The 215,311-nt window shown below is 68.9% G+C and carries 167 protein-coding genes and 1 tRNA gene; 94 read left to right on the top strand and 74 right to left on the bottom strand.

Annotated elements, in window-relative coordinates:
* Window positions 1-296 precede the first annotated feature (296 nt).
* The 4 genes from AUL33_RS09395 to AUL33_RS09410 form a co-directional block, all read right to left on the bottom strand.
* Complete coding sequence (locus tag AUL33_RS09395; RefSeq protein ID WP_062206933.1) at window positions 297-1,118, bottom strand: hypothetical protein; 822 nt, start codon at window positions 1,116-1,118, stop codon at window positions 297-299.
* 132 nt (window positions 1,119-1,250) lie between these two features.
* Complete coding sequence (locus AUL33_RS09400; protein ID WP_062206935.1) at window positions 1,251-2,624, bottom strand: glutamate--cysteine ligase; 1,374 nt, start codon at window positions 2,622-2,624, stop codon at window positions 1,251-1,253.
* A 126-nt stretch (window positions 2,625-2,750) separates the two neighbouring features.
* Window positions 2,751-3,497 carry a 16S rRNA (uracil(1498)-N(3))-methyltransferase gene (locus AUL33_RS09405; protein WP_062206936.1) on the bottom strand — a complete coding sequence of 249 codons (747 nt, stop codon included), beginning with the start codon at window positions 3,495-3,497 and terminating at the stop codon, window positions 2,751-2,753.
* Between the two features lie 98 nt (window positions 3,498-3,595).
* Complete coding sequence (locus AUL33_RS09410) at window positions 3,596-4,612, bottom strand: phosphatase PAP2 family protein (RefSeq protein ID WP_062206938.1); 1,017 nt, start codon at window positions 4,610-4,612, stop codon at window positions 3,596-3,598.
* A 176-nt stretch (window positions 4,613-4,788) separates the two neighbouring features.
* Between AUL33_RS09410 and AUL33_RS09415 the strand changes: the two genes are divergently transcribed.
* The 5 genes from AUL33_RS09415 to glcF are packed head-to-tail and all read left to right on the top strand — an operon-like array spanning window position 4,789 to window position 9,476.
* Window positions 4,789-6,282: an FAD-linked oxidase C-terminal domain-containing protein gene (locus AUL33_RS09415; protein ID WP_062206940.1), complete on the top strand. Its 1,494-nt coding sequence runs from the start codon at window positions 4,789-4,791 to the stop codon at window positions 6,280-6,282.
* Window positions 6,282-7,514: a glycolate oxidase subunit GlcE gene (gene glcE / locus AUL33_RS09420; protein WP_082652471.1), complete on the top strand. Its 1,233-nt coding sequence runs from the start codon at window positions 6,282-6,284 to the stop codon at window positions 7,512-7,514. The genes AUL33_RS09415 and glcE overlap by 1 nt, the downstream gene beginning before the upstream one ends.
* Window positions 7,515-7,542: 28 nt before the next feature.
* Window positions 7,543-7,764, top strand: a complete 222-nt coding sequence (locus AUL33_RS09425) for a DUF433 domain-containing protein (RefSeq protein WP_156419344.1) — start codon at window positions 7,543-7,545, stop codon at window positions 7,762-7,764.
* Window positions 7,761-8,129, top strand: coding sequence for a hypothetical protein (locus tag AUL33_RS09430; RefSeq protein WP_156419345.1), 369 nt, complete (start codon window positions 7,761-7,763; stop codon window positions 8,127-8,129). Before AUL33_RS09425 ends, AUL33_RS09430 begins: the two co-directional genes overlap by 4 nt.
* Window positions 8,130-8,138: 9 nt before the next feature.
* Window positions 8,139-9,476 carry a glycolate oxidase subunit GlcF gene (gene glcF / locus AUL33_RS09435; protein ID WP_062206943.1) on the top strand — a complete coding sequence of 446 codons (1,338 nt, stop codon included), beginning with the start codon at window positions 8,139-8,141 and terminating at the stop codon, window positions 9,474-9,476.
* A 71-nt stretch (window positions 9,477-9,547) separates the two neighbouring features.
* Here the strand turns inward: glcF and AUL33_RS09440 are convergent, their stop codons facing one another.
* The 3 genes from AUL33_RS09440 to AUL33_RS09450 form a co-directional block, all read right to left on the bottom strand.
* The gene (locus AUL33_RS09440; protein ID WP_062207225.1) at window positions 9,548-10,294 is read right to left on the bottom strand and encodes a L,D-transpeptidase; all 747 of its coding nucleotides are present in this window, start codon (window positions 10,292-10,294) and stop codon (window positions 9,548-9,550) included.
* A 131-nt stretch (window positions 10,295-10,425) separates the two neighbouring features.
* On the bottom strand, window positions 10,426-11,325 hold the full coding sequence (locus AUL33_RS09445) for a L,D-transpeptidase (RefSeq protein ID WP_062206945.1): 900 nt from the start codon (window positions 11,323-11,325) through the stop codon (window positions 10,426-10,428).
* 203 nt (window positions 11,326-11,528) lie between these two features.
* Complete coding sequence (locus AUL33_RS09450; protein ID WP_062206947.1) at window positions 11,529-12,290, bottom strand: DUF2927 domain-containing protein; 762 nt, start codon at window positions 12,288-12,290, stop codon at window positions 11,529-11,531.
* Between the two features lie 140 nt (window positions 12,291-12,430).
* Here AUL33_RS09450 and AUL33_RS09455 point away from each other — a divergent pair, with 140 nt between their 5' ends.
* From AUL33_RS09455 to hisG, 4 genes are all read left to right on the top strand, one after another.
* Window positions 12,431-13,078, top strand: a complete 648-nt coding sequence (locus AUL33_RS09455; protein WP_062206949.1) for a DNA-3-methyladenine glycosylase I — start codon at window positions 12,431-12,433, stop codon at window positions 13,076-13,078.
* 122 nt (window positions 13,079-13,200) lie between these two features.
* On the top strand, window positions 13,201-14,790 hold the full coding sequence (gene hisS / locus AUL33_RS09460; RefSeq protein ID WP_062206951.1) for a histidine--tRNA ligase: 1,590 nt from the start codon (window positions 13,201-13,203) through the stop codon (window positions 14,788-14,790).
* Complete coding sequence (locus AUL33_RS09465) at window positions 14,787-15,935, top strand: ATP phosphoribosyltransferase regulatory subunit (RefSeq protein ID WP_062206953.1); 1,149 nt, start codon at window positions 14,787-14,789, stop codon at window positions 15,933-15,935. The genes hisS and AUL33_RS09465 overlap by 4 nt, the downstream gene beginning before the upstream one ends.
* Window positions 15,932-16,621: an ATP phosphoribosyltransferase gene (gene hisG, locus AUL33_RS09470; RefSeq protein ID WP_062206955.1), complete on the top strand. Its 690-nt coding sequence runs from the start codon at window positions 15,932-15,934 to the stop codon at window positions 16,619-16,621. The genes AUL33_RS09465 and hisG overlap by 4 nt, the downstream gene beginning before the upstream one ends.
* A gap of 116 nt (window positions 16,622-16,737) precedes the next feature.
* Here the strand turns inward: hisG and AUL33_RS09475 are convergent, their stop codons facing one another.
* The 6 genes from AUL33_RS09475 to groES all read right to left on the bottom strand — a co-directional run bounded on the left by AUL33_RS09475 (window position 16,738) and on the right by groES (window position 22,227).
* Window positions 16,738-17,109, bottom strand: a complete 372-nt coding sequence (locus AUL33_RS09475) for a DoxX family protein (RefSeq protein ID WP_062206957.1) — start codon at window positions 17,107-17,109, stop codon at window positions 16,738-16,740.
* Window positions 17,110-17,282: 173 nt separating this feature from the next.
* Window positions 17,283-18,674, bottom strand: a complete 1,392-nt coding sequence (fumC, locus tag AUL33_RS09480) for a class II fumarate hydratase (protein WP_062206958.1) — start codon at window positions 18,672-18,674, stop codon at window positions 17,283-17,285.
* Between the two features lie 167 nt (window positions 18,675-18,841).
* Window positions 18,842-19,033 (bottom strand): CsbD family protein, encoded by a 192-nt coding sequence (locus AUL33_RS09485; protein ID WP_062206960.1) that lies wholly within the window; start codon window positions 19,031-19,033, stop codon window positions 18,842-18,844.
* A 97-nt stretch (window positions 19,034-19,130) separates the two neighbouring features.
* The gene (locus AUL33_RS09490) at window positions 19,131-19,901 is read right to left on the bottom strand and encodes a sulfite exporter TauE/SafE family protein (protein ID WP_062206962.1); all 771 of its coding nucleotides are present in this window, start codon (window positions 19,899-19,901) and stop codon (window positions 19,131-19,133) included.
* A gap of 294 nt (window positions 19,902-20,195) precedes the next feature.
* Window positions 20,196-21,854, bottom strand: coding sequence for a chaperonin GroEL (gene groL, locus AUL33_RS09495; RefSeq protein WP_062206964.1), 1,659 nt, complete (start codon window positions 21,852-21,854; stop codon window positions 20,196-20,198).
* Between the two features lie 76 nt (window positions 21,855-21,930).
* Entirely contained in the window at window positions 21,931-22,227 is a 297-nt protein-coding gene (gene groES / locus AUL33_RS09500; protein WP_062206966.1) for a co-chaperone GroES, read from the bottom strand.
* Between the two features lie 465 nt (window positions 22,228-22,692).
* Here groES and AUL33_RS09505 point away from each other — a divergent pair, with 465 nt between their 5' ends.
* The 4 genes from AUL33_RS09505 (at window position 22,693) to AUL33_RS09520 (ending at window position 28,717) form a co-directional block, all read left to right on the top strand.
* Entirely contained in the window at window positions 22,693-23,535 is an 843-nt protein-coding gene (locus AUL33_RS09505) for a TIGR01459 family HAD-type hydrolase (RefSeq protein ID WP_062206967.1), read from the top strand.
* Window positions 23,536-23,537: 2 nt separating this feature from the next.
* The gene (locus tag AUL33_RS09510; RefSeq protein WP_062206969.1) at window positions 23,538-24,524 is read left to right on the top strand and encodes a bifunctional riboflavin kinase/FAD synthetase; all 987 of its coding nucleotides are present in this window, start codon (window positions 23,538-23,540) and stop codon (window positions 24,522-24,524) included.
* 263 nt (window positions 24,525-24,787) lie between these two features.
* Entirely contained in the window at window positions 24,788-27,844 is a 3,057-nt protein-coding gene (ileS, locus tag AUL33_RS09515; protein WP_062206971.1) for an isoleucine--tRNA ligase, read from the top strand.
* A 204-nt stretch (window positions 27,845-28,048) separates the two neighbouring features.
* Window positions 28,049-28,717, top strand: a complete 669-nt coding sequence (locus AUL33_RS09520; protein WP_062206972.1) for a hypothetical protein — start codon at window positions 28,049-28,051, stop codon at window positions 28,715-28,717.
* Between the two features lie 78 nt (window positions 28,718-28,795).
* Here AUL33_RS09520 and AUL33_RS09525 read toward each other — a convergent pair whose 3' ends face one another.
* Complete coding sequence (locus tag AUL33_RS09525; RefSeq protein ID WP_062206975.1) at window positions 28,796-29,239, bottom strand: nucleoside deaminase; 444 nt, start codon at window positions 29,237-29,239, stop codon at window positions 28,796-28,798.
* 75 nt (window positions 29,240-29,314) lie between these two features.
* Between AUL33_RS09525 and AUL33_RS09530 the strand changes: the two genes are divergently transcribed.
* The 5 genes from AUL33_RS09530 (at window position 29,315) to AUL33_RS09550 (ending at window position 35,988) form a co-directional block, all read left to right on the top strand.
* Window positions 29,315-31,348: a pseudouridine synthase gene (locus AUL33_RS09530; protein ID WP_082652474.1), complete on the top strand. Its 2,034-nt coding sequence runs from the start codon at window positions 29,315-29,317 to the stop codon at window positions 31,346-31,348.
* Window positions 31,349-31,360: 12 nt separating this feature from the next.
* Window positions 31,361-31,921: a 16S rRNA (guanine(966)-N(2))-methyltransferase RsmD gene (gene rsmD / locus AUL33_RS09535; protein WP_062206977.1), complete on the top strand. Its 561-nt coding sequence runs from the start codon at window positions 31,361-31,363 to the stop codon at window positions 31,919-31,921.
* 130 nt (window positions 31,922-32,051) lie between these two features.
* Complete coding sequence (locus AUL33_RS09540) at window positions 32,052-33,596, top strand: pitrilysin family protein (protein WP_062206978.1); 1,545 nt, start codon at window positions 32,052-32,054, stop codon at window positions 33,594-33,596.
* An 18-nt stretch (window positions 33,597-33,614) separates the two neighbouring features.
* The gene (locus AUL33_RS09545) at window positions 33,615-34,946 is read left to right on the top strand and encodes a pitrilysin family protein (protein ID WP_062206980.1); all 1,332 of its coding nucleotides are present in this window, start codon (window positions 33,615-33,617) and stop codon (window positions 34,944-34,946) included.
* 121 nt (window positions 34,947-35,067) lie between these two features.
* Window positions 35,068-35,988 carry a patatin-like phospholipase family protein gene (locus AUL33_RS09550; protein ID WP_082652475.1) on the top strand — a complete coding sequence of 307 codons (921 nt, stop codon included), beginning with the start codon at window positions 35,068-35,070 and terminating at the stop codon, window positions 35,986-35,988.
* Window positions 35,989-35,997: 9 nt separating this feature from the next.
* On the opposite strand, the gene AUL33_RS09555 is transcribed toward AUL33_RS09550, so the two are convergent.
* Window positions 35,998-37,035, bottom strand: coding sequence for a DNA topoisomerase IB (locus AUL33_RS09555; protein ID WP_062206982.1), 1,038 nt, complete (start codon window positions 37,033-37,035; stop codon window positions 35,998-36,000).
* A gap of 164 nt (window positions 37,036-37,199) precedes the next feature.
* On the opposite strand from AUL33_RS09555, the gene AUL33_RS09560 reads away from it, so the two are divergent.
* The gene (locus AUL33_RS09560; protein WP_062206984.1) at window positions 37,200-37,418 is read left to right on the top strand and encodes a DUF2945 domain-containing protein; all 219 of its coding nucleotides are present in this window, start codon (window positions 37,200-37,202) and stop codon (window positions 37,416-37,418) included.
* 34 nt (window positions 37,419-37,452) lie between these two features.
* Here the strand turns inward: AUL33_RS09560 and AUL33_RS09565 are convergent, their stop codons facing one another.
* A complete protein-coding gene (locus AUL33_RS09565; RefSeq protein ID WP_062207226.1) occupies window positions 37,453-39,336 on the bottom strand; it encodes a monovalent cation:proton antiporter-2 (CPA2) family protein in 1,884 nt (627 codons plus the stop codon).
* Between the two features lie 108 nt (window positions 39,337-39,444).
* Between AUL33_RS09565 and AUL33_RS09570 the strand changes: the two genes are divergently transcribed.
* Genes AUL33_RS09570 through lpxK form a run of 6 tightly spaced genes read left to right on the top strand, consistent with a single transcriptional unit; the run spans window position 39,445 to window position 45,042 of the window.
* Window positions 39,445-40,782 carry a TldD/PmbA family protein gene (locus AUL33_RS09570; protein ID WP_062206986.1) on the top strand — a complete coding sequence of 446 codons (1,338 nt, stop codon included), beginning with the start codon at window positions 39,445-39,447 and terminating at the stop codon, window positions 40,780-40,782.
* Window positions 40,783-40,787: 5 nt separating this feature from the next.
* Window positions 40,788-41,570, top strand: coding sequence for a 3'(2'),5'-bisphosphate nucleotidase CysQ (locus AUL33_RS09575; protein ID WP_062206987.1), 783 nt, complete (start codon window positions 40,788-40,790; stop codon window positions 41,568-41,570).
* A gap of 52 nt (window positions 41,571-41,622) precedes the next feature.
* Window positions 41,623-41,859: a DUF4170 domain-containing protein gene (locus AUL33_RS09580; protein ID WP_062206990.1), complete on the top strand. Its 237-nt coding sequence runs from the start codon at window positions 41,623-41,625 to the stop codon at window positions 41,857-41,859.
* Between the two features lie 21 nt (window positions 41,860-41,880).
* Window positions 41,881-42,684, top strand: coding sequence for a lysophospholipid acyltransferase family protein (locus tag AUL33_RS09585; protein WP_062206992.1), 804 nt, complete (start codon window positions 41,881-41,883; stop codon window positions 42,682-42,684).
* Between the two features lie 13 nt (window positions 42,685-42,697).
* On the top strand, window positions 42,698-44,014 hold the full coding sequence (gene waaA, locus AUL33_RS09590) for a lipid IV(A) 3-deoxy-D-manno-octulosonic acid transferase (protein ID WP_062206994.1): 1,317 nt from the start codon (window positions 42,698-42,700) through the stop codon (window positions 44,012-44,014).
* A complete protein-coding gene (gene lpxK, locus AUL33_RS09595; RefSeq protein WP_062206996.1) occupies window positions 44,014-45,042 on the top strand; it encodes a tetraacyldisaccharide 4'-kinase in 1,029 nt (342 codons plus the stop codon). The genes waaA and lpxK overlap by 1 nt, the downstream gene beginning before the upstream one ends.
* Before the next feature lie 9 nt (window positions 45,043-45,051).
* Here the strand turns inward: lpxK and AUL33_RS09600 are convergent, their stop codons facing one another.
* The 12 genes from AUL33_RS09600 to AUL33_RS09655 form a co-directional block, all read right to left on the bottom strand.
* Window positions 45,052-45,285, bottom strand: a complete 234-nt coding sequence (locus tag AUL33_RS09600) for a DUF2093 domain-containing protein (protein ID WP_062207229.1) — start codon at window positions 45,283-45,285, stop codon at window positions 45,052-45,054.
* Between the two features lie 117 nt (window positions 45,286-45,402).
* Complete coding sequence (mutL, locus tag AUL33_RS09605) at window positions 45,403-47,271, bottom strand: DNA mismatch repair endonuclease MutL (protein WP_062206998.1); 1,869 nt, start codon at window positions 47,269-47,271, stop codon at window positions 45,403-45,405.
* 105 nt (window positions 47,272-47,376) lie between these two features.
* On the bottom strand, window positions 47,377-49,455 hold the full coding sequence (gene glgX / locus AUL33_RS09610) for a glycogen debranching protein GlgX (protein WP_062207000.1): 2,079 nt from the start codon (window positions 49,453-49,455) through the stop codon (window positions 47,377-47,379).
* Between the two features lie 123 nt (window positions 49,456-49,578).
* Window positions 49,579-50,160, bottom strand: coding sequence for a DUF2585 domain-containing protein (locus AUL33_RS09615; RefSeq protein WP_082652476.1), 582 nt, complete (start codon window positions 50,158-50,160; stop codon window positions 49,579-49,581).
* A gap of 20 nt (window positions 50,161-50,180) precedes the next feature.
* Window positions 50,181-51,809 (bottom strand): alpha-D-glucose phosphate-specific phosphoglucomutase, encoded by a 1,629-nt coding sequence (locus tag AUL33_RS09620; RefSeq protein WP_062207002.1) that lies wholly within the window; start codon window positions 51,807-51,809, stop codon window positions 50,181-50,183.
* 4 nt (window positions 51,810-51,813) lie between these two features.
* Window positions 51,814-53,256, bottom strand: coding sequence for a glycogen synthase GlgA (gene glgA / locus AUL33_RS09625; RefSeq protein ID WP_062207004.1), 1,443 nt, complete (start codon window positions 53,254-53,256; stop codon window positions 51,814-51,816).
* Entirely contained in the window at window positions 53,253-54,521 is a 1,269-nt protein-coding gene (gene glgC / locus AUL33_RS09630) for a glucose-1-phosphate adenylyltransferase (protein WP_062207006.1), read from the bottom strand. Before glgC ends, glgA begins: the two co-directional genes overlap by 4 nt.
* Window positions 54,522-54,711: 190 nt before the next feature.
* Window positions 54,712-57,210: a glycogen/starch/alpha-glucan phosphorylase gene (locus AUL33_RS09635; RefSeq protein WP_062207007.1), complete on the bottom strand. Its 2,499-nt coding sequence runs from the start codon at window positions 57,208-57,210 to the stop codon at window positions 54,712-54,714.
* Between the two features lie 5 nt (window positions 57,211-57,215).
* Entirely contained in the window at window positions 57,216-58,823 is a 1,608-nt protein-coding gene (gene pgi, locus AUL33_RS09640; RefSeq protein ID WP_062207233.1) for a glucose-6-phosphate isomerase, read from the bottom strand.
* A gap of 390 nt (window positions 58,824-59,213) precedes the next feature.
* Window positions 59,214-59,441: a hypothetical protein gene (locus AUL33_RS09645; protein ID WP_062207008.1), complete on the bottom strand. Its 228-nt coding sequence runs from the start codon at window positions 59,439-59,441 to the stop codon at window positions 59,214-59,216.
* A gap of 114 nt (window positions 59,442-59,555) precedes the next feature.
* On the bottom strand, window positions 59,556-64,949 hold the full coding sequence (locus AUL33_RS09650; RefSeq protein ID WP_062207009.1) for a translocation/assembly module TamB domain-containing protein: 5,394 nt from the start codon (window positions 64,947-64,949) through the stop codon (window positions 59,556-59,558).
* Complete coding sequence (locus tag AUL33_RS09655; protein ID WP_062207010.1) at window positions 64,949-66,895, bottom strand: autotransporter assembly complex family protein; 1,947 nt, start codon at window positions 66,893-66,895, stop codon at window positions 64,949-64,951. Before AUL33_RS09655 ends, AUL33_RS09650 begins: the two co-directional genes overlap by 1 nt.
* A 516-nt stretch (window positions 66,896-67,411) precedes the next feature.
* On the opposite strand from AUL33_RS09655, the gene AUL33_RS09660 reads away from it, so the two are divergent.
* The 3 genes from AUL33_RS09660 to AUL33_RS09670 all read left to right on the top strand — a co-directional run bounded on the left by AUL33_RS09660 (window position 67,412) and on the right by AUL33_RS09670 (window position 71,322).
* Window positions 67,412-67,912: a (2Fe-2S)-binding protein gene (locus AUL33_RS09660; protein WP_062207011.1), complete on the top strand. Its 501-nt coding sequence runs from the start codon at window positions 67,412-67,414 to the stop codon at window positions 67,910-67,912.
* Between the two features lie 85 nt (window positions 67,913-67,997).
* Window positions 67,998-70,340 (top strand): xanthine dehydrogenase family protein molybdopterin-binding subunit, encoded by a 2,343-nt coding sequence (locus tag AUL33_RS09665; protein ID WP_062207012.1) that lies wholly within the window; start codon window positions 67,998-68,000, stop codon window positions 70,338-70,340.
* A gap of 178 nt (window positions 70,341-70,518) precedes the next feature.
* Entirely contained in the window at window positions 70,519-71,322 is an 804-nt protein-coding gene (locus tag AUL33_RS09670; RefSeq protein ID WP_062207014.1) for a xanthine dehydrogenase family protein subunit M, read from the top strand.
* 437 nt (window positions 71,323-71,759) lie between these two features.
* Here the strand turns inward: AUL33_RS09670 and AUL33_RS09675 are convergent, their stop codons facing one another.
* Window positions 71,760-72,257, bottom strand: coding sequence for a BA14K family protein (locus AUL33_RS09675; RefSeq protein WP_062207016.1), 498 nt, complete (start codon window positions 72,255-72,257; stop codon window positions 71,760-71,762).
* A 293-nt stretch (window positions 72,258-72,550) separates the two neighbouring features.
* Complete coding sequence (locus AUL33_RS09680; protein WP_062207018.1) at window positions 72,551-72,973, bottom strand: BA14K family protein; 423 nt, start codon at window positions 72,971-72,973, stop codon at window positions 72,551-72,553.
* A gap of 219 nt (window positions 72,974-73,192) precedes the next feature.
* Here AUL33_RS09680 and AUL33_RS09685 point away from each other — a divergent pair, with 219 nt between their 5' ends.
* The gene (locus AUL33_RS09685; RefSeq protein WP_062207020.1) at window positions 73,193-74,434 is read left to right on the top strand and encodes a putative DNA modification/repair radical SAM protein; all 1,242 of its coding nucleotides are present in this window, start codon (window positions 73,193-73,195) and stop codon (window positions 74,432-74,434) included.
* Between the two features lie 10 nt (window positions 74,435-74,444).
* On the opposite strand, the gene AUL33_RS09690 is transcribed toward AUL33_RS09685, so the two are convergent.
* Both AUL33_RS09690 and AUL33_RS09695 read right to left on the bottom strand, forming a co-directional pair.
* A complete protein-coding gene (locus AUL33_RS09690; protein ID WP_062207022.1) occupies window positions 74,445-76,388 on the bottom strand; it encodes a bifunctional diguanylate cyclase/phosphodiesterase in 1,944 nt (647 codons plus the stop codon).
* The gene (locus tag AUL33_RS09695) at window positions 76,385-76,843 is read right to left on the bottom strand and encodes a hypothetical protein (protein ID WP_062207024.1); all 459 of its coding nucleotides are present in this window, start codon (window positions 76,841-76,843) and stop codon (window positions 76,385-76,387) included. The genes AUL33_RS09690 and AUL33_RS09695 overlap by 4 nt, the downstream gene beginning before the upstream one ends.
* A gap of 304 nt (window positions 76,844-77,147) precedes the next feature.
* On the opposite strand from AUL33_RS09695, the gene AUL33_RS09700 reads away from it, so the two are divergent.
* Both AUL33_RS09700 and AUL33_RS09705 read left to right on the top strand, forming a co-directional pair.
* Window positions 77,148-78,452 carry an O-antigen ligase gene (locus AUL33_RS09700; RefSeq protein WP_156419346.1) on the top strand — a complete coding sequence of 435 codons (1,305 nt, stop codon included), beginning with the start codon at window positions 77,148-77,150 and terminating at the stop codon, window positions 78,450-78,452.
* 300 nt (window positions 78,453-78,752) lie between these two features.
* Window positions 78,753-79,121 carry a helix-turn-helix domain-containing protein gene (locus AUL33_RS09705; protein ID WP_062207028.1) on the top strand — a complete coding sequence of 123 codons (369 nt, stop codon included), beginning with the start codon at window positions 78,753-78,755 and terminating at the stop codon, window positions 79,119-79,121.
* Window positions 79,122-79,212: 91 nt separating this feature from the next.
* Here the strand turns inward: AUL33_RS09705 and AUL33_RS09710 are convergent, their stop codons facing one another.
* Entirely contained in the window at window positions 79,213-80,376 is a 1,164-nt protein-coding gene (locus AUL33_RS09710) for a M20 aminoacylase family protein (RefSeq protein WP_062207030.1), read from the bottom strand.
* A 164-nt stretch (window positions 80,377-80,540) separates the two neighbouring features.
* Here AUL33_RS09710 and AUL33_RS09715 point away from each other — a divergent pair, with 164 nt between their 5' ends.
* Window positions 80,541-81,755: a D-alanyl-D-alanine carboxypeptidase family protein gene (locus AUL33_RS09715; protein ID WP_082652492.1), complete on the top strand. Its 1,215-nt coding sequence runs from the start codon at window positions 80,541-80,543 to the stop codon at window positions 81,753-81,755.
* Window positions 81,752-82,870: a GTP-binding protein gene (locus AUL33_RS09720; protein ID WP_062207032.1), complete on the top strand. Its 1,119-nt coding sequence runs from the start codon at window positions 81,752-81,754 to the stop codon at window positions 82,868-82,870. The genes AUL33_RS09715 and AUL33_RS09720 overlap by 4 nt, the downstream gene beginning before the upstream one ends.
* Window positions 82,871-82,879: 9 nt before the next feature.
* On the opposite strand, the gene AUL33_RS09725 is transcribed toward AUL33_RS09720, so the two are convergent.
* Window positions 82,880-83,146 (bottom strand): sulfurtransferase TusA family protein, encoded by a 267-nt coding sequence (locus AUL33_RS09725; protein WP_244492093.1) that lies wholly within the window; start codon window positions 83,144-83,146, stop codon window positions 82,880-82,882.
* Between the two features lie 68 nt (window positions 83,147-83,214).
* Here AUL33_RS09725 and AUL33_RS09730 point away from each other — a divergent pair, with 68 nt between their 5' ends.
* Entirely contained in the window at window positions 83,215-83,763 is a 549-nt protein-coding gene (locus AUL33_RS09730; protein WP_062207034.1) for a DUF924 family protein, read from the top strand.
* Window positions 83,764-83,850: 87 nt separating this feature from the next.
* Window positions 83,851-85,122 carry a GNAT family N-acetyltransferase gene (locus AUL33_RS09735; protein WP_192843169.1) on the top strand — a complete coding sequence of 424 codons (1,272 nt, stop codon included), beginning with the start codon at window positions 83,851-83,853 and terminating at the stop codon, window positions 85,120-85,122.
* Between the two features lie 10 nt (window positions 85,123-85,132).
* Here the strand turns inward: AUL33_RS09735 and AUL33_RS22780 are convergent, their stop codons facing one another.
* The 3 genes from AUL33_RS22780 to AUL33_RS09750 all read right to left on the bottom strand — a co-directional run bounded on the left by AUL33_RS22780 (window position 85,133) and on the right by AUL33_RS09750 (window position 86,802).
* The gene (locus AUL33_RS22780) at window positions 85,133-86,026 is read right to left on the bottom strand and encodes an N-acetylmuramic acid 6-phosphate etherase (protein WP_244492095.1); all 894 of its coding nucleotides are present in this window, start codon (window positions 86,024-86,026) and stop codon (window positions 85,133-85,135) included.
* 146 nt (window positions 86,027-86,172) lie between these two features.
* Window positions 86,173-86,481, bottom strand: coding sequence for a hypothetical protein (locus AUL33_RS22785; RefSeq protein WP_062207040.1), 309 nt, complete (start codon window positions 86,479-86,481; stop codon window positions 86,173-86,175).
* 123 nt (window positions 86,482-86,604) lie between these two features.
* Window positions 86,605-86,802, bottom strand: coding sequence for a hypothetical protein (locus AUL33_RS09750; RefSeq protein WP_062207042.1), 198 nt, complete (start codon window positions 86,800-86,802; stop codon window positions 86,605-86,607).
* Window positions 86,803-86,909: 107 nt separating this feature from the next.
* On the opposite strand from AUL33_RS09750, the gene AUL33_RS09755 reads away from it, so the two are divergent.
* The 11 genes from AUL33_RS09755 (at window position 86,910) to dhaL (AUL33_RS09810) (ending at window position 99,537) form a co-directional block, all read left to right on the top strand.
* On the top strand, window positions 86,910-88,379 hold the full coding sequence (locus AUL33_RS09755; RefSeq protein WP_062207045.1) for an SNF2-related protein: 1,470 nt from the start codon (window positions 86,910-86,912) through the stop codon (window positions 88,377-88,379).
* 114 nt (window positions 88,380-88,493) lie between these two features.
* Entirely contained in the window at window positions 88,494-88,766 is a 273-nt protein-coding gene (locus tag AUL33_RS09760; RefSeq protein ID WP_062207047.1) for a DUF2312 domain-containing protein, read from the top strand.
* Window positions 88,767-89,042: 276 nt separating this feature from the next.
* Window positions 89,043-90,023: a transaldolase gene (gene tal, locus AUL33_RS09765; RefSeq protein ID WP_062207049.1), complete on the top strand. Its 981-nt coding sequence runs from the start codon at window positions 89,043-89,045 to the stop codon at window positions 90,021-90,023.
* A 199-nt stretch (window positions 90,024-90,222) separates the two neighbouring features.
* Window positions 90,223-92,322 (top strand): bifunctional sugar-binding transcriptional regulator/dihydroxyacetone kinase subunit DhaK, encoded by a 2,100-nt coding sequence (locus AUL33_RS21600; protein WP_082652480.1) that lies wholly within the window; start codon window positions 90,223-90,225, stop codon window positions 92,320-92,322.
* Between the two features lie 46 nt (window positions 92,323-92,368).
* Window positions 92,369-93,049: a dihydroxyacetone kinase subunit DhaL gene (dhaL, locus tag AUL33_RS09780; RefSeq protein ID WP_062207051.1), complete on the top strand. Its 681-nt coding sequence runs from the start codon at window positions 92,369-92,371 to the stop codon at window positions 93,047-93,049.
* A gap of 239 nt (window positions 93,050-93,288) precedes the next feature.
* Window positions 93,289-94,767: a sugar ABC transporter ATP-binding protein gene (locus AUL33_RS09785; protein WP_062207053.1), complete on the top strand. Its 1,479-nt coding sequence runs from the start codon at window positions 93,289-93,291 to the stop codon at window positions 94,765-94,767.
* A 56-nt stretch (window positions 94,768-94,823) separates the two neighbouring features.
* A complete protein-coding gene (locus AUL33_RS09790; RefSeq protein WP_062207054.1) occupies window positions 94,824-95,828 on the top strand; it encodes an ABC transporter permease in 1,005 nt (334 codons plus the stop codon).
* Window positions 95,829-95,929: 101 nt separating this feature from the next.
* Window positions 95,930-96,913 carry a substrate-binding domain-containing protein gene (locus AUL33_RS09795; RefSeq protein WP_062207056.1) on the top strand — a complete coding sequence of 328 codons (984 nt, stop codon included), beginning with the start codon at window positions 95,930-95,932 and terminating at the stop codon, window positions 96,911-96,913.
* 123 nt (window positions 96,914-97,036) lie between these two features.
* Window positions 97,037-97,807, top strand: coding sequence for a GolD/DthD family dehydrogenase (locus AUL33_RS09800; protein ID WP_062207240.1), 771 nt, complete (start codon window positions 97,037-97,039; stop codon window positions 97,805-97,807).
* 49 nt (window positions 97,808-97,856) lie between these two features.
* On the top strand, window positions 97,857-98,852 hold the full coding sequence (locus tag AUL33_RS09805) for a dihydroxyacetone kinase subunit DhaK (RefSeq protein WP_062207058.1): 996 nt from the start codon (window positions 97,857-97,859) through the stop codon (window positions 98,850-98,852).
* 37 nt (window positions 98,853-98,889) lie between these two features.
* Window positions 98,890-99,537, top strand: a complete 648-nt coding sequence (dhaL, locus tag AUL33_RS09810; protein ID WP_062207060.1) for a dihydroxyacetone kinase subunit DhaL — start codon at window positions 98,890-98,892, stop codon at window positions 99,535-99,537.
* A 134-nt stretch (window positions 99,538-99,671) separates the two neighbouring features.
* On the opposite strand, the gene AUL33_RS09815 is transcribed toward dhaL (AUL33_RS09810), so the two are convergent.
* From AUL33_RS09815 to AUL33_RS22130, 3 genes are all read right to left on the bottom strand, one after another.
* Window positions 99,672-99,881, bottom strand: a complete 210-nt coding sequence (locus tag AUL33_RS09815; protein WP_062207061.1) for a hypothetical protein — start codon at window positions 99,879-99,881, stop codon at window positions 99,672-99,674.
* A 76-nt stretch (window positions 99,882-99,957) separates the two neighbouring features.
* Entirely contained in the window at window positions 99,958-100,248 is a 291-nt protein-coding gene (locus AUL33_RS09820; protein ID WP_062207064.1) for a hypothetical protein, read from the bottom strand.
* A gap of 75 nt (window positions 100,249-100,323) precedes the next feature.
* A complete protein-coding gene (locus AUL33_RS22130) occupies window positions 100,324-100,488 on the bottom strand; it encodes a hypothetical protein (RefSeq protein WP_156419347.1) in 165 nt (54 codons plus the stop codon).
* Between the two features lie 161 nt (window positions 100,489-100,649).
* Between AUL33_RS22130 and AUL33_RS09825 the strand changes: the two genes are divergently transcribed.
* Both AUL33_RS09825 and AUL33_RS09830 read left to right on the top strand, forming a co-directional pair.
* Window positions 100,650-101,174: a metallophosphoesterase family protein gene (locus AUL33_RS09825; protein ID WP_062207066.1), complete on the top strand. Its 525-nt coding sequence runs from the start codon at window positions 100,650-100,652 to the stop codon at window positions 101,172-101,174.
* Between the two features lie 76 nt (window positions 101,175-101,250).
* Window positions 101,251-103,983 (top strand): bifunctional acetate--CoA ligase family protein/GNAT family N-acetyltransferase, encoded by a 2,733-nt coding sequence (locus tag AUL33_RS09830; RefSeq protein WP_244492097.1) that lies wholly within the window; start codon window positions 101,251-101,253, stop codon window positions 103,981-103,983.
* Between the two features lie 58 nt (window positions 103,984-104,041).
* Here AUL33_RS09830 and AUL33_RS09835 read toward each other — a convergent pair whose 3' ends face one another.
* From AUL33_RS09835 to AUL33_RS09855, 5 genes are all read right to left on the bottom strand, one after another.
* Window positions 104,042-104,788, bottom strand: coding sequence for a hypothetical protein (locus AUL33_RS09835; RefSeq protein WP_062207070.1), 747 nt, complete (start codon window positions 104,786-104,788; stop codon window positions 104,042-104,044).
* Between the two features lie 40 nt (window positions 104,789-104,828).
* Window positions 104,829-106,964, bottom strand: a complete 2,136-nt coding sequence (locus AUL33_RS09840; RefSeq protein ID WP_062207072.1) for a glycoside hydrolase family 3 N-terminal domain-containing protein — start codon at window positions 106,962-106,964, stop codon at window positions 104,829-104,831.
* Window positions 106,961-107,401 carry a DUF1810 domain-containing protein gene (locus AUL33_RS09845; RefSeq protein WP_062207074.1) on the bottom strand — a complete coding sequence of 147 codons (441 nt, stop codon included), beginning with the start codon at window positions 107,399-107,401 and terminating at the stop codon, window positions 106,961-106,963. The genes AUL33_RS09840 and AUL33_RS09845 overlap by 4 nt, the downstream gene beginning before the upstream one ends.
* A 74-nt stretch (window positions 107,402-107,475) precedes the next feature.
* Window positions 107,476-108,501, bottom strand: coding sequence for an acyltransferase (locus tag AUL33_RS09850; RefSeq protein ID WP_062207076.1), 1,026 nt, complete (start codon window positions 108,499-108,501; stop codon window positions 107,476-107,478).
* Window positions 108,502-108,691: 190 nt separating this feature from the next.
* Window positions 108,692-109,729, bottom strand: coding sequence for a fatty acid desaturase (locus tag AUL33_RS09855; RefSeq protein ID WP_062207079.1), 1,038 nt, complete (start codon window positions 109,727-109,729; stop codon window positions 108,692-108,694).
* Window positions 109,730-110,020: 291 nt separating this feature from the next.
* Here AUL33_RS09855 and AUL33_RS09860 point away from each other — a divergent pair, with 291 nt between their 5' ends.
* Window positions 110,021-110,896 carry a dienelactone hydrolase family protein gene (locus AUL33_RS09860; protein ID WP_062207081.1) on the top strand — a complete coding sequence of 292 codons (876 nt, stop codon included), beginning with the start codon at window positions 110,021-110,023 and terminating at the stop codon, window positions 110,894-110,896.
* A 37-nt stretch (window positions 110,897-110,933) separates the two neighbouring features.
* Here the strand turns inward: AUL33_RS09860 and AUL33_RS09865 are convergent, their stop codons facing one another.
* Window positions 110,934-111,536, bottom strand: a complete 603-nt coding sequence (locus tag AUL33_RS09865) for a GGDEF domain-containing protein (protein ID WP_062207083.1) — start codon at window positions 111,534-111,536, stop codon at window positions 110,934-110,936.
* A gap of 66 nt (window positions 111,537-111,602) precedes the next feature.
* Here AUL33_RS09865 and mprF point away from each other — a divergent pair, with 66 nt between their 5' ends.
* Both mprF and AUL33_RS09875 read left to right on the top strand, forming a co-directional pair.
* Window positions 111,603-114,224, top strand: a complete 2,622-nt coding sequence (mprF, locus tag AUL33_RS09870) for a bifunctional lysylphosphatidylglycerol flippase/synthetase MprF (protein WP_062207085.1) — start codon at window positions 111,603-111,605, stop codon at window positions 114,222-114,224.
* A gap of 79 nt (window positions 114,225-114,303) precedes the next feature.
* The gene (locus tag AUL33_RS09875) at window positions 114,304-114,516 is read left to right on the top strand and encodes a hypothetical protein (protein ID WP_156419348.1); all 213 of its coding nucleotides are present in this window, start codon (window positions 114,304-114,306) and stop codon (window positions 114,514-114,516) included.
* Window positions 114,517-114,603: 87 nt separating this feature from the next.
* Here the strand turns inward: AUL33_RS09875 and AUL33_RS09880 are convergent, their stop codons facing one another.
* Genes AUL33_RS09880 through AUL33_RS09895 form a run of 4 tightly spaced genes read right to left on the bottom strand, consistent with a single transcriptional unit; the run spans window position 114,604 to window position 118,920 of the window.
* Entirely contained in the window at window positions 114,604-115,347 is a 744-nt protein-coding gene (locus AUL33_RS09880) for a 4'-phosphopantetheinyl transferase superfamily protein (protein WP_062207089.1), read from the bottom strand.
* Entirely contained in the window at window positions 115,344-116,081 is a 738-nt protein-coding gene (locus AUL33_RS09885) for a thioesterase II family protein (RefSeq protein WP_062207090.1), read from the bottom strand. The genes AUL33_RS09880 and AUL33_RS09885 overlap by 4 nt, the downstream gene beginning before the upstream one ends.
* Entirely contained in the window at window positions 116,078-117,442 is a 1,365-nt protein-coding gene (locus AUL33_RS09890) for an MFS transporter (RefSeq protein WP_062207092.1), read from the bottom strand. The genes AUL33_RS09885 and AUL33_RS09890 overlap by 4 nt, the downstream gene beginning before the upstream one ends.
* Complete coding sequence (locus AUL33_RS09895) at window positions 117,439-118,920, bottom strand: NAD(P)/FAD-dependent oxidoreductase (protein WP_062207094.1); 1,482 nt, start codon at window positions 118,918-118,920, stop codon at window positions 117,439-117,441. The genes AUL33_RS09890 and AUL33_RS09895 overlap by 4 nt, the downstream gene beginning before the upstream one ends.
* A gap of 647 nt (window positions 118,921-119,567) precedes the next feature.
* Here AUL33_RS09895 and AUL33_RS09900 point away from each other — a divergent pair.
* Genes AUL33_RS09900 through AUL33_RS09910 form a run of 3 tightly spaced genes read left to right on the top strand, consistent with a single transcriptional unit; the run spans window position 119,568 to window position 128,515 of the window.
* Window positions 119,568-125,903 carry a type I polyketide synthase gene (locus AUL33_RS09900; RefSeq protein ID WP_062207096.1) on the top strand — a complete coding sequence of 2,112 codons (6,336 nt, stop codon included), beginning with the start codon at window positions 119,568-119,570 and terminating at the stop codon, window positions 125,901-125,903.
* Between the two features lie 12 nt (window positions 125,904-125,915).
* The gene (locus tag AUL33_RS09905) at window positions 125,916-126,716 is read left to right on the top strand and encodes a thioesterase II family protein (RefSeq protein ID WP_062207097.1); all 801 of its coding nucleotides are present in this window, start codon (window positions 125,916-125,918) and stop codon (window positions 126,714-126,716) included.
* Window positions 126,713-128,515, top strand: coding sequence for a fatty acyl-AMP ligase (locus AUL33_RS09910; RefSeq protein WP_062207099.1), 1,803 nt, complete (start codon window positions 126,713-126,715; stop codon window positions 128,513-128,515). Before AUL33_RS09905 ends, AUL33_RS09910 begins: the two co-directional genes overlap by 4 nt.
* 19 nt (window positions 128,516-128,534) lie before the next feature.
* Here the strand turns inward: AUL33_RS09910 and AUL33_RS09915 are convergent, their stop codons facing one another.
* Genes AUL33_RS09915 through AUL33_RS09925 form a run of 3 tightly spaced genes read right to left on the bottom strand, consistent with a single transcriptional unit; the run spans window position 128,535 to window position 131,526 of the window.
* Window positions 128,535-129,683: an HlyD family secretion protein gene (locus AUL33_RS09915; RefSeq protein ID WP_062207101.1), complete on the bottom strand. Its 1,149-nt coding sequence runs from the start codon at window positions 129,681-129,683 to the stop codon at window positions 128,535-128,537.
* Window positions 129,680-130,405 (bottom strand): ABC transporter ATP-binding protein, encoded by a 726-nt coding sequence (locus AUL33_RS09920; protein ID WP_062207103.1) that lies wholly within the window; start codon window positions 130,403-130,405, stop codon window positions 129,680-129,682. Before AUL33_RS09920 ends, AUL33_RS09915 begins: the two co-directional genes overlap by 4 nt.
* Window positions 130,402-131,526, bottom strand: a complete 1,125-nt coding sequence (locus AUL33_RS09925) for an ABC transporter permease (protein WP_062207105.1) — start codon at window positions 131,524-131,526, stop codon at window positions 130,402-130,404. The genes AUL33_RS09920 and AUL33_RS09925 overlap by 4 nt, the downstream gene beginning before the upstream one ends.
* A 563-nt stretch (window positions 131,527-132,089) precedes the next feature.
* On the opposite strand from AUL33_RS09925, the gene AUL33_RS09930 reads away from it, so the two are divergent.
* The 4 genes from AUL33_RS09930 to AUL33_RS09945 are packed head-to-tail and all read left to right on the top strand — an operon-like array spanning window position 132,090 to window position 153,131.
* Complete coding sequence (locus AUL33_RS09930; RefSeq protein ID WP_062207109.1) at window positions 132,090-132,638, top strand: acyl carrier protein; 549 nt, start codon at window positions 132,090-132,092, stop codon at window positions 132,636-132,638.
* On the top strand, window positions 132,635-134,764 hold the full coding sequence (locus AUL33_RS09935) for an AMP-binding protein (protein ID WP_062207118.1): 2,130 nt from the start codon (window positions 132,635-132,637) through the stop codon (window positions 134,762-134,764). Before AUL33_RS09930 ends, AUL33_RS09935 begins: the two co-directional genes overlap by 4 nt.
* A 53-nt stretch (window positions 134,765-134,817) precedes the next feature.
* Entirely contained in the window at window positions 134,818-151,710 is a 16,893-nt protein-coding gene (locus tag AUL33_RS09940) for a hybrid non-ribosomal peptide synthetase/type I polyketide synthase (protein WP_062207120.1), read from the top strand.
* A complete protein-coding gene (locus AUL33_RS09945; protein ID WP_062207122.1) occupies window positions 151,707-153,131 on the top strand; it encodes a condensation domain-containing protein in 1,425 nt (474 codons plus the stop codon). Before AUL33_RS09940 ends, AUL33_RS09945 begins: the two co-directional genes overlap by 4 nt.
* A gap of 179 nt (window positions 153,132-153,310) precedes the next feature.
* On the opposite strand, the gene AUL33_RS09950 is transcribed toward AUL33_RS09945, so the two are convergent.
* The 5 genes from AUL33_RS09950 to AUL33_RS09970 form a co-directional block, all read right to left on the bottom strand.
* A complete protein-coding gene (locus AUL33_RS09950; RefSeq protein ID WP_062207125.1) occupies window positions 153,311-153,676 on the bottom strand; it encodes a VOC family protein in 366 nt (121 codons plus the stop codon).
* Between the two features lie 76 nt (window positions 153,677-153,752).
* Window positions 153,753-154,439, bottom strand: coding sequence for a YafY family protein (locus tag AUL33_RS09955; protein ID WP_062207127.1), 687 nt, complete (start codon window positions 154,437-154,439; stop codon window positions 153,753-153,755).
* A gap of 423 nt (window positions 154,440-154,862) precedes the next feature.
* Complete coding sequence (locus tag AUL33_RS09960) at window positions 154,863-157,130, bottom strand: molybdopterin cofactor-binding domain-containing protein (RefSeq protein ID WP_062207129.1); 2,268 nt, start codon at window positions 157,128-157,130, stop codon at window positions 154,863-154,865.
* The gene (locus AUL33_RS09965; RefSeq protein WP_062207131.1) at window positions 157,130-157,624 is read right to left on the bottom strand and encodes a (2Fe-2S)-binding protein; all 495 of its coding nucleotides are present in this window, start codon (window positions 157,622-157,624) and stop codon (window positions 157,130-157,132) included. The genes AUL33_RS09960 and AUL33_RS09965 overlap by 1 nt, the downstream gene beginning before the upstream one ends.
* Window positions 157,621-158,934, bottom strand: coding sequence for a cytochrome c (locus AUL33_RS09970; RefSeq protein ID WP_062207133.1), 1,314 nt, complete (start codon window positions 158,932-158,934; stop codon window positions 157,621-157,623). The genes AUL33_RS09965 and AUL33_RS09970 overlap by 4 nt, the downstream gene beginning before the upstream one ends.
* A gap of 714 nt (window positions 158,935-159,648) precedes the next feature.
* On the opposite strand from AUL33_RS09970, the gene AUL33_RS09975 reads away from it, so the two are divergent.
* From AUL33_RS09975 to AUL33_RS09985, 3 genes are read left to right on the top strand one after another with little or no spacing between them, the layout of a single operon-like run.
* Window positions 159,649-160,764, top strand: coding sequence for a PspA/IM30 family protein (locus tag AUL33_RS09975; RefSeq protein ID WP_062207135.1), 1,116 nt, complete (start codon window positions 159,649-159,651; stop codon window positions 160,762-160,764).
* A 2-nt stretch (window positions 160,765-160,766) separates the two neighbouring features.
* Complete coding sequence (locus tag AUL33_RS09980) at window positions 160,767-161,369, top strand: OB-fold-containig protein (RefSeq protein WP_062207137.1); 603 nt, start codon at window positions 160,767-160,769, stop codon at window positions 161,367-161,369.
* A 47-nt stretch (window positions 161,370-161,416) separates the two neighbouring features.
* On the top strand, window positions 161,417-163,069 hold the full coding sequence (locus tag AUL33_RS09985) for a flotillin family protein (protein ID WP_062207242.1): 1,653 nt from the start codon (window positions 161,417-161,419) through the stop codon (window positions 163,067-163,069).
* A 187-nt stretch (window positions 163,070-163,256) separates the two neighbouring features.
* Here the strand turns inward: AUL33_RS09985 and AUL33_RS09990 are convergent, their stop codons facing one another.
* Together AUL33_RS09990 and AUL33_RS09995 are read right to left on the bottom strand one after the other, a co-directional pair.
* On the bottom strand, window positions 163,257-163,916 hold the full coding sequence (locus AUL33_RS09990) for a DUF922 domain-containing protein (protein WP_082652484.1): 660 nt from the start codon (window positions 163,914-163,916) through the stop codon (window positions 163,257-163,259).
* Window positions 163,917-164,522: 606 nt separating this feature from the next.
* Window positions 164,523-165,104 (bottom strand): TetR/AcrR family transcriptional regulator, encoded by a 582-nt coding sequence (locus AUL33_RS09995; protein ID WP_062207141.1) that lies wholly within the window; start codon window positions 165,102-165,104, stop codon window positions 164,523-164,525.
* Between the two features lie 194 nt (window positions 165,105-165,298).
* Here AUL33_RS09995 and AUL33_RS10000 point away from each other — a divergent pair, with 194 nt between their 5' ends.
* The 17 genes from AUL33_RS10000 (at window position 165,299) to AUL33_RS10075 (ending at window position 182,649) form a co-directional block, all read left to right on the top strand.
* Window positions 165,299-165,694: a RidA family protein gene (locus AUL33_RS10000; RefSeq protein WP_062207143.1), complete on the top strand. Its 396-nt coding sequence runs from the start codon at window positions 165,299-165,301 to the stop codon at window positions 165,692-165,694.
* Between the two features lie 69 nt (window positions 165,695-165,763).
* Window positions 165,764-166,135 carry an NAD(P)H-dependent oxidoreductase gene (locus AUL33_RS22135; protein ID WP_156419349.1) on the top strand — a complete coding sequence of 124 codons (372 nt, stop codon included), beginning with the start codon at window positions 165,764-165,766 and terminating at the stop codon, window positions 166,133-166,135.
* Window positions 166,120-166,356: a hypothetical protein gene (locus AUL33_RS22140; protein WP_156419350.1), complete on the top strand. Its 237-nt coding sequence runs from the start codon at window positions 166,120-166,122 to the stop codon at window positions 166,354-166,356. The genes AUL33_RS22135 and AUL33_RS22140 overlap by 16 nt, the downstream gene beginning before the upstream one ends.
* Window positions 166,357-166,770: 414 nt before the next feature.
* Window positions 166,771-167,532 carry a transporter substrate-binding domain-containing protein gene (locus AUL33_RS10010; RefSeq protein ID WP_244492104.1) on the top strand — a complete coding sequence of 254 codons (762 nt, stop codon included), beginning with the start codon at window positions 166,771-166,773 and terminating at the stop codon, window positions 167,530-167,532.
* Window positions 167,533-167,557: 25 nt separating this feature from the next.
* On the top strand, window positions 167,558-168,301 hold the full coding sequence (locus AUL33_RS10015) for an amino acid ABC transporter permease (RefSeq protein WP_062207147.1): 744 nt from the start codon (window positions 167,558-167,560) through the stop codon (window positions 168,299-168,301).
* The gene (locus AUL33_RS10020; RefSeq protein WP_062207149.1) at window positions 168,298-169,086 is read left to right on the top strand and encodes an amino acid ABC transporter permease; all 789 of its coding nucleotides are present in this window, start codon (window positions 168,298-168,300) and stop codon (window positions 169,084-169,086) included. The genes AUL33_RS10015 and AUL33_RS10020 overlap by 4 nt, the downstream gene beginning before the upstream one ends.
* Before the next feature lie 20 nt (window positions 169,087-169,106).
* Window positions 169,107-169,901 carry an amino acid ABC transporter ATP-binding protein gene (locus tag AUL33_RS10025; RefSeq protein ID WP_062207151.1) on the top strand — a complete coding sequence of 265 codons (795 nt, stop codon included), beginning with the start codon at window positions 169,107-169,109 and terminating at the stop codon, window positions 169,899-169,901.
* A 5-nt stretch (window positions 169,902-169,906) separates the two neighbouring features.
* Window positions 169,907-171,253, top strand: a complete 1,347-nt coding sequence (locus AUL33_RS10030; protein WP_062207153.1) for an MmgE/PrpD family protein — start codon at window positions 169,907-169,909, stop codon at window positions 171,251-171,253.
* A gap of 26 nt (window positions 171,254-171,279) precedes the next feature.
* Window positions 171,280-172,581, top strand: coding sequence for an LLM class flavin-dependent oxidoreductase (locus tag AUL33_RS10035; RefSeq protein WP_062207155.1), 1,302 nt, complete (start codon window positions 171,280-171,282; stop codon window positions 172,579-172,581).
* A gap of 335 nt (window positions 172,582-172,916) precedes the next feature.
* Window positions 172,917-173,660: a FadR/GntR family transcriptional regulator gene (locus tag AUL33_RS10040; protein WP_062207157.1), complete on the top strand. Its 744-nt coding sequence runs from the start codon at window positions 172,917-172,919 to the stop codon at window positions 173,658-173,660.
* A 56-nt stretch (window positions 173,661-173,716) separates the two neighbouring features.
* Complete coding sequence (gene kdgD / locus AUL33_RS10045) at window positions 173,717-174,619, top strand: 5-dehydro-4-deoxyglucarate dehydratase (protein ID WP_062207159.1); 903 nt, start codon at window positions 173,717-173,719, stop codon at window positions 174,617-174,619.
* A 97-nt stretch (window positions 174,620-174,716) separates the two neighbouring features.
* Window positions 174,717-176,225: an ABC transporter substrate-binding protein gene (locus tag AUL33_RS10050; protein WP_082652495.1), complete on the top strand. Its 1,509-nt coding sequence runs from the start codon at window positions 174,717-174,719 to the stop codon at window positions 176,223-176,225.
* Between the two features lie 73 nt (window positions 176,226-176,298).
* Window positions 176,299-177,213: an ABC transporter permease gene (locus AUL33_RS10055; RefSeq protein ID WP_062207161.1), complete on the top strand. Its 915-nt coding sequence runs from the start codon at window positions 176,299-176,301 to the stop codon at window positions 177,211-177,213.
* 4 nt (window positions 177,214-177,217) lie between these two features.
* On the top strand, window positions 177,218-178,144 hold the full coding sequence (locus tag AUL33_RS10060) for an ABC transporter permease (RefSeq protein WP_062207163.1): 927 nt from the start codon (window positions 177,218-177,220) through the stop codon (window positions 178,142-178,144).
* The gene (locus AUL33_RS10065) at window positions 178,141-179,772 is read left to right on the top strand and encodes an ABC transporter ATP-binding protein (RefSeq protein ID WP_062207165.1); all 1,632 of its coding nucleotides are present in this window, start codon (window positions 178,141-178,143) and stop codon (window positions 179,770-179,772) included. The genes AUL33_RS10060 and AUL33_RS10065 overlap by 4 nt, the downstream gene beginning before the upstream one ends.
* Before the next feature lie 294 nt (window positions 179,773-180,066).
* The gene (locus AUL33_RS10070) at window positions 180,067-180,921 is read left to right on the top strand and encodes an inositol monophosphatase family protein (protein WP_082652485.1); all 855 of its coding nucleotides are present in this window, start codon (window positions 180,067-180,069) and stop codon (window positions 180,919-180,921) included.
* 18 nt (window positions 180,922-180,939) lie between these two features.
* On the top strand, window positions 180,940-182,649 hold the full coding sequence (locus AUL33_RS10075) for a metallophosphoesterase (protein WP_082652486.1): 1,710 nt from the start codon (window positions 180,940-180,942) through the stop codon (window positions 182,647-182,649).
* On the opposite strand, the gene AUL33_RS10080 is transcribed toward AUL33_RS10075, so the two are convergent.
* Window positions 182,547-183,593, bottom strand: coding sequence for a substrate-binding domain-containing protein (locus AUL33_RS10080; RefSeq protein ID WP_062207170.1), 1,047 nt, complete (start codon window positions 183,591-183,593; stop codon window positions 182,547-182,549). The genes AUL33_RS10075 and AUL33_RS10080 overlap by 103 nt on opposite strands.
* Window positions 183,594-183,746: 153 nt before the next feature.
* On the opposite strand from AUL33_RS10080, the gene AUL33_RS10085 reads away from it, so the two are divergent.
* The 3 genes from AUL33_RS10085 to AUL33_RS10095 all read left to right on the top strand — a co-directional run bounded on the left by AUL33_RS10085 (window position 183,747) and on the right by AUL33_RS10095 (window position 188,148).
* A complete protein-coding gene (locus tag AUL33_RS10085) occupies window positions 183,747-184,775 on the top strand; it encodes an ABC transporter substrate-binding protein (protein ID WP_062207172.1) in 1,029 nt (342 codons plus the stop codon).
* Window positions 184,776-184,855: 80 nt separating this feature from the next.
* A complete protein-coding gene (locus AUL33_RS10090; RefSeq protein ID WP_062207174.1) occupies window positions 184,856-187,087 on the top strand; it encodes an iron ABC transporter permease in 2,232 nt (743 codons plus the stop codon).
* Window positions 187,084-188,148: an ABC transporter ATP-binding protein gene (locus AUL33_RS10095; RefSeq protein WP_062207176.1), complete on the top strand. Its 1,065-nt coding sequence runs from the start codon at window positions 187,084-187,086 to the stop codon at window positions 188,146-188,148. Before AUL33_RS10090 ends, AUL33_RS10095 begins: the two co-directional genes overlap by 4 nt.
* Before the next feature lie 228 nt (window positions 188,149-188,376).
* Here AUL33_RS10095 and AUL33_RS10100 read toward each other — a convergent pair whose 3' ends face one another.
* The 4 genes from AUL33_RS10100 to AUL33_RS10115 form a co-directional block, all read right to left on the bottom strand.
* Window positions 188,377-189,090 carry a GntR family transcriptional regulator gene (locus AUL33_RS10100; protein WP_374754418.1) on the bottom strand — a complete coding sequence of 238 codons (714 nt, stop codon included), beginning with the start codon at window positions 189,088-189,090 and terminating at the stop codon, window positions 188,377-188,379.
* 187 nt (window positions 189,091-189,277) lie between these two features.
* A complete protein-coding gene (locus AUL33_RS10105) occupies window positions 189,278-190,408 on the bottom strand; it encodes a sugar phosphate isomerase/epimerase family protein (protein WP_062207178.1) in 1,131 nt (376 codons plus the stop codon).
* A 105-nt stretch (window positions 190,409-190,513) separates the two neighbouring features.
* Window positions 190,514-191,392, bottom strand: a complete 879-nt coding sequence (locus tag AUL33_RS10110) for an amino acid ABC transporter permease (RefSeq protein ID WP_062207180.1) — start codon at window positions 191,390-191,392, stop codon at window positions 190,514-190,516.
* Window positions 191,393-191,396: 4 nt separating this feature from the next.
* Complete coding sequence (locus tag AUL33_RS10115) at window positions 191,397-192,293, bottom strand: ABC transporter substrate-binding protein (RefSeq protein ID WP_374754419.1); 897 nt, start codon at window positions 192,291-192,293, stop codon at window positions 191,397-191,399.
* A gap of 585 nt (window positions 192,294-192,878) precedes the next feature.
* Here AUL33_RS10115 and AUL33_RS10120 point away from each other — a divergent pair.
* From AUL33_RS10120 to AUL33_RS10160, 9 genes are all read left to right on the top strand, one after another.
* Complete coding sequence (locus tag AUL33_RS10120; RefSeq protein WP_062207185.1) at window positions 192,879-193,979, top strand: ABC transporter ATP-binding protein; 1,101 nt, start codon at window positions 192,879-192,881, stop codon at window positions 193,977-193,979.
* A gap of 45 nt (window positions 193,980-194,024) precedes the next feature.
* Window positions 194,025-195,068 (top strand): extracellular solute-binding protein, encoded by a 1,044-nt coding sequence (locus AUL33_RS10125; RefSeq protein WP_062207187.1) that lies wholly within the window; start codon window positions 194,025-194,027, stop codon window positions 195,066-195,068.
* Between the two features lie 9 nt (window positions 195,069-195,077).
* On the top strand, window positions 195,078-195,905 hold the full coding sequence (locus AUL33_RS10130; protein ID WP_062207189.1) for an ABC transporter permease: 828 nt from the start codon (window positions 195,078-195,080) through the stop codon (window positions 195,903-195,905).
* On the top strand, window positions 195,898-196,719 hold the full coding sequence (locus tag AUL33_RS10135) for an ABC transporter permease (RefSeq protein ID WP_062207190.1): 822 nt from the start codon (window positions 195,898-195,900) through the stop codon (window positions 196,717-196,719). Before AUL33_RS10130 ends, AUL33_RS10135 begins: the two co-directional genes overlap by 8 nt.
* Before the next feature lie 56 nt (window positions 196,720-196,775).
* A complete protein-coding gene (locus AUL33_RS10140) occupies window positions 196,776-198,200 on the top strand; it encodes a Xaa-Pro peptidase family protein (protein WP_062207192.1) in 1,425 nt (474 codons plus the stop codon).
* A 1-nt stretch (window position 198,201) separates the two neighbouring features.
* Entirely contained in the window at window positions 198,202-198,867 is a 666-nt protein-coding gene (locus tag AUL33_RS10145) for a flavin reductase family protein (RefSeq protein ID WP_062207194.1), read from the top strand.
* 720 nt (window positions 198,868-199,587) lie between these two features.
* Window positions 199,588-200,172, top strand: coding sequence for a TadE/TadG family type IV pilus assembly protein (locus AUL33_RS10150; protein ID WP_192843172.1), 585 nt, complete (start codon window positions 199,588-199,590; stop codon window positions 200,170-200,172).
* A complete protein-coding gene (locus AUL33_RS10155; RefSeq protein WP_062207198.1) occupies window positions 200,169-200,729 on the top strand; it encodes a TadE/TadG family type IV pilus assembly protein in 561 nt (186 codons plus the stop codon). The genes AUL33_RS10150 and AUL33_RS10155 overlap by 4 nt, the downstream gene beginning before the upstream one ends.
* 36 nt (window positions 200,730-200,765) lie before the next feature.
* A complete protein-coding gene (locus AUL33_RS10160; protein WP_062207200.1) occupies window positions 200,766-202,232 on the top strand; it encodes a TadE/TadG family type IV pilus assembly protein in 1,467 nt (488 codons plus the stop codon).
* A 1,095-nt stretch (window positions 202,233-203,327) separates the two neighbouring features.
* Here AUL33_RS10160 and AUL33_RS10165 read toward each other — a convergent pair.
* The 7 genes from AUL33_RS10165 to AUL33_RS10195 all read right to left on the bottom strand — a co-directional run bounded on the left by AUL33_RS10165 (window position 203,328) and on the right by AUL33_RS10195 (window position 209,815).
* The gene (locus AUL33_RS10165) at window positions 203,328-203,651 is read right to left on the bottom strand and encodes a hypothetical protein (protein WP_156419352.1); all 324 of its coding nucleotides are present in this window, start codon (window positions 203,649-203,651) and stop codon (window positions 203,328-203,330) included.
* 623 nt (window positions 203,652-204,274) lie between these two features.
* Window positions 204,275-205,555 carry a TRAP transporter large permease gene (locus tag AUL33_RS10170; protein ID WP_062207251.1) on the bottom strand — a complete coding sequence of 427 codons (1,281 nt, stop codon included), beginning with the start codon at window positions 205,553-205,555 and terminating at the stop codon, window positions 204,275-204,277.
* The gene (locus AUL33_RS10175; protein ID WP_062207203.1) at window positions 205,555-206,112 is read right to left on the bottom strand and encodes a TRAP transporter small permease; all 558 of its coding nucleotides are present in this window, start codon (window positions 206,110-206,112) and stop codon (window positions 205,555-205,557) included. Before AUL33_RS10175 ends, AUL33_RS10170 begins: the two co-directional genes overlap by 1 nt.
* A gap of 87 nt (window positions 206,113-206,199) precedes the next feature.
* Window positions 206,200-207,198, bottom strand: a complete 999-nt coding sequence (locus AUL33_RS10180; protein WP_062207205.1) for a DctP family TRAP transporter solute-binding subunit — start codon at window positions 207,196-207,198, stop codon at window positions 206,200-206,202.
* Window positions 207,199-207,226: 28 nt separating this feature from the next.
* Window positions 207,227-208,132: an NAD(P)-dependent oxidoreductase gene (locus tag AUL33_RS10185; RefSeq protein ID WP_062207207.1), complete on the bottom strand. Its 906-nt coding sequence runs from the start codon at window positions 208,130-208,132 to the stop codon at window positions 207,227-207,229.
* Window positions 208,125-208,454, bottom strand: coding sequence for a putative quinol monooxygenase (locus AUL33_RS10190; RefSeq protein WP_062207209.1), 330 nt, complete (start codon window positions 208,452-208,454; stop codon window positions 208,125-208,127). The genes AUL33_RS10185 and AUL33_RS10190 overlap by 8 nt, the downstream gene beginning before the upstream one ends.
* On the bottom strand, window positions 208,451-209,815 hold the full coding sequence (locus tag AUL33_RS10195; RefSeq protein ID WP_062207211.1) for an NAD(P)H-dependent oxidoreductase: 1,365 nt from the start codon (window positions 209,813-209,815) through the stop codon (window positions 208,451-208,453). Before AUL33_RS10195 ends, AUL33_RS10190 begins: the two co-directional genes overlap by 4 nt.
* 625 nt (window positions 209,816-210,440) lie before the next feature.
* On the opposite strand from AUL33_RS10195, the gene AUL33_RS10200 reads away from it, so the two are divergent.
* From AUL33_RS10200 to AUL33_RS10215, 3 genes are all read left to right on the top strand, one after another.
* Window positions 210,441-211,337: a LysR substrate-binding domain-containing protein gene (locus tag AUL33_RS10200; protein ID WP_062207213.1), complete on the top strand. Its 897-nt coding sequence runs from the start codon at window positions 210,441-210,443 to the stop codon at window positions 211,335-211,337.
* Window positions 211,338-211,838: 501 nt separating this feature from the next.
* Window positions 211,839-213,041 carry a YcaO-like family protein gene (locus AUL33_RS10210; protein WP_062207217.1) on the top strand — a complete coding sequence of 401 codons (1,203 nt, stop codon included), beginning with the start codon at window positions 211,839-211,841 and terminating at the stop codon, window positions 213,039-213,041.
* Window positions 213,038-213,751, top strand: a complete 714-nt coding sequence (locus AUL33_RS10215) for a TfuA-like protein (protein ID WP_082652496.1) — start codon at window positions 213,038-213,040, stop codon at window positions 213,749-213,751. Before AUL33_RS10210 ends, AUL33_RS10215 begins: the two co-directional genes overlap by 4 nt.
* Before the next feature lie 136 nt (window positions 213,752-213,887).
* Here the strand turns inward: AUL33_RS10215 and AUL33_RS10220 are convergent, their stop codons facing one another.
* Window positions 213,888-214,121 carry a hypothetical protein gene (locus tag AUL33_RS10220; protein ID WP_062207219.1) on the bottom strand — a complete coding sequence of 78 codons (234 nt, stop codon included), beginning with the start codon at window positions 214,119-214,121 and terminating at the stop codon, window positions 213,888-213,890.
* Window positions 214,122-214,501: 380 nt separating this feature from the next.
* Window positions 214,502-214,591 (bottom strand) — tRNA-Ser (locus AUL33_RS10225).
* A 431-nt stretch (window positions 214,592-215,022) separates the two neighbouring features.
* Here AUL33_RS10225 and AUL33_RS10230 point away from each other — a divergent pair.
* Window positions 215,023-215,311, top strand: a 289-nt coding sequence (locus tag AUL33_RS10230; protein WP_156419353.1) for a hypothetical protein, incomplete at its 3' end; no start/stop codon positions are given.

The raw sequence follows: 215,311 nt of genomic DNA on the forward strand, positions 1-215,311 counted from the left end.
GCGGCGGGAGGACACCACCGCCAGTTCCGACATCGCAAAGAAGCCATTGAGAACGATGAGAAGAACGACGATGAAGAGGTTTGCGATCAGCATCCGGGGTCCGTGAGGATTCTGCGATCCTCCGTGTTTCGATTGACCGCAGTATAAGGGGCGGCCCCCCGGCGATCCAAGGCCGTGACCGGATTCTTTTCGCAATTGCGGTTTCAGAAGTTTCCCGAAGACGTCGGCAAACCCGTCGGCATCCCGAGACGAGGGGGCTCTCGAGCCTCGCCCGGCTCGCAACCGGTTCGAACCGCTCAGGGTTTGGGCTGGCGGTGCCGGTCGAAGAGCGACAGCATCTCGCTGATGTAGTCTGCCTGCATCGTCTGGGCGGTGCCGATCATGCCGGTGAAGGGATCGGTCGGCTTGGTTTCCGCCGGGGCGGCTCGCGGGGGTTCGGGGGGAGGCGCGGCGGGCGGCGCGAAGGCCGACATCATCGAGGTGAAGAACGCGAACGGGTCGCCGCCCGGCATGGCGCCGCCGCGCATCGAGGGGGCCGGCATCCACGGCAGGCCGCCGCGCAGGGCTTCCGCAAACAGCGAGGACATCGGCGCAGCGGCGCCCGCGCGCCCCCCGCCACCCGCGCCGGACGGACGGTTGAAGGCTTCCACCGCGTTGGCCGATCGCCGCAGCGCTTCCGCCATGCCCTGTCCGGCGCCGTCGGTCGGATAGCTGCCGGGTCCGGCCGCCATCATCTGCAGCATCGACTGGAAGGTGAGAGCGCCGAGCGCCGGCATCATCTTCTCGATCACGTCGGGCGCCTGGCCGGTCAGGAGCGAGGCCTGCCGGGCGATCGCCTGCAGGAGGTCGGCGCCGAACAGGCCGTTCATCACCGTGCGCCCGGCGCCGGGCGTCGGAAACGCCGCGCCGCCGACGGTCGCGGATTTCGTGAAGTCCGAGACGAGCGTCGTCCAAGCCGCGGGGTTGGCCATGGCGCGCTGCATGCCCAGCATGAAGGCCGGCACGAGCGCGTCGGTGGTGCGGCGCATTTCCTCGTGCGTCAGGCGGAACTGCGAGGCGATGCGCTCGGCGGCGGCGCCCGAATCGGCCGCGCTCAGCCAGTCGAAGAAATCGGTCATCGCCCCTCCGGACCCGGACGGCCGCGGGAAGCGCGGCACCGTTCGGCGTCCGGCGAGAATGGCCCGCCCGTGCGGCGCTGCCAAGCCACCGCGTGACACAAAGATGTCGGCCGCTCGGGGCCGGTATTCGGGTCAGTAGGCGAGGTGATCGAAGAGCGGCTCGATCCGGCGGTTCCAAGGGCCCTCGTAGAGCCGCAGCAGTTCCTCGGCCGCGGTAATGCCGCGGGCCGCGACGTCCTCGAGCGGCTGGAGGAAGATCGTCTCGTCCTCGCCCTCCGCGTTGAGGCGTGCGCGCCGGGCGAGGCCGCCCTTCGAGATCTCCAGCGTCGCACGGGCGAGATCGAGCACCGTGCCGGCCCGGAACGGGGTGGCGAGGCCGAGCCGCGGCACGTCGCGCCTCAAAACCGAGATTTCGTCGAAGCCGAAGTCGCGCGTCAGCGCCTCGGCTTCGTCGAGCGCGGTCTCGTCGTAGAGAAGGCCCGTCCAGTAGGCCGGCAGGGCGCAGATACCGCGCCATGGGCCGCCGTCGGCGCCGCGCATCTCGAGGAAGCGCTTGAGGCGCACGTCTGGAAAGAGCGTCGACAGGTGGTTCGCCCAGTCGCCCATCGTCGGCTCCGGGTCGGTCAGCTTGCCCTTGAGGGCACCGTCGAGGAACTGGCGGAAGGTGACGTCTGTGGCGTCGAAATAACGGCCCTCGCGCATGACGAAATACATGGGCACGTCGAGCGCCCATTCGACATAGTCGCGGTACCCGAAGCTCTCTTCGAAGGCGAAGGGCAGGAGGCCCGAGCGCTGGTTGTCGACGTCGGACCAGACGTCGGAACGCCAGGAGACGAGGCCGTTCGGCCGGCCTTCGGTGAAGGGCGAGTTGGCGAAGAAGGCCGAAGCCACGGCCTGCAGGCGCATGCCGATCTGCATCTTGCGGCGCATGTCGCGCTCGGACGAGAAGTCGAGATTGACCTGGATCGTCGAGGTGCGGAACATCATGTCGAGGCCGCGCGTGCCGACCTTCGGCATGTAGCGTGCCATGATCTCGTAGCGCGACTTCGGCATGACCGGCGTCTCGCCGAGGCGCCAGGTGGGGCTGGCGCCGATGCCGAGGAAGCGGATGCCGAGAGGGTCGGCGACGCGGCGCACGTCGGCCAGATGGGCGTTCGATTCGCGGCAGGTCTCGTGGATCGTCTCGAGCGGGGCGCCGGACAGTTCGAACTGGCCGCCGGGCTCCAGCGAGATCGCGCCCCCTCCGTGGGCGCCGGCCAGCCCGATGATGCGGCCGTCGTCAAGGATCTCCTCCCAGCCCGAGAGCGCCTGCATGCCGTCGAGCAGGGCGCGGATGCCGCGCTCCCCCTCGTAGGGCACGGGCGAGAGATCGGCGGCGTAGAAGCCGAACTTCTCGTGCTCGGTGCCGATGCGGAAGGCGTCCGCCGGCTTCTCGCCCTCGCCGATATGCTCCACCAGTTCGGCGACGCTGCGGATGGGTGTCAGGTCGGTCGTATCGCGCGCCATCGGGTGCTCCGGCCAGGATGCGGAAAACTGATCGCTCGCGCGGCCCGAGGGCGACGAAGCGCCCGGTGTCTGTCCGCTTTCAGGCGCGCGCGCAAGGGCTTTCGCGTGAACGGTGCGGTGCCGACCTCAAGCGCCAGTCCAGTCGCCAGCCGCCGCCTGCACGAGCGCCAGCGCGGCCACCGCCGCCGTGTCGGCGCGCAGGATGCGGGGCCCGAGCGACACCGCGCGCACGAAGGGAAGGCCGAGCAGGAGGGTGCGTTCGCTGGCCGCGAAGCCGCCTTCCGGGCCGATGAGCAGCGCCAGCGGGGCGCCGCGCAGCGGCGCGAGGACGGCGAGGGCGTCGCCGGCTCCCGCCCGTTCGTCGCAGAAGATCAACGTGCGCGAGGCGTCCCAGCCGGCCAGCATCGGCTCCAGCTTCACGATGTCGCGGCATTCCGGCACGGCGAGAATGCCGCACTGCTCGGCCGCCTCCACAGCGTTGGCGCCGGCCCGTTCGCGGTTGAAGCGCGGCGCCTGCCCATGCTGCATCTGCACGGGCTGCAGGAGGCCGGCGCCCATTTCCACCGCTTTCTGAACCATGTAGTCGAGCCGCGCCGATTTCAGCGGCGCGAAGCAGTAGTGGAGGTCGGGCAGCGGTGTCTGGTCGCGGGTTCGGCCCTGCGGCACGAGCCACAAGCGCTTGCGCCCCTCGCGGCGCAGCGCCGCGCGCCACTCGCCGTCGCGCCCGTTGAAGAGGAGGAGGCCGGCGCCCTCGTCCAGCCGCAGGACGTTGAGAAGATAGTTCGCCTGCGCCGGGCTCGCCTCGATCTCGGCGTTCGCCTCCAGCCGATGATCGAGGAAGAGCCGGGGTCCGGTGAAATCGTAGTCGGGCATCGGTTTCGCGCGTCCTCGCGGGGGATCGGGGTCGAACCATCGGCGCGGCGACCTCATTGCGAGCAACGAAGAACCGGCGCCGAATGGTTCTAGCGAGATCAACCGCGGTTTCCAGCGGGATCGGTGGACCATGCTCCCGGCGGCTTGGTGCTGGCGGTCGAGACCTGGGCGCGGCGCATCGCGGTGACGATTTCGCGCGGTTCGTGTTCACCGATCAGGCGGGTCAGGCGGGTCGCCGTCCAGAGCGAAGCGACGAAGAAAGCCGCGCCGCCCGCGAGATCGAGGAGGTGATGGCCTCCGTGCAGCAGGATCGCCGGAAGCATCGCGGCATTGAGGAGAAGCAGCGGCCAGCGCAGCCAGCGGATCGGCCAGGCGAATCGGACGCAGATGCAGGCGAGCACCGTGTGGAACGAGGGAAAGCCGATGAGGCCCGTCATCGTCTCCGGCGAGATGACTTCGGGGCCGAGGGTCACGAGGCGCAGCAGCGCGGCGCCTTCTCGGCCGTCGACGACGAGAGCGGCGGCGCGTTGGGCGGTCTCCGGCAGGGACAGGAAGGGGGCGACCCCGATCGAGGGAAAGAGGCCCCAGAACGCCACGGTGGCCAGACCCGAGACGACGATCGTCGCGACCATTAGGTCCGCCACCGCGAAACGCCGCGTCACGGCGAGAGCCAGGAGCACGGCGAGAATCTGGAGGAGCGTCGAGCGATAGACGGACCCGAGTGCCGACGAGAGAAGCGGGTGGGACGCGGCCCAGTCCACGAAGGCGGTCCAGTCGTAGCCGAGCGCCGCGTTGGTCGACAGGAGCCAGGGATCGATGAGCGGAACCGCCACCGGGAGCAGCAGATAGTTGTAGGTCGACAGGACCAGCGAGAACGCCAGCAACAGTCCGGCGGCCATGGTGAAGGACGCCAGGAACTCGTCCCGCCGCCACCAGCGGGCAATGGCGCCGGTCGTCAGGAAGAGCACCACCGGCAAGGCCTTGCCGCCGTAGGAGGGCAAGTCGACCGGCGCCTGATGAACCACCGCCATGGCGGCCGACAGCGCGCTCGTCGCGAGGATGGCGACGGCCGCCAGGCACTCGCCGGGGCGCAGGAAGATGTGGGAGAGCGTCATCGCGACACTCTCGGGCCACAGGCTCAATTTACCGTAAAGCCGCGGATCGATCGCGCCGCGTCGACGTCGGCCTCCCGATCGATCTCCTCGCAGGCAGGGCGTCTCGCCCGGCGATGCTTTCCATCGCCCGCCGGCTCGCGCTAGACTGATTCCAAGAACAAGAACGGGAGGCGGCCATGGGCATTTCGATGCCGAAGCCCAGTCGGGAGATTCTCGGTCGAAGGGCCGCGATCGTCGCGGCGCTGCGCGCGATCGTGCCGGGCGAGGGTGTGGTCGACGCGGTCAACGAGATGCGCGTCTTCGAGACCGATGCGCTGACGGCCTATCGCCAGCTGCCGCTCGTCGTGGTGCTGCCCGAGACGGTGCCGCAGGTCGCCGCGATCCTGCGCTACTGCCACGAGCACCGGGTGCCCGTGGTGCCGCGGGGGTCGGGCACCTCGCTGTCGGGCGGCTCGCTGCCGCTGGAGGACGGTGTCCTCCTCGTCCTCTCGCGCTTCAACCGCATTCTCGACGTCGATTTCGACAATCGCTGCGCCGTGGTGCAGCCGGGCGTCACCAATCTCGGCATCACCCGCGCCGTGGAACATGCCGGCTTCTACTATGCGCCCGATCCTTCCTCGCAGATCGCCTGCTCGATCGGCGGCAACATCGCCGAGAATTCCGGCGGCGTGCACTGCCTGAAATACGGCCTCACGACGAACAACGTTCTCGGCATCGAGTTCGTGACGATCGAGGGCGAGGTCATCCGCCTCGGCGGCAAGCATCTGGACGCGGAGGGCTACGACCTCCTCGGCCTGATGACGGGCTCCGAAGGGCTGCTCGGCGTCGTCACCGAGGTCACCGTGCGCATCCTCCAGGCCCCCGAGACGGCGCGCGCCGTGCTCATCGGCTTCCCGACCTCCGAACAGGCCGGCGAATGCGTCGCCGCGATCATCGCCAAGGGCATCATCCCCGGCGGCATGGAGATGATGGATCGGCCGGCGATCCACGCGGCGGAGGCCTTCGTCCATGCCGGCTATCCGCTGGATGTCGAGGCGCTGCTCATCGTCGAGCTCGACGGGCCCAAAGCGGAGGTCGACCACCTCCTCTCCGAGGTCGAGGCCATCGCCACCGCCAACGGTGCCACCACGGCGCGCGTCTCGCAGTCGAACGAGGAGCGCATGTCCTTCTGGGCCGGGCGCAAGGCGGCGTTTCCGGCGGTCGGGCGCATCTCGCCGGACTATCTCTGCATGGACGGCACCATCCCGCGCAAGGAACTGCCGCGGGTGCTCGCCGGCATGAAGGCCCTGTCGGAAAAATACGGTCTCGGCGTCGCCAACGTCTTCCATGCCGGAGACGGCAACCTGCATCCGCTCATCCTCTACGACGCCTCGAAGGACGACGAGCTGCAGCGCGCCGAAGATTTCGGCGCCGACATTCTGCGGCTTTGCGTCGCCGTCGGCGGCGTGCTGACGGGCGAGCATGGCGTCGGCATCGAGAAGCGCGACCTGATGCCGGAAATGTTCTCCGAGGACGACCTGAAGCACCAGATCCGGGTCAAATGCGCCTTCGACGACCGGCATCTTCTCAACCCCGGCAAGGTCTTTCCGATGCTGCACCGCTGCGCCGAACTCGGCAAGCTGCATGTCCACCAAGGCAAGCTTCCCTTCCCCGAACTGCCGCGGTTCTGATGTCCGTTTCTCCCCTGCTCGCGCTCACCGACGCGGTGATGACCCCCGATACGCCGGAGGCCCTGCGCGCCATCGTCGCCGAGGCGGTCGCCACCGGCGAACCCCTGGCTGTCGAGGGATCCGGCTCGAAGCGCGGCCTCGGCCGACCCGTGCAGGCGGCGCGCACCCTGTCGACAGCCGCGATGACCGGCGTCAACTTCTACGAGCCGGAGGAACTGGTGCTTTCGGCAAGGGCGGGCACGCCGATCGCCGAGATCGAAGCGTTGCTCGCGGCGCGCGGCCAGCGGCTCGACTTCGAGCCGATGGATTACGGGCCGTTGCACGGCCTGCCGGCGGGCCTCGGCACCATCGGCGGGGTGCTCTCCTGCAACCTTTCGGGCCCGCGCCGGCTGAAGCAGGGCGCGGCGCGAGACCATGTGCTGGGCCTCGCCGCCGTCTCGGGGCGGGCCGAGATCTTCAAAACCGGCGGGCGCGTGGTGAAGAACGTCACCGGCTACGACCTGTCGAAGGGACTGACCGGCGCCTACGGCACGCTCGCCGTCCTGACCGACGTCATCGTCAAGACCATGCCGCGCTCCGAGCGCGAGACGACGCTGGTGCTGCGCGGTCTCGACGACGCGGCCGCGGCCGGCGCGATGGCGGCGGCGATGGGCTCCTCGGCCGAGGTTTCGGGCGCGGCGCATCTGCCCTATGGCGTCGCGGCCCGGGTTGCCGAAGGCGCGCTCGGGCGCGAGGCGGCGACCGCGGTTCGCATCGACGGCTTCGGCCCCTCGGTCGAGGCACGCGCCGCTCATCTCGGCGGGGCGCTCGGCCGGGTCGCGCCGCTGGAGCGTCTGGAGGACGAGGCTTCCGCTGCATTGTGGCGCGACATTCGCGATGTTCGCCCCTTCGCGGACGGAACGGATCGTGCGGTCTGGCGCGTCTCGGTGGCGCCGACGCGGGGCCACGAGCTGGTCATGGCTTTGCGCATGCAGGCGGCGACCGATGCCTTCTACGACTGGCAGGGCGGCCTCGTCTGGCTGCGCATGGAAGGCGACCCCGAGGCCGACCTCGTCCGACGCCTCGTCGCCGCGCATGGCGGCGGCCACGCGACGCTGGTGCGCGCCGATCTCGCCACCCGCGCCGCGGTGTCGGTCTTCCACCCGCAGGCCCCGGCGCTCGCCGCGCTGGCCCGCCGCCTGAAGGACCAGTTCGACCCCAAGGGCATCCTCAACCCCGGGCGGATGGGATAGGATGACGTCTTTCCATGGAGGCAGTCCGATGAGCATGAGCGAGGACGAACTCTTCGATCAGAACCCCGACGTCGTCAGCGGCGCGCTGGTGTTTCGCGGCACGCGCGTTCCCGTCGACGCCTTGTTCGAAAATCTCGCAGGGGGATCGTCCCTGGACGAGATCCTGGAAAACTTTCCCTCGATCGGACGGGAGAGGGCGGAGGCCGCGATCCTGCTCGCGCGCCGCGGGTTGCGGTTGAAGGCTGCGTGACCCGAGCAATCCTCGATGAAGGCGTGCCGCGGATGCTGGCCGGTCTCCTGTCGAACCACGGCTCGGACGCCTCGCCTTTTCCGAACGAGTGGAAGCGGCTTTCGGATCGTGATGTGATCGCCGCGGCCGACATGACCGGCTTCGACGTTCCGATCACCTGCGATCGAAACATGCCGTTCCCGTGTGCGCTTCGAGATCGACGGATCGCCGTTCTCGTTCTGCCCTTTTCCAGGCTGGACGCGGTGCTGGGCAGCGTCGAAGCGATCTCTTCCCGCCTGCTTGCGCTGGAGGCGGGGCGCTATGCCTTGCTCGGCCGTGAGGGAAGTCTTCCTCTGCATCCACGCAAGCCTCTCGAAGGATCGTAAGGACGTTTCATGCAGACCGCCTTCAGCCCCGCCGCCCTTGCGAATGCCGACACGGCGCACACCGAGGGGATCATCCGCAAATGCGTGCATTGCGGCTTCTGCACGGCGACTTGCCCGACCTACGTGACGCTCGGCAACGAGCTCGATAGTCCGCGGGGGCGGATCTATCTCGTCAAGGACATGCTGGAGAACGACCGGCCGGCCGACGAGAAGGTGGTCAAGCACATCGACCGCTGCCTCTCGTGCCTCGCCTGCATGACGACGTGCCCCTCTGGCGTCAATTACATGCACCTCGTCGACCACGCCCGCGCCCATATCGAGAAGACCTACAGGCGCCCTTTCGCCGACCGGATGATCCGCCAGGTCCTGGCGATGACGCTGCCCTATCCCGCGCGCTTCCGGGCCAGCCTCGTGCTGGCCAAGCTCGCGCGGCCCTTCGCCGGACTGCTGGCCGGCGTGGCGCCGCTGAAGCCCCTGGCCGCGATGCTGAAGCTGGCGCCCTTGAGCGTGCCGGCGCGCTCCACGATCGACGAACCGGCGGTGCATCCGGCCGCCGGGACGGCGCGCGGCCGCGTAGCGCTGCTGCGCGGCTGCGCCCAGTCGGTGCTCGACCCCGGCATCAACGAGGCCACCGTTCGGCTGCTGACGCGGCTCGGCGTCGAGGTCGTGGTGCCGGAAGGGGAGGGGTGCTGCGGGGCGCTGACCCACCATATGGGCCGCGAGGCTGAGGCGCTCGATTTCGCGCGGACCAATGTCGATGTCTGGACGCGGGCCGCCGAGAAGGGCGGGCTGGACGCCATCGTGATCACCGCGTCGGGCTGCGGCACGACGATCAAGGATTACGGCCACATGCTGCGGCTCGACCCCGCCTATGCCGAGAAGGCGGCGCGGGTGTCCGCGCTGGCCAGGGACGTCACCGAGTTCCTCGCCGGCCTCGACCTGCCGCTGCCGGCGCATCCGGTGGATGCCGTGGTCGCCTATCACTCCGCCTGCTCGATGCAGCACGGGCAGAAGATCACGAAGGCGCCGAAGGTGCTGCTGGCGCAGGCCGGCTTCACGGTGCGCGACGTGCCCGAGGGGCACCTCTGCTGCGGCTCGGCGGGCACCTACAACATCCTGCAGCCCGAGATCTCCGCGCAGCTCCGCGATCGCAAGGTCAAGAACATTGAGAGCGTGGCGCCCGAGATCATCGCCACCGGCAATATCGGCTGCATGACGCAGATCGGCTCGGCGACGGGCATCCCCGTGGTCCACACGGTGGAACTTCTCGACTGGGCCTTCGGCGGGAAGAAACCGGCGAAACTGGCGAACTTCGAGGCGCGCGCCCTGCCCGTGGCCGCCGAGTAGGGCAGCCCCCGCGCCAACGAAAAAGGCCCGGCGCGAGCCGGGCCTTTTCATCAGCGGAGTTGAACGCGAGATCAGCCGCCGAAGATCGCCGACAGGATGTTCGGGCGGTTCGAGGCCTGACGCATCAGGCCGGTTTCGGCATAGACGGCGTCGCGGCTCTTGGCGCCCGGGCCGATGACGACGACCTTGGTGCCCGGCGTCACGCGCTCGTAGAGGTCGGTCACGTCCTGGTTCATCATGCGGATGCAGCCCGACGACATGTTGAGGCCGATCGTCCAGGGCTGGTTGGTGCCGTGGATGCGGAACATCGAGTCGCGACCGTCGCGGTAGAGATACATGGCGCGTGCGCCGAGCGGGTTCTCGGGCCCACCCGCCATGTAGGCCGGCAGGATGCGGCCCTTGGCGCGCTCGCGGCGCACCATCTCGGCCGGCGGCGTCCAGCCCGGCCATTCGGCCTTGCGGCCGACCTTCATCGTGCCGCCCCAGGCGAAGCCTTCCTTGCCGACGCCGACGCCGTAGCGCGTCGCCGCGCCGTTCGCCTCGACGAAGTAGAGGAACTTGCGGTCGGTATCGATGATGATCGTGCCCGGCTTCTCCTTCGTGGAGATGCGGACGGGCTGACGCATGAACTGCGGATCGACCTTGCGGGCGACCTGCGTCTGGCGCGTCATGCGCTGGGTCGACACGCTTGCCCGGTCGCTGCCGCTGACCCATTGGTTGCGGTTGTGGTCGTAGTACCGGGCCTCGGCGGAGGCCCCCTGCAGCGTCGTCATGCAGGCGAGGCCCGCGAGGAGCGCGAGGGTGAGATGCTGTCTCATCGGGCGGAGATCCTTGATGAAATTCGCTTGGCGGAAAGGTGGCGAAAGCGCGGTGATGTTGGAGATGAAGATGGCGCAGGGCTTATCGCAAGGCGATGCGTCCGCGCGCGAAATGCAACCCGTTGTTGCAATCACATCACAATGACGCGGGTGCCGACATCGGTGTGTTCGTAGAGGTCGACGACGTCCTCGTTGCGCATGCGGATGCAGCCGGAGGAGACGGACTGGCCGATGGTCCAGGGCGCGTTGGTGCCGTGGATCCGGTAAAGCGTCGAGCCGAGATAGAGGGCACGCGCGCCGAGCGGGTTCTCGACGCCGCCGGGCATATGCGCCGGCAGGACGCGACCCTTGGCGCGCTCGCGGACCCGCATCTCGGCGGGCGGCGTCCAGCCCGGCCATTCCGCCTTGCGGGAGATCCTGTGGCTGCCGGTCCAGCCGAAGCCTTCCTTGCCGACGCCGACGCCGTAGCGCATGGCCTGGCCGTCGGCCTCGACGCGGTAGAGGAACTTCGCCCGCGTATCGATGACGATCGTGCCCGGGGCATGCGCGCTGCGATAGGCCACCCGCTGCGGCAGGAACACCGGGTCCATCTCGTGGCGCGGCTGCGTGCTGCGAACGCCGGCGCGGGCGGCGGGCGCGGCCGGGGCGATGGCGGCTGAGGCAAATAGCGGCGTGCGGCGGGAGGCACGCGGACGCGGGGCGCGCTCGTCGCGTCGGCGCGGTTCACCGAAGAAGCCGAGGACCGGGCGCGGCTCCTCGCGATAGGAGCCGAGCGGCTCGATCGGCCCGCCATCGGCCGGCGCGATGCCGACGGGCACGTTGCCGTCGAAGACGACGCGGCCGGGCGGGTAGGGCCGGGCCACACGCTGGCGGGCATAGCCCGGGACGACGCCGCTGCCGGGCGAAAGCTGTTCGACCCAGGGGGCGGCGATCTCGGCGGGAACGGAGAGCGGCTGGCGGTCGCGCGCCCCGGCAGGAGCGGCGGCGAGAAGCGCCAGCGTGACGACTGTGAGCGGGAAGCGAAGACGCATCGAGGAAGCAACCTTGGCCGATGGCGCTGGAAAGCGCCGATTGCGGCTAGAATGGGCGCGAAGTCCCTTCGATTGGTGAATCGCAGGGGCTGTAGCCGCCCACTCCGTTCAACCTTTCCGATCAGGGTGAACGAAGCGTTGGGAGAAATGGTGAAGACCGCGTCAACGCGCTGGCCGACGCCCCGGCCGGCCCGCCCGATCCGTCAGCGCAGCCGCAGGCGCCGCTTCGTCTCGGCAAGGATCTTCGGCAGCAGCGGCTCGGCGGCCTTGCGGCTCATGCCCGGCTCGAGGCGGCGATCGTAGAGCATGTTGAGGATCAGCCGGTCGTAGCCGCCGAAGCTGGTGAGGAGCGATGTGTCGTTGAAGACGCTCTGCGCGGCGTCCGCATCGTCGTTCAGCGGGCCCAGGCCCTGCAGGAGTTCCTCGACGAGGCAGCGACGGAACAGCGCCTCGCCCTCGTCGGAGACGAGGATCGCGTCGGACCGCGAGATGCCGCCGCGCCCGTAGACGGAGCGCACGATGCAGTTGCCGGGCACCCGGTAGAACGGGTTGCGATAGATCTCGCGCCCGACCTTCTGGTAGTCGGCGCGGTCGACGACATGCACCACGAAGTTGGCGCTCTCCTCGCGCCCGGCCATGCCAGTATCGAGATGGGCGATCTGGCGGCCCATCTGGCGCACGAAGGCCCGGATGGCAGGTGCACGGTCGAGCTTGGCCTTGGACTCGATGCGAAAGCGCACGGGGACGGCGAACCGCTTGAGATAGCTGTCGTCGCTGAACGTTCCGCGCAGCTCGGCGCCGAAGATCACCGTCTCGAAACCATCGAGGATCTCCGCATCCTTGGGCAGGCGCTGCGACAGGGCCGGGGTCGCGAACAGGAGCGCGACGGCACTGAGGGCGCTTGCGACGGCGAGCCGGCGCGACCGATGCCCATGCGCTGGCCTTTCCGCTCCTGCGAATCGCATCCGCCCTCGAACCCCTCATGCCGCAACGGCCGATTTTGTGCGGTGCTTTCAAGGCCGGTGGCAAGCTCGAAACCGCCGCACGGCCGCCGCAATCGGTGCGGGCGCTTGCATCATGGCCTTTGCCGCGCGATCACGGATGCATGAGCACGGAAACGACGACCGCAGGCCTGCGCGAAGGCGAGGACGGACGGCTGCGCTGCGCCTGGGCCGGCGCGGACGCCGAATATGCCCGCTATCACGACACCGAATGGGGCCGGCCGAGCGCCGACGACGATCGCCTGTTCGAGAAGCTCTGCCTCGAAGGTTTCCAGGCCGGCCTGTCCTGGATCACGATCCTGCGCAAGCGCGAGGCGTTCCGCCGGCAGTTCGCGGGCTTCCGTATCGAGGCGGTGGCGGCGATGGGGGAGGCCGACGTCGAGCGCATCGTCCTCGATCCCGCCATCGTGCGCCATCGCGGCAAGATCGTCTCGGCGATGAACAATGCCCGCCGCGTCCTCCAGCTGCGGGAGGAGACCGGCGCCTCCTTCGCCGCCTTTCTCTGGAGCTTCGAGCCGCCGCCGGGCGAGCGCCCCGAACGGATGACATCCGAGTGGCTGCGCGCCAACCCGGTGACGCCGGCCTCCGCACGCCTGTCGAAGGAGCTGCGGCGGCGCGGCTTCTCCTTCGTCGGGCCGACCACGATGTACGCGCTTCTCCAGTCGATGGGCTTCGTCAACGATCACATGGACGGATGCTGCGTGCGAGGCGACTGCGAGGCGGCGCGGGCGGGGTTCGAAAGGCCGCGTTGACCGCGCCAAACTTGCTGCCGATGGGGTGATCGGCTAGGACGCGGGTCGAATTCCTTCCTTCGTCGAACGGCTCGCCGGCGCATCGCGCGGGTGGCTTCGACCTCGCAAACACAGGCAGTTCCATGGCCCCGAAGAAGCCCTCCCGCGTCAAGGCGCGCCAGCCGCGCGGCTTCGTGGATCGCACCAGCGCCGACCTCGCCGCGCAGGAGCGCATGCTCGGGATCATCCGCGGCGTCTACGAGCGCTACGGCTTCGAGCCGGTGGAGACGCCGCTGTTCGAATACACCGATGCGCTCGGCAAGTTCCTGCCCGACTCGGACCGCCCGAACGAGGGCGTCTTCTCGCTGCAGGACGACGACGAGGCGTGGCTGAGCCTTCGCTATGACCTGACCGCGCCGCTGGCGCGCTACGTGGCCGAGAATTTCGAGGACCTGCCGAAGCCCTATCGCTCCTATCGCGCCGGCTACGTCTTCCGCAACGAGAAGCCGGGGCCGGGGCGCTTCCGCCAGTTCATGCAGTTCGATGCCGACATCGTCGGCGCGCCCAACGTCTCCGCCGATGCCGAGATGGCGATGATGATGGCCGACACGATGGAGGCGCTCGGCATCCCGCGCGGCCAGTACGTGATCCGCGTCAACAATCGCAAGGTGCTGGACGGCATCCTCGACGCGATCGGCCTCGAAGGCGACGCGCCGCGCCGCCTGACGGTGCTGCGCGCGCTCGACAAGTTCGACAAGTTCGGCGTCGACGGCGTCCGGCTGCTGCTCGGCAAGGGCCGGCTCGACGAGAGCGGCGGCAAGGGCGATTTCACCAAGGGCGCCGAACTCGCCGACGAGGCGATCGAGCGGGTCGTGCGGATCTTCGAGGGCGTCGGTACGGGATCGCGCTCGGGCGAGGCGAGTCTGGCCGGCGTCGCGGAGGCCTTCGGCGGTCACGCGACGATCGACGACGGGCTGGCCGAACTCGCGGACATCCGGGCATCCGCCGTCGCGGCCGGGTATGGCGACGACCGGATCCTGATCGATCCCTCCGTCGTGCGCGGCCTCGAATACTACACCGGCCCCGTCTTCGAGGCCGAACTGCTGTTCGACGTCGTCAACGAGAAGGGCCAGAAGGTTCAGTTCGGCTCGGTCGGCGGCGGCGGGCGCTACGACGGGCTCGTCTCGCGCTTCATGTCGACGCCGGTGCCGGCCACCGGCTTCTCGATCGGCGTCTCGCGCCTGCAGACGGCGCTGAAGAACCTCGGCCGCCTCGATGCCACCGAGCGCTCCGGTCCGGTGGTCGTCACCGTCATGGATCGCGACCGCATGGCCGACTACCAGCGCATGGCGAGCGTGCTGCGCGATGGCCTCAACCCGCGCGACGAGAGCGGCGCCTATCTCGGCCCCGCCATTCCCGTCGAGGTCTTCCAGGGCAACCCCAAGCAGTTCGGCAAGCAACTGCAATATGCCGACCGCCGCAACGCGCCCGTGGTCGTCATCCAGGGCGGCGACGAGAAGCAGGCCGGGAAGGTGCAGGTCAAGGATCTCGTCGAGGGCAAGCGCATCGCCGACGGGATCGAGGACAATGCCGAGTGGCGCGAGGCTCGTGCCGGGCAGGAACTCGTTGATGTTGTGGATGCCGATGGAAACGAGGACTTAGGAAATCTCGTCGGGGCCGTGCGCGCCATTCTCGCCCGCCACGCCGCTGAGCGGGAGACCGCCGGTCGATGATCTCGCTCGACACGGCTGAGGTCTCGCCGGTCGACGCCGCGCTGGCGCGCCTGTTCCGCGCGTCCGGGGCCGTCACCGTCTCGACCCCGATCCTGCAGCGCGCCGAGCCCTATCTCGACACGGCCGGGGAGGATCTGCGCCGCCGCATCTTCCTGACGCGGGGCGAGGCCGGCGAGACGCTGTGCCTGCGACCGGACTTCACCATCCCCGTCTGCCTCGCGCATATCGCGGGCGGCGAAGGCCTGCCGCGCCGTTACGCCTATAACGGGCTCGTCTTCCGCCAGCGCCGCGATGCGGCCGCCGAGTTTCACCAGGCCGGTATCGAGAATCTCGGCGACACCGACCGCGCCGAGGCCGACGCCCGCACGCTGGCTGAGGCGCTGGACGGACTTGCCGCCTGCGGGCTCGGCGAGGACGTGCCGCTCGAGATCGTGCTCGGCGACCAGTCGCTGTTCGAGGCGTTTCTCGGCGCGATGGCGCTGCCCGCCGGCTGGCAGCGCCGGCTGGTGCGCACCTTCGGGCGCGACGACCTGCTGGACGCCGCGCTGCTGGCTTTGTCGCGCGAGGCCGAGGCGGATCGTCCGGGGGCAAGTGCCGAGGTGCAGGATCTCCTGCGCTCGGGCTCGGTCAACGCGCTGGCGAACCATGTCGAGGCGATGATGGAGACGGGCGGCCTGCCGCCGCATCGCGGCCGATCCCCGCGCGAGATCGCCGTGCGCCTGTTCGAGAAGGTGGAACTGGCGGAGACGCGGATGACGCCGGCCTCGCTGGCGCGCCTGCGCCGCTTCCTGGCGCTCGACTGTGCCTTGAGCGAGGCGCCTTCGGAACTTGCCGCCATCGAGGCCGATACCGGCATCGAGTTGGGCGACGCCCTCGACTTCTTCCGTGCCCGCAACGGCGCGCTGGCGGCAGCCGGCGTCGATCTCGCCCGGATCCGCTACCGCGCTGCCTTCGGGCGCGCCATCGACTATTACACCGGCCTCGTCTTCGAGGCGCGTCTGCCGGGCGCGGCGGAGCCGCTGGCGGGCGGCGGGCGTTATGACCGGCTGGTGGGCTATCTCGGCGCGGCCGCGCCGATCCCCGCCGTCGGCTTCTCGCTCTGGCTCGACCGGATCGCGGCCGCCGCTCGCGGAGACCCGGCATGACCCTGACGCTCGCCATTCCCTCCAAGGGCCGCCTGAAGGACCAGTGCGTCGCCTCGCTGGCGCGCGCCGGCATCACAGTGATCCCCTCCGACGACGCGCGCTCGTATCGCACGCGCGTCGAGGGTGCGGACGGGCTGGAGGTGCTGCTCCTCTCGGCCTCCGAGATCGCGCGGGAACTGCGCGACGGCGCCATCGACCTCGGCATCACCGGCGAGGATCTCCTGCGCGAGACCATGCCCGACTTCGACCGGCGCGCGCGCATCCTCGCCCGGCTCGGCTTCGGCCACGCCGACGTGGTGGTGGCGGTGCCCGACGCCTGGATCGACGTCGAGACGATGGAGGATCTCCACGACGTCGCCGCCGGCTTCCGGGCCGCCCATGGCCGGCGCCTGCGCATCGCCACCAAGTACTGGCGGCTGACGCAGGGGTTCTTCACCCGCGCGCATGGCATCCAGTCCTACCGCATCGTCGAAAGCCTCGGCGCCACCGAGGGCGCGCCCGCGGCGGGCTCGGCCGACATCATCGTCGACATCACCTCGACCGGCTCGACGCTGACCGCCAACCACCTGCGGATCCTCACCGACGGCACCATCCTGAAATCCGAGGCCTGCCTTGCGTTGGCTTTGAGCGACGAGCGCAGCGCCGCCGACGCCGCCGCGCTGGAGACCATCGTCGCCCGATTCTAACGGGACTTGCGGGCGCGCCGGCTGACAAGCCGGGCCCGGCTTGCGGAGATGGACCCTCCAACGAAAACGGCCGCCCCGAGAGGCGGCCGTTTCGCGTTTTAGGGATGCGGTCGAAATCAGCGCTTGCGGGCGTCCACCGAATAGGCACCGGCGCCGCCGGCGGCGAGCAGCAGGAAACCGCCGGCCAGGCCGAGGTTCTTCATCAGCTGGGTCGACTGGTCGGGGCCGAGATGGGCCACGAGGCCGGTGACGACGCAGAAGGCGGCCAGCGCGTAGCCGACGATGCGGGTCTGGAAGCCGACGAGAACCGCCAGACCGCCGAGCAGCTCGAACAGGCCGACGAGATAGGCCATCGCGACGCCGCCGGGAATGCCGAGATTGCCGAGATAGCCGGCAAAGCCCGCAGCGCCCATCAGCTTGCCGAAGCCGGCGACGATGAACAGGATAGCCAAAAGGATACGGGCGAGAAGGGTGACGGTCGGGTTCACTACGGGCTCCGGTCGAAAGAAGGCCGGGCCGTACCATACCGCCCGAGTTGTGCCGTGCAGAGATGACCGAAAGCGCGACGCAAAGACAGCCGCCCACCGGGCGACTGTTCGTTCACTCATTCAGTATCAATGGCGCGATTGGATCGTTTCCAAGTTCCAATCCGCCCAAGCGATCAGCCCGGACGCGTCATCGCGGCGGGATCGACGATCCGGTCGTAATCCTCGCCGGAGACGAGACCCGACGCGATTGCCTCGTCGCGCAGCGTCGTGCCCTTCTTGTGCGCGGTCTTGGCGATCGTCGCGGCGTTGTCGTAGCCGATGGTCGGCGCGAGCGCGGTGACGAGCATCAGCGACTGGCTCATGAGCGCTGCGATGCGCTCCTCGTTGGCCTTGATGCCCTCGACGCAATGCTCGCGAAAGCTGTCCATCGCATCGGCGAGCAGCCGGATCGAGGAGAGAACGGCATTGGCGATGACCGGCTTGAAGACGTTGAGCTCGAAATGACCCTGGCTCGCCGCGACCGTCACGGTGGTCTCGTGGCCGAAGACCTCGCAGGCGACCATGGTCAGCGCCTCGGCCTGCGTCGGGTTGACCTTGCCGGGCATGATCGAGGAGCCCGGCTCGTTCTCGGGCAGCGACAGCTCGCCGAGGCCGGAACGCGGGCCGGAGCCGAGGAAGCGGATGTCGTTGGCGATCTTGAAGAGATCGGTCGCCAAGGCGTTGAGCGAGCCGTGGAAGAAGGCGAGCGCGCCGTGCGAGGCCAGCGCCTCGAACTTGTTGGTGGCGGTGCGGAAGGGCAGACCGGTCAGCGAGGCGATCTCGGCTGCGATCGCCTCGTCGAAGCCGACGGGCGCGTTGAGCCCGGTGCCGACGGCGGTGCCGCCCTGCGCCAGCGCATAGACGTCTTCGATCGCCTTGAGAATGCGCGCCTTGCCCAGCTCCAGCGCCGCGGCGTACCCGGAGAACTCCTGGCCGAGCGTGATCGGGGTCGCATCCTGGGTGTGGGTGCGCCCTATCTTGATGATCCCGCCGAACGCCTTGGCCTTGGCGTCGAGCGCGCCGTGCAGCGCGTCGATCGCCGGCAGGATGCGGTTCGTCGTCTCGATGGCCACCGCGACATGCATCGCCGTCGGGAACACGTCGTTCGACGACTGGCCCATGTTGACGTGGTCGTTGGGATGCACCGGCTTCTTCGAGCCCATCTCGCCGCCCATCGCCTCGATGGCGCGGTTGGAGATGACCTCGTTGACGTTCATGTTGGTCTGCGTGCCCGAGCCCGTCTGGTAGACGACGAGCGGAAAGTGGTCGTCGAGCGCACCGGAGATCACCTCGTCGGCCGCCGAAACGATGGCGGCGGCCAGCTTGGCGTCGAGCTTGCCCATCGACGTGTTGACCTGCGCGGCGGCCTTCTTGACGGTGGCGAGCGCATGGATGAGGGAGATCGGCTGCTTGTCGGTGCCGATGCGGAAGTTGTTGAGGGACCGTTCGGTCTGGGCGCCCCAGTACCGGTCGGTGGCCACGTCGATCGCGCCGATCGAATCCGTCTCGCGTCTGGTGATGCTCACTGGTCGCCCATCCTGTCCCGTTGCGTCGCGCTGGACTGCTGCTGCGCGCGTTAGCATGGAGCGAAAGGGGCGGGAACCCTCGCGGGGGCCGCTGAACCGATTGAAGGCGTACAAACGAAAAAGGGCCGGCCTCGCGGCCGACCCTCCTCATCACACCAGTGTCGCGATTAGCTCTTCGCGCCGACCTGATCCTTCACGGCGTCCTTGACCTTGCCGTAGTTCTTCTCGGTCTTGCCCTCGACCTGATCGGCGACGCCTTCGGCCTGCAGCTTCTCGTTGCCGACCAGCTTGCCGACGCCTTCCTTGATCTTGCCACCGAGTTCCTTGGCGCCGCCCGAGACTTCGTTCTTGTCGACCACGAGACTTCTCCGTTCGAATGTGCACCGGACCAAAGCGTCCGATTTCGAAGGGAAGAACCGCCCGGGCTCCAGTTCGGTTCCCGGCCAAGCATTACATTTAGGAGAGGATCGAGACGATCTGCTGGATGCAGAGGCCGCAGATGAGCAACCCTACGATCCGCAGCAGCAGGCGCTCGGGGATTCTCTTCACGGCATAGCCGGCGAGCGGCGCGGCGAGGATGCCGCCGGCGATGAGGCCGAGCACCGACAGGGCGTGGGTCGAGAGATCGCCGGCCTCCTCCCAGTGCCCGGTAAGGAGCGCCACGAGGAAGGAGATCGAGACCGACAGGGTGACGAGGAACTCGGCGGCGTTCACCGTGCCGATGACGTAGCGTGGCTGGCCGCCGGCGCCCAGAAGGCCCGAGGTGACGATCGGCCCCCAGCCACCGCCGCCGATCGAATCGAGAAAGCCGCCGGCCGCGCCGAGCGGCGGCACGAGCGCCATGGGGGTCGGAGTGCGCGGGATCTTGCGGAAGGAGCGCACGGTCAGCAGCAGCCCGATGATGCCGAGATAGGCTGCCACATACGGCCGCAGGACGCTGCCGTCGATGCTGGTGAGGACGTAGGTTCCCAGGACGCCGCCGAGGATGCCGAAGGGCACGAGGCGCCAGAACAGCTTCCAGTCGATGTTGCGGTTGGCGATATGGGCCGTGCCGGACGCGGCCGTGGTGAAGAGTTCGGCGGTGTGGACGGAAGCCGAGGCGACGGCCGGCGAGACGCCGAAGCTCATCAGGACGGTGGAGGAGATGACGCCGTAGGCCATGCCGAGCGCACCGTCGACGAGCTGGGCGAGAGCCCCGACGAAGAAGAAGGTCGCGAACTCGATCATGCGGCGTCGTTCATTGGGCGGTCCTCGTCCTCGGCACGAATCAGCGATGGCCGAATGGTCTGTCGGCCGTCGTGGACTTAGACGGGTTCGAAGGCCGAAGACGAGGCCGTGTCATCCCCGACAAACCCGATTGGCGCAAAAAAATCGTGATCTGACCAAGGCCCGGAGCATGGCGGATCGGGCCTACAGGCGGAGCCGCAACGAGAAAAGGCCCGGCTTGCGCCGGGCCTCTCTCTAACGGTCGCATCCTCAGCGGATGGGCCGGTCGGTGATCTTCCGGAACCCTTGGGGTTCTTAGAAGTCCATGCCGCCCATGCCACCCATGCCGCCGCCCATGCCGCCGCCGCCGCCCATGCCGCCGCCGGCCGACTCCTTGCGGGGAGCCTCCGAGATCATGGCTTCGGTGGTGACGAGCAGGCCGGCGACCGAAGCCGCGTCCTGCAGGGCCGAACGGACGACCTTGACGGGATCGACGATGCCCATCTGGATCATGTCGCCGTATTCGCCGGTCTGGGCGTTGTAGCCGAAGGTGACCGAGGCGTTCTCGAGGATCTTGCCGACAATGATGGAGCCTTCGGCGCCCGCATTGGTGACGATCTGGCGAAGCGGGGCCTGAAGAGCGCGGCGCACGATGGTGATGCCGGCTTCCTGGTCCTGGTTCTCGCCCTTGAGGGTCAGCGAGTTGGAAGCGCGCAGCAGAGCCACGCCGCCGCCGGGGACGATGCCTTCTTCGACGGCCGCACGGGTCGCGTTGAGGGCGTCGTCGACGCGGTCCTTCTTTTCCTTGACCTCGACTTCCGTCGCGCCCCCGATGCGGATGACCGCAACGCCGCCGGCGAGCTTGGCGAGACGCTCCTGGAGCTTCTCCTTGTCGTAGTCCGAGGTGGTCTCCTCGATCTGCTGCTTGATCTGGGCGACGCGCGCCTGGATGCCGGCGGATTCACCGTTGCCATCGACGATGGTGGTGTTTTCCTTGGTGATCGACACCTTCTTGGCGCGGCCGAGCATGTCGAGCGTCACGGTCTCGAGCTTGATGCCGAGGTCTTCCGAGATCACCTGACCGCCGGTCAGGATCGCGATGTCCTCGAGCATCGCCTTGCGGCGATCGCCGAAGCCCGGCGCCTTGACGGCGGCGATCTTCAGGCCGCCGCGCAGCTTGTTGACGACGAGCGTGGCAAGCGCCTCGCCTTCGACGTCCTCGGAGATGATGACGAGCGGCTTGCCCGACTGCACCACGGCCTCGAGGATCGGCAGCATCGCCTGCAGGTTCGAGAGCTTCTTCTCGTGCAGGAGGATGTAGGGGTCTTCGAGCTCGGCGACCATCTTCTCGGCGTTGGTCACGAAGTAGGGCGACAGGTAGCCGCGGTCGAACTGCATGCCTTCGACGACTTCGAGCTCGGTCTCGGCGGTCTTGGCTTCCTCGACGGTGATGACACCCTCGTTGCCGACCTTCTGCATCGCCGAAGCGATCATCTGGCCGATTTCCTTCTCGCCGTTCGCCGAGATCGTGCCGACCTGAGCGACTTCGTCGGAGGTCTCGATCTTGCGGGCCGAGGCGACGAGAACCTTGACGACTTCCGTCACGGCCATGTCGATGCCGCGCTTGACGTCCATCGGGTTCATGCCGGCGGCGACGGCCTTGCCGCCTTCGCGCACGATCGCCTGGGCCAGAACCGTGGCGGTCGTGGTGCCGTCGCCGGCCTTGTCGTTGGTCTTCGAGGCCACTTCGCGCACCATCTGGGCGCCCATGTTCTCGAACTTGTCCTCGAGCTCGATCTCCTTGGCGACGGTGACGCCGTCCTTGGTGATGCGGGGCGCGCCGAACGACTTGTCGATGACGACGTTGCGGCCCTTCGGGCCGAGCGTCACCTTCACCGCGTCGGCGAGAATGTCGACGCCGCGCAGCATCCGCTCGCGGGCGTCACGTCCGAACTTGACTTCCTTGGCAGCCATGATCTTGTCTCCTCGGCGTTCCCCTGAAAGAGGCCACACCGTCTTGAATGGATGGGATGAAAGAAGGCGCTAGCCCTTAGCCGACGATCCCGAGGATGTCGGATTCCTTCATGATGAGCAGGTCTTCGCCGCCGAGCTTGATCTCGGTGCCCGACCACTTGCCGAACAGGATGCGGTCGCCGGCCTTCACCTCGAGCGGGTTGACCTTGCCGGTCTCGTCGCGCGCGCCCGCGCCGACGGCGATGATCTCGCCTTCCTGCGGCTTCTCCTTGGCGGTGTCCGGGATGATGATGCCGCCGGCAGTCTTGCTCTCGGACTCGACGCGGCGCACGACGACGCGGTCATGAAGAGGGCGGAAGTTCACGTTGGCCATCTGGATCGAACCTTCCTTGGCTGAACAGGGAACGGGCCCGTTGCGGCGCCCGCTCCAAAATCTGGCACTCGTTTCTCTCGAGTGCTAACGAGGCGGGAGATAGGCCCTGGGCCGTCCGCTTGTCAAGCTCGGCGCCGGTTTCGCACAAGCTTCGATGCTGCGTCCGGGACGGGTCGACGACTGGTTGGAGTGCCGGTTTCGCAAGGGTCCGCTCTCGAAAATATCGACGTTTGTTCTCTCAGGACGGACGATCGGCCCATCTCCTCAGGGGAGGGTGACGGTCCCCAACGCGAACGGTGAGGCCGTCCTTTGCAACGCGGCGGTGTCCCGTTCGAGCCTTCCCATCACGCGCGGACACCTCTGACACGCGCTCCCGCGACCCGCTCCGCTTGACCCTGCGCCGCGCCCTCCGATATCGCGGAGCTAGGCCGGCAGCTTTCGCGCGGCGCGGCAAGGAGCCAACCCATGACCGACGGCGCACTCGAGGTGATCGCGAGGCTCGGCGACATCGCCGGCCGCTACGATGCGATCTTCTGCGACGTCTGGGGCGTCGTGCATGACGGCGTCGCCAAGAATCCGGACGCCGAAGTCGCGCTGATCGAGGCCCGCGCCAGCGGCCCGCGCGTCGTGCTCCTCACCAACTCTCCGCGTCCCGCTGCCGGAGTGCGCGACCAGCTCGACGCACTCGGCGTCTCGCACGACGCCTATGACGCGATCGTCACCTCGGGCGATGCGACCCGCGCGCTGATCTCCGCCGGCCCGCGGGCGATCTTCCACATCGGCGCGGCGCGCGACCGCGATCTGTTCGAGGGCCTCGACCTGGAATTCCGCGACGAGGCGAGCGCCGAGGTCGTGGTCGCGACCGGGCTCTTCCACGACGAGACGGAGACGCCCGACGACTATCGCGCGCTGCTCGCCGCGCTCGCGGCCCGCGGCCTGCCGATGATCTGCGCCAATCCCGACATCGTCGTGCATCGCGGCGAGCGGCTGATCTACTGTGCCGGCGCCATCGCGACCGCTTATGGCGAGCTCGGGCAGGTGGTGCATCTTGCCGGCAAGCCGCATGCGCCGATCTACGATGTCGCGAAGGCCCGCCTTCAGCGCACCGAGGCGAAGATCCTCTGCATCGGCGACGGGATGTTCACCGACGTGAAGGGTGCCAACGGCATCGCCGCCGACTGCCTCTTCATCGCCGACGGAATCCACCGCGACGAACTGGTCGTCGCCGGCGGCGACCCCGCACATCTCCTCGGCGAGCTGGCCGCGCGCGGGCTGACGGCGCGCTACGTCCAGCCAGCCCTGCGGTGAGCGTGCCCGGCAGCACCATCCGGCGGATCGAGGGCGCGGCGGCACTGCCGGCCGAACTGCGCGGCGCGGCGGTCGCCATCGGCAATTTCGACGGCGTCCATCGCGGTCACCAGGCGGTGCTTGGCGCGGCCGCCGACATCGCGCACGCGGAAGGCCGGCCGCTCGTCTGTCTGACCTTCGAGCCTCATCCGCGCACCGTCTTCCGGCCCGCCCATCCGGTGCCGCGTCTGGCGCCCGCGCCGATGAAGGCGCGGCTTCTCGGCGCGCTCGGCTTCGACGCCGTGGTGGAGCAGCCCTTCGATCTCGAATTCGCCTCGCATCCGCCCGAGCATTTCGTCGCCGAGACGCTGGCGCGCGATCTCGGCGCCGGTCATGTCGTGGTCGGCTTCGACTTCCGTTTCGGTGCGCGCCGGCAGGGCGACACCGCTTTCCTGCAGGAGCGCGCGACGGCGCTCGGCATCGGCGTGACGCTGACGGGCGCCTTTGCCGACGAGGGCGGCAACATCGTCTCCTCCAGCCGCATCCGCGAGGACCTGATGAACGGCGATGCTGCAGGCGCCGCGGCGCTGCTCGGCTATCGCTGGACCTTCGAGGGTGCCATCGCGCACGGCGCCAAGCTCGGGCGCACGCTCGGCTATCCCACCGCCAATATGGCGCTCGGCGAGGACGGGCTGCTCGCCCACGGCATCTACGCGGTGCGCCTGCGCCGGGCCGACGGCACGCTACACGACGGCGTCGCGAGCTACGGCCGCCGCCCGACCTTCGACAACGGCGCGGCGCTGTTCGAAACCTTCCTCTTCGACTTTTCCGGCGATCTCTACGGTGAGGCCGCCAGCGTCTCGCTCTTCGCCTACCTTCGCGGCGAGGAGCGGTTCGACGGGGTGGAGGCGCTCGTCCGGCAGATGGACCGCGACAGCGAGGAGGCGAGGGCGCTTCTGACCGGCGCCGCGCCGCTCTCGGCCCTCGACGCGCGGATCTGTTTCCCGTGACCGGGATCCGGCGGAAAAGGCTTTGATCCGGCGGGCGGGGTTGGTAGAGAAGCCGGTCATGGAACCTGAGGCCGCTTCTTCGTCCCGCACGGCACGAATTACCCGCCCGGCTTCGCCGGTCGCCCGCTCCTGAAGTGTGCGATCCGCGAAGGCCGGGATGCGCCGACGCGCCCTGTCCCGACACGGGCAAGGGTTCCCGCCTTTTTCGGACCCGAACGGGTTCGCGCCGCCCTCACGGGCCGCCCTTGCGACGAAGATCCGAGATGACCCCCCCCGATCAGACCACCCTCGACCAGACCACGGCTCCCACCGATTATTCCAAGACGCTGTTCCTGCCGGAGACGCAGTTTCCGATGCGCGCCGGCCTGCCGCAGGCCGAGCCCGCCTGGATCGCGCGTTGGGACGAGATGGACCTCTACGGCACGCTGCGCCGCGAGTCGGCCGGGCGTCCGAAATACGTCCTCCACGACGGCCCGCCCTATGCCAACGGCAACCTGCATATCGGCCACGCGCTGAACAAGGTGCTCAAGGACGTCATCACCCGCTCCTTCCAGATGCGCGGCTATGACGCCAACTACGTGCCGGGCTGGGACTGCCACGGCCTGCCGATCGAGTGGAAGATCGAGGAGGCCTACCGCGCCAAGGGGCGCGACAAGGACGCCGTTCCGATCAACGAGTTCCGCGCCGAATGCCGCGAGTTCGCCGCGCACTGGGTCGGCGTGCAGTCCGCCGAGTTCCGCCGTCTCGGCGTCGAGGGCGACTTCAAGGACCCCTATCTGACGATGAACTTCGGGGCCGAGTCGGTGATCGCCGGCGAGCTCCTGAAATTCGCCATGAGCGGCCAGCTCTATCGCGGCTCGAAGCCGATCATGTGGTCGGTGGTCGAGAAGACCGCGCTGGCCGAGGCCGAGGTCGAGTATCACGACCACGAGTCGGATACGGTGTGGGTGAAGTTTCCGGTTCAATCGAAATCGCCATTGGTCTCCCGAGGACCCGCGACCGATCGCGTGGATGCCGGCCGCTCCAAGGCTGCTTACGACCTCCGTCGAACCTCTATCGTCATCTGGACGACGACCCCATGGACGATGCCGGGCAACCGCGCGATCGCCTTCTCCGATCGTGTCGCCTACGGCCTCTACGAGGTGACCGCGCCCGACGACGCCGAGGCGCCGCGTTGGGCCGCGCAGGGCGAACGCCTCATTCTTGCCGATAAGCTCGCCGCCGACGTCTTCGCCAAGGCCCGCGTGCCCGATGGCGGCTACGCCCGCGTTGCCGACGTTTCGCCTGCCGACCTCGCCCATCTCACCGCGAACCACCCCCTCAAGGGCCTCGCCGGCGGCTACGAGTTCACCGTGCCGCTCCTCGCCGGCGACCACGTCACCGACGACGCCGGCACCGGCTTCGTCCACACCGCGCCGAGCCACGGCCGCGAGGATTTCGACGTCTGGACGGCCTCGCGCCGCGATCTGGAAGCGCGCGGCATCGACACCGCCATCCCCTTCACCGTCGACGACGACGGCTTCTACACGAAAGACGTGCCGGGCTTCGGGCCGGGCGTGGAGGGCGGGCCGGCGCGCGTCATCGACGACAAGGGCAAGAAGGGCGACGCCAACGGGCGCGTCATCGCGGCGCTGATCGAACGCGGCAACCTTCTCGCCCGCGGCCGGCTGAAGCACTCCTACCCGCATTCCTGGCGCTCGAAGAAGCCCGTTATCTTCCGCAACACGCCGCAATGGTTCGTCCACATGGACAAGGACCTCGCCGGCTACGGCCTTTCCGAGCGCGGCCTGACCGAGGGCGACGACACGCTGCGGGCCCGGGCGCTCAAGGCGATCGAGGACACGCGCTTCGTGCCGGCATCCGGCCAGAACCGCCTGCGCGGCATGATCGCCGATCGGCCCGACTGGGTTCTCTCGCGCCAGCGCGCCTGGGGCGTGCCGATCTGCGTCTTCGTCGACGAGGACGGTCGGATCCTGAAGGACGAGGCGGTGAACGCCCGGATCACGGACGCCTTTGCCCAGGAAGGCGCCGACGCCTGGTTCGCGGATGGCGCCAAGGAGGGGTTCCTCGGCAACGAGCACGACGGCGCGAAGTGGGCCATGGTCCGCGACATCCTCGACGTGTGGTTTGATTCAGGGAGCACCCACGCCTTCTGCCTGGAGAAGCGCCCCGACCTGAAATGGCCGGCCGATCTCTATCTCGAAGGCTCCGACCAGCATCGCGGCTGGTTCCACTCCTCGCTCCTGGAAAGCTGCGGCACGCGCGGTCGCGCGCCCTACGATGCGGTGCTGACGCACGGCTTCGTCATGGACGAGGAGGGGCGCAAGATGTCGAAGTCCCTCGGCAACGTCGTGACCCCGCAGGAGGTCATCAAGCAGTCCGGCGCCGACATCCTGCGCCTCTGGGTGGTGTCGTCAGACTATTCCGAGGATCTGCGCCTCGGTAAGACGATCCTGCAGACCAACATCGACAGTTATCGCAAGCTGCGCAACACCGTGCGCTGGATGCTGGGCACGCTGGCGCACGACCGGGGGGACGAGGTGCCGCTCCACGAGATGCCCGAGCTTGAGAGGCTGATGCTGCATCGCCTCGCCGAGATCGAGGAGGTGGTGCTGCGTGCCTACGACGCGTTCGACTTCAAGCGCATCGCCCGCACCCTGCTCGACTTCGCGGTGACCGAGCTGTCGGCCTTCTACTTCGACATCCGCAAGGACGCGCTCTATTGCGACGCGCCGTCCTCGACCCGTCGCAAGGCGGCGCTGCAGGTGGTGCGCATCCTGTTCGATCGTCTGGTGACGTGGCTGGCGCCGCTGCTGCCCTTCACCACCGAGGAGGCGTGGCTGTCGCGCCATCCCGAAGCGCGTTCGGTGCATGTCGAGCAGTTCCGCCCCTGCGACCCGGCGTGGCGCGACGAGGCGCTGGCCGCCAAGTGGGCGAAGATTCGCCAGGTGCGCCGCGTCGTCCTCGGCGCGCTGGAGGAGAAACGGCGCGAGAAGGTGATCGGCTCCTCGCTGGAGGCCGCGCCCACCGTCTATCTGGGCGCGAGCGAGGCCGCTCTCTTCGACGGTCTGGATGCCGCCGAGATCTTCATCACCTCGCAGGCCGCGATCGCGGCCGGCCCCGCATCGGGCGACGATCTCTTCCGCGACGAGGGCGCGACCGCCGAGGTCGCGGTGCGCTTCGCCAAGGCCAAGGGACGCAAGTGCGCCCGCTCCTGGAAGATCGATCCCGCCGTGGGGTCCGACGCCGAATTCCCGGACGTGACCCCGCGCGACGCCGAGGCGCTGCGCGAATTGCGCGCGCTCGGGCTGACCGCCTGACGGCAACGGGTGCAAAGCGCGGCAGGGCTCCTGCAGGGGTCCCGCCGCGCTTCACGCGATCTTCACCTTTCTGGACAGGCGCGGGCATCTCGCCTAAGAGCTTGGCTCTCAAAATCGCCGGATTGTCGTGGGATGGCGCGAAATAAGACTGCGCTCCGCCGTGTCCAGGGATGGCGGGTCGAGCCACGAGGGGAATCGCCGAGCATGACGTCTGAAATCATCCGCGTGGGCACGCGCGTCGCTCTTCTCGGCGTCTGCGGCTTCGCGCTCGCCGGCTGCATGGGGCCGACCTACGGCACCGGCAAGTCGCAGGGCGGTCAGCTCGTCAGCGATCTCGACAACATCGTCTCGCTCGGCTCCACCAACGGTCCGCGCCCCAGCTACGCGCCGCGTCCCGAACTGGTGAAGCCCAAGACGATCGGCGCCCTGCCGCCGCCGCGCGAGTCGGTGACCGCCGCCAACGACCCGAACTGGCCGGAATCGCCGGAAAATCGGCGCGGACGTCTGCGCGCCGCCGCGCCCGACGGCGACGAGCCGCTGCCGGTGGGCTTCATGACCGCCGAGAAGGAAGGCATGAGCGTCGAGCGGACGTCCGGCGTCAACGCCGTTGGTCGTCGCACCGAGATGGAGAACAGCTGGCTCGACCCGAAGGCGATGGTCGGCCAGCGGGTCGCCGCCAACGAACGCCAGCGCGCCACCCGTCAGGGCAGCCCCGACCAGCGCCGCTACCTTTCCGAGCCGCCGCTCGCCTATCGTGCCCCGGCCGCCACCGCGCCGGTCGGCGTCCAGGGCGACGACGAGGAGGTCAAGGAGCGCCGTGCCAAGGGCACGACGAGTGTCGGCTCGAAGCTGAAGAGCCTCTGGCCGTTCTGACCGGCCGCCGGGTGCGATCGAGGTCTTCGATCTCGCCGCAGGATCGGGCGGAGAAGCGAGCAGGCTTCGCGGAATGGGCTACTCGTCGCGCCGGGCCTTGAAGAAGGCGCGCAGGAGATCGGCGGATTGGCGTTCGCCGATCCCCGAATAGACCTCTGGCGCATGATGGCAGGTGGGCTGGGCGTAGAAGCGGGAGCCATGCTCGACCGCGCCGCCCTTCTCGTCCGCGGCGCCGTAATAGAGCCGGCGGATGCGCGCGAAGGAGATCGTCGCCGCGCACATCGCGCAGGGCTCCAGCGTCACGTGGAGGTCGAAGCCGGGCAGGCGTTCGGATCCGACGGCCTGGCAGGCCCGCCGGATCGCCAGCACCTCCGCATGCGCGGTCGGATCGAAGAGCGCGCGGGTCTCGTTGCCGGCGCGGGCCACGATCCGGTCCTCGAACACCACCACAGCGCCGACCGGCGTCTCTCCGCGTTCCGCGGCAAGATGGGCCTCGATCAGCGCTTCACCCATGTAACTCATGCGGGACACGCGGTTTCCCTCGTTTCGTCGACGGGTTTTTGATATGCGTCGCCCGAAACAAGGCATAGCGAAAAGATGAGCGACAGCAACGACGGTGGCCGCAAGAGCGGCGGCGGCAAGGGCGGCCCCCGTGGCGGCGGTTTCGGCAAGGGTCCGCGTCCGGGCGGCGGCGGAGGCGGTGCGCCCGGCGGACGCTCTGGCGGCGGCGATCGTCCGCGCAGCGGCAAGCCCGGTGCGGGCGGGGCGAAATTCGGCGGCGACCGCGCCGGCAAGCCGTTCCGGGCCCGCCCGGCCGCGGCCGACGGGGCGCCGCGCGGCGAGAGCACGGGCGGCGAGCGCAAGACGTTCCGCCCGCGCACCGAGCGTCCCGATGGCGATCGCAAGCCCTTCGTGAAGCGCGAAGGCGGCGGCGAGCGCGGCTCCTACCGCAGCACCGAGGGCGGCGAGCGCCCGGCACGCGGCGAGGGCGACAAGACCTTCACGCCGCGCTCGCGCGGCATGGTTTCGCATGGCGGCGCACCGAAGTCGGACGACGGGGGCGAGGCGCGTCCGCGTTCCTATGGCCGTCTCCAGCATGGCGACGTCGCCGGCGAAAGCCGCCGTCCGCCGCGCGAATCGGGCGAGCGCACCGAGCGGCCGCGCCGCGAGCGCAGCGACGACGATCGCGCGCCGCGACGCGACGCCGCCGAAAGCCCGGCCTCCGATGGCTCGATGCGGATCGCCAAGCGCCTGGCGCGGGCGGGCATCGCGTCCCGGCGCGACGCGGAAGGCATGATCGCCGACGGCCGCATCACGCTGAACGGCAAGCGGCTGGAGACGCCCGCCATCGACGTGACGATGCGCGACCGCATCGAGGTCGACGGCAAGCCCCTGCCGGCGATCGAGCGCACCCGCCTCTGGCTCTTCCACAAGCCGGCCGGGCTCGTCACCACCAATCGCGACCCGGAAGGGCGCACCACGGTGTTCGACCGCCTGCCGGAGGATATGCCGCGCGTCCTCTCGATCGGGCGCCTCGATATCAACACCGAGGGCCTGCTCCTCTTGACCAACGATGGCGGGCTGGCCCGTGTTCTCGAACTGCCGGCCACCGGCTGGCTGCGGCGCTACCGCGTGCGCGCCCGCGGCGAGGTCACGCAGGCCCAGCTCGACGAGCTGCGCCAAGGCGTCGCCGTCGACGGTGTGTTCTACGGCGCCATCGAGGCGACGCTCGACCGCGAGCAGGGTTCGAACGTCTGGATGACGCTTGGTCTTCGCGAAGGCAAGAACCGCGAGGTCAAGCGCGTGCTCGGCCATCTCGGGCTCGACGTGAACCGCCTGATCCGCCTGTCCTTCGGCCCGTTCCAGCTCGGCGATCTCGACGAGGGCGCGGTGCAGGAGGTGAAGGGCCGGATGCTGCGCGACCAGCTCGGCGAGCGCCTCATCGAGGAGGCCGGCGCCGATTTCGACGCGCCGATCGTCAACGAGTTCTCGAACAAGCCGGTGGCCGCGCCCCGGCGCTCCGAGGTCAGTGAGGAGCGCTCGGAGCGCACTGAGCGTCCCGCCAAGCCGAAGAACGAATGGATCAGCGCCAGCGAGACCGCGCCGAACCGCAAGAAGTTCGGCGAGCGCAAACGCGACGACGCGCTCGGTCGTCTCGACACGAAGGCGCCGCGCCCCGATCGCGGGGCCGGCGACCGGGGTGGTCGCACGTTCGAGAAGCGCGAGCGCCCCGCCTTCGGTGCCTCGCGTGACAAGCCGGCTTTTGGTGCGAGCCGCGACGGCGACAAGCCGCGCCGCTTCGGCGATCGCAAGGACACGGGCGGCGCCGACGAGCGTCCCGTGCGCAAGCCCGCGATGAACGAGCCGCGCCGCGCCGCCAATGTCTGGATGGCGCCCGGCGCCCGCGCCACCGGCGAGAAGAAGAAGGCCGAACGCGAGGATCGCGCCAAGCGCTTTCCGCGCACCGACGGTCCCCGGTCCGACGGCCCGCGCCCGGGCGGCTTCAAGCCGCGTGACGGCGATCGTCCGCGCACCGGTGGCTCGGACCGCCCGCGCGGTGACCGGCCGAGCGGCGGCGGGCGCCCTGGTGGGGGCAGTGGGGGCGGCGGCGGTCGCGGCCCGAAGGGCTGACGACCGGTGGCCATGCGCATCGTCGCGGGCAGTCTGAAGGGCCGCCCGCTCGCCACGCCGAAGGGTGAGGGCATCCGCCCCACGAGCGAGCGCCATCGCGGCGCTCTCTTCGACATTCTCGGTCACGGCTTCGGCTTCCGCTTCGAGGACGCGCGCGTCCTCGACCTCTTCGCCGGCACCGGGGCACTGGGGCTGGAGGCGATGTCGCGGGGCGCCCGCTACGGCGTCTTCGTCGAGGAAAGCGCGGAGGGGCGGGGGCTTATCCGCACCAATGTCGAGGCCTTCGGTCTCGGCGGCCACACCAAGATCCTGCGACGCGACGCGACGCGCCTCGGCCCGGCGGGCACGATCGAGCCCTTCGATCTGGTGCTCGCCGACCCGCCCTATGGGCGGCGTCTCGGCGAGGCGGCGCTCGCCGGCGCTCTTGGTGGCGGCTGGCTGAAGCCGGACGCGCTGATCGTGTTGGAAGAGGCGCTGGCCGCCCCGTTCGAGCCGATCTCCGGCCTCAGCGTCGAGGACGAACGCGAGATGGGCGAGACGCGCCTTCGCTTCCTGCGCCTCGCGCCAGCGTGAGCGGCAAGGCCCTCGCGATTCCAAGCCCTTACAAAAACGTAATTGGTGCCTTTCCTCCCGGTCCTTCATACCGGGCGTGACGAGCCCCGCGAAGCCGATCCAGAGCCCGATCCCGAGGAAACGCCCGACGATGACCTCCCTATCCCGCCGCGCCGGCACCTCGCTCCTGGCGCTGGCGCTCAGTGCCACCGCCCTGTCGCCGGTCCTGGCCCAGACCGCCCCCGCACCGGCCGCGACCACCCAGAAGACGGTGGCGCCGGCCGCGCCCACGCCTGCCGCCCCGACGCCGGCCGCCGCTGCGGCCGAGGCCAAGCGCCCGGCGATCGAGAGCTTCACGCTCGACAACGGTCTGCAGGTCGTGGTGCTGCCCGACCACCGCGCGCCCATCGCCACGCAGATGATCTGGTATCGCGTCGGCTCGGCCGACGAGGAGCGAGGCCAGTCCGGTATCGCGCATTTCCTCGAGCACCTGATGTTCAAGGGCACGAAGACCCATCCGACCGGCGAGTTCTCGGCCGCCGTCGCCGCGATCGGCGGCGAGGAGAACGCCTTCACCTCCTACGACTACACCGCCTACTACCAGCAGGTTCCCGTCGAAAGCCTGCGCCAGATGATGGCCTTCGAGGCCGACCGGATGGAGAACCTCGTTCTCTCCGACGAGGCCGTTTTGCCCGAGCGCGACGTGATCCTCGAAGAGCGCCGCATGCGCATCGACAACGAGCCAGGCGCGCAGCTCTCCGAGGCGGTGGACGCCGCGCTCTTCGCCAATAGCCCCTACGGCACGCCGGTGATCGGCTGGCGGCAGGAGATGGAAAAGCTGTCGCGCGATCAGGCGATCGCCTTCTACGACAAGTACTATACGCCGAACAACGCGACGCTGCTGGTCGCGGGCGACGTGACGCTCGATCAGGTGCGCGAGTATGCCGAGGCGACCTTCGGGCAGGTGAAGCGCCGGGCGGAGCCCGGCGAGCGCATGCGCCCGCAGGAGCCGATGCCGCTCGCCGCGCGCACCGTCTCGCTGTCGGATCCGCGCGTCACCCAGCCGAGCGTCCAGACCACCTATCTCGTCCCCTCCGAGAACACCGGCAAGCCCGGCGAGGCCGAGGCACTCGACCTTCTGGCCGACATCCTCGGCGGTGGCACCACGAGCCGGCTCTACCGTGCCCTCGTGGTCGATCAGGGCCTCGCCGCTGGAACCGGCGCCTATTACCAGGGCACGGCGCTCGACGACGGCCAGTTCATGACCTACGGCACGCCGCGCGGTCAGGCGACGCTCGAACAGGTCGAGACCGCCATCGACCGCGAGATCGCCAGGCTCATCGCGGACGGTGTTACCCCCGCCGAGCTGGAAGCGGCGAAGAACCGCGTGCGCAAGGCGCTGATCTATCAGCGCGACAACCAAACCTCGATGGCGCGGCGCTACGGCGCGGCGCTCTCGACCGGGCAGACGATCGCCGATGTCGAGAGCTGGCCGGACCGGATCGAGGCGGTGACGGTGGATCAGGTGAACGCCGCCGCGCGCACCTATCTCGACAAGAAGCGCTCGGTGACGGGCACCCTCCTGCCGGCCACCGCCGCGAGCGCCGCGGAGGCCAAGGCGCCCGCCGGCTCGCCCGCCGCGGCCGGTGCGGTGGACCCCGCGGCCGCGCCCGCCCCCGGCGACACGCGCTCCTGACGGATCGGACCTGAGATCATGACCGCTTTCTTCCAGACCATCCGCCGCGCTTCGCTGGCGCTCGGCTTCACCGGCATCGCCTCGCTCGGCCTCGCGACGGCGGCCGAGGCCGTCGACATCCGCGAGGTGACGAGCCCCGGCGGCATCAAGGCGCTGCTCGTCGAGGACTACACCAACCCGTTGATCGCGATGCGCTTCGCGTTTGAGGGCGCCGGCTCGACGCAGGACAAGCCGGGGCGGGAAGGCACCGCCAATCTCCTGTCCGGCCTTCTCGACGAGGGCGCCGGCGAGATCGGCAGCCAGGCGTTCCAGGCCAAGCTCGACGAGCTCGGCATCAGCCTGTCCTACGATGCCGGCTACGACAATTTCTCCGGCAACTTCCGCACGATCGTCGAGAACGAGGACGCCGCCTTCGACATGCTGCGGCTCTCGGTCAACGAGCCGCGCTTCGACGAGGAGCCGGTGGCGCGCATCCGCGGGCAGATCGCGGCCGGGATCGTGTCACAGGAGAACGACCCCGGCACGCTGGCGAGCAAGGCGTTCCGCGCCACCGTCTTCCCGAACCATCCCTATTCGCGGCCCGTCGAGGGCACGGTCGAGACGCTGAACGCAGTGACCGCCGAGGACCTGCGCACCTTCCGCAGCACCGCCTTCGGCCGCGACAATCTCGTGGTCGGCGTCGTCGGGGCGATCGATGCACAGACCCTCGGCCGCCGGCTCGACGAGGTCTTCGGTCCCTTGCGCGCCACGGCCGAGCTGACGCCGGTTCCCGACGTGCAGCCGGTGACCGGCAAGGTCGAGGCGGTGACGCTCGACGTGCCGCAGACGCAGATCCAGTTCGTGCTGCCAGGCGTCAAGCGCGATGCGCCGGACTTCTTCGCCGCCTACCTCGCCAACCACGTTCTCGGGGGCGGCTCCTTTACCTCGCGCCTCTATCAGGAGATCCGCGAGAAGCGGGGCCTCGCCTACGGCGCAGGATCCTCGCTCTCGAACTACGATCACGCCTCGCTTCTTGCCGGCTCGACGGCGACGCGCGCCGATAAGGCCACGGAAAGCGTCGGTATCATCCGCGAGCAGCTGAAGCGCCTCGCCGAGGAGGGCCCGACCGCCGACGAACTCGCCAAGGCCAAGGCCTTCGTGAAGGGCTCCTACGCGGTACAGAACCTCTCCTCGTCGCTGTCGATCGCCTCCACACTCGTCGGCATCCAGCTCGACGATCTCGGCATCGACTATATCGACCGCCGCCAGGGCCTCATCGATGCGGTGACGCTCGACGACGTGAAGGCGATCGCCAAGCGACTGCTCTCCGTCGAGCCGACGGTGATCACCGTCGGCCCTGCCGCCGCCTGAAATCTGCGCGGGGGAGGGTGCGAACCCGCTCGAACCCTCCCATCTTCAAATCAGGAAACGAACGCCTCTCGCGGCCGCGGCTTCGAGAGGCGTTTTTCGTTCGAGAGGACCAAAGCGCCGGATGAGCGAGATTGCGACCCCGAGTTCGAACCCGTCCGCCGCGCCCCGGATCGGCCTGGCGCTTGGTGGTGGCGGTGCCCGCGGCATCGCCCATATCCACGTGTTGCAGGCCTTCGACGATCTCGGCCTGAAGCCCGCCTCGATCGCCGGCACCTCGATCGGCGCGTTGATGGGCGCGGCCTATGCGGCGGGGCTTTCGGCGCGGGAGATCGCCGCCCACGTCTTCGAATCGCTGGCCAACCGACGGCTGGTGGTCGGCAAGCTCTGGCGAACGCGCCCGCCGAGCTTTGCCGAGTTCATCGCCGAAGGGGGCCTGCGCCTCGGCCAACTCAACGCGGAGCGCGTCGTCGCGGCCTTCCTGCCGCCGCGGGTGCCACGGCGCTTCGAGGACCTCGCCATTCCGCTGACGGTGATCGCCACCAACTTCTTCGAGGGGGTGGAATGCGAGCTCACCACCGGCGACCTCGCCAGCGCCATCGGCGCCTCCGCCGCGATTCCCGCCGTGTTCCGCCCGGTGCGGCGCGAGGGCGTGGTGCTGATCGACGGCGGCATCTCCAACCCGCTGCCCTTCGACGTCGCGGCGCGCGGCACGGATTTCGTGGTCGCCTGCGACGTCACCGGCGGGCCCGTCGCCTCCGGCGCGATGCTGCTGCCGACGCCGGTCGAGGCGATGTTCGGCGCCTCGCAGCTGATGATGCAGGCGATCATCCGAGCCAAGCTCGCTTGCGTGAAGCCCGACATTCTCATCCAGCCGGCGGTCTCGGGCTACAAGGTGCTGGATTTCCTGCGCGCGCGGATCATCGTCGAGGAAACGGCGTCGGTACGCGAGGAGACCAAGCGCGCCATCGAGGCGGCCTTCATCGCCCACCACTGGGCGCTCGGGCGCCCGTCGCCCGAAGAGATCGCGCGCACGGTGGCGTGAGGCCTCGCCTCAGCTCGTCGCCGTCTCCTCCAGAAACCGCATCAGCCCGCTCTCCACCTTCGTCAGCCCGTCGCGCCCGCGCCCCTTCAGGATGTTGCGCGGCAGGCGCTCCTCCTCGAAGGCCGTGACGATCTCGGGATGGACGTAGGAAGCGCGCGCCACAGCCGGCGTGTTGCGCAGGACCTCGCTGACCGAGCGCATCGCCTTGGCCACCGCGCGCTTGCGCTTGGCCTCGGTGTCCACCGCGGCGGGATCGACCTCCTCGACCAGGAACCGCAGAGCCTCGGCTGAGCCGTGGAAGGTGCGGAAGTCCTTGGCCGAGATGCGCTTGCCGGCGCTGTCGCGCAGGTATTCGTTCAGGCGGTTGGCGGTGAGGTCGTGTATCTTGCGGTCGTCGCCGCGGAAGTGGAAGAGCCGCTTGCCGCGACCTGCACGCATCTTCTCGAGCGAACGGACGAGGTTCTTATCCTCGATCTCGATGACGTTGAGCTTTTGCGACTTGCCGACGAACTTGAGGATCGCCCGGCTCTTGCGCAGCTTCAGATTGTCCTTGCGCAGCGAGGCGACGCCGCGCCCGCCATCCTCGGCATATTTCTCGTGGCCCGGGCGCATGGCGGATACGTCGATGAGTTTGGCGGCGACGGCCGACGTGGTGCGCTGGTCGAGGGCAGGACGGCGCAGATCCTTCTCCACCCGTTTGCGCAAGGTGGGCAACGCCCGGCCGAAGCGCAGCAGGCGCTCGGTCTTCACGGCGTTGCGAACGTTCACCCAGTCGTCGTGGTAGCGATATTGCAGGCGGCCCTTCTCGTCGCGCCCGGTCGCCTGGATATGCCCGGCCTCGTCGACGCAGATCTTCACGTCGCTCCAGGCCGGCGGGATCACCAGCGCCTTGATGCGCGCCTTCAGAAGCTTGTCGGTGATCTTTTCGCCGCCGGAAAAGCAGATGCGGTGACTGGCGCCGTGCGGGCGACGCTCCAGCGTGAAGTCGGCGGGATCGACCATGAGAAGGCCGAAGCGCAGGGCATGGAACTCGAGACGCTTGTTCATCGGATATCGGGTACGCAGCTGATCGTTCGGGCCAACGGCATTTCGCGCTGCGTCGTTCCCGCTCCGACCCTGCGGCGTTCGGTCCTTCCGCGGTTTCGCCGGCCTGCGGAACGTCGGCCGGCGGCCCGGCATTCCCTCGTCCGAACACGAAACGGAGTTGGATCATGGCCGGCATCTCGAAGGGCACCGAAGTCGAGTGGAAGTACGGGAAGGGCACCGCGACCGGCAAGGTCGAGGAGAAGTTCACCGAGAAGGTGACGAAGCAGATCAAGGGGAAGGAAATCACCCGCAACGCGACCGAGGATGAGCCCGCCTACCTCGTCAAGCAGGAAGACGGCGCCAAGGCGCTGAAGAAGGACAGCGAGGTCCACAAGGCCGATTGAGGCCTCGAACTCAACGTCGGGGCGATCGCCGCTTTCAGTCGGCGGTCGCCGCGTTGGCCGGTGTCTCCTCGGGACCGCGAAGGCTCCGCGGCTTCTGGCCGCGCGGCCGCCGGGCCTTCGATGGGCCGCCACCGTCGCCGCCGTCCTTGCCCGAGCGCGGCTTGACCAGCGGTTCCGGTGTTGCCTTGTTCGGTGCGAAGACGCTGCCGCCCGCTCCGAGGCCGCGCGCCTGCTGCAGGGCGAGGCGCTCGGCGTCTCGCTTGCGGACGTCCTCGACGATCTCGCGGACTTGCGCCGTCTCGAAGCCGAGTTCGCTCAAGGTTTCGCCGCCGAAGCGCAGCGCCGATTCCAGCGTCTCGCGGATCTCGAAGGCGACGCCCCGCTCGCGCAGCAGCAGCGAGTGGTTTCGATCGTAGGAGCGAACGAAGAGTTGCACGTTCGGGAACTCCGACCGCACCAGCTCGACGATCTGGTTCGTCACCTCCGGCTTGTTGGTGCAGACGGCGACGATCTTGGCCTGTCGGATACCGGCGGCCTCCAGCACCTCGCGCCGCAGCCCGGAGCCGAAATAGATGCGGAAGCCGAAGCGCCCGGCCGTCTTGATGCGCTCGGCCGAGGAATCGAGGATCGTCATCTCGAGACCGCTGGAGAGCAGCACCTGCGCCGCCATCTGGCCGAAGCGCGAGAAGCCGATCATCAGGATGTCGGATCCCGCGCCCTCGAAATCCTCCTCCAGCTGCTCGCCCTCGTCGTCCTCTTCCTCCGTCAGGCGGCGGCCGAGATAGGCGGTGAGCGGCGTCAACGCCATCGAGAGCGTCACCACCGAGACGAGGAGCGAGCCGACGGCGCCGTCGAAGATCGCCGAGGCGCTGGCGGCCGAGAACAGCACGAACGCGAACTCGCCGCCCTGCGGCAGCACGAGGCTGGTGCGCAGCGCGTTGGCGTGGGTCTCGCCGAACAGGCGGCATAGCGGATAGAGGATCGCCGCCTTCACCGCCATCAGCGCGGGCGCGCCGAGAAGGATGATCCACCAGTTCGTGCGGATCACCTCGATGTCGAGCGACAGGCCGACCGCGATGAAGAACAGGCCGAGCAGCAGGCCGCGGAACGGGTCGATATTGGCTTCGAGCTCGTGGCGGTAGGAAGATTCGGCCAGGAGCACCCCGGCGATGAAGGAGCCCATCGCCATCGAGAAGCCGGCCAGCCCCATGAGAAGCGCCGAGGCCAGCACGACGAAGAGCGCGGCCGCGATCATCACCTCGCGCGCGCCGGCATTGGCGAGCACCCGGAAAAACGGGTTGATCAGGTAGCGTCCGGCGAGGATGAGGAGCGCCAGCGCGCCGAAGGATTTGGCGACCTCCATCGGATCGATGCCGGTGGCAGCCTCTGCGCCCGCGCCCGGCGCCAGCAGTGGCAGCACCGCCAGCAGCGGCACGATGGCGAGATCCTGAAACAGCAGCACCGAGAAGGAGGCCTGGCCGAAGCGCGTGTTGAGGCTGCCCGATTCCTCGAGAAGCTGCAGCGCGAAGGCCGTCGACGACAGCGCCAGCCCGAAGCCGATGACGCTCGCAGCCCGCCAGCCGATCGGCAGCAGCATGAGGAGGCCGGCCAGCACCGCGCCGGTGAGCAGCACCTGCGCGAGGCCGAGGCCGAAGATCTGGCGCCGCAGCGCCCAGAGGCGCGAAAGCTTCAGTTCCAGTCCGATGATGAAGAGCAGGAAGACGACGCCGAGCTCGCCGATATGCAGGATCTCACCCTGTCCGCTGTCGATGACGCGGGTGACGGGGCCGAGCACGATGCCCGCGAAGAGGTAGCCGAGAACCGTCCCGAGGCCGATCCGCTTGAACAGCGTGCCCGCCAGAATGCCGCCTCCCAGGATCAGGAGGATGTCGAGAAACAGGGGCGCGGTCTCTTCCACGAGAGTCCTCCAGGTCGATTCGCGCGGACGGCGGGCGATAGCGGCAGCTTGATTGGAACGAATCGCATAATAGATGGTGCGGATGCAAAAGGTTCGGCAGATTTCACCATGAACGACGATATCCAGCGCCTCGCCGACCTCGGCGACCGGTTGATCGAGGCCGCGCGACGCCATGGCGCCGATGCGGCGGATGCGGCGGTGGTGCGCTCGCGCTCGCGCTCGGCGCAAGTGCGCCTCGGCGCGGTCGAGGAACTGGAGTCGTCGGAGAGCGATGACCTCTCGCTCCGCGTCTTTGTCGGGCGCCGCGTCGCCACCGTATCGGCCGACATCCGGGCCGATGCCGATCGCTTGGCCGAGCGGGCCGTGGCGATGGCGAAGGTCTCGCCGGAAGACCCCTATGCCGGGCTCGCCGATCCCGCGCTCCTTTCCACCGGCGATGTCGAGCTCGATCTGTTCGACGACACCGAGATCGCCGGCGAGGCGCTGGTCGAGGCGGCGCAGGCGATGGAGGCGGCCGCGCGCGGGGTCGCCGGCGTCACCAATTCGGGCGGTGCCTCCGCCGGCACCGGCGTCACCGGCCTCGTGCTCGTCACCTCCACCGGATTTCGCGGCTGGCGCATGCGCTCGGGCTTCTCGCGCTCGGTCAGCGTCATCGCCGGCGAGGGCACCGGCATGGAGCGCGACTACGACTTCGATTCGCGCATGCATGTCGGTGATCTCGACGCCGCCGAGGCGATTGGCCGGCGTGCCGGCGAGCGCGCGGTGCGCCGCCTGTCGCCGGCCAAGGTCGCGACCGGGCGCTACGCCATCGTGCTCGACCCCCGCGTCTCGCGCGGGCTGATCGGCAGCCTTCTCGGCGCGATCAACGGCGCCGGCATCGCGCGTGGCACGAGCTTCCTGAAGGATCGGATGGGCGAGCGGATCCTCCCCGAGGCCCTCAGCCTCGTCGACGATCCGCTTCTCGTGCGCCGACCGGGCTCGCGCCCCTTCGATGGCGAGGGCGTGCGCGGCCAGCCGCTGCATCTCGTGGAGAACGGCGTGCTGCGGCACTGGCTGCTCGACGGCGCGACGGCGCGCGAGCTGAAGCTCACGCCGAACGGGCGGGCCTCGCGCTCCTCCTCGGGCGTCTCGCCCTCCTCGACCAACGTCACCCTTACCTTCGGCGACCGCACGCCGACGGAGCTGATCCGCGACACGCACAAGGGCATCTACGTCACCGAGATGATCGGCCACGGCGCCAATCTCGTCACCGGCGACTATTCGCGCGGCGCTTCCGGCTTCATGATCGAGAACGGCCAGCTGACGCATCCGGTCTCGGAGTTCACGGTGGCGGGGCATCTGCGCGACATGCTGCTCGCCATCGAGCCGGCCAACGACGGCGACGAGCGCTTCTCGGTGAACACGCCGACGCTGCGGGTCGGCGAGATGACGGTGGCCGGAGCCTGAGCGAGATGGAGGACGCCGCCGCCGACCTGCAGCTTCTCACGGAGGCCGCCGCCGAGGCGGGGCGCATCGCGCTCGGCTTCTGGAAGCGCGACCCGGAGGTGTTCTGGAAGGGCTCCTCGCCGGTCTCGGAGGCCGACTTCGCCGTGGACGACCATCTGCGGCGCACGCTGCTCGGCGCGCGGCCCGACTATGGCTGGATCTCCGAGGAGACCGCGGCGCAGCCGGCAGGGGCGGGGGAGGAGCGGTTCTTCGTGGTCGATCCCATCGACGGCACGCGCTCGTTCCTGCGCGGCGAGGCCACGTGGTGCGTCTCGATCGCGGTGATCGCGCGCGGCCGGCCGGTCGCCGGCATCATCGACGCGCCGGCGCTCGAGGAGGTGCTGGGCGCCACCGCCGACGGTCCGGCCCAGCTGAACGGCGAGACGATCCGGGTTTCGCCGGAGCCCGAGGACGGGCGGCTGCGCCTGTCGATGCCCGACGGCATGCGCCGAAAGCTGGAAGGGCAGCACGGCGCCCGCATCGACTTCGCCCCGGGCGTGCCCTCGCTGGCCTATCGCCTGGCGCTCGTCGCCAGCGGCCGGCTCGACGGCACGCTCATTCTGCCGCGCGCCAACGACTGGGACATCGCGGCCGGCGACCTCATCCTGGAGCGCGCCGGCGGGGCGCTCGCCCGGCTCGACGGCTCCCGCCACCTTTACAATCCGGCCCCGGAAAGGCATGGCGTTCTCGTCGCCGGCGGCACCGACCGTCTCGCCCAGCTCCTCGCCTATGGCGGCGTCGCCGCCTGACGCGGCCCCGCCCGTCTCGCCTCCCAACCGTCTCACCCGGAGTTCACGCCTCATGGTCACCGAAGAAGAGCCAAAGCAGCGCCTGCACCTCGTGTTCGGCGGCGAGCTGAAGGATCTCGGCGCCGTCGACTTCCGCGACCTCTCGGCGCTCGACATCGTCGGCATCTTCCCCGACTACGCCTCGGCGCAGGCCGCATGGCGCGCCAAGGCGCAGGCGACGGTCGACCACGCCTCGATGCGCTACTTCATCGTCCACATGCACCGCCTTCTCGATCCCGAGACGGTTTGAGCGCGGCGGGATCGCCCCCGCGTGGATGAGCATCCGCCCGCCGGCGGGCGTCAGGGGCGGCCGCGCAAGCGACTGCGGGTGCGCCTGCAGCGGCGCCTGAAGACGCTCTATCGCTCGCCCGTCGTCTCGCGGCTGGCGGGGCGGGCGATCTACGACGCGCTGCGCTTCGTGCGACGCACGCAGCGCCCCGCGCCCGGCTCCAGCGACTTCGATGCGCTGCTGGCGAGCCAGCATCCCGCGATCGTGGCGCTCTGGCACGGGCAGCATCTGCTTGCCCCCTTCTTCCGCCCGGTGCGCCTGCCCTATGTGGCGCTGCTCTCGCGCAATGCCGATGCCGAGATCAACGCCGCCGTGGTCGAGCGTTTCGGCATCGAGACGGTGCGCGGCTCGGGCGGGCGCGTCCGCGAAGCGGCTTCGCGCAAGGGCGGCGCGCGGGCGCTGATCCAGCTAATGCGCAAGCTGCGCGAGGGCTTCGGCGTCTGCATGATCGCCGACGTGCCGAAGGGCGTGCCACGCGAGGCGGGCCTCGGCATCGTCACGCTTGCGCGACTTTCGGGCCGGCCGATCGTGCCGAGCGCGGCGGTGACGAGCCGGCGCCGGGTGCTCGAAAAAACCTGGGACCGGACCACCCTGCCGCTGCCCTTCGGCCGCATTGCCGTGGTCATGGAGGATCCGATCTTCGTTCCCGCCGACGCCGACGCGGCGGCGATGGAGGAGATCCGCGCGAGGCTGACCCTCGCGATCGAACGGGCGAACCGAAGGGCGATCCTCCTGGCCGATGGCCGGGGCGACACCTTCGAACGGGAAGCGGAACGCAGGCAGTGACGGGACAGCGACGTTGAGCGAAGGCTGGGCGAAGACGGCACTGACGGCCTACCGCATCGCGGGGTCGCTGGCCTATCCCGCGATCGGCCCTTATGTCGGCTGGCGCGCGGCGCGCGGCAAGGAAGAGCGCCACCGCCGGCGTGAGCGCTACGGCTATGCCGGCGAACCGCGCCCGGACGGCGTGCCGCTCGTCTGGGTCCACGCCGCCAGCGTCGGCGAAAGCTCGGCGGTCGCCTCGCTCGTCCAGGCCATCGCCGACGACGGCATCCGCGTGCTGATGACCACGGGCACGGTCACGTCGGCGGCGATGGTGCGCGACCGGCTGGGCGACACGGTGATCCACCAATACGTGCCGCTCGACCTTCGCCCCTTCGTGCGGCGCTTCCTCGACCATTGGCGACCGGATCTGGCGATCGTCGCCGAGAGCGAGATCTGGCCGATGACGATGCTCGAGCTCGCGCACCGCCGCGTGCCGCAGATCCTCGTCAACGCGCGCCTCTCCGACCGCTCCTTCAAGCGCTGGCGCTCGGCGCCGCGCCTCGCCGAGGCGCTGCTCGAGAACCTCGCCCACATCGTGGCGCAGTCGGATGTCGACGGCGAGCGCTACCATCTCCTCGGCGCGCGCGCCGTGACCGTTGCCGGCAATCTCAAGGCCGACGTGGAGGCGCCGCCGGTCAACCGCGAGGATCTCGCCGACGCGCGCCGGGTGCTCGGCCTTCGGCCCGTCTGGGCTGCGATCTCGACCCATGAGGGCGAGGAGGCGATGGCGGCCGAGATCCATCTGCGCCTGCGCGAGGACCGGCCGCGCCTGCTGACGATCATCGTGCCGCGCCATGTCGAGCGCTCCGACGCGGTGGAGAAGGATCTGAAGGCGCGCGGTCTCGCGGTCGCCCGCTGGAGCCGGGGCGAGCTGCCCGATCCCACCACCGACGTGCTTCTCGGCGACACGATCGGCGACATGGGTTTCTATCTGCGGCTCACCGAGATCGCCTTCGTCGGCAAGTCGATCCATGGCGAGGGCGGACAGAACCCGCTGGAGGCTGCCATGCTCGGTGTTGCCATCCTGTCGGGGCGCTTCGTCCAGAACTTCCGCGAGGTGTACCAGCGGCTCATCGACCGCGGCGGCGCGCGGATCGTCGAGGACGGCGCGGAACTTGGGCATGTCGTCGCGGACCTGTTCTCGCATCCCGAGACCCGGCGCGCGATGATCGCCGCGGCCAAGGACGGGGTCGACGACATGGGCGGAAGCCTGCGCCGCACGATGGGCGCGCTCGACCCGTTCCTGCTGCCGATGCGCCTGTCGCTGCATCGGCGCGACGAGACGCGGTGATGCTGGCGCGCGCGCCCGCCTTCTGGTGGCACGAGGAGGCCGGCTGGCAGGCCCGCATCCTCGGGCCCGCCGCCGCGCTCTACGGCGCGGTGTCGGGGCGCCGTATGGCGCGAGGCGTCCGTGCCGAGGCCGGCCTTCCCGTCATCTGCGTCGGAAACTTCACGGTGGGCGGCGGCGGCAAGACGCCGACGGCGCTGGCGCTGGGGCGGGCCGCGCTGGCGCTCGGCCGCCGGCCCGGCTTCCTGACGCGCGGCCATGGCGGTCGCGGCGGCGCGGCCGTGCTCGCCGATCCCGCCCGCCACGATGCGGCGCGGGTCGGCGACGAGGCGATGCTGCTGGCGGCGCTCGCGCCGACCGCCGTCGCGGCGGACCGACTGGCGGGCGCGCGGCTTCTCGCGCAAGCCGGCTGCGATCTCGCCATCATGGACGACGGGTTCCAGAGCGCCCGGCTGCGCGCCGACCTGTCGCTGATCGTGGTCGATGCGGGGCGGGGCCTCGGCAATGGCCGCGTGCTGCCGGCAGGGCCGCTGCGCGCACCGCTCGGCCGCCAGCTCGCCGATGCCGACGCGCTTCTGGCGATCGGCGAGGGACGGGGCGCGGACCAAGCGGCCGATCTGGCGCAGAGGGCGGGCAAGCCGCTGCTGCGGGCGCGCTCGTTGGCGCCGAACGCGTCGGCTTTCGCCGGGCAGCGGGTGCTCGCCTTCTGCGGCATCGCCGACCCCAGCAAGTTCCACCGCTCGCTCGAAGATGCGGGCGCCGAGATCGTCGCCTCCACCGATTTTCCCGATCATCACATGTTCACGCCGGACGAGGCCCGCGCGCTTTTGAGCGAAGCCGACAGTCTCGGGCTGATGCTGGCGACCACCGCCAAGGACCACGCGCGGTTGGGATCGGCCACAGGCGTCGGCGCGGCGCTCGGTGCGCGGGCAAGCGTTCTCGAACAGGTGCTACGCTTCGAGCATACCAGCGATGCGGGCGATCTGGTGACGCAGGCGCTGCAGAGCTTCGCCAGACGATCGGCATCCTGACGCGAGCGGTCAGCCCTTCGAGCGCTTGCGAAGGCCCGGGTCGATCTCGAGTTCGCGTGCCAGCGATGCGGCGGCGTCGCGATAGGGCTCCTGCCGCTGGACGCTCCAGTACTTGAGGAGATCCAGCGGGATCGCCTCGCCGGTGACGACACAGCGCACGAAGGCGCCGGGCCGGATCACCTCGAAATCGGCGTCGAGGTAGCGAAGACGGGCTTCGCCGCCGCTGTCCATGCGGTTCATCATCGGTGTCTCGACGCGCAGATCGGGCCTTGCGGGCGGGCGGCGGCGCGAGCGCTGCCCTTTCATCTCTCGCGTTGTTCCATCCTACGCGGCGCGAAGTCAACGGCTGGCGCGGCAGCGCTACCGCCGGCCGAACAGACGCTCGATGTCGACGAGCTTCAGCTCGATGAAGGTCGGGCGTCCGTGGTTGCAGGTGCCCGAACCGGGCGTCGCCTCCATCTGGCGCAGAAGCGCGTTCATCTCCGCCGGGTTCAGCCGTCGCCCGGCGCGCACCGAACCATGGCAGGCCATCGTCGCAGCGACATGATCGACGCGCGCCTGGAGCCCCGCGCCGGTGCCGCTGTCGGCGAGTTCGTCGGCGAGATCGCGTACAAGCGCGCCCGCATCCACCTCGCCGAGCAGCGCCGGCGTCTCGCGCACCATCACCGCGCCCGGCCCGAAGCGCTCGAGCCGCAGGCCGAAGCGCTCCAGCGTCGCGGCCGCTTCGCCCAGCCGGTCGGCGTCGGCTTCCGGCAGGTCGACGATTTCGGGCAGCAGCAGCATCTGTGAGGGGAGGGGGCTGGCGTGCAGCGATCCCTTCAGCGCCTCGTAGACGAGGCGCTCGTGCGCGGCATGCTGATCGACGATCACCAGACTGTCGTGCGTCTCGGCGACGATGAAGGCCCGGTCGATCTGCGCGCGCGCAGCGCCGAGCGGAAACTCGTCTGCGCCGGACGCCGTCTCCGTCGGCGTGGCAGCGCGAGCCGAGGGCGTGAACCCCTCGAAGCGCGCGGACGCGGCGCGACGGGAGTGGGCGGACGGCTCCGCGGCCAGCGGCCGGAAGGGCGAGGCCGCCAGATCGTAGTCGCCGGCGTGGCGCTCGCCGAACCCGCCCCCGATGCCACGGGGCGCGGCAGCTGGTGCGATCTGCTGCTCCGCTCCCGCACCGCCTGTCGGGGCTGGCAAGACTCCGGGGCGAAACCGCGCCATCAGGCCACCCGCGCCCTCGGTCGAGCCGCGAAGCGCGATGTTCGCAAGCGTCGCGCGGATGGCGCCGACGATCAGACCGCGTATCAGGCCGGGATCGCGGAAGCGCACGTCGGCCTTGGCCGGATGGACGTTGACATCGACGTCGCGCGGATCGAGGTCGATGAAGAGGACGCAGACGGGATGGCGGTCGCGCGCCATCGCATCTGCATAGGCGCCGCGGATCGCCGAAAGGATCATCTTGTCGCGCACCGGACGCCCGTTGACATAGGCGTATTGGTGCAGCGCGTTGCCGCGATGGAAGGTCGCCAGGCCGGCATGGCCGGTGAGGCGCACGCCTTCGCGCACCGCGTCGAGCGCAAAGGCATTCTCGGTGAAGTCGGTGCCGATCACCTGCGCGATCCGGTCGGTCTCACGCCCGGGCGCCACCGCCTCGAGGATCGTCTGCGTGCGGTCCTCGCCCGTCAGCTCGAAGCGCACGGCCGGAAAGGCAAGCGCGATGCGCCGCACCACCTCGGTGATCGCCGCCGACTCGGCGCGGTCGCTCTTGAGGAACTTCAGCCGTGCGGGAACGGCGTGGAAGAGGTCGCGCACCTCGATCACCGTACCGGCGCCGAGCGACGCGGGACGCGGCCCGTCCTGGCGCCCACCCTGGACGAGGATCTCGTGCGCGCCCGCCGCGCCGTTGGCGCGCGAGCGTAGCGACAGCCGCGCCACCGAGCCGATCGAGGGCAGCGCCTCGCCGCGAAAGCCGAGCGTGCTGATGGCATCGAGCCCGCCGCCGAGCTTCGAGGTGCAGTGGCGGCGCACCGCCAGCGGCAGTTCGGCGAGCGAGATGCCGTGGCCGTCGTCGGCAATGCGCAGCAGGCTTTTGCCGCCGCCCGCCGTGACGATCTCGATGCGGCTCGCGCCGGCGTCCAGGCTGTTTTCGAGCAGTTCCTTCACGACGCTCGCCGGCCGCTCGACCACCTCGCCGGCGGCGATCTGGTCGATCAGGGTCTCGGAGAGTTGCTCGATGGGCATGATGGGGCTTCCGGCACGGCGCGAGCCGCCAACATAGGCATTCCCGCCGCCGCTGAACACCGCCGGGGTGACGGGCGCTTATGCGCCCGGTCAGTCCCGATGGGGCTAGTGCGCCGCCTCCACGGCCACCTCCCGCACCACGAAGACGGCACGCGGCGTCACCGTCAGCGACGATGTCGGATCGAGCGGGCGGGGGGCGAGGTCCGGGCGGTCGGACTGGAGTTCGAGGCGATAGGCGAGACCCGCGCCGAGCGGCGGCAGCCGGACGGTGCGCGCCTGCCGGTCGGCGTTGAGATAGACGAGGACGGCAGGGGCGGGGCGGGCCTCGCCCCGATCACACGGCGTCTCGCTCGGTCCGCCCGCAAGGCGTGCCGCCAGCCAGCGCCGCTCGCCGTCCCGCCAGTCGCGCTCGTGCATCGGCCCGCCGTCCTCGCCGAGCCAGACGACGTCCGGGGTGCCTCCGCAATCGGCGCCGTTGAGGAAGCGGTCGGCGTGGAGCGCCGGTTCGGCCGCGCGCAGCGCCACGAGGCGCGCGGTGAAGTCGCAGAGGTCCTCGTCGGCGCCGGCCCAGTCGAGCCACAGCACCTCGTTGTCCTGCGCATACCCGTTGTTGTTGCCGCCTTGCGTTCGACCCATCTCGTCGCCCGCGACGATCATCGGCGTGCCGCGCGCCACCATCAGCGTCGCCAAGAGCGCCCGCACGTCGCGCCGGCGCGCCTCGATGATCGAAGGATCGCTCGTCGCGCCCTCGGTGCCGTTGTTCCAGGAATGGTTGTCGGCATGGCCGTCGCGGTTGTTCTCGCCATTGGCCTCGTTGTGGCGCTCGGCATAGGCGACAAGATCGGCGAGCGAGAACCCGTCATGGGCGTCGATGAAATTGACGCCATCGTTCGGGGTGCGACCCTCGCCTGCGAAGAGATCGGGCGAGCCGGAGAGGCGCGTCGCGAGCGCGCCGACCATTCCGGCATCGCCGCGCCAGAAGCGGCGCACGTCGTCGCGGAACCGATCCTGCCATTCGAGGAAGGGGCGCGGGAAGCGCCCGACCTGATAGCCGCCCGGCCCGATGTCCCACGGCTCGGCGACGTGGAGGCGGCCCGCCAGCACCGGGTCGGCTGCCAGCATCCGGAAGAACGGGGCATCCGGTCGGAACCCTTCGGGCGTGCGGCCGAGAATGGGGGCGAGATCGTAGCGAAAGCCGTCGATGCCGGCGCGCGTCACCCAGGTGCGCAGCGCGTCCACCGCCATCTGCGCCACCGGCTCGCGCCAGAGCGCGAACGTGTTGCCGGTGCCGGTGTCGTTGACGAGCGTGTCGGGATCACCGGGCGCGGCGGCGTAATAGGTGCGGTTGTCGAGCCCGCGATAGGCGATCGTCGGGCCGAACCGGTCGCTCTCGCCGGAATGGTTGAGCACGACGTCGAGGAGGACGCGGATGCCGCGCGCGTGCAGCGCTTCGACGGTCCGGCGGATCTCGGCCCAGCCGCCGGGCGAGAGGCGCGGGTCGGGCGCCATGTGCGTGATGGGATTGTAGCCCCAGGCGTTCGTCAGCCCGAGCGCCGAGAGATGTCGCTCGTCGAGGGCGGCAGCGAGCGGCATCAGTTCCACCGTCTCGACGCCGAGGCGCGTCAGGTGTTCGAGGACGGCCGGCTCGGCGAGCGCGGCGACGGTGCCGCGCAGGCGCTCTGGCACGAGCAGATGGCGCTGCGTGAAGGCGCGCACCAGAAGCTCGTAGGTGAAGCCCGGTCGGCGGAAGGGCAGGGGCTCGGCCGGACCCTCGGCTCCTTCCACCACGGCGCGCGGCACGAGCGGCGCGGTGTCGATGGCGCGAGACGGCGGTGCGGCGAGCGTCGGATGATAGAGGAAGGGCCGGTCGATCCGCGTCGCGTAGGGGTCGACCAGCAGTTTCGAGGCATCGAAGCGATGGCCGTTCGCGGGATTGAAGGGTCCGTGCGCGCGGTAGCCGTAGAGCGCGCCGACGCGAAGGCCCGGGACGAAGCCGAAGTGAACGCCCCCGTCGCCGCGCCGGGGCAGCGTCAGGCGCTGCGCTTCGACCGTGCCGGCTGCTTCGAAGAGGCAGAGCTCGATGCGCTCGGCATGGTCGGAGAAGACGGCGAACTGCACGCCATCGGCCTCCGGCGTCGCGCCGAGCGTTGCGGGGCGGCCGCGTTCCGCCGTGATCGTCTGCATCGCCGCTTCCCTTCGAGCATTTCCGGACGAATCGGACACGCTTGGCCATACGTCAATGCGGATCAACAAAGACCTGAAGGGCCCGTCCGCCGAACCGGTGTTCGCGGACCCGTGCCCCAGCCTTTAGAGGCCGCCCTGCCAGGCGCGGACGGCATCGAGCGGATAGAGAAGCATGAGAACGTTGAGCGTCAGGTTATCGCGGATGAGAACGGCCGTCAGAATTTCGAGGCCGAGCGCCACCGCGACGCTGACGAAGACCGGGAGGCGCGAGGCGAACGCGAAGCCCACCATCATGAACGCCACGTCGGACACCGAGTTGAGAACGCTGTCGCCGAAATAATCGAGCGCGATCGTCGCCTCGCGGTAGCGCTGGATCACCGCGTCCGTGTTTTCCGTCAGCTCCCAGATGGCCTCGATCAGCACCGCACCCACGAGACGCAGCCCCATCGGATGGCGGCGCGCCAGCCACCAGAAGCCGGCGTAGAAGAGCAGCCCGTGGATGAAATGAGAGGGCGAATACCAGTCCGAGAGATGTTGCGAGTTTTCCGAACTCGCCACCGTGCCGTGCCACAGCTTGATCGTGCCGCAGGCGCAGATCGGCACCCGCCCCATGGCAAGCAGGATCGCCGCCATGACGGCGACGATCGCGGCGCAGAGGACGAGATGCCAGAGTTTGACCCGGCGGTCGGTGCCGCCGGGCGACACGCGCTCCCGGTTGGGAGCGCTCAGGTGCGCACGTCCGGCGCGTCGCGGCCCGTGCGCTTGGTGATCTCGCCGATCGCGTCGGCGGTTCGCACGAGTTCGCCGAGCGCCTCCTCGATCGTCATGTCGAGGCGACCGCTCTCGGGCTCATAGCGCTCGATATAGACGCGAAGCGTCGCGCCCTTGGTGCCGGTGCCCGACAGGCGGAAGACGATGCGCGAGCCGCCGGAAAAGACGATGCGCACGCCTTGGCCGGTGGAGACCGAGCCGTCGATCGGGTCGCGATACGAGAAGTCGTCGGCCTCCGACACGACGAGCGTGCCGAAGCGCTGGCCTGCCATCGAGGCGAGACGATCGCGCAAGCTCTCCATCAGGCCCTCGGCGGCGGCCTTGTCGACCTCCTCGTAGTCGTGGCGCTGGTAGTAGTTGCGGCCGAACTCGCGCCAATGCGCGGCGACGATGTCGGCGACGCTCGTCTTGCGAACGGCGAGGATGTTGAGCCAGAGCAGCACGGCCCAGAGCCCGTCCTTCTCGCGCACGTGGTCGGAGCCGGTTCCGGCGCTCTCCTCGCCGCAGATCGTCACCTTGCCGGCGTCGAGAAGATTGCCGAAGAACTTCCAGCCTGTCGGCGTCTCGTAAAGGCCGATGCCGCGCTTCTTGGCGACGCGGTCGGCCGCGCCGCTCGTCGGCATGGAGCGGGCGATGCCGGCGATGCCGTTGGCGTAGCCCGGTGCCAGATGCGCGTTGGCGGCGAGCACGGCCAGCGAATCGGAGGGCGTCACGACGATGCCGCGGCCGAGAATCATGTTGCGGTCGCCGTCGCCGTCCGAGGCCGCACCGAAATCGGGCGAGGTCGGGCCCATCATCAGGTCGACGAGGGGCGCTGCCCAGACGACGTTCGGATCGGGATGGCCGCCGCCGAAATCTTCCGATGGCTCGCCGTTGATCACCGTGCCGACGGGCGCGCCGAGACGGCGCCCGAGGATCTCGTGGGCGTAGGGGCCCGTGACCGCATGCATGGCGTCGAAGCGCAGCGTCAGGCCGCCGGCGATCGCCTCGCGGATCGCGGCGAAGTCGAACAGCGTTTCCATGAGCGTGGCATAGTCGGTGACGGGATCGACGACCTCGACCTCCATCTCGCCAACCCGGCTCGTGCCGACGACGCCGAGATCCGGCGCTTCCTCCGATACGATCTTGTATTCGGTGATCTCGCGGGTGCGACGGTAGATCGCCTCGGTGATGCCCTCGGGCGCCGGGCCGCCATTGGCGATGTTGTACTTGATGCCGAAGTCGCCGTCGGGCCCGCCGGGATTGTGCGAGGCCGACAGGATGATGCCGCCGGCCGCCTTGCGCTGGCGGATGAGGTTCGAGGCCGCCGGCGTCGACAGGAGGCCGTTCTGCCCGACCACGACCTTGCCGACGCCGTTGGCGGCGGCCATGCGGATCGCCTTGCGCACCACGTCGGCGTTGAAGTAGCGGCCGTCGCCGCCGATCACGATGGTTGCCCCCGCCGGCCGCTCGGACGCATCGAAGATCGCCTGCAGGAAGTTCTCGGCGTAATTCGGCTGCTGGAAATGCGTCACCTTCTTGCGAAGGCCGGAGGTGCCGGGCTTCTGGTCGTCGAAGGGTGTGGTCGCGACGGTCTGGATCATGACGTCAGGGTCTTTCGGGGACGAGGCTTCGGTAGAGGTCGGCGTAGCGGCGGGCGCTGCCCGTCCAGGAAACGTCGCTCGACATGGCGGTGAGCTGCAGATCGCGCCAGAGCGGCGGATCGGCATAGAGGCGAGCCAGACGCGCGATGCCGTCGAGCAGCGCTTCGCGCGTCACCGGGGCGAAGATGAAGCCGGTGGCGACGCCCGCGGCCTGCGCGGCGAAGTTGGCATCGATCACCGTATCGGCAAGGCCGCCGACGCGGCTGACCACCGGCAGGCAGCCGTAGCGCAGGGCATAGAGTTGCGTCAGGCCGCAGGGTTCGAAGCGCGAGGGCACGAGCAGCGCATCGGCACCCGCCTGCACCCGGTGCGACAGGATCTCGTCATAGCCGATGCGAACGCCCATCCGGCCGGCATGGCGCGCCGCGGCGCCGAGGAACGAGCCTTCCAGCATCCGGTCGCCCGAGCCGACGATGACGAGGCGGCAGCCGGACGCGACGATGTCGTCGCAGGCCTCGGCGAGCAGATCGAGGCCCTTCTGCCAGGTCAGGCGTGAGACCACGGCGAGGATCAACGTGTCGTCCTCTTCGAGCGCGAACTCGGCTTCGAGCGCGCGCTTGTTGATCTGGCGCCGGAAGATATCGCCGCGCGTGAAGGTCGCGGCGATATGCGGGTCGTTTGCCGGATCCCAGGTCTCGATGTCGATCCCGTTGACGATGCCCGTCAGGCGATCGGCGCGACCGCGCAGCAGGCCGTCGAGACCCATGCCGCCCGCCGCCGTCAGGATCTCGGCGGCATAGTTCGGGCTGACCGTCGTGATCGCGTCGGCGGCGCGCAGGCCCCCCTTGAGGAAGCCGACCGAGCCGTAATACTCGACGCCGTCGACGCCCCAGGCATCGGCCGGCAGTCCGAGATCGGGAAAGACCGTGTGGGGAAAGGCGCCCTGGAACGCGAGATTGTGGATCGTCAGGACGGTGCGCGGCCGGCTCGGCTGGCGTTCCAGATAGACCGGGGCGAGCGCCGCCTGCCAGTCGTGCGCATGGACGATGTCGGGCCGGTAGCCCGCGATCGCGCCCATCCCGACGAGGCTCGCCGCCTTCGAGAGCGCCGCGAAGCGCGCCCAGTTGTCGGGGTGATCGTAGCCGTTGAGCCCGATATAGGGGCCGCCCGGCCGATCGAAGAGGTGAGGGGCGTCGAGGAGGAGAAGGTCCAGCCCGGCGACGGTCGCGCCGAGAATGCGCGCCGGGCCGCCGAACAGGTCGTCGATCTCCGTGAGGATCGCGTTCTCGCCGAGATCGGCGAGAACGCTCGGATAGGCAGGCATCAGCGTGCGGACCGCGACGCCGATCGTGCCGAGCGCCAGCGGCAGCGCGCCGGCGACGTCGGCCAGTCCGCCGGTCTTGACCAGCGGAAAGACCTCCGACGCAACGGAGAGGACGCTGGTCATCTATAGTTCAGCCGGTCGATCATCGGTTTCGTCACGAGGCAGATGCCGCTCGCCGTGCGGCGGAAGCGCTGCGCGTCGAGATCGGGATCCTCGCCGATGACCAGTCCGTCGGGGATATGGACACCGCGGTCGAGCACCGCCTTCGTCACACGCGCCCCGCGTCCGATATGGCAGCCCGGCAGCACCACCGCGTGGTCGAGCTTCGAATAGGAGTTCTGCCGCACGCCGGTGAAGAGCAGCGAGCGATGCAGCGAGCCGCCGGAAATGATGCAGTCGCCCGAGACGAGCGAGGAGATCGCCGTGCCGCGGCGCCCCTCCTCGTCATGCACGAACTTCGCCGGCGGCGTCACGTCGGCATAGGTCCAGATCGGCCAGTCGCGGTCGTAGATGTCGAGCTGCGGCTGGATGTCGGTCAGGTCGATATTGGCCTGCCAATAGGCGTCCACCGTGCCGACGTCGCGCCAGTAGGCGCCGTATTCGGCGGATGAGCGCACCACCGACGTGTTGAACGAATGCGACCAGGCCGTGCCGTGTCGCACGATGTGCGGCACGATGTCCTTGCCGAAGTCTCGGCTCGACATCGGATCGGCGGCGTCGCGGCGCAGTTGATCGGCGAGGAATTCGGTGTTGAAGACGTAGATGCCCATCGAGGCCAGCGCCGTGTCGGGACGGCCGGGGATCGACGGTGGGTCGGCCGGCTTCTCGATGAAGTCGGTGATGCGCCCCTTCTCGTCGACATGCATCACGCCAAAGCCGACGGCCTCCATGCGCGGGACCTCGAGGCAGCCAACGGTGACGTCGGCCCCCGTGTCGACATGCTGCTGGAGCATGATCTCGTAGTCCATCTTGTAGACGTGGTCGCCTGCCAGGATGACGATGTACTTCGGGGCGTAGGACTCGATGATGTCGATGTTCTGGTACACCGCGTCGGCCGTGCCCGCATACCACTGGTCTTCCGAGACGCGCTGCGAGGCGGGAAGAACGTCGAAGCTCTCGTTCCGTCCTGGGCGCAGGAAGTTCCAGCCGCGATGCAGGTGGCGGATCAGCGAATGCGCCTTGTATTGCGTGGCGACGCCGATGCGGCGGATGCCCGAGTTCACCGCGTTCGACAGGGCGAAGTCGATGATGCGCGACTTGCCGCCGAAATAGACGGCGGGCTTGGCCCTGTCGTCGGTCAATTCCATCAGGCGGCTGCCGCGGCCGCCCGCCAGAACATAGGCCATCGTATCGCGCGAGATCGGCGCCACTCGGCGGCTGTCAGCCATTCGTCGTTCCTCCACGATACGCAACGCGGTCCGGTCTTGGCCCGTAAGCGCGGCCGGACGCTTCTTGTCGCAAGTCTTATCACTCCGGCACCATCAAGATAGCGCCGGAGTTTCCCGCTTCCACGACGCGAACCCGCCGCCCACAGGCTTTTTTTCTCGCCAGACGTGTCGTGCGTCCGGCGGGGCTTTCTCAGGCGCCCGGGCCGGCGTGCCAGATGTCCTTGGCGTATTCGCGGATCGAGCGATCCGAGGAGAACCAGGCCATGCGCGCGGTGTTGCGAACGGCGACGCCGTGCCAGTCGGACGGCTTCTTCCAGAGCATGTCGAGTTCGCGCTGCTTGTCCCAGTAGGCGCGGAAGTCGGCGGCGATCATCCACCAGTCGCGATCGCGGATCGAGTTCATCAGCGAGGCGTAGCGGCCGGGATCTTCCTGGCTGAAGACGCCGGCCGAGATCGAGTCGATCGCCGAGCGCAGGAGCGGCTGGCGGTCGATGACGCTCTGGCCGTTGTGGCCTTCGCGGCGCATGCGCGCCACCTCGTCGGCGTCGAGGCCGAAGATAAAGATGTTCTCGGCGCCCAGATGCTCCAGCATCTCGACATTGGCCCCGTCGAGCGTGCCGATCGTCAGCGCACCGTTCAAGGCGAACTTCATGTTGCCGGTGCCGGACGCCTCGAGGCCGGCCGTCGAGATCTGCTCCGACAGATCGGCCGCCGGCATGATGATCTCGGCGAGGCTGACATTGTAGTTCGGAATGAACACGACCTTCAGCAGGTCGCGCACGCCGGGATCGGAGTTGATGACGCGGGCGACGTCGCCGGCCAGATGGATGATCTCCTTGGCCTGGACGTAGGAGGGGGCCGCCTTGCCGGCGAAGATCTTCACCCGCGGCGTCCAGTCGAGATGCGGCAGCGAGCGGATCTGCTCGTAGAGCGCCACGGTCTCGAGAATGTTGAGGAGCTGGCGCTTGTACTCGTGGATGCGCTTGACCTGGATGTCGAACATCGCATCCGGGTTGAGCGTGATCGCCAGTCGCTCCTCGACAAGCGCGGCCAGACGCTCCTTGTTGTGGCGCTTCACGGCGGAGAAGCGGTCGCGGAAGGCGGCGTCGTTCGAGAATTTGTCGAGCGACTTCAGCTCGCCGATCTCGTCGCGGAAGCGCGGTCCGATCGTCTCGTCGATCAGGCCGGCGAGGCCCGGATTGCACTCGAACAGCCAGCGGCGCGGGGTTACGCCGTTCGTCTTGTTCTCGATGCGGGTCGGGTAGAGCTTGTGGAGATCGTGGAACACGGTCTCCTTCATCAACTCGGTGTGGAGCGCCGACACGCCGTTGACCGCATGACTGCCGACGAAGGCGAGCTGGCCCATGCGCACGCGCCGGCCGTTGCCCTCGTCGATCAGCGAAATCGCCGAGATCGTCGCGTCGTCGAACTTCTGATCCTGCGCGGCCTCGCGCATCACCAGCGCGTTGATCGCGTAGATGATCTGCATCTGGCGCGGCAGCAGGCGCTCGAAGAGGTGGATCGGCCAAGTCTCCAGCGCTTCGGGCAAGAGCGTGTGGTTGGTGTAGGAGAAGGTGGCGCGGGTGATCGTCCACGCCTCGTCCCACTCCATGCCGTGGACGTCCATGAGGAGACGCATCAGCTCGGCGACCGAGACCGCCGGATGGGTGTCGTTGAGCTGGATCGCGACCTTGTCGGCGAGGTTCGAGAGGGTGTCGTTCTCGCGTAGGTGACGGCGGATGATGTCCTGCAGCGAAGCCGAGGAGAAGAAATACTCCTGGCGCAGGCGCAGTTCCTGGCCGGCCTGATGCGAGTCGGCGGGGTAGAGGACGCGGGTGATCGCCTCGGCCTTATTGGATTCCAGCAGCGCGCCGATATGGTCGCCTGCGTTGAAGGCGTCGAGGAGGATCGGGTCGAGCGACTGCGCCGACCAGAGGCGCAGCGTGTTGACGTGCTGACCCCGCCAGCCGACGACGGGCGTGTCGTAGGCGACGGCAAGGACGCGCTCGGCCGGGCGCCAGACCTGGCGCGGCGGCCGTCCGGCTTCCTCCAGCATCGACACCTTGCCGCCAAAGCCGATCTCGTAGGCGCTTTCGCGGCGCTCGAACTCCCACGGGTTGCCGTGCTTCAGCCAGGTCTCGGGCAGTTCGACCTGCCGGCCGTCGACGATCTCCTGACGGAAGAAGCCGTGGACGTAGCGGATGCCGTAACCGAAGCCGGGCACGCCGGTGGAGGCCATCGATTCCATGAAGCAGGCGGCGAGGCGCCCGAGGCCGCCATTGCCGAGCGCCGCGTCCGGCTCCAGCAGTTCCACGAGGTCGAGCTCGACGTCGTAGCGCGCCAAGGCCTCGCGCACCGATGCCGTCAGGCCGAGATTGGCGATGGCATCGCGCAGAAGGCGCCCGATGAGAAATTCCATCGACAGGTAGCAGACGCGCTTGGCGCCGCTTTCGGCCGTCTCGCCCGACGAGACCAGCCAATGATCGATGATCCGGTCGCGCACCGCGAGCGTCGTCGCTTCCAGCCAGTCGTGAAGGCGCGCGCGCTTCACCGACTTGCCGATGGAATAGGTCAGCTTCTCGACGATCTCCTGCGCGAGCGTGTCGGCGTCGTTGAGGCGCGGCGAGGGCCTCTCGGCGGCTTCGCTGTAGTCGGTGGTCTTGGTCACGGCGGGGCTCGCTGGGGTCATGGAGATCAGGTCCTTAGGTCAGCGATGGCGGCGACGAGGCCGGCGGTGGAGGAATCACGGGAGGCGGCGGACTCGCGGCCCTGCACGACCGGCAGGAGCCCGGTGGCCAGTTCCTTGCCGAGTTCGACGCCCCATTGGTCGAAGGCGTTGATACCGAAGAGCTGGGCCTCGACGAAGACGCGGTGCTCGTAGAGCGCCACGAGGCGGCCGAACGCGAACGGGTCGAGCAGGCGATGGAGGATGGTGATCGAGGGGCGGTCGCCCGAGAACTCGCGATGTGGCGCGATGCGCTCGGCTTCGTCGGGTGAGCGGCCCGCGTCGAGGAGCTGCTGGCGCGCCTCTTCGAGCGTGCGGCCCTTCATCAGCGCCTCGCTCTGCGCGAGGCAGTTGGCGAGAAGCAGGTCCTGATGGACGCGCATCTGCGACCCCGCCTCGTGCGCATTGGCGCCGACGATGAACTCGACGGGGATGATGTCGGTGCCCTGGTGCAGCAGCTGGAAGAAGGCGTGCTGCCCGTTCGTGCCTGGTTCGCCCCAGACCACCGGACCGGTGATGGCGACGCGGCGGCCGTCGAGGCCGACATGCTTGCCGTTCGATTCCATGTCGAGCTGCTGGAGGTAGGCCGGCAGGCGGGACAGGCGCTGGTCGTAGGGAATTACGGCGCGGGTGGGATGACCCTGCGCGACGCGGTGCCACCAGCCGACGAGACCGAGCAGCATCGGCAGGTTGGCCGCGATCGGCGCGTCCTTGAAATGGCGGTCCATGTCGCGCGCGCCGGCCAGGAACTCGCGAAAACGCTCCGGCCCGATCGCCAGCATCAGCGGCAGGCCGATCGCCGACCAGACGGAATAGCGCCCGCCGACCCAGTCCCAGAAGCCGAAGGTGCGATCTTCGCCGATACCGAAGGCGCCGACCTTGTCGAGTGCGGTGGAGACGGCGCAGAAATGCGCGCCGACGGCGGCTTCGCCGAGCGCGTCGGCGACGAAGCGGCGCGCGGTGCCAGCGTTCGTCATCGTCTCGATCGTGGTGAAGGTCTTCGAGGCGACGATGAAGAGCGTGGTGGCCGGTGATACGAGTTTCAGCGTGTCCGCCATATGCGCGCCGTCGACATTCGACACGAAATGGGTGCGCGGGCCATCGTGATAGGGCGCCAGCGCCAGCGCCGCCATCACCGGTCCGAGGTCGGAGCCGCCGATGCCGATATTGACGATGTCGGTAATGCGCTCGCCGGTCGCGCCGGTGATGGTGCCGCCGCGAATGCCGTCGGCAAAGCGCGACATGGCCACGAGCACCCGCTCGACATCCGCTCCCACGGCCTCGCCATCAGCGGTGAAGCCGTCCTCGGGCCGGCCGCGCAGCGCGACGTGGAGGACCGCACGTCCTTCGGTGGCGTTGATGCGGGCGCCCGCGAACATCGCGTCGCGCCGGGCCTCGACGCCCATCTTGCCCCCGAAGGCAATGAGCGCCGCGAGATCGTCGCGCGAGAGTGCGGTCTTCGAGAAGTCGAGGAGAAGATCGTCGTGATGCACGGAAAGCGCGTCGAAGCGACTCTTGTCCTCGGCGAACAGAGCGCGGATGCCGCGCTCCAGCGCGGCCTTGCCGCGGGCCGTCATGTCGTCGAGGCCGAGATCGTTCGAAACGGGTCTGTTCTCTTGCACGCGTCTTGATCCATCGCTCTGGAGCCGTTGCCGTCTGGCAGTCGGCTGGTCGCATCGGCGGTTAGAGATAGAACCATTTGGTGCAAAGCCAAACAATTCCGGTGGCGCGCGGCCCGGCGGCCCCGGATCGAGGCCGCATAGGCATTCCCCTGCACCGCGGTATCCCCTCCGAACGCCCGCGTCTGCGCTCAGCCTTAGCACCCCGATCGTTTCAATTTTATCATCACGCCGCCGTTATGTGCGGCATGGCAAGCCGCCGGTCGACGGCGGTCAAACGAAAAAGCCGGTCGCCGCGATGGCGAACCGGCTCGTCCGAGGTCTGGGTACGGGCTTAGGGCTTAGGGCTCAGGTGCCGAGGCCGGCGAGGCGCTCGATGGCAAGGTCCAGCGTGTGATCCATCGTGTCGATGCCGTCGGCACGGTTCTCTTTCGCGACGCGCCGCTTCCACTCTTCGAGGATCGAACGCTTCTGGCCATGGTCGAGCGAGGCATCCTCGACCACCGAATGCGGCGAGGCGAAGCTCGTGCCGTCCTCGCGATCAAACTTGGCGTGCTTGAGGGATTCTGTGCTCATCGGCGTGTCATCCTTGCGCTGTCGGCCGGATCTCTGGTTACGCTGTGAACCGTGCCGGATGGTGCCGAGTACAACGATCGCAACCGCCGAACGTTTCCGTGCTCTCGCCGACCCTCAATATTCCTTTTCGTAGAAGATGCCGACCTCGCCGCCGCCGCCCGCCGTCACCGCGCCGCGCGCCTTGATGTTGGCGCCGAGATCGAGGTCGATCGCCACACGGCCGGTGGAATCGACGCCGACATAGGTGTTATCGTTGAGGTAGCGGCCGACGCCCACCGCCGTCTGGCCGTCGGCATTGGTGCGGATGTCGAGATCGTCGACGCCGAGCTGCGAGCGCAGGTTGTCGAGGAGGCTCGTGGAACCGCCAACGCCGGCCAGCTGCGCCGCTGCCGAAGCGAGCTGCGCGATCTGCAGCGGCGAGAGGTCCGCCGTTCCCTGGCCGAAGATCAGCCGCGCCAGCACCTCGTCCTGCGGCAGGGCGGGGGAGGAGGAGAAGCTGAAGGCCGGGTTTGTCGCCGGGCCGGTGATCGCGACGTTGACGGTGACCTCCCCGGTGTCCGACGTGGCCAGAAGGTCGAGTGTCGGCACAAGGTTGCCGTCGAAGGTCAGCGTCGCGCGGGCAAAGTCGAGCCGGCGCGACAGAAGCTGGAAGCGCCCGCGCTGCAACTCGAAGCCGCCCGCGATGCCGAGATTGGACACGGGGCCGGTGATACGGATCGTGCCGCCGAGTTCCAGATCAAGCCCGCGGCCGCGCACGAAGACGCGGTTCGGGGCGTTCAACGTCACATCCAGGCTTATGCCACCGCTCGTCGAGGTGCCGGCCTTGCCGCTGTTGGGGTCGATCTCGCGGATCTGCTGGAGCACCGGGGCCGGCGTGTTGCGCCGGTCGAGATCGATCCGGGCGAGCGAGGTCGGCAGGTTGTCGGGAACGAGGATGTTGATCTCGGAGGCATTGACCGTTCCCGCCAGCACGGCATTGCCGGTGAGCGGCCCGATCAGGGTCAGTCCGGCGTCGAGCCGCACCGAGACGAGCTCGCCGTCGGCATAGCGGCCCTGGTTGACCTGGATGCGCAGGTCCGCCGGGAAGCCGGCGCCGAGGCCGATCGTTCCCGAGGCCGACAGCGTGCCGCCGGCCGCGAACTCGGCGGTGACCCCCTGCAACGTCGCCGTGCTACCATTCAGGGCGATCGTGGCGTTGATATTGTTGAGGGCGAGATTGGCGCCGGTGTCGACGAAGCTGGCGCCGCTGGTCGAGATACTGCCGACGATGTTGGGATTGGCCGGTGTCCCGGTGACGCTGGCATTGACGCGCACCGTGCCCTGAACCGACCGGCCGTTCTCGGCGAGGATGCGGTTGGCGATCGACAGCGGCGCCGTGCCGTCGAGGCGCAGATCGAAGGTGGGGGTGCCCGCAACGCCGATCGAGCCGTTCGCCGTGAAGGCGAGACCCGAACCCGAGAGGTTGGCGTCGAGCGTCACACGGTTGTCGGCAAAGGTGCCGTTCGCCGCGATGTCGAGCGGGCCGACGCCGGCATCGCGCGTCTGCTGCAGCGTCAGCGCGCCGACCCGCAGGTCGTACTGGACGTTCGGGTTGGCGAGCGTGCCGCCGGCGCGCACCGTGCCGTTCAACGTGCCGGTCGGCGCGATGCCGGGAGCGGCGGCGTTGGCGAGCGAGGCGGGGATGTTGTCGAGCGTCACGGCGAGATCGAGCCGTTCGCCGACCGTGCCGGTCGCCGTCACCGCGCCGGTGCCGAGATCGACACGCGCCGTCTGCAGCGTCGCCGTCCCGTTCGCATAGGAACCGGTCGCCACGGCATCGATGTCCGGCGCGCCGGCGCTGCGGGTCTGAGCGAGCGATACGCCGTCGGCCCTGAGGTCGAAGGTCGCCGCGGGATCGCTCAGCGAGCCGGTCGCCGATGCGGTGCCCGACAGCGTGCCGCGGGCGTCCAGATCGGGACGCACCGCATTGGCGAGCGCGACGGGGAAGCGTTCGAGCGTCAGGCGCAGGTCGAGGGCGCGGCCGAGCGTGCCCGTCGCCTCCAGCGTTCCCTCGCCGACCGCGAGGCGCGCCCGCTCGAAGCGCGCGGTGCCCTCGTTATAGGCACCGGCGATGTCGAGGGTTGCGGGCGCCAAGCCGGACTGGCGCAGCGGCGCGGCGGTGAGGCCGGTGCCGGCGAGCTGGAACGTGGCGTCGGGGTTGCTGATCGAGCCGGTGGCGCTTCCCGTGCCGTTGATCGTGCCGGCGGCGTCGAGGCCGGGCCGGATGCCGTTGGCAAGCGCCGCCGGCAGGTCGACGATGGCGAGCTTGAGGTCGAGATCGCGCCCGACGCTGCCGGTCGCTTCGATCCGCCCGGTGCCGACCGTGACGCGCGCTGTTTCCAGCCGCGCGGTGCCGCCGCGATAGGCGCCCGACAGGTCGAGCGCCAGAGGGGCGACGCCGGCGCGCTTGATCTCCGCCGCCGTGATGCCGGCCCCTGCGAGGTCGAAGGTGACGGCGGGATTGGCCAGCGACCCCGAGGCATCTGCGGTGCCGTTGATCAGGCCCTCGGCGCCGAGCCCGTCGACGAAGCCGTTGGCAAGCGCCACGGGAATGTCGGTGAGGCGCAGCGCCAACGCCAAGCTCTCGCCGACGGTGCCGGTCGCGTCGATCGAGCCCTCGCCGAGATCGACGCGGGCGGTGCGCAGCGTCGCGGTGCCGTCGCGGTACTGGCCGGCGAGCGCCGCGTTGACCGCATCCAGGTTGGCGGCGCGAGTCTGCGAGGTCGCCAGCGCATCGGCGCGCAGGTCGAAATCGGCGTCGGGCGCATCGGTCGGGCCGCGCAGGGCCGCGGTGCCGCTGACCGTCCCCGCCGCATTCAGATCGGCGACGAAGGGGTTGGCGATCGCTGCCGGGAACCGCTCGAGTTCGAGTGCCAGATCGTAGGTGTCGCCCAGCGTCCCGTTGACGGTGAGCGAGCCCTCGCCGACGTCGAGGCGGATGCGTCCGAGCGTCGTGCGTGGCGATCCCAGCGTGATCGTCGCGGGCTCGGCCAGCGAGAGTGCGGCCTCTGGAATGGCCGCGTCGAGCGTGCGCAGGTTGACCACGGTGCCGGCGTCGGTGACCGCTAGGTCGCCCGAGAGGCGCGTCGGTACGTCGTTGAGCCGCAGCGAGGCGTTGACGGCGGTGGTGTCGTTGACGGTTTCCAGCGTCGCGTCGAGCCGCTCGACAGCCAGGGATCCGGCGCGAATGGCGGCCGCGCGGACGGTGCCGGCAGCGAGCGGACGGGCGAGGAAGTCGGTGAGGCGCAGGTCGATGCGGGCATCCGACAGCGAGTTCGTGCCGAGCGTCACGCTGCGCGCCGTCAGATCGATGTCGGCGACCGGCGTTCCGCCGTTGCCGACCGCAAGGTTGACGGTGCCCGCGAGATCGCCCGAACCGTCCTGTCCGGCGAGCGCCAGAAGCGTCGCGGCATCGGGGATCGCGATCTGCAGCGAGCCGAAGGGGCGGTCGTCGCCATCGAGTGCGAGTTCGCCCGCAATGCGGTTTTCGCCTTGGCGCACGAGCAAGTTGCGCAGGATGCGGCGGCCGCCTTCGGTCGCCAGATCCGCCGTCAGAGCAAGCGGCGCGCCGTTGTAGGTGCCGCCGACCGCGATCGTGCCGGCTGGCGCCTCGGGCGCGAACGTGCCCTGGATGCGGGCGTTGAGGTCGTTGAGCGTGCGCCCCGCGACGATGAGATTGCCGGCGGTGGCGGTGAGGTCCACCACCGGGGCTTCGAGCGTGCCGGAGGCCTTGAGGTCGAAGCGCGCCTCGCCCTTCAACGCCGAATCGGCGATGGCGGCCTGGTTGAGCTGACCGGTGATCGCAGCGGTGATCTCGTCGCCCGTCAGGCTGGCCGAGCCCGCGATGTCGAGTGCATCGCCGTCCACCACGAGATTGTCGACGCCGAACGAGCCATCGGCGGCGCGGCGCGCGTTGCCTTCGATGCGAACGCGATCGCCGACATAGGGGACGGCATCGGCGGCGAGCGCAGCGGTCTCGAAGTCGCTGGCGATCTGCAGCTGAAACGTCGAAAAGTTCAGCGCCGCCTGGCCCGACAGCGCCAGCGAGGCCGCGCCGGTGGTGAGGTTGGCAGCCTGGAAGGTCAGCCCGTCCGCAGTGAGCGCGCCGTTGGCGTTGAGCGCGATCGGCCCTTCGAGAACCCGCGCGGCAATGGCCTGCGCCTGTCCCGTCGCGGTGTTGGCGACGCTGGCATTGCGGGCGCGGGCCTCGATCGTCAGCGGGCCGACGAGATTGTTGAGATCGAAGCCGGAGCTTGTCGCCTTCGCGGTCACTTCGTTGAGGACGTAGTCCTCGAAGCCCGCGGTGCGGGCGGTGGCCGAGAGATCGACCGCGGCCGCATTGAACGCACCCCGCAGGGCCGCGTCGAGCGAGGCGATCTCAAGCGCTGTCTGCGAGCCCACCGAGCCGAAGGTGAGCGCCACCGGATTGCCCGCGTCGGTGCGCAGCGTGACCTTGAGGTCGTTGGCCGAGCCGCTGCGATCCAGCGTACCAGCGGCTGTTAGTTGCAGCCCGCCGGAGACCAGGCGTCCCGCATCGATCGCGATGACGCCATCCGGACGCAACAGGACGTTGGTGTCGAGCGCCAGATCGGCGCCGACGACGTCGAGATATCGCTCCGGCACGAAGGGCGCGGTGAGAGCGGTGAGCGAGGCGCCGATGCGCCGGCCTTCCGTGCCGTTGCGCACGGTGGCGTTCAGCGTGGCGGCGCGCTCGGTGCCGAGATCCAGCGTGCCGGCGGCGGCAAAATCGTCGAACGGACCCGATCCGGTGATCGAAAGGGCGACCGGCGGCGTGCCGGGGATGTTGAGAAGGCCGGCGACGAGGCCGCCCGCCGGCTCGCTGGCGTTGATCTCGATCTCCAGCCGGTTGGCATCGGGTTGGAAGCCGAGCTTCAGCGTGATGTCGCCTGCCTGATCGAGCCGCCGGATCGTGGCGGTGGCATCAAGTTGCGCGGGATCGGGCGACAGGGTCAGCGAAGCCTCGGCCGAGAGGCGCGCGGGAACGCCCGCCACGGCCTCGCCGAGCACGAACTCGGCGATCGCGATGCGTTGCACGTTGGCGGTGATCGAGGGCAGCGCGAATCCGCCGGTGCTCTCCTCCACCGGGGCTGTGGAGGCGCGGGGCAGGCGGTCGAGCGCGATCCGGCCGGCCGTGAGGTTCTCGATCGAGACGGTCTTGCGCACGAGCGACAGTGGCGACCAGTCGAGCGCGAGGTCGCGCGCGGTCAGCCAGATGCCGTCGCGGTCGGCCACCGTCACCTGCTCGATGCGCAGGTTGCCGGAGAGGGCGCCACTGAGGCCCTCGATCTTCACCTGCCGGTCTTCCGTCGACAGCAGGCTTTCGAGCTGGCCGGCGAGGAACTGGGCGCGGGCGGGCTGCGCTGCGAGAATCGTCGGCAACGCGAGGAGCAGCAGGGCGACGAGCCGCAAACGGGCGAGGGGAGCGAGAAGCGCGCGCATCGTATTCATCAGAAGGCCTGTCCGATGCCGGCATAGATCTGGAAGGAGCCGTCGCGCGGGCCGGGATCGAGGGGGATGCCGACATCGACGCGGATCGGGCCGAAGCCCGTGAGGTAGCGGGCGCCGACGCCGGCGCCGATCTTCAGGTTGCCGAAGTCGGGCGCGAGATCCTCGCCCACCGCGCCGGCATCCACGAAGGGCACGACCTGGATCTTGTCGGTGACCTTGAAGCGCAGCTCGGCGGAGGCCTCGAACACCGAGAGGCCCCCCGTCGGCGTGTCGACGAAATTGGCGTTGGTGCCGGGCACTGCGAAAGACGGATAGTAGGGCCCGATCGACTGGAACACGTAGCCGCGCACCGAGCCGCCGCCGCCGGCATAGAAGCGCCGGTCGTTGGGAATGTCCTGCAGGTCACCTCCGACGATCGCCCCGTAGCCGACGCGGCCGGCGACGACGAACCGGTCGTCCTCGTCGAGCGAGAGGTAGGCGGAGGCGTCGGCGCGGCCCTTGAGGAAGGGCGTCGAGCCCATCACGTCGTAGCCGGGCTCAGCGGCCAATTTGGCGAGGAAGCCCGAGGTCGGGTTCAGCTTGTCGTCGCGATTGTCGAACGTGTAGCTGACCGGCACGGAGGCGATGAGGAATTCCTCGTCGGAGCGCAGGTAGTCGGTGATCGTCTCGTACTCGGCGACGACATTGACGGTCAGGCGCTGCTGGTCGTCGATCGAGTATTCGACGCCGTTGGAGACTGCGACCGACTGGCGGTCGTAGGCCAGCGGCTGCTCGCTGAGCGCGGTGATCGAGCCGACATAGACGGAATCGGGACCGAGCACGCCCGGTTTGCGGAAGACGCCGGAGAGCTTGTAGTCGAAGCCGTCGGTCTCGCGGCCCGTGTCCGAAAGTGTGTTGGCGCCGATGCGCGAGACCGCGCCCTCGATGCGCAGGCTCTCGGCCCGCCCGAAGACGTTGCGGTCTTCCCAGTAGCCGTTCACGCCGGCGCCGTCGGTATTGGAGAATGTGGCGCCGGCGCCGATGACGTGGCGCTTGCGCTCGGCCACCGTCACCTGAAGCGGCAGCGTGCCGTCGGCGGCCTGCGCGTCGCTCGACTTGACGCTGACGGTGGAGAAGACGTTGAGGTCCGTGAGGCGCTTGCGGGCGCGGTCGAGGTCGGCGGTGGAATAGGTCGTGCCGGGTTCGATGCCGGCCATGAAGGCGACGAAGCCCGGATCCATCCGGTCGGTGCCGTCGACGAAGGTCTGGCCGAAGGGGACGGGCTCGCCCGGCGAGATGGTGAGCGCGACGTCGACCGTCTCGGTGGCGCTGTCGGCGATGACGCTGCGTTTCGTGAGCGCCACGAAGGGGCGGCCCTCGTTGCGGAGCGCTTCCATGATACGCCCCTCGGCGGCCAGGATCCGGGTCGAGTCGGCCGACGATCCCGGCGCGAGATCGTAGGTCTCGGGATCGAGCGGCACGCCGTTGGCGTCGATCGCCACGGTTCCGATCTTGAAGAGCGGGCCGGGATCGACGGTGATCTCGATGGGAACCGGGCGGGACGTGTCGAAGGTCGCGTCGGGCAGAAGTTCGGCGACGTCGCGGCCCTCGATGCGGATCGTCACGAGCCCGTCGTAACGCGAATTCTCGTACAGCGCGGCGACCAGCCGGCGGCGATCGTTCTTGGCCTTGGCGAGAAGGCCGAGGGAGCCCGAGACCGGTTCGTCCTCGTCGGCCTTCAGCGAGGACGCCGTCTCGAGCGTGTCCTGCAGGTCGTCGACGTCGGGCGAGACGGTGAGCGTCACCGTGTATTCGACGGGATCGGTGATCGCCGGATCGGTCTCGTCCTTCTTGCCGAAGATCGTGAAGCCGAAGATCTCGAAGGCTGCGGCGGGGCGCGGTCCATCACCCAGGGCCACGCCTGTGATCAGGGCGAGCGCGAGGAGGGGACGGGCAAGACGTTTCAAGCTCACTGACAACGCGGGAACGCTCTCTCGTCGGACGCCACTGGATCGGGAAGCCGCGTCTCAATCGCGCCGCCGGAAAAACCTTGCGGCCCCAGCCGCCGATCGTCCCATCGGGTCCGCGCCCCCCGAGCACGTCTTCTCAAAATGCCGGTCCCCGGCCAAATGACAACCGCCGCGTTGCGCTCATCCACGATTCACCAAACCTTTTGTGGGACTTGCGCCACAGTCTTCAGAACTCAGGATCGCGGGACGCCCGCGCCGACGGGCTTTGACTGTGCGACGCGCCGTTTCGTCGCAAGCGCCGTGTGAAATCGGTCGATTCGTCGCGCGAGATGGAACGGTTCCAGATTTCGCTTGCCGCGCTTGGCCGAGCGTAGCAAGCTCACAACCTCAAGGGGTCGAGAAACGCGACGACGGCAAGGCCGAACGTCCGCCGCCCCAAGGGTTTTGCCGGGTTCGTTCCGGCGAGGCCCGACAGGTTCGCCGCGCCTCGCCGCGGCATTCGGGAGGATACGCATGACCGAAGTCTCGATGACCGTGAACGGGCGCGCGATGGACGGGGTGGTCGAGGACCGCACGCTGCTCGTCCAGTTCCTGCGCGACCAGCTCGGCCTCACGGGAACCCATGTCGGTTGCGACACCTCGCAATGCGGGGCCTGCATCGTGCATGTCGACGGGCAAGCCGTGAAGTCCTGCACGATGCTCGCCGTGCAGGCGTCCGGTGCCGCCGTGACCACGATCGAGGGCATCGCCAAGGGCCAGGACCTGCACCCCGTGCAGGCGGCGTTCCGCGAACATCACGGGCTCCAGTGCGGCTACTGCACGCCCGGCATGATCATGACGGCGGTGGACATGATCCGCCGCCACGACGGGGTGCTCGACGAGCACACGGTGCGCGAGGAGCTCGACGGCAACATCTGCCGCTGCACGGGCTACCATAACATCGTCAAGGCGATCCTCTCGGCCGCGGAGGCGATGGGCGCGACGGTCTCCGACCAACGCATCGCCGCCGAATAGTCGTCAACGGTATCAAACGGGCCGCGCCGGCGCTCAATGAGCGCCGCGAGCGCCGTCCGGCAAGCGATCTCGGGAGGATCTCGTCATGGGTGTCGAAGGCATCGGCGCGCGCGTTCTGCGCAAGGAAGACCGTCGTTTCATCACCGGCCGCGGCCGCTACACGGACGACATGGTCGTCCCCGGCATGAAATATGCCGCCTTCGTGCGCTCGCCGCACGCCCATGCGACGATCAAGGGCATCGACACCTCGGCCGCGCGGGCGATGAAGGGCGTCATCGACATTCTCGACGGCGAGCAGCTGACCGGCGACGGAATCGGCAATCTCATCTGCGGCTGGGCGGTCACCTCGAAGGACGGCACGGGCATGAAGATGGGCGCCTGGCCGGCGCTGGCGGTCGGCACGGTGCGCCATGTCGGCCAGGCCGTCGCGGTGGTGGTGGCCGAGACGAAGGCGCAGGCGCGCGACGCCGCCGAAGCGGTGGAGATCGACTACGAGGTGCTCGACGCCGTGGTGGATGCGGCCAAGGCGCTGGAGAGCGGCGCGCCGCAGCTTCACCCGGAAGCGCCGGGCAATCTCGTCTTCGACTGGGAGATCGGCGACGCGAAGGCGACCGCGGAGGCCTTCGCCTGCGCCGCGCACGTCACAAAGCTCGACATCGTCAACAACCGGCTCGTGCCCAACGCGATGGAGCCGCGCGCCGCGCTCGGCCACTACGATGCGGCCGACGACCACTACACCTGCTGGACGACCTCGCAGAACCCGCATGTCGCCCGCCTCGTGATGAGCGCCTTCTACAACGTCGCGCCCGAGCACAAGCTGCGCGTCATCGCCCCCGATGTCGGCGGCGGTTTCGGCTCGAAGATCTATATCTACCCCGAAGAGATCGTCTGCCTCTGGGCGTCCAAGCGCACCGGCGTTCCCGTGAAATGGACGTCCGACCGCTCCGAGGCCTTCCTCACCGATGCCCACGGTCGCGACCACCAGACCCATGCGGAGATCGCCATCGACGCCGATCACAAGATCATCGGCATGAAGGTCGACACGATCGCCAATCTCGGCGCCTACATGTCACTCTTTTCCTCGGCGACCCCGACCTATCTCTACGCGACGCTGCTCTCGGGCCAGTACGACATCCCCGCGATCTACGCGAACGTGAAGGCCGTCTACACCAACACCGTGCCGGTGGATGCCTATCGCGGCGCCGGCCGGCCGGAGGCGACCTTCGTGGTCGAGCGCATCGTCGAGACGGCGGCGCGCGAACTCGGCCTCTCGCCCGTCGAGTTCCGACGCAAGAACTTCATCACGTCCTTCCCGCACCAGACGCCCGTCATCATGAACTACGACACCGGCGATTTCGGTGCGACGCTGGACGCCGGCCTGAAGGCCGCCGACTACGCCGGCTTCGAGGCGCGCCGGGCCGAGGCCAAGGGGCGCGGCAAGCTGCGCGGCATCGGCATGTCATGCTACATCGAGGCCTGCGGCATCGCGCCCTCGAAGGCGGTGGGCTCGCTCGGCGCCGGCGTCGGCCTGTGGGAATCGGCAGAGGTGCGGGTCAATCCGGTCGGCACGATCGAGATACTGACGGGCTCTCACAGCCACGGTCAGGGCCACGAGACGACCTTCGCCCAGCTCATCGCGGAACGGTTCGGCCTGCCGATCGACAACGTGCAGGTGATCCACGGCGACACCGACAAGGTGCAGTTCGGCATGGGCACCTACGGCTCGCGTTCCGGCGCGGTCGGCATGTCGGCGATTTCGAAGGCGCTCGACAAGGTCGAGGCCAAGGCCAAGAAGATCGCCGCCCACCTGCTGGAGGCCTCCGACGAGGACATCGTCATCGAGAACGGCGAGGTGAAGGTCGCGGGCACCGACCGCAAGCTTGCCTGGCACGAGGTCGCGCTCGGCGCGTATACCGGTCACAACCTCCCGGACGGCATGGAGCCGGGTCTGAAGGAAGGCGCCTTCTACGATCCGCAGAACTTCACCTTCCCGGCCGGCACCTACATCTGCGAAGTCGAAGTGGACCCCGAGACGGGCACGACTGAGATCATCCAGTTCGTCGCCGCCGACGATTTCGGGCGCGTCATCAACCCGATGATCGTCGAGGGTCAGGTCCACGGGGGTGTGGCGCAGGGCATCGGGCAGGCGCTGCTCGAGGGCGTCCATTACGACGACACCGGACAACTCGTGACCGCCTCCTACAACGACTACGCCATGCCCCGCGCCTGGGACCTGCCGATGTTCCAGGTCCTGACCACCGAAACGCCCTGCACGACCAACCCGTTGGGCATCAAGGGCTGCGGCGAGGCCGGCGCGATCGGCTCGCCGCCGGCGGTGATCAACGCCATCACCGACGCCATCGGCAACAACGCCCTGTCGATGCCGGCGACGCCTGAGAAGGTCTGGCGCGCGATCCACGCGGCCTGAGCTGCAAGCCCTCGCCCGGGCGGCTCGTCGAGCGCGCCGCCCGGCTCTTCGTCATCATCGGGCAACTTCGAGACATGCTGCGCTCCCACCGCCCGAAAGGGCCGGGACAGTCGCCGGCTCCGGGGTTGCATCAAGGGCTCGGCGCCCGCCGCGTCGTCGCCGCCAAGGGAGATCCTTCATGTACCAGACCCAGTACAAGCGCCCGACCTCGATTGCGGAAGCGGCCGGCTTCATCGGCCAGTCCGAAGGGGAGGGGAAGTATCTGTCAGGGGGTATGACGCTCATTCCGACGATGAAGGCCCGGCTCGCCGCACCCGGCATGCTCGTGGACCTGCGCCACATCGCCGATCTCAAGGGCATCTCGGTCAGCGGCCGTCGCGTGTGGATCGGCGGCGGCGTGACGCATTTCGAGGTGGCGACGTCCCGCGAGATCGAGGCGGTGGCGCCGGGCTTCACCAACCTTGCCGAACTGATCGGCGACCCGGCCGTGCGCCATATGGGCACGATGGGCGGCGTCGTCGCCAATTTCGACCCGGCCGCCGACTATCCCGCCGCACTGCTGGCATTCGGAGGCACCATCCACACCGATCGGCGCGAAATCGGCGCGGACGACTACTTTCTCGGCCTCTTCGAGACGGCCCTGGAAGAGAACGAGATCGTCACCGCCGTGTCCTTCGAGGCGCCGGACGCCTCGGCCTACGAGAAGTTCCGCAACCCGGCCTCGCGCTATGCGATGTGCGGCGTCTACGTGTCGAAGCGCGGTACGGACGTGCGCGTCGGCGTGACCGGCGCGGGATCGAGCGGCGCCTTCCGCTGGCGCGAGGCGGAAGCGGCCCTCTCCGCGAGCTTCGAAGCGTCTGCGATCGACGGGCTCACCGTGCCGCAGGACGACATGATCGGCGACATCCACGGCTCGCAGGAATACCGCGCCCATCTCGTCACCGTCGTCACGCAACGTGCCGTGCGCAAGGCGAAGGGCTGAGCGCGCGCCGATCGGGTCGGGGGACGCCATGAAGGCTGAAAGTCGGCCGATGCGGATAGGAACGGTTTTTCCGGCGGTCGCGAGGGCCGCATGCACGTCGTGCGTTTCCCGAGTCCCGTATCGTGACCGCGAAACGCCGCACGCCCTGCCGTCATCGCCTCGGTACTCAGCGCGACCCCGAATGCGGGGGCGCCACGAAACGGTATCGATCCTGATGCAAGAAAGGGTGCGCCGATCCATGGCGCAACCTTTCTTGACTCTTGCGCGTGTTGTGAGCTCCACTGGACCGACGATCACGACCGGCTAACCGAACCATTGCCTCACGAACAGCCTGTCTGACCCATCCCTACGAAAGCGGATGGGCGCGCATACTCCCGCGCCTCTGGCTCCCGGCTGGCCGGAAGATCGACCCGCTGGCCAGCCTGCCGTTCGGCCGATCAGAGATCGCAGCGATGACGGTAGCCGTCGTAGCCGACGAACGTGTCGGTGCGCGGGTCGTAGGAGCGATAGCGTGCAAAGCACGCCTCGACGTGATCGCCGCGCGAGCGATTGTATTCCACCCGGCGCGGCTCGTAGCGGTAGGCTCGCTGGGGGATCGTATCTTCGTAGGACGGCGGATCGACATAGACGGGCGCGCGATAGGCGGGACGCGCGTAGGTCGGGCGACCGTAGGGCTGCGCATAGGGGTCGGCGTAGACGGGGGCCGGGGCGGGCGCCGAGAGCGCCGAGCCCAGCAATGCACCCGCGGCCAGACCGATGGCGCCGCCGAGCAACGCATCGCCGCCGTCGAAGCCGCGCCGATGATGGCGATCGCCGCGCCAGCCATTGTCGCGATATTGCGGCTGGCCGTAGCCCCAGGGCTCGGCCTTGGCCGCCGGCGCACCGGCACCGATTGCCAGGGCGCAGGTCGCCGCTACCAAGATCCATTTGCGCATGACCGAACTCCCGACCGAAACCGTGGCGATCGATGATCCGCCGCGCTTGGCGGCATCATGATCGTTTAAACGCCATAAAACGCCTTCCTGCCTGAACGCCGCCTGAACACGAAGGTTTCACGAGCTTGTGTCGCAGAACGGGCCGTGGGCTGGATGCCTCCCGAATGCGAAGTTGAAACAAGGTCTGGCGGATCCAAGGGATACCCGACAACGCGGCGCCTCATGAAAAAGGGCCGGCGGTCGGCCGGCCCTCGAAGTTTTCGCGATGATGCGATCTTGCGATCGAGGTCCGGTCAGAGCCGGCAGACGCGACGCTCGCCCGCACTGTTGGCGACATAGGTGTTCGAGCGGGGATCGTAAGTGCGATAGCGGGCCGCGCAGCGGGCCGCCTGGCTGTTGCCGCCACCCGACGATGCTGCGGCACCGGCGGCGGCGCCTGCCGCGAAGCCGAAGATCGCGGCTGCGGCCGCATTGCCGTTGTTGCGGCGGTCGTAGCGCTCGTTGTCGCGATACCAGCGCTGATAGCGGCGATTGTCCCAGCGGCGCGCGTCGCGGCGGAACTCGCGGCAGTCGCGGGCGCCGGGGTTGCGGGCGCAGAAACGCTCGACGTAGCGCTGCTGCTGGCGGTAGCTCTGGGCCTCGGCGGGTGCCGAGAAGGTCGTGATGCCGGTGCCGAGGACGGCGAGCGCCATGATGACCTGCGTAAAACGTCGCATGCGTCGAAACTCCTCCTGCTGCGCCGGCTTCGCCGGTCGCTAATGTCCTCCCGCCCAACGCGAACGATCTGCGCGGGTTCCGGGACGACGATGGATTGCAAGCTGGACTTAGGGATGTGAACGCGGCCTGAACGGCTGCGGTGTTCCGACGCATCGCAAAGCAGGGGACGGCGCGGCGCGGTCATGGTCGGAACGAAGTGCGAACGCTATATCGGGCAAATGGCCAAGATCACCCTCATGGACAAGCTCGCGATCCTCAGCGACGCCGCGAAATACGATGCGTCCTGCGCTTCCAGCGGCACCACGAAACGCGACTCGGTGAAATCGAAGGGGATCGGGTCGACCGAGGGTTCCGGCATTTGTCATGCCTACGCGCCGGACGGGCGCTGTATCTCGCTGCTCAAGATCCTGATGACGAACTTCTGCGTCTACGACTGCGTCTACTGCGTCAACCGTTCGTCCTCCAACGTCCAGCGCGCCCGCTTCTCGGTCGACGAGGTCGTGAAGCTGACGATGGAGTTCTACAAGCGCAACTATATCGAGGGCCTGTTCCTGTCGTCGGGCATCATCCGCTCGTCCGACTATACGATGGAGCAGATGGTGGCGATCGCTCGCAAGCTGCGGCTGGAGCAGAACTTCGCGGGCTATATCCACCTCAAGACGATCCCGGACGCCTCGCCGATCCTCATCGAGGAGGCCGGTCTCTTCGCCGACCGTCTGTCGATCAACATCGAGATGCCCACCGACCTCTCGCTGGAAAGCTTCGCGCCGGAAAAGAAGCCGCGCGACATCAAGCGCTCGATGGGTCACCTGCGGCTGAAGATTGAGGAGCACAAGGGCGAACGCCGCGAGCGGATCAAGCCGCCGAAATTCGCCCCGGGCGGCCAGTCGACGCAGATGATCATCGGCGCCGATGCTTCCAGCGACGACCAGATCCTGGGCCGCTCTGAAAACCTTTACGGCAACTACCAGCTTCGGCGCGTCTACTACTCCGCCTTCTCGCCCATTCCGGATGCGTCGAGCCGCCTGCCGCTCCTCAAGCCGCCGCTGATGCGCGAGCACCGGCTCTACCAGGCCGACTGGCTGATGCGCTTCTACGGGTTCGACCGCGGCGAGATCGTCTCGGGTGGAGACGCGGGGATGCTGGATCTGTCGATCGATCCCAAGCTCGCCTGGGCGTTGAAGAACCGGGGCCGCTTCCCCGTCGACGTCAACCGGGCCGACCGCGAGATGCTGCTGCGCGTGCCCGGCTTCGGCACGAAAGCGGTGGACCGCATCCTGTCGACGCGCCGACACCGGACGTTGCGGCTCGACGACGTCGCGCGGCTCTGCCAGTCGGTCGCGAAGGTACGCCCCTTCATCGAGGCGCTGGACTGGACGCCGGGCGGGCTCACCGACCGCGAGAGCTTGCGCGCCAGCGTCGCGCCCCCACCGAAGGCCGAGCAGCTGAGCCTGTTCTGACCGCCGTCCTTCAGCCGGCGCGGGCGAACGAGGGGCCGTCGGATCGCTGCGCAGGGTCTTCCAGCCGGTCGGCGATGATCCGCGCGGCGCAGTCGGCGACGCTCAGCGGCTTGTCGAAGAGGTAGCCTTGCCCGAAGCGGCAACCGGCCTCTCGCACGAAGTCGAGATGCGCCGCCGTCTCGATGCCTTCGGCCACGATGTCGAGATGGAGCCGCGCGGCGAGTGCGCAGATCGTAGCGATGATGGCGCCGCTGCTCTCGTCGTTGGCGGCGCTGCGAACGAAGGACTGGTCGATCTTGATCTTGTCGAAGGTGAACCGGCGCAGGTAGCTCAGCGACGAGTAGCCGGTGCCGAAATCGTCGAGCGAGATCCGCACGCCGAGATCGCGCAGCGCCTGGAGCACCCGCAGCGTCTGTTCGTCGTTCTCGATCAGGACGCTCTCGGTGATCTCGATCTCCAGCATGCGCGGGCGGATGCCGAAGCGGTTGAGGTTCTCCGCCACGAACATCGGGAAGCACTCGTCGGTGAGCTGGCGGGCCGAGACGTTGACGGCGACGCTCAGATGCGAGGGCCAGCCTGCGGCCTGCCGGCAGGCTTCCGTCAGGACCCAGCGGCCAAGCATTTCGATCTGCTGGCTTTCCTCGGCGACGGGGATGAATTCGGCGGGCGACACGAAGCCGAGTTCGGGGTGGCGCCAGCGCAGCAGCGCCTCGAAGCCGCCGAGCCGGTCCGTCGAAAGGTCGATGATGGGCTGGAAGGCCAGCGCCAGTTCGCCGGCGGCGACGGCGAGGGCGAGATCGTCCTGCAGCCGCTGGCGGCGTAGCAGCTTCTGTTTCATCGTCGGGTCGAAGACTCGGTAGCAGGCCCGGCCGGCGGCTTTCGAGCCGTAGAGGGCGATGTCGGCATCCTTCAGCAGCGAGGCGGAATCGGGCGCGTCCTCGCGGGTCTTGAAGCCGACGCCGATGCTGACGCTCGCCGTCAGGTCGCGGTCCTGCAGGGCGATGGGCGTCGCCATGCTGGCGCCGATCTTCTCGCAGGCATGGACGGCGCGCTCGCGCGCCGACGGGCCGCAGAAGAACAGGGCGAACTCGTCGCCGCCGAGGCGCGCCACGAGTTCGGCCTCGTCGGCGACGGCGGCGAGTCGCTTCGAGAGCTCGACGAGAAACAGGTCGCCGGCATCGTGGCCCAGACTGTCGTTCAGGAGCTTGAAGTGATCGACGTCGAGCAGCGCCACCGCCTGCTCGACGTCGTCGTCGGCGCGCGCCAGCGCCGCGTTGAAGGCGAACCGGTTCCCGAGCCCGGTCAGGGTGTCGGTGTTCGCCACCCGGACGAGATGGCGGTTCTGGCGGAAAACGAAGGTCAGGAGCAGCGCCCCGAAGGCGACGAGCGTCATCGTCACGAGGCAGGAGGCGATGAAGATCTGTTCGAGTTGCTTCTGGTTCTTCGCCACGACGTCGCCAGTCGCGACGTTGGAGAGCGAGGCGAGCTGGACCAGCTTGTTGTCGAAGGGCTTGAGGATGGCGAGGGCGCTCTGGGCCGCTTCCTGGCGTGGCAGTTGGTCTATCAGAGGCTGCAGGCCGTCGACGATGTCGTTGAAGCGCCCGAAGGCCGCCGTCTGGGTCGGGTACGCCGTCAGCATGCTCATGGCATCGCCAGAGCGCAGAATGGCGGTTCGATTGCGCAGGATGGCGTAGCGAAGCCGCGCGGCATCCGCGCCGTTGCCGTGCCTCACGGCATCCAGCTCGGCCTCGAGACGCAGCAGTTCGACGGTGGCCTGGTTGAGGTCGAAGGTGCCGTTGTAGCGCGAGGCATCTGCGATCTGGAACTGGTAGCCCCAGGCGAGCACCGTCGACGCCACCGTCAGCAGCGCAAGACCGATGGTCACGATCGTCAGGCCCAGCCTGACGCGGTGGCCATGGGTGCGCCCGCGCGCGGAGGTCGTCGCGCGGCTCATTGAACTTCGATGTCGCAGATTTGCCAGACCGAGCGGCTGTAAAAGACCTGATGTTGCAGGGCCTTTTGGCTATCGAACGGGAAGAGGAGGAAAACCGGCCCCTTGTCGCTGATCGCCATCGGCTCGCTGTTCTGGCGGGTGGCGAGGAGCGCGCCGTTCTCGACGAGCAAGGCGATCTCGATCTCTGCGAGGTAGTCGTTCAGCGCCGTGACGACGAGACGATCGCCGGTCGCACCCATCGCGGAGAGGAAGTCGCGCACGAGAACGCCGGAGAACTCGACGGGGACGGGGTGCCACGGCGTCGTGGTCGTGAATTTCGAGGGAGGCAGGGCCTCGAGGCTCGCCATGTCCAGCGTTCGGCTGCCGTCGGCGATCCGGCCGTGGACGCGCAGGAACGAGCCCGGGCCGGCCGCCCCGGCGTTCCGCACCGGCAAGGCGAGACAGGTCATCGCCATAAGGAAAGATCGTCTGGAACAGGATTGCGTCACTCGCACAACAACTACGCTCGCCGGATAACTAGAATTCGCCTTCAGATAGATATCGAGGGTCCGTTAAGTATCGGTGCACGTGTAATGGTGATCGCATGTCTCTTGTTGCTAAGTTGTGCTTCCTTTTACTGGTGCAGCTTGGGCGAGCGAGGCCTTCACCAAACCTTCAGCACCGATCCGTCATTGTATCCGCGCGTCTGCGCCCGAGCGTGGGCGCGCCAGACGGCCGCCGGAGGATCCCGGACGGGGCCGAGCGATCCGGGAGGCGGCATTGAACGAGGTTGGACACCCGGCGCGGGCCGTTGCGGACCTGTCGGCAGAGATGGGGGAGGCGGCGCGTGCGCTGCTGGCCGCGCTCCTCCTCACCTGTCTCCTCGTCACCTTCCAGCCGTTCCAGACGACCTTCGCGGGCGCTGTCAATTCCGGCAATGCGGTGAACCAGATCGGCTACGGCCTTCTGGGCGTGGGCGCCATCGCGGCGATGCTGACGGTGACGCCGAGGCCGGCGCTGCGCGCGCTCCTGCGTCCGACCTGGATCCTGATGGGGGTGGTCCTGCTGCAGTCGGCGCTGCATTCGCCCTGGCCGGACGCCTCGTTGCGCGCCGTGCTCTTCGCGCTGGCGGCGATGATGGCGACCGCAGCCGTTCTCTGCCTGCCCGCGAACCTCAGGGGCTTCCGCTTCGCGCTCGCCTTCGCGGCGCTCACCGTGCTCGCCCTCTGTTATGTCGGCGTTGCGGTGTTGCCGGCGGCCATCCACGACGGCAGCGGACCCGAGCCCCAGCATGCGGGCCTCTGGCGCGGCCTCTATCCGCACAAGAACATGGCCGGTCCCGTCATGGCCGTCCTGTTCTTCGCGGGGCTCTACCTCTGGCGCTGCCGGTGGCGCTTCGTCGGCCTTTCCATCGCGCTTCCGGCGGCGATCTTCGTGGTCCACACCGGCTCCAAGACGAGCGGGGCGCTCCTGCCGCTGGTGGCGCTGCTCGTGGCCATGGGCCGCAGGATCGGCGGCCGGCGCCTGCCGGTGATCGTTCTCTCGGTGACCCTCGTATGCCTCGCGGCATTGACCCTCGGCGCCGCGCTGTCGCCCTCGCTTTATGCGCTGTTGCAGTGGATCCTGCCGGGCACGACCTTCACGGGTCGTCTCGACCTCTGGCGCTTCGCGCTCGACACCTCCGCCGATCACCGCTGGACCGGGCTCGGCTTCGAATCCTTCTGGACGACGCCGGTGGTGATGTCGGCGGAACTCCCGATCGAACTGACCTGGGACCCGCGCGGCATCGTCAACGCCCATAACGGCTATCTCGATCTGGCGATCGCATTGGGCTGGCCGGGGCTCGCCGTCGCGGTGGCGATGATCGTGATCCTGCCCTTCGCCGACTTCCTGCGCATCGGCCAGGGCGGCGAGGACGTTCGGCTCGCCGACTTCTTCCTGATGGTTCTGGCCTTCGCGCTCCTCAATGCCATGTTGGAAAGCTTCCTCTTCGCGCGCGGCAATCCGGTCTGGATCACGGCGTGGATGGCCATCGTCGGGCTTCGGCTACTGGCCGTTCGCTCGCGTGATCTCAATCGATTATAAGTCTGGTTCCACACGTCCGAAGGCCATTTGAACAACCGGGCCGCCCCCCTCGACAGCCCTTGGATGCCGGTTGAAACCCGCATTCGAAAATCAAAAACTTAACGCGCGAAAGCTTCGCCGTGGCGCGAAAGCGACCGAAAAGCGGCAACAACTGGTCCGATAGGCAAACCATTTCAATGCCTTCATAGCGAGGCCCGTATCATGATCGCGTCGCCGGAATCGCAAATATGGTACGGTTAAGTATTGAAATTTACACGGTGCAACGTACAGTGGTTGCATAACTTGCAATGGAGTTTTGGCTTGAAAGCGCAGCGTGATCCGATCGATGTGCACGTCGGCGGTCGACTTCGTCTGATCCGTACGGCGCGCCGCCTGTCGCTCGAGGAGTTGGGGCGCCGGATCGGCGTGACCTACCAGCAGATCCAGAAATACGAGACGGGTGCCAACCGCATCAGCGCCTCGACGCTCTATCGGATCGCGCAGATCTTCGACACGAGCCCGACCTTCTTCTTCGAGGGGCTCGATCACAGCGACACCGAGGTCGCCGAGCCAGTGGCCAGCCGCGAGACGCTGCAGTCCTCGATGGCGATCGGTCGGATCCAGGACGTCGAGGTGCGCCATCGCCTGCGCATGCTGATCGACGCGCTCGACCCGACCGCGACGCGCTGATCGCCAGACGTCGCCTCCGGCGCCGATCCTCGCCTCCCCAGTCTAAACGCCCGCAAGGCTCGCGCCTCGCGGGCGTTCCGCGTTCCCCCTCTCAGGCCAGCGCGCGTTCGACCAGCGCCACCCAGTAGGAGGAGCCATAGGGGATGGCCTCGTCGGCGAAGTCGTAGCGGGCGTGGTGCAGGCCGGCGCTGTCGCCGTTGCCGATGAAGATGAAGGCGCCGGGCTTGCGCTCCAGCATGAACGAGAAGTCCTCGCCCCCCATCAGCGGCGCCACCGCCCGGTCCACCTTCGCCTCGCCCACTACGCTCGCCGCGATGCCGGCGCAGAAGGCGGCGCGGCCGGGATCGTTCATCGTCACCGGGTAGTTGCGCAGGTACGAAACCTCGGCCTGGCACCCGTGCGCGCTCGCGATGCCGGCGGCGATCTCGCCGATCCGATGCTCGGCCATCACCCGCGTCTCCTCGCGCAGCGAGCGCACCGTGCCAGAGACCATGGCGTCGTCGGGAATGACGTTGCGGGCAAAACCGGCGTGGAACTGCGTCACCGAAACCACCAGCGAATCCAGCGGGTCGACGTTGCGCGCGGCGATCTGCTGCAGCGCCTGCACGAGGGCGGCGCCCGTCAGGATCGGATCGCGCGACTGCTGGGGGATCGCGGCATGGCCGCCATGGCCGAGGAGGCGCACCGAGAACTCGTCGGTCGCCGCCATCATTGCCGTGTCGCGGATTGCGAACGTGCCGATCTCCATGCCGGGAATGTTGTGCATGCCGTAGACCTCCGCGATCGCGAAGCGCTCGAACAGCCCGTCCTCGATCATCGCCCGTGCCCCGGCACCGCCTTCCTCGGCCGGCTGGAAGATGAAGGCGACGCTGCCCTCGAAGGTCCGCGAGGCGCAGAGGCTCCGCGCAGCGCCGAGCAGCATCGCCATGTGCCCATCATGGCCGCAGGCATGCATCGCGCCGGGCAGCGTCGAAGCGTAGGGCGCGCCGGTTTCCTCGTTGATCGGCAACGCGTCCATGTCGGCGCGAAGGCCGATCATCCGCCCGCCGGGCCCGCCGCGCCCGTGGACGACGCCCACCACGCCGGTGCGCCCGATGCCGGTCGCCACCTCGTCGCATCCGAAGGTGTGCAGCTTTTCGGCAACGTAGGCGGCGGTGCGATGAACCTCGTAGAGAATCTCGGGCACGGCGTGCAGTTCGCGGCGCCACCCGGCGATCTCGGAGGCGTCTTCGGCGATGCGGTTGTTGACGGGCATGGGAACTTCCGGGCGATGCCTTGAAATGGTGATAAACGGACGCTTCTTAGCCGGTGCGTCCGGGGCCTGCCGTTTACGACGGGTCCTGTCGATCCTGCCATGTTATGTCGTGCGGTGCGAAGGGCGTCGAGCCGCCGCATCCCCGATGGAGACCCGAGACGACGATGCGTGTCGAATTTTTCATCCGCAAGCTGCCGGCCGCGCTGCTTCTCGCAGCCTCCCTGTCGGCCGCCGCCGGTCCGGCCCTGGCCGCCAACACGATCGCCGTCGATGTCGAGACCGGCAAGGTCCTGTCCGAAAAGAACGCGACGCAGCGCTGGTATCCGGCCTCCACGACCAAACTGATGACCGCCTATCTCGTCCTCAAGGCGCTGGAGGCCAAGACCGTCTCGCTCGACACGCCCGTCGTGATGACCCGCACGGCGGCCGCGCAGGCGCCCTCGAAGATGGGCTTTCCCGCCGGCTCGGTGATGCGCCTCGACATGGCGCTGCGCATGATGCTGGTCAAATCCGCCAATGACGTCGCCTTCGCGATCGGCCAGTCGCTGGGCAATGGCAAGATTGAGGTCTTCGTCGCCGAGATGAACCAGGCGGCGGCCGCGCTGCAGATGCACGACACGCATTTCGTCAATCCCAACGGCCTGCCGGGCGAGGGACAGTATTCGAGCGCCAAGGATCTCGCCATTCTCGGCGCGGCGATCCGGCGCGAGTTTCCCGCCTTCACCGATTATTTCTCCACCGAGGCGATCGTGGCGGGCGCCGCGACGATGAAGAACGGCAACGGCCTGCTCGGCCGCTACACCGGCGCCGACGGCATGAAGACCGGCTATATCTGCGCCTCCGGCTTCAATCTCGTGGCCTCCGCCACGCGCAACGGTCGGACGATCGTCGCCGTGGTGCTCGGCGCCGAAGGGCCGATCGTGCGCGAGCGGCTGGCCGCCGAGGTGATCGAGAACGGCTTCAACACCAATCCCCGTTCGATCCGCGAGGTGGTCACCGACCTGCCGACGTCGAGCGGCCCGCCGGCCGACGTCTCGGCCGAGATCTGCTCGCCGGCCGGTCGCACCGCGCGGGCCAACGAGCGCGAGGTCGAGGACACGCGCCCCGAGACCTTCGGCTCGCCCTACATGACAGAACTCGACCGCCCGCCTGCAGCGGTGCCCGTGGTGCTCGGCGGGGCGGCCGGGGCCGGGGCCATCGAAGCCGGCGTCTCGATGATCGCGGCCTACGGCATTCCGGTTCCGACCTGGCGCCCGGCGCAGGCCGGCGAGCCCGGCGGTCCGCCGGCTCCGGTGGAACCCTCCGTCGAGGCCTCCGCCACCGGCGACGTGCCGGCCGAGCCCGCAGCCCCTGCCGTGCCTGCGGTTCGCGCGCCGTGAGCGCGGCTTACCGGCCGGCGGCGCCGATCCCCGTCACCGTCCTGACCGGCTTCCTCGGCAGCGGCAAGACGACGCTCCTCAACCGCCTGCTCGCCGACCCCTTGGTTCGCGACGTCGCGGTGATCGTCAACGAGTTCGGCGAAGTCGGCATCGACCATCTTCTCGTCGAGACGGCGGGGGAGGGGCTGATCGAGCTCTCCGACGGCTGCGTCTGCTGCACGGTGCGCGGCGAACTCGTCGACACGCTCGCCGATCTCGTGGACCGGGTGCAGACCGGACGCCTCAAGGCGCTCGCGCGTGTGGTGATCGAGACCACGGGGCTCGCCGATCCCACCCCGATCCTCGCCTCGCTTATGGCCCATCCCGTGCTCGTGCAGCATTTCTCGCTCGACGGCGTCGTCGTGCTCGTCGATGCGATGACGGGCGCCGAAACCTTGCGGGACCGGCGCGAGGCGCAGCGGCAGGTGGCCTGCGCCGATCGCATCGTGATGACGAAGAGCGATCTCCTGGCCCCCACTCCGCCGCTCCTCGCCGAGATCCGCCGCCTCAATCCGCGCGCGCCGATCATCGAGGTCACGAACGCCGATTCCGCCGCGCTCTTCGGATGCGGGCTCATCGACGCCGAGACGCGGCGCGCCGATCTTGCTCGCTGGCTCGGGCCGGTCGAGGCGGAGGGGCATGGTCACGGCCACCGCGGGCACGACCACCACCACCATCATCACGGCGAGGCCCATGCGCACGGCGCGGTGCGCTCGTTCTCGCTGCGCCACGAGGCGCCGATCGCGCTTGCCGATGTCGAAGGCTTTCTCGATCTCCTGCGCATGCGCGAGGGCGAGCGCCTCCTGCGGATGAAGGCGGTGGTGCGCACGCGCGAGGACGAGGACCGCCCGCTCGTGCTGCATGGTGTTCGCACCTACCTGCATCCGCCCGTGCGGCTGTCCGCCTGGCCGGTCGGCGAGCCGCGCGGTTCGCGCCTCGTCCTCATCGGCGAGGGGCTGGACGAGACGCTGGTGCGCGATCTCTTCGCTGCCTTTGCCGGCGCGCCGCGCCTTGATGCGCCCGATCGGGCCGCGCTCGTCGACAACCCGCTGGCGCTCCACTCGCGCGGGTTCTGAACCGACGCCTCAGCCGGCGGTCGCGCCGCCCCGGCGGATGGTGAAGTGGACCGCCTGAACGGCCATACCCTCGCGCGCCAGGATCTCGTGCCCCTCGACGGCACAGAGATGGGCGATGTCGAGAGGCGCCAGCGGATCGTCGGCGATCACCGTCAACACGGTGCCGGGCGCGCCGGCCGCCAGCGCCTTGGCTGTGCGGATCGCGGGAAGCGGGCATTTGAGGCCGCGAAGATCGAGCACGCCTTGCGTTCCGTCGAGCGCGTCTTTCGCAGACACGTGATCGATCCTATCTTCGCCTGGCTTTACTTCGCCCATCCCTCGTCCTCCGTTTCGCAAGCGACCCCATGAGCGATTATTCGATCGACCCGCAGACCATCGTCGACTTCTGGCGCGACCTCGGCCCCGACGGCTGGTTCACGAAGGACGAGGCGCTGGACGCGGCGATCGCCCAGCGCTTCGGCGACCTCTACGAACTGGCCGCGCAGGGCGAACTCTACGGCTGGGCCGCCGATCCCAACGGGGCTCTGGCTCTCGTGCTGCTGCTCGACCAGTTTCCGCGCAACATGTTCCGCGACAGCCCCCGCGCCTTCGCCACCGACGACAAGGCGCTGGCGATCGCCAAGGCCGCGCTCGAGCGCGGCGACCATTACCATGTCGGCGAGGACGTGAACCAGTTTCTCGCCATGCCGCTGATGCATTCGGAAGACCCCGCCGACCAGGAGGCCTGCGTGCGCTGGATGGAGGAGATCGGCGAGGAGAACGTCTCCTTCGCGGTCGAGCATCGCGATATCGTCGCCAGGTTCGGTCGCTTTCCCCATCGCAACGACATTCTCGGTCGCACCACGACGCCGGACGAGCGCGCCTTTCTGGATGCCGGGGGTTTTAAGGGCTGAACGCAGACTCCTTTAACGTCGATCCTCTAACGTTTGTCGTGGTGAGGCGCCCCATCCGGGATGCCGGAGACAGACGGGAACTACGACGTGCGCCTGGCCCGAACGGATGAACTCGACCTCAACCCCGAGTCCGCTGTCCTGCCTTCGGCCGCGTCGCCCTCGCTGGCGGCCGGTGCCGCCGATGTCGTGTCCCTGCCAACCTACACCCGGCGCACCGCGATCTACGATGCGCATGCCGCCTTCGACCTCGTCGACGAGCTTGAACACCTGACGCATCGCTCGGTCGAGCCGAACGTCTTCTTCTCGCCGCGCTTCCTCGTGCCCGCCATGCCGCGCCTCGACGATCGGGCGGTGCGCCTGATGGTGGCGCGCGACGAGGACGGAGCGCGCTCGCGCCTGCGCTTCCTCATGCCCTTCTCGGTCGAGCGCACCTCCCGCCTCGGCGGCCGCAAGGCGGTTCGCGCCTGGACCCATCCGTTCGGCCGGCTGGGAACGCTGCCGCTCGACCGCGACGATCCCGCCGGCACGGCGGCGAGCCTGTTCGAGGCGCTGCGCGCGCCCGGCGAGGATCTGCCCGACATTCTCGTGCTGCCCGATCTCACGCTCGACGGCGCGATGGCCCGCGTGATGACGCGAGCGGCACAGGCCCGCGCGCTGCCCGTCCTCGTGACCGACGAGAGCGACCGCGCCGTGCTCGATGCGACCGGCGATCCCCTCGACTTCCTCGTGCGCACGCTCGGCGCCAAGGGCTACCGCGACCATCGCCGACGGCTGCGGCGCCTCGGCACGGCGGGCGACGTCACCTTCACCGTGGCGCAGGACCCGGCCGAGACGCGAGACGCGCTCGAGGATTTTCTGCTGCTCGAAGCCTCCGGGTGGAAGGGGCGGGCACGCTCCGCTCTGCTTGCCGATCGTCACCGCGTCGCCTTCGCCCGCGAGGCGGTGGACGGGCTGGCACGTCAGGACCGGGTTCGCATCTACACGCTACGCGTCGAGGGGCGGGCGGTGGCGAGCCTCGTGGTTCTCGTTTGCGAGGGCGAGGCCACGGCGTGGAAGACCGCCTATGACGAAACCCATCGCCGGGCTGGACCGGGCAGCCTCGTGGCTGCGCTGGCGAGCGAGGCGATGGTCGCCGATCCCGCGATCCGGCGTCTCGACAGCTGCGCGATGCCCGACCATCGGATCGCCAACCGCCTCTGGAAGGGCCGCGTGCGCGTCGGCACGCTGGTGATCGGCCTGACGCCGGACACGGAGCACCGGGTGCGCCAGATCGCGGGCGATCTCGCGCAGTCGCGCCGGCGCCTTCAGCGTCGCCGCCTCTGGCGCGCGCGGGTCGCCAGGCTGCTGCGTCGCACCTGACCGGCCGCGGTCAGCCGCCGCTCTCGATCCGCAGCATCGCCGCGCGGATGTCACCCTCGCACACCTCCATCGCCGCGATGGCGTCGCCCTCGCCGCAGCCCGTCACGTCGGCGATCATCCGCGCGGCGCGGCGGCGAAGCTTTCGGTTGGTCGGGTGCATGTCGATCATCCGCCCGCGAAACACCTTGCCGAGACCCACCATGACGGCGGTCGAGAGAAGATTGAGCGCGATCTTCTGCGCGGTTCCCGCCGCCATGCGGGTCGAGCCGGCCAGCACTTCCGAACCGGTGCGCAGGAGAATGGCGTGGTCGCCGGCCCGCAGCAGCGGCGTGTCCGGATTGTTGGCGAGCGTGATCACCAGCGCCCCGGCGGCACGGCTGGCCGCGGCGATCTCGCAGGTGAACGGCGTTCGACCGCTGGCGGCGAGCGCGATGACCACGTCGCAACGCCCGATCCCGGCCTCGCGAACGGTGGTGACCGCTGCTGTCCGGTCGTCCTCGGCCCCTTCTCGGGCGCGCGACAGGCTGGCCGTGCCGCCTGCCAGAAGAAACTCCGTCCGCTCCGTCGGCCAGCCGAAGGTCGGTCCAAGTTCCACGCCGTCGAGCATGGCCAGACGCCCCGATGTGCCCGCACCCGCATAGACGAGGCGGGACTGCGGCGAGGCGGCGATCCGTCCTGTTACGGCAATGGCGGCGGCTTCGATCGACGGCAGCGCCGTCTCGACAGCGAGGTTCGCTCGCGCTTGGCCCTCAAGGAGGGTCGCCAGAAGCTCGGCCGGCGAACGCATTTCCAGATCGCGGAACCGAGGATCGGCGCGTTCGGTCTCGTCGAGATCGCTCAAGGCGCCCGTCTCCTCGCATTCGGGATGTGCTGACGACGGGCGGTCGCCCGAGCCGTCAGACACGTCCGGTCCTATTCGAACAAACCATGCGCCTGTCGCCGGGTTCCCGGCCAAGCCTTGCTGAAGATTCTCCGGGGGGCGGCACTTAACCAAAAAAGCCCCGCTCGACCTTGAGGGTCGAACGGGGCTCGATGTCGGCGAAGCCGAGTTTACTCGGGGGTCTGGCCGGGAACGATGCCGCCCGACGGGGTCGAGTCGCTGGCGGTGTCGGCGCCGGTCGTGCCCGTCGTGTTCGGCTGAGCCGAGGGCCCACCGGAGGTTTCCGGCTTCACGATCGGCGCGGCGCCGGTCGGCTTGGCCTGGCTGCCGCCGGGCAGGGCGGCATCGGTGTTGTTCATCGACGAGGATCCCGACATGACCGACTCGTCGTTGGAGGGCGCGGTCGTCGTGGTCGTGGTCTGCGCATAGGCGGAGCCGGCGAACAGGACGATGGCGGCGGCGGTGAGAATGCGTTTCATCGAATGTCTCCTCAGGGGGAGCGGGCGCTGGCGCCGCGAATACTCCCGTCGCCTTATCAAGTTCGGCCGGAACGATGCGTTCCATTACTCTTTGGACAGGAAGGATAGGCTGCCAACGGTCGTTCAGGCCCGCTCGATGTCGCCTGGGACCGGGCGACCGCCGTCTTCCGGGTCGGGTTCGATCGGCGGCACGTCGCCGTCGGGCTCGCGGATGTCGTCGGGACCGCCGGGCTCGTAGCCGGGCAGGTCGGGGTTGGAGTCGGGCGGCGGGATCGGCGGTCCCTTGGCGGGGTCGATGATGTTGGGCTCGATGTGCGACATGAGCGTCTCCTTTCGAAGGGCATTAGAAGGACAACGCAGGTCGGCGCCGGACGTTTCCTTCGGCTCCACCCGTTGGGTCACGTAAGACGATGCTGTAGAGCCGGGGCATGCCTGCGACCCGCCCCCGAACCACCGCCGCCGCTCCCTCCGTGGCCATCGAGCCCGGCTTCGTACCGCGGCCGCATCAGCTCACGGCGCGCGACGCGATCCTGGCGGCCCGCGCGGCAGGGCGCTCTGGCTTCCTGCTCGGCGATCTCACCGGTCTCGGCAAGACGCTTTCGGCCTGGGCGGCCGTCGCCCTGATGCCCGAGCGCGAGGTTCTGGTGATCTGCCCGAAGGGCGCCATCCCGCAATGGCGGCGCACGATCGCGCTGTCGCCGCCGAGCGGCCAGCGCGTCACCATCCTCAATTTCGAGCGCACCAAGTCGCTGATGGCGCCGCCCCCGGCGAGCAAGCGGCGCTCGACGCGCGCGAAGAACAACGAGCTGGCGCGGCAGGGGAGCCCCAAACGGCCTTGGCCGCTCGTGGTGATCGACGAGAGCCACCGCATCCGCAACCCCGCCTCGCAGCAGGGGCTCGTCTGCCGGCAACTGGCGAAGACGGCAGCTTTCACGCTCTTCCTCTCGGCCACCGCCGGGCAGACCCCGTTCGAGCTCTCCTATCTCGGCCGCCTGCTCGCCGAGGGCGCGGGCGAGGGGGCGGGCGACGATCTCGGCTCGTTCCGGCTGCTCTTGAAGCGCCTCGGCATCGGCGGCGCCAAGGGGCGCTGGCCGAACTGGCGCTGGGAGCCGAACGAGCGCGACCGGGCGGCGATGTCGGCGCTGCTCTATCGTGGCCCACAGGCGATCGGCCTTCGCCGTCGGCCCGAGGAGATCGCCGGCTGGCCGGAGGTGCAGCGCGAGCTCGCCCCCGTCGCGCTCGCCCCGGAGGACCGCCGCCTCTACGACGCGACCTGGCGCGAGTTCCGCCGCGAGTTCGGACTGGCGGGAGGCTCGACGCGCAAGCCCGCCGGCTGGGCGGCGGACCTGCGCTTTCGCCAGAAGGCCAGCCTTGTGCGGGTGCGCGGCACCGCGGACTTCGCCGAAGATCTTTTGCGCAACGGCGGACAGGTGGCGGTCTCCGTCGCCTTTCTGGAAACCTCGGCGATGCTGGCCGAGACCTTGTCCGGGCGTGGCTGGCGGGTCGGCGAGATCAACGGCGAGCGCACGGGCGAGGTGAACGAGGCGACCCGCGTCGCCTTCCAGACCGGCGCGCTCGATGCCGCGGTCTTCACCGTCACCGAATCGATCTCGCTGCATCGCGGCGAGCTGCCGGGCGGGGAGCGCGAGCGCTCGCTCATCGTTCACGACATGCGCCACAGCGCCATCCAGCTCGGGCAGATCGAGGGCCGCTGCCACCGCGACGGCCAGCGCGCCGTGATCTACTACGCCTATGCCGAAGGCACGGTGGAGGAGCGCATCGCGGGCCTTGCGGTCTCGCGCATGGCGGCGATGGACGGCATGGCCGGCGACGACACGGCGCTCCTCGACGCCATCGCCGAGGCGATGGGCGCGGCGCAAGGCAACCCGGACTCCTGACGGCAGGAACCCTTCTCGAAGGGTCGTGGACGGGATCTCGGCGGACCATCGTCGTTAACGCCCCCCTTACGACTTGCCGCGATAGTGCGGCGGCAAGTTCAGGAAGGAGTCATCATGTCGGACACGGTTGGCATCGCGGGCGGTCGCATCCGCTCGTTCGTGGAGCGCATCGAGCAGGTCGAGCTCGAGATCCAGGAGCTGTCGGAAGGCAAGAAGGAAATCTTCGCCGAGGCCAAGGGCGAGGGCTTCGACGTCAAGATCATTCGCGAGATCATCAAGTTGCGCAAGCAGGACCAGGACGAGCGCGACGAGCACGACACGCTCCTCGACGTCTACATGCGCGCGATGGACGAAGCCCCGGACGAGACGGTCGCCAAGGCCGCCTGAGGCGGGACGTTCGAAGACGCGGAGCGGCGCTTCAGCCGCCCCGCCGGAGCAGACGATCGCCGGCCGCAGGCGAGCGATCTCGCCCGCCATCTCGACCGATCCGGCGCCTGCCGCAGACCGCGCGCGCTGCGGTGCAGCATAGTCCTTGCCCGCGGCTTCTTCCGACCGGCGTTCAAAATGCCTATATGGAAGGACATGAGCGACTCAAGCGGTCGGGACGGTGGGCGTTTGCCCGGCGGATCGCCGCACTCCACCCAAGGCAAAGGCGCAGCGACCATGGCATCCAAGCTCGATCAACTCCGCGACATGACCACGGTCGTCGCCGACACCGGCGACATCGAGGCGGTGCGTGACCTGAAGCCGGTGGATTGCACCACCAATCCGACGATTGTTCTCAAGGCTCTCGGCACGCCGTCCTTCGCCGATGCGATCGACGAGGCCCTGAGCTGGGGTGCCGAACAGGGCGGCACCGGCGAGAAGGTGGTTAACGCCGTCGCCGATCGCCTCGCCGTGTCCGTCGGCACCGCGCTCGCCGGCCTCGTTCCCGGCCGCGTGTCGACCGAGGTCGACGCCGACCTGTCGTTCGACGTCGAGGCCTCGGTGAACCGGGGTCGCCGCATCATCGCAGACTACGAGGAGCGTGGCGTCGGCCGCGAGCGCATCCTCATCAAGCTCGCCTCGACCTGGGAGGGCATCCGTGCCGCCGAGATCCTCCAGAAGGAGGGGATCGACTGCAACCTGACGCTCATCTTCAACAAGACGCAGGCGATCGCCTGCGCCGATGCCGGCGCCTTCCTCATCTCGCCCTTCGTCGGCCGCATCATGGACTGGTACGCCAAGTCCACCGGCAAGACCTACACCGCCGAGACCGATCCGGGCGTCCTCTCGGTGCGCTCGATCTACGACTACTACAAGTCGAACGGCATCAAGACCGTGGTCATGGGCGCCTCGTTCCGCAATGTCGGCGAGATCGAAGCGCTCGCGGGCTGCGACCGTCTGACGATCAGCCCGGCGCTCTTGAAGGAACTGTCGGAGGCCGAGGGCACGCTGGAGCGCAAGCTCTCGCCCGAGACGGCGCAGAAGGTCGAGCCGATCAAGCTCGACGAGAAGAGCTTCCGCTGGGCGATGAACCAGGACGCGATGGCCACCGAGAAGCTCTCGGAGGGCATCCGCTCCTTCGCCAAGGATCTCGAGGAACTGCGCACGATCGTGCGTGGACGCCTCGAAAGCGCCCGCACCGCGCAGGCCGCTCAGTAACCCGAGCCATCCATCTTCGGCGCCGCGACCATGACGGCGCCCTTCCAACGAGAGCCCCGGCCTGCAGGTCGGGGCTTTTGCTTGCCGAGCCCGGCGTTCCCGTGATGGATCCACCTTCGCCCCCGGTGCATTTCGTGATAGCGCGGATGGGTCGCGGGCCACGGGCGGGGGCATCCGGGCGCGGGAAGGGGAGACGGGATTGAGCGACAGGCCGGCGTCGATCCAGAAGGGGCGGGCGTCCCGCAGCCTTGCCGCGGATTCCGACGACCCCATTCCACTGCGCTTCGGCGACGATCCGCGCGTCTGGGCCTGCTGGCTCTACTACGAGGACCGGCTGACGCAGGGCGAGATCGCCGAGGCAATGGGCGTCTCGCGCGCCACCGTCAACGCCTATCTCGCCGATGCCCGCGAACTCGGCATCGTCAATATCGCGCTCGATCCCGCCCGCCTCGCCTCGCTGGCGGTGGCGCAGGCGCTCAAGGCCCATTTCGGCCTGCACGACTGCCTCGTCGTGCCGGTGGGCGATCCCGCCGGCCCCTCGATCGAACGCCTCGGCTCGGCCGGCGCGCTGGCCATGCGCAAGTTCGTGCGCTCCGGCCATACGGTGGCGGTCGCCTGGGGGCGCACGGTGCTGGCCGTCGCGAAGGCCGCCGCCTCGCCCGGCCTGCAGGACGTGACGGTGGTGCAGGCGACCGGCGGCATGGCGGCGGATTCGCCCTGGACCCCGGAACTCTGCGCCGCGACGCTGGCGGAGGCGCTCAACGGGCGCTGCGTGCCGCTGACCGCGCCCGGCGTCGTGTCCTCGCTGGCGATGCGCGACATGCTCCTCGCCGAGCCCTTGCTGCGCACCCAGTTCGCCGCGCTCGGACGGGCCGAACGCGCGCTCTTCGGCATCGCGTCGCTGCGCCCGAACTCGACGATCCACACGAGCGGTTTCTTCGATTCGGTGCCGCTGCAGGACTATCTCGCCCGCGGCGCCGTCGGCGTCGTTGCCGGCCGGTTCCTCGACGCGCACGGCGCGCCGGTGGCGGGGCCGCTCGACGAGCGCACGGTCGGCATCGAACTCGCCGACCTCAAGCGGATCGAGCGGCGCATCGCGGTGGCCGGCGGCTACGACAAGGTGCCGGCGATCCTGGCCGCGTTGCGCGGCGGCTATGTCGACGTGCTCGTCACCGACGCGGCCACCGGCAAGGGCATTCTCGATGCCGACGGCGCGCCGCCGCTCGCCACGCCCCGCCGGCCCGTGCGCATATCCACGCCCTCCGCCGGTTCGCATGCCGAGCCGGGACGCCGCTTCGTCAAGAAATTCCTCAACGATCCCGACGACGTGGTGGAGGAGATGCTCGACGGCGCCCATCGCGCCCATCGCGACCATCTCGAACCCGTCGCGGGCACGCGGCGCGGCTTTCGCGCCCGCTCCGGGCCGCGGCCGGGCAAGGTCGGGCTCGTCACCGGCGGCGGGGCGGGGCACGAGCCCTGCTTTCTCGGCTATCTCGGGCGCGGCATGGCCGATGCCGTGGCGGTCGGCAACATCTTCTCCTCGCCCCCGCCCGATCCGATCCTGCGCTGCGCGCGCGCTGCCTCCGGCGGGGCCGGCGTCCTGTTCGTCTACGGCAATTATGCCGGCGACACGATGAACTTCGAGATGGCGGCCGAACTGGTGGGCGAGGAGGGCATTCCCGTGCGCACCGTCGTCACCACCGACGATGTCGCCTCCTCGGCGCTGGAGGACCGGGACGGGCGGCGCGGCGTCGCCGGCAACGTCTTCGTCTTCAAGATCGCGGGCGCGGCCTGCGACCGCGACTGGCCGCTGGAGCGCTGCGAGGCCGTGACCCGCCGCGCCAATGCCCGCACCTACACGATGGGCGTCGCGCTCGAGCCCTGCTCGATGCCGCAGAGCCGACGCACCAACTTTTCGCTCGGTCCCGACGACATGGAGGTCGGCGTCGGCATCCACGGCGAGCCCGGCATCCTGCGCGAGCCCGTGCGCCCGGCCGACGAGATCGTCGACACCGTGATGGACCGCATCTTCGCCGAGATGCCGGCCGCGCGGGGAGACCGGGTGGCGGTGCTCGTCAATTCCTTCGGCTCGACGCCGCTGATGGAGCTCTACCTTCTCTATCGCCGCGTCGAGCAGCGGCTGGAGGCCAAGGGCGTCGCAGTCGCGCGCAGCCTCGTCGGCCATTACTGCACCTCGCTCGACATGGCGGGCGCCTCGATCACCATCCTGCATCTCGACCCCGAACTCGCCGACCTTCTGGAGCATCCATGCGATACGTCGTTTCTGCGCATCGGCTGATGACCGCGCGGCCCCGCGCGGCGTCCGGCGGGCAAGGGCGGGCGCGATGACGACGCCGGCTTCCACGACCCAGGGAGCATCGGACGGGCATCCCGGCGAGGCGCTGGTGCGCATGTTCGCGCTGGCCTCCGCCGCCATCGAGGCCGAGCGCGATGCGCTCTGCGATCTCGACGGGGCCATCGGCGACGCCGATCACGGCACGACGATGGCGCTGGGCCTGCGCGCGGTGGTAACGGCGCTGGGGCCGCCCGGCCGCGACGCGATCGCCCCGTCCGAGGTGTTCCGCACGGCGGCCGCCGCCTTTCTCGACGCGGTCGGCGCCTCCACCGGACCGCTCTATGCCACCGGCTTCCGGCGCGCCGCGCAGCGCCTGGACGGCGCGGACGCCTTCGGGCTCGCCGAGCAGGCCCAGATGCTCGCCGCCATCGCGGCCGGCATCGCCGAGCGTGGCAAGGGCGGGCGCGGCGACAAGACGATGCTCGACGCCTGGCTGCCGGCCCGTGATGCCGCCGAGGTGGCGTTAGTGCGTGGCGACGCGCCCGTCGCCTTCTGGAATGGCGTGGTGGCGGCCGGCGGGGAGGGCGCCGAGGCGACGCGCTCGATGGTGGCGTCGCGCGGGCGCGCCGCCCGTCTCGGCGAGCGCTCGCTCGGCCATCTCGACCCCGGCGCCGTCTCGGCCGTGCTCATCCTCAAAGCGATGGCGGCGGTGTTCGGCCCCGCCGGCTGAGCTGGCGCTCCCGCCGCTCCTCACCCTTTCGATCCGAAACCCGCCCAGCCGCCGGGACGCTTCCCACTGGCGGCCGCTGCCGTGCGTGCAATGCACCATGGACGATGGCATTCTTGAGTTGACACATGTCGACGCTCCGTTGAATTATGTCAGGACCGGAGGTGACCGTGGGAGGTCGGAGTGTCCGGCGGATCTTTGACCGATAGTCGGAGGCCGGGTTCGGACGGGAGGTCTCCAGCGTGCAGCCATTGTTGAAGGTCGAGGGGCTCAAGAAGTCCTTTGGCGGCGTCGCGGCGCTCCGCGATGGTCGCTTCGAACTGGCGCCGGGCTCCGTCCATGCGCTGTGCGGCGGCAACGGCGCGGGCAAGTCCACCTTCCTCTCCATCGTCATGGGCATCCAGAAGCGCGACGCCGGCGCGATCTGGCGGCGCGGTGTGGAGGTCGAGTTCTCCTCGCCGGCCGAGGCGCTGGCGTCGGGCATCGCCATCATCGAGCAGGAGCTGAGCCCGGTTCCGCACATGAGCGTCGCCGAGAACATCTTCCTCGGCCGCGAGCCGACGCGCCGCTTCGGCGGCATCGACTTCCGGGCCATGAACCGCGAGGCGCAGCGCCTTCTCGACGAGCTGGAATTCGACATCCGGGCCGAGCGCACGATGGCGACGCTCTCGGTGGCGCAGATGCAGCTCGTCGAGATCGCCAAGGCGCTGAGCCACGATGCCGAAGTCATCTTCATGGACGAGCCGACCTCGGCCATCGGCGAGCGCGAGGCGCAGCAGCTCTTCGCCGCCATCGCCCGGCTGAAGGCGCAGGGGCGCGGCATCGTCTACGTCTCACACCGCCTGTCCGAAATCTTCCAGATCGCCGACAGCTATACCGTGTTCCGCGACGGCGCCTACGTGGCGAGCGGCGCGATGACGGAGACCGACCGGCCCGGCCTCATCCGCATGATCGTCGGGCGCGAGCTCGGCGACGAATACATCAAGACGAACGCGCCGAGCGAGACGATCGGCCTCGCCGTCGAGAACCTCGCCAGCCCCGGCAAGATCGAGGACATCTCCTTCACCGTGCGCAAGGGAGAGATCTTCGGCATCTACGGGCTGATGGGATCGGGCCGCACCGAGATCTTCGATGCCCTGTTCGGCCTCGACCGCCATTCGGTCGGGCGCATCCTCGTCGACGGCAAAGCGGTGGCGATCTCCAGGCCCGCCGACGCGATGGCGGAGGGGCTCGCCTTCGTCACCGAGGACCGCAAACAGACGGGACTGAATCTTGCCGACAGCGTGCGCGGCAATATCGGCCTCGCCAGCCTGCCGGAAATGAGCCCTGCCTTCGTCATGCGCCGCGCAGAGGAGGCCGAGGCCAGCACACGGATGATCGAGCGCTTCGCCATCAAGGCGGCGCGCGACACGATGCCGGTCTCTGGCCTTTCGGGCGGCAACCAGCAGAAGGTGGTGCTCGGCAAGTGGTTCCTGCGCCGGCCGCGGGTGCTGCTTCTCGACGAGCCGACGCGCGGCGTCGATGTCGGCGCCAAGCGCGAGATCTACCGCATCATCTGCGACTTCGCCGCCGAGGGCGGCACGGTGGTGATGATCTCCTCGGAGATCGACGAGGTGCTCGGCATGTCCGACCGCATCATGGTGATGCGCAACGGGCGTTCGGCCGGCATCGAGGCGAGGGCGCAGGCCAGCGCCCAGTCGCTCGTCCACCTCTCGACCTGACACAAGCGGGCCGCGCGCCACGCGCCCGACGCAACTTGCCCGAAGGAACCTCACGCGTGTCCGACGTCCAGACTGCCACTGCCGGGAAGGGATGGTTCGGCTCCGACCGCCGTCGCCTGCTCATCCAGGAATACGGCATCTTCCTCGCCTTCCTCCTTCTCGTCGTCATCCTCTCGGTGTCGAACGAATACTTCCTGACCGCGGGCAACATCTCGAACGTCCTGCTTCAGACGTCGATCAACGGCATCCTCGCCATCGGCATGACCTTCGTCATCCTGACGCGCGGCATCGACCTGTCGGTGGGCTCGGTGGTGGCGCTCGCCGGCATGGTCAGCGCGAGCTTCGCCACGACCTCGGCGGCGGGCGTCGCGGGCGGCCCCTATCCCGTGGCGCTGGCGCTGGCGGTCGGCATCCTCGTCGGCGTCGCATCCGGCGCGCTCATCGGCCTCATCGTCTCGCGCTTCGCGGTGCCCGCCTTCGTGGCGACGCTCGGCATGCTCTCGGCGGCGCGCGGCATGACGCTGATCTACGGCGGCGGACGCCCGGTGCCCGGCCTCGTGCCCGACTTCCGCTGGATCGGCACCGGCAACATCCTCGGCGTGCCGATGCCCGTGGTGATCCTCGCCGTGGTCTTCGCCCTGTCCTGGTGGATCCTCGCGCGTACCCGCTTCGGCCGCTACATCTACGCCGTCGGCGGCAATCCGCATGCGGCCAAGACGTCCGGCATCGACGTCTCGCGCATCCGCTTCCTCGTCTACGTCATCTCCGGCGCGCTGTCGGGCCTCGCCGGCATGATCCTTTCGGCGCGCACCGGCTCGGCCCTGCCGCAGGCGGGCATCGCCTACGAGCTCGACGCGATCGCCGCCGTGGTGATCGGCGGCACCAGCCTGTCGGGCGGCGTCGGGCGCGTCACGGGAACGCTGATCGGCGCGCTGATCATCGGCGTCATGAACAACGGCCTCGATCTCATGGGCATCCAGTCCTACTACCAGCAGATCCTCAAGGGGGCGCTGATCGTGGGGGCCGTGATGCTCGACCAGAAGCGCAATCAGGGGGCCTGAGAAGGCCCCGGCACGATCCGACCGGTGCTGGGAGCGCCGGTTCGAGACCCGCAGGCGGGCGTCAGGACGACGCCGCCGCGATCCTTGAGGGAGGAAGACCGATGAAGAAGATGATGCTGGCGCTGGCCATGGCGAGCGCGCTCTACGCCCCGTCCGCGATGGCGCAGGAGAAGCTGAAGATCGGCGCGACCGTCTACGGTCTGAACGCCGAGTTCATGCAGATCTGGACCGCCGCGCTGCAGCAGCACCCGGCCGTGAAGAGCGGCGAAGTCGAGGTCACCGTCTTCGACGGTCGCTACGACGCACTGGTCCAGCAGGAGCAGTTCAACACGATGATCACGCAGAAGTACGACGCGATCATCTTCGTGCCGATGGACGTCGAGGCCGGCGCTGCGCCGGTGCAGGCCGCCGTCGATGCCGGCATCCCGGTGGTCGGCTCGAACGCCCGCGTCAATTCCGACGTCCTCACCGCCTATGTCGGCTCCAACGACGTCGAGGCCGGCGAGCTCGAGGGCAAGGCCGTGCTCGACAAGATGGGCTGCAAGGGCAATCTCGTGATCATCGAGGGCCCGATCGGCCAGTCCGGCCAGATCCAGCGCCTTGAGGGCAACGAAAAGGCGCTCGCCGCCTGCCCCGACGTGAAAGTGCTGGAGAAGCAGACCGGCAACTGGTCGCGCGCCGAGGCGCAGACCCTGATGGAAAACTGGCTGACCTCGCATCCCGGCCAGATCAACGGCGTCATCGGCCAGAACGACGAGATGGCGCTCGGCGCGATCGAGGCGATCAAGGCCGCCGGCCTCGACGTCAAGAGCTTCGCCATCGCCGGCATCGACGGCGTCACCGACGCGATCAACTCGGTGAAGGCCGGCGAGATGGCCTCGATCCTGCAGGATGCGAACGCGCAGGCGCAGGGCTCGCTCGACATCGCCATCAAGGCCGTCAAGCCCGACTACCAGCCGCAGTCGCCGATCTGGAAGCAGTATCCGTCGATGGAATGGGCCGACGGCAAGGCCAAGAACTACCTCGTGCCCTGGACGCCGGTCACCACGGCGAACGCGGACCAGCTGCTCGAGAGCCGCAAGTAACCTCCCTTGAGGGCAGGGGGCGGCGCTTTGCGTGCCGCCTCCGCCGAATCGCTTCGCCCGGCGCTGTCGCCGGGCGAAGCGGCCGATCCTTCCCTTTCGCGCGTATCCGACGGAGCCCGCCCGATGACCGACGCCGCCCCCCCGATCGACCTCGACTTCTCGCTCGCCGGAAAGGTCGCCCTCGTCACCGGAGGCGGTTCGGGCATCGGCCGCGCCGTGGCCGAAGCCTTTGCGAAGAAGGGCGCCCGCGTCGGCCTTCTCGACATGAACATGAATGCTGCGAACGAGGCCGCGGCGGCGCTGCCGAAGGCCGCGGCCTTTCGCTGCGACGTCTCCGACCCCGTGTCCGTCGAGGCGGCCTTCGCGGCGGTCGCGCAAGCCTTCGGCAGCCCCGACATCGTCGTCAGCAGCGCCGGCATCGTGGCGCTGGCCCCGGCCGAGGCGCTGACGCTCGACCAGTGGGACCGCACGATCGCGATCAACCTGAAGGGCACCTTCCTCGTCTCGCAGGCTGCCGGGCGCGCGATGATCGCGGCCGGGCGCGGCGGGCGCATCGTCAACCTCGCCTCGCAGGCCGGCACGGTCGCGATCGAGGAGCACGTCGCCTATTGCGCCTCGAAATTCGGCGTCATCGGCCTGTCGAAGACGCTTGCCGCCGAGTGGGGCCGGCACGGCATCACCGTCAACACGATCTCGCCGACGATCGTCCTCACCGAACTCGGCAAGTCGGCCTGGGCCGGCGAGAAGGGCGAGGCGGCCAAGAAGCGGATCCCGACCGGGCGCTTCGCCTTCCCCAACGAGATCGCCGCCGCCGCCGTCTTCCTCGCCTCCGATGCCGCCGCGATGATTAACGGCGCCGACCTTCTGGTCGATGGCGGCTACACCATTCTCTGACGCTCGCAAGTGTCACCCTGACCTGCTCGAACCAACGGATCGTCCCGACATGCAGCGCTTCATCAACAATCCCGACGAGGTCGTCGACGACACCGTGAAAGGCTTCGTGAAGGCCCATCGTGACCTCGTGCGCCTGTCCGAGACGAACCGGCGCGTCGTTATCTCAACCGCCGCGCCGGTTGCCGGCAAGGTCGGCGTCGTCACCGGCGGCGGCTCGGGCCACGAGCCCGCCTTTATCGGCTATACCGGCCGCAACATGCTGGACGCGGTGGCGGTCGGCGAGCTCTTCTCCTCGCCCACCGCCAAGAGCTTCCACGAGGCGTTCAAGGCCGCCGATGCCGGCAAGGGCGTCGTCTGCCTCTACGGCAACTATGCCGGCGACAACATGAACGTGAAGATGGCCGCCAAGCTCGCGGCCAAGGACGGGATCGAGATCGCGACCGTGGTCGCCAACGACGACGTCTGCTCGGCTGGGCCGGACGAGCGCGCCAAACGCCGGGGCGTGGCGGGCGAGATCTTCCTCTGGAAGATCGGCGGTGCCAAGGCCGCCGAGGGCGCCTCGCTCGAAGAGGTGCGCGCCACCGCGCAGCGCGCGATCGATGCCTGCCGCTCGGTCGGCATCGGCCTCGGCCCCTGCACCCTGCCGGCGGTCGGCCATCCCAACTTCCAGATCGAGCCCGGCACGATGGAGGTCGGCATCGGCCATCACGGCGAGCCCGGCATCCGCATCGAGCCGCTGAAGACCGCCGCAGAGGTCGCGCGCGACATGGCCGCGATCGTCCTTGACGACCATGCACTGGCGGCGGGCACCGAGGTCGCCGTCCTCGTCTCCGGGCTCGGCGCGACGCCGCTGAACGAACTCTACATGCTCTACGACACGATCGAGACCGAGATGGCCGCGCGCGGGCTGACCGTCCACAAGGCGCTCATCGGCAACTACTTCACCTCGCTGGAAATGGTCGGCGCGACGCTGACGGTGCTGGCGCTCGACCCCGAGCTGAAGCGGCTCCTCGATGCCGACGCCCGCTGCCCGGCCATGGCCTGACGGTTCTTCGCCCTTCTTCGATAAGGATATGAGACGAATGCAGACGTTCGAAAATGCCGGCGCCGGCGACATCGTGCTGGCGATGGCCGAGCGGATCGTCGAGAACCGCGCTTATCTCTCCGAGATCGACGGCAAGATCGGCGACGGCGACCACGGCGTGAACATGGCCAAGGGCTTCGGCATGGCGGCCGACCGGCTGCGCGGCACGGATGCGGCGCTTGGGGCTGCGATGGCGACGCTGGGCGATGTCCTGATGAGCGAGATCGGCGGCTCGATGGGGCCGCTCTACGGGATGATGTTCACAGAGTTCGCCGAGGTGCTGGAGGGCGTCGAGGCGATCGACGCGGCGACGCTCAGTGCCATGCTGCACAAGGGCCTCGAAGGCATCCAGTCGGTGGGCGACGCCAAGGTCGGCGACAAGACGCTGATCGACTGCCTCGTACCGGCGGTGGAGGCCTTCGACGCCGCCCATGCCGGCGGCAAGTCTTTCGCCGAAGCGCTGGATGCGATGGCATCGGCGGCGGAAACGGGGCGCGATTCCACGATCGATCTCGTCGCCAAGGTCGGCCGCTCGGCCCGTCTCGGCGAGCGCTCGCGCGGCGTGCTCGATGCCGGCGCCACCTCCTGCGCCCTCATCCTCACGGTGCTGGCTTCGGGCGCCAAGGCCAAGCTGACGGACGGCTGAGAGGACCGCCGGGATCCCGGCCGACGCACGCATTCCGGGCACGTCCCGCGAACTTCGGTTCGCCGGGCGTGCTCCATGTCTTCGTCGTGTTCGCAGTGTCCGACGACGGTGTGTCCGCTTCGTCGGGACAGGCTCTAGCGTTCCTCGGCCAGAGCCCGGTGCATCGCCTCAAGGCTGTGCGTCACCTGCCGGTACCAGTCGACGTCCGGCCGCTGCATCGCGCTGAGGCGGGGCGGCGCGGCGGCGAACTGCGGGGCGGCGTTGCGCGCTTCGACTTCGCGCACGATGTCGTTGAGGCGGGCCGTCACGTCGGCGACGCGCTGCAGGTTGATGTCCTCGAACATGGCGCGGTTCCTCCCGGGGTCTGGAGGGGAGGCTAGGCCCGCAAGCTGGCGCCGGGCTGCCCGCCGCCGATGCGCCTTACATCTGGCGCTCTTCGAGCCGCTCGCGCAGCGTGTCGCCGAAGAGGCGCAGCGCCGACTTCACCTCCGCGAGGTGGCGTTCCTCGCCTTCGAACCCGGCGCGCGAGGCGCGGTCCACCGATGCCGCGATGCCGCCGACCTCTTCCTCGGCTTCCTTGGGAAACAGGCCGCGCTGCGTTGCGCGCTCGGCATAGAGGGCCTTCAGGAGCTGGTCCTGCGCCTGCAACTGGCTCTGCAGCTTCATGATCGCGCCGGCCATGACCTTCAGCGTGTCGTCGGTGCTCGCCATGGATCGGTCTTTCGGGTTGTGGGGTGCGGGCCTGCCGCGGGGGCGCGGCCTGGCCATGGTCGTCGGTCGGTCGGCTCAGTTGCCGAAGCCTTCGCTCCAGGCGCGCCAGTCGGCACTGCCGGGGCGGTAGGGGTTGTCCTTGCGCGAACGCTGGCGATCGCGTGCATCGCGGCCTTCGTGGCGCACGAGGTCGTTCCGGGTCAAGGGCGAACGGGTTTGGAGCGAACGGGTCTGCGACATCGGTGTCTTTCCTTTCTGCGTTGATCGGGCGGTCGGACTAGACCTTGAGCAAGCCGAGATCAAGGCAGACCAGCGCAGGGCTGCCTTGCCGCCGGCGGGCGTCACCCTAGTATCCGCCCTCCGAAATCCTCGCCGACAGGTGACTGAAGGCCCCGCCTCGCATGATCTTCTTCACCGGCGACACCCATTTCGGCGATCCGCGCATCCTGCGTCTCGATCGCCGCCCCTTCCAAGATCTCGCCGCCCACGACGCAGCTTTGATCGAGCGCTGGAACCATCGGGTGGGCGAAGGCGACGAGGTCTGGCACCTCGGCGATTTCGCAAGGGGAACGGCCGAGGTCAAGCAGGCGCTTTTTGCCCGCCTCAACGGCGACAAGCATCTCATCACCGGCAACAACGACGACGAGGCGACGCTTCGGCTGGGCTGGGCGAGTGTCCAGGCCTATGCCGAACTCGACGTGGAGGGGCGGCGGTTGGTGCTCTGCCACTATCCGTTCCGCACCTGGAACGGCATGGGCAAGGGCGCGCTCAACATTCACGGCCACTCCCATGGCAAGCTGAAGCCGCTGCCGCGCCAGTACGATGTCGGCATCGACGTCTTTCCGCAGGGGCCGGCGACGCTGACCGAGATCCTCGCCTCCCGCCGGCGGGGTGCGAAGCCCGGGGCCGCACTGATCGAAGCCTGAACGCCCAAACCCATCCGCAAGCCGCGCTTGCATCCGCAAGCGGGGGGTGCGCAGCCTTGGGCGGGTTCGCCGTGCCGTGCCTGACGTCCTGCCGGAGTGCCGCCTCATGTCGATCCGCAATCTCGACGCCCTCTTCGCCCCGCAGTCGATCGCGCTGATCGGCGCGAGCAACCGCGCGGGATCGGTGGGGTCGGTGCTGGCGCGCAATCTCTTCGGCTCGGGCTTTGCCGGGCCGGTGATGCCGGTGAACCCGCACGAGGGCGCGATCCGCTCCGCCGTCAGCTACCGCTCCGTCGCCGACCTGCCGATGACGCCCGATCTCGCCGTCATCGCGACGCCCGCCGCCGGAGTGCCCGCCGTGGTGGCGGAACTCGGCGCACGCGGCTGCCGAGCGGCGGTGGTGATCTCGGCGGGCTTTGGCGAGGGGACGCTGCGCCAGGAGCTTCTCGACGCCGCGCGCCCGACGCTGCTGCGCATCCTCGGGCCGAACTGCATCGGCGTGATCTCGCCGCGCACCGGCGTCAACGCCTCCTTCGCGCATCTGACGCCGAAGGCCGGCGATCTCGCCTTCGTCTCGCAGTCCGGCGCCATCGCGACCGCCGTCCTCGACTGGGCGGACGTGCGCGAGATCGGCTTCTCGCACGTCGTCTCGGTCGGCGACATGAGCGACGTCGATATCGGCGACCTCCTCGATTATCTCGCGGTGGACGCCAAGACGCGGGCGATCCTCCTCTATGTCGAAAGCATCACCAACGCCCGCAAGTTCATGACGGCGGCGCGTATCGCCGCGCGTACCAAGCCGGTGGTGGTGATCAAGGCCGGACGCTCGGAGGGCGGGGCGAAGGCCGCGGCCTCGCACACCGGGGCGCTCGCGGGCTCCGACGAAGTCTACGACGCCGCGTTTCGGCGGGCCGGCATGCTGCGCGTGCGCTCGCTGCGCGATCTCTTCGCCGCCGTCGCGACCCTGGCTTCCGGTCTGCGCCCGAAGGGAGACCGGCTGGCGATCCTGACCAACGGGGGCGGCGCCGGCGTCATCGCCGCCGATACGCTCGCCGACACCGGCGGGCGGCTGGCGCAGCTGTCGGAGGCGACGCTCCAGCGGCTCGACGCGCTGCTGCCGCATGCCTGGTCGCACGCCAACCCCGTCGACATTCTCGGCGACGCGCCGGGCGCCCTCTATGCCGAGACATTGCGGGCTCTGCTCGAGGATCCCAATCAGGACGCCGTGCTGGTGATGAACTGCCCGCATGCGGTGGCCGATGGCATGGACGCCGCGCAGGCGACGGTCGGCGTGACGCTGCCCGGCCGCAAGGCGCCGATCCTCACCTGCTGGCTCGGCGAGCGCGCGGCGCGCGACTCGCGCCGGCTCTTCGCCTCCAAGGCGATCCCGACCTATGCGACCCCCGACGAATCCGTGCGCGGCTTCATGCAACTCGTCGAGTATCGCCGCAATCAGGATCTCCTGATGCAGACGCCGCCGGCCATCGCCCCGGCCTCGGTGGATCTTGCGGCGGCGCGCGCGGCGGTCGCGAAAGTGCTCGGCGAGGGCCGGTCGGTGATGACCGAGCCCGAGGCCAAGGGGCTGCTCGCGGCCTACGGCATTCCCGTGGTACGCACCGAGATCGCGGCGACACCGCAGGAGGCCGCGCGCACGGCCGAGGCGCTCGGCTTTCCCGTGGCGCTGAAGATCCTGTCGGGCGACATCACCCACAAGTCCGACGTCGGCGGCGTTCGGCTCGAGCTCGACAGCGCCGCCATGGTCGAGGAGGCCGCCCATCACATGCTGAAGCTCGTGGTCGAGCGCCGGCCGGACGCGGCGATCGACGGGTTCACGGTACAGCGGATGATCGGGCGGCCGCGGGCCCACGAGCTGATCGTCGGCGTCAAGACCGATGCGATCTTCGGGCCGGTCCTGCTCGTCGGACAGGGCGGGACCGCGGTGGAGGTGATCGCCGACCGGGCGGTCGGCCTGCCGCCGCTGAACGGGCTGTTGGCCAGAGAGATGATCGGCCGCACCAAGGTTTCGCGCCTGCTCGGTGGCTATCGCGACCGGCCGGCCGCCGACATCGACGCCGTCGCCTCGACGCTGGTCACGCTGTCGCAGATGATCGCCGACATCGACGAGATCACCGAGATCGACATCAACCCGCTTCTGGCCGACGAGACCGGCGTCGTGGCGCTCGACGCGCGCGTCGTGCTGGCGCCGGCCACCGGTCGGCATCGCTCGCGCTTCGCCATCCAGCCCTATCCCGGCGAACTGGAGGAGACCGTGACGACGCGCGGCGGCACGCCCTTTCGCCTGCGCCCGATCCGCCCGGAGGATGAGCCCGGCCTCGTCGACATGCTCAACCGCTGCGACCCCGAGGACATCCGCCTGCGCTTCTTCGCGCCGATGAAGAACATCGGCCATGCCTTCGCAGCGCGCCTGACCCAGATCGACTATTCGCGCGAGATGGCCTTCGTGGCGGGCGAGGCCGGCGGCGTCACCGGCGAGATCCTCGGCGTCGCCCGCCTGATCTCCGATCCCGACGAGGAGGTGGCGGAGTTCGGCATCATGGTGCGCTCCGACCAGAAGGGGCGAGGCCTCGGCTACCTGCTGATGGGCGCGATCCTGCGCCATGCCGCGCGGCGCGGACTTCGCACCGTCTACGGCGAGGTGCTGGCCGAGAACACGTCGATGCTGGCCATGGCCGGCGCGCTCGGCTTCGCTCAGCGCATCCACGAGGACGACATCGCGCTGCGCCGGGTGGAGATCGACGTCGCGTCGGCTGCCGCGGCGTCCGCATGGGGCGGGCAACCGGCGGTCTGAGGCGAGGGGGGCGGGGGCCGCAAAGCTCCAGTGGCGGGAGAACCCCCAGCCTCGGCGCTCAGCCCTCCTCGATCGGGGCGGCGATGGCGGCGAGGACGCTCTCGCGCGGCAAGCCGAGATGGCGAGCGAGCGCCCCCGCTGCATCCTCCTCGTCGCCCGCCCGCAGGGCGTCGCCGAACAGGGCGAGGCCATCGTGGGTGTGGAGCGCCGACACGACCAGCGTTTCGTGTCGGCAGTCGCCGAGCCCAGCGTCGAATGCGGCGCGAAGGGATGAGCGCCGGTCAGTGTCTCGGAGTGCTCGTGCAAGGCTCGAACCCGTCCCGCGCGAAAGCGTCGAATCCCGATCCGCGCGCAAGGCGACGACGCGCGGGCCGGCGGGCTCGGCGAGAAGCCGGCCGAGCGCCGTCGCAAGCGCTTCCTCGCTGTCCCGGTGGCGCGAGGCTCCCGGCGTCCGCGCCGCCAGCACGCGAGCGGCTTGCCGGCCGGGCGAGGGCGCGAGGAGGGCGGCGAGGCGCCTGGGCGGCAGGAGATGCAGGCTTTGCGGGCAGCACAAGGCTGCGCCGACCCCGAGGCCGGCCGGCATCGCCCTGCCGATGCCGAGGAGGCGATGCGGCCAAAGCGATGCGGGATCGGCCATCCCGGCCAGTCGCGCCAGCCATCCCAGTGGCAGGGCATCGGCGCGCAGGACGACCAGGCGGGGATCGCGTCGAGCTTCGCCCGCCGCGCGGGCGTTGCTTCCCAGAGCCGGCAAGACGGCGGCCGCCGCGCCCCCGGCGAGGAACCCGCGGCGGGTCAGGGACGGCATGGCGCATACGCCCGGATGGCCGCTGACAAGCGGGCCCTCCTCATGCCGCGCCGACCTCGATCCAATACGACACGAGGCGGGCGCGATCGGCGGAGGGGCCGACGAGGAGTTCGTAGGCGCCGTGCTCGATCGCGGGGCGCAGCGCCGCGTCGAGGAAGCGCAGCGCCTCCACCGGCAGGACCAGCGTCAGCCGTCCCGTCTCGCCCGACGCTAAAGCCAGCTTGCCGAAGCCCTTCATCTCCAGCCGGGCGCGGCTGACCCGCGACACCGGCTTGCGTACGAAAAGGAACACCGTCTCCTCTCCCGCCAGCGGCCCCTCGTTCGTCAGCTCGATTGTGACGGTCAGCATGTCGCCCTCGCGCGCGTCGGCCGGTTCGGCGACGACGGCGCCAAGGCGAAAGCGCCCGTAGGTCAGGCCGTGACCGAACGGGTAGAGCGGCGCGGTCGGCCCGTCGATGTACTTGCTGGTATAGTGTTCGGCCGAGGCGGGTCGGCCGGTCGGGCGCTCGGCGTAGAAGAGCGGCACTTGCCCGACCGTGCGGGGCCAGGAGACGGGCAGGCGCCCCGTCGGCGAGCGGCGTCCGGTGAGAATGTCGGCGACCGCGTTGCCAGCCTCGTGGCCGAGGAACCAGGTCATCAGGAGCGCGTCGGCGCGCTCCGCCAGCCAGGGCACGCAGAGCGGACGCCCGGCCGACAGCAGCACGATCATGGGCTTGCCGAGCGCCAGCACGGCCTCGGCGAAGCGGCGCTGGATGCCCGGAAGGTCGAGATCGGAGCGGCTGGCGGCCTCGCCGCTCATGTCGCGGCTTTCGCCGAGGCACAGGAGAACCACGTCGGACCCCGCGCAGAGATCGAGGGCTGCCGCAATCCCGCTCTCGTCGCCGTCGCGGATGCCGACGCCGGGGCTGAGGCGGATGTCGCAGTCCGGCCGCGCGAGCGCCAGCCCCTCGAAGAAGGAGACGGCGCTCGCGCTGTCCCCCGCGCCCGACCAGCAGCCGAGCATCTCGGCGCGTGCATCCGCCAGTGGACCGACCATGGCGATGCGCTGCGGGCGCGCGTCCAGCGGGAGCACGTCGCCGCGATGCTCGAGCAGCACGATCGAGCGCACGGCGGCTTCGCGCGCCAGTTCGCGCAGGGCATCCGGCGAGGGCGTGCCCGGCTGCGGCCGATCGGCGGCATGCGGGGTCTCGAACAGGCCGAGCCGCTCCTTCAGCGCGAGGACCCGGCGAACCGAGCGCTCGATCTCGGGCAGCGAGACGAGACCCCGATCCAGCGCCTCGGGCAGGCCGTCGCGGTAGCAATGGCTCATCATGTCGATGTCGACGCCGGCCCGGAGCGCTAGTGCGGCGGCCTCCGCCGGATCGGCGGCGACGCCGTGCACGACGAGTTCGGCGACGGCGTTGTAGTCGCTGATCACCACGCCCTCGAAGCCGGCCTCGCCGCGCAGCCAGCCGCCGATCAGCCGCTCGTCGGCCGTCAGCGGAACGCCCGCGAGGTCGGAGAAGGCGGGCATGACGGCGGCGACGCCCGCATCGACGGCGGCGACGAAGGGCGGCAGGTAGGTCTCGCGCAACGTGCGCTCCGAGAGATCGGTGGAGGCATAGTCGCGCCCGGCATTGGCGGCGCCATAGGCGACGAAATGCTTGGCGGTGGCCGCAACGGACCCGGCCTCATGCAGGTCTTCGCCCTGGAAGCCGCGGATCTTGGCCTCGCCGAAGAGCGAGGCGAGGAGCGGATCCTCGCCCGGGCTCTCGGCGATGCGGCCCCAACGCGGGTCGCGCGCGATGTCGATCATCGGCGCGAAGGTCAGCTTGACGCCGTCGGCCGCGGCTTGCGCCGCGCTGGCGCGTGCCGTCTCCTCCCAGAGGTCGGGATCGAAAGCGGCGGCCTCACCGATCGGCAGGGGAAACACGGTGCGGTGGCCATGGACGGCGTCGAAGCCGAGAAGCAGCGGGATGGCGAGGCGCGATTCCTCCACCGCGACGCGCTGGATCCGGCGCGTCGCCTCCGGCCCGTAGACGTTGAGGAGGCTGCCGGCGCGCCCGGTTCGCACGTCGCCGGTCGTGTCACCGCCCAGCACCGGGCCGGTAACGGAGAAGCCGGCGGCAAGCATCGAGAGCTGCCCGATCTTCTCCTCCAGCGTCATCTCCGCCAGAAGCCGGTCGATGCGGTTCATGCGGTGCGATCCTGCGACGCCAGTTGTTCCAATGTCGCCCGGTCCGGCGCCCCGTCGAAGTGGCGCCGCAGCGCCTCGGCGAATAGGGGTTCGCCCGGTGCGGCCTCGGCGAAGAGCGTCATCGAGGAGCGGAACTTGGCGTCATCAGGCGATCCGAAGATCTGCTGGGCGCTACGGTCCTTCGCGCCGAGAACGAGCGCGGTGCAGTCCCGCAGGCGGGCGCCGAGCACGGGGTCGGCGAGATAGGCTCGCGCCTCCGCCAGCGAGCGAAGAGCGTAGCGGCGCGAGGTCGCGCTGAACCCGAGGCCCGCGATCTGCGGGAAGACGAACCACATCCAGTGGCTGCGCTTGTCCCCGGCCCCCAGCTCTGCCGTGACGGCTGCGAAGATCGGATCCTGCGCGGCGCGAAAGCGCTGGAGATCGTGGGGGTCGCTCATCGCTGGTTTCCCTCTCGCCGTGGATGGCGGCGAGGCTTCGCAGCCAAATCCGGCATCGGCATGTCGCGCGATCCTCAGGCCGGCGCGGCTTGAGCGGGACGCGCGGTGTAGGGAGCCTGCCGCCCGCCATGCCGCACGAAGGGCCGAAGCCAGGGCACGCTGGCCGCCAGCGCGCATGTCGCGACGCAGGCGATCGCGACGAGAAGGCCGCGTAGATAGGGTGAAAAGCCTGCATCGAGCGGTGGCAGGATCCCGCGTGCCTCCCAGGATAGCGAGATCTCGATGAACAGGAGGTGCATGCAGTAGATGCCGAGGCTGTAGGGGCCGAGGCGCGCCAGCCAGCGAGCCGGACGCGAGGCCGGCAGGTTCAGCATCACCAGAAAGAAGCCGACGCCGAAGGGAAGCGTGCCGAGAAGCTGATCGTGCTCGAACCGCAGGCCGTACCGGTCCATCGTGAGGATCTCGGCCGTGTGAAGCGCGGCGCCCGCAGCCATGAGCGCGACCGACGCGGCGAGGCCCGGCCGCTGGGGCGCCCGCGCGATCCACCAGCCGGCGGCGAGGAACGGGAAGGCGAAGAACGGCCCGTTGCGCATGTTCCAGACGAAGCGGCCGCTGCCCGTCAGCGCGTCGTGATAGGCGCCGAAGACGAGCGCCAGCACGTAGAGCCCTGTGGCAACGGCAAGGACGGTGCGCGGCCCTGCGCCCCGGTCGAGCAGCACGAGGAAGAGTGCCAGCGAGACGGCGAGCGAGGGCAGGAACCAGAGATGATGGGCCGGCCCGCCCTGGACAATCAGCTTGACGAGGAAGATCGGGTCGAGAAAGGCCGAGGCCGGCGGTTCGAACCAGGCGAGATAGATCGCCAGCCAGAGCGCGAAGGGCAGGAGCAGGCGCTGCGCGAGGCGCACCAGCGACATCGCGAGCGGCGCGTCGGGGCGCCTGAGGAAAAAGCCGGAGACGAGGAAGAAGAAGGGCACTGCGAAGCGCGCGCCGATGTCGTAGGCGGTGGTGCCGACGATCCCCGTTTGCGCATGCCCGAAGACCACGGTCAGGACGGCGATGGCGCGCCCGACATCGAGGCCGATGGAGCGATCAGTGGACATCGGGCATGGCGCGTTGGGGCCTCGGGCGGCGGTGGCCCTCGTCTCGGCCGGAAGGCGGCGTCGCGGGCGGCCGGATCCGCGATGCGCGGACCATCGCAAGGCGTCGCATCCCGCGTCCAGCGGAGATGCGATTGTCGGTAAAGACCCGGGTCGGCGCTTCGCCACGCGGCGGACGCGCGCCGTCAGGTGATCAGGCGCGCGGGAAGGCGACCAGACGACGAGAATCGGCATCCCAGAGGGCGAGGCCAATGCAGCGCAGGCTCTCGCCCAGCGAGAGGCGCGAGATCGAGCCGAGCAGCGGTTCGGCGTCGAGGCAGGCCTGCAGCCGGTAGTTCGGGATGCGGCTGTTGAGGTGATGGATGTGGTGCAGGCCGATATTGCCCGTGAACCACTGCAGCACCTTCGGCAGGACGTAGTAGGACGAACCGCCGAGCGCCGCCTGCTGCAGGTTCCATTCCTCGGACTCGTCCCAGTGCGTGTGCTCGAACTGATGCTGCACGAAGAAGAGCCAGCCGCCGGTCCACGAGGCGACGAGCGCTGCCGGCAGGATCGCGGCGAGGACGGCGAACGGCCCGACGAGCAGGGCCAGCGATCCGTAGACCGCGAGCAGCGCCAGATTGAGGCCCATGATCGAACGCCAGGCTTCCGAGGCCGGCAGGGCCTGCCCGAAGGGCGAGCGCTGGAACAGCACGAAATAGAGCGGCGGGCCGACGACGTGCAGCACGAGGGGATGGCGGTAGAAGCGGTAACGCCAGCGCTCAAGGCTCGACATCGCCGTGTATTCGGCGACCGTCAGCGTGTCGACGTCGCCGATGCCGCGACGGCCGAGATCGCCCGCGCTGGCATGGTGCAGCGTGTGCGAGCGGCTCCAGTAGCCGTAGGGGGTGAGCGTCAGCAGGCTGAGGCCGCGGCCGGTCGCCTGGTTGGCGCGGCGCGAGGTGAAGAAGGAGTTGTGGCCACAATCGTGCTGGATGCCGAACAGGCGCACGAGCAGGCCGCCGGCCGGCAGGCCGAGCGCCAGCAGCCAGTAGTTTCCGGCCGTGACGCCCCAGAGCATCAGGCCGGCGCAGACGAGGAAGGGCAGGAGCGTCGTGACGAGCTGCATCGCCGCCGTCCGATTGTCGGCCTCGCGGTACGCCATGCAGTGACGGGCCAACCGCCGGACGGTCGCCTCGTCGAGCTCGTCATCGGACGGGGCGAGGGCGGCAGGCATGGGCGTGGCGAGCAAGGACGGTCCGACTCTTCGAGTGGCGTGCGGGGACAATCGCGGCGGAAGGCCGGGCGCATGGGGGCGCCTCGCGCGCGTGGTGCGCCGATATCCCGGCATCCTATGGCAGACCGGGCGTGCGAAGTCATGGTCACAGTTTCGTATGAGACAAATGACCCATGATCGAGCGGCGGATCGGCGCCCGAACGCTCGATCAGCAAGGCGTGTCTTCTCCCCGCCGTCATGCCGGGCGATGCTGGAGAACGATCGCCGAGCTGCGGCGAACAGGGCAGAACACGAGGGAGACCGGCGATGCGCGAACCGACCATCACGCAGGACATGATCGATGCCTACGACGAATACACCCACCTGACGCTCGACCGCCGCGGCTTCATGACGAAGTTGACGGGGCTCGCGGGTTCGGCTGCCGCCGCCGCGGCGATCGCGCCGCTGCTGGCGGCCTCCGGCGCTGCGGCCGCGGTGGTCGCCAAGGACGATCCGTCGATCGTGGTGTCGCAGGCCGCCTTCGACGTCGACGGCACGGCGATGACCGGCCAGTTGGCGCGCCCGGCGGGCGATGCCGCGGTCGCAGGCGGCGTCCTCGTGATCCACGAGAACCGCGGCCTCAACGCCCATATCGCCGATGTCGGCCGGCGGTTCGCCAAGGCCGGCTTCGTGTCGCTGGCGCCCGATTTTCTCTCGGCGGATGGCGGAACGCCGACGGACGAGGACAAGGCGCGCGAGATGATCGGCCGGCTCGATGCTGCCCGCACGACCGCGCTGGCGGTGGGCGCGGCGAAGTGGCTGGGCGAGCAACGCGGGGTCGGCGGCCGGGTGAGCGCCGTCGGCTTCTGCTGGGGCGGCGGTCTGGTGAACGATCTGGCGGTGGCCGATCCCGATCTGAAGGCCGGCGTCGCCTATTACGGACGCCAGCCCAAGGCCGCCGACGTGCCCCGCATCCGGGCCGCCGTGATGCTGCACTATGCCGGGCTCGACGAGCGCATCAATGCCGGCATCCCCGCCTATCGCGAGGCGCTGGAGGCCGCGAAGGTCGAGCATGAGATCTTCGTCTACGAGGGTGTCAACCACGCTTTCAACAACGACACGTCGGCCGCCCGATACGACAAGGCGGCCGCCGATCTCGCCTTCGACCGGACGCTGGCGTTCCTGCGCGCGAAACTCGCCTGACGCGGGCGGCGATGCGGGCCGGGCTCCGGCGCCGGGGTCAGCCCGCCTTTGCCTCGGCGAGCGCGATGTGGATCTGTACGAGGCGCTTGCCGCCGTGCTTGCCGACATCCAGCGCGCCGTCGGCCTTGCGCAGCAGCGTCAGCGGGTCGGTTCCGTCGGTCGGCGCGAAGGCGACGCCGATCGTCGCGCCGACCTGCAGCACCAATCCGTCCGGCAGGGCGATCGGCCGGCGCACCGCTGCGATCATCCGCTCGTCGACGCGGCGGGCCTCGCGCGGGTCCTCGCTGCTGGCGAGGATCCCCGCGAACTCGTCGCCGCCGAGCCGCGCCAGCAGCGAGCCGGGCCCTGCGGCATCGCCAAGCCGGCCCGCGGCCTGCCGCAGCACGTCGTCGCCGGCAGCATGCCCGTGGCGATCGTTCACAGCCTTGAAGCCGTCGAGGTCGAGATAGAGGACGGCAAAGCCTGCGCCGCCCTCGCCGAGCGCCAGGATCGCGGCGTCGAGGCGCGCGATGAGCTGGAATTCGAGGCTCTTTTTGACGGGATGTAGAGACCCCGGCCACGGCGGCACCGGGTTCGCGACGGCTTGGCAGCTTATGGACGCGCCTGCGACGCTGCGCTGCAACGCTTCCTCAATCGGCATCGGATAGGGATCGTGCGGCTCGGCATGCCATGCCGCCGTCCATCCGACGCCAGAGAAGAGTTGCCGATGTCCGTGGCTGCCGCCATTGCCGTGTCCGTGCCGGCCGAGATCGAGACCGCCGAGCCTGGGCGCGAGGATCGTCCTGCCTCGGCCAGCGCCACGCCGGCGACCGACACCCCGACGCGCCGGATCCTCGCCGCGCTCGCGCGTCATCGCGGCCGTCTCACGGCGGCGGCGACGCTTCTCGTAATCGCCTTCCTCGGCAAGGCGGCGCTCGACGTCGCCGCCGATGTCGAGGCCGGCGCCGCCATCGTGGCGTTTTCCGCGACCTCGCGCAGTGCCGTCGCCGCGGCGGTCGCCTTCACAGCGCTGAGCTTCGCCGCGCTCGCGGTGTACGATCTCTCGGCGCTCGCTCATGTCGGCCGCCGCCTGCCGGTCGGCGAGGTCCTGCGGACCTCGTTCTGCGCCTATGCGGTGGGCAACACGGCGGGCTTTGCGGCACTGAGCGGGGGCGCTGTGCGCTACCGTGCCTACAGCCGCCTCGGCCTGCCGCCGGAAGAGATCGCGGCGATCGTCGCCTTCGTGGCGGTGGCCTTCGGGCTGGGGCTCGCCTCGGTCGCCGCGGCCGCGCTCCTCGTCGCCCCGACGCCGGTCGCGGCCGCGATGGGCCTCGATCCGCTCGCCAGCCGGCTCGTCGCCGCCGCGGTGCTCGGCCTCTTGGCGCTGGCGCTCGTCTCGGGTGCGCGCCGCTGGAGCGTCGCCGGCTTCTCCTTCGCGGCGCCCTCGCGCACGCTGATGCTGCGCCAGGTCGCGGCCACCGCCGTCGATGTCGCCTTCGCGGCCGGCGCCCTCTACGTGCTGCTGCCCGAGACGCCGCTCGGCTTTGCCGGTTTCTTCGCCGCCTTTGCGGTGGCCACCGGCCTCGGCGTCCTCAGCAACATTCCTGCCGGCCTCGGCGTCTTCGAGGCGGTGATCGTCGCCGCGCTCGGCCCCGTGAGCGATCTCGAGACGGTGCTGGCGGCGCTCGTCGTCTACCGCCTCGTCTATCACGGCCTGCCGCTGGCGATCGCGATCCTGCTCCTGACCGAGGCCGAGGTGTCTCGCGGCCTCGACCGGATCGCGGCGATGCGCCTGATCGGCTCGCGCGAGGCTGCCACCGCGCGCCTCGCCGCCGGACTGTCCGGCATTGCCGGGCTGGTGCTTCTGCTGCCGGCGGCAAGCCTCCTGATGCACGGTGCCTCCCTGTCGTCGGACTCGATGGCGAGCGCCGCGACCGGCCTCGCGCTCGTTGCCAGTGCGCGAGGCCTCGGCCGCCGTCTGGCGCGGGCGTGGTGGTGCGCGGCCGCGGCGGTTCTCGCGGGGCTCGCGCTGTCGCTTGCGCCCGAAGGCAGCATGCGCTGGGCGGAGGCTGCGGCCTGCCTGACGCTCGCGGCGGTGCTCCTGCCGCAGCGCCGGATCTTCGCGCGAGCGAGCCGCCGGATCGGCGCGGTTCCGGCCGTCATCCTTCTGGGTGCCATCCTCGTCGCGATCGTCGTGGCTGCTCCGGCAGGGGTGGCCGGACTGCGCCCGATCGGCGGCCTCTGGCTGCCGACGCCCGGCGTGCTCTCGTCGGCCGGTGCGCTCCTCATCGGCGCCGCGCTGGCGACGGCGCTGGCTCTCCTGCTGCGGCCCGCCGCGTCGCCGGAGGTATCGGGCAACGGCGATGCGGCGCTCGGCGAGGCGCTGCGCATCGTCGAGGCGCAAGGAGCGGGCGACGCGCAACTCGTGCGCATGGGCGACAAGAGCGTGCTCCTCTCCGACGACGGCTCGGCCTTCATCATGTATGCGCGCCGGGGCCGCTCCCTCATCGCGCTCTTCGATCCCGTGGGCGATCCCGCCGCCTGGCCCGGCCTCGTCTGGCGTTTCATCGAGACGGCGAAGGCCGCCGGATGCCGCCCGGTCTTCTATCAGGTCTCGCCGGCACTTCTCGCGACCTGCGCCGATGTCGGCCTTCGCGCCTTCAAGCTCGGCGAGCAGGCGCTCGTCGACCTCGTCGCCTTCAATATGTCGGGTGGCAAGTGGGCAAGCCTTCGCCGCGCCACCAACCGCGCCGAGCGCGACGGGCTGGCCTTCGAGGTGATCCCGCCCGAAGCGGTGGCTGCGCTCATGCCGGAGCTCGCCGCCGTCTCCGACACCTGGCTCGCCCATCACAATGTGCGCGAGAAGAGCTTCTCGCTCGGCAGCTTCGATCCCGCCTATCTCGCCGCCCAGCCGGTCGCCGTCCTGCGCCTCGAGGGGCGGATCGTCGCCTTCGCCTCGCTCCTGATCACCGATCGCCGCGAGAGCGCCTTTATCGATCTGATGCGCTTCGTGCCCGGCATTCATCGCGGCACGATGGATCTCCTCTTCGTGAAGATCATCGAGCACCTGAAGAGCGAGGGCTACCACACCCTCAATCTCGGCATGGCACCGCTGGCGCGCATGGCCGACCGGGCCGATGCGCCGCTCTGGAACCGCGCAGGCCGAGCGGTCTTCGAGTTCGGCGAACGGCTCTACAACTTCAAGGGCCTCCTGGCCTTCAAGTCGAAGTTCGAGCCGGACTGGCAGCCGCGCTATCTCGCGGTGTCCGGGGGGCTGAACCCGTATCTGGCGATGATGGACGTCGCGATCCTCATCGGCGGCGGCCTGCGCGGCGTCTTCCGCAAGTAGTGTCCGCCCCGGTGCGCGACCCGGGGGCGCGGCGATAGGGATCGCTCCCGCGGGATTGCAAATCGCGGCCGGGCCTGCGATGGCCGAAGGACAACCACGAGCGGAGTCTGACGTGGAGCACCCGGTCGACCCGATCATGACGATCCTGCAACTGGTGGAGGAAGAGAACGACGGCGATCGCATCGCCCGGCGTTTCTTTGAGATCCACCCCGAGGTCGACCGCTCCGGCTTCCTCGAAGCCTGCCACGTCGCACTCGACATCATCGGCCTCAAGCCGCAGCAATTGCATTAAACGCCGGAACCGGACACCCGGGGCCGATCAACGGACGCTGCCGAAGCGAGGGCCGGGCGTCGGCGACCTGCCGGAACGCTCCGCCCGTCAGACGGATTGATATGACGGACCGCTCCGTGCGTCGGCGAACACACGGCGGGGGATCGTGGTCTCCTCGATCGCATGCCATGCGATGCGGTCGGCGCGCCCTTCGACGGCGAGGGCCATGTGCAGGTCGGTGCCGGGTGCGAGAGCGTGATGCGGACGCAGCGCCCGGATCGTCAGCCCCCGCCACGTCCGGGGCTCGCCCGAGACGGGGCCGGGATCGATGCGGCCGAGATCCTCGACGAGCCCCGTTCCCCGGCATTTCAGGATGGCCTCCTTGACGACCCAGCGATCGAGAAAGGCCGCCGTCGCATGGGGCGCGGCGGCGATCTCGGCGCATTCGCGGGGGGAGCAGGAATGGGCGGCAATCTCGGCCAGCCGGTCGAAGGGCTTGCGCTGTTCCAGATCGACGCCGAGTTCGGTGCGCCCGATGGCGAGAACCGACACCTGGCCGCTGTGCGACAGGCTGAAGCGCAGGCGCGAGTCGTCGGCGAGCGCCGGCTTGCCGCCGGGAGCGGTGCGCAACGGGACGTCCTCCGGCGCGCGGCCGAGATAGCGGGCGAGCACCGCACGCAGGAAGCGCCGCCGCCGGCGAAGCCGCGCGCGCAGCTCGGCGGTCGCCATGCGCCCGGCCCGGGCTTCCTCCTCGCGGTCGAGGCCGATCGCGTCCATCCCGGCGGGCGCGGCCGATCCGTCCAGAAGCCAAAGGTCGATAGCGCCGTCGGCGGGCAGCGCGAGGGGGCTCACGCGAGATCCTCGACCAGCGCGGCGGCGATCGTGTCCGGCTGCCGGTAGAGGAAGAAATGCCCCCCTTCGAAGCTTCGCTGGCGCACCGGCTCGGCCGTCAGGCCCTGCCAGGATGTCGCCGCCGCGTCGGGGGCGGCGGTATCGCCGAGGCCCGAATAGACGGTGATCGGGCAGGGCAGCGGCTCGGCCGCACGATGCTCGTAGCGATCGGAGAGTTCGAAATCGGCGCGGATCGCCGGTTCGAAGAGGGCGAAGAGGTCGGGATCGGCCGCGATGGCCTCGGGAACGCCGCCGAGCGCCAGGATGCGCTCGCGAAAGCGCGTGGGCGACGGGGGCTCGGGCGTCGTGGCCCGCCCGCACCGCAGCAGCGGCGAAAGGCTGGCGGAGGCGACGAGATGGCGAGGCGGGGCACCGTCCGCGGTCCGCAGGCGCGCGGTGAGATAGGCCACGAGACCGCCGAGGCTGTGGCCGAGATAGGCCGTGGGCATCGGGGCGAGGGTGGCGAGCGCCGCGGCGAACTCCACCGCCATCGCCTCGGCGGTCCGGTGGAGCGGTGCGGAGAGGCGGTTCTCGCGTCCCGGCGCCTGCAAAGGGCAGAGCTCGACGCCGCGCGTGGCGAGCGCCACCGCGAGGCCCCGGAAGGCGGAGGCGCCCCCGCCGGCATGGGGAAAGGCGACGATCCGCACGCTCGCGTCCGGCAGCGGGCGGTGCAGCGACAAGGCCGCCGGCCTCATCGGGCCAGTCCGATCGCCTCGGCCATCTGGTGCGAGGAGGCCGGCGTCTGCGCGGGGATCTCGTGGTTCTGGTCCGGCAGGTCCGTCTCGACGTTGCGAAGCGCCGCGCTGCGCCAGCCGCCGATGGTCAGTGCCAGCGTCACGAGCCCGGTGACGACGAGGAGGAGGCCCATGCCGCGGCCCGGTCCCGTGCCGGTCAGGAGGCCGACGGAGCCGGCCAGCGGCCCGCCGTCGCGCATCAGCGGCTCGAACACCCGGTCGGCGAGCGGCGCGGCGACGAGCATCGCCAGCGGCGGCGCGCTCATGCTCATCATGTTGCGCACGCTGGCGACACGGCCGAGGAGCTCGGCCGGCACCTTGCGCTGCATGATCGTGGTGCTGCTCGCCTCCTCGATCGGGAAGGCCATGAAGGCGAGCGCCAACGCCACCGCGATGACCACGAGGTTGGTCGAGAACCCGCCGGCGATCATCGCGAGCCCCGTCAGCCCCTGCGCCAGGATCACCCAGACGATCAACCGGCGACGGCGCGCCAGAAGGCCCATCAGGAGGCCGCCGGCGAGAACGCCGAGCCCGCCGACCGAGAGCACCGCGCCGGTCTTTTCAGGGGTGGTGACGACGAGAAGCAGCGGCACCACTACGACCTCGCAGGTGGCGAAGAGATAATTGCGCAGCGTCGTGAACCAGAACATGCCGTAGAGGCCCGGCCGCTCGCGCACGAACCGCCAGCCCCCGCGGAAGGCGGCGAAGAAACTCTCGCCCGCCCTGTCCCTGCGTGGAGCGTTCGGCACCTTCACCGCAAGGGTGCAGCCGAAGGCGATGAGGAAGGTGCAGGCGTCGAGGATCAGGAGCGTGGTGAGGCCGAGCGTCGCGACGAGCGTGCCGGCGAGGACCGGCGCCACCACCTGCCCGATGCCGGCCACCGAATGGACGATGCCGTTGACGCCGGCAAGGCGATGCTCGTCCACCATCAGCGGCGTCGTGCTCTCGAAGAGCGGGCGCTGCAGGCCGAGGGCGAGCCCGCTGACGACGGCATTGGCGTAGAGGTGCCAGAACTCGAGGCGCCCCGACAGGAGCAGCGCCAGCATCACCGCGCTCGACAGCGCCGAGAGGCTGTCGACGGCCAGCATCGCCGGCTTCTTCGGCCAGCTATCGGCGATGACGCCGCCGAAGGGCGAGATCAGGATGGCCGGCACCAGCGTCAGGATCGTCAGCCAGGCGAAGGTCATGACGGAGCCGGTCTGGCCGAAGACCCAGATGCCGATGCCGACGCCCGTCAGGGTCGTGCCGACGAAGGAGACGAGCTGGCCGCCGATGAGGATCGCGAAGGGGGCGAGGCTGCGCGGCAAGGCGGCGGCGCTCATGCCGGGCGCTCCGTCGACGGATCGACGGGCATCAGCGTTTCGGCCTCGACATGCGCGGCGGCGACGGCGCGCCCCTGTGCGAGATGCTCGGACAGGCCCGTGCCCCCGTGCCAGACGCGGTGGAGCGCGGTCCCGGCGAGCCCCACGCCCGCCACGGCGTAGACGAGGAGATCGAAGCCGAACCAGCGCAGGATGCGATCGCGCCGGGCGCAGGCGTCGATGGCCGTGCGGTAGCCCTCCAGCGAATGCGAGACCTTGACGTGCAGCGGCACGAAAGCGTTCGGCAGTAGGCGGTTGAGGAGGATCTCGACCCGTCGGCGGGCCTGCGGCACGACATGCCGGAAGCGCGAGCGCAGCTCGTCGAAATTCTCGATCGAGAGATCGGCCACCGCATCGGTGTGGGGCTTGCGCGCGGTCTGGTAGGCCTCGAACGCCCTGGCCCGCTCCGAGCGCGGGAAGCGCTCCAGGCAGGCGACGAGTTCGAGGACGCTCTCGAAGGCCGAGTTCATGCCCTGCCCGTAGAAGGGGACGGTCGCGTGGGCGGCGTCGCCCACCAGCACGAAGCGGTCGCCATGCGACCATTTCGAATTGCGCTGGGTCGGGAAGTAGGACGGCGGCGTGACGCGAAGGCGCTCCTCGGCATCCGGGACGAGCGCGGCCACGTCAGGAAACTCGCGGCGGAACATCTCGCCGACGAGGCCGATCGCGGCGAAATCGGCCTCCTTCGCGCAGGGGTAGATGAAGTTGCCCGTGAACGAGCCATCCGGGTTCGGCAGGGCGAACATCATGAGATCGCCGCGCGGCCAGACATGCAGCGCATGGGGATCCATCAGCCAGGGATGGTTCGCGTCGGTGCCGGCGGGGATGGCGATCTCGCGGTAGTTCCAGTCGAGATAGCGCTGCGTGAAGTCGGCGCGCTCGCCGCGATGGATGAAGCGCCGCACGGCCGAATAGACGCCGTCTGCGCCGATCACGAAGTCCGCGTCGCGGATCGTCTCGGCCGGTCCGTCGCCGGCGACGGGCGCGATCGTCACGGCGCCGCTCGCCTTGTCGAGATCGCGAAGGGTCCAGCCGAAGCGCACGGTGATGCCCTCGTGCTCGGCCGCCGCGGCAAGAAGCTCGCCGTTCACGTCCGAGCGTCGCGCGCCGTGGAGGGCGACGGATCGATCGGGGCTGTAGGAGAAGAAGGTGGAGCCGAGGCCCTCGTGGCAGGTGCGACCGGTGATCGGAATGGTGCGCGCCTTGACGCGGTCCCAGATCCCGGCGGCCTTCATCGCGGCCTCGCCGCGGCTGCTCACCGTGATGTTGAAGGAGCGGCGGTTGCTGTAGTCGTCCGTGGGATCGAAGGTCTGGCGCTCGATGATCTCGACGCGGGCGCCGCGCTGCGCCAGCATGATCGCGCACAGCGTTCCGGCCAGACCGGCACCGACGATGACGATCTTCTGTCCAGTCAGGGCGGACGGTCTGGCTTCGGGCACGGCGATACTCCGATGAGATCCGCGCGCAGGGGCTCGCCCGGCAGCGTGCTGCCGACCGCGGGCTCCGCGCCGGTCGATGGGTCGACGGGCCGGCCCGCCGTTCAGGCGAGGCGGGCCGTCCGAGATGGGGTCAGCGACCCCGGATCGAAGGCAGGGTCACCCGGAACCTGCCGAAGCAACGTTCGGTAAGCTCCCGGATCTTTTCGAGGACCCGTGCCGGCGACGACAGCCGTTTGAAGAGGCCATGCCGGTCTTCCCTCGCGTCAGGTGCGGCACTGTCATGAGCCGGCTGCTCGTGTCGAATCGTTGTCGGGCCTTGATGCAGGGCGAGACATAGTTGGGAAGCCGTTGGCGCACAATTTTAATTCGTCGCTAACCATCTTTCTCGCAGCAGATGGTGAATAGGTAAAATCCAAATTTCTGACGTGTGCTTCCCAATATTGCGCAACTTCGGCGAGTTTGCGCTGAGACCGAAGCACGCCTATTCGTCTCAAATCAGCGATATTTCAATAAGGCAGGCATTCATTTGCGTAGTTGACCCCGTTGTTTACTACAACGAGATCTTTACCGTAATTCATAACGTCTTCTGCCGATGTCAATGCTATTGGACGTCATCCAAGAACACACGATCGTCATAAGGGTGGCAGATGAGCAAGCACGACAGGACTGAGATCGCGGTCGTCGGAATGGCTTGCCGGTTTCCCGGCGACGTCGATGACGTGCAGTCCTTCTGGCGCTTCCTTCTCGACGGCGGCGACGGCATCCGCGACGTGCCGGAAGACCGCTGGAGCGTCCGGCGCTTCCACGACGCCGACCCCGCCACGCCGGGCAAGGCGATCATGCGCCGCGGCGGTTTCCTCGGCGGCGACTTCGGCGCTTTCGACCCGCTCTTCTTCGGCATCTCGCCGCGCGAGGCCGCCTACATGGATCCGCAGCAGCGGCTGCTGCTCGAAGTCGCGCACGAGGCCATGGAGGATGCCGGCCTCGTTCCGGCGCGTCTCGCCGGCGGCAATGTCGGCGTCTATGTCGGCGGCTTCGCGCTCGACCACCTGATCCAGCTCTCCTCGCCGCTCAGCCGCTCGATCGTCGACACCCACCACACTGCGACCGCCGCGGCGATGACGATGCTCGCCGCGCGCATCGCCTACACGTTCGACTTCCGCGGCCCGGCCATCTCCATCGACACGGCCTGCTCCTCCTCGCTCGTCGCGCTCCACTATGCGGCGCGCGCGCTCCAGACCGGTGAATGCGACGCGGCGCTGGCCGGCGGCGTCAACATGATGATGTCGCCGCAATATCCGATCGTGATGAGCAAGGGCCAGTTCCTGGCGCCAGACGGCCACTGCAAGAGCTTCGACGCGCGGGCCGACGGCTACTCGCGCGGCGAGGGCGCGGGACTGGTGATGCTGAAGCGGCTGGAGGACGCGATCGCCGCCGGCGATCCGATCCATGCGGTTCTCGTCGCGACCGGCGTCAATCAGGACGGCCACACCAACGGCATCACGGTTCCCAGCGCCGAGGCGCAGGCGCGGCTGGTGCGCGAGGTCGCCGCTTCCGGCGACGTCGATCTCGCCGACATCGCCTATGTCGAGGCGCACGGGACGGGCACGCCGGTCGGCGATCCGCTGGAGGCGCGGGCCCTGGCCGAGACGATCGGCGCCGTGCGCGCGGCCGGACATCCCGTCGTGATCGGCTCGGTCAAGGCCAATATCGGACATCTGGAGGCGGCCGCCGGCGTCGCGGGCTTCATCAAGGCCTGCCTCGTCGCGCAGAACCGTCTCGTGCCGCCGCAGGCGCGCCTCGGCGAGCCCAACCCTGCCATTCCCTTCGTGGAGTGGGGCCTGGCGCTGCCGCGCGTGGCGACGCCGATCGCCCCCGAGACCTTCCATGTCGCCGTCAACTCCTTCGGTTATGGCGGCACCAATGCGCATGCGCTGCTGAAGCCCTTCGCCCGGCCCGATGCGGGTCTTGCCGCCGCGCTTCGATCGACCCCCGCCGCGACGCAGTTCCTCAAGCTGACGGCGCGCACCGGGCCTGCGCTCGCCGCGCTTGCCGCATCCTATCGCGGTCGGATCGCCACGGCGGCGCCGGGCGACCTCGCGGCGCTCTGCTACAGCGCGGGCGCGAAGCGCTCCGACTTCGAGCATCGCGCCGTGGTCTTCGGCGACGATCCACAGGCCTTCCTCGCGGCGCTCGAGGCGCTGTCGAACGGCGATGCGGCGGGCGACGTCGTGGTCCGGCAGTCGAGCGGCAGCGACGCGCCCACGGCCTGGGTGTTCTCCGGCATGGGGCCGCAATGGTGGGGCATGGGACGGCGGCTTCTGGCGGAAGATGCCGCCTTCCGCGCCGCCGCGGACGCCGCGGATGCCCTGTTCACCGGCCTGTCCGGCTGGTCGATCCTCACCGAGATGGCGCGCGACGAGGCGACGTCGCGCATGGGCGAGACGCAGATCGCGCAGCCCGCCAACTTCATCGTGCAGATCGGCCTCGCCGCGCTGCTTTCGGCGCGCGGGTTCCGGCCCGCCGCGATCGTCGGCCATTCGGTCGGCGAGGTCTCGGCCGCCTACGTCTCGGGCGCGCTGAGCCTGGAGGACGCCGTCCTCGTCTCCTATCATCGCAGCCGGCTGCAGCAGACGACCGCCGGCACCGGCACGATGCTCGCCGTCGGCCTGACCGAGGCGGACGCGCAGGCCCGTATCGCGGCCTATGACGGGCGCATCTCGATCGGCGCCGTCAACGGGGCGCAGGCGATCACCCTGTCCGGCGAGACCGCGGCGCTCGACGACATCGCGCAGGCGCTCGAAGCCGCCTCCGTGTTCCACCGCTTCCTGCGGGTCGAGGTGCCCTATCACAGCCCGCAGATGGATGTCCTCAAGGCACCGTTGGCGCAGGCGCTCCTCGGCCTCCGGCCGGCGAGCCCCTCCATTCCCCTCTACTCCACCGTCACCGGCGCACGGTTCGGCGACGACGAGCGGCACGATGCCGACTACTGGTTCCGCAACGTGCGCGCGCCCGTGCTCTTTGCCCGCGCCATCGAGGCGATGATCACCGACGGCCACGCCACGTTCCTCGAAGTCGGGCCGAACCCGGTGCTGACCTCGGCCGTGCGCAACGGCGCGGCGGCGATGGATCGCACGGTGGAAGCCCTCTACACGCTGCGCCGCTCGGAGGACGAGACGCTGGCCGCCCGGCGGATGATCGCCGACCTGATCACGGCCGGAGCGGCTGTGGACTGGGCGTGCCTTTCCGGCACGGACCGCTACGCGCGCCTGCCGACCTATCCGTTCCAGCGCGAGGTCCACTGGGTCGAGAGCGCCGCCACGGCGGCCGATCGCCTCGGCCGGGACGCGCATCCGCTGCTCGGCGCGCCGCTGGAGGGGCCGACGCCGATCTTCGAGGCCGACGTCTCGGTGAACTACATGCCCTGGCTGCCCGACCATCGGATCGAGGGCGACGTGGTGTTTCCGGCCGCCGCCTATGTCGAGGCGGCGCTTGCCGCCCATGCGGCGCTGGAGGGCGAGGAGGGCGCGGTGCTGGAGGGGCTGGATCTCCGCCAGGCGATGCTGGTCGATCCCGACCGGCGCTTCCCGCTGCGCTGGAGCTTCGAGGCGGCGACGCGCACGCTGACGGCGACGACCCGGCCCGGCCGCGACGGCGACTGGCGCGACCATGCCTCGGTGCGGGTTCTCGCCGCCAAGCCCTGGACCTCGCCGGCGCTCGACCTGCCGGCGCTCGAAGCCGCGCATGACGAGATCGTCGACGTCGAGGCGCTCTATGCGGGCCTTGCCGCACGTGGCCTCGACTACGGCCCGGCCTTCCGGACCATCCGGGCGCTCCGCCGGACCGCGGGCTCGGTCCTTGCCGAACTCCGCGTCCACGACGCCCATGCCGGCGAGGCGATCGCCGGGCGCCTGCACCCGACGCTGCTCGACGGCGCGTTCCAGGCCCTGATCGCCGCCTGCGCGGACCGACCCGGCGCGTCGCGCCTCTTCATGCCCGTCGGCATTCGGCGCGTGCTCTATCACCGGCCCGCCGGCACCGCGGTGCGGGCGCTGGGGACCCTCCGGCGGCAGGACGAGACGGCGATCGAGGGCGACATCCGCCTCGTTGCGGCCGACGGCTCGATCGTCGCCGACATCTTCGGCTTTTCCTGCCGCGCCGTCGCCACCGCGCGGGACGCGGCGCCCTCGCTCGATCGCTGGCTCTTCACGGAGACCTGGGTCCCCAACGAGCCGGTCGCGGCCTTTGCCCGCGACGGACGCTGGCTTCTCGTCAGCGACGGCGGCACGCTCGCCGACCGCCTGTCGGCGACGCTCGACCGCCAGGGCGCGCGCGAGATCCTGGTGCTCACCGGTGCCGAGCTCTCGGGCGAGCGCTTGGCCGCGATCGATATCGCCGATCTCGACGCGGTCATCGACCTGCGTCCCGCCGAGGCCGACGGCGCGGGCGACCCGGTCGGCACCGACCATGCGCAGGGACTGGCGGCGCTGGTGAAGGCGCTGCCCGGCGCCGAGGTTTCGCCGCGTCTCTATCTCGTGACCCGAGGCTATCGCCCGGCGGACAGCATCGCGCCGGCGATCGCCCAGGCCGCCGCCGCCGGGGCGCTGCGGGTGGTGGCGCTGGAGCGCCCCGATCTGCGCCCGACCCTCGTCGATCTCGACGCCGACATCACGCCCGCCGTCCTCCGCCGGCTCGGCGCGGAGATCGTCGCCGATGGGGCGGAGGACGAAGTCGTGCTGCGCGGCCCCGAGCGCCTCGTCGCGCGCATCGCACGGATGCCGGGGATCACGGCCGGGGCCGAGACGCCGGTGGCGGTCTCGACACTTGCCGAGGACGTCCGCTTCCGCCTCGACACCGGCGCCGGGGGCAGCTTCGAGGCGCTCGGCTTCCGCGAGACCGAGCGCCTCGCACCCGGTGCCGGCGAGGTGGAACTCGCGATCCTCTCGGCGGCCCTCAACTTCAAGGACGTGCTCAAGGTTCTCGGCGTCCTGCCGAAGAAGGCCTACGAGAACACGTTCTTCGGCGAGACGCTCGGCATGGAAGCCGCCGCCGTGGTGACGGCCGTCGGGGCGGGCGTCTCGCGCTTTGCCGTCGGCCAGCGCGTGGTGGCGGCGCTGCCGGACTGCCTCGCCTCGCATGTGACGATCGCCGAGGATCGCCTCTTCGCCCTCGATCTGCCGGCCGGCGCCTCGGGGCCCGAGAGCGCGACCATTCCCGTCGCCTTCATGACGGCCTGGTATGCGCTCAACGAGCTTGCGCGACTGAAGGCCGGCGAGCGGGTGCTGATCCATGCCGCGACGGGCGGCGTCGGCCTTGCCGCGATCCAGATCGCGCAGCGCCTGGGCGCCGAGATCCATGCCACCGCCGGCAATCCGGAAAAGCGCGAACACCTGCGCGCGCTCGGCGTCGCCGGGGTCTACGACAGCCGTAGCCTCGCCTTCGCCGAGGAGATCCGCACCGCGACCGGCGGGCGAGGCGTCGATGTCGTCCTCAACTCGCTTTCGGGCGATATCTTCCAGGCGACGCTGCCGCTGCTGGCGCCCTTCGGCCGCTTCGTCGAGATCGGCAAGCGCGACATCATGGAGAACGGGCGGATCCCGATGGGGCTCTTCAACGAGAACCTCAGCTTCTCCTCCGTCGATCTCGACCGCCTGATGGCGGAGCGCCCGGCAACGGTCGCCGCGCTTCTGGCCGACGTCGCCCGGCTGATGCGCGAGGGCGTCGTGACGCCGCTGCCGGTCACGCGCTTCAAGGTCGCCGACCTTCCCGACGCGCTGCGCCACATGGCGCAGGCCCGCCACATCGGCAAGATCGTGGTGGATTTCGAGGACCGCGCCGACCTCGCGCTCGTGCCGCGGCGCGGCAGCGTGGCGGCGATCCGCCCGGAGACGGCCTCCCTCGTCACCGGCGCCTTCGGCGGCTTCGGGCTCGAGCTCTGCCGGTCGCTTGTCGCGCGCGGTTGCCGCCATCTGGTGATGGTGGGCCGTTCGGGCGCCGCGAGCGAGGCGGCGAAGGCGGCGCTCGCCGAATTCGCAAGCCTCGGCGTCCACGTCATCGAGGGTCGCCTTGACGTCGCCGACCGGGCGGCGGTCGATGCGCTGCTCGGCGAGCTCGACGCGACAGGCGTTCCCCTGGCGGGCGTCTACCACGCCGCCGCCGTGCTCGACGATGGCCTCATCGACAATCTCGACCCGGCGCGCATCGCGCGGGTGATGCGGCCGAAGGCGCTCGGCGCGCTGACGCTGCACGAGGCGACACTCGGTCGCCCGCTCGACGTCTTCATGCTCTTCTCGTCGGCAACCGCGCTGATCGGCAATCCCGGTCAGGCGAGCTATGTCGCGGCCAATGCGGTGCTCGACGCCCTGGCGCGTCGCCGCCGGGTCGAGGGCCTGCCGGCGACGGCGGTGGCCTGGGGCGCGATCGGCGGCGCGGGCATGCTCGCCGGCGACGGTCCGGCCGCGCGGCAGCTGGAACTCGCCGGCGTGCGCCAGATCCCGGTGCGCAAGGCCATCGCCGCCCTCGACGCCGTGCTGGCCGCGGACCTTCCCGATGGAGCGCTCGCCGTCATGGACATCGACGTCGCCACCTGGAGCGGCCTGTTCCCGCAGACCCGCGAGATCCCGCGCTTCAGCGCCCTGATCGCAGAAAGCGCACCGGGCGACGAGCGCTCGGGCGCCGCCGCGAAGCTCGCGGCGCTCGATCCGGCGGATCGCCTGCCGGCCGTCGTCGAGGGCATCACAGGCGTCGTCGCGGGGGCCATGAAGATGCCGGCGGCCCGCATCCCGGCCGACCGCCCGCTCTCCGATCTGGGCATCGACAGCCTGATCGGCGTCGAGCTGCAGTCGGCGCTGGGCCAGCGCTACGGCGTGCAGATCTCGCTGCTCCAGCTGTCGAAGGGGGCGAGCGTCACCGATCTCGCGCGCTCGGTGCTCAAGCGCTTCGATCTCGATCCCGGCGCCGCGGGCGACCGGCTGGCGGCCTGAGGGGGCTTGGCGATGACATCCTGGTTTCGGCACGGGCCGGCTCGGCCGGAGGCGACGGCGCGCCTCTTCTGCCTCCATCACGCCGGCGGCGGCGCGTCGTCCTTCGCCGGCTGGGCCGCGCTGGCGCCGCCCGACGTCGAGATCTGCCCGGTGCAGCTTCCGGGCCGCGAAAACCGCATGGCGGAGGCGCCCTTCACCGACATGGAGGCTCTGGCCGCGCGTCTCGCCGACGCGATGGAGCCGATGCTCGACCTGCCCTATGCCCTGTTCGGGCATTCGATGGGCGCGCGCCTTGCCGCCGTGACGCTTGCCGAACTCGCGGCGCGCGGCCTGCCGGCACCCGCGGCGCTGATCGTCTCCGCCAGCCGGGCGCCCCACTATCCCCCGCTCACCCCCGACCTGCACGCCCTTCCCGACGATCGCTTTGCCGAGGCGCTGGCCGCGCTCGGCGGGCTGCCCGACGCCATCCGCCGCTCCGGCGAGATGATGGCGATGACGATGCGCATCGCGCGGGCCGATTTCACGGTGCTCGAGACCTGGCAACCGCCCGAAGGCTTGCGCGTGCCCGCCGCCATCCTGGCGCTCGGCGGGGCGGACGATCATCTCGCGCCGCGTTCGGCGCTCGAATCCTGGGCGGACCTTTCGAGCGGCGGGTTCCGCCTTCGGCTCTTTCCCGGCGGCCATTTCTACCTGAGGGACCAGGCCGCCGCCGTCGTCGCCGAAGCCTGTTCGGCGCTGTTTCGCGGCATCGACGCCGCCCATCGCGGCGCCCGCGTGCCCGTGCCTTGCGCCCGGCCGGAGACGCACTCGTGAACCAGCAGGTCCGCCTCGACGACGTCCGGTCCGAGACGCTCATAGCTTGGGAGACCGGCACGCTGCTCTTGGTGGCCGAGGCCTGGGCGCGCGATCGGCCCGATGCCGTCGTCTATTCCTGGCTGGAGGACGGCGAGACCGTCTCGCGCGACATCACCTTCGCGGCCTTGCGCGACGAGGCGCGGATCGTCGGCGCGAGCGTCGCCCGGTTCGTGAAGCCGGGCGAGCGGGTGATGCTGCTCTACGGCGACGGGCCGGACACGGTGATCGGGCTTCTGGGCTGTCTCTATGCCGGCGCCATCCCGGTGTCGGGTGTTCATGCCGGGGCGCTGAAGGCCTTTGATCGCTTCACCGGCGTCGTGCGCGACTGCGGCGCGACGGCGGTGCTCGGCCCGCATGCGGTCCTGTCGGAGATGCAGGGCATCGACGAGGACGCGGTGGACGAACTGGGCCTGCGCTGGCTCGCCAGCGACCGGCCGATGGCCTCGCGCTCGGGCGAGGCGGAGGCCCTGCCGGGCCTGGCCCGCGACAACGGCGACCTCGCGCTGATCCAGTATACGTCGGGCTCGACCCGCATGCCGCGCGGCGTCGCGCTGACGCATCGCAATATCCTGCACAACCTCGCGACGCAGGCCGAGTGCTTCGGTTATCGGACCGGCGATGTCGGCGTCTCCTGGCTTCCGCTCTCCCACGACATGGGCCTGATCGGCGCGGTGCTGATGGCGCTACAGGTCGGCGGGCGCTGCGTGATGTTTTCGCCCGCGCGGTTCCTCAGAAGACCCGAGCGCTGGCTGAAGGCGATCGCCGGGTTCGGCGCAACCATCTCGGGTGGGCCGAACTTCGCCTACGACGTCTGCGCCCGCCGGATCGCGCCCTCGGTGCTCGAAGGGCTCGACCTCTCGCGCTGGACGCACGCCTTCAATGGGGCCGAGCCCGTGCGCCAGTCGGTGCTCGACCGGTTCGCCGCCTTCGCGGCGCCGGCCGGCTTCCGCCCGCAGGCCTTTTATCCCTGCTACGGCCTGGCCGAGGCGACGCTCTTCGTCACCGGCGGCCAGCCGGGCGCGCCGACCACGGCGGCAACGATCGACAAGGCGAGCCTCGAGGCCGGTCGCCCGGTGCGGGCGGCGCCGGACGCCGCGGCGGGCTCGACGGCGACGCTCGTCGGCTGCGGGCGCATCGCCGGCGGACAGCGGCTGGAGATCGTCGATCCCGGTGCGGGCGTCGCGCTCGGCGAGGGCCGGGTCGGCGAGATCTGGCTGCAGGGGCCGAGCATCGCGTCGGGCTATTTCGCGCCGCGGGTGCAGGATGACGGCATCTTCGCGGGGTCTCTCGCCTCGGGCGAGGGGCCGTTCCTGCGGACCGGCGATCTCGGCTTCCGGCTCGACGGCGAACTTTTCGTCACCGGCCGCGAGCGGGACCTCATCGTTCTGCGCGGCCGCAATCACTATCCGCACGACATCGAGGCGACGGCCGAGGAGGCGCATGCGAGCGTCCGTCAGGGCGCGTCGGCCGCCTTCATGACCGGGGACGAGGACGATCCCGGCTTCGCGCTCGCCTGCGAGATCGCTCCGTTGGGCGAGGCCGACATGGCAGCGGTCGCCCACGCCGTCGCCGCCGCGGTTTCGGCCGCGCACGGGGTCGGTCCGCGGCGCGTGATCCTGCTGGCGGCCGGCGGCGTGCCGAAGACGCCGAGCGGCAAGATCCAGCGGTCGCTCCTGCGCGCGCGGATCCTCGATGGATCGGCCGAGCTCCTCTTCGACCATCGCCCGCGTGCGGCCCGCCCGCCCGCAGAGGCCTGACGGGCGTTGCCCGGGACCGCTAGCGCCGGATGACCCAGTCGGGCGTCGCCGATGGCGGCGCGTCGTTGTCGAGACTCGCGACGCGGTCGCTGGTGTCGATGAAGACGTCGACGCGCAGATTGACGGGAAGGTCGGTGCCCGGTTCGAGCGCGACGATCACGTCGAGAACGCGCGCGTCGCGCTTCTCGTCGGCGGTATCGGCATTGACGATCTTGGTGCCGATGCGCGGGCTGATGCGTTCGATGCGGCCGGTCAGCCGCCGGCCGCCGAGCGCGGGCGCGGCGATCTCGGCGCTCTGCCCGACAACGAGGTCGGCAATGTCGGCCTCGTCGATCTGCGCGCGCACCACGAGCCGGGACGTGTCGCCGATCTCGGCGATGGCGGTCGCCGGCTGGGTGGAGACCGCTTCTCCGGCCTCCCGCAGCAGGCGCAGCACCGTGCCGTCGCGGCTCGCGCGGATCACGGACTTGGCGACATAGGCCTCGGCCTCGGCGAGTTGTTCCTGCGCGAGATCCACCTCGGCGCGGGCGGCGAGCGTCTCCTCGGCGCGGGAGCCCTCCTTCAGGAGCGACAATCCTTCCTCGGCCGTGTCGAGCTGCTTCAGCGCGACGGTCCGCACGTTGGCCGCCGCCTGCAGCGCGCGCCGCGAGACGGTGCCGTTCTTCTGCAGCTGGGTGGCGCGCTGGAGATCGGCCTCCGCCAGTTCGAGGCCGGCCCGCAGCTCCGCGACGCGGCTTTCGCCCTGCGCCACTTCCTGCAGGCGCGAGCCGTTCTCGATGCGCAGGAGATCGGCGCGGCGGATCGCCAGCTGTGCCTGCGCCTGCGCGACCTTGGCGCGCAATTCGCCGTTGCCGAGTTCGGCGACGATGTCGCCGCTCTTCACGCGGTCGCCCTCCGCCACGTGCAGGACGGTGATGACGCCCGGCAACTCGGAGGCCAGCTCGATCGTGCCCCCCGTTGGCTCGACGACGCCGAGACCGGCGATGATCGTCGAGGCGCGCGCGGACGCCGGAGGGTCCGCAGCGCCGGCCGATGCGCCCGGCGTGCCGCTGGCCTCGCCCGGCACTGCCTGCGAGGCGCTGTCCTGCGGCCCGTCGCCGGGCCAGAAGCCGAGGTAGGCGGCCCCGGCCAGGAGTCCGACCGCGACGATCTTGACCGACGTTCTCATTCGATGTCTCCGGACGGCATCGACGCTCGCTGCGGTTGGTCCACGACGATCCGTCCGTCCTCGACGGTGATCTCGCGGTCGACCTTGTCGACGAGGCGCGCATCGTGCGAGACCAGCACCACGATGCGGCCCTCGCGATGGGCAAGGCTTCGAAGGGTCTCCACCACGACGAGACCGCTGGCGCCGTCGAGCGCGGCGGTCGGTTCGTCGGCGAGGATCACCAGCGGATCGTGCGCGAGGGCGCGGGCGACCGCCACGCGCTGGCGCTGGCCGCCGGACAGTTCGCCCGGCCGGTGGTCGGCGCGGTCGGCGAGCCCGAGATCGGCGAGGAGCGCGCGGGCGCGTCGTTCGGCGGATCGCCGGTCGTGTCCGACGAGGTCGAGCGGCAGCGCGACGTTCTCCCAGGCCGACAGGGTGGGAAAGAGGTTGAAGAACTGGAACACGAAGCCGATCCGCCGCAGCCGGATCGCCTGCAGCTGGCGCTGGCCGAGGCCCGTCGTGGTCGTGCCGCAGATCGACACGCGGCCGCTGTCGGGCGTCTTCAGGGCGCCCATGAGCTGCAGCAGCGTCGTCTTTCCGCTGCCCGAGGGGCCGCGGATCAGCAGGACTTCGCCGGGACGCGCCGTCAGCGAGACGCCCCGCAGGGCGGGCGTCGCGGCCTCGCCGCGTCCATAGGTGAGGGCGGCGTCCTCGACGACGAGGGCCTGGTCGGACGTGCTCATCGGAACACGCTCGTCGGGTCGATGCTGTAGAGCTTGCGGACGGCGAGCATCGAGGAGATGGCGCACATGGCGAGCGTCAGCACGCCGATCAGCGCCAGCGCGAGAGGCGAGAGGAGGATCGCGGCGGGCGAGGAGGTCGAGGAGGCCGCCATGGCCCAGGCGATCGTTCCGGCGATGACGAAGCCGATCGTGCCGGCGATCATCGCCTGCTTCAGGACGATGGCGTTGAGATAGCCGCTGCCCGCGCCGATGGCGCTGAGCGTGGCGTATTCGGCGAGGCGCTCGACTGTCGCCGCATAGAGCGTCTGCGCCACGATGATGATGCCGACGAGACCGCCGAGCGCGGCGCCGAGGACGAGGGCCGATCCCGCCCCGGTGGTGAGGATCCAGTAGTCGCGGGTCCGGGCCGCGAAGTCCTGTGTGGTCAGGACCTCCTCCTTGTCGAGCACTGCGCCGAGATCGGCCGCCAGCGCTGCCGGCTCGACGCCGGGGGCGGCCTTCACCAGCATGTAGCTGGCGTCGCCGTCGTTGATGTTGGTGTAGCGCAGGGCGTTGGCGTAGGAGGTGAAGACGTAGGGCGACTGCGTGAAGGTACGGACCCCTTGCGTGAAGCCGACGACGACGGCGCGCCGCTCGGCGATCTCGACCCGGTCGCCGATGGCGTTGACGCCGAGCTTCTCGGCATAGAGCTTGTCGATCATCACCGCGTTCGGGGCGGCGAGCGCCTCGGCCGACCCTTCCACGACGTTCCACGGTGCCGCGAAACCGGTCTGCGGATCGAAGCCCACGATGATCACCGACTCGGTGCCGCCGGCCGGTTTGCGCCAGCCGGTGAACTGGATGATCGTGCGGCTGACCTCGGCGACGCCCGGCACGGCCCGTGCGCGGTAGAAGGCGGGCTGGCGCAGGATGCCCGACTGGTCGACATTGCTGGTGCCGCGCGCGGCGACCCACACGTCGGCGCCGGCATTCTCGACGAGGCCGGCCGAGGCGCGGATGAAGCCGATCAGCATGCCCGTCTGCATCGAGATCAGGACCACGGCGAACACGATGCCGACCACCGTCGCCGCGAAGCGGATCGGGTCGTGCCGAAGGTTGCGCCATGCGATCAGGGTCGTCATGCAAAGATCCCGTCAGGACAGTTCGGCGCCCGGCCGTGGGGCCGGAGCGTGCCGCCTCGCGGCGAAGGCGCGAGGCCACCGCTTAAAGGTCTCCGCCGCAACGCCTGTCATGGACGACTGCATCGGGGTTCAAGCGCAGAGATTAGGCAAGAAGAGTTAAAAGGCGATGAGGATGGACATCCTTCGCCCGACCCGATCGAAAGCCCTCGGCGGAATGCGCTGAAAGGGGCCATCTAGCCCGATTTTGCAGGCCTTTCGCCGCTGGTTCGAGCGGCTGGCGCCGGTCTCGGCGTTTCCCAGAGGAAGGGACGGGATAGAAAGGGATGCGAAGCAACTTCACGTTGGAGGTCTGCAACCGGCGTCGATCTTGCTGGGACCGTAGCGGTTCAGGTCAACGGCTGCGCTCGCTTCAAGGGTTCTTTACGGATCGTGTCCAATAATGCACCAACAAGGACCAACCGTTATTTGCCGTGGAGCTGCGCCGCGGTCGTCGGGAGTCGAGGGGCCGAAGGTCCGCCGGCCCCTGGGGATCGACGGGCGATCCCGAAAGATCGAGCCCGCCCATGCCGCTCCATCCCCGCGACGATCTCGCCGCGTATTTCGCGACCCTGCTGCGGGTCTCGCGCGGCTCGATCTCGACGAGCGCGAACGTCCTCGATCTCGGTGCCGACTCCATCATGCTGCTGGAGGCCCGCAGCTGGATCGAGGTCCGCTACGGCCGGCGCATCGAGATCCGGCAGTTCTTTGAGGACCTGAACACGATCGATGCGATCGCCGCCTTCCTAGCGGAATCGGGAGCCGAAGCCGACGCCGCAAGCGGGGCCGACCCCGAAACGCCGGCGCCGGTGTCTCGCGCCGGAGCCGTGCCGATGCCGGGGGCAGCGCTCGCCGGGTCCGCGCCGGCCGACATCCGGCTCATGCGCGCGCAGCTCGCCATGGTGGCCGCGGTGATCGAGGCCCAGAACCGCCTGGCCGCGACCCTTCGCGCTCGCATCGCGGCCCCGCGCCCGTTCGACACGCCGCAAGCTGCGGGACGAGCCGCCGACCACACCGGATCGAGCCCATCGGCCGCGGCGGCGGCGATCCAGGAAACCGAGGTCACGCCCGCATGAGCCCGCCCACCACGCTCAACGACATCCTGTTTCAGCGCGCCGCGCGGGAGCCGGACGCCATCGCCTATCGCTTCCATGCGTCGCGATCGCAGGAGACGGTCGACCTTTCGATGGCCGCGATCGCGCGCAGCGTCCGCTCGATCGGTGCCGCCCTGCAGGCCCGCCGGCTGAGGGGCGAACGCGTCGTCCTGGCCCTGCCGCACGCACCCGAGTTCATTCTCGCCTTCTACGCCTGCCTCGCGGTCGGTGCGCTCGCCGTGCCGGTGCCGGGGCAGCGCGCCGGCAAGAGCGACCCGCGCTTCGCCTCCGTCCTCGTCGATGCCGGGCCCGCGCTGGTGATCGCAGAGCCCGCGACCGCGCCGTGGCTGCGCGAGGTCGCGGCGGCCCACGCCGAAGCGACGGGGCAGGCGGCACCGATCGTCGCGACGCTCGAAGACCTGGCGGGCGATCCCGCCGACTTTCGCCGCGAGGCCATCGAGGCCGACGACATCGCGATCGTCCAGTACACGTCGGGCAGCACCGGCGATCCCAAGGGGGTGATGATCTCCCACGCCAACTTCGTCGCCAATGCGGGGCTGATCATCGAGAAGCTGCGCCTCGGCCCGGCCTCGCGCGGCGTTCTCTGGCTGCCCTTCTACCACGACATGGGGCTCGTCGGCGCCGTGATCGCGCCGATGGCGGTCGGCGGGACTGCCGATCTCATGTCGCCACAGGCCTTCGTGCAGTCGCCCGCGACGTGGCTGCGCAAGCTCTCCGCGATCGGTGCGACCACCGCGGTGGCGCCGAACTTCGCGCTGGAGCGCTGCTGCGACATGGCGACCCCGGACGTCGTCACCGGTCTCGACCTTTCCGCGATCACCTGCCTCCTGACCGGATCGGAACCGGTCAATCCCAACACGATCGAGCGCTTCGCCCGCACCTTCGCGCCCTGCGGCTTCCGGGCGGACGCTCTTCTTCCGTCCTACGGCCTCGCCGAATCGACGCTGCTCGTCACCGGAAACCTGCGCGACCACCTCGGCCCGACGATCCGCAGCTTCGAAGCGGAAGCGCTGAGTGCGAACCGCGCGGTGTCCGCCGGCGAAGGGGCCGTCTCGCAGCGTCTCGTCGGCAACGGCGCACCGGAGGGGCGGGTCCGCATTGCCGGGGTCGAGACCGGGCGGGCCCTCGGCGAGGGAGAGATCGGCGAGATCTGGCTGACGGGGGCGAGCGTTGCCAAGGGCTACTGGGGCCGGCCGGAGGTCTCGGCGGAGGCGTTCGGGGCGCGGCTCGCGGGAGAGCCGGAGGCCGGTCCCTTCTACCGGACCGGCGATCTCGGCTTTCTCCTCGGCGACGATCTCTTCGTCACGGGGCGGCTGAAGAACCTCATCATCGTGCGCGGGCGCAATCTCTACCCGCAGGATATCGAGGAGGCCGCGACGCGCGACCTGCCCGATCTCTCGACCGGCGCGGCGGCGGCCTTCGCGGTGGACCGCGGCCGGGGCGAGGAGGTCGTGCTCCTGGCCGAGGCGACGCGGAGCGGCGTCACCGCCCTCAAGGATCGCGACGCGGCCGCGGCGCTCGTGGCGGACGTGACGAAGCGGCTCGGCGACGGCCTGCAGATCACGCCCGCCGAGATCTGTATCGTCAAGCCCGGCCGCATCCCGCGCACCTCCAGCGGCAAGATCCAGCACGGGGCGGCGCTGGCGGAATGGCGCGAGACGGGGTTCGAGCCCCATCTCGTACACCGCTGGACCCGTCCGGTTCCGGCCGTCGCCGATCCGGACGCAGTGCCGCTGGCCATCGCGACGCGCGGCGAGCTCGAAGCCTGGCTCGTGGAGCGTCTGGCACGCCATTCCGGGCAGGCGCCGCATCAGGTCGATCTCGACGAACCCTTCGCAAGCTACGGGCTCGACAGCGTCACCGCGATCGAGACGATCGCCGCGATCAACGCGCTCGACCTCGGCGCGCGCCGCGTCCAGCCCGTCGACCTCTACGACTACCCGACGATCCAGCGGCTGCTGGACCACATGTTCGACACGCCCGAGGAGCCGACCCTGCCGGCCGCGGACGAGACCGACGCCGCGACGCAGGCCGATCGCGACATCGACCGCGAGGCCGCGGCGTTGCGGGCGCTTCTGGACGGCTGACGTCGCGATCCGGGGAACGGAATCGGGGCACGGCAGGGCAGGGGAACGAGGCGATGGCGAAATTGACCGAACACGAGCTGCACGATCTGCTCCTGCGGGCGCGCAAGCGGATCGAGGCGCTCGAGGCGGGCGGGCGCGAGCCGATCGCCATCGTCGGTCTGGCCTGCCGTCTGCCGGGCGCCCCGGATGCGGCGACTTTCTGGGCCAACCTCCTTGCCGGCGTCGACGGCGTCGGCCCCTTGCGCGACGGTCGCTGGGACACCGGGGCGCTCGTGGGGCAGGGGAACGCGCCCGAGCCCGGCCGCATGCGCACCGCCGATGGCGGCTTCCTCGGCGACATCCGGAGTTTCGACGCGGCCTTCTTCGGCATTTCCGGCCGCGAGGCCGATTACATCGACCCGCAGCAGCGGCTGCTGCTCGAAACCGCCTGGCATGCGCTGGAGGATGCCGGCCTCGTTCCCGCCAGTCTCTCGGGCACCGACACCGGCGTCTTCGTCGGCATTTCCTCCAACGACTACGGTTTCCTGCAGGCCGGCGGGCGCGCGGCGCGCGAGGCCTGGGCCGGGACGGGCAACGCGCTCAGCATCGCCGCCAACCGCCTGTCCTACGTCCTCAACCTCACCGGGCCGAGCCTTGCCGTCGACACGGCCTGCTCGTCCTCGCTCGTCGCCGTGCACCAGGCCGTGCGCAGCCTTCGCCTCGGCGAGACCGGCCTCGCCGTGGTCGGCGGCGTCAACGTCCTTCTCAACCCCGACGTCTCCATCGCCTTCTCGCAGGCCGGCATGATGTCGCCGACCGGGCGCTGCCGGACCTTCGACGCGGCCGCCGACGGCTATGTCCGCTCCGAGGGCGTCGGGGTCGTGATCCTCAAGCGCCTCAAGGATGCGATCCGCGACGGCGATCCGATCCGCGCCATCGTCGCGGGATCGGCCGTGAACCAGGACGGCCGCGGCAACGGGCTGACCGCGCCGAACGGGCCGGCGCAGCAGGCGGTGATCCGCGCCGCCCACAAGGATGCCGGCATCGGCCTGGAGGCGGTGGCCTATGTCGAGGCGCACGGGACCGGAACACCGCTCGGCGACCCGATCGAGTTGAACAGCCTCGCCAGGGCCATGGCGGGCCGCGAGGGCGAGCCCGTGCTCGTCGGCGCGGTAAAGGCCGCGATCGGCCACACCGAGGCGGCCGCCGGCATCGCGGGCCTGATCAAGACGGTGCTGGCGATGCAGGCGGGGGAGATCCCCGCGCAGCCCCATCTCGCCGCGTTGAACCCGCATCTGCGCGACGCCGCGCAGACGCTGGCGGCGCCGGTGCGCGAGCGGACCCCGTGGCCGCCGGGGCGCGACCATGCCGGCATCTCCGCCTTCGGCTTCGGCGGCACGAATGCGCATGTCGTGCTGAAGCGCCACCGAGCGGAGGTGCCGTCGCCCGCCGTCGTCGTCGCCGGTCCCGAGACCGCCATCCTCGTGCTGACGGCCAAGAGCGAGCCGGCGCTGCGCGCGCTCGCCGGGCGCGTCGCGGCCGACCCGCCCGCCGACCCCTGCGATCTCGCCGCGAGCCTGGCCGCGCGGCGCACCAGCCATGCGCACCGGCTCGCCCTGCCGGTGCGGCGCGACGCCCCCGACGCGGTCGGTCCTGCTCTCGCCGCCTTTGCCGCCGGGTCGTCCGGGCGCGTCCGGTCGGGGCAGCGCCTCGGCAGCCGGCGGCCGCGCATCGTCTTCGTCTTCGGCGGGCAGGGATCGCAGGCGCCGGGCATGGGCGCGGCGCTCTATCGGTCGAGCCCGGTCTTCCGCGAGGCGCTGGACCGCTGCGCCGGCGTGCTCGACGCCCATCTCGGCATGTCCCTGCAGACGCTGATGTTCGAGACCGACGGCGAGGTGCTGCGCGACACCGTCCACGCGCAGCCGGCGATCGCCGCGCTGCAGTTCGCGCTGGCGCAGGAACTGCGCCAGCGCGGCGTGCGGCCCGACGCGGTCATGGGCTACAGCCTTGGCGAATACGTCGCCGCGTCGGTCGCGGGCGCCCTGCCGGAAACGCAGATGCTGGCGTTGATCGCGCGCCGCGGGGCGCTGATCCAGTCGCTGCCCGAGGCCGGCTCGATGCTCTCGCTGCGGGCCCCGGCGGAGTTCGTCGAGGCCGAATTGCAAGGCCGCGAAGGGGTTCTGTCGCTTGCCGCGGTGCTGTCGGAGGGGGCGGTGGTGGTGGCGGGCGCCTCGGACGCCGTCGCCGCGCTGCGCCGGCGCGCCGAGGCGGGCGGCTTTGCCGCGCGGCCCGTGCCGGTGTCGCACGCCTTTCACTCGCCGCTGATGGAGCCGGCACTGCCGGCGCTCGCACGGCTCTGCGAGGCGGCCGGGTTGCGCCCGCTCGACCTGCCCCTCGTCTCCAATCTCGACGGCGTATCGAGGGCGGCGGGCACGATGCTCGCGCCGGAGCACTGGACGCGCCAGGCCCGCGAGCCCGTTCAGTTCCAACGCTCGATGGAGACGTTGGCGAGAGATCCAACCACCATCGTCGTCGAGATCGGCGCGGGGATGACACTGACGACGCTCGGCCGCGCGACCGGGACGCTGGAGGCCGGCCGCTTCGTGCCGACGCTGCGCCGGACCGGCGACAGTGTCGAGGCGATCGAGGATGCGGTCGCCGCCATCGTCGCGCTCGGGCTGGACCTCGGCCGCGACGTGCTCGGCGATGGCACCCTGCCGGGCTCGGCGTTGCCGCTCTACCCGTTCGACCGCACGGTCCACTGGATGGAACCGGCGCGCCACGTGGCGGCGCCGATGGCACGGGACGAGCCTTTGCCGAAGCTGGCGCCGGCGTCGCTTGCCGCGCAAGAGTTCGCACGGGCCGACGCAGGGGAGGACGACCTCCACGACCTCCACGACCTCTTCGCCGACCAGCTGGAGCTCGTGCGCCGAACGATCGTCAGCCAACTGGAGGCCATGGAAGGCGCCCCGCTGCCGCCCGGCCTTCGCAGGCCCGATGGCGTTGCGGAAGACGCCGGCACCGATGGTCCGCGGGTTCCGGCTCCAGAGCCCGCCCCGCCGTTCGCTGCCGAACCGACGGCCGGGCGCGTCGCGAACTGCGATGCGACAGGACCGGCGCCCATGCGTCCGGCCGCGGAACTGATCTGGCTCCTGGCGCAGAAGAGCGACGACGCCTCGCGCGCCTATCATCTCCCCGTCCTCCTCGACATCGCCGGGCCGCTCGATCCCGCCGAGGTCGAAGCCGCCTTCGGCACGCTCATGGCCCGGCACGAGGCGCTGCGAGCCCGCTTTCCCGCGCATGGCACCATGGTCGTCGTCGACGTCGCGCACGCCCGGCCCGACTTCAAGACGGTCGACGGGCGGAACTGGCGCGAGGACAAGCGGGAGGCCTGGATCGGCGCACTCGGCGACCGGGTGTTCGATCTCGCCGCCGATCCGCTGCTTCGCGTCCGGCTGCTGCGCGTCGGCGAGGAGGCGTGGGTCCTGTCGATCGAGGCCCATCACCTCGTCTCCGACGGCCTGTCGATGAACATCCTCGTCGGCGAACTCGCCGCGCTCTGCAACGCGCGCCGGCGCGGCGAGACCGCCGTGCTGCCGCCGGCCCCGTCCTACCGCGCCTTCCTGAGCGAGCGGGCGGCCGCCCGAACGGATGCGGGCGCGGCCGAGGACCGGGCCTACTGGATCGAGCGTCTCGGCGCGGGCGCGCCGGTGCTGGATCTCGCCACCGACGGGGTGCGCGGATCCGCCAAGGGCTGGCGCGGCGACAGCGTGCTGGAGATCCTGGATCCCGCCGAGACCGAACGACTGAAGGGGGCGGCCCGCTCGCTCGGCCTGACGCCCTTCATGCTCCTTCACACGCTTCTGGCCGTGGTGCTCTCCCGGCTCGGCGGGCAGCGGACGGTCGCCATCGCAACCCCGACGGCCGGCCGGCCGGAAGGACCGGGGCGCGATGTCGTCGGCTACTGCTCGGACCTGATCTTCTCGCCCTGCACGATCGAGACGGACGTCGCGCTTGCGGACCATTGCCTGCAGGCGCGGAGCCAGCTCCTTCAGGACATGGCCCATGCCGATTATTCCTTCGCCTGGATCGCGGAGGATCTGCGCGGAACCGGCGCCGAACTGCCGCTCCAGGTCGTCTTCAACTATCAGAACGCCTATGCGGCTGCGGTCTTCGAGGGATTGTCGGTCGGGTTCCGGCCCCGGCCGCTGCGCTATCTCGACGGCGAGCTGACGCTGAACGCCGTGGAGGTCGGGGGCGGGCTGGCGCTCGAGCTGAACTACGACACCGGGCTCTACGCCGCCGGCACGGCGCGCGCGATGCTGGAGGCGTATGCGGCGCTCGTGCGGGCCGTGGCATCGGGCGCGCGCGGACCGCTCGGCACCCTTCCGCTTCTGACGTCACCCGCCGCGGAGCGCCTCGACCGGCTCGGGCAGGGCGAGGTGTGGCCCGCACCGGCCGAGCCCGCCTTCCGTCGGATCGAGCGGATCGCGGCCGAGACGCCGGACGCGGTCGCCCTGCGCCACGGGCAGCAGGCGCTGACCTACGGCGCCCTGAACGCGCGAGCGAACGCATTGGCCCATCGCCTTCTCGCCGCCGGGGTCGAGCCCGAGGCGCTCATCGGTATCCATCTGCCGCGCGGCATCGACCTCGTGGTGGCGCAGCTGGCGATCTCCAAGGCAGGCGGCGCCTTCGTCGTGCTCGACCAACGCCAGCCGGCGGAGCGGCGACGGCGGATCGTTGCGCAGGCAGGCCTTGGCATCGTCATCGGGCCGCAGGACGATCTCGGCGACACCGGCGCGCTCCTCATCGCCGTGGAGGCGGGGTCGCCGGTCGCGGACGCCGATCCCGCGCGTCCGGTCGGCACCGGCGCGCTGATGACGGTGATCTTCACCTCCGGCTCGACCGGCGAGCCGAAGGGCGTGATGATCGAGCACGGCCCGGTCGCCAACTACGTCGCCTGGCTCGGCCGGAGACTGGCGATCACGCCGGCCGACCGGGTCCTCCAGTTCGCCGCGCTCGGCTTCGACGCCAGCCTCGAGGAGATCTACGGCGCGCTCGCCCATGGGGCTGGCCTCACCCTTCGCGACGACGACCTGCCGGCGGGCGCTGCCGCCTTCTGGGACGACGTTGCCGCCAAGGCCATCACCGTCCTCGATCTGCCCACCGCCTTCTGGCACGAGCTGATGAGCGAGCCGGGCGCGCTCGCCCGTATTCCGGCCGGCCTGCGCCATGTCGTGCTCGGCGGCGAGGCGGCCAAGCCCGCGGCGGTGGCGCGCTGGCGCGAACAGGCCCCCCCGGCGGTCGGCCTCTGGAACACCTACGGCCCGACCGAGACCACGATCGTCTGCACCGCCGCACGCCTCGATGTCGGCGGCGATCCCGGCGACGGGTGGTCGCCGATCGACCTCGGCGACGGCCCGATCCCGATCGGAACGCCGGTCGCCAACGCCGTCGCGCTCGTGCTCGACGCGGCGCTGCAGCCGCTGCCACCCGGCGCGATCGGGACGCTTCATGTCGCCGGCACGCTGGCGCGCGGCTATCACGGCCAGCCCGACCTCACCGACGCCGCCTTCGTCGCGGTGCCCGGTCGCGCCGAGCGCTTCTATCGCACCGGCGACCTCGTGCGCTGGCGGCCGGACGGTCTCCTCGACTATCGCGGACGCGCCGACGATCAGGTCAAGCTGCGCGGCTTCCGCGTCGAGACCGGCGAGATCGAAAAGGTGATGGAGCGGCTGCCCGCGATCGCCGGCGCCACCGTGGTCCCGCACGACGTCGGCGGCATGACCCGCCTCGCGGCCTACGTGGTGCCGACCCCCGGCGCTGCGTTCGACCGCGTGGCCCTTCGGGCCGACCTCCTGCGCCAGCTGCCGGACTACATGGTGCCGCAGGCGATCCTGGCTCTCCCGCGCCTGCCGCTGAATGCCAACGGCAAGGTGGATCGCCGGGCGCTGCCGGCGGTGGACTGGCCGGCCGAACTCGCGAGCACGGGCATGAACGGGGGCGCGGCGGGCGGCGAGGGCGCGCCGCTGAACGAGAGCGAGCGCGCGGTCGCCGACATCTGGGCCGACGTCCTGGGGGTCGACGTCTCGGCGCTGTCGCCTGATAGCGACTTCTTCGCCGTGGGCGGCGACTCGCTCCTCGCGATGCGCGTCCTGACGCGGCTCGGTGCGGCGGGCTCGGCCGCGCTGTCGGCGCGCGACCTCTTCCGCGCCTCGCGGCTCGGCGATCTGGCGCGCCTCGTCGCTCCCGCTCCCGCCGGGGAGGCTCCGGCTCGCCTCGTGATCGAGCGGCAGCCGCGGGGGCAACCGCTGCCTCTCTCCCCCTCACAGCGCCGGCTCTGGTTCCTGCACCAACTCGATCCCGAGCGCGGCACCTACAACCTGCCATCGCGGATCGAACTGATCGGGCCGCTCGATCCCGAGCGCGTGCGCGCCGCGCTGGGTGCTCTCGTTGCCCGGCACGAGAGCCTTCGCTGCCGCTTCGTGGATTGCGACGGGGAGCCCCTGGTCGTGATCGACGAGGTGCGGGCGCTGCCCCTCGACGTCATCGACCTGTCCGACCGGGACGACGCCGATGCCGCGGTGGAGCGCGCGGCGCTGGCCGCCGCCTCGGCGCCCTTCGATCTCGAGATCGGGCCGCTCGTGCGCGCGGCGCTGTTCCGCCGCTCGGCCACGGCGCACGTGCTCGTTCTCGCCGCCCACCACATCGTCACCGACGGCTGGTCGATGGCGATCCTCGGCCGCGACTTCGCGCTCGCCTATGGGGCGGAGGCCGACAGCGGCCCGTTGCGCGGCCTCGGGCTGCCCGCGCTCGACTATGCCGATTTCGCGGCCGTCTCAACCGGCGCGCGGCAAGCGCTCGACACGGAACCGCTGCGCGCCTTCTGGCGCGGACGGCTCGGCGATCTTCCCGAGGTGCTGGAACTTGCGAGCGACCATCCGCGGCCCGACGTGCCGAACGGCGAGGGCCGCGTGCATCGCTTCGCCTTGGCGCGCGAGGAGGCCGCACGGCTGCGCGAGACCGCCCGGCGCCTCGGCGTGACGCCCTTCGCCGTGCTCTTCTCGACCTGGGGCCTGCTTCTGGCGCGCCTGAGCGGGCAGGGCGCCTTCGCCATCGGCACGGTCACTGCCAACCGCACGCTGCCGGGCTCGGAAGAGGTCGTCGGCTTCTTCGCCGACACGCTGGCGCTGCGCTTCGACGTCGCCGACGAGCCCGCCTTCGAGGCGCTCTGTCGCCGCGCGCAGGGCGAACTTCTCGACGCCATGGCGCATGCGGCGCTGCCCTTCGAGGCGATCGTCGAGGATCTCGTCACCGAGCGCAGCGAGGCCCATTCGCCGATCTTCCAGACGCTCTTCGTCTGGCAGAACACGCCCGCGCCCCCGCAGGAGGTCGCCGGCCTCGCGATCCGCGCGGTGCGGCTCGACAAGGGCGCGACGCAGTTCGACCTCGTGCTCGACATGACGGAGACCGGGGACGGCATCGAGGCGATGCTGGAGTATCGCACCGAGCTCTTCGAACCCGAGACGATCGAGGATCTGGCCGGGCGGTTCCGCCGTCTCCTCGCCTCGGCCCTCGACGCCCCCGATGCGGCCGTGGGCGCGCCCGCCTTCCACGACGGGCCGGTCGTCGCCGCCGTCGCGGCGATGCCCGATATCGCGGACCTGCGCCTCGATGCGATCCTCGACGCCCATGCGCGGGATCGTCCGCACGCCGTCGCCGTGGTGCATGAGGCTGCGGACGGGCGGGCCACGCAGCTGACCTGGGCCGAGTTCGAGGCCGCCGCCGCCGCCATGGCGGTCTTCCTCCAGGATCGGGGCGTCGCGCACGGCGACCGGGTGGCGATCGCGGCCGAGCGCAGTCCGGCGCTGCTCGTCGCGATCTACGGGGCGATGAAGGCGGGCGCGGCTTATGTGCCGCTCGACCCGGCGGCGCCGACCGAGCGCCAGCGCAGCCTCCTCGCCGCCTCGCGCGCCTGCTTCCTCCTGACCGAGGCGCCGCTGCTGCCGCTCTTTGCGGACGCCGACGGCCGGCCCGGCGTGCCGTATCACCTGCTGGAGAACCCGCTTCCCGCCGGCCGGGGCCCCGTCCGCCCGGCGCGTGATGCCGGGCTGCCGCTCTACGTCATCTTCACCTCGGGAACGACGGGCACGCCGAAGGGCGTCGTCGTGCCCCATCGCGGCGTCGCCAACATGGCGCTCGGCATGGACCGGCGCCTCGGCGTCGGTCCGGGCGACAGCCTCCTGCAATTCGCGCCGCTCAATTTCGACGCCTCGGCGCTGCAGATCTTCGTGCCGCTTCTGGCGGGCGGCCGCTCGGTCCTCCACCATCGGCCGAACAGCCTGGGCGCGCGCGACTTCATGGATCTCGCCGGCCGCCATGGCCTCACCATGCTCGACCTGCCGGCGGCGCTCTGGCGCCAGTGGGTGGACACGATGACGGAGGAAGGCCTGCGCATGGCGCCGACCATCCGCATCTTCCTCACCGGCGGCGAAGCCCTGTCGGGGCGCACGATGCGCCGCTGGGCCGCGCTCTGCGACCGCGAGGTGACGTTCCTCTCCTCCTACGGCCCGACCGAGGCCTCGATCACCGCGACGGCCTATCTCAGCGACAGCCGCGCCATGGCCGACGTCGGCGACGCCGCGCCCGACATCGGCCGGCCGCTGCCGAACGTCGCCGTTCACATTCTCGACCTCTTCGGAGCCCCCGCCGCACCCGGCACCATCGGCGAGATCGCCATCGGCGGGCCAGGTGTCGCGATCGGCTATCTCGATGATGCCGAGCGGACCGCCGGCGCCTTCGTGGAGCGGGCGGGCCTCGGCCGCGTCTACCGCACCGGCGACTACGGCCGCGCCACGGCGCGCGGCACGTTCGAGTTCCACGGGCGACGCGATGCGCAGATCAAGATCCGCGGCTTTCGCATCGAGCCCGCCGAGATCGAGGCGGCGCTGCTTGCCCATCCCGGCGTCGCGGGCGCTCTCGTCTCGGCGCAGAAGACGGCGGACCGGCGCTCCCGCCTCGTCGCCCATGTCGTGCCGATGGTTGGCGAAACCAGCGAGGCCGGCGAGGCGGATGCCTTGGTCGCCTCGCTTCGGGCGCGTCTCGAAACAGTGTTGCCCGCGCACATGGTGCCGGCGGCGATGCGTCTTCTTCCCGCCTTCCCCCTGCTGCCGAACGGCAAGATCGACCGCCGGGCGCTGCCGCCCGTCCCGGACGGGCCGGCGGCTTCGCAGGCCTTCGAGCCACCGCGCGAGGGACCCGAGGCGGTGCTCGCCGCCATCTGGCGCGAGATGCTGGCCCGCGAGAGCGTCGGGCGTCACGACAATTTCTTCGAGCTCGGCGGGGACTCCATCCTCAGCCTGCAACTGGCGGCCCGCGCCCGGCGGGCCGGCCTCCTCTTCGACGTGCGCGCGATCTTCCGCCACCAGACGCTCGCGGCGCTGGCTGCGGCAGCCGCCAGCGCCGACGCCGCCGATGCCGACGAACCGTCCGCCGAAGCGCTCCTGCCGGCCGGCATGACGATCGAGGAGCGCGACCGCCTGCTGGCGGATCGGCCCGGCGTCGAAGCGGTGCACGACGCCACGTTCGGGCAGGAGGGCATGCTGTTCCATTCGCTGCTCGCCCCCGAAAGCGGCGCCTTCCTGCTGCAGACCCGCATCGACTTCACGCAAGGGCTCGACGTGGCGGCGCTGAAGGCGGCGATCGGCGACCTCACCGCCCGCCATCCGGTCTTGCGCACGGGTTTTCTCTGGGAGGACCGGGCCCATCCCCTGCAACTCGTCCATCGCACGGTGGACCTGCCCTGGAGCGAGGTCGACCTCACCAGCGCCGCCGACGAGGCGGGCGCGCTCGACGAGCTGGCGGCGGCCGATCTCGCCCGCCCGCTCGATCTCGCGCATGCGCCGCTGATGCGGCTCACACTGGCGCATCGGCAGGGCGGCCACACCCTGGTCTGGCTGAAGCATCATGCGATCGTCGACGGCTGGAGCATGGGGCTCCTCTATGACGACCTCGTCGCCTTCTACGGCGCCAGGTCAGTGGGCCACGCGCTCGACCTCGATCCCGCGCCCGGTTTCGAGCGCTACGTCCGCTGGCTCTCGACCCGCAACCGCGCCGCGGCCGAAGCCTACTGGTCGCTGGAGCTGTCCGGCTTCGACGCGCCGACCGAACTCGGCATCGGCCGGGACCCGGCGGCCGAGACCGGGGCGGTCGGCCTCGCCGCGCGCCGGATCGACCCGGACGCCTTCGCCCGGTTGGTCGCTGCGGCGCGCGCCGAGCGGGTGACGCTCGCGACCCTGGTGATGGGCGCCTGGGCGCTGCTCCTGTCGCGTTATTCGGGCTCGCGCGAGGTGCTAGCCAACGTCACCGTCTCCGGTCGGCCGCACGATCTTCCCGGCGCCGAGGACATCGTCGGCATGTTCCTCAACGCGCTGCCGCTGCGCGCCGACGCGGACGACGGCGAGGCGCTCTGGCCCTGGCTGCGCGCGCTGCAGGAGCGGCAGGCCGCCAACGACGCGATGGGACATCTCGGTCTCGTCGACATCCAGCGCTTTTCCGGCGTCGCCACCGGCCAGCGGCTCGCCGAGACGCTGGTGATCGTCCAGAACGCGCCGCTCGGCGCCGCGGCGTCCGGCAGCGGCGAGGGGCTCGGCGGCCTCGTTGTCGGCATGGCCGGCCTCCAGAAGACCAGCGCGCCGATCACGCTGTTCGCGGAAGGCGAGGCAGGCGGGCTCGCACTGCGCGTCCAGTACGATGCCGGTCGCTTCGATCCGTCCGAAATGGCGGTGCTGACGGAGCGGTTCGAACGCCTCCTTCTCGGCATGACGGAAGGGGAAAGGCTCGGTGATCTCCGCCTGATGGATGCCGACGAGGAGGCGTGCGTTCTCGCCCGCTCCGCCGGCCCGCTCGCGCCCCTGCCCGACGCGCCCTCGCTGATCGCGCTCTTCGAGCGGCAGGCGACGCGGACACCGGAGGCGATCGCGCTCTTCGACGAGAGCGACCGCCTCTCCTATGCCGAACTCGACCGGCGGGCGCGCCGCATCGCCTTCGCTCTGGTCGATGCGGGCGTCGGGCCCGGCGACGTGGTCGCCCTCCTCACCGAGCGCTCGCTCGACGCCACCGCGGCGCTTCTCGGCATCATGAAGGCGGGCGCCGCCTTCCTGGCGCTCGATCCCGCCTATCCGGTCGTGCGCCTCGCCCATGTGCTGGAGGATGCCGGCGCCGCCATCCTCGTTCATGCAGGCGATCTCCCGCCCGGCTTGGACGCCGTGGCTCCCCGGCGCCTCGCGCTCGCAACCGCGCTCGGGACGCCGGAGACAGGCCGGGGCGAGACGCCCGGCGCGGCCGTGCTCGAGCCCGGCAGCCTCGCCTATCTCATCTACACGTCCGGCTCGACCGGCCAGCCGAAGGGCGTGCGCGCTCTCCATCGCGGCGCGCTCAACCGCTTCGGCTGGATGTGGCGCGAGATGCCCTTCCAGGTGGGCGAAGTCGCGGTGCAGAAGACGGCGCTCTCCTTCGTCGATTGCGTGTGGGAGATTTTCGGTCCGCTCCTTGCGGGCGTGCCCTCGCTGGTGCTGGACGACGCCGACGCCCGCGACGTGCCGGGCCTTGCCGACCGCCTCGCCGCGCACGGCGTCTCGCGGCTCGTGCTCGTGCCGACGCTGCTGCGCGCCCTCGTCGACCTCCATCCCGACCTCGGGAACCGGCTGCCGAAGCTCACGCACTGGATCTCGTCGGGCGAGGCGCTGTCGGCCGATCTCGTCGCCGACTTCCGCCGCGCGGTGCCGAATGCCCGGCTGGTCAACCTCTACGGTTCGTCGGAGGTCGCCGGCGACGTCACCTGGTTCGACACGGCCGACATGGTGCCGGATGGAACGCGGCCGGCCTCGCTCGGCCGCCCGCTCGACAACTCGGCGATCTACCTCCTCGACGCGGCGCGCCGCGCAGTGCCGGACGGCCTGCCGGGCGAACTCTGGATCGGCGGCGCCCATCTCGCCGAGGGCTATCACGGTCGGCCGGAGCTCTCCACCGAGGCCTTCGTTCCCAACCCGTTCGGCGAGGGGCAGCTGTTCCGCAGCCGCGACTGGGGCCGGCGCGAACCCGACGGCACCATCACCTTCCTCGGTCGCCAGGACGGACAGGTGAAGATCCGCGGCATGCGGGTCGATCTCTCCGAAGTCGAGACCGCGCTGCGCGGCGTCGGATCGGTCGGTGCCGCGGTCGTCCTCGACCGTCCCGGCAGCGACGGCCGGGCGCGGCTCGTCGCCTATTACACCGGCGGCCTCGATCCCGCGGATCTGCGCCTCGCCCTGGAGGCCGCGCTGCCCCGCCACATGGTGCCGGCCGCGCTGGTGGCGCTGGCCGACATCCCGCTCCTGCCGAACGGCAAGGTCGACCGGCGTGCCCTGCCGATCCCGGACGACGAGAGCGCGTCCGCGGCCGGACCCGTGGTGCCACCGCAGAGCGCGACGGAAACCGCGCTTGCTGCGATCTGGGCCGAGGTGCTCGCGCGCCGGCCGCAGGACATCGGCCGGACCCACAACTACTTCCATCTCGGCGGCGACTCGATCTCGGCGATCCGCGTCGCGACCCGCGCCGCCGCCGCCGGTCTCTCGGTCGGCGTGCGCGATCTCTTCGAGACCGCCACACTCGCCGATCTCGCCGCCCGGGCGGACGCCGCCGCCGGTCCGGCGCTCGGCGACGTCGCCCTCGGCGCGGGCTTTCCGATGCTGCCGGTGGACGCCTGGCGATCCGTGCGTGTCAGCCTTGACACTCCGATGCCGCACGAGGAAGCGCACCGCGCGCTCGCCGCGCTGATGGCTCGCCACGACCTCCTGCGCGGCCGGATCGAGAACCGGCCGCAGGGCCCGGTTCTGGCTTTCGGCGAGGGCGTCGACGCCGAGGCCCCGGCAGCTTTTGCCGCGACGATCGACGGCGGAGAGGACGGTGTCGCGGCGATCGTGCTGCGCGCCCATCCGCTGCTGCTCGATGCCATGGGTTGGCGGATCGTCCTGTCGGATCTCGCCGCGCTGATCGCCGGCCGGCCGCCGGCCGGTGCCGCGCCCCGGCTCGCGGTCCTGCCGTCCGTCCCGATCGACGCCGCGCTCGAGCCTTGGACGTCGAGGCGCCTGTCGCCGGATCTCGACCTCGCCGACCTTCCGGCCCTGGCAGCCCGTCACCTGCGCACCGAGGCCGACGCGCTCATGGCAACCGCGCTCATGGCGTCCATGTCCGGTTTGCCCGGACCTGTCGGCCTGATCGTCGCGGAGCGCCCGGCCGGCACGGCGGGCCTTGCCACGGCAAGGGAGCGCCTGATGGCGCTGCCGCCCTCGACCGGCGACCTCGCGGCGGATCTGCGCGCCGCCAAGGCGGCCCTGTGCGCCCCGGCGGACCCTGCGCTCGACGAGGTCGGCCTGACGGTGCGGCTTGTCGGCGGCGATCCGGCCTTCGCCGGTTGCACCGTGGAGACGCCGGTCCTGCCGTTGGCGTTCGGGGCCCCGCCGCATCTCGAACTCGGCCTTGCCGGAGGATTGCTGCGGCTCGGCCTTCACGGCTGCAACGAGGTGCCGGCGGTGCTCTGGGCGCTGCCCGATGCACTGGCGGCGGCCTTGCGCGCGCTCGCCGTGCTGGCCGCGCAGCCGGATCCGACCGTCTGGCTGGACGGCGATTTCCCGCTGGCGACCTTCAGGCCCGGCGGGCTGGGTGCGCTCGCCGCTCGTTATCGCGACCTCGAAACCGTCCATGCCGCCACGCCCGGCCAGACCGGGATGATCTTCCACGCCCTCGCCGATCCCGACAGCGCGGTCTACGGCATCCACACGACGCTGAAGCTGGGTGCCGGCCTCGATGTCGAGGCGCTGCAGGCAGCGCTGGACGCGCTCGTCGCGCGCCATGCCATCCTGCGCACCAGCTTCGACTGGTCTCTGTCCGACCGGCCGCTCCAGATCGTCCACGGCCATGCGCGGCTGCCGCTCGAACGCCTGAACTGGCGCGGCCAGTCGGTGGACGACCACGACGCGGCGCTCGCCGATCTCCTGGCGGCCGACCGGGCAAGGCCGATCGATCTGTCGGCCGCGCCCGCCATGCGCGCGACGTTGGGTCTGGCGCCGGGCGGCGGCGGAACGCTGCTCCTCGCCGTCCATCACGCGGTGGTCGACGGCTGGTCGCTGCCGCTGCTCCTGCGCGATCTCGCGGCCCTCTACGACGGGCTCGTCGGACTGTCCGTTCCCACACTGAGCCCGGCCCCCGACTTCGCGACGCATGTCGGCTGGATCGCCGCGCAGGACCGCGAGGCGGCGCGGGCGCACTGGCGGGACGGCTTCGCCGGGCTGACGGCGGGAACCGACCTCGTGATCGGGCGCGGCATCGAGGCCGAGACCGGCGCCTTCGCCAGTCATCGCATGGTGCTGGACGCCGCCGTGCTCGCGCCGCTGGCGCGCCGGGCCCGGACCGTGGGGATCACTCTCGGCACGGCGATCCAGGGCGCCTGGGGCCTCCTCCTCGCGCGCTACAACCAGGCGGAGGATCAGGTCTTCGGCGTTACCGTCTCGGGCCGTCCTGCCGATCTTCCCGGCATTGAGGACGCCGTCGGCCCCTTCGTCAACGTGCTGCCGCTGCGCATGCGGACCGTCGATGCCGAGGAGGTCCCGGCATACCTTAGCGCGGTGCAGGAGACCCACGCCCGCAACGATCGCTTCAACCACCTGACCTTCGCCGACATCCAGAGCCTCAGCGGTCTCGCCCCCGGCGAGCGGCTCTGCGACAGCCTCCTGGTCTTCCAGAACTTCCCGCTCGACGGCGGTCTTGCGGCGCGGCTCGCGGCCCCCGACGCGTCGGCCACGGGCGGGGCGGGGCTCGTCGACCTCATCCGCGGGATCGACGGACACCAGACCACGAGCTACGCGCTGACGCTCTTCGTCGTGCCGGAGGGCGAGGGCCTCGCGGTCGAGTTCGTCTACGATGCCGGACGCTTCGCGGCCGGCGAGATCGCCGCGCTCGCCGGGCATCTCGCGACCCTCGTCGAGGGCCTCGGCACCGCACGCACGCTCGGTGAGGCCGGCATTCTCCGGCCGGAGGCGGAGGCCGCGCTCCTCTCCGCCAGCCTCGGGCCGGACCGGCCGGCGCTGGCGGCCCGATCCCTGCTGGCGCTCTTCGAGGCCCGCGTCGACGCCGCGCCCGACGCTCCCGCCCTGATCCAAGGCGACGGGGTCGCGACCTATGCCGAGATCGAGGCGCGCGCGAACGTCCTCGCCGCAGCGCTGCGGTCGCGCGGCATCGGCCGCGGCGCGGTCGTCGCCGTGCACATGGAGCGCTCGCCGCTGACCGTCGCCGCGCTTCTGGCGGTGGTCAAGGCGGGCGCCGCCTGGCTGCCACTCGACCCCGCCTATCCGGCAGACCGGCTCGCCTTCATGATCGAGGACAGCGGCGCCGCCCTCGTCCTCACCGATGGCGGTTCGCTCGCCGTCGCCCCCGCCTGCGCCGTGCTCGACGCCGGTGCGGTGCTGGCCGCGGGCGGCCCGGCGGAGCGCGTGGCCCCCGCGCTGACGCCGGACGATCTCGCCTACCTCATCTACACCTCCGGCTCGACCGGCCGCCCGAAGGGCGTACGGGCGCTGCATCGCGGGCTTCTCAACCGCCTCGAATGGAGCTGGCGGGCGCTGCCCTACGGCGCCGACGAGGTGGCCGTCTTCAAGACGGCGCTGCCCTTCGTCGACTCGGTCGCCGAGATCTTCGGGCCGCTGCTGGCCGGCGTGCCGGCCGTGGTCGTGGCGAACGACGACGTCGCCGATACCTTACGCCTTATCGACACGCTCGCGGCGCGCCGGGTCACCTGGATCGTGCTCGTGCCATCGCTGCTGCGCGCCATTCTCGACCTGCCCGGCGGCGCGGCGCGCCGGCTCGGCGCCCTACGCACCTGGATCGTCAGTGGCGAGGCCTGCATGGCCGAGCTGGTGGCGCGGTTCCGGGCCGAGCTGCCCGGCGCCCGGCTCGTCAACTTCTACGGTAGCTCCGAGGTTGCCGGCGACGTCACCGCCTTCGACACGGCGGGGATGACGGTCGAGGATGCGCGCGCCCCGGTTCCCATCGGCCGGCCGATCGATCGCTCCGGCACCTACGTGCTCGACCGCCGGCGGCGGCCCGTGCCGCAAGGCCTGCCCGGCGAACTCTACGTCACCGGCGACAACCTGGCGGACGGCTATCACGGCCGGCCGGACCTCGATGCGGAGACCTTCCTGCCGAACCCGTTCGGCGCGGGGCGCATGGTCCGCACGCAGGACTGGGCGCGCTGGAACGCGTTGAACGAGATCGAATTCCTCGGCCGGCAGGACGGGCAGATCAAGATCCGCGGCATGCGGGTCGAGATCGGCGAGGTCGAGGCGGTGCTGCGCAGCCAGCCGGGTGCGGGCGATGCCGCGGTGCGCTCCGTGCCGGCGCCGGGGGGCGGGTCGGCCCTCGCGGCCTACTGGTGCGGCCCGGCCGAGCAGCCGGTGCTGGCGGAGGGCCTGCGTGCCCGGCTCGCGGGGCATATGGTGCCGCAGCACTGGACGAGGCTGCGCGCGCTGCCGCTCCTGCCCAACGGCAAGATCGACCGCCGCGCGCTGCCCGATCCCGAGAGGGCGCAGGGCCGGAACCACGAAGCGGACGCGGAGGCGGAGCCTTCCGGCTATCTCGAAGGCCTGCTCCTGCCGGTATGGGCGGCGGTGCTGGAGCGTCCCGAGACCTCCGTGCCGGCGACCGAGGACTTCTTCGCGCTCGGCGGCCACTCGCTGGCCGCGGCGCGCGCCGTGGCGGATATCGCGCTGCTGACGGGCATCAAGCTTCGCCTCCGGCAGTTCTACGACGCCTCCAGCCTCCGCACCGTCGCCGCGCGGCTCGAGGAGGACCTCGTGGCCTCGGTGTCCGGCGAGGATCTGGCACGGCTGATCGAGGAGGCTCGGCGCGAGCTCTGCGGGGAGACGAGGCGATGACGGCAGGATCCCTCTCCGCGGCCTGGGCCGACCTGCCGCGCGATCTTCGCGACGCCGTGCTCGCCAAGCTGCTCGCCCGCCGCCTGCGGGATGGAGCGGAGGCGGACGAGCCCGCGCTCACCCGTATCGACCGCGGCGGGCCGGTGCCGGTCTCCCTCGAACAGGCCTTCATCCTGCGCCAGCAAAGGCGGTTCGGCGGACGCGTCGCCTGGACGCTCGCCGCGCCGCCGATCGTTCTCGACGACGTCGATGTCGATGCCGTCTGGCGCGCCGTGGCGACGCTCGCCCGCCGACACGACGTGCTGCACATGACGATCCGGGAGGAGGGCGGGCGCCTCCTGCAGCGGCTCGACCCCGATGCGCCCGCGCCGCTGAAGCTCACGACGCTGCCGCTGATGGCGGCGCTGACGGGCGCCGAGGGCTGGGTGCGTCGGCGATACGAGACGATGCTTGCCGAGCCCTTCGATGCCGCGACCGGACCGCTCTGGCGTGCCGAGCTCGTCAGCCGGGGCGAGCGCGGCGTCCTCCTCCTCTGCTTCTGCAGCCTCGTCGCCGATGGCGAGGCGCTGCATCTGATCGAGGCGGAGCTGCGCGCGCTTTATGCCGCCGAACTGGGAGGCACGGCGTCGCAGTCGCCGCCGCCGGCACTCGACTATGCCGACTACGTCGCAGCGCAGGACCGGCTGCTGCGGGATGCGCGCTTCGGCTCGGCGCTGTCGTGGTGGCGCGAGCGCCTCGCGGGCGGCCCGCCCGAGGGGTGGGCGGACGGGCGCGAGGGCCTCGGGCCCGCCCGCCTCTACGAGCAGGAGATCGGGGCCGAGACCGGCCGCGCGCTCGACGCCCATGCCGCCGCACACCGCACGACGCCGCATGTCGTGCTCCTCACCGAGTTCGCGGCGGTCCTGCGCGAACTAGACGCCACCGACGACGTCTGGGTGGCGTCGGCGACGACGTCGCGGCAGATCGCGGAGACGCAAACCATGATCGGCACGTTCGCGCGTCTGCTGCCGCTGCGGCTTCGCTGGCCGGCAGCAGGCGATCCGCTCGGACCGGTCGGCGCGACGCTGCTCGAGGCCCTCGACCAGGAACCCGTGCCGCATGTCCTCCTGCAGGAGATGCTGGACGCCGCCCATCCCGCCGCGCCCTCGCCGTTCCGCTACATCTTCAACCATCGGCAGGTCGGCGAGGATGCCGAAGGGGGTGATCGCGGCGACGTGCCGTTCCGCGCCGGACCCCGCCATGCCGAGGCGCATCGCGAGGAGCACATTCTGCTGATGGTCCTGCAATCGGGCGAACGGCGCCGGTTGCATTGGTACCTGCGAACGGACCGCTTCGGCCCGGCCGACGCCGAACGACTGCTCGCGGGCTTTCTCACGGCCCTGCGCCGAAGGCTCGGCATGCCGCTCGCCGGCTGGAATTAACGCCGGCGGGCCTTGATCTGCAGGTGGTGAGGTATGTTGGTCAGAGCGTAAGCGACAGGCCGTCGAAGGACCCGTCGCGAACGGTCGAAGACCCGATCCGCGCCCTTTTCGGCGAGACGCGGATCGCAGCGATCGAGCCCGGCCCTGGAAGGGCGGGGCGTCGACCCGCTCACCGATCGTCAGGCCATGGCGTAGACGCGCAGACGATGGCCGTCGGGATCGAGCGCGACGAAGCTTCGGCCGAAATCGAGATCGGTCGGCGCCATCGCGATGGCGGCGTCCTTCCCCTGCCAGTCCGCATGCGTGGCATCGACGGCTTCGGGGCTTTCGACCTTGAAGCCGATTTCGCAGCCGCCCCCGGCGCTCGCCGGCGCCGGCTGCACGCCCGTCGTCTCCCACAGCCCCATGGGCAGACCGGATGGCAGGACGAACAGGACGAAGGTCGGGCTCGCCTCCACCGGTTCGAGCCCCAGCAGGCGGGCATAGAACCGGGCGCTGGTGGCGGTGTTCGTCACGTAGAGAAGGATGGTGTTGGAACCGGCCATCGGGGCCTCCTGTCGGTTGGTGGACAGGGCAGATCCTACGGCTCGGTGCTGCCAGTTTCCGGCAGCATCATGGCTCTCAACGTGACGGCTTCCGCAGGTCCCGCCACTCCTTCAGCAGCACCTGCCGACGCCGGGGATAGCGCGCGTCGAGAACATCCGCACGGGCGACGCGGTCGGTTCGAAAGGCGCGGAAATCCTGGCGAAGCTCGCACCATCCCACGAGTACCCGCACCTCGTCGAAGAAGGCGAGCGCGAAGGGCCAGACGATCCGCTCCGACGTTTGTCCGGCGCCGTCGCGATAGGACAGGGACAGTTTGCGTTCGATGCGGATCGCCTTGCGCAGCAGCGCGGGATCGACCGTGTCGGCCGGGATCGGTGCGCCGGGGCCGATGAGGAGGGACGAGGCGTCCAACGCGTCACGCAGCTCGGGCGGCAACACCGCGGCGATCCGCGCCAGGGCACTTTGGGCCGCATCGCGAAGGCGATCGTCCGCCCGCGACGCCACCCATCGGGAGCCGAGAACCAGCGCCTCGATCTCCTCGGGCGGAAACATCAGCGGCGGCAGCAGAAACCCCGGCTTCAGGACATAGCCGACGCCCGGCTCGCCCTCGATGGTCGCACCCTGTGCCTGAAGGGTGGCGATGTCCCTGTAGAGCGTGCGGATGCTGACGCCGAGATCGTTGGCCAGCACCTTCCCGCTCACCGGCCGCCGGTGGCGGCGCAGGATTTGGAGAAGGTCGAAGAGTCGTTCGGAACGCGACATACGAGCCTGCCTCACCCTGCCGACGACCGCCCGGCCGCGGCGTCGTCATCGGATCTGCGTTTAGGCCACGAGTTCAAGTGGCGGCAAGGTCGACGTGAGAGAGCAGGGGGCGGCGTTGAAGCCGAGGTCGCTGCGGACGGGCGCAAGGCTTTATGCCATCGAGCTGTATGGATTGCCCGATCGATCTGTTGGCCGACCGGTTTGTCTCGCAGGAGACCCGGTCGAAACAACCGACGGAACGAGACGCATCTTTCTCCGGCATCAGAGAATAATCATCGAGCGTCTGACCAATGGGGTCGGTCAAGCGGCCCTCGAATGCGCAAAGGTTGCTCCGACGGCTCTTCAGGTCATCGCCCACGCGACCATCCGCTCCCGTCCGCAAGTCCATCATCGGGGCCGATCCTTTTGGACGGTCAGTGCATCTTACGCAGTGATTGCCGCCCGTATCCGCTCCCGGGTCAGCGGCAGGTCGTAAAGCCGCTGGCCGATGGCGTTCGCGATGGCGTTGGCGAGAGCCGCGCCGCCGGGCCCCTGACTGCACTCGCCCGCTCCCAGAAACGGCGCGCCCGGGCGAGGAATGATCTCGACGTCGATGGCATCGGGGAGGGCATCGAAGCGAAGGATCGGATAGGTCGACCAGTCCACAGAGGTCACGCGCGTGCGGTCGAAGGTGACGGCCTCGTAGAGCGTCCAGCTCGCGGACTGTACGATGCCGCCCTGTACCTGGTTGGCGATCCCGTCGGGATTGACGATCTCGCCGGCATCGACGGCCGAGGACGCGCGTAGCATCTGGACGCGTCCCGTATCGGGCTCCACCCGAACCTCCATGGCCACCGCGCAGTAGGAGGCGAGGTTCTTGTACCGGGCGAACGCGAAGCCATAACCGTGGTTCGCAGGGGCTTTTCGTTCCGCCTGCCAGCCGAACATCGCCGCGGCGCGTTCGATCACCGCGCGCGCCCGCTCGTCTTCGCAGTGGCGAAGCCGGTACTCGACCGGATCGACGCCGGCCTTGGCGGCCAGCTCGTCCATGAAGGTCTCGATCGAGAAGACGTTCATGTAGGCTCCGAGGCCTCGCAGGGCCGAGACACGCAAAGGCATGTCGCGCAGGAAGTGCCAAGTCACGTCGCGATTCGGGAAGCTGTAGAGCGGGTTGGAGTTGCGGTCGCCGTTTCCTTCCGGCGTGATGCGCAGCTCCGGCGCCTTGGGCGTGAAGGGCCGATTGAGGTGCTGGGCGGGCAGGAGGGCGCCCGCGCCACCCGGTCGCAAGTTGTGCGTGCTGCTCCACACCTCGTAGTGCCAAACCACGATGTCGCCGGCCGCATTCGTGCCGGCCCGCACGCGCGTCACCATGCCCGGCGAGAAGGGTTCCCAGCCATGCTCCTGCTCGCGCATCCACTGCAGGCGCACCGGGCGGCCGGGCAGAGCCTGGGCGAGAAGCGCGGCATCCGCCGCCGCGTCGTCCGCGCCGTTATGGCCGTAGCAGCCCGAGCCTTCGACATGAATGCATCGCACCGCCTCGGGCCCGACGCGCAGCATGCCCGCGATCGCCTCCCGGTCGGGATAGACGCCCTGCGTATGGGTCCAGACGGTGGTCACGCCGTTCTCCAGAACGGCCACCGCACAGGACGGACCGATCGAGGCGTGGAGCTGGTAGGGGCGGGTATAGGTCGCCTCCGTCGTCTCGAGACCCGGCGTGCCGAGGATGCCGGTCCGCGCGACCGTGCCGTCCTCTGCGGGCAGCGACCGAATCCAGTCGGCAAGCCGTGCCTGGTCCGGCAGGGTCTCCTGCTCCTCCCACTGCGCGGCGGCGGCCAGCGTCCACATCGCCTTGATGGCCTGCCACTCGGTCTCCGCCAGCAGCCCGAGAAACGCGCCGTCGCGCACCACGGCGAGGACGCCCGGCATTCGCTCGGCGGGCGCGGTCTCGACGCTTTTCAATCGGGCGCCCGGACTTGGGGGACGCACGACGCGCCCGTGGACCATGCCCTCCGGTCGCATGTCCTGAACGTAGGACGCGCCGCCCGTCACCTTGCCGGGGATGTCGATGCGCCCGCGGGATCGGCCCATCTCGCGGAAGCTCTCGGTCGGCTTCAGGCGCGAGGCCGGCTGCGCCCGGCCGGTCAGGCTATCGCCCGCCACCAGCTCGCCGTAGGGCACCTGTCGTCCGTCCGGGGCGATCACCGCGCCGTTCTCGGCCCGCAGGCTGTCGAACGGGACAGCCCAGCGCGTCGCGGCCTCGTTGATCAGGATGTCGCGGACCTGCGCCGCGACGTTGCGGATCGCCGTGCCGCTGTCCTGAATCGAATGACTGCCGGCCGTGAAGCCCTCGTTCGGACTCTCGCCCGTATCCGGCCCCACCAGTTCGAGACGTTCGAACGGCATCTCCAGCTCCTCGGCCGCGATCTGGAGGAGGGCGGTCCTGATGCCCTGTCCGAGCTCGGCCTTGCCGGTGAAGACGGTGCCCCGGCCGTCGGCGCCGATGCGGATCCAGGATTCGAGGTCCGGGCTCGTCTTCAGGCTGCCGTCCAGCTCGGGCGCCGCCTCCTCGACGGCCTCGAAATTCTGCGCTTCGTTTCCGGGCGCGGTGACGCCCTGCGCGAAGGCACCGCGCAGGGTGAAGGTCATCACCAGCGAGCCCGTTCCCAGAAGCACGGCGCGGCGGGACAAGTTGGGGATTTGATCGCGGCGCATCAGCCCGTCCTCGTGCCGGACGTTTGCGTGGAGCCGCCGCGCATGCGATCGGCTGCGCGCCGGATCGCCGAGAGGATGCGCATATGCGTGCCGCAGCGGCACAGGTTCGGCTCCATGTAGGCGCGGATCGCCTCGTCGGAGACGTTGGGATCGCGCTGCAGGAGAGCCTGCGCGCGCATCATCATCCCGGGAATGCAGTAGCCGCACTGGGCGGCCTGCTCGGCGATGAAGGCCTCCTGCAGGGGGCCGGGGGCTTCGATCGTCCCCAGGCCCTCGATGGTGGTCACGCTCTTGTTCTCCAGCACCAAGAGCGGCGTCACGCAGGAGAGAACCGGCTCGCCGCCGACGATCACCGTGCAGGCGCCGCACTGGCCGAGGCCGCAACCGTACTTCGCGCCGTGGAGACCGAGCTCGTCCCGAAGGACGTAGAGCAGCGGCGTGTCGGGCTCGGACCGGATGTCGTGCCGCGTGCCGTTTACCGTGAGGCTCGTCATGGCATGTCCCTCTTCGAAGGGTTGGCAGGGGCATCGGAGCCGGTGTCGAGAGCCCACACACCCTTGACGCCGTCCTTGCGCGCTTCGGCGATCATCGCCGCCGGGTCGTCCCAGGGCGGCTGGTCGCTGAAGCTGCGGCGCATATAGGCGAGGAGATCGGCGATCTGGGCGTCGTCGAGCACGCCGGCATAGCCCGGCATCATCGGCCCGCGGGCCCCTTCGGGGGCAGGCAGCCCATGCAGGATGACGTGGATCGGGTTGAGCGGCGTCGGGCCGCTGATCGCCGTGGAATGGTCGAGCCGAAGCCCGCCATAGGGCAGGGGTCGACCGGCATCGTGGCAGGTCGAACAGGCCGCCGCATAGATCGCCGCGCCCCGATCGGCGGGGTCGTGCGGGCTCGGCACCGTCTGGCTGCCCGCCGAGGAGGCGAGGGCCCCCGGCGAATGGGCGGCATCGGCCGCCAGCAGCCGCTCGGCCCGCTGTCGCCGCTCGCTCGACGGTTCGCCCATCACCGAGGCGACATAGGTGGCGATGGCTCGCGACTCGGATTGCGGGATCGTGCCGAGATTGGCGTTCACAGGCGCCATCGGCCCGCGCGCGACGCCGTGGCGCTGCTCCCAGCCCGTGTGCAGGTAGCGGGTCAGGCTGTCGACGTCCCAGGGAATGGGGGCTGGAGATTGCGCATTGATGGCGTAGGCCGACCAGCCGTCCGCCTCCCCGCCGCTCCAGTGGGCGTCGCCCTTGCGCTCCGCACCGAGAATGTTGCGCGGCGTGTGACAGGCGCCGCAGTGCCCGAGTCCATCCGCAAGATAGGCGCCGCGGTTCCAGGCCTCGTCTTGGCCGGGAACAGGCTGGAACCGGCCCTCGCGAAGGAACAGCAATTTCCAGCCCGCCAGTGTCATGCGCATGTTCAGCGGAAACGGCAATGCGTTCGGCGGCGGCTCGTAGGGCACCGCCTCGCGCGTCATCAGGTAGGCGTAGAGCGCGCGGTTGTCGGCATCGGAGACGAGGGTGAAGTGATCGTAGGGGAAGGCGGGATAGAGATGCCGGCCTTCGCGGTCCACGCCCTCGCGCATCGAGCGCGTGAAGGCGGCCTCGCTCCATCGGCCCATGCCGGTCGCCTCGTCGGGACTGATGTTGGTGGAGTAGATGGTGCCGAACGGCGTCGGCATCGCGAGGCCGCCCGCGAAGGGCTTCCCGCCGGGCGCGGTATGGCAGACCACGCAGTTCCCCACCGCTGCCAGATCCGATCCCTGCTTGACCAGGGCGGGATCGAACGAGGAGGCCGCCGGGCGTTGGACGGGTGGCATCTCGCGTTCCCATGCCAGCGCCAGAAAGCCACCGCCTCCAACCAACACGAGAGCCAGAAGGCTGAAACCGGCAGTCCGGAATCTCATCGCTCAAACCAAATGGGCACGGGTTCAATCTGGAACGATTCTCGAAATCGTCAGGCTTGCGAATGACCTGTGCCGAGCCGGCGAATAGGCAAGTCGGACGCAACAGCGAGGGGCCGGGGCAAGCGTTGCAACACGCGATCTTGACCATGAGCGATCACGCGAAGCGGTTCGGCAGCCCTGCCCTGACCAGACGATCAAAGGGAGCGAAGCGGAGCCTCGAGGCGGTCGATCGCCTTTGTCCTCGTCAGAGATCCAACCGGGTCCACTGCAACGTCCGGAACAGGCTGAAGACGGGTGGTCAGTTCTTGAAAGAGACGCCCGATCATCGCCGCCGTTCCGCAAACGACGCATCTCACATGGAACCGGTCCGCATCGCTTCGTCCGAAGCGGACCTGCCCCTTCGGAAAGCGATCCGGGGGCCGATGCTTCGACACTTCGAGGTTCTAGCGTGTCGGAGACTCTTTCCGTGCTCTCAGGTTGCGGTCGCCAATGCAGGTCCGGAGGTCGGCGAACGCGTCTGCGGTGCGGGCATATGGGCGTAACGAATGATGAACCAAGCATCCATCGCCGGTCTTGACACCCATTGTCCTTCAAATCACTGATAGGGTGATTGCAATCGAGGCGGGCATGAGGACGGCGCATTTCGATCTGATGATGGACGAGACGGCACGTGCTGAAATCGACCGCACGTTCGCCGCCTACGGGCGGATGAAGGACGTTTTGGATCGTGCCGGCGTGACACGCCGGACGGACACGTTCCAGCTCCAGCGCGTTGCCTACGACGAGATCCGCCACGCGACCGGACTTCCCGCTCGTCTCGTAACCAATGGCATCCGCGAATATGCGTCCGGCAGCTGGTCGAAGAACAGGCTGCCGCTCGACGAGAAGCTGATGTCGTTCAAAGGGGTCGACCACGTCTCGATCTCGACCCTTGCCGGCCGCGTCGTCGTCGGCTGCCTTCTGTCGAACTATCGGCAGGACGAGGCAAAGGTCACGCTCTCGCATCTCGTTCGATCCGAGGGCCGCTACGCCCTCGACGTCCCCCTCTCGCGCGACATGCAAGACACGGAGATCGAAGCCATGCAGGTCGAGGCGCTTTCCGCCCGCGTCTCTCGCCTGGCGGCCGGCCTTGCTACGCTCGTGGTCGAGAGCCTTGAGGGCGAGGCGCCCGAGACCGTCGCCGAGCAGGCCATCGGCGAGATCGACCGGGGCGTCGCCGAGATCCGCGCCTCGCTGTCGAATGCGACCGCCGAGCGTAAGCGCTACGAGATGGAGCGCCAGCGGCTGCATGCCGGGTCCACGACCCTTGAGACGGATGCGCGCAGAGCCCTCCAGGGCGGGCGTGAGGATCTTGCCAGGGTGCAAGTCGGGCGACTGGAAGACATCGAGGCGCAGATCGGCTCGCTGGATCGGCTGATCGGCGGGGTCGATGGGCGGATCGAGGAGGCCGAACTCGCGATCCGCGCCGCCGAGGCTGCGCGCCGCGACGCGGCGGAACAAGTGCGCATCGCGCGGCAGGCGCAGCACGAGGCCGAGCGCGCCGACCCGGTCATGATCGCGCGCCCGAAGCCGGTCGCAGCCGACCGCGTCGCCGCCGCGCTCGGTGTCGTGGAGGGGATGACGGACCTGCCCGCCGGCGCCTCGCGCAGCAAGGCCCTGGGCAAGCTCGAGGATTTCGGACGCGCACGTCGCATCGAGGACCGGCTTGCCACGATGCGCAGCGAGCTCGGAGGCGGGGATTGACCATGGTCGCGAGCTTTGCCACCGGTTCTCCACTCTATCTATACCCGCTGGTGGCAGGCCTGCTCGTCGGCCTTCTCCAAATCGCGCTCTTCTTCGTCGGGCACCTGCCGGTTTCGGACGCGATCGAGCACGCTTTCGAGGGCACGCCGCTCAGCGACGCGTTCGACTGGCTGAACCTGGGCCGCGTCCCGTTCGCGATCCTCCTGATGCTGCTTCTCGTCACGTTCGGCGCGATCGGGATCATCCTGTCGGGCTTGGTGCCCATGCTTCCGGCCTGGAGCCTTGCCATCGTCGCGGCGCCCGGCGCCGTTCTGTCGACCAAGGCGATCGGCAACGCGATCGCCCGCGTGATTCCCCGCGACGAAACCTATGCCGTGACGGCAGACGAGTTCGTGGGCCTGGAAGGTACGGTCACGCTCGGACCGCTCGACGACGGGCTGGCTGGCAGCGTCACCGTACGTGACCGGCACGGCGAGGTTCATACGCTTCGCGCCCGTCCCGCAGATCGCGGCACGACGATTGCGCGAGGGGAGCGCATCGTGGTGGTCACGCGCGACGAGACGCACAAGGGCCGCGTCTTCCTCGTCATACCCTTCCCGGTCTGACACCGCATCCGCAGCATTCGTTTCACAGGGTTCCAATGGGCGAGAACATGAACGGCATCATCGAATTCGCGATATGGGCAGGAATCGTGCTCGTCGTGGTCCTGGCCATCGGCTTTACCATCTCGCGGCTCTACCGCCGGGCCGAGCGCGACGAGGCGTTCGTGCGTACGGGCGTCGGCGGTCGAAAGGTGGTCAAGGATGGGGGCGCCCTTGTGCTCCCGATCCTTCATGCCCTGGCACGGGTCAAGCTCAACACGGTGAAGCTCGCCGTGGACCGCCGCCGCGAGGACGCTCTGATCACCAAGGACCGCATGCGGGTCGATATCCGCGCCGAATTCTATGTGCGCGTCGACGGAAGCGACGAGGGCATCGCGCTGGCCGCGCAGACGCTCGGCGACCGCGTGAACGAGCCTGCCGCGATCCAGGACCTCGTGGAGGCCAAGCTCGTCGACGCTCTGCGCTCGGTCGCTGCCCTGAATACGCTGGACGAACTGCACGAGAGCCGGGCCGGTTTCGTGAAGGCGGTGCAGGACGCGGTCGAGACGGACCTGCGCTCCAACGGCCTGGAACTCGAAACCGTCAGTCTCACCGGCCTCGACCAGACGGCGAAGGAGTATTTCAACGAGACCAACGCGTTCGATGCGGTGGGTCTCGCTCGCCTGACCGAGATCACCGAGGCGCGGCGCAAGCAGCGCAACGAGATCACCCGCCAGACCGAGGTGGCGATCGCCGAGCAGGATCTCGAAGCCTCGCAGAAGCGTTTTGCGCTGCGCCGTCAGGAGGAGGAGGCACGCCTCAACCAGGAGCGCGATGTCGCGAACAAGGAGGCCGAGACGCGCGCCGAGCGGGCCAGGGCCGAGGAGACCGCCAAGCAGGCCGAGCAGGAGGCGGCGATCGACCGCGAGCGACTGATCGCCGAGCGCACGGCGGTGGCCAACAAGACCAAGGAAGAGGCCCGTATCATCTCGGAGCGACAGGTCGAGATCGCGCGTCAGGACAAGGCGGTGGCGATCGCGATGAAGAGCGAGGAAACCTCCCGCGCCGAGGCGCAGGCGCGCGACGCCGAGGCGCTCGCCGTGGCCGCTGCCGAAAAGGTCCAGACCGCGCGGGACCGCGAGATCGCCGACCGTGCGCGCACGATCGCCGTGATCCGGGCGCAGGAGCAGGCCGAGGCCGAGGCCGTGTCGGTCACGGTCGGCGCGGATGCCGAGCGCAAGGCCGCCGAAGATCGCGCCGAGGCCATCCTGACCGCCGCCCGCGCCGAGGCGGACGCGACCAAGATCCGTGCCGAGGCCATCCAGGCGGAGGGCGAGGCGGAGGCCGCCGCGATCCGGGCCAAGAACGAGGCCAACGCGATGATCCCGCCCGCCTTCGTGGAGTTCGAGCTGATGCAGGCGCGCATCCGCATGCTGCCGGAGGCGCTGAAGGCTCTGATGGAGCCGACAAGCCGTATCGAGAGCATCCGGGTCGTGGACACCGCCGGCTTCTCGGCCGGCCGCGGTCACGGTGGCGGCGAACGAGCATCGGGCCCCGGAAACCTCGCCGACCAGCTTCTCCAGTTCTCCGGCAACAAGCCGCTGGTCGACGCGATTCTGGCCGAAGCCGGTTACGCACACGGCAACGGCTCGCTCAAGGATCTGATCGCTCCTCCCGCCGCAGCGGGCTCCGGACATCCGAAGCCCGGGAACGGGGCCGCTTAGGCGCGGCGGGAACGCGGCTTGGATAGACCCTCATCAAGTCGCGCATACGCGTTCGTCGATTGCGCGGCTTCGTTATGCCGAAGTGGACCGTCCGCTTGGGCACCGAGGCCAGCCGTTGGCGTGAAAGCGGCCTTGCACTTGCAACAAAAGTCAGGTCGGGACGGTCGTTGCGTGAGGCTGGTTGTCGTCACCGCCTCGCACGGGCCGCTTGCGCGGCTGCGGCGATCTGCGCGAAGCGTCGCTGTTCGCGAGCGTCGAAGGCAAGCTGGACCTGCTCGTGGAGCGTTGCGGCCCGGCGAAGGCGTTGGAGTGCGATCGCTTCGAGACGGGCGCAGGACGGCTGGGGCGGGATGGCGAGAAACGAGCCTTCGATAGCGCGGGCGAAGGCTTCGGCGATCTTGACATGGGCTTCCTCGTGAGCCCGCGCATAGGCGGAAAACCCGCTCCAGAGACGGCGCAGCTCCGCGTCACGGCTGGAAGTCGCCTCGCGCCATTGTGGCAGGGTGATCGCGGCAGACACTCTGAACGTCACTCGGCGGAAGCGACAAAGGCCGCCGCTGACGCTCGGCTCGAGGTCCACGGACCGGATGTCGATCCCGGCCGTCGCGATCGCCTTGCCGCCCCTGGGACCCTTGCGACGGATCTCGCGATCCAGCTCTTGGGAGGTGGAGCCGGAGACGTCGTAGTATCGCGTCGAGACCTGTGACGTCGTCGTGCAACCGCTGACCAAAAGCACGAGACCGAGCAGTGGCACGAGTGCATTCGAGGGAGGTAACCACCCCTCGACCTCACGTGAGACCGCGCAGGCCGCTCGAAGAGGTTTCGCCACACTCGGGAACCGTTTCATGCTGATCAGGATCCTGCTCGAAACAACGATGGGTCGGGTCAGGATGAAGGAAACGGGGCCGAGTTCAATCGGTGCAGAGATGCGACGTTAGAACTTCGTTAACGCTTGGCTGTGGCAGAACGGGTTCCGGATGCGGACGAAATGATCGCTACAAGACCGTCGATCGCTGACGATCGTGCCGGTCTGTTGCAGGGAGCGGACCGGAGCGCGACGGCCGGTGCCAGGCGACTTGCGACTGCATTCAGGCGAGGGCCCTGAGCCACATGCAAGGATGCCCGCACGCAGACAAACGATCGCCCAAGCTTACTTCACGATACGTGTATCGTCGCGAGTTGCTCCCAAGCATGTCATGTGGCGTCGTCATGCCCTCAATCTCGCAAGCATGCTCGCCGCCGCTTTTTTGTCGGGATGAACCGACAGCCGCGATTGCCCCGATGCGTTCGACATGGCTGACGGCATGGCGCCGTGGCGGTGCAACCGTACCGCCGGTGGTGCGATCCCAGGTCTCCGGGTCGGCCGATCCTGATCGGACAAATCGGTGCGCGGGCTTGGTGGCCTCCACCTGATTTCGACGACGACCGTTGGCTTGGCTTCGATGGTTCCGCTTTAGCGTCGGCCCGATGTCCGGTCGGCCAGAAGGCCCGTCGCCATCGCGCGGAAGGCTTCGATCGCTTTCGGCAGCACGGCGCGCGGCTCGTCGCTGGCGGCCACCCAGAGAGCGGCGTTGAGGGCCGCGCCGCTGAGGAGGCGGGCCGCGGCCTCGACGTCGACGGGCTTCATGACCCCCTCGGCGACGAGTTCGACAACCGCCTGCCGCGTCAGTTCAAGGCAGGCGTTCTGGCTCGGCCACGTCGAGGGATCTCCGAGGAAGGCCGGACCGTCGAGCAGCACAATCCGTCGAACCTGCGGGTCCAGTGCCATCGCGATATAGGCCGACCCCTCCGCCAGCAGCGCGTCCCAGCCGTTCGACGCCGCCTCGGAGGCTTTGCGGGCCTGCGCGGCCATTTCGCCGTCGAGTTCGGCCACGACCGCCGCGAGCAGTCCCGTCTTGTCGCCGAAGTTGTGGTAGAGCGCACCGCGCGTCAATCCGACATCGGCGGTCAGTTCGTCCATGGACGCAGCCGCGAAGCCCTTCGTCGCGAAGGCGTGGCGCGCTGCCCGGACGAGCTTGGCGCGGTTTTCTTCCATCGTCTCGAGGCGGCGGCTTGGACGCACGGGGATCTTCCATTCGAATGCAGATACGCACGTCAATTGACATACGAAGCGTATATGAAGTACGTCACATACGCTCAGTATATCAAGCTCGCCCGTGCCGTTAAAGCGCCGGCTGTCGCTTCGTAAAAGACGTCGCTCGCCCAACCCTCTTGATGGAAAATCGTATCATGACGAAGCCCGAACCCGTTTTCCCCGCCGACCGCCACGCCCTCTACGAACAGCACGGCTACTCGGCCGCCATCCGGTCCGGCGATCTTCTGTTCGTCTCCGGTCAGGTCGGAAGCCGCGCCGACGGCTCGGCCGAGCCGGATTTCGCGGCACAGGTGCGCCGGGCCTTCGCGAACCTCGAGGCGGTCCTCAAGGCTGCCGGCTGCACCTTCGCGGACATCGTGGACGTCACCACCTTCCACACCGATCCGGAAACCCAGTTCCCGACGATCATGGAGGTGAAGAGCGAAGCCTTCCCGACAGCGCCCTATCCGAACTGGACGGCCCTCGGCGTCAACTGGCTCGCCGGTTTCGACTTCGAGATCAAGGTGATTGCCCGCATTCCGCCGTCCTGATCCAACGCCCTGCAACGACTTCGTCGGCGCCGAAGCGCCGACGGCAGGTCCCAGAGACGAGGAACGCGCATGCACGTCCTGATCGTGACCGCTCATCCCGATCCCCGATCCTACACCCATGCGGCAGTCGCCCGTCTCGTCGCCGGGCAGGAGACGAACCCCGGCGCCACGCACGAGGTTGCCGATCTCGCGGCCGAGGGCTTCGATCCGCGGTTCACCGCCACCGACAACGAACAGTTCCATGGGCGGGCTGACGACGCGGACGGCATCGTGGCGGAACAGCGTCGCATCGACCGGGCCGACATGCTGGTGCTGGTGTTCCCGGTCTACTGGTGGTCCATGCCGGCTGTCATGAAAGGCTGGATCGACCGCGTCTTTACGTCCGGCTGGGCTTACATCGACGATCCAAGACGGGAACGACCCGATTGCTGGGCCGGCTGAAGGGGCAGGTCGTGGCGATCGGCGGTGCCGATCGCGGCACCTACGGGCGTCGAGGCTATCTCGACGCTCTGAACGCGCAGATCATCCAAGGCGTCTTCGGCTATTGCGGCATTGGGTCGGCAGGCCTGGACCTTCTCCTGCCGCTCGATGCAGCCAGCGAAGCAGACGGCCTGCAACGCGCTTTCCGGATCGGGCAACGCCTGTCGGGTGGACCATCCTGATCGACCACGCCCGCCGCCGGTATGGTCAGGACGCACAGCGTCGGACGGTCTTGGTTGGGCGCAAAGGCCTTCCCGGTTTTCGCGGCGAGACCGACGTCTCGATCTGTACCCTGATCCCCGAGGTCGCTTCTCGTGGCGCCTGCTCGGATCGCTTTCGACCGCGACTGCGGCCATCAACGAACGGCGAGGGAGCTTTCCGATGGCGCAAAACGAAAGTCTACAAGATCCATGTTCTATGGTTCAATCGTCTTCGCACCGGGCGTCCTCGAGATGGGTATGCCTCGCGTAGTGGGGGTTCGGCGCATAGTTTTGCGCCAGTTTCGTCCGCCAGGAGCCCACTGCATGTTCAAGCCCAACCGTTTCGCCGCCCTTGCTGCCCTGGCGCTGACATCCCTTGTCGGACTGTCGCCGGCGATGGCGGATGCGACGCTCGATCGTATTCAGGGACGCGGCAAGCTGACGGTCGGCGTCATCCTGTCGGGTGCGCCCTTCGGCTACATAGATCCGGCCACGCAGGCGCAGAAGGGGCTCAACGTCGACATCGCCAAGGCCCTGGCGGAGAAGCTCGGCGTCGAGCTGGAGACGGTGACCGTCACGCCGCCCAACCGCGTGCAGTTCCTTCAGCAGGGCAAGGTCGACGTGCTGATCGCCAACATGCAGTACACCGAGGAGCGCGCGAAGATCCTCGACCACGTCCCGACACCTTATGATCGCTCGGGCGGCGCGGCCGTGACCCGGAAGGATAGCGGGATCAAGGACTGGGCGGACCTCAAGGGCAAGCCGGTCTGTATCTCGCAAGGTTCGAACTACGCTCAGCCGCTGGCCGAGACCTACGGCGCCGAGATCAAGGGCCTGCCGAGCCAGCCCGACTCGCTTCTGGCGCTGAAGGGCGGCAATTGCGTCGCCGCCGTCCATGTCGGCGCGACCGTCGGGCTGCTGCTGGTGGACCGGGCGGACGAGTGGAAGGATTTCGCCATCACGATCCCGACCGAACTCATCCCGTCCGATTCCGTGATCTGGCTGCGCAAGGGCGAGGTCGATACGTCCGCTGCGCTCGACAAGGCGCTGAAGGAACTGTTTGCCTCCGGCAAGATCCTTGAGTTCGCCAAGGCGAACCGGATGATCAACACGACCTATATCGAGGGCGAGCAGAAGAAGTTCGCTGTCGCACAGTGAGCTTCTCATGACAGACGGAGACCTCATGCAGGACCCGTTTCTCCAGCGCTTCATCGAGTGGGCGGGGCTCGTCGGGCTGAATTTCGACTTTCTGACCAGCCGGTTCGAAGTCGACATGTGGCTTCAGGGCATGGTGACGACGCTGACGCTCGTCGCCATCACGCTGCCGGTCAGCCTCGTGTTCGGGCTGCTCTTCGCCGCCGCCCTGACGTCGGGCCGGCCTTGGCTGGCCGGGCCCGTGCGCGCCTATGTCGAGCTCACCCGCAACACGCCGACGCTGGTGCAGCTCGTCTTCGCCTTCCTGGTCATCAACATGCTGATCTCGCAAGGTCTCGGCGGCGCTGAGAACAACCCGTTCACATCCTTCTTCTGGGTGGTCGCGGTCACCGGCCTCCATGTCGCCGCCTTCCATGCCGAGGCGCTGCGCGGCGGCATCGAGGCGGTGCCGGCCACCACCACGGAAGCGGCGCGCGGTGTCGGCTTCTCGCGCTTCCAGGTGCTGCGCTTTGTCGAGCTGCCGCTCGCCATCCGCAGCGCGCTGCCCGCCATCACGAACAATCTCGTCAACCTCGTGAAGCTGACCACCGTCGGCTACGCCATATCGGTCAACGAGATCACTTATGCCTCGCTCATGATCTGGACGCAGCGCGACAACGTCGTCGAACTGATGATCGTCCTCCTCCTGTTCTTCAGCGCCATCAATCTGGCGATCGCTCGCATCGGCCTTCTGATCGAGCGCCGTCTAGCCGTTCCCGGGTATGGTCGATGACGCTCGCCGCATCCAACACGAGCACGAGGCTACTCGGCGCTCCATCGATCCCGACCGTCATCTTCGCCGGCATTCTGGCGCTCGTTCTGGTCTGGCTCGCCCTGAACCCCGCACTTGCCGGCTTGCTCGTCACATGGCTGCCCTATCTCGGGCAGGGTTTTGCGATGAACGTCCTGATCGCCGTGTGCGCCATGGGGCTCGGTACGCTCGCCGGAGTCCTTCTGGGCGCCATGGAACTCTCGTCGTTCGCGCCCGTGCGGCTTCTCGCGGTGTCCTACGTGCAGGTCTTCCGCAACGCGCCGCATCTCGTCCTGATCTTCGCGACCACCTACATCTTTCCCTTCGAGATCGTCGTCTTCGGCACCTACATCCCGTTTCCGGACTGGCTGAAGGCCGTGGTCGGTCTGGCCATTCCCGCCAGCGCCCATATCGCCGAGATCACGCGCGGTGCCATCCAGTCCATCGCGACGACGCAATGGGAGGCGTCCAAGGGCGTCGGCTTCTCGTATAGTCAGACCCTGCGCTGGATCATCCTGCCGCAATGCGTCCGGCGCTCGCTGCCGGCCTGGATGAACCTTTGCGCCTCGATCACCATGGGCACGGCGCTGGCCTCGCTCGTCGGCGTGCACGAACTCCTTCATTCGGCCAATGACGCCAGCACCGCCGTGCGGCGCACCGACTTCACGATCCTGGTCTACCTCACCGTGCTGATGGGGTTCTTCGCGTTCTGCTATCCCATCTCGCGTTTCACGCAGCGGCTCGAACGGCGCTTCGCCGACCGATGACCGGAGAGGCCCCTTTCCTCATGTCTCCTTCTCCTTCCGAGCGGCCGATCCTCGTCGACATCGCGGACCTGCGCCTGTCCTTCGGCGCCAACGAGGTGCTGAAGGGCATCGATCTCACCGTGGCGCGCGGCGAGGCGGTGTCGATCATCGGCCCTTCGGGCTCGGGCAAGTCCACCATCCTGCGCTGCATCAACGCCCTGCTAGTGCCGAGCTCGGGCCGCATCACCGTCAACGGCGTGCGGGTCGACGCGCTGCGCACCGAGGCCGAGCGGATCGAGCTTCGCAAGCGCATCGGCATCGTCTTCCAGCAGTTCAACCTGTTCCCGCATCTCTCGGTGCTCGACAACATCACCATCGCCCCGATCCGCATCCTGAACGTGCCGAAGGCGGAGGCCGAGCGCCACGCAAAAGAACTCCTCGACCGGGTGCGCCTGTCGGACAAGGTCGCCGCCTATCCCGGCCAGTTGTCGGGCGGGCAGCAGCAGCGCGTCGCCATCGCGCGCGCGCTCGCCATGCGCCCCGACCTCGTCCTGTTCGACGAGGTCACCTCGGCGCTCGATCCAGAAACGGTCGGCGAGGTCCTCTCTGTGATCCGCAGCCTCGTCAGGGACGGGATGACGAGCATTCTCGTGACGCATGAAATGCGCTTTGCCGAGGAGATCAGCGACAAGGTCCTCTTCACCGAGAACGGCCGGATCGTGGAGGAAGGCTCGCCCGCCGCCATCTTCCACCGGTCGCAAAACCCGCGCATCCGCCAATTCGTGCGGGGCCTCGGCGGGGAGCGCGACGATCTGGGCCATGGCGGGGGCATCTGATCGCGATGACGCAGACCTCGCTCACCCGCCGGCTCGCCGAGCACATCCTGGCCTCCGACCCGGCGAGCGATCCGGCCGCGATCGCCGTCGCGCGCAAGGCGGTGCTCGACGTCCTCGCCTGCGCGCTCGGCGGCGCGAGCGATCGCTCCCTGGCCATCCTTCTCCAGACCTTCGCGCCCGAGGCCGGGGGCCAAGCCGTGCTGATCGGGCAGGGGCGCCGCGCCGATCCCTTCACGGCGGCACTGGCGAACGGCCATGCCGGGCACGTGCTCGACTATGACGATGTCCATGCCAGCGTGCGCGGCCATCCGACCACGGTGATCCTGCCGGCGCTTCTGGCGCTCGCGGCAACGCGGGGTCTGCGCGCCGATGCGCTTCTTTCCTCCTACGTGGTCGGGCTGGAGACGATGGCGCGGCTCGGCCTTGCCCTCGGCACCCGCCATTACGAGACCGGTTTCCACGCCACCGCGACGCTCGGCCCGGTCGGCGCCGCGGCGGCCGTCGCCCATTGTCTACGCTTCTCGCCCGACCAGACCGCGACCGCGCTGGGGCTCGCCGCGACGCAGTCGGCGGGCCTGCGCCTGCAGTTCGGGTTCGACGCCAAGCCGCTTCATGCCGGCCTGGCCGCCCGCGCCGGCCTGTCCGCCGCCCTTCTGGCCGAAAACGGCTTCTCCGGCGCGCCGGATTTCCTCGACAGCCCGATCGGCTTTCTCCAGGCCTTCGCCTTCGGCGCGGAGGCGCCCGAGCGGCTCCTCGCCGGATGGCGCGCGCCCTGGCAGATCGTTGCGCCCGGCCTGACCCTCAAGGCCTTTCCCTGTTGCACCGCCGCCCATCCCGTGGCCGTCGGCGCGCTCGCGCTACGCGCCGAGGCGGGTCTGACCCCGGACGCGGTGGAGCACGTCGTGCTGACATTCCCGCCGGGCGGCGATGCCGCGCTCGTCGTGTCCGATCCCGTCACCGGCATCGACGCCCGCTTCAGCCCCGAATACATCTTCGCCGCCGCGCTCGCCGATGGGGCGCTCGCCATCGGCCATTTCGACGAGCGGCCCGTGCGGCCCGATCTGAAACGCCTCGCGCAGCGCGTGTCGCGTCGCCACGACGAGACGGCGCCACGCCTGTCGCCCGATCCCACGACGCGTTTCGTCGGGTTCGACGTGACGTTGACGGCTGGCGGCACGCTGGCTCGCCGCGTCGAGGGCTTGCCGGGGCTGTCCGACGCCGTGGACAAGTTTCGCGACGCGACGAACGGATCGGCACGATTTGCCGCCGTGCCCGCTCTCGTTCACGCCATGGCGGACGAGAGCGACCTCGCCCAGCTTCTCCATCTTCTCGGCCAGCCCATCGTGGCCTGACCGGCCCAAACCCGGACAAGACGATCATGACCTCCCAGCGACAGATCCATCTCGGCCTCTTCCTGCAGGGTGCGGGGCACCATGTCTCCGGCTGGCGCCATCCCGACGCCGAATCGGGCAGCGAGAATTTCGACCTGCTGCGCCGGCTGGTGCAGACGGCCGAGGCGGCCAAGTTCGATCTCGCCTTCCTGGCGGACGGCCTGACCAGCAGCGTCGACGCGCATCCCTCGATGATCGCCCGCTTCGAGCCGCTGACGCTTCTTTCGGCGCTGGCCATGGTGACGGAGCGGATCGGCCTGGCGGCGACATCGTCCACCACCTATGGCGAGCCGTACCACACGGCCCGGGCCTTCGCCTCGATCGACCACCTGAGCCAGGGGCGCGCCGCCTGGAACATCGTCACCACGTCCTATGATCGCACCGCGAAGAACTTCTCGAAAGCCCATCCCCAGCACGACGACCGCTATGCCATCGCCGAGGAGTTCGTCGACGTGGTGCGCGGCCTCTGGGACAGCTGGGACGACGACGCCTTTCCCAAGGACAAGGAGCGCGGGCTCTATGCCGATCCGGCCAAGGTCCATGTTCTCGACCATGAGGGCCGCTATTTTTCGGTGAAGGGGCCGCTGAACATTCCCCGCTCGCCGCAGGGCCATCCGATCCTGATCCAGGCGGGCTCGTCGGGACCGGGCCAGGATCTCGCCGCCCGCACCGCCGACATCGTCTTCACCGCGCAGCAGAGCCTGGAGGAAGCCCAGGTCTTCTATCGCAGCCTCAAGAGCCGTGTCGCAGGCTTCGGTCGCGATCCCGCCACTGTGGCCGTGATGCCGGGCTTCATGCCGGTGATCGGCCGCACGCTCGCCGAGGCCAGCGAGAAACTGGTCGAACTCGACCGCTGGACCGACATCGCCAAGGCCATGCCGCTTCTGGAGGAGCGAATCGGCCATTCGCTCGGCGCCTACGATCTCGACGGCTCGCTGCCGGACCTACCGCTGTCCGACCAGCTGCGCAGCCGCGCCGAGTTGCTCACCGAGCTCGCCCGCCGCGAGAAGCTGACGATCCGCCAGCTGGCTTTGCGCGTCGCCGCCGGGCGGGGCCATCACATCGTCGCGGGAACGCCCGTCGACATTGCCGACCGGATGCAGCTCTGGTTCGAGAACGGCGCGGCCGACGGCTACAACGTCATGCCGCCCTTCTTCCCCGTCGGCCTGGACGAGTTCGTCGCCGAGGTCGTGCCGCTGCTTCAGGAGCGCGGCCTCTTCCGCCGGGACTACGAGGGCCCGATGCTGCGCGACCATCTCGGCCTGCGCCGCCCCGCACCCCCGGCCTGATCCGACGATCGGCGGGATCGATCGGCTCGCCGCCGCGTCCGAAGGTCTGCCGCACGGAGCTGGCAGCTCGATCCGGCGGTGGACGGGATGGCGGCCACGGGGCGCCGATCGGCCACCGTGTCCGGGGCCGGGCATGTGTTGGCCCCAGCCTCGGAGCCTTGGAGCCTCGCGGACCGCGCGGCGTCGTGTAGCGAAGGCGTCCCGGGCGAGCGGTTGGCCTGATCAGCGCCGTCGTCGCTCGACCTTTCGACTTCGCACGTCGTCCAGTCATATGATGACAGGAGCGCTGCGCGGGCTTAAACAGGGCTCCTGCCATCTCATTCCAGGAGCATCCCTTGGCCCGCATATCGAAGGCTCATCATTCGCGGCCTCTCCGAGAGGTCGTCGCCGAGGCCCTGCGCCGGCAGATCGAGGAGGGGGACTATGCGCCGGGCGATCAGCTGCCGACCGAACCCGCGCTCGTCGCGCGCTTCGGCCACAGCCGCACCGTCGTCCGCGAGGCTCTGGCCGCACTCAGGGCCGATGGTCTCGTGGATTCGCGCCACGGCGTCGGCGTCTTCGTGCTGGGGCCGAAGCAGCCCCACGCCGAACTCGAACTCTTCCGGCAGGCGACCGAAAAGATCTCCGACATCATCGAGGAGCTCGAGCTCCGGGTCGGCGTCGAGGTTGAGGCGGCCGGGCTGGCGGCCTTGCGCAGCTCACCCGCGCAGGAGGCGGAGATCCTGTCGCTGGTCGATCAGTTCCGCGACCTCGTGGAGCATGGGCAATCGACCGACGAGGCCGATTTCGCCTTCCACCTGGCGGTCGCCGCCGCCACGAACAACACGCGCTTTCGCGGGTTCCTAGAGCATGTCGGACGGCGGATCATCCCGCGCGTGAAGTTCCGAACGGCCATGGGGGGCGTCGACCCGCTCCCCAACCGCGATGCCATCCTCCTGAAGGAGCACGAGGAAGTCGCCGACGCGATCTCGGCGCGCGATCCCGACCTCGCGCGCGATGCCATGCGGAGGCACCTGCAGGGGGGCATCAAGCGCTATCGGGCGCTGATGCGCACGCGCCCCGCCGACGGAACGGGTTGACGCACGTCGTCAGGTCATATTATGTCGTGGCACGCCAATCATAATATGTGTGTGGGATGACTCCAGAACAAGTAAAGCACGCGTTGTCCGCAGGGCTTCTGTCCTTCCCGGTCACGCATTTCGATGACGATGGACGGCTGAACCTCGAAAGCTACCAGCGGCACGTTGGCTGGTTGTCCGGCTATGACGCGACGGTGCTATTCGCCGCCGGCGGAACCGGCGAATTCTTCTCGCTGACCCCGGAGGAGATCGGCGACGTCACGCGCGCCGCGAAAGAGGCGGCGGGCCGCGTCCCGATCGTCACCGGCTGCGGCTACGGCACCGAGCTGGCCAAGGACATCGCTCGCCGCGCAGAGGCGGCTGAGGCCGATGGCCTCCTGCTTCTGCCGCATTATCTCATCGGCGCCTCGCAGGACGGGCTCTTCGCCCATATCAAGGCGGTCTGCGATGCGACCGGCCTCGGCGTCGTCGTCTACAATCGCGCCAACTCCGTCGTCACCGCCGATACTCTGGCGCGTCTCGCAGATGCCTGCCCCAATCTCATCGGCTTCAAGGATGGAACCGGGCAGATCGCGCTCGTGCGCGAGGTCTCGGTGAAGCTCGGCGATCGCTTATGCTACATCGGCGGCATGCCGACGCACGAGCTCTATGCGGAAGCCTTCAACGCCGCCAAGGTCACGACCTACTCGTCGGCGGTCTTCAACTTCGTGCCCGACCTCGCGCTGCGCTTCTACAAGGCGTTGCGGGCCGGGGAGACGAGCGTGATGGAGCAGATCCTCCGGGACTTCTTCTATCCCTTCGCCGAGATCCGCGACCGCAAGCCCGGCTACGCCGTCTCGATCATCAAGGCGGGCGCGGCGGCGGTCGGACAGACGCCGGGCCCGGTTCGCCCGCCCTTGACCGATCTCGATGCGCAGGAGCGCCGGATGCTCGCCGACCTGATCGAGCGCAACACCTGATCGCTGCGGGTCGAGCGAGGTCCGGACGGGCAGGGAGGCCCGTTCGACCCGCATCCCGCGACGCCTCGAGCGACACGATTCATTTGGGAGGATGATCATGACCCGATATCGCCTGCGATCGATTCCGATCGCCATCATCGCCGGATCGCTCAGCCTGCCGGCCCTCGCGCAGGCACCGAGCGGCGAGATCACGATCGTCCTGCCGGAACAGCCGAGCAATCTCGAACCCTGCGGCTCGATCCTCACCGATGTCGGCCAGGTGCTGAGCCAGAACATCACGGAAACGCTGACGGTGGTCGACCCCGCCGACGGCTCGGTCGACCCGAAGCTGGCGACGCAATGGGAGCAGACGGATCCGCTCACCTGGCGCTTCAAGCTGCGCGAAGGCGTGACCTTTCAGGACGGCAAGCCCTTCGATGCCGAGGCCGTGCGCTTCTCCCTCGACCGGATGACGAGCAAGGCCTTCACCTGCAACAACCTCGCCAAGTTCGGCTCGGATACGATCACCGTGACGCCGGTGGACGCCACCACCGTCGACATCAAGTCCACCCAGCCGCAGCCGATCCTGCCGACGCTGATCAGCGTCGCGATGATCGTGTCGCCGGCAACGCCCGCGGACAAGGCGACCAATGCACCCGTCGGGACCGGCCCCTACGCATTGGCGGAAGCGACGCCCGAGCGGATCGTCCTGCAGCGCCACGACGGCTACTGGGGCGCCGCGCCCGAGGTGACGAAGGCGACCTACGTCTGGCGCGGCGAGTCCTCGCTGCGCGTCGCGATGATCCAGACCGGCGAGGCGGACCTGACGCCGACCATCGCGCTCCAGGACGCGACCGATCCCGCCCGCGACTTCTCCTACCTGAACTCCGAGACGACGTCCGTGCGCATCGACATGGACTATCCCCCGCTCGACGACGCGCGCGTTCGCAAGGCGTTGAACATGGCGATCGACTGGGAGGGGCTTGCCGGGCTGTTCGGCGACGATGCGCTGCGCGCCTCGCAAATGGTGGTTCCCGGCATCAACGGCCACGACAAGGACCTGAAGCCCTGGGCCTTCGACCCCGAGGGCGCCCGCGCGCTTCTGGCGGAGGCCAAGGCTGCCGGCGTGCCGGTGGAGACGCAGATCAACCTCGTCGGTCGCAACGGCATCTATCCCAACGGCACTGAGGCGATGGAAGCGATGATGGCCATGTGGCTGGACGCCGGCTTCACCATGAAGCTGACCATGCTCGATGTCGCCGACTGGACGCGCTACCTCCAGAAGCCGTTCCCGGCCGATCGCGGTCCGACGCTCCTGCAGGTGCAGCACGACAACAACAAGGGCGACGCGGCCTTCACCGTGCCGCTCCTCTACCGCTCCTCGGGGAGCTACGCGACGCTGTCCGATCCCGCGCTCGACGGGGAGATCGACGCCGCCCTGGCCGCCACGGGGGAGCAGCGCACCGAGGGGTTCCAGGCTCTGTTCGACAAGGTCCATGACGGGCTCGCGGCCGATATCCCGATGTTCCACATGGTCGGCTACACGGCGGTCGGCCCGCGCATCGACTGGCGCCCGAGCCTGGCCACCAACAGCGAGATTCCGCTGTCGCAGATCCGCTTCAAGTAGCGACGCCGGATGAAGGGTCGCGGGGCGCAAGCCCTTCGGCCCTTCATCCGCCTCGCCAGACGATGGCTCATCCATGTTCGGCTTCATCGGCAAGCGCGCTCTCAACAGCGCGGTCTCGATCTTCTGCCTCCTCGTTCTCGTCTTCGCGTTGACGCGCCTGACGGGCGACCCCGCGGCCCTGTTCCTGCCGCTGGATTCCAGCCTCGAGGCGCGTCAGGAGTTCAACCGGCTCAACGGCTTCGACCAGCCGGTCATCGTGCAGTTCGGCGCCTACATTGCCGACCTCGCGCGGCTCGATTTCGGCATGTCGCTCCGCCAGAACCGGCCGGCGATGGAGGTGGCGCTGGAGGCGTTCCCGCGCACGCTCCAACTGGCGGCGATCGCCATGGGGATCTCGCTCCTCGCCGCGCTTCTCGTGGGCGCGCTGGCCGCCGCCAACCCCGGCGGTTGGTTCGACCGGCTGTCCGCCTTCGTGTCGCTGGCCGGCGCGAGCGCCCCGGACTTCTGGATCGCCATCGTCGGCGTCCTCGTCTTTTCGGTCGGCCTCGGCTGGCTCCCGACGTCGGGAACGGGCGGTCCGCTCTACTGGATCATGCCGATCGTCGTCCTCACGCTGCGACCCTTCGGCCTTCTGGTGCAGGTCGTGCGCGGCACGATGATCGGCGTCCTCTCCCAGCCGCACGTGAAGACGGCCAAGGCCAAGGGCGTTTCGTCGCGCTCCATCCTGCTGCGCCATGGCCTTCGCAACTCCATGCTGCCCGTCGTCACCGTCGCGGGAGATCTGGCGGCGAGCCTCGTCAACGGCGCCGTGGTGGTCGAGACCATCTTCGGCTGGCCGGGCATCGGCAAGCTGATGATCGATTCCATCGTCCAGCGCGATTTTGCCGTCGTGCAGAGCACGATCCTCGTGACGGCCTGCGCGATCTTCCTCCTGAACATCATGATCGACCTTATCTATGCCGCACTCGATCCCCGCATCCGGTACTGAGGCGATGAGCGACATCGCCGCCGCTCTGGAACCTGAGGCCGCCCACACCGCCGGCTGGAGAGCTGCGGCGCGCTGGCTGTGGCGCGACAAGCTCGCCTTCGCCTCGGTCGTCTTCCTCGCCCTCCTAGCGCTGACGGCGATCTTCGCGCCCATGCTGATCGGCGATGCCGCGACGAAGCTCGGCCTGCGCCAGCGCAACCTGCCGCCCTTCACGCTCGACGGCGGCTGGCTCTACGTACTGGGTGCCGATACGCTCGGACGCTCGCTCCTGGCGCGGCTCCTCGTCGGCGCGCGCAACACGCTCGGCATCGCCGCCGCAGCCGTCGTCGTCTCGATGCTTCTCGGCGGCCTCCTCGGGCTCGTCGCCGGGTATTCCCGGCGCTGGTACTCGCACGCGATCCTGCGCGTCGCGGACGTCATCATGAGCTTTCCATCGCTGCTGCTGGCGCTCATCGTCCTCTATCTCCTCGGCCCCAGCGTCACGAACCTCATCGTCGTCCTCGCGATCACGCGCATCCCGATCTATCTGCGCACCACCCGCGCCGAAGTGCTGGAGCTGCGCGAGCGCATGTTCGTCCAGGCCGCGCGCTCGATGGGCGCGAGCCATGCGCGCATCCTGCTGCGCCACATCGCGCCGCTGACCATCCCGACCCTCGTGACGATCGCGGCCATCGACTTCGCCTCGGTCATCCTCGCCGAATCCGCCCTGAGCTTCCTCGGCCTCGGCATCCAGCCGCCCGCCTTCACCTGGGGCGCGATGGTCGCGACGGGGCGCGGCTATCTGCAGACCGCCTGGTGGGTCGCCTTCTGGCCGGGCCTGTTCATCATGATGACGACGCTCGCGCTCAACATCGTGGCGAGCTTCGCGCGCACCGCGTCCGACCCGCAGCAGCGCTGGCGTCTCCAGTCCCTTCGCAAGGCCGCCCGATGAACCCGATCGAACCGCCCGTTCTCGAGATCCGCGACCTCACCGTCGATTTCCTGTCGGAAGGGCATCCGGTGCGCGCGGTGGACGGGATCGGCTTTTCCGTGCGTCGCGGCGAGACGCTCTGCATCCTCGGCGAAAGCGGCTCGGGCAAGAGCGTCAGCGCCTCGACCGTCCTCGACATCCTCGACCGCCCGCCCGCCGACATCGTCTCGGGCACGGTCCTCCTCGACGGCCGGGATCTCGCGACCCTGAAGGACACCGAGCGCCGGGCGCTGAACGGCGCCAAGGTCGCGATGATCTTCCAGGATCCGCTCGTCCACCTCAATCCCGTCTACACGGTCGGCTGGCAGATCGCCGAGGTCTTTAGGGCCCACGACATCTGCGACGCCGGAGAGGCGCGGACCCGCACGATCGAGCTCCTGCGCCGCGTCGGGATTCCCGAGCCGGAAGCCCGTGTCGATCGCTATCCCCACGAGTTCTCCGGCGGCCAGCGCCAGCGCATCATGATCGCCATGGCGATCGCGCTGGAACCCGTTCTCCTCATCGCCGACGAGCCGACCACGGCGCTCGACGTCAGCGTTCAGGCCCAGATCCTTGATCTCCTGCGCGATCTTCAGCGCGAGTTCGGCATGGCGCTCGTCCTCATCACGCACGACCTCGAAGTCGCGAGCGCCATGGCGGACCGCGTGATCGTCATGCGGCGGGGGCGGATCGTGGAGGAGGGGGCGGCTCGCGACATCTTCACCGACCCCAAGGACGCCTACACCCGCCAGCTGATGAACGCGCTGCCGGCCAGCGGCACGCCGCGGCGCCGAGCGCCCGGCGACGCCCCGCGCGAGCCGCTGCTGGAGGTTCGCGACCTCACCAAGACCTACCACCTGACGCGGGGTTTCCTGAAGGCCGCGACGACAACGAAAGCCGTCGACGGCGTGTCCTTCACCCTGCGGCGCGGCGAGACGCTCGGCATCGTCGGCGAAAGCGGCTCGGGCAAATCCAGCATCGCGCGCATGCTCCTTCGGCTGAACGAGCCGAGTTCGGGCAAGGCCCTGTTTCGCGGGCAGGACATCTTCGCCATGGACGAGCCGGCCCTCCTCAAGCTGCGCCGCAAGGTGCAGATGGTCTTCCAGGATCCCTACGGCTCGATGAACCCGCGCATGAGCGTCCATGCGATCGTCTCCGAGCCCTGGCGCATCCATCGCGACATCCTGCCGAAGGCCGCCTGGAACGATCGCGTGTGCGAGCTTCTCGACCTCGTCGGCCTCAAGCCCGAATGGGCGACGCGTTATCCCCACCAGTTCTCGGGCGGGCAGCGCCAGCGGATCGCCATCGCGCGGGCGCTCGCCAGCGATCCCGAGATGATCGTCTGCGACGAGGCCGTCTCGGCGCTGGACGTGTCGGTCCAGGCGCAGGTGATCGACCTCCTCGCCGACCTGCGGGACCGGCTCGCACTCTCCTACATCTTCATCACCCACGACCTGCCCGTCGTGCGCAACTTCGCCGACCGCATCCTCGTGATGCAGAACGGCAAGGTCGTCGAGGACAACGATACGGCCGACCTCTTCGCCGCACCCAAGGCGGCCTACACACAAGCCCTGCTCGCCGCGACGCCGCATCCGAAGTGGGCGGTTTGAGGATCTTGCGGGTGAAGTCCCATCGGGATCGATGGATGCAGCGAAGGCCGAAAGCCGGCAGGCAGCTTCGGGCGAGAACGCGGCATCGTCGCCCTTCCGAAGACGACGCGAAATCGACTTCGCGCATATGGCTAACAGGCCGGAAAACCGACCTCCGCTGACCCGCGCGCCGGGGTCGATAAAGCGCCCTGTTGCCTCGGTTCTGTCGCAACTTGCCTGATCTGCAGACTTGATCCTCGTTGACGCAAGTGCTCGGCCGTGTCAGTTTGCACGGGTGTGCAATCGAGGTATCGCATGTCAGTTGCTCGACCGATAACGGGTCCGTCGAAGGCCGCAGAGCTCGATCGTCGTCAGGTTTTCCTGGAGCGGACGATCCGGGAAGCCGGTGTGATCGCCTCTCGCGGTTTTGCGGATGTCCGAGACAACGGGTTTTCGCTCAAGGGTCCGCAGGATTTCCTGACCGAGACGGACGGAGCGGTCGAAGCCTTCCTGCGCGACGCGTTCGCCGCGTCCTGTGCTGACGACGGGTTTCTGGGCGAAGAAGGGGGCGGCGCGATCTCGCCTTGGCTCTGGGTGGTCGATCCCATCGACGGGACGGCGAACTTCGCCCGTGGCATTCCGCATTACTGCATCTCGATCGCCCTGGTGGTGGACGGCGTCACGGAACTCGGCGCCATTCTGAACCCGGAACTCGGTGATCTCTACTGCGCCCGCCGGGGCGGCGGGACGACCTGCAACGGACAGCCCGTGCGAGCCGCTGCGACGGCATCGTTCGCCTCGGCCAGCGTGGAACTAGGCTGGTCGAACCGGATCCCGAACGCTCGTTACCTGCAAGCCCTCGCCGCCATCCTCGAGCGCGGCGCCAACGTCCGGCGCGGCTCCTCGGGCGCCCTGGCGCTGGCCTATGTCGCGGCGGGCCATTCGGATGGCTATGCCGAGATCCACATGAACGCATGGGATTGTCTGGCCGGCCTGCTGATGGTTACGGAAGCCGGCGGCGTCGTCGACGACTTTCTGGCCAGAGGCGGCCTGGAAGCGGGCGGGCCGGTGTTCGCTGCTGCGCCCGGTATCGCCGACGAGTTGCGTCGGAGCCTCGCGTCGGATCTGTTTGGCACTGAGCGGCGTGACGGTGTATTGCCTGCAGGGTAGGGCCCTGGTGCGTGTGCGATGACGTGCCCCTTCCGAATTGGCCTCGTCGCAGATCCGCATTACCACGAGCTGTTTCCGGAATACGGCTTCGCGGATATGCGCCTCGGTGATCGCGCAGGCGCTGCCATCCGGACGCTGGCAGACACGCTCTCCTCGACCCGCATCTTCAACGAAAGCGCCGACGCCTTTCGGGCGGTGCTCGATGGCTGTGTCGAGCAGGGCCTCACGACCGTCGTCATCGTCGGCGACCTCACCGACGACGGACAGGTCTCGAATTTGGAAGGCGCCGCAGCACTCCTCGACGACTACGAACGGCGCCACGGCATCCGCTTCTTCCTGACGCCGGGCAACCACGATCTCCACGCCCTGTCCGGACGCGATCACGCCCAGCGCTTCCTCGTTCAGGACGGCAACTGGCGGACCGTCGGCAGCGCGGCCCTGGCCGGTCGTGTCAGCGCGCAGATGCGCGTCGTCGGCACTCGCAGGTTCCTGGCAGCGCTCGGCCGCTTCGGCTTTGGCCGGCGGCCGGAGGATCTCCACTGGGAAACTCCGTTCGGCGCGTCGGACGATCCGGACGACCGCCGGTTCACGATCGCCTCACCGAGCGGCGGGACGCACCGGACGCAGATCGACGCCTCCTATCTCGTCGAACCCGAGCCCGGGCTCTGGCTTCTCTCGCTCGATGCTAACGTCTTCGTGCCAAGGGACGGCGCGTTCGAGGCCGACGACCCCGCATCGATGACGGAGGCCTCCGATGCCGGATGGAACGGGGTCCTGCGCCACAAACCCTTCCTTCTCGACTGGATGCAGCAGGTCTCCCGGCGTGCCGAGGCTGGCGGCAAGACGCTTCTGGCCTTCTCGCATTACCCGGCGGTCGATCCGCTGAAGGGCACGCTGGCCGACGAGCTGGCGCTGTTCGGCGCCACCTCCTTCGCCCGCCGCACCCCCACCCCCGAGACGTCCGCACAGGTCGCCCGCACCGGGATCGGCCATCATGTCAGCGGTCACCTGCATGTCGACGACGACACCGAGTGCACGCTCGGCATCCACCGACTCGACCATCACGCCCTTCCCAGCCCCGTCGGCTTTCCTCCAGCCTGGAAGATTGCAGAAATTGCCGGGCGCGACCTCCGCCTGACAACGCATCCCGTTGACGTCCCCGCCTTCGATCGCTTCTTCGAAGCCTATCGCGCCGAGATCGCGGCTTCGGGATTGCAAACCCAGGCCTTCACGACGGCCAGCAGTTACCGGGACCTTCTCGAAGCCCATGTCGATGGTCTCGTGACCGGGCGATACCTCCCGTTGGACTGGCCCGCCGACCTCGCGGTCCGGATACCGGCCATGTCCCTTGGCGATCTGTTCGATCTGATGGTGCCGCCTGAAGCTGACGCCGCTCCGCAGGGCAAGCCACATCTCTCGGCGGAACTGCGGGCGCGCCCGATGACGGCGGTTCTCGCCGACTTCTATCGCCTGCGGAACGGACAGAACGCGGCCCTGTCGCGCCTGGATCCCCGCCTGGCCTCGGCTTATCGGCTCGTCGCAGCCCATGCGGCCAACGATACGATGCCTGACGGCATCGACACGGTGCGAGATCGCTTCAAGATCTTTCTGCGGATGCTGGCGCGCTATCTCGCAGCCGGTGCCGCAACGCTCAACCTCGAACCCCGCACTGAGCCCCGCCAGACCAGCGGGACCGGCAGAGTTTCTTCGGGGCCGCCATCGGCCTGATCCCGGTCGACGACGAGGGAGACGATGCGTCGGACGAGATCGTCCACAGGCTGTGCGAAGGTGGTCAGATCGTAGGAGGGCCAGCCCGCCTGCTCGATGTCGTCGAAGCCGATGACGCAGAGTTCGCGGGGTACTTGCAGGCCGAACTCGTGGCGTGCCCCATCCAGGAATCCGCAGGCGAGCAAATCGGTGACGCAGAACACCGCATCCGGACGGTCCTTGCTCGCGAGAAGCGCGCGGGCTCCCGCCATTCCACTGGCATGGGCCGTCGGCCCCTCGTGCCAGACGCGTGGCTCGAAGCCCTCGCTCCTCGCCGCTGCGATGAAATGCCTCTCGCGCCCGAGAAGGCTCGGCGTGCCCGCGCCCGACGAGACCACGGCGAGCTGCTGGCAGCCGGCTTCGAGGAAGCAGCGCACGGCTGTCGCGGCGGAGGTCTGGCTGTCGACCGCGAGATTGACCGTGCCGGCCAGCTGGTCGTCGCGGTTGAGCAGCACCAGCCGCTGGCCGCTGTCGAGGCAGGTCCGCGCGATCGCGGGATCGGGCGTTCCCGAGAGAACCACGGTGGCATCGGCCCGGTAGTTGAGGGTCTGGCGCAGCGCGTCCTCGACATTCTCCAGGCGCCCCGCGGCGTTCAGCACCATCGCGACCTTGCCCGCCTCCTGCAGACCGCGCGTCAAACGCTCGACCATGCGCGACAGGTAGGGCGTGTGGAGATCGGCGACGATCAGGCAGACGATGCCGGTCTCGTGCGACATCAGCCCGCGTGCCAGATGGTTCACGTGGTAGCCGAGATCCTCGGCCGCCTCGAGCACGCGCCGCCGCGTCTCGCTCGAGACGCTGGCGCCGGGCGTGAAGGTGCGCGAGACCGCCGAGCGCGAGACGCCGGCGCGATCGGCGACCTGCTGTGCACTGGCGAACCCCGTTCGTTTCCCGTCCTGCGCCATCACGATCCCCCCGAACCGCACGTGTTATGCACAGCCGTTCAAAAACTGGCAACCAATCGCGGCAACGGGGCGTGCGACGTTGACAATCAACCGGGGCGGGTTCAGCTTTGCACAGGAGTGCAGAGAATAACTGCGCCGTGGGAGAGATCAGACATGCGCTACGCGACCCTTGCCGCCACGTTGCTGGCCGGTGCTTCCGCTCTTGCCGCCCTTCCGGCTCAGGCAGCCGGCTCGCTCAACCTCATCTGCGCCGCGGACGTGAAATGGTGCGAGTTGATGGAGAGCGCCTTCGAGGCCGATCACGACATCGACGTCAACATGGTGCGCATGAGTTCGGGCGAGGCCTATGCAAGGCTGCGCGCCGAGGCGCGCAACCCCAAGTCGGACCTCTGGTGGGGTGGCACGGGCGATCCGCATCTGCAGGCGGCGGAAGACAACCTGACGCAGGAGTACAAGTCTCCGCTTCTCGGCGAGATGCAGCCCTGGGCCGTGCAGCAGGCGGACGTCTCCAAGTTCCGTACGATCGGCGTCTACTCGGGGGCTCTCGGCTGGGGCTACAACACCGAGATCTTCGCCAAAAAGGGGCTGGCCGAGCCCACCTGCTGGAAAGACCTCACCTCCGAGGCCTATCGCGGCGAGATCCAGATCGCCAATCCCAACTCTTCGGGCACCGCCTACAATGCGCTGGCGACGCTCGTGCAGCTGATGGGCGAGGAGCCGGCCTTCACCTACTTGAAGGAGCTGAACAAGAACGTCACGCAGTACACCAAGTCGGGATCGGCCCCGGTGAAGGCGGCGGCGCGGGGCGAGACGGGGCTTGGCATCGTCTTCATGCACGACAGCGTTGCGATGACCGTGCAGGGCTTCCCGGTCAAGACGGTGGCGCCCTGCGAGGGCACCGGCTTCGAGGTCGGCTCGATGTCGATCGTCAAGGGCGCGCGCAATCTCGACAACGCCAAGATCTTCTACGACTGGGCGATCTCGGCGCCCGTCCAGTCGCGGGCCGCGGAGGCCGACAGCTTCCAGCTTCCCTCGAACAAGGGTGCGACCATCCCGCCGGAAGCGCCGAAGTTCGATGCGATCAAGCTCATCGACTACGACTTCGCCAAGTACGGCAGCACGCAGGTGCGCAAGGCGCTGCTGGAACGATGGGACCGGGAGATTGGCGCGAACGCCAACTGACGGCGACGCGTTTCAAGACAGGGTCCGCGACGCGGACCCTTCATCCCCTTGCCTCTTCGTTCGACTGAAGGAAGCCGACGATGGATCGCCGCGTCCGCCGCCTCGACATGGCACTCGCCCTCGGCTTTGCGGCCTTCTTGGCGCTGCCCTTCTACGGGATCGACGCCGGGATCCTGTCCGTCGCATGGCTGTCGGATTATCCGGCGACCCCTGAGACGGCACCGGCCGTGGCGCAGGTGGCGCTGCGGGGCGCGTGGTGGCTCCTGCCCCTGGCGGCGACGCTGCTCGTCGCGCTCGCCCTGCGCCTCGCCCGCCCCTCGGAATGGCGGGGTGGCTGGCTCGCCGTCGCCGGGGGCTTCGGCATCGCCTGGCTGGTGATCGAGGGCCTGTCGATCGGTTATGCCGGCTGGAACTGGGGCGGCTGGGAGGCGATGCTCGGGCCGCTCGCCGACGGTCAGCCGCCCTTCGGGATCGGGGGACTGGCGCTTGCGGTGTCGTTCCTGCTTCTCCTCGCCTTCGGCCTGGCGGAGCGAGGCATGCTGCGCGGCGACGCGTTCGTCCTGTCGGCCATCGTTCTCCTTCTGGCGCTGGTCGTCACCTTCGTCCTCTATCCGATCTCCAGCCTGATGATCGGCGCGCTGCAGGGCTTCGACGGCTCCTTCGATGCCACGAGCTTCGTGCGCAACATCCAGGACCCGCAGATCTGGTCGCTGGCGTGCCTGACCGGCGGCGGCAACTGCGGCCTCGCCTGGCGCACGGTCTTCCTGGCGCTCGCCACGGGGCTGGGAACGACGGTGCTGGGCCTTGCCTTCGCCCTCGTCGCCACCCGCACGCCGTTTCCCTTCCCCAAGCTGCTGCGGCTCCTGACGATCCTGCCGATTATCACCCCGCCCTTCGTGATCGGGCTGGCGCTCATCCTCCTTCTCGGCCGCTCCGGCATCGTCACCACCGCGATCGCCGACGTCACGGGCCTGGAGGGCGGCCGCTGGCTCTACGGCATGACCGGCATCTGGATCGCCCAGATGCTATCCTTCACCCCCATCGCCTTCATGATCCTCATCGGCGTCGTCAACGGCATCAGCCCGTCGATGGAAGAGGCGGCGCAGACGATGCGCGCCGACCGCTGGCGCACGTTCTGGACCGTCTCGTTTCCGCTGATGCGGCCGGGCCTCGCCAACGCGTTCCTCGTCGGCTTCATCGAGAGCATGGCCGATTTCGGCAATCCGCTGGTGCTCGGCGGCAGCCACGGGGTGCTGTCGACCGAGATCTTCTTCGCCGTGGTGGGGGCCCAGAACGATCCGGCACGCGCCGCCGTGCTGGCGCTCATCCTCCTCGCCTTCACCCTCACCGCCTTCTTCCTGCAGCGCGCCTGGCTGAAGGGACGCAACTTCACCACCGTCACCGGCAAGGGCGACAGCGGACGCCATATCCGTCTCGACCCCCGCCTGTCGGTCGGCGTGCACGCGCTCGTTCTGCCCTGGCTTGTCTTCACCGTGGCAATCTACGCGATGATCCTGTTCGGCGGCTTCGTCCGGACGCTCGGCCTCGACAACACGCTGACGCTCGACCACTTCGCCAAGGCCTTCTCGATCGGGACGGCGGCCAATGGCGGCCTCGCCTGGACCGGCGTCGCCTGGAACTCGTTCTGGACGACGATGAAGATCTCGCTCATCGCCGCACCGCTGACCGCCGCGCTCGGGCTCCTCAGCGCCTATCTGGTGGTGCGCCAGCGCTTCGCCGGGCGCGAGGCGTTCGAATTCCTCCTCATGCTGTCCTTCGCCATTCCCGGCACGGTCATCGGCGTATCCTACGTCCTCGCCTTCAACCTGCCGCCGATCGAGCTGACGGGAACCGCCCTCATCCTCGTCGTCTGCTTCATCTTCCGCAACATGCCGGTGGGCGTTCGCGGCGGGATCGCGGCGATGAGCCAGCTCGACAAGAGCCTCGACGAGGCGTCGCTGACGCTCGGCGCCAACAGCTTCACCACACTGCGCCGGGTCATCCTGCCGCTGCTGCGCCCGGCCATCACCGCGGCCCTCGTCTACAGCTTCGTGCGCTCGATCACCTCGATCAGCGCGGTGATCTTCCTCGTCAGCGCACAGTACAACATGGCGACCTCCTACATCGTCGGGCTGACCGAGACCGGCGAATACGGCGTCGCCATCGCCTACTCCGCCGTCCTCATCCTCGTGATGGTGCTGGTGATCGCAGCCTTCCAGCTTATCGTCGGCGAGCGCCGCCTGCGCACGGCGCCGGCCACCGGCGCGCTGGCCCTTCCCGCCAACACCGGACTGAAGGAAACCACTGCATGAGCCTTGAGACGAGGCCCGGTTCCGTTCGCTTCGATGCCGTGCAAAAGCGGTTCGGGAGTTTCACCGCGATCCACTCGCTCGACCTGACGATCGAACCGGGCACGCTCGTCACGCTTCTGGGGCCATCGGGCTGCGGCAAGACCACGACGCTGCGCATGCTGGCGGGGCTGGAGCAGCCGACCGGCGGGCGGATCGTCATCGGCGGACGCGACGTCACGGCCCTGCCGGCCAACGAGCGCGACGTGTCGATGGTGTTCCAGTCCTACGCGCTCTTTCCGCATATGAGCGTCGGCGACAACGTCGCCTACGGGCTTCGTTCCACCGGCCGCTCCAAGCGGGAGGCGGCCGAGCAGGCCGCGCACGGACTCGAGCTCGTCGGCCTCAAGGGTTATGGCGACCGGCTGCCCGCCGAACTGTCGGGCGGGCAGCAGCAACGTGTCGCCGTGGCGCGCGCCCTCGTCCTGGAGCCGCAGGTGCTCCTTCTCGACGAACCGCTTTCCAACCTCGACGCCCGGTTGCGGCGCAAGGTGCGCACCGAGATCCGCGAGTTGCAGCAGCGCCTCGGCTTCACCGCCGTCTACGTGACGCATGATCAGGAGGAGGCGCTCGCCGTCTCCGACCGGATCGTCGTCCTGCACGAAGGCCGCATCGCACAGGCCGGTTCGCCCCGCGAACTCTACGAGCGGCCAGCCTCCGCCTTCATCGCGGACTTCATCGGCGAGGCCAACGTCGTTCCCTGCGAGGTGCTCGGCCAGGATCGGGGCCGCGCCCGAATTCGCGTCGGCGGCCTGGAGCACGAACTGCCCTTCTTCGAGCCCCTCGGCGCAACGGCACGGCTCGCGATCCGCCCCAATGCGATGTTCCTTCAGACCTCGTCGACGCAGGCGCTGAACGGACGCGTCCTCAGCGCCGCCTATCTCGGCGACCATGTCGAGTATGAAGTCGAGACTGCGGTCGGCACGCTGTTCGTCATCGACCCGGCCGTCGAGAACGTGCGCAGCATTCACAGCGATGTCGGCATCGGACTCTACGAGCGCGGCGTTGCCGTCATTCCAGGCTGATGACGACGCCGGGCGCCTGCTTGCCGGATCCCATGCCCGATCATGCTTCGGTGAGAGGCTTTGGATCCGAAGGCGTAGGCAGATCCATCATCTCGCACCGGAGCGGCGGCAGGGTTCGCCTCATCCACGCCGTCAAGCGATTATCGGTGCTTCCTCGAATGCGGACATCGAGAACGGGTGAGGCGCCATTTCGGGCGATACGCCTCTCCAATCGTCATCGCCCGCGCCTCAGGAGAAGGTTTCGAGCACGGCCATGAAGGCGTGGCGGTCGCTCTGGCCTTCGGTCAGACGGACGCGGCTTTCGATGTCCGCGAGATGGAAGTCCATCAGCTCGCGCGCCTTGCCAACGTCCTTGGCCCGAAGCGCCGCGACGATCATGCGGTGGTGGTCGGCGCCGCAGTCGTCCTTGCGCTCGTCCTCGTAGAGCGACATCACCAGCGAGAGACGGGCGACGATCTTGGAGAGGACCTCGGTCAGGACGGGATTGCCGGCGATCTCCGCGAGCGCGATGTGGAACTTGCCGGAGAGGACCGTCTTCGACTTCTCGTCGCCATGGTGATGGATGTGCTCCTCGTCGTCGGTGAGCCGCTGGAGATGCTCGAACTGCTCCGGCGTCGCCCGCTCCACCACGAGGTCGAGGAGCAGCCCCTCGATCTTGCGGCGGGCCTCGAAGAGGTTCCTCGCCTGCTCGATGCTGGGCTCCGCGACGAAGGTGCCACGGTTCCGCTTGCGATCGAGGAGATGGTCGCTTTCCAGAACGCCGAGCGCGCCGCGCACCACGGTGCGGCTGACGCCGAAATGCTCCGCGATGGCCTCTTCGAGAATCTTGGTGCCCGGCTTCAACGCGCCCTCTCCGATGGCCCCCGCAAGCGTCGCGCGGATGCGTTCGGAGATGTCGTCGTTGCCGTCGGTCGCATCCGCCGCGGTCGGGCCGGCCGGCATCGTCTTGTTGGTTGGGCCGCGTGTCTTCTTCATGGGCGTCTTCAATCCACGTGCGACGATCGACGGCATTCGTCGATCGCTTCGAGCCTGTCGCGACCCCTTTCTTTCCATTGCTTCACTCCTGCGCAAGTCGGTTGCGGCGCGGCGTGCGAAACGATCGGCACGCCGCGCGCGGGATTGAGGATCTCTAAGCTGCCTTCCGCTGCCCGTCGGCAGCCGAGAGGGCGATGCCCTGGTCGGCGCAGAGGCGCTCGATGTGCTGGGCGGACCGGCGGATGAACCCGACGGCCTCATTGAAACCGTAGGACTGGTGCTCGTAGGTCGGGTAGCCGTACTGGCTGGCCTCGAAGGCTTCCCAGTCCGGAACCGCGCCCGACGCGACCCGCTGCTCGTAGGCGTCGATCATCGCCATGTAGGCGGCGAGCTCTTCGGCCGTCAGATCGGGATGCCCGGCGCGCCAGACGGGATCGTCGATCTCGATGCACTGGCGCGGATTGGCCGCGCGACGCTTGTCTTCGGTGGATTGCGCGACTTCGAGCGAGAGGTTCAGCGCCGGGTTGGCCTTTGCCAGAATCGGCAGGATCGCGGCGAAATCGACGATGCCGGTTCCGCACGGCCGGGTCTGGAAGTCGAGACCGCCGGGGGCGCGCCCGACATAGGCGTCCTTGATGTGCGTCTGGCGGATGTACGGTGCCAGACGCCGCGCGGCGAAGACCGGATGCTCGGCACGCTGCAATCCGTTCGCCGTGTCGAAGACCGCTCCGACGCAGTCGGGGCCGACCGCCTCGATCAGCCGGACGATCTCGAAGGAGGTGATCTCGTCGTGGGTCTCGATGTTGAGATGGGCGCCGTGGTCGCGGGCGACGGGCGCCAGCCGCTGTAGAACCTTCTCGATGCCAGCCAGCTGCTCGTCCCAGCCGACGTCGGTCCGGAACCGGTCGTTGGCGAGGCGGCCGGGATAGGCCGGCTTGAAGTTGCCCGGCGACACCCACAGCTCGAGGCAGCCGATGGCGGCGCTCGCCTCGATCATGCGGGTGAAACCCGCGATGATGTCGCCGCCGCCGATCGCCCGGAACTCCGGTGCCTCCGCGCTGCAATAGGGGTTGATCTTGCCGACGCCGCTTTCGAGGTAGAGGCCGAGTTCGTCGGCCTTCGACCGGATCTCCCTCAAGAGGCCGCGGTCGAGCGTCGGGCTCATGTCGAGCACCGTGCTGAAGAAGATGCCGGACAGGCCGAGCGCCTTGACGTGGTCGAGGCTGGCGAGAGGCCCCCGCTTCTTCGCCTCGGGCAGCTTCAGCCCGTCGATGCCGAGTTTCATGTCAGTGTCTTTCGCAGGGGACGATGGGACGGCGCGTCATGCGCACCGGTCGGAGGCGGCCGGGGCGATGCCGGGGGGCGGCCGCGAAACGGCGCGGCGTTGGGCTCAGGTCGCATCGCGGCGCGCCTTCGCCTTGGGCGCGGCGCCGCGATCGGCGGGCAGGAGGCGCTGCTCGAGGACGTGCTGGCCGAGCGAGGCGACGGTGGTCAGCGCGAGGTACCAGATGGAGGCGACGAACAGGAGTTCGATCACCAGGAAGTTGCGGGCGTAGATGTGCTGGGCCTGCGTCAGCAGATCCTGCATGCCGATAACGGAGACGATCGCGCTGGCCTTCAGCATGCCGATCGCCTGGTTGCCGGTCGGAGGAACGACGAGCCGCAAGGCCTGTGGCAGCACGATCGCGAGGAAGGTCTGCCGGGGTTTCAGACCCAGAGCGGCAGAGGCGTCGCGCTGGCCGCGGTCGATGGCGATAAGCCCGCCCCGGATGATCTCCGCCATGTTGGCGGCCTCGTGCAGCCCGAGGGCAAGGAACCCCGCAAGCGCCGGCGTCACAAGGTCGTTGATCGAGATCGCGTAGGACCCGAACCCGATCTGCGGGATGAAGAGCGCGATGTTGAACCAGAAGAACACCTGCACGATGAGCGGAACGCCTCGGAACCACCAGACGAATCCGGCGGCCAGGATCTTCAGGACGAGGTTCCGCGACGTCGCCATCAATGCGACGAGGCACCCGAGGACGATCCCGAAGACCATGGCTGCGATCGTCAGCTGCAGGGTCATAACCACCCCGGCCAGGATCGAGGGGTGAACCAGGTATCGTGGGATTTCGGACCACTGGACGCTCTGGCTCTGCGTCAGGACGAAAGCCAGCCCTGCAAGGATCGCGAGGGCGACGCCGCCGGTGGCCAGTTGCCCCCGCTGGAGGGCGCGGGGGACTGGGGGCGCGGCGGCGAAGCTCGCAGAGGACGCGGCGGAGAGCGACATGGCCTCACTCCACCGGCATGCTGGCGGCATCGTTGACCTTGACGGTCGTCACCGCCAGCGGTCCGAGGCCCCATCTGGTCATGATCGATCCGTAGGCGCCGGCATCGACCATCTGCTGAAGGGCGGCGGTCACGGCGTCCCGGAGCTGCGGATTGTCCTTGGCGGTCAGCATGCCGAGATAGCCGACGGCGAGGCGGACATCGGCCAGCGCCTCCAGGCCCTTGCCTTTGCCGATCTGATTTTGCGTGGTGTAGACGCTGGTCGCATAGCCGTTGACGGTGGCGTCGGCGCGTCCCGTCCGCACGGCCTGGAGGACGTCGGGCATCTTCGGGATCGAGAGGATCTCGATCGGCGTCGAGCACCTGGCGGAGGCGGCATCCACCAGCCGCGCCTGGAACGTGCCGACCGGCACGGCGACCCGCTTGCCGCAGAGGTCGGCCATGCCCCTGATCCCCAAGGGGTTGTCCTTGATCGTCATGATCGTCGTCGCGTCGTACATGTAGTCGATGACGTCGACCTGCTTTTCCAGCTCGGGATCGTCGTTGATCCCCGACATGGAGATGTCGAACCGCTTGGAGAGGATCGCGGGCACGATCGCTGCGCCCGCGCCGACATCGGTCATCTCGATCTTCAGCCCGAGGATGATGCCGATCGCCTCGGCGAGATCGGCGTCGATGCCGACCAGCCCGCCGTCATCGGCGTGGAAGCTGATCGGCGGCGTGAGATCGGTCGCGACCTTGAGGACGCCCGACGACTTGAGGGATGCCGGGAGGGCATCGGCGAGCTTCGGGGTGAGGACGACGCCAGGCAGCTTGGCAATGTCGATGGCAGCAGCAGCCGGTGTTGGTTCTGCGGCCCGGGATGGGCTGATGACCAGGGGCGCGGCTACCACGAGCGCCATGAGGGTGGTGGCCAGCCAGCGGGTCTGCATCACTTGAATGCTCGTCATGGGATCTCGCCTTCTCGTTCCGACGGAAGTGTCGAGATCTTCTACGCAAGAGCCATGCCAATCTGCCGGATCGTGATAAACCGCTGCTTTAGATCGGAAATTCTGGCCCCTGCAATCGTCCGTATCTGCTTTCGCACATAATTTCTACAGTTCGGTGATCAAGACAGCATCTCGTTCCGGATCAGGTTTGGGCTTGTTTGGGTGACGACATTGTCTCGGAGATCGCGAGTATGACGGGTTCGCCGAGATTGCTCAAAAAATGACGCATCTGGTGATGCTTTTATCACTTAGATCATTCGAATTTCCATGCGCAATCTGTTTCGAAAATGAATATCGAAGATGACGGTATTATATTATATCTAGTGATTTCAGCAGGATGCATCGCCAGATCGGCTGAGGAGGCCCGTTTGGCACGCTCCTTGCTGGGTGTGTGGCATGGACACGATCGCCGCAGCACAATCCGGTCAGCCGCTTTCCCGCCTCACGGCGCGGCCAGAGGCACCGTGCGCGGCCGGGCCCCAGGATGGGACAAGCCGAATGCTTCAAACCGCCAACACGATCCATCGCAAGCGGCTGAGCGTTCAGGGTCTCAGTCATAGTTATGGGGGACAGAACGCCGTTACCGATGTCGCCTTCGACATCGAAGCCGGCGAGATCGTCGCGCTGCTGGGCCCCAGCGGATGCGGCAAGTCGACGGTCCTGCGTGCCGTCGCGGGCCTCATTCAGCCCAAATCCGGAACGATCGTGCTGGGGAGCGAGAACCTCGCCCATGTCTCCGCGCGCTCGCGCGGCATCGGCATGGTGTTCCAGAACTACGCGTTGTTTCCGCATCTCACCGTCGCCGAGAACATCGCCTATCCGCTTGCCTGCCAGAAGATGCCGCGAGCCGAGCGCAAGGCCCGCGTCGAGGAAATGCTGGCGCTCGTCCGGCTGGACGGATATGCGAACCGCCTGCCGCGCGAACTCTCCGGCGGCCAGCAGCAGCGCGTGGCCGTCGCCCGCGCCATCGCCGGGCGTCCCTCGCTTCTCCTCCTCGACGAGCCCTTCGGCGCCCTCGACCGCGCCCTGCGCTTCGACCTTCAGGTGGAGTTGCTCCATCTGCAGCGCACCCTCGGCATCACGACACTGATCGTCACTCACGATCAGGAGGAGGCACAGAGTCTGGCGAGCCGCCTCGTTTTGATGAACAAGGGCCATGTCGAGCAGATCGACACGCCGATGGCCGTCTACGACCAGCCCAAGACGCTGTTCGTCAACACCTTCATGGGGCAGGCCAACCGCATCGATGGAACCGTTGTCGAGACCGACGGCGAGAGCACGCTGATCGGTCTTGCCGGCGAGACGAGCCTGCGCCTGCCGCACCGCCTGAACTTCATGGCGGGCTCGAAGGTCGCGATCACGTTCCGGCCCGAGGAGGTTCGCCTCTCCGCCCAGCCCAGCCCGGGTGCGCTGCCGGCCCGCGTCACGGTTTCGGTGCCGCTTGGCCCCTCGCTCGTCCACGACCTCGTCCTCGACGACGGCACCGGCCTGCGCGCGTCCGAGACGCGAGGGCCCGGCACGTTCATTCCCGAGCCCGGAACCCGCGTCTTCGCCGAGATCGATGCCGCGCGCTGCCATGCCTTCCCGGCCGATGCCTGAGACCCGCTTTTCCCCGACGACGCCAACGAACCCGAGGTGCTCCCCATGACGCATGACTTCAACATCACCCGCCGCAATTTCGGCTGGCTCCTTGCCGGCGCGGCCGCCGCGTCGAGCCTGCCGTTCGCGGCACGGGCCGCGGGCGAAACCGCCGTGGCGGCCACCTTCCCCGGCAACTGGGAGGACGGCTATCGCACGGTCCTGACGCCGCTCGTGCAGGAGGCCGGCTACGGGCTGACGGTCGCGCCGGCCATGGCGCAGGACCAGTTGGCCAAGGTCATGGCGAGCCCGGGCAACCCGCCCTACGACACGCTGCTCATGTCGCCCGGCCAGATGGCGATCGCGGTCGAGAACGACATCATCCAGAAGATCGATCCCAGCCGGTTGAAGAACTGGGGCCTGCTCGATTCCGCCTTCCAGGGCGAGTACGGCCCGACCGTCACGATCGAGGTGAACGGCATCGCCTACAATCCCGATCTCGTGCCGCGGCCGAAGGGCTACCGCGACCTCTTCGAGAACCCCGCCTATGCCGGCCAGGTGTCGTGGACGGGCTTTGCCTCGAACACCGCGGTCATGGCCTATACCGAGATCGCCAAGATCTACGGCTCGGGCCCGAGCGACATGGATGCCGTCTTCAAGCTGTTCAAGGACCATCCCGAGCAGTTGAAGGGCGTCGTCGACTCGACCAACCACCAGATGACGCTGTTCCAGCAGGGCGAGATCGCCGTCTTCATGTGCTCGACCGGCAATGTCGCCCGCCTGAAATCGATGGGGCTGAATGCCGAGTTCGTCCATCCGGAGACGGGCGCCCCGGCGGCCCCCGTCAACATCCACCTGACCAAGGGCGCCAGGAACCTCGACGCCGCCTATGCCTACATGGACGCGGCGATCTCGAAGGCGGCGCAGGACAAGCTGAAGATGCCGCCGACCGAGATGTTCCCGACCAACCGCGAGGTTGCTCTGACGCCCGGCATCGAGGCCTATGTCACGCGCGATCAGCTCGCCGGCATGACCTATCCCGACTGGGCCGGGATCAACCGGAACCGGGCGGGCTGGATCCGGACGTTCGACGCGCTGGTCGCGGGCTGAGGTCGGACGATGAAGGCGAGCGGCCTTCCCTACGTCGTCCCGATGCTGCTGTTGTCGGTGGCGTTCTTCGCAACGCCGCTCGCCGTTCTCGTCGGTTTCAGCTTCACCGGCCCGGACGGGCCGACCCTCGCTCACTACGTCCGGTTCTTCGGGGACGCGTTCAACTTTCGCGTCCTCGTCAACACCGCCCGGCTCGGCCTGGAAACGGTCGCCGGCACGACCCTTCTCGGCGTGCCGATCGCGCTGCTCTACTGGCACAGCGGCCGGACCGTGCGTCAGGTCATCGTCTTCCTGACGTTGATCCCGATGCTGACCAGCAACGTCGTCAGGACCTTCGCCTGGATCGTCATTCTCGGACGGCAGGGACCGATCAGCGAGGCGCTTCTGGCCCTCGGCCTGACCGGGCGACCGATCAGCCTCATGTTCACCGAGCTCGGCCTCGTGATGGCGATGGTGCAGATCGACCTGCCGCTGATCATCCTGCCGCTGATCGCGATCCTGTCGCGCACACCGGTCCCCCTGACCGAGGCGGCCGAGGTGTCCGGGGCCGGCCCCTGGCGCATCGCCGCGACGGTGCTCCTGCCGCTGATGCTGCCGGGCCTGCTGGCGGGCTGGATCCTCGTCTTCGCCAGCACCAGCAGCTCCTTCGTGACCCAGGCTGTCATCGGCGGTGCCCGCAACGTCTACGTGCCCCAGCTCATCTATCGCGAGGTCGGCACGCTCTTCGACTGGCCGCTGGCCTCGGCCATCGCCGTGGTCCTGCTTTTGTCGACGGGCTGCCTCCTGGTCGCGATGACGATGATTTCCCGCCACAGAAGGTTGGTCGGCCATGCGTGATGCCCGCGAGAATCCGGTCCCGGTGCTGCTGTACAAGGCCTTCGTCTACGGCTTCGGCGCCTTGTGCCTCCTCTATCTCATCGCGCCGATCGCGATAGCGCTGACGATGTCCTTCACCTCAGGCCAGACGCTCAAATACCCGCCGGAGGGCTTCTCGCTGCGCTGGTACCAGGCGCTGCTCGATCCCGTCCGGTCCGCGACGGAGCATCTGGCGGCCTGGAACTCGTTGAAGATCGCCGGCCTCGCGGTTCTGGGAACCCTCCTCTTCGCGGTTCCCGCCACGATCGGAATGACGCGCATGCGCGGCGGCGCGGTCGGAACGATCGAACCCCTGCTGCTCGCGCCCCTCGTGCTGCCGAGCCTCGTCTACGGGCTGGCGGCGTTGATCGTCGCCAATTTCGTCGGCGTCCAGCCCTCGCTCTGGCTGACGGTGACCGGCCATATCGTGGTCTTCGGTCCGCTGATGTACCGCGCGGCCTCCGTCGTCGCGCAAGGGCTCAACCCGTCGCTCGCGGAGGCCTCGACGACGATGGGCGCCACCTGGTTCACGACGCTGCGCCGGGTGACCCTGCCGCTCCTCATGCCCGGCATTCTCGCCGGCGCCTTCCTCGTCTTCATCCAGTCGCTCGACAACGTCTCGGTCTCGCTGTTCCTGGCCGACGCCCAGACCACGGTGCTGCCGCTGCGCATGTTCGCGCTCATCGAAGAGTCGCTCGACGTTCGCGTCGCCGCGATCTCCGGCATCCTCATCGCGCTGACGCTGGTCGGAATGCTCGTCGCCCGGCGCGTTCTCGCCCCGCCGCGACAGGCCTGATCGCCGACCGCCGGCTCCAACCTACCCACCGCATGACCCTCAAGGATACGACTTTCATGACGACGCGTTCGACGACCGCAGGCGCCCTGCGCATCGGATCGCTGCTGGCCGACTTCGAGCCGGACTTCCCGTTTTCCGCACCCATGCCGCTGCCCGTCGAGGAGTTCGAGGACCGCCTTCGCCGCGTCCGGCGTCAGGCGGTCGAGGCCGGGCACGACGCCATCGTCGTGCATGCCGGGAGCGTCGGCTGGTTCCATGCCTCGAACGCGTATCTTCGCTACATCTGCGACTGGATGCGCGAGGGCGTGCTGATCATCCCGACCGACGCCGACAAGGCGCTGGTGCTCCTGTCCTTCTTCACGCAGTCCGTGCTGCTGCCACCGGGCGGCGAGCCCGTTCTCGTCGACGAGATCTGGCAGATCGGCCCGATCGGCCGCGAATATGCCGATCGTCCCGGCGATTCCGTCGTGAAGACCGCCGAAAAATGTGCGGAGATCCTCGATCGGCTCGGGTTGGCGAAGGGCCAGATCGGCCGGCTCGGCGATCGCACGGCCCTGACCTTCTGGGCGGCCCTTGACGAGATGCTGCCCAAGGCGAAGTTCGTCACCGACAACGCCATTCTCAACCGCATGCAGAAGGTCCGCTCGCCGCGCGAGATCGAAATGTTCCGCGCCGCAGCGCAACTGATCAGCATCGGCACGCAGGCCGCCTATCACGTGACGCGCCCGGGCGTGACCGACCACGAGATCTACGCCGCCTTCACCGCAGCCCAACTCGCGCTCGGCGGCGAGACCGGCGACGGCTACCAGATCGGCATCAACGCCTTCGGCACCCATTGCGGCAAACCCTACGGCCACGTCGTTCGGCCGGGCGACCTCGTCAACCTCTACATCTCCAACGTCACCTATCGCGGCTACACCGCGCAGACCGCCCGAATGATCGCGGTCGGCGGGATCACCGATCGGCAGGAACTGGTGCTGGCCGCCTGCACGGAAGGGGTCAAGCGCGCCGAGACGCTGATCCGGCCGGGCGCCCTGATGCGCGACGTCAACAACGCCGCCTTCGAGCCGATGATCGAACGGGGACTGCTCACCTCGCCGGAGGCACGGACCATGCCCTACAACTGGGCGCCGATGCCGGACGGGGGAGCCCGGCTGATCCCGCATCAGTATGTCGAGGACGCCGACTGGGAGGCGCAGGGCCGCAAGCTCATGCACGTCTATCCGGCGACGCACGGGCCCCATAATCCCAATCTCGGCCATTCCGTCGGTATGGCCGGTGGGCAGAACAGTTTCAACATCTCCTCGCACAACTACGACCGGATGGAGGAAGGCATGGTCTTCGTCCTCCACACGCAATGGCTCGAGCCCTTGTCGGCCGGCTGCAACATCGGCGATCTCTACGTCGTCACCGCGGACGGGTTCGAAAACCTCAGCCGCCACACGCCGCTCGAAACCCACCGCGTCGCGACGGGAGCCTGAGATGAACACGCCGACGCCTCACACGCATTTCGACTTCGCCAAGCTGACCGAACGCGAGCGCTACAAGCTCCTGATCGGCACAGTGATCCCGCGCCCCATCGCCCTCGTCACCACGATGAGCCGGGAGGGCCGCGCCAATGCCGGCCCGTTCAGCTTCTTCAACGTTCTCACCCACGATCCCGCGATCGTCGCGATCGGGGTCGAGAATCAGGCCGATCTCAGCTTCAAGGACACGGCCCGCAACATCGACGAGACCAGGGAGTTCACGGTCCATATCGTCGACAATGCCCTCGTCGACCAGATGGAGATCTGCGCGATCAAGTTCGGGCCCGAGGTCGACGAACTCGCGGAAGCCGGTCTCGAAACGGCGCCCGGCCAGATGGTCCGCAGCCCGCGCATTCTGGCCGCGCCCGCCGCCCTCGAATGCCGCCTCCACACGGTGCTGCGCGTTAGCCCCGCCCGTGAAATCATCCTCGGCGAAGTCGTCGGCCTCTTCGTGCGCAGCGATGCCATCGACCCGTCGAACCTCCACATCGACCAGCAACTGATGGACGTCGTCGGCCGCATGGGCGGCCACACCTATGCGCGAACCCGCGACCAGTTCGACATCAAGACGCGGTCGAAGGAGGAGTGGACCCGGCGCGCAGCAGACCTCGGTTTCGGCTGAGAACGTTTGAGGACTAGTCGCCCGCGTGGCCATGAGAAGATCTTCGGGCGATCCACGGCCTCGATCGTTGCAGTCGAATGCGGCACAAAGGATGCCGAACGGACGCGCTCGGCTTTTGCTTTCGTGCCGGGACGCGCAGCAATCGCTGACGGACCGATGCCGCATTGTGTCCCCTGAATGATCAGGCCCAGCAAGACTGTTGTCATTGCCATTCGTGGTGCTGCTCCACATCCACGACGGATCGACATTCGCGCTTCGCACTCGCCTTGATCGTTGATGGAGAGGGCTGCGTGCTGAAACGCGGAGCCGTCCATGGCGGCCCAGCGCGACGAGTGTGATGCCGAGCCGTGGAAGAGGATGTCGCGGCCGCTTCCGGGCGAGGTTGGAGATACCGGCCGAACGATCTCCAACGACCTCTTGGTCGTCAATGGATGTTTGTCGGTTGTGCGTCTCGGTGCGCGAACGCCATCTGCTGGAGCGCGCCGGCAAAAGGAAGACGGTCCATCGACCTTCAGCCGGTGGCGTCATACCGACGTCTGCGAGCATGTGCTGGCAACGCAGAGACAAAAAATAACCAAAGGTTATATTCAAAAATCTAAGGTTATAATGTGAACCAATATATACTTTTGTCGCGGCAAAAAGTCGAATAAAACGACATGGTTTCATTGTGTATTACAATATGATTCATACCCATAATATATGGTCCACTTCGAAACGAAGGTGGATTATCATCCAATGGGGCAACGGCGCACAAATGGTCGCCAAGGTGCTGTCAAGGCTATCGGCCGTTTTCGCGGGCTGTTCAAATTTACAGCTCACGAGACAGGGGGCGCCATCGCGGTCGAGTTTGCTCTCCTTGCGTTGCCGTTTTTTCTCCTGACGTTTGCCGTTCTCGAAACGGCCTCGGTCTTCATCGGGGAACTGACGCTTGAGAATGCCGTGGCCCGCGTTGGCCGCACGGTGCGGACCGGCGAGGTTGCCGGCGCACAACTTTCATCCGATGACTTGCGGAAGCGCGTGTGTCAGGCAGTTCCACTTCGGATCAACTGTCAGAAGCTCAGCGTCGACCTCAGAAGTTACAGTCGGTTCTCGGATATTCCAACCGTCATTCCCATGAAAGACGACGCGCTTGACGTCGGAAGCTTCACCTATGAGTGGGGGACACCCGGTCAGATCATGGCCTTGAGGGTCTTTTACGAATGGCCGGTGCATACCGACCTCATGCGCACGTATCTGTCGAACGTGCCCGACGGCAACCACATGCTGGTTGCCGTCGATGTCTTCAAGACCGAACCTTTCCAATGAAGAGTATCGTCAAGTCGCTTCATGATGGGGTTGTGTCGCGCAGCCTTCGGACTCGTTCGGGTTCTGCAGCGGTCGAGTTCGCCATCATCGCGCCCGTGCTCATCGTCCTGTATTTCGGTGGTGTCGACTTAACCCTCGCGTTGACCTGCAATCAAAAGATCAAGCACGCAACGGGTGTTGTCGCCGATCTCGTCGCTCAGTCGGTCAAGCTCAATCCCGAAGAGGTGGTCGAGTACTTCACGGCGGCCGATGCCGTGCTGCAGCCTTACAAGTCAAAGCCGCTTGCGATCTCGGTCTCTGTCCTAACCATCGATGCCAACGGTCTTGCCAAGGTGGCCTGGTCGTCGGCACGCGGAATGACGAAGCGAAAGGCCGGCTCGACCTTCTCGCTTCCTCCGGGACTGACCACGCCGGAGCAAAAGTCGCTGGTCATCGCAGAGTCGACTTATGCCTATGCCCCGCTGACACGTTTCGTCACCACCGGGACTTTCAACCTCAGCGAAACCGTCTACGCCCGGCCTCGTGGGCGGGCGGCCATCCTGTGCCCGAACTGCTAGGGCCGCCCTCACACTCACTCTCAGGACGCCGCATCGATGTTGCGCCGCTTTCTCGCCGATCAATCCGGCAACTTCGCCATCCTGACAGCCCTCATGGCGGTGCCCCTCATCCTGGCCGTCGGCTTCGGAGTGGACGCGGCACGGTACTATTCGGCGCAGGCCAAACTCCAGAACGCCACCGACATGGCCGCTCTTGCGCTGGCCGCGTCCACGGAGCAGGACAGTCAAACGCTCGCGAAACTGGCCACATCCTATCTTCTGGCCAACATGTCGAACACCAATGTCGACCACATCGCCGTCAAAGTCACGACTGCGACCCCGGAAGAGATCGAACTCGCGGCGTCCGGGACCATGCCCCTCACGTTCATGCAACTGGCTCGGTTGTCTTCGATGACACTGGGAACCGAGACCAAGGCGATGCGCTCGCCTGTTCGCAACGTTGAACTCGCTCTCGTTCTCGACAACACCTGGTCGATGTCGGAGACGGACGCCGGTGGCGTCACGAAGATCAACACGCTCAAGCAGGCGGCACGCGAACTCGTCAATGCGCTGATCACGGACGAAGACAGTCCTGTGAGAATCGGACTTGTCCCGTATGCCGATTATGTCAATGTCGGCACACAGTATCGGAATGCGTCTTGGCTGGATGTGGGCAGCGATTATTCTGTGGTGCCGGCTGAGCGCAAGTGCGTTATCTTGTCAACGAAAAGAAGCTGTCCGGTCGACAAGAATCCAACGTATTCGTGCACGCGATACGTGGATGGAGTTGCTGAGACCGGAAGCTGTGGGGGCGGGTGTCCGGTCGCCGAAGTGGACAAGACGGTCACACCGTATGAGTCATGCTCTGGTGGTGGAAATCCGACCTACTACAAGTGGTACGGCTGCATTGGATCTCGAAAAACGGGGACTTCGCGGCTCAACGACCTCTCGCCGGGTATCCGCTATCCCGGTTATCTGGAGACAAGCCAGAAGTGCCTGAACCCCATTGTCACCCTCACGAAAGATCGGGCCGCGCTCGTCAAGGCGATCGATGGGATGGTCATCAATGTCGGCGGCTACAAGCCATACACCTATATCCCTGCCGGTATGATCTGGGGCCAGAATGTCTTGTCGCCGCCCGAACCTTTGACGGATGCTGCCGACTACGATGACGAGAATGTCGATCCGCGCAAGGTTCTGATCCTGATGACGGATGGGGACAACACGCTTCGCTTCAACTCCGGTGACGGACGGCACATTTCCTTGAGTTCAAACGCTTCCACGGCCACCACGCAGGTGAACCAGACCAATAGCGATACGCTTTCGATCTGCTCATACGCCAAGTCCAAGAAGATCGAGATTTTTACAGTCGCGTTCATGGTCGATAACACGGTCGCCAAATCCATGTTGGAAACATGCGCCAGCGACGCCAAACATTATTTTGATGCTTCAAACAGCAGTAAGTTGCTGAGCGCGTTCTCGGGAATTGCGCGAGCCATCAACCAGGTTCGGTTGGCTCGCTAGGATCTGGCGCTTTGGTCGGATTCGCAACGGGGCAATGGCTGCGAATGCGACGGGGGGAACAAGGCCATCGGTGCATCGGTCGGTATCGGTGGCGACCCGCTGGCAGTCCAGGAGGCGGCCGAGCAGGATCTCGATGCGGTTGGGATGTAAGTCGCGATGCTTGTCGTGGCGCATCGGGAATTGCGAGGCCTTCGCCTGGAAATGCAGCGTTTGATGCTCTTCTCATGCACGGCGTCACGGAACCGATCGACGTCCGAGCCGCGGTCGCCGAGCAACCATGGCGCCTAGGGCAAATCGTCCAGAAACGCTGCCGTCCGGGGGCATCGTTGACTTGATCGGCAGGTCTGAAAAAACCTCAAGGCGCCGCCATCGGCATCGGCGACGCTGTGGATCGTTGATGATCAAGCCGCCTTTGGCATGGCCGATCGGCCATACGACGCCTCCGCTCACCCCGAAGGTTCGAGGGCAGGCGCTGCGCCTTCAGGGCGGCTGCGTCGATCATCACCGTCTTCGGCTCGGCAACCGCGGCGGCGAGCCCTTTTAGCTTGCGCACGGACGTTCCCATCTCTCCCCAGCGCTTCCCGCGGCTGTGCAGCGTCTCTGCGGCCCGTAGTCCTTCGGCGGATCTCGCCAACGCAGCCCGTTGCGCATGACGACGATGATCTCGCTCGGCATCTCGCGGTCATCGACCCACAGCTTGCCGTGGTCGCTGGCAAGGAACGGCGGGCGGCAGCGGTGCGATTTGCTCGCCCCGCCAGCCGGCACAAGCCGCTTGAACTGCCTTGCCGGAGCCTGAAGCGGATCGAACGGTGTTGATCCATGGAGCCTGACCCGAGACGGCCGACCTCGTCGGTTCGTCGCGAGCCAGAGGCCACCGCTGCCGACGGCAAGGACACGATCCGGTGTTTCTGATCCTCGGGGCAGCGATGACGCCGACCTGTTTCCGCGATCTCCGATCGATCGAAGGCATTTTGCTCATGGCTGCCCGTCGGCACGCGGACTAGCCGCACGGTTCGGAAAGCGGCTCAGGCCGGATGGGTAGGGCGTCAGCGAACGAGCGGTCGCCGCACGTCACTTCGTCTTGCCGCCCGACGCTCAATTCAGCGCGTAGCATTCCGATGTGGCGACGGTCTGATCGGTCGCAGGATTGACCCCCTGCAACAGACAGATCAGATAGGTCTCGCGCAGGCGCAAGGTTACCACCGGACCCGATGTGGCGACGTAGGAACTGATGACGGTCCCGCCCGCATTCAGCATGGCGGTGAGCGATTCCGATACGGGCGACAGGTTCGACGGCACGGAGAGCGCCTTGTGCGGAGACTTGACGCCTTCGTCCAACGGCCAGTGTGTTTCCTGAGCGTGGAGTTGCACTGGCAACAAGCTCAAGACCAGCGCAGCAACGAGGTAGACCAGCTTCATGAATCGGCTCCATGATGGCCACATGCGAGCGGCCATCGTCCATAGGCGTGACGGAGATCGCTTCCGCATCTCGATACGGCTGATCGGACGTGATTGTCCGGTCAGACCTGTTCCATACCATCGGACTGTAACAGTTCACCCTGCGATATGATGGTGGTCGGCGCACGCCTTTTCGAACGAGGCCATGGCCGGGCGCGGCTGTCAGACGCCGTGTCGGCCCCGACGGCTTGCCCTTGTTGGCCGTCGATCCAGCGCGGGCCCGGGTCGGATCGCCGGCTTGGCGTCGGCGAGCCTGTAGAACGTGGCGACCAGTCCACCCTGGGTGAACGCCAGGGGGCATGATCCGTTTTCCGCGGGCTGCCGGCTGGCGGGCTCGAACGATGGTGCTGCCGAGCATCAGGTGTTGTCTTCGCGGTCGGCGATGAGTGCTCGAACACGTACTCCCACACGCGGACATGGCCCCAACGGCTGGAGCGGGGATGCACCGTACTCCACCGAGATCCTCTTCCATTGCCTGCCGATCCGTTCGTTGCGCTCAAGCGGCACCGAGGGCTCCGCGTCTCGACCCGGAGCCCTCTGAACCAACGATCACGTCAACCGGGAAGGCCGATCATCGATCCCGCCTAGTACAGTCCCAGCCAGCGGATCGGCCCGACCGTGAGAATTGGGAACAGGACCAGGAGAAAGATTGCGATCGTCAGGACGCTCATCGGCGCCAGCGACCCCCGAATGACGTCTTCGACCCGCATGCCAGAGACCTGGGCCGCCGCGAAGAGGCAGACGCCGACCGGGGGTGTCACGAGACCCAGCGTCAGGGTCATCACGGTCACGATCAGGAAGTGCATGGGATCGATGCCGAGCGACAGGGCGGAGGGCATCAGCACCGGGATCATGATGAACATGGCCGGGATCGCCTCCATGAAGATGCCGATGAGGAGGAGGAAGGCGAAGATGATGAGAAGGCCGGAGACCGGCCCGTAGCTGATCGCGTCGAGCAGCACGGCCACCTTCGAGGGCAGATCCTCGTAGGTGAAGATCCAGGCGGCGACCTGCGAGGTCGCGGCGATGAAGAGGATCGTGCCGGAAATCCGCGCCGTGGAAATGAGGATCTCCGGCACCTCCGACAGCGGGATCGTCCGGTAGACGAGAAGACCGAGCACGAGCACGTAGACCACCGCGACCGCCGCCGCTTCCGTCGGCGTGAAGAGGCCGCTGGCGATGCCGGCCATGAGGATGACGGGCGTCAGCATCGGCAGGATGGCGCCGAGGCCGGTGACGAGGACCCTGCGCAGCACGAAGGGCGACGGCGGATTGTAGCCGTAATGCACGGAGTAGAAGTGGTTGAAGACCATGAAGGCCAAGGCGATGAAGAGCCCCGGCACCAGGCCCGCCACCAGCAAGGCGCCGATCGAGACGTTGGCGATCGAGCCGGCGATGACCACGAGGATCGAGGGCGGGATGATCGAGGACAGCGTGGCGGTGCAGAGCGTCATCCCGACGGCGTAGCCCTTCGGGAAGCCATGGCGCTCCATCGCCTTGATCTCGATGGCGCCGACCGAGGCGATGTCGGCGACGGACGAACCGGAGACGCCCGAGAAGATCACCGACGAGGCGACATTGACATGGCCGAGCCCGCCCGGAAGCCAGCCGACCAGCGCTTCGGCGAAGTCGAAGATGCGCTCGGCGACGCGCCCCTTCTCCATGACGGCGCCGACGAGGATGAACAGCGGCACGGCGACGAGCAAGAAGGAGTTCATCGACGAGAACATCGTCTGCGACAGGAGGTCGAGCGGCATCGAGGTGAAGAGGGCGAGGACGAGGACGCTGGCGAGGCCGAGCGCCACGGCCAGAGGCACGCCGACCACCGCAAGCACGAGGAAGACGACGAGGAGAGAAAGGCTCATCATGGACGGATCTCCGCGCTCAGGTCTGCATGGGTGGACATCGCCTCGCTCGATTGCGGAAGGCCGGGTTCCGGCAGGGCGATGAGGTCGTAGCGGGTGCGAAGGGAATCGACGATGGCGAGGATCGCGACCACCGATGACACGGGCATGATCAGTCCGATCATCCACATCGGGATCGGCACGGTCGCCGCGGTCTCCCGCATCATGATCTGCTGGCATACGAGCGTCATGCCGGTCCAGCCCATCAGGACGAAGAAGAGAACCGAGGATCCGACATAGATTGGAACGGCGAGATGCTGGAACACGCGGCGGCCATAGGCGAGGAACACCACGACGCGCGCGCTCTCGACGGTGCGGAAACCGGCGGCGAGGCCAAGAAACACCATCCAGATGAACAGGAAGCGCACGGCTTCCTCCGTCCACGGAAGGGGATGGCCGAGGAGGCGCCCGGCCACCTGCATCAGCACCACGACGAGAATGCCGGCGCAGGCAAGACCTGCCGCGACATCCGCAACGATCCTGACGGCCGTGCCGAGATTGGGAAGTCTGGAAGACATGGAGGAGGCGGTCCTTTCGCGACATCGACCGGGGGCGGACCGGGCGAAGGCGCTACGCACGCCCGTCCGGTCCGATCATCACGGCGGTCAGTTCTTGCCGACGAAGGCCAGCGTGGCGTCGAAGAACGCCTGGTCCTTCACGAGGCCCGCGAAGTCCCCGTAGAGGGTCCGCGCCACGCCGACGAAGGCGTCGCGCTCGGTGGGCTGCAGTTCGGTGATCTCCATGCCGTTGCTCTTCAACGTGTCCAGCGACTTGGCGATGTCGGCCGCATCGTTCTCGGCCTTCCAAGTCTCCGTCTCGACCGCCGCCTCCCGGATCGCCGTCTTGTGCGCCTCGCTTAAGGCCTCGAAGCGGGCGGGGTTGAAGCCGAGCACCCAGGCATCGGCGATGTGGTTGCTCATGGTGAGGTATTTCTGGACCTCGTAGAGCCGCGCGCTGACAGGCACGTTGACCGGATTCTCCTGGCCGTCGACGACGCCGAGCTGCAGGGCGTTGTAGACCTCGGCGAAGGCCATCGGTGTCGGCGCCGCGCCCATCGCGCCGAAGAACTTCACCCAGAGCGGGTTGTTGGGCACGCGCAGCTTCAGGCCCTTGATGTCGGCGGGCGCGCGGATGACCCGCTTCGAGTTGGTGATCTGCCGGAAGGGCCGGGACCACAGGTCGACCGCCTCGATGCCGATGCCGGAGAGCTCGGTGCGCAACATGTCTCCCTGCGCGCCGGCAAGATAGGCACGAAGCTGGTCGACGTCGTTGAAGAGATAGGGGATCGCGATGGCCGAGAACTTCGGCTCGAAGGTCGCATAGAGCGAGGTCGAGAGCACGAGCGCATCGAGCGAGCCGCCCGCAAGCTGCTTGACCGCCGCCGACGGATCGCCGCCGTAGAGCGTGCCGTTCGCGAAGACCTTCATCGTCAGGTCGCCGTTGGTCTTCTTGGAGACGAGGTCGGCGAAGTGGTTGGCGGCGATCGTAATCTCGGAAATGTCCGAGTCCGGCGTCGATAGCGTGAGCGTTTCGGCCTTGAGCATCGTCGACGAGCAGAGAAGCATCGCGGCAGCGGCGAATGCGCTGAGAAGCTTGTGGATCATGGCGGTTCCTCCCGGTTGGTCTTCTGTCTCAGATGCGCGACGCCGTCTCTCCCAAGCCGTTCGCGCGTTTGATTTCCTTGATGAGGGCGCTGTGGTCGAGGTCGCCCCCGCCCTTGTCCACCATCGAGCGGAAAAGTGCATCGACCGTCCGCGCCAGCGGCAGGTCGAGCGTGTAGGCACGGGCGACGTCGAGCGCGGCCCCCGTGTCCTTGATCTGGTACTTGGCGGGGCCGCCGGGACGAAAGTCTCCCGTGACCATGCGCAGTCCGTGCTGGCGAAGTACGGTGGAATCGGCAAAGCCGCCGAGGAGCGCCTCGCGGACGCGGGCGGGATCGGCTCCGCCGCTCTCGGCCAAAACGAGCGCCTCCGCCACGGCGCCGATCGTCGTGGCGACGATCAACTGGTTGGCGAGCTTGGTCAGCGATCCCGCGCCGACCGGCCCGACATGCGTCGGCCGGCCGAGCGCTGCGAAGACGCCCGACAGCTGCGAGACGGTATCGTCCAGCCCGCCCGCCATGATGGCGAGCGTCCCGTCACGGGCGCCGGCTTCCCCGCCCGATACCGGAGCATCGACGTATCGAAGACCGAGCGCCTCGGCCTGGCAAGCCTGATCCCGAGCCATGTCCGGTGCGATCGAACTCATGACGAGGAGGATCGCGCCCGGCTTCATCGCCTTCGCGGCGCCATCGTCCCCGAAGAGAACGTCGTCGCAGACCGGGCCGGAGCTCAGCATGCAGACGAGGACATCGGCGTTCAAGGCCGCGTCCTTCGGAGTGCCGGCGCGGCGGACGCCGAACCGGCCGAGCGCGTCCGCCTTGTCCTGGCTCCTGTTCCAGGCGGTGACCTCGAAACCGCCGTCTGCGAGGCGGCGGGCCATGGGCCCGCCCATGATCCCGGTGCCGACGAAGCCGATCCGGCGGACGGTCTCACCCATGGGGATGATGCCTTGCCGCGAAGCGGACCGGGCGCTCGTCCACGACGAGCGCGGGGAAGGCAGCCTGGAACCGCTTCAGGTGCGGCGCGTCGAGATGCCGGTCGAAGGCCGCGCGATCGTCGTAGACCTCGTAGAAGACGACCGCATTCGCCTCGCCCTCCACCGCCACGACGTCGAACTGGCGGCAGCCGGGCTCGTCGGCGATGGAATGCCGGGCGTCGTCCGAGGCCGCGTCGAGAAAGGCCGCCATCGAGTCCGCCTTCACGTGGAATTCGGTAATGACGACGAAGGCGCCGGGGAAGGTTGTGCTCGCCTCGCTCATTCGGCCGCCGCCGAAACCTGCGCCGGGCGATCGCTCTCCTCCATCTCCTTGCGCAGGGCGACGACGTCGAGGTCGGCGGTGAGGTCGACGTCGTCGAAGCTGACGATCTGGTCCTTCTCGATCGGGCGCTTCAGCTTGACGTGATGCGCGAGGCCGATCGGCAGGGCCTTCAGCGACAGGCTGCGCGTTGCCGGAATGGCGTTCGCCCAGACCGCGTAGCCGCCCTCTCCATCCAGCATCTCGCCGGGCTTCATCGCCTTCTTGGCGGTCGCCACCGCGTCGCCGCGGAACTCCTTCGAAGAGCCCGTCGCCTCGCCGCGCAGGACGGCGGACAGCACGCTGATCGAGGTCTCCAGACCGATGATGTGGAACGGGCGCCACATGGAGCCGTACCAGCCGGAGGGATCGGTCAGGAGGCCATACTGCTTGAAGCAGGCACGGGAATACTCGTTGTGCGCCTTGATCGTCACGAAGACGCCGTAGCGGATGTTGTTGAAGACTTCGCGCCCGTCCGGCTCCTGGCTGGCGGCGATGTCGACGAGACCGGAGCGGGCCATGCGGCCGCCGTCCGCCACCGGGCGGAATACGCGGGCGAGATCATGCAGGCCGGACGGCGGGAAGGCCAGCCCGTCGTCGGGGCAGTCGAGCCCGGTACCGTTGGCGACAGCCGCCATCTCGATCGCGGCCTTGGTGCCGTCGGTGAAGGAGTTGTACATCTTCGGGTTGAAGTCGCCGGCCGCGACCTCCTCGTCGGTCCAGCCGAAGAAGCCCCAGACCGTGTCGGGGGTCGAGTAGCGGTAGCGCGGCTCGAAGTTCATGCCCTTGCCGGCGGCCGTCACTTCGAAGCCGGTGGCGCGCGCCCAGTCGACGAGTTCGCAAATCAGCGCCGGCTGGTCGCCATAGGCCATGGAGTAGACGACGCCCTTCTGGCGCGCCTTCTCGGCGAGGATCGGTCCGCACATGACGTCGGCCTCGACGTTCACCATGACGACGTGCTTGCCGGCCTCGATCGCGGCCAGCGCATGGCGCGTGCCGGCGATGGGGTGGCCCGTCGCCTCGATGACGCAGTCGATCTCGTCGCAGGCCAGCATGGCCGCGACGTCGTCGGTGACGAAAGTCGTGCCCTCGCGAACCGCTTCGCCGGCGCTCTTCGCGGCATAGCGTTCCGCCGGCCAGCCGACACGCTCGAGTGAGGTGCGTGCCTTCGAGACGTCGAGATCGGCGACGGCGACCATGTGATAGCCGGCGATGCGCTGGGCCTGGCTGAGAACCATCGAGCCGAACTTGCCGGCGCCGATGAGGCCGACGCGGACAGGGCGGCCCTCGGCGGCGCGGGCGGCGAGCAGGGAGTAGAGATTCATGACGGTCCTCGAAGCATGGGAACGGGTCATCCGGTCCGCGCTGGACGCGATCCGGGCCGGGTTCGAACAAGCCTTCGCACCACGCGCCGGCTGCGGCAGGGTTCGAAGAGTGGAAGGGTTTGGCGCAAGCGCGCTGCTCCGGCGCCGTGCGAACGGCGACAAACGGCAGCAATCTGGTTTCCTCCGCCGGCTCTTGCGCCGGTCTTGATGGCCGAGACTTGGTGTCGGCCTTGGCAGCGAACCTATGACGCGGCGACCGCTTAGCGCAATTTAGAGTTTTTTCGGATTCGTTTAGCGCAGCTACATATTCGCGACGCTTCAATCGCGCCGATATGCGGGACCAGAACCTTGGAGTCGTTGGATACTCCACCCGGCAGGGCTGTCGAAGCCGTGGCCTAACCCTGGCAGACGTTCGCGCTTGGCGAGCGATAGGACGGCATTCCAACCTTGGCGACTCCGCCGGCCGCCGTGCAAAGCAGATGGGCTCCGTTCGGCCGAAGCCGGGCACGCCCGTCGTTAGAAAAGCGTCGGATGTGTTGCGCGGTCTGTTGGTCTGCCTAAAGGTTCAGGTTGGCGCCCACGTGGCGCCATCACCCCGTTCCCTTCTCCGATTCCCGAGCAGGCCATGCAGCTTCCCGTCAGAGCGATCTGGGTGTTCCATACCGTGGCGAAGGCCGGCAGCGTCTCGCGGGCCGCCGAGGAACTCGGGGTCACGCCATCGGCCGTGAGCCAGCAGATCCAGGCGCTGGAGGTACAACTGGGCCTCTCGCTGATGCACAAGACCGGTCGCCGTGTCGCGCTGACGGAAGCCGGGGAGCGGTACTTCGCGACGATCAGCGACGAGATCGGGCGGATCGGCGAGGCGACGTCGGCCATTCGCGGCTATCGGTCCGTCACCTCGCTGACCGTGCGCGCCACCCCGACGCTCTCGAACAAATGGCTGCTGCCCCGACTGCAGACGTTTCTCGACCTCCATCCCGACATCGAGATCCGGATCGACGGGACGAACGAGCCGACGGACTTCAACCGCGAAATCGTCGATGTCGAGATCCGGCACGGCGACGGACGGTGGCCCGGCCTGTTCGTGGAGGGCATGGGCGAGGAGACCTTCGTGCCGGCTTGCGCGCCCCAACTGGCGGCGGCCGGCAGCCTGATGCCCGAGGATCTGACGCGCCACCGGCTCATCCACTCCGTCAAGTCGCAGGCCCAATGGGGTCGTTGGTTCTCCGAGGTCGGCGTCCTTCCGGCCGAGCGCTGGCGTCGCCTGTTCTTCGATCGCAGCCACATGGCCATCGACGCCGCCTGCGGCGGCATGGGCATCGCCCTGGAAAGCATGACGATGATGGAACGCGAGTTCGCGTCCGGCACCCTCGTCTGCCCCGTGGCGGAGCCGCCCCGGATCGCGATCGTGACGCAATGGATCGTCTGTCCGCGTGACCACCTGCGCCACAAGAAGGTTCAGACGTTCCTTGAATGGCTTCGAAGCCATCGCGATTCATCGGGCACGCTGCTCCCTCGATAAGTTCCTGCCCCACGGGTGCAGAAGGGGGACCGGCCTTCGGGAAGCGATCGTCGGCCGAGGTCGGCGCAACCCAGGATGTCGGCCTCAAGCTTGGCAGTCCTTGTCGCGACCCGTTGCCAAGTCTCCTTCCCGATGCTGTGTTGTCTTAGGGACACCGAGACCTTGCTGGCCGCCATGCAGGAGCGATTCCCCTGTATGGTCGGCGAAATGGAGACATGATTTGGGGTCGGTTCTCCTCACCGTTGAAAGGGATCAGGCCGAACCCCGGCTCGTGGTCGCCGCTACGATCATGCTTCGTCCGCTTTCGGACGGGGTTGGCAGACCCTCCGACATCGAATTTCGAGACCCAGTGCAGAACATTCGGGTTGGCGGGCTCGACATCTCGGGGAACATCGACGTCGTGATCGCGGTGCCCGCCCTAGACGCTTGGACCAGCCGTGAATTCTGCGTCTCTCTTGTCGGCAGGAGCGCGCCGACGAACCGCGCATTGTCGGCAAACGCTTGATCGCGATTGGCCATCCTTCCCATTTCGGCCGCACCTGCGACCCCGCCGAAACCGTCCGACGTCTCCAACCGCATTGGCGAGAACTCGGGATCACGCGACTTGCGAGGCAGACCGGTCTCGATCGCATCGGCATTCCGGTCTGGGCCGCCATGCGCCCCAATTCGCGATCCCTGGCCGTCAATCAGGGGAAGGGGATCGACGACGATGCAGCCCGCGCCTCCGCGATCATGGAGGCCGCGGAATATGCCATCGCGGAGCGACCGGACGCACCGATCCACCTCGCGACGAAGGCCGATCTCATCGCCCGCGGCAATCGTGTCTTCGAGCCCCATCGCCAGATGGCGAACGGGGCATCGATTCCCGATGACCGCGAACTGCAATGGCTTCGAGGGCGCCAGTTCATCGGAGGCGGACCGGTTTGGGTGCCTCTCGAGGCGGCCCGGCTGGATCACACGACGCAGGTCTTCGGCGGTCTGGTGCGCTCGTCGAACGGATTGGCGTCCGGCAACAACGACGACGAAGCCGTCCTGCACGGGGTCTGCGAACTCATCGAGCGGGACGCCACGACCTTCCTCAGCTTGCGCTCGCCCCGCCATATCCTTGGCTCGCGGCTCGATCCGTCATCGTTCGAGAGCCACACAATCCATCAGCTGTGCGGGCATCTCGCCGATGCGGACGTTCAACTCGACCTCTTCGACCTGACCACGGAGATCGGTGTTCCCGTGATTCATGCGGTGGTTCGAGACACCCGGGTTGCACCCCACCGACAGTTCGACCTTGCGGCGGGATCGGGCTGCCATCCCTTCGCGCCTCATGCGGCCGTGCGGGCGATCACCGAAGCCGTCCAAACTCGCGTCACCAACATTTCGGGCGCGAGGGACGACTTCGATCCCCGGGATTATCATGAGCCTCTTCGAAAAACCCTCGACGTCTATCTCGACGCATCGCGGTCGCCGGCGGCCACGATGGCCCCGGCGTCGATCGTCGGCGCGTCCGCAACTCCAACGGAGACGATCGAGGCCATCTCGATGCGGCTACGCCGGACCGGCATCGTCGACCTGCCGATCGTATTCCTGGGAGGCGCAAGGCAGGACATCTCGGTCATCAAGGCGTTCGCACCGATGCTGGAGGACCGGCCGACGAACCGGTTCTGGAGACCAGGGCCGCGAGCCGCCAACGCCATGATGCGCCTGTGGTGAAGATCCTCTTTGCGGGCCCGAGCCTCCACGGCTGCGATCTCGCGGGAACGGGCATCCGCGTTCGACCGCCCGCCCGGCAGGGAGATCTGCAATCGGCCGTTCTGGATGGCGCAAACGTCATTGGCCTCGTCGACGGCGTGTTCGAGACGGTGGCCGCCGTCTGGCACAAGGAAATCCTCTTCGCCCTCTCGCAAGGCGTCGTCGTTCTGGGCGCGGCGTCCATGGGCGCGTTGCGCGCCGCTGAATGCAAGCCATTCGGGATGATGCCGATCGGCGAGATCGCGGAGCGCTACGCTCGCGGCCTTCTCGACGATGATGCCGCCGTCGCGCAGTTGCATGCTCCCGCAGAACTCGGGTTTCTGCCGCTGACGCAGGCGCTGGTCGACTGCGAAGCTGCCATCGAGGCACTGTCGTCGTCGGGCCGACTTCAGAGGGATGAAGCGTCCGCGCTTTTGGCGTCGGCCAGGTCATTGTTTTTCAAGTTGCGAACCTGGCGTGCCGTCATCCGACAGGCGGGCTACAGCGGGGCGAAAGCTGCAGAATTGCGCGCGATCCTCGAACAGGGCGGGCCAGGCTTGAAGCGCCGCGATGCCTTGAGCCTGGTGAACGTCATGACAGGTCTGCCCGACAGGCGGTCCGACGTGAAGCCCGAATGGTCCCTCTCCAGAACGCCTGCTTGGATCAAGACGCTAGAAACCAGGGAACTCTAGCGACTTCATTCAATCGGAACGGCTGTCAGATCTTGTGGCGCGATTAAGACTTGCACCGACCAGTACGACAAACTTCAACGCCGCCTGATGCGGCGTTGAAGTCGATCTCGGATCCTATGGTGCGGACTGCCAGACCTCAACTGAACTGGCGGCTGACGGGGCCCTCGGACTCGTTGACGACCACGGCGACATCGATATCCCTGATCACGGTGTACCCGTTCCCTCGCAGCGTGGGGATCGCACTCAGGCTGGCCGACCCTTCGTTGTCAGCGCTTTCGTCGGCGACGAAGGGTTCAACCGTCTTGTTCTCAGTATCGACGATCCAAAGCCGCTCCTGATCGCTCTTCTGACCGATGATAAAGATCGCCATCCTTGACCCTCCTGCCTCACCGAAATCCGGCTCCGCTTCGTGCATTGGCACCCGAGGCAACAAGGAATGTAGACCGCAACGCAATCGCTGCAAGCCGATTTGGAATGCAAAAATCGGGTTGAACTCTTAACGTGCGAGGGACGAACGACGCCGCTTCGCGATGACAACCGATCATGGCCATACACGCGGGGGTCAAAGTAAATGCGTCCGTGCCGTTTCATCTACGCAGAATGAAGGGCCACGCCTCCGTAGTTCTCAAGATCGATAAATTGACACAATATCGAACAAAGGACAGGGAGTTCGATTTCTCCGAGCTTAGTATCGTAGGGAAGGCAGGCACGATCAGCGGATCGTCGGGAGTATTACAGCTTAGAGCTAAATGGCGGAGGGAGCGGGATTCGAACCCGCGATACGGTTTCCCGTATACACACTTTCCAGGCGTGCGCCTTCAACCACTCGGCCACCCCTCCATGCCGTCGCGTCGCGGGGTTCAAGAACCCGAGCCTTCGCGCCGAGGTGCGCCCCGGACCGGTCGGCGCCTTCTATCGTCGGAACGGCTCGCGTGGCAAGCGCCTAAATGCGACGGCGGGTGATTTCCCGGGGCGCTGTAGCGGCCTTGCGTGCCGGAGTCCGGTTGGGACGCTGCGCACGGTGCGGGCCGGGCAAAGCGCATACCGTTCTCGTCAGGGCGGACGCCGCTCTGAACGGCGGTGTCCCAATGCCTGGCCGCGTTGAAGACGGACGGCGGGTTTGCCATATGATGAGCCGGTGATCGACTGTGGGAGGATGGTCGGGCGACCAATGCTTTTACGCGGAAGTTTGATTGAGCGGTGAACGGTCGGCGACGAGCGGGATGGATTGGAGGCCACTTCGGGGCGGCGTCTGGCGGAAGGGATAGCGTATGCGATGGATCGCGGGACTGTTGAGGCTGCTCGGCTGCATCGTGCTGGCTGCGACGACGGTTCTGGCCGTCGGCGATGTCGCGCGCTCGCTCGCCTCGGACCGCATGCGGCTGATGACGATCGGCGAGGCGGTGACCGTCGCGGGGTTCGGGCCGTCGCCGGAGGCTGCTGCGGCCCCCGCGGCTTCGGAGGCCGGGGTCTTCGCCGCCGATGGACGCCGCGCCGATCCGCTCGCCGTCGTGGCCCTCCAGCCCGCTTCCGTGGTGCTGGGGCTCGGCGGGGCCATGC

Origin of the sequence: Aureimonas sp. AU12 (assembly GCF_001463705.1) — a bacterium.
Lineage (GTDB): Bacteria > Pseudomonadota > Alphaproteobacteria > Rhizobiales > Rhizobiaceae > Aureimonas.

Coding starts and splice junctions, on each gene's coding strand:
- AUL33_RS09395 (WP_062206933.1), bottom strand. CDS start 1,118: ATGACCGATTTCTTCGACTGGCTGAGCGCGGCCGATTCGGGCGCCGCC.
- AUL33_RS09400 (WP_062206935.1), bottom strand. CDS start 2,624: ATGGCGCGCGATACGACCGACCTGACACCCATCCGCAGCGTCGCCGAA.
- AUL33_RS09405 (WP_062206936.1), bottom strand. CDS start 3,497: ATGCCCGACTACGATTTCACCGGACCCCGGCTCTTCCTCGATCATCGG.
- AUL33_RS09410 (WP_062206938.1), bottom strand. CDS start 4,612: ATGACGCTCTCCCACATCTTCCTGCGCCCCGGCGAGTGCCTGGCGGCC.
- AUL33_RS09415 (WP_062206940.1), top strand. CDS start 4,789: ATGGGCATTTCGATGCCGAAGCCCAGTCGGGAGATTCTCGGTCGAAGG.
- glcE (WP_082652471.1), top strand. CDS start 6,282: ATGTCCGTTTCTCCCCTGCTCGCGCTCACCGACGCGGTGATGACCCCC.
- AUL33_RS09425 (WP_156419344.1), top strand. CDS start 7,543: ATGAGCATGAGCGAGGACGAACTCTTCGATCAGAACCCCGACGTCGTC.
- glcF (WP_062206943.1), top strand. CDS start 8,139: ATGCAGACCGCCTTCAGCCCCGCCGCCCTTGCGAATGCCGACACGGCG.
- AUL33_RS09440 (WP_062207225.1), bottom strand. CDS start 10,294: ATGAGACAGCATCTCACCCTCGCGCTCCTCGCGGGCCTCGCCTGCATG.
- AUL33_RS09445 (WP_062206945.1), bottom strand. CDS start 11,325: ATGCGTCTTCGCTTCCCGCTCACAGTCGTCACGCTGGCGCTTCTCGCC.
- AUL33_RS09450 (WP_062206947.1), bottom strand. CDS start 12,290: ATGCGATTCGCAGGAGCGGAAAGGCCAGCGCATGGGCATCGGTCGCGC.
- AUL33_RS09455 (WP_062206949.1), top strand. CDS start 12,431: ATGAGCACGGAAACGACGACCGCAGGCCTGCGCGAAGGCGAGGACGGA.
- hisS (WP_062206951.1), top strand. CDS start 13,201: ATGGCCCCGAAGAAGCCCTCCCGCGTCAAGGCGCGCCAGCCGCGCGGC.
- AUL33_RS09465 (WP_062206953.1), top strand. CDS start 14,787: ATGATCTCGCTCGACACGGCTGAGGTCTCGCCGGTCGACGCCGCGCTG.
- hisG (WP_062206955.1), top strand. CDS start 15,932: ATGACCCTGACGCTCGCCATTCCCTCCAAGGGCCGCCTGAAGGACCAG.
- AUL33_RS09490 (WP_062206962.1), bottom strand. CDS start 19,901: ATGATCGAGTTCGCGACCTTCTTCTTCGTCGGGGCTCTCGCCCAGCTC.
- groL (WP_062206964.1), bottom strand. CDS start 21,854: ATGGCTGCCAAGGAAGTCAAGTTCGGACGTGACGCCCGCGAGCGGATG.
- groES (WP_062206966.1), bottom strand. CDS start 22,227: ATGGCCAACGTGAACTTCCGCCCTCTTCATGACCGCGTCGTCGTGCGC.
- AUL33_RS09505 (WP_062206967.1), top strand. CDS start 22,693: ATGACCGACGGCGCACTCGAGGTGATCGCGAGGCTCGGCGACATCGCC.
- ileS (WP_062206971.1), top strand. CDS start 24,788: ATGACCCCCCCCGATCAGACCACCCTCGACCAGACCACGGCTCCCACC.
- AUL33_RS09520 (WP_062206972.1), top strand. CDS start 28,049: ATGACGTCTGAAATCATCCGCGTGGGCACGCGCGTCGCTCTTCTCGGC.
- AUL33_RS09525 (WP_062206975.1), bottom strand. CDS start 29,239: ATGAGTTACATGGGTGAAGCGCTGATCGAGGCCCATCTTGCCGCGGAA.
- AUL33_RS09530 (WP_082652474.1), top strand. CDS start 29,315: ATGAGCGACAGCAACGACGGTGGCCGCAAGAGCGGCGGCGGCAAGGGC.
- rsmD (WP_062206977.1), top strand. CDS start 31,361: ATGCGCATCGTCGCGGGCAGTCTGAAGGGCCGCCCGCTCGCCACGCCG.
- AUL33_RS09540 (WP_062206978.1), top strand. CDS start 32,052: ATGACCTCCCTATCCCGCCGCGCCGGCACCTCGCTCCTGGCGCTGGCG.
- AUL33_RS09545 (WP_062206980.1), top strand. CDS start 33,615: ATGACCGCTTTCTTCCAGACCATCCGCCGCGCTTCGCTGGCGCTCGGC.
- AUL33_RS09550 (WP_082652475.1), top strand. CDS start 35,068: ATGAGCGAGATTGCGACCCCGAGTTCGAACCCGTCCGCCGCGCCCCGG.
- AUL33_RS09555 (WP_062206982.1), bottom strand. CDS start 37,035: ATGAACAAGCGTCTCGAGTTCCATGCCCTGCGCTTCGGCCTTCTCATG.
- AUL33_RS09560 (WP_062206984.1), top strand. CDS start 37,200: ATGGCCGGCATCTCGAAGGGCACCGAAGTCGAGTGGAAGTACGGGAAG.
- AUL33_RS09570 (WP_062206986.1), top strand. CDS start 39,445: ATGAACGACGATATCCAGCGCCTCGCCGACCTCGGCGACCGGTTGATC.
- AUL33_RS09575 (WP_062206987.1), top strand. CDS start 40,788: ATGGAGGACGCCGCCGCCGACCTGCAGCTTCTCACGGAGGCCGCCGCC.
- AUL33_RS09580 (WP_062206990.1), top strand. CDS start 41,623: ATGGTCACCGAAGAAGAGCCAAAGCAGCGCCTGCACCTCGTGTTCGGC.
- lpxK (WP_062206996.1), top strand. CDS start 44,014: ATGCTGGCGCGCGCGCCCGCCTTCTGGTGGCACGAGGAGGCCGGCTGG.
- AUL33_RS09600 (WP_062207229.1), bottom strand. CDS start 45,285: ATGATGAACCGCATGGACAGCGGCGGCGAAGCCCGTCTTCGCTACCTC.
- mutL (WP_062206998.1), bottom strand. CDS start 47,271: ATGCCCATCGAGCAACTCTCCGAGACCCTGATCGACCAGATCGCCGCC.
- glgX (WP_062207000.1), bottom strand. CDS start 49,455: ATGCAGACGATCACGGCGGAACGCGGCCGCCCCGCAACGCTCGGCGCG.
- AUL33_RS09620 (WP_062207002.1), bottom strand. CDS start 51,809: ATGATCCAGACCGTCGCGACCACACCCTTCGACGACCAGAAGCCCGGC.
- glgA (WP_062207004.1), bottom strand. CDS start 53,256: ATGACCAGCGTCCTCTCCGTTGCGTCGGAGGTCTTTCCGCTGGTCAAG.
- glgC (WP_062207006.1), bottom strand. CDS start 54,521: ATGGCTGACAGCCGCCGAGTGGCGCCGATCTCGCGCGATACGATGGCC.
- AUL33_RS09635 (WP_062207007.1), bottom strand. CDS start 57,210: ATGACCCCAGCGAGCCCCGCCGTGACCAAGACCACCGACTACAGCGAA.
- pgi (WP_062207233.1), bottom strand. CDS start 58,823: ATGACGGCCCGCGGCAAGGCCGCGCTGGAGCGCGGCATCCGCGCTCTG.
- AUL33_RS09645 (WP_062207008.1), bottom strand. CDS start 59,441: ATGAGCACAGAATCCCTCAAGCACGCCAAGTTTGATCGCGAGGACGGC.
- AUL33_RS09650 (WP_062207009.1), bottom strand. CDS start 64,949: ATGAATACGATGCGCGCGCTTCTCGCTCCCCTCGCCCGTTTGCGGCTC.
- AUL33_RS09660 (WP_062207011.1), top strand. CDS start 67,412: ATGACCGAAGTCTCGATGACCGTGAACGGGCGCGCGATGGACGGGGTG.
- AUL33_RS09665 (WP_062207012.1), top strand. CDS start 67,998: ATGGGTGTCGAAGGCATCGGCGCGCGCGTTCTGCGCAAGGAAGACCGT.
- AUL33_RS09670 (WP_062207014.1), top strand. CDS start 70,519: ATGTACCAGACCCAGTACAAGCGCCCGACCTCGATTGCGGAAGCGGCC.
- AUL33_RS09675 (WP_062207016.1), bottom strand. CDS start 72,257: ATGCGCAAATGGATCTTGGTAGCGGCGACCTGCGCCCTGGCAATCGGT.
- AUL33_RS09680 (WP_062207018.1), bottom strand. CDS start 72,973: ATGCGACGTTTTACGCAGGTCATCATGGCGCTCGCCGTCCTCGGCACC.
- AUL33_RS09685 (WP_062207020.1), top strand. CDS start 73,193: ATGGCCAAGATCACCCTCATGGACAAGCTCGCGATCCTCAGCGACGCC.
- AUL33_RS09690 (WP_062207022.1), bottom strand. CDS start 76,388: ATGAGCCGCGCGACGACCTCCGCGCGCGGGCGCACCCATGGCCACCGC.
- AUL33_RS09695 (WP_062207024.1), bottom strand. CDS start 76,843: ATGGCGATGACCTGTCTCGCCTTGCCGGTGCGGAACGCCGGGGCGGCC.
- AUL33_RS09710 (WP_062207030.1), bottom strand. CDS start 80,376: ATGCCCGTCAACAACCGCATCGCCGAAGACGCCTCCGAGATCGCCGGG.
- AUL33_RS09715 (WP_082652492.1), top strand. CDS start 80,541: ATGCGTGTCGAATTTTTCATCCGCAAGCTGCCGGCCGCGCTGCTTCTC.
- AUL33_RS09730 (WP_062207034.1), top strand. CDS start 83,215: ATGAGCGATTATTCGATCGACCCGCAGACCATCGTCGACTTCTGGCGC.
- AUL33_RS22785 (WP_062207040.1), bottom strand. CDS start 86,481: ATGAAACGCATTCTCACCGCCGCCGCCATCGTCCTGTTCGCCGGCTCC.
- AUL33_RS09750 (WP_062207042.1), bottom strand. CDS start 86,802: ATGTCGCACATCGAGCCCAACATCATCGACCCCGCCAAGGGACCGCCG.
- AUL33_RS09755 (WP_062207045.1), top strand. CDS start 86,910: ATGCCTGCGACCCGCCCCCGAACCACCGCCGCCGCTCCCTCCGTGGCC.
- AUL33_RS09760 (WP_062207047.1), top strand. CDS start 88,494: ATGTCGGACACGGTTGGCATCGCGGGCGGTCGCATCCGCTCGTTCGTG.
- tal (WP_062207049.1), top strand. CDS start 89,043: ATGGCATCCAAGCTCGATCAACTCCGCGACATGACCACGGTCGTCGCC.
- dhaL (WP_062207051.1), top strand. CDS start 92,369: ATGACGACGCCGGCTTCCACGACCCAGGGAGCATCGGACGGGCATCCC.
- AUL33_RS09795 (WP_062207056.1), top strand. CDS start 95,930: ATGAAGAAGATGATGCTGGCGCTGGCCATGGCGAGCGCGCTCTACGCC.
- AUL33_RS09800 (WP_062207240.1), top strand. CDS start 97,037: ATGACCGACGCCGCCCCCCCGATCGACCTCGACTTCTCGCTCGCCGGA.
- AUL33_RS09805 (WP_062207058.1), top strand. CDS start 97,857: ATGCAGCGCTTCATCAACAATCCCGACGAGGTCGTCGACGACACCGTG.
- dhaL (WP_062207060.1), top strand. CDS start 98,890: ATGCAGACGTTCGAAAATGCCGGCGCCGGCGACATCGTGCTGGCGATG.
- AUL33_RS09815 (WP_062207061.1), bottom strand. CDS start 99,881: ATGTTCGAGGACATCAACCTGCAGCGCGTCGCCGACGTGACGGCCCGC.
- AUL33_RS09820 (WP_062207064.1), bottom strand. CDS start 100,248: ATGGCGAGCACCGACGACACGCTGAAGGTCATGGCCGGCGCGATCATG.
- AUL33_RS22130 (WP_156419347.1), bottom strand. CDS start 100,488: ATGTCGCAGACCCGTTCGCTCCAAACCCGTTCGCCCTTGACCCGGAAC.
- AUL33_RS09825 (WP_062207066.1), top strand. CDS start 100,650: ATGATCTTCTTCACCGGCGACACCCATTTCGGCGATCCGCGCATCCTG.
- AUL33_RS09835 (WP_062207070.1), bottom strand. CDS start 104,788: ATGCCGTCCCTGACCCGCCGCGGGTTCCTCGCCGGGGGCGCGGCGGCC.
- AUL33_RS09840 (WP_062207072.1), bottom strand. CDS start 106,964: ATGAACCGCATCGACCGGCTTCTGGCGGAGATGACGCTGGAGGAGAAG.
- AUL33_RS09845 (WP_062207074.1), bottom strand. CDS start 107,401: ATGAGCGACCCCCACGATCTCCAGCGCTTTCGCGCCGCGCAGGATCCG.
- AUL33_RS09850 (WP_062207076.1), bottom strand. CDS start 108,501: ATGTCCACTGATCGCTCCATCGGCCTCGATGTCGGGCGCGCCATCGCC.
- AUL33_RS09860 (WP_062207081.1), top strand. CDS start 110,021: ATGCGCGAACCGACCATCACGCAGGACATGATCGATGCCTACGACGAA.
- AUL33_RS09865 (WP_062207083.1), bottom strand. CDS start 111,536: ATGCCGATTGAGGAAGCGTTGCAGCGCAGCGTCGCAGGCGCGTCCATA.
- mprF (WP_062207085.1), top strand. CDS start 111,603: ATGTCCGTGGCTGCCGCCATTGCCGTGTCCGTGCCGGCCGAGATCGAG.
- AUL33_RS09875 (WP_156419348.1), top strand. CDS start 114,304: ATGGCCGAAGGACAACCACGAGCGGAGTCTGACGTGGAGCACCCGGTC.
- AUL33_RS09885 (WP_062207090.1), bottom strand. CDS start 116,081: ATGAGGCCGGCGGCCTTGTCGCTGCACCGCCCGCTGCCGGACGCGAGC.
- AUL33_RS09890 (WP_062207092.1), bottom strand. CDS start 117,442: ATGAGCGCCGCCGCCTTGCCGCGCAGCCTCGCCCCCTTCGCGATCCTC.
- AUL33_RS09900 (WP_062207096.1), top strand. CDS start 119,568: ATGAGCAAGCACGACAGGACTGAGATCGCGGTCGTCGGAATGGCTTGC.
- AUL33_RS09905 (WP_062207097.1), top strand. CDS start 125,916: ATGACATCCTGGTTTCGGCACGGGCCGGCTCGGCCGGAGGCGACGGCG.
- AUL33_RS09915 (WP_062207101.1), bottom strand. CDS start 129,683: ATGAGAACGTCGGTCAAGATCGTCGCGGTCGGACTCCTGGCCGGGGCC.
- AUL33_RS09920 (WP_062207103.1), bottom strand. CDS start 130,405: ATGAGCACGTCCGACCAGGCCCTCGTCGTCGAGGACGCCGCCCTCACC.
- AUL33_RS09925 (WP_062207105.1), bottom strand. CDS start 131,526: ATGACGACCCTGATCGCATGGCGCAACCTTCGGCACGACCCGATCCGC.
- AUL33_RS09930 (WP_062207109.1), top strand. CDS start 132,090: ATGCCGCTCCATCCCCGCGACGATCTCGCCGCGTATTTCGCGACCCTG.
- AUL33_RS09935 (WP_062207118.1), top strand. CDS start 132,635: ATGAGCCCGCCCACCACGCTCAACGACATCCTGTTTCAGCGCGCCGCG.
- AUL33_RS09940 (WP_062207120.1), top strand. CDS start 134,818: ATGGCGAAATTGACCGAACACGAGCTGCACGATCTGCTCCTGCGGGCG.
- AUL33_RS09945 (WP_062207122.1), top strand. CDS start 151,707: ATGACGGCAGGATCCCTCTCCGCGGCCTGGGCCGACCTGCCGCGCGAT.
- AUL33_RS09950 (WP_062207125.1), bottom strand. CDS start 153,676: ATGGCCGGTTCCAACACCATCCTTCTCTACGTGACGAACACCGCCACC.
- AUL33_RS09955 (WP_062207127.1), bottom strand. CDS start 154,439: ATGTCGCGTTCCGAACGACTCTTCGACCTTCTCCAAATCCTGCGCCGC.
- AUL33_RS09960 (WP_062207129.1), bottom strand. CDS start 157,130: ATGCGCCGCGATCAAATCCCCAACTTGTCCCGCCGCGCCGTGCTTCTG.
- AUL33_RS09965 (WP_062207131.1), bottom strand. CDS start 157,624: ATGACGAGCCTCACGGTAAACGGCACGCGGCACGACATCCGGTCCGAG.
- AUL33_RS09970 (WP_062207133.1), bottom strand. CDS start 158,934: ATGCCACCCGTCCAACGCCCGGCGGCCTCCTCGTTCGATCCCGCCCTG.
- AUL33_RS09975 (WP_062207135.1), top strand. CDS start 159,649: ATGAGGACGGCGCATTTCGATCTGATGATGGACGAGACGGCACGTGCT.
- AUL33_RS09980 (WP_062207137.1), top strand. CDS start 160,767: ATGGTCGCGAGCTTTGCCACCGGTTCTCCACTCTATCTATACCCGCTG.
- AUL33_RS09985 (WP_062207242.1), top strand. CDS start 161,417: ATGAACGGCATCATCGAATTCGCGATATGGGCAGGAATCGTGCTCGTC.
- AUL33_RS09990 (WP_082652484.1), bottom strand. CDS start 163,916: ATGAAACGGTTCCCGAGTGTGGCGAAACCTCTTCGAGCGGCCTGCGCG.
- AUL33_RS09995 (WP_062207141.1), bottom strand. CDS start 165,104: ATGGAAGAAAACCGCGCCAAGCTCGTCCGGGCAGCGCGCCACGCCTTC.
- AUL33_RS10000 (WP_062207143.1), top strand. CDS start 165,299: ATGACGAAGCCCGAACCCGTTTTCCCCGCCGACCGCCACGCCCTCTAC.
- AUL33_RS22135 (WP_156419349.1), top strand. CDS start 165,764: ATGCACGTCCTGATCGTGACCGCTCATCCCGATCCCCGATCCTACACC.
- AUL33_RS10010 (WP_244492104.1), top strand. CDS start 166,771: ATGGCGGATGCGACGCTCGATCGTATTCAGGGACGCGGCAAGCTGACG.
- AUL33_RS10015 (WP_062207147.1), top strand. CDS start 167,558: ATGCAGGACCCGTTTCTCCAGCGCTTCATCGAGTGGGCGGGGCTCGTC.
- AUL33_RS10020 (WP_062207149.1), top strand. CDS start 168,298: ATGACGCTCGCCGCATCCAACACGAGCACGAGGCTACTCGGCGCTCCA.
- AUL33_RS10025 (WP_062207151.1), top strand. CDS start 169,107: ATGTCTCCTTCTCCTTCCGAGCGGCCGATCCTCGTCGACATCGCGGAC.
- AUL33_RS10030 (WP_062207153.1), top strand. CDS start 169,907: ATGACGCAGACCTCGCTCACCCGCCGGCTCGCCGAGCACATCCTGGCC.
- AUL33_RS10035 (WP_062207155.1), top strand. CDS start 171,280: ATGACCTCCCAGCGACAGATCCATCTCGGCCTCTTCCTGCAGGGTGCG.
- kdgD (WP_062207159.1), top strand. CDS start 173,717: ATGACTCCAGAACAAGTAAAGCACGCGTTGTCCGCAGGGCTTCTGTCC.
- AUL33_RS10050 (WP_082652495.1), top strand. CDS start 174,717: ATGACCCGATATCGCCTGCGATCGATTCCGATCGCCATCATCGCCGGA.
- AUL33_RS10055 (WP_062207161.1), top strand. CDS start 176,299: ATGTTCGGCTTCATCGGCAAGCGCGCTCTCAACAGCGCGGTCTCGATC.
- AUL33_RS10060 (WP_062207163.1), top strand. CDS start 177,218: ATGAGCGACATCGCCGCCGCTCTGGAACCTGAGGCCGCCCACACCGCC.
- AUL33_RS10065 (WP_062207165.1), top strand. CDS start 178,141: ATGAACCCGATCGAACCGCCCGTTCTCGAGATCCGCGACCTCACCGTC.
- AUL33_RS10070 (WP_082652485.1), top strand. CDS start 180,067: ATGTCAGTTGCTCGACCGATAACGGGTCCGTCGAAGGCCGCAGAGCTC.
- AUL33_RS10075 (WP_082652486.1), top strand. CDS start 180,940: ATGACGTGCCCCTTCCGAATTGGCCTCGTCGCAGATCCGCATTACCAC.
- AUL33_RS10080 (WP_062207170.1), bottom strand. CDS start 183,593: ATGGCGCAGGACGGGAAACGAACGGGGTTCGCCAGTGCACAGCAGGTC.
- AUL33_RS10085 (WP_062207172.1), top strand. CDS start 183,747: ATGCGCTACGCGACCCTTGCCGCCACGTTGCTGGCCGGTGCTTCCGCT.
- AUL33_RS10090 (WP_062207174.1), top strand. CDS start 184,856: ATGGATCGCCGCGTCCGCCGCCTCGACATGGCACTCGCCCTCGGCTTT.
- AUL33_RS10095 (WP_062207176.1), top strand. CDS start 187,084: ATGAGCCTTGAGACGAGGCCCGGTTCCGTTCGCTTCGATGCCGTGCAA.
- AUL33_RS10100 (WP_374754418.1), bottom strand. CDS start 189,090: ATGCCGGCCGGCCCGACCGCGGCGGATGCGACCGACGGCAACGACGAC.
- AUL33_RS10105 (WP_062207178.1), bottom strand. CDS start 190,408: ATGAAACTCGGCATCGACGGGCTGAAGCTGCCCGAGGCGAAGAAGCGG.
- AUL33_RS10110 (WP_062207180.1), bottom strand. CDS start 191,392: ATGTCGCTCTCCGCCGCGTCCTCTGCGAGCTTCGCCGCCGCGCCCCCA.
- AUL33_RS10115 (WP_374754419.1), bottom strand. CDS start 192,293: ATGGCGCTCGTGGTAGCCGCGCCCCTGGTCATCAGCCCATCCCGGGCC.
- AUL33_RS10120 (WP_062207185.1), top strand. CDS start 192,879: ATGCTTCAAACCGCCAACACGATCCATCGCAAGCGGCTGAGCGTTCAG.
- AUL33_RS10125 (WP_062207187.1), top strand. CDS start 194,025: ATGACGCATGACTTCAACATCACCCGCCGCAATTTCGGCTGGCTCCTT.
- AUL33_RS10130 (WP_062207189.1), top strand. CDS start 195,078: ATGAAGGCGAGCGGCCTTCCCTACGTCGTCCCGATGCTGCTGTTGTCG.
- AUL33_RS10135 (WP_062207190.1), top strand. CDS start 195,898: ATGCGTGATGCCCGCGAGAATCCGGTCCCGGTGCTGCTGTACAAGGCC.
- AUL33_RS10140 (WP_062207192.1), top strand. CDS start 196,776: ATGACGACGCGTTCGACGACCGCAGGCGCCCTGCGCATCGGATCGCTG.
- AUL33_RS10145 (WP_062207194.1), top strand. CDS start 198,202: ATGAACACGCCGACGCCTCACACGCATTTCGACTTCGCCAAGCTGACC.
- AUL33_RS10155 (WP_062207198.1), top strand. CDS start 200,169: ATGAAGAGTATCGTCAAGTCGCTTCATGATGGGGTTGTGTCGCGCAGC.
- AUL33_RS10160 (WP_062207200.1), top strand. CDS start 200,766: ATGTTGCGCCGCTTTCTCGCCGATCAATCCGGCAACTTCGCCATCCTG.
- AUL33_RS10165 (WP_156419352.1), bottom strand. CDS start 203,651: ATGAAGCTGGTCTACCTCGTTGCTGCGCTGGTCTTGAGCTTGTTGCCA.
- AUL33_RS10170 (WP_062207251.1), bottom strand. CDS start 205,555: ATGAGCCTTTCTCTCCTCGTCGTCTTCCTCGTGCTTGCGGTGGTCGGC.
- AUL33_RS10175 (WP_062207203.1), bottom strand. CDS start 206,112: ATGTCTTCCAGACTTCCCAATCTCGGCACGGCCGTCAGGATCGTTGCG.
- AUL33_RS10180 (WP_062207205.1), bottom strand. CDS start 207,198: ATGATCCACAAGCTTCTCAGCGCATTCGCCGCTGCCGCGATGCTTCTC.
- AUL33_RS10185 (WP_062207207.1), bottom strand. CDS start 208,132: ATGGGTGAGACCGTCCGCCGGATCGGCTTCGTCGGCACCGGGATCATG.
- AUL33_RS10190 (WP_062207209.1), bottom strand. CDS start 208,454: ATGAGCGAGGCGAGCACAACCTTCCCCGGCGCCTTCGTCGTCATTACC.
- AUL33_RS10195 (WP_062207211.1), bottom strand. CDS start 209,815: ATGAATCTCTACTCCCTGCTCGCCGCCCGCGCCGCCGAGGGCCGCCCT.
- AUL33_RS10200 (WP_062207213.1), top strand. CDS start 210,441: ATGCAGCTTCCCGTCAGAGCGATCTGGGTGTTCCATACCGTGGCGAAG.
- AUL33_RS10220 (WP_062207219.1), bottom strand. CDS start 214,121: ATGGCGATCTTTATCATCGGTCAGAAGAGCGATCAGGAGCGGCTTTGG.